This is a genomic window from Mesorhizobium huakuii (assembly GCF_014189455.1).
Lineage (GTDB): Bacteria > Pseudomonadota > Alphaproteobacteria > Rhizobiales > Rhizobiaceae > Mesorhizobium > Mesorhizobium huakuii_A.
In genome coordinates, this window is sequence record NZ_CP050296.1 from 1,980,001 (window position 1) to 2,208,408 (window position 228,408).

Annotated in this window: 202 protein-coding genes, 2 tRNA genes, 15 pseudogenes and 1 riboswitch (1 of these 220 only partly in view); of the genes and pseudogenes, 98 read left to right on the top strand and 121 right to left on the bottom strand. The window is 63.7% G+C overall.

Features of this window, described 5'->3' with window-relative positions:
- Positions 1-1,462, top strand: the 3' portion of a protein-coding gene (locus HB778_RS09685; protein WP_183463366.1) for a M23 family metallopeptidase. 509 nt of this gene lie to the left of the window's left edge; the window shows 1,462 of its 1,971 coding nt (coding positions 510-1,971); the start codon falls outside the window, past its left edge; the stop codon is at positions 1,460-1,462.
- Between the two features lie 26 nt (positions 1,463-1,488).
- On the opposite strand, the pseudogene HB778_RS09690 reads toward HB778_RS09685, so the two are convergent.
- Positions 1,489-3,062: pseudogene (locus HB778_RS09690) on the bottom strand (MFS transporter).
- 153 nt (positions 3,063-3,215) lie between these two features.
- Between HB778_RS09690 and HB778_RS09695 the strand changes: the two are divergent.
- A complete protein-coding gene (locus tag HB778_RS09695; protein ID WP_183463367.1) occupies positions 3,216-3,848 on the top strand; it encodes a TMEM175 family protein in 633 nt (210 codons plus the stop codon).
- Here the strand turns inward: HB778_RS09695 and HB778_RS09700 are convergent.
- The 8 genes from HB778_RS09700 to HB778_RS09735 all read right to left on the bottom strand — a co-directional run bounded on the left by HB778_RS09700 (position 3,822) and on the right by HB778_RS09735 (position 15,568).
- Positions 3,822-5,339 (bottom strand): L,D-transpeptidase family protein, encoded by a 1,518-nt coding sequence (locus tag HB778_RS09700; protein ID WP_183463369.1) that lies wholly within the window; start codon positions 5,337-5,339, stop codon positions 3,822-3,824. The genes HB778_RS09695 and HB778_RS09700 overlap by 27 nt on opposite strands.
- Positions 5,340-5,489: 150 nt before the next feature.
- Positions 5,490-5,852: an MmcQ/YjbR family DNA-binding protein gene (locus tag HB778_RS09705; RefSeq protein ID WP_183463371.1), complete on the bottom strand. Its 363-nt coding sequence runs from the start codon at positions 5,850-5,852 to the stop codon at positions 5,490-5,492.
- Between the two features lie 59 nt (positions 5,853-5,911).
- The gene (gene clpB / locus HB778_RS09710) at positions 5,912-8,518 is read right to left on the bottom strand and encodes an ATP-dependent chaperone ClpB (RefSeq protein WP_183463373.1); all 2,607 of its coding nucleotides are present in this window, start codon (positions 8,516-8,518) and stop codon (positions 5,912-5,914) included.
- A gap of 221 nt (positions 8,519-8,739) precedes the next feature.
- On the bottom strand, positions 8,740-9,696 hold the full coding sequence (locus HB778_RS09715) for a DUF4167 domain-containing protein (protein ID WP_183463375.1): 957 nt from the start codon (positions 9,694-9,696) through the stop codon (positions 8,740-8,742).
- 310 nt (positions 9,697-10,006) lie between these two features.
- Complete coding sequence (prmC, locus tag HB778_RS09720) at positions 10,007-10,879, bottom strand: peptide chain release factor N(5)-glutamine methyltransferase (RefSeq protein WP_183463378.1); 873 nt, start codon at positions 10,877-10,879, stop codon at positions 10,007-10,009.
- Complete coding sequence (gene prfA, locus HB778_RS09725; RefSeq protein ID WP_183463380.1) at positions 10,872-11,951, bottom strand: peptide chain release factor 1; 1,080 nt, start codon at positions 11,949-11,951, stop codon at positions 10,872-10,874. The genes prmC and prfA overlap by 8 nt, the downstream gene beginning before the upstream one ends.
- Before the next feature lie 11 nt (positions 11,952-11,962).
- Complete coding sequence (gene ptsP / locus HB778_RS09730) at positions 11,963-14,233, bottom strand: phosphoenolpyruvate--protein phosphotransferase (protein ID WP_183463382.1); 2,271 nt, start codon at positions 14,231-14,233, stop codon at positions 11,963-11,965.
- Between the two features lie 81 nt (positions 14,234-14,314).
- Positions 14,315-15,568, bottom strand: a complete 1,254-nt coding sequence (locus HB778_RS09735; RefSeq protein ID WP_183463384.1) for an aspartate kinase — start codon at positions 15,566-15,568, stop codon at positions 14,315-14,317.
- 246 nt (positions 15,569-15,814) lie between these two features.
- On the opposite strand from HB778_RS09735, the gene HB778_RS09740 reads away from it, so the two are divergent.
- Positions 15,815-17,656 (top strand): CHASE3 domain-containing protein, encoded by a 1,842-nt coding sequence (locus HB778_RS09740; RefSeq protein WP_183465049.1) that lies wholly within the window; start codon positions 15,815-15,817, stop codon positions 17,654-17,656.
- 58 nt (positions 17,657-17,714) lie between these two features.
- On the opposite strand, the gene HB778_RS09745 is transcribed toward HB778_RS09740, so the two are convergent.
- A complete protein-coding gene (locus HB778_RS09745) occupies positions 17,715-18,176 on the bottom strand; it encodes a GGDEF domain-containing protein (RefSeq protein WP_183463386.1) in 462 nt (153 codons plus the stop codon).
- 40 nt (positions 18,177-18,216) lie between these two features.
- Here HB778_RS09745 and HB778_RS09750 point away from each other — a divergent pair, with 40 nt between their 5' ends.
- The gene (locus tag HB778_RS09750; protein ID WP_183463388.1) at positions 18,217-19,734 is read left to right on the top strand and encodes a DDE-type integrase/transposase/recombinase; all 1,518 of its coding nucleotides are present in this window, start codon (positions 18,217-18,219) and stop codon (positions 19,732-19,734) included.
- A 23-nt stretch (positions 19,735-19,757) separates the two neighbouring features.
- Here HB778_RS09750 and HB778_RS09755 read toward each other — a convergent pair whose 3' ends face one another.
- Positions 19,758-21,635 (bottom strand): sensor domain-containing diguanylate cyclase, encoded by a 1,878-nt coding sequence (locus HB778_RS09755; protein ID WP_183463390.1) that lies wholly within the window; start codon positions 21,633-21,635, stop codon positions 19,758-19,760.
- A gap of 133 nt (positions 21,636-21,768) precedes the next feature.
- Entirely contained in the window at positions 21,769-22,338 is a 570-nt protein-coding gene (locus HB778_RS09760) for a putative glycolipid-binding domain-containing protein (protein WP_183463392.1), read from the bottom strand.
- A 248-nt stretch (positions 22,339-22,586) separates the two neighbouring features.
- Between HB778_RS09760 and ubiG the strand changes: the two genes are divergently transcribed.
- The gene (ubiG, locus tag HB778_RS09765) at positions 22,587-23,336 is read left to right on the top strand and encodes a bifunctional 2-polyprenyl-6-hydroxyphenol methylase/3-demethylubiquinol 3-O-methyltransferase UbiG (protein ID WP_027031212.1); all 750 of its coding nucleotides are present in this window, start codon (positions 22,587-22,589) and stop codon (positions 23,334-23,336) included.
- 43 nt (positions 23,337-23,379) lie between these two features.
- Here ubiG and HB778_RS09770 read toward each other — a convergent pair whose 3' ends face one another.
- The 3 genes and pseudogenes from HB778_RS09770 to HB778_RS09780 form a co-directional block, all read right to left on the bottom strand.
- Complete coding sequence (locus tag HB778_RS09770; protein ID WP_183463394.1) at positions 23,380-23,892, bottom strand: flavin reductase family protein; 513 nt, start codon at positions 23,890-23,892, stop codon at positions 23,380-23,382.
- Positions 23,893-23,901: 9 nt separating this feature from the next.
- Positions 23,902-24,048 carry a hypothetical protein gene (locus tag HB778_RS09775; RefSeq protein WP_244661882.1) on the bottom strand — a complete coding sequence of 49 codons (147 nt, stop codon included), beginning with the start codon at positions 24,046-24,048 and terminating at the stop codon, positions 23,902-23,904.
- Positions 24,049-24,102: 54 nt separating this feature from the next.
- A pseudogene (locus HB778_RS09780) lies at positions 24,103-25,012 on the bottom strand (DMT family transporter).
- 117 nt (positions 25,013-25,129) lie between these two features.
- On the opposite strand from HB778_RS09780, the gene HB778_RS09785 reads away from it, so the two are divergent.
- Complete coding sequence (locus HB778_RS09785) at positions 25,130-25,615, top strand: MarR family winged helix-turn-helix transcriptional regulator (protein WP_183463397.1); 486 nt, start codon at positions 25,130-25,132, stop codon at positions 25,613-25,615.
- Positions 25,616-25,692: 77 nt separating this feature from the next.
- Here the strand turns inward: HB778_RS09785 and HB778_RS09790 are convergent, their stop codons facing one another.
- The 5 genes and pseudogenes from HB778_RS09790 to HB778_RS41430 all read right to left on the bottom strand — a co-directional run bounded on the left by HB778_RS09790 (position 25,693) and on the right by HB778_RS41430 (position 28,775).
- Positions 25,693-26,268 carry a hypothetical protein gene (locus HB778_RS09790; RefSeq protein WP_183463399.1) on the bottom strand — a complete coding sequence of 192 codons (576 nt, stop codon included), beginning with the start codon at positions 26,266-26,268 and terminating at the stop codon, positions 25,693-25,695.
- A 122-nt stretch (positions 26,269-26,390) separates the two neighbouring features.
- Positions 26,391-26,816: a DUF1178 family protein gene (locus tag HB778_RS09795; protein WP_183463400.1), complete on the bottom strand. Its 426-nt coding sequence runs from the start codon at positions 26,814-26,816 to the stop codon at positions 26,391-26,393.
- Positions 26,813-27,679, bottom strand: coding sequence for a carbon-nitrogen hydrolase family protein (locus tag HB778_RS09800; RefSeq protein WP_183463402.1), 867 nt, complete (start codon positions 27,677-27,679; stop codon positions 26,813-26,815). The genes HB778_RS09795 and HB778_RS09800 overlap by 4 nt, the downstream gene beginning before the upstream one ends.
- Positions 27,680-27,689: 10 nt before the next feature.
- Positions 27,690-27,959: a glutaredoxin 3 gene (gene grxC / locus HB778_RS41425; RefSeq protein ID WP_348524698.1), complete on the bottom strand. Its 270-nt coding sequence runs from the start codon at positions 27,957-27,959 to the stop codon at positions 27,690-27,692.
- A 26-nt stretch (positions 27,960-27,985) separates the two neighbouring features.
- Positions 27,986-28,775, bottom strand: a pseudogene (locus HB778_RS41430) (ComF family protein).
- Between the two features lie 77 nt (positions 28,776-28,852).
- Between HB778_RS41430 and HB778_RS09810 the strand changes: the two are divergent.
- Positions 28,853-29,725, top strand: a complete 873-nt coding sequence (locus tag HB778_RS09810) for a methyltransferase domain-containing protein (RefSeq protein ID WP_183463406.1) — start codon at positions 28,853-28,855, stop codon at positions 29,723-29,725.
- 20 nt (positions 29,726-29,745) lie between these two features.
- Here the strand turns inward: HB778_RS09810 and HB778_RS09815 are convergent, their stop codons facing one another.
- From HB778_RS09815 to argJ, 5 genes are all read right to left on the bottom strand, one after another.
- Positions 29,746-29,928 carry a Flp family type IVb pilin gene (locus tag HB778_RS09815; RefSeq protein ID WP_183463408.1) on the bottom strand — a complete coding sequence of 61 codons (183 nt, stop codon included), beginning with the start codon at positions 29,926-29,928 and terminating at the stop codon, positions 29,746-29,748.
- A gap of 110 nt (positions 29,929-30,038) precedes the next feature.
- Positions 30,039-30,353, bottom strand: a complete 315-nt coding sequence (locus HB778_RS09820; RefSeq protein ID WP_183463410.1) for a hypothetical protein — start codon at positions 30,351-30,353, stop codon at positions 30,039-30,041.
- Positions 30,354-30,479: 126 nt separating this feature from the next.
- Entirely contained in the window at positions 30,480-30,902 is a 423-nt protein-coding gene (locus tag HB778_RS09825) for a (deoxy)nucleoside triphosphate pyrophosphohydrolase (protein WP_183463412.1), read from the bottom strand.
- An 8-nt stretch (positions 30,903-30,910) separates the two neighbouring features.
- On the bottom strand, positions 30,911-31,663 hold the full coding sequence (locus HB778_RS09830) for a GNAT family N-acetyltransferase (RefSeq protein WP_183463415.1): 753 nt from the start codon (positions 31,661-31,663) through the stop codon (positions 30,911-30,913).
- 29 nt (positions 31,664-31,692) lie between these two features.
- Positions 31,693-32,934, bottom strand: coding sequence for a bifunctional glutamate N-acetyltransferase/amino-acid acetyltransferase ArgJ (argJ, locus tag HB778_RS09835; RefSeq protein WP_183463417.1), 1,242 nt, complete (start codon positions 32,932-32,934; stop codon positions 31,693-31,695).
- A gap of 167 nt (positions 32,935-33,101) precedes the next feature.
- On the opposite strand from argJ, the gene HB778_RS09840 reads away from it, so the two are divergent.
- A complete protein-coding gene (locus HB778_RS09840) occupies positions 33,102-34,331 on the top strand; it encodes a caspase family protein (RefSeq protein WP_183463419.1) in 1,230 nt (409 codons plus the stop codon).
- Positions 34,332-34,352: 21 nt separating this feature from the next.
- On the opposite strand, the gene HB778_RS09845 is transcribed toward HB778_RS09840, so the two are convergent.
- A complete protein-coding gene (locus tag HB778_RS09845) occupies positions 34,353-35,570 on the bottom strand; it encodes an MFS transporter (RefSeq protein WP_183463421.1) in 1,218 nt (405 codons plus the stop codon).
- A 260-nt stretch (positions 35,571-35,830) separates the two neighbouring features.
- Between HB778_RS09845 and HB778_RS09850 the strand changes: the two genes are divergently transcribed.
- A complete protein-coding gene (locus HB778_RS09850) occupies positions 35,831-36,430 on the top strand; it encodes a TetR/AcrR family transcriptional regulator (RefSeq protein WP_183463423.1) in 600 nt (199 codons plus the stop codon).
- Positions 36,431-36,496: 66 nt separating this feature from the next.
- On the opposite strand, the gene HB778_RS09855 is transcribed toward HB778_RS09850, so the two are convergent.
- Positions 36,497-37,417 (bottom strand): peptidylprolyl isomerase, encoded by a 921-nt coding sequence (locus HB778_RS09855; RefSeq protein ID WP_183463425.1) that lies wholly within the window; start codon positions 37,415-37,417, stop codon positions 36,497-36,499.
- A gap of 262 nt (positions 37,418-37,679) precedes the next feature.
- Between HB778_RS09855 and secA the strand changes: the two are divergent.
- The 6 genes and pseudogenes from secA to HB778_RS09885 all read left to right on the top strand — a co-directional run bounded on the left by secA (position 37,680) and on the right by HB778_RS09885 (position 46,535).
- Positions 37,680-40,411, top strand: a pseudogene (gene secA / locus HB778_RS09860) (preprotein translocase subunit SecA).
- A gap of 405 nt (positions 40,412-40,816) precedes the next feature.
- Positions 40,817-42,217 (top strand): oligosaccharide flippase family protein, encoded by a 1,401-nt coding sequence (locus tag HB778_RS09865; protein WP_183463427.1) that lies wholly within the window; start codon positions 40,817-40,819, stop codon positions 42,215-42,217.
- The gene (locus tag HB778_RS09870) at positions 42,217-43,497 is read left to right on the top strand and encodes a GNAT family N-acetyltransferase (RefSeq protein WP_183463429.1); all 1,281 of its coding nucleotides are present in this window, start codon (positions 42,217-42,219) and stop codon (positions 43,495-43,497) included. Before HB778_RS09865 ends, HB778_RS09870 begins: the two co-directional genes overlap by 1 nt.
- Positions 43,498-43,653: 156 nt before the next feature.
- Positions 43,654-44,418 (top strand): creatininase family protein, encoded by a 765-nt coding sequence (locus HB778_RS09875; protein WP_244661883.1) that lies wholly within the window; start codon positions 43,654-43,656, stop codon positions 44,416-44,418.
- Entirely contained in the window at positions 44,415-45,584 is a 1,170-nt protein-coding gene (locus HB778_RS09880; protein ID WP_183463433.1) for a YncE family protein, read from the top strand. The genes HB778_RS09875 and HB778_RS09880 overlap by 4 nt, the downstream gene beginning before the upstream one ends.
- A 315-nt stretch (positions 45,585-45,899) precedes the next feature.
- Positions 45,900-46,535: a hypothetical protein gene (locus tag HB778_RS09885; protein WP_183463435.1), complete on the top strand. Its 636-nt coding sequence runs from the start codon at positions 45,900-45,902 to the stop codon at positions 46,533-46,535.
- A gap of 453 nt (positions 46,536-46,988) precedes the next feature.
- Here HB778_RS09885 and HB778_RS09890 read toward each other — a convergent pair whose 3' ends face one another.
- Positions 46,989-47,189, bottom strand: coding sequence for a hypothetical protein (locus tag HB778_RS09890; RefSeq protein ID WP_096450659.1), 201 nt, complete (start codon positions 47,187-47,189; stop codon positions 46,989-46,991).
- Positions 47,190-47,266: 77 nt separating this feature from the next.
- Here HB778_RS09890 and HB778_RS09895 point away from each other — a divergent pair, with 77 nt between their 5' ends.
- Positions 47,267-47,425, top strand: coding sequence for a hypothetical protein (locus tag HB778_RS09895; protein ID WP_183463437.1), 159 nt, complete (start codon positions 47,267-47,269; stop codon positions 47,423-47,425).
- A gap of 152 nt (positions 47,426-47,577) precedes the next feature.
- Here the strand turns inward: HB778_RS09895 and HB778_RS09900 are convergent, their stop codons facing one another.
- Positions 47,578-47,739, bottom strand: coding sequence for a hypothetical protein (locus HB778_RS09900; protein ID WP_183463439.1), 162 nt, complete (start codon positions 47,737-47,739; stop codon positions 47,578-47,580).
- A gap of 33 nt (positions 47,740-47,772) precedes the next feature.
- On the opposite strand from HB778_RS09900, the gene HB778_RS09905 reads away from it, so the two are divergent.
- Positions 47,773-47,857, top strand: a tRNA-Leu gene (locus tag HB778_RS09905).
- Here HB778_RS09905 and HB778_RS42760 read toward each other — a convergent pair.
- From HB778_RS42760 to HB778_RS09920, 4 genes and pseudogenes are all read right to left on the bottom strand, one after another.
- A complete protein-coding gene (locus HB778_RS42760; RefSeq protein ID WP_348524700.1) occupies positions 47,821-48,879 on the bottom strand; it encodes a hypothetical protein in 1,059 nt (352 codons plus the stop codon). The genes HB778_RS09905 and HB778_RS42760 overlap by 37 nt on opposite strands.
- A 127-nt stretch (positions 48,880-49,006) precedes the next feature.
- Positions 49,007-50,752, bottom strand: a pseudogene (locus HB778_RS42765) (DNA-directed RNA polymerase); the annotation flags it as partial.
- Positions 50,749-50,949 (bottom strand): hypothetical protein, encoded by a 201-nt coding sequence (locus HB778_RS09915; protein ID WP_183463443.1) that lies wholly within the window; start codon positions 50,947-50,949, stop codon positions 50,749-50,751. The gene HB778_RS09915 and the pseudogene HB778_RS42765, both read right to left, overlap by 4 nt.
- Positions 50,946-51,122, bottom strand: coding sequence for a hypothetical protein (locus HB778_RS09920; protein WP_183463445.1), 177 nt, complete (start codon positions 51,120-51,122; stop codon positions 50,946-50,948). Before HB778_RS09920 ends, HB778_RS09915 begins: the two co-directional genes overlap by 4 nt.
- A gap of 624 nt (positions 51,123-51,746) precedes the next feature.
- Between HB778_RS09920 and HB778_RS09925 the strand changes: the two genes are divergently transcribed.
- A complete protein-coding gene (locus HB778_RS09925; protein ID WP_183463447.1) occupies positions 51,747-52,331 on the top strand; it encodes a YqaA family protein in 585 nt (194 codons plus the stop codon).
- An 84-nt stretch (positions 52,332-52,415) separates the two neighbouring features.
- The gene (locus HB778_RS09930; RefSeq protein WP_183463449.1) at positions 52,416-52,934 is read left to right on the top strand and encodes a disulfide bond formation protein B; all 519 of its coding nucleotides are present in this window, start codon (positions 52,416-52,418) and stop codon (positions 52,932-52,934) included.
- Positions 52,935-53,404: 470 nt separating this feature from the next.
- Here HB778_RS09930 and HB778_RS09935 read toward each other — a convergent pair whose 3' ends face one another.
- Positions 53,405-53,962, bottom strand: coding sequence for an HNH endonuclease (locus HB778_RS09935; protein ID WP_010911702.1), 558 nt, complete (start codon positions 53,960-53,962; stop codon positions 53,405-53,407).
- A 130-nt stretch (positions 53,963-54,092) separates the two neighbouring features.
- Positions 54,093-54,734: a DNA-3-methyladenine glycosylase family protein gene (locus HB778_RS09940; RefSeq protein WP_183463451.1), complete on the bottom strand. Its 642-nt coding sequence runs from the start codon at positions 54,732-54,734 to the stop codon at positions 54,093-54,095.
- Positions 54,735-54,809: 75 nt separating this feature from the next.
- Here HB778_RS09940 and gluQRS point away from each other — a divergent pair, with 75 nt between their 5' ends.
- Positions 54,810-55,685: a tRNA glutamyl-Q(34) synthetase GluQRS gene (gene gluQRS / locus HB778_RS09945; protein WP_183463453.1), complete on the top strand. Its 876-nt coding sequence runs from the start codon at positions 54,810-54,812 to the stop codon at positions 55,683-55,685.
- Between the two features lie 150 nt (positions 55,686-55,835).
- Entirely contained in the window at positions 55,836-56,747 is a 912-nt protein-coding gene (locus HB778_RS09950; protein ID WP_183463455.1) for a DMT family transporter, read from the top strand.
- Between the two features lie 135 nt (positions 56,748-56,882).
- Here the strand turns inward: HB778_RS09950 and HB778_RS09955 are convergent, their stop codons facing one another.
- Positions 56,883-57,734 (bottom strand): YihY/virulence factor BrkB family protein, encoded by an 852-nt coding sequence (locus HB778_RS09955; protein ID WP_095199676.1) that lies wholly within the window; start codon positions 57,732-57,734, stop codon positions 56,883-56,885.
- Positions 57,735-57,792: 58 nt separating this feature from the next.
- Here HB778_RS09955 and HB778_RS09960 point away from each other — a divergent pair, with 58 nt between their 5' ends.
- The 7 genes and pseudogenes from HB778_RS09960 (at position 57,793) to HB778_RS09990 (ending at position 63,246) form a co-directional block, all read left to right on the top strand.
- The gene (locus tag HB778_RS09960) at positions 57,793-58,659 is read left to right on the top strand and encodes an SDR family oxidoreductase (RefSeq protein ID WP_183463457.1); all 867 of its coding nucleotides are present in this window, start codon (positions 57,793-57,795) and stop codon (positions 58,657-58,659) included.
- 25 nt (positions 58,660-58,684) lie between these two features.
- On the top strand, positions 58,685-58,876 hold the full coding sequence (locus HB778_RS09965) for a twin transmembrane helix small protein (RefSeq protein ID WP_027031242.1): 192 nt from the start codon (positions 58,685-58,687) through the stop codon (positions 58,874-58,876).
- Between the two features lie 25 nt (positions 58,877-58,901).
- On the top strand, positions 58,902-59,483 hold the full coding sequence (locus tag HB778_RS09970; RefSeq protein ID WP_183463459.1) for a cob(I)yrinic acid a,c-diamide adenosyltransferase: 582 nt from the start codon (positions 58,902-58,904) through the stop codon (positions 59,481-59,483).
- A gap of 33 nt (positions 59,484-59,516) precedes the next feature.
- Positions 59,517-60,317 (top strand): rhomboid family intramembrane serine protease, encoded by an 801-nt coding sequence (locus HB778_RS09975; protein ID WP_183463462.1) that lies wholly within the window; start codon positions 59,517-59,519, stop codon positions 60,315-60,317.
- Positions 60,318-60,552: 235 nt separating this feature from the next.
- Entirely contained in the window at positions 60,553-61,302 is a 750-nt protein-coding gene (locus tag HB778_RS09980) for an electron transfer flavoprotein subunit beta/FixA family protein (RefSeq protein WP_183459547.1), read from the top strand.
- A 20-nt stretch (positions 61,303-61,322) separates the two neighbouring features.
- A pseudogene (locus tag HB778_RS09985) lies at positions 61,323-62,251 on the top strand (electron transfer flavoprotein subunit alpha/FixB family protein).
- A 116-nt stretch (positions 62,252-62,367) separates the two neighbouring features.
- A complete protein-coding gene (locus HB778_RS09990) occupies positions 62,368-63,246 on the top strand; it encodes a 3-hydroxybutyryl-CoA dehydrogenase (protein ID WP_013892834.1) in 879 nt (292 codons plus the stop codon).
- 9 nt (positions 63,247-63,255) lie between these two features.
- Here HB778_RS09990 and HB778_RS09995 read toward each other — a convergent pair whose 3' ends face one another.
- The 3 genes from HB778_RS09995 to HB778_RS10005 form a co-directional block, all read right to left on the bottom strand.
- On the bottom strand, positions 63,256-65,175 hold the full coding sequence (locus tag HB778_RS09995) for a PAS domain S-box protein (protein WP_244661884.1): 1,920 nt from the start codon (positions 65,173-65,175) through the stop codon (positions 63,256-63,258).
- Positions 65,176-65,392: 217 nt separating this feature from the next.
- The gene (locus HB778_RS10000; RefSeq protein WP_183463465.1) at positions 65,393-66,031 is read right to left on the bottom strand and encodes an NrsF family protein; all 639 of its coding nucleotides are present in this window, start codon (positions 66,029-66,031) and stop codon (positions 65,393-65,395) included.
- Position 66,032: 1 nt separating this feature from the next.
- On the bottom strand, positions 66,033-66,584 hold the full coding sequence (locus HB778_RS10005) for a sigma-70 family RNA polymerase sigma factor (protein WP_183463467.1): 552 nt from the start codon (positions 66,582-66,584) through the stop codon (positions 66,033-66,035).
- A 320-nt stretch (positions 66,585-66,904) separates the two neighbouring features.
- Here HB778_RS10005 and HB778_RS10010 point away from each other — a divergent pair, with 320 nt between their 5' ends.
- The 3 genes from HB778_RS10010 (at position 66,905) to HB778_RS10020 (ending at position 70,739) form a co-directional block, all read left to right on the top strand.
- Positions 66,905-67,912 carry an iron ABC transporter substrate-binding protein gene (locus HB778_RS10010; RefSeq protein WP_183463469.1) on the top strand — a complete coding sequence of 336 codons (1,008 nt, stop codon included), beginning with the start codon at positions 66,905-66,907 and terminating at the stop codon, positions 67,910-67,912.
- A 167-nt stretch (positions 67,913-68,079) separates the two neighbouring features.
- Complete coding sequence (locus HB778_RS10015) at positions 68,080-69,660, top strand: ABC transporter permease (RefSeq protein ID WP_183465051.1); 1,581 nt, start codon at positions 68,080-68,082, stop codon at positions 69,658-69,660.
- The gene (locus tag HB778_RS10020) at positions 69,657-70,739 is read left to right on the top strand and encodes an ABC transporter ATP-binding protein (RefSeq protein ID WP_183463471.1); all 1,083 of its coding nucleotides are present in this window, start codon (positions 69,657-69,659) and stop codon (positions 70,737-70,739) included. Before HB778_RS10015 ends, HB778_RS10020 begins: the two co-directional genes overlap by 4 nt.
- Positions 70,740-70,843: 104 nt before the next feature.
- On the opposite strand, the gene HB778_RS10025 is transcribed toward HB778_RS10020, so the two are convergent.
- From HB778_RS10025 to HB778_RS10040, 4 genes are all read right to left on the bottom strand, one after another.
- The gene (locus tag HB778_RS10025; RefSeq protein ID WP_183463473.1) at positions 70,844-71,944 is read right to left on the bottom strand and encodes a sn-glycerol-3-phosphate import ATP-binding protein UgpC; all 1,101 of its coding nucleotides are present in this window, start codon (positions 71,942-71,944) and stop codon (positions 70,844-70,846) included.
- 13 nt (positions 71,945-71,957) lie between these two features.
- Positions 71,958-72,872, bottom strand: coding sequence for an ABC transporter permease subunit (locus HB778_RS10030; protein WP_183463476.1), 915 nt, complete (start codon positions 72,870-72,872; stop codon positions 71,958-71,960).
- 7 nt (positions 72,873-72,879) lie between these two features.
- Positions 72,880-73,764, bottom strand: a complete 885-nt coding sequence (locus HB778_RS10035; RefSeq protein WP_183463478.1) for a carbohydrate ABC transporter permease — start codon at positions 73,762-73,764, stop codon at positions 72,880-72,882.
- 108 nt (positions 73,765-73,872) lie between these two features.
- On the bottom strand, positions 73,873-75,225 hold the full coding sequence (locus HB778_RS10040) for an extracellular solute-binding protein (RefSeq protein ID WP_183463480.1): 1,353 nt from the start codon (positions 75,223-75,225) through the stop codon (positions 73,873-73,875).
- Positions 75,226-75,467: 242 nt separating this feature from the next.
- Between HB778_RS10040 and HB778_RS10045 the strand changes: the two genes are divergently transcribed.
- Both HB778_RS10045 and HB778_RS10050 read left to right on the top strand, forming a co-directional pair.
- The gene (locus tag HB778_RS10045; protein WP_183463483.1) at positions 75,468-76,502 is read left to right on the top strand and encodes an endonuclease/exonuclease/phosphatase family protein; all 1,035 of its coding nucleotides are present in this window, start codon (positions 75,468-75,470) and stop codon (positions 76,500-76,502) included.
- 153 nt (positions 76,503-76,655) lie between these two features.
- The gene (locus HB778_RS10050) at positions 76,656-79,106 is read left to right on the top strand and encodes a sensor domain-containing diguanylate cyclase (protein ID WP_183463485.1); all 2,451 of its coding nucleotides are present in this window, start codon (positions 76,656-76,658) and stop codon (positions 79,104-79,106) included.
- A gap of 62 nt (positions 79,107-79,168) precedes the next feature.
- On the opposite strand, the gene tlpA is transcribed toward HB778_RS10050, so the two are convergent.
- Positions 79,169-79,849 carry a thiol:disulfide interchange protein TlpA gene (tlpA, locus tag HB778_RS10055; RefSeq protein ID WP_183463487.1) on the bottom strand — a complete coding sequence of 227 codons (681 nt, stop codon included), beginning with the start codon at positions 79,847-79,849 and terminating at the stop codon, positions 79,169-79,171.
- Positions 79,850-79,886: 37 nt separating this feature from the next.
- Between tlpA and argH the strand changes: the two genes are divergently transcribed.
- The 3 genes from argH (at position 79,887) to lysA (ending at position 82,897) form a co-directional block, all read left to right on the top strand.
- The gene (gene argH / locus HB778_RS10060) at positions 79,887-81,287 is read left to right on the top strand and encodes an argininosuccinate lyase (protein ID WP_183463489.1); all 1,401 of its coding nucleotides are present in this window, start codon (positions 79,887-79,889) and stop codon (positions 81,285-81,287) included.
- Between the two features lie 71 nt (positions 81,288-81,358).
- Positions 81,359-81,565, top strand: a complete 207-nt coding sequence (locus HB778_RS10065; protein WP_095199694.1) for a hypothetical protein — start codon at positions 81,359-81,361, stop codon at positions 81,563-81,565.
- 63 nt (positions 81,566-81,628) lie between these two features.
- Complete coding sequence (gene lysA / locus HB778_RS10070) at positions 81,629-82,897, top strand: diaminopimelate decarboxylase (RefSeq protein WP_183463491.1); 1,269 nt, start codon at positions 81,629-81,631, stop codon at positions 82,895-82,897.
- A 20-nt stretch (positions 82,898-82,917) separates the two neighbouring features.
- Here the strand turns inward: lysA and HB778_RS10075 are convergent, their stop codons facing one another.
- The gene (locus HB778_RS10075) at positions 82,918-83,220 is read right to left on the bottom strand and encodes an ArsR/SmtB family transcription factor (protein WP_183463493.1); all 303 of its coding nucleotides are present in this window, start codon (positions 83,218-83,220) and stop codon (positions 82,918-82,920) included.
- Between the two features lie 50 nt (positions 83,221-83,270).
- On the opposite strand from HB778_RS10075, the gene HB778_RS10080 reads away from it, so the two are divergent.
- The 3 genes and pseudogenes from HB778_RS10080 (at position 83,271) to HB778_RS10090 (ending at position 87,346) form a co-directional block, all read left to right on the top strand.
- A complete protein-coding gene (locus tag HB778_RS10080; RefSeq protein ID WP_183463495.1) occupies positions 83,271-84,212 on the top strand; it encodes a threonine/serine dehydratase in 942 nt (313 codons plus the stop codon).
- Between the two features lie 116 nt (positions 84,213-84,328).
- A pseudogene (locus HB778_RS10085) lies at positions 84,329-86,921 on the top strand (TIGR02302 family protein).
- 53 nt (positions 86,922-86,974) lie between these two features.
- On the top strand, positions 86,975-87,346 hold the full coding sequence (locus HB778_RS10090) for a glyoxalase superfamily protein (protein ID WP_183463497.1): 372 nt from the start codon (positions 86,975-86,977) through the stop codon (positions 87,344-87,346).
- Here HB778_RS10090 and HB778_RS10095 read toward each other — a convergent pair.
- Positions 87,343-88,206: a LysR family transcriptional regulator gene (locus HB778_RS10095; RefSeq protein WP_183463499.1), complete on the bottom strand. Its 864-nt coding sequence runs from the start codon at positions 88,204-88,206 to the stop codon at positions 87,343-87,345. The two genes, HB778_RS10090 and HB778_RS10095, sit on opposite strands and share 4 nt — an antisense overlap.
- Before the next feature lie 220 nt (positions 88,207-88,426).
- Here HB778_RS10095 and HB778_RS10100 point away from each other — a divergent pair, with 220 nt between their 5' ends.
- Positions 88,427-89,374 carry a DMT family transporter gene (locus HB778_RS10100; protein WP_183463501.1) on the top strand — a complete coding sequence of 316 codons (948 nt, stop codon included), beginning with the start codon at positions 88,427-88,429 and terminating at the stop codon, positions 89,372-89,374.
- Here HB778_RS10100 and HB778_RS10105 read toward each other — a convergent pair whose 3' ends face one another.
- The 3 genes from HB778_RS10105 to HB778_RS10115 all read right to left on the bottom strand — a co-directional run bounded on the left by HB778_RS10105 (position 89,375) and on the right by HB778_RS10115 (position 91,235).
- Positions 89,375-89,746: a response regulator gene (locus HB778_RS10105; protein ID WP_179298209.1), complete on the bottom strand. Its 372-nt coding sequence runs from the start codon at positions 89,744-89,746 to the stop codon at positions 89,375-89,377.
- A 119-nt stretch (positions 89,747-89,865) separates the two neighbouring features.
- Positions 89,866-90,408, bottom strand: coding sequence for a hypoxanthine phosphoribosyltransferase (gene hpt / locus HB778_RS10110; protein ID WP_115140607.1), 543 nt, complete (start codon positions 90,406-90,408; stop codon positions 89,866-89,868).
- A 182-nt stretch (positions 90,409-90,590) separates the two neighbouring features.
- Positions 90,591-91,235 (bottom strand): hypothetical protein, encoded by a 645-nt coding sequence (locus tag HB778_RS10115; RefSeq protein WP_183463503.1) that lies wholly within the window; start codon positions 91,233-91,235, stop codon positions 90,591-90,593.
- 189 nt (positions 91,236-91,424) lie between these two features.
- Here HB778_RS10115 and ftsE point away from each other — a divergent pair, with 189 nt between their 5' ends.
- From ftsE to HB778_RS10130, 3 genes are all read left to right on the top strand, one after another.
- Positions 91,425-92,084: a cell division ATP-binding protein FtsE gene (gene ftsE, locus HB778_RS10120; protein ID WP_010911739.1), complete on the top strand. Its 660-nt coding sequence runs from the start codon at positions 91,425-91,427 to the stop codon at positions 92,082-92,084.
- On the top strand, positions 92,077-93,069 hold the full coding sequence (locus tag HB778_RS10125; RefSeq protein WP_183463505.1) for a cell division protein FtsX: 993 nt from the start codon (positions 92,077-92,079) through the stop codon (positions 93,067-93,069). Before ftsE ends, HB778_RS10125 begins: the two co-directional genes overlap by 8 nt.
- 111 nt (positions 93,070-93,180) lie before the next feature.
- Positions 93,181-93,906, top strand: coding sequence for a YdcF family protein (locus HB778_RS10130; RefSeq protein ID WP_183463507.1), 726 nt, complete (start codon positions 93,181-93,183; stop codon positions 93,904-93,906).
- A 16-nt stretch (positions 93,907-93,922) separates the two neighbouring features.
- Here the strand turns inward: HB778_RS10130 and HB778_RS10135 are convergent, their stop codons facing one another.
- Both HB778_RS10135 and HB778_RS10140 read right to left on the bottom strand, forming a co-directional pair.
- Complete coding sequence (locus HB778_RS10135) at positions 93,923-94,555, bottom strand: pyridoxamine 5'-phosphate oxidase family protein (protein WP_183463509.1); 633 nt, start codon at positions 94,553-94,555, stop codon at positions 93,923-93,925.
- A gap of 35 nt (positions 94,556-94,590) precedes the next feature.
- Positions 94,591-95,061: a DUF1348 family protein gene (locus HB778_RS10140; protein ID WP_183463511.1), complete on the bottom strand. Its 471-nt coding sequence runs from the start codon at positions 95,059-95,061 to the stop codon at positions 94,591-94,593.
- A gap of 119 nt (positions 95,062-95,180) precedes the next feature.
- Here HB778_RS10140 and HB778_RS10145 point away from each other — a divergent pair, with 119 nt between their 5' ends.
- Positions 95,181-96,083, top strand: a complete 903-nt coding sequence (locus tag HB778_RS10145) for a LysR family transcriptional regulator (RefSeq protein WP_183463513.1) — start codon at positions 95,181-95,183, stop codon at positions 96,081-96,083.
- 114 nt (positions 96,084-96,197) lie between these two features.
- Entirely contained in the window at positions 96,198-96,986 is a 789-nt protein-coding gene (locus tag HB778_RS10150; protein ID WP_183463515.1) for a lysophospholipid acyltransferase family protein, read from the top strand.
- Between the two features lie 19 nt (positions 96,987-97,005).
- Here the strand turns inward: HB778_RS10150 and HB778_RS10155 are convergent, their stop codons facing one another.
- The 3 genes from HB778_RS10155 to HB778_RS10165 form a co-directional block, all read right to left on the bottom strand.
- Complete coding sequence (locus HB778_RS10155) at positions 97,006-97,632, bottom strand: LysE family translocator (RefSeq protein ID WP_183463517.1); 627 nt, start codon at positions 97,630-97,632, stop codon at positions 97,006-97,008.
- Between the two features lie 90 nt (positions 97,633-97,722).
- Entirely contained in the window at positions 97,723-98,670 is a 948-nt protein-coding gene (locus HB778_RS10160) for an aldo/keto reductase (protein WP_183463519.1), read from the bottom strand.
- A gap of 124 nt (positions 98,671-98,794) precedes the next feature.
- Positions 98,795-99,316 carry a gamma-glutamylcyclotransferase gene (locus HB778_RS10165; RefSeq protein ID WP_183463520.1) on the bottom strand — a complete coding sequence of 174 codons (522 nt, stop codon included), beginning with the start codon at positions 99,314-99,316 and terminating at the stop codon, positions 98,795-98,797.
- Between the two features lie 152 nt (positions 99,317-99,468).
- Here HB778_RS10165 and HB778_RS10170 point away from each other — a divergent pair, with 152 nt between their 5' ends.
- Together HB778_RS10170 and HB778_RS10175 are read left to right on the top strand one after the other, a co-directional pair.
- Positions 99,469-100,467: a DUF2125 domain-containing protein gene (locus HB778_RS10170; protein ID WP_183463522.1), complete on the top strand. Its 999-nt coding sequence runs from the start codon at positions 99,469-99,471 to the stop codon at positions 100,465-100,467.
- 7 nt (positions 100,468-100,474) lie between these two features.
- On the top strand, positions 100,475-101,398 hold the full coding sequence (locus HB778_RS10175; protein WP_183463524.1) for a sugar kinase: 924 nt from the start codon (positions 100,475-100,477) through the stop codon (positions 101,396-101,398).
- Between the two features lie 5 nt (positions 101,399-101,403).
- Here the strand turns inward: HB778_RS10175 and HB778_RS10180 are convergent, their stop codons facing one another.
- From HB778_RS10180 to HB778_RS10195, 4 genes are all read right to left on the bottom strand, one after another.
- On the bottom strand, positions 101,404-102,339 hold the full coding sequence (locus HB778_RS10180; RefSeq protein ID WP_183463526.1) for a prephenate/arogenate dehydrogenase family protein: 936 nt from the start codon (positions 102,337-102,339) through the stop codon (positions 101,404-101,406).
- Between the two features lie 39 nt (positions 102,340-102,378).
- Positions 102,379-103,488 carry a histidinol-phosphate transaminase gene (gene hisC / locus HB778_RS10185; protein ID WP_183463528.1) on the bottom strand — a complete coding sequence of 370 codons (1,110 nt, stop codon included), beginning with the start codon at positions 103,486-103,488 and terminating at the stop codon, positions 102,379-102,381.
- Between the two features lie 94 nt (positions 103,489-103,582).
- Entirely contained in the window at positions 103,583-104,014 is a 432-nt protein-coding gene (locus tag HB778_RS10190) for a hypothetical protein (RefSeq protein WP_095203989.1), read from the bottom strand.
- A complete protein-coding gene (locus HB778_RS10195) occupies positions 104,011-104,265 on the bottom strand; it encodes a hypothetical protein (protein ID WP_095203990.1) in 255 nt (84 codons plus the stop codon). Before HB778_RS10195 ends, HB778_RS10190 begins: the two co-directional genes overlap by 4 nt.
- 176 nt (positions 104,266-104,441) lie before the next feature.
- Positions 104,442-104,519, top strand: a riboswitch (SAM riboswitch).
- 72 nt (positions 104,520-104,591) lie between these two features.
- Here HB778_RS10195 and metX point away from each other — a divergent pair.
- The 3 genes from metX to HB778_RS10210 all read left to right on the top strand — a co-directional run bounded on the left by metX (position 104,592) and on the right by HB778_RS10210 (position 107,439).
- Positions 104,592-105,761, top strand: coding sequence for a homoserine O-acetyltransferase MetX (gene metX, locus HB778_RS10200; protein WP_183463530.1), 1,170 nt, complete (start codon positions 104,592-104,594; stop codon positions 105,759-105,761).
- On the top strand, positions 105,758-106,372 hold the full coding sequence (metW, locus tag HB778_RS10205) for a methionine biosynthesis protein MetW (RefSeq protein WP_183463532.1): 615 nt from the start codon (positions 105,758-105,760) through the stop codon (positions 106,370-106,372). The genes metX and metW overlap by 4 nt, the downstream gene beginning before the upstream one ends.
- 140 nt (positions 106,373-106,512) lie before the next feature.
- Positions 106,513-107,439, top strand: a complete 927-nt coding sequence (locus tag HB778_RS10210; RefSeq protein ID WP_244571390.1) for a glycosyltransferase — start codon at positions 106,513-106,515, stop codon at positions 107,437-107,439.
- Between the two features lie 150 nt (positions 107,440-107,589).
- On the opposite strand, the gene HB778_RS10215 is transcribed toward HB778_RS10210, so the two are convergent.
- Positions 107,590-107,910 (bottom strand): DUF1330 domain-containing protein, encoded by a 321-nt coding sequence (locus HB778_RS10215; protein ID WP_183463533.1) that lies wholly within the window; start codon positions 107,908-107,910, stop codon positions 107,590-107,592.
- A 376-nt stretch (positions 107,911-108,286) separates the two neighbouring features.
- On the opposite strand from HB778_RS10215, the gene HB778_RS10220 reads away from it, so the two are divergent.
- Positions 108,287-109,222 (top strand): glycosyltransferase family 2 protein, encoded by a 936-nt coding sequence (locus tag HB778_RS10220; RefSeq protein ID WP_183463535.1) that lies wholly within the window; start codon positions 108,287-108,289, stop codon positions 109,220-109,222.
- 12 nt (positions 109,223-109,234) lie between these two features.
- Here the strand turns inward: HB778_RS10220 and HB778_RS10225 are convergent, their stop codons facing one another.
- The 3 genes from HB778_RS10225 to HB778_RS10235 all read right to left on the bottom strand — a co-directional run bounded on the left by HB778_RS10225 (position 109,235) and on the right by HB778_RS10235 (position 112,875).
- Positions 109,235-110,038 carry a DUF1194 domain-containing protein gene (locus HB778_RS10225; RefSeq protein WP_183463537.1) on the bottom strand — a complete coding sequence of 268 codons (804 nt, stop codon included), beginning with the start codon at positions 110,036-110,038 and terminating at the stop codon, positions 109,235-109,237.
- A gap of 88 nt (positions 110,039-110,126) precedes the next feature.
- Entirely contained in the window at positions 110,127-111,953 is a 1,827-nt protein-coding gene (locus tag HB778_RS10230) for an ABC transporter ATP-binding protein/permease (protein WP_183463539.1), read from the bottom strand.
- 133 nt (positions 111,954-112,086) lie between these two features.
- Complete coding sequence (locus HB778_RS10235) at positions 112,087-112,875, bottom strand: class I SAM-dependent methyltransferase (protein WP_183463541.1); 789 nt, start codon at positions 112,873-112,875, stop codon at positions 112,087-112,089.
- A 186-nt stretch (positions 112,876-113,061) separates the two neighbouring features.
- On the opposite strand from HB778_RS10235, the gene gloB reads away from it, so the two are divergent.
- Both gloB and HB778_RS10245 read left to right on the top strand, forming a co-directional pair.
- Positions 113,062-113,829 carry a hydroxyacylglutathione hydrolase gene (gene gloB / locus HB778_RS10240; RefSeq protein ID WP_183463543.1) on the top strand — a complete coding sequence of 256 codons (768 nt, stop codon included), beginning with the start codon at positions 113,062-113,064 and terminating at the stop codon, positions 113,827-113,829.
- A 22-nt stretch (positions 113,830-113,851) separates the two neighbouring features.
- Positions 113,852-114,292 (top strand): cupin domain-containing protein, encoded by a 441-nt coding sequence (locus HB778_RS10245; RefSeq protein ID WP_095203997.1) that lies wholly within the window; start codon positions 113,852-113,854, stop codon positions 114,290-114,292.
- On the opposite strand, the gene HB778_RS10250 is transcribed toward HB778_RS10245, so the two are convergent.
- From HB778_RS10250 to HB778_RS10260, 3 genes and pseudogenes are all read right to left on the bottom strand, one after another.
- A complete protein-coding gene (locus tag HB778_RS10250) occupies positions 114,267-114,941 on the bottom strand; it encodes a lysoplasmalogenase (protein ID WP_183463545.1) in 675 nt (224 codons plus the stop codon). The two genes, HB778_RS10245 and HB778_RS10250, sit on opposite strands and share 26 nt — an antisense overlap.
- A pseudogene (gene yddG, locus HB778_RS10255) lies at positions 114,938-115,853 on the bottom strand (aromatic amino acid exporter YddG). The gene HB778_RS10250 and the pseudogene yddG overlap by 4 nt, the downstream one beginning before the upstream one ends.
- A gap of 44 nt (positions 115,854-115,897) precedes the next feature.
- On the bottom strand, positions 115,898-116,686 hold the full coding sequence (locus HB778_RS10260) for a DUF3108 domain-containing protein (RefSeq protein WP_183463547.1): 789 nt from the start codon (positions 116,684-116,686) through the stop codon (positions 115,898-115,900).
- 259 nt (positions 116,687-116,945) lie between these two features.
- Between HB778_RS10260 and rpmB the strand changes: the two genes are divergently transcribed.
- From rpmB to HB778_RS10275, 3 genes and pseudogenes are all read left to right on the top strand, one after another.
- The gene (gene rpmB, locus HB778_RS10265) at positions 116,946-117,242 is read left to right on the top strand and encodes a 50S ribosomal protein L28 (RefSeq protein ID WP_010911765.1); all 297 of its coding nucleotides are present in this window, start codon (positions 116,946-116,948) and stop codon (positions 117,240-117,242) included.
- Between the two features lie 155 nt (positions 117,243-117,397).
- Entirely contained in the window at positions 117,398-118,078 is a 681-nt protein-coding gene (locus tag HB778_RS10270; RefSeq protein WP_183463549.1) for a queuosine precursor transporter, read from the top strand.
- Positions 118,079-118,081: 3 nt separating this feature from the next.
- Positions 118,082-118,763 (top strand): annotated as a pseudogene (locus HB778_RS10275) (hypothetical protein).
- A gap of 22 nt (positions 118,764-118,785) precedes the next feature.
- Here HB778_RS10275 and HB778_RS10280 read toward each other — a convergent pair.
- From HB778_RS10280 to HB778_RS10305, 6 genes are all read right to left on the bottom strand, one after another.
- Positions 118,786-119,271, bottom strand: coding sequence for an SRPBCC family protein (locus HB778_RS10280; RefSeq protein WP_183463551.1), 486 nt, complete (start codon positions 119,269-119,271; stop codon positions 118,786-118,788).
- Entirely contained in the window at positions 119,268-119,636 is a 369-nt protein-coding gene (locus HB778_RS10285; RefSeq protein ID WP_183463554.1) for an ArsR/SmtB family transcription factor, read from the bottom strand. Before HB778_RS10285 ends, HB778_RS10280 begins: the two co-directional genes overlap by 4 nt.
- 532 nt (positions 119,637-120,168) lie before the next feature.
- On the bottom strand, positions 120,169-121,197 hold the full coding sequence (locus tag HB778_RS10290) for an esterase-like activity of phytase family protein (RefSeq protein WP_183463556.1): 1,029 nt from the start codon (positions 121,195-121,197) through the stop codon (positions 120,169-120,171).
- Complete coding sequence (gene cobT / locus HB778_RS10295; protein WP_183463562.1) at positions 121,194-123,092, bottom strand: cobaltochelatase subunit CobT; 1,899 nt, start codon at positions 123,090-123,092, stop codon at positions 121,194-121,196. The genes HB778_RS10290 and cobT overlap by 4 nt, the downstream gene beginning before the upstream one ends.
- An 11-nt stretch (positions 123,093-123,103) precedes the next feature.
- Positions 123,104-124,090, bottom strand: a complete 987-nt coding sequence (cobS, locus tag HB778_RS10300) for a cobaltochelatase subunit CobS (protein WP_095204006.1) — start codon at positions 124,088-124,090, stop codon at positions 123,104-123,106.
- 123 nt (positions 124,091-124,213) lie between these two features.
- Positions 124,214-124,843, bottom strand: coding sequence for a J domain-containing protein (locus HB778_RS10305; protein WP_095204007.1), 630 nt, complete (start codon positions 124,841-124,843; stop codon positions 124,214-124,216).
- 180 nt (positions 124,844-125,023) lie between these two features.
- On the opposite strand from HB778_RS10305, the gene HB778_RS10310 reads away from it, so the two are divergent.
- Complete coding sequence (locus tag HB778_RS10310; RefSeq protein WP_096450780.1) at positions 125,024-125,326, top strand: BolA family protein; 303 nt, start codon at positions 125,024-125,026, stop codon at positions 125,324-125,326.
- Between the two features lie 31 nt (positions 125,327-125,357).
- Here the strand turns inward: HB778_RS10310 and HB778_RS10315 are convergent, their stop codons facing one another.
- Both HB778_RS10315 and HB778_RS10320 read right to left on the bottom strand, forming a co-directional pair.
- Positions 125,358-126,911 (bottom strand): acetolactate synthase large subunit, encoded by a 1,554-nt coding sequence (locus HB778_RS10315; protein WP_183463564.1) that lies wholly within the window; start codon positions 126,909-126,911, stop codon positions 125,358-125,360.
- A 119-nt stretch (positions 126,912-127,030) separates the two neighbouring features.
- Complete coding sequence (locus tag HB778_RS10320; RefSeq protein WP_183463566.1) at positions 127,031-127,837, bottom strand: alpha/beta hydrolase; 807 nt, start codon at positions 127,835-127,837, stop codon at positions 127,031-127,033.
- A 438-nt stretch (positions 127,838-128,275) separates the two neighbouring features.
- Here HB778_RS10320 and HB778_RS10325 point away from each other — a divergent pair, with 438 nt between their 5' ends.
- The 3 genes and pseudogenes from HB778_RS10325 to HB778_RS10335 all read left to right on the top strand — a co-directional run bounded on the left by HB778_RS10325 (position 128,276) and on the right by HB778_RS10335 (position 133,107).
- Positions 128,276-130,225: a PrkA family serine protein kinase gene (locus tag HB778_RS10325; RefSeq protein ID WP_183463568.1), complete on the top strand. Its 1,950-nt coding sequence runs from the start codon at positions 128,276-128,278 to the stop codon at positions 130,223-130,225.
- A gap of 18 nt (positions 130,226-130,243) precedes the next feature.
- Positions 130,244-131,556: pseudogene (locus HB778_RS10330) on the top strand (YeaH/YhbH family protein).
- A 9-nt stretch (positions 131,557-131,565) separates the two neighbouring features.
- Positions 131,566-133,107, top strand: coding sequence for a SpoVR family protein (locus tag HB778_RS10335; RefSeq protein ID WP_183463571.1), 1,542 nt, complete (start codon positions 131,566-131,568; stop codon positions 133,105-133,107).
- Positions 133,108-133,332: 225 nt separating this feature from the next.
- Here the strand turns inward: HB778_RS10335 and HB778_RS10340 are convergent, their stop codons facing one another.
- Genes HB778_RS10340 through HB778_RS10350 form a run of 3 tightly spaced genes read right to left on the bottom strand, consistent with a single transcriptional unit; the run spans position 133,333 to position 135,963 of the window.
- Positions 133,333-134,223, bottom strand: coding sequence for an HlyC/CorC family transporter (locus tag HB778_RS10340; protein ID WP_183463572.1), 891 nt, complete (start codon positions 134,221-134,223; stop codon positions 133,333-133,335).
- Position 134,224: 1 nt separating this feature from the next.
- Positions 134,225-135,361, bottom strand: a complete 1,137-nt coding sequence (gene aroB / locus HB778_RS10345; RefSeq protein WP_183463574.1) for a 3-dehydroquinate synthase — start codon at positions 135,359-135,361, stop codon at positions 134,225-134,227.
- On the bottom strand, positions 135,358-135,963 hold the full coding sequence (locus HB778_RS10350) for a shikimate kinase (RefSeq protein ID WP_183463576.1): 606 nt from the start codon (positions 135,961-135,963) through the stop codon (positions 135,358-135,360). Before HB778_RS10350 ends, aroB begins: the two co-directional genes overlap by 4 nt.
- Before the next feature lie 211 nt (positions 135,964-136,174).
- Here HB778_RS10350 and HB778_RS10355 point away from each other — a divergent pair, with 211 nt between their 5' ends.
- From HB778_RS10355 to HB778_RS10375, 5 genes are all read left to right on the top strand, one after another.
- A complete protein-coding gene (locus HB778_RS10355; protein WP_183465052.1) occupies positions 136,175-136,327 on the top strand; it encodes a histidine kinase in 153 nt (50 codons plus the stop codon).
- Positions 136,328-136,352: 25 nt separating this feature from the next.
- Entirely contained in the window at positions 136,353-137,270 is a 918-nt protein-coding gene (locus tag HB778_RS10360; protein ID WP_183463578.1) for a site-specific tyrosine recombinase XerD, read from the top strand.
- Between the two features lie 98 nt (positions 137,271-137,368).
- Positions 137,369-138,319 (top strand): acetyl-CoA carboxylase carboxyltransferase subunit alpha, encoded by a 951-nt coding sequence (locus HB778_RS10365; RefSeq protein WP_183463580.1) that lies wholly within the window; start codon positions 137,369-137,371, stop codon positions 138,317-138,319.
- A gap of 242 nt (positions 138,320-138,561) precedes the next feature.
- On the top strand, positions 138,562-139,860 hold the full coding sequence (locus tag HB778_RS10370; RefSeq protein WP_183463581.1) for a L,D-transpeptidase family protein: 1,299 nt from the start codon (positions 138,562-138,564) through the stop codon (positions 139,858-139,860).
- A gap of 2 nt (positions 139,861-139,862) precedes the next feature.
- On the top strand, positions 139,863-140,102 hold the full coding sequence (locus HB778_RS10375) for a sulfurtransferase TusA family protein (protein ID WP_181179827.1): 240 nt from the start codon (positions 139,863-139,865) through the stop codon (positions 140,100-140,102).
- A gap of 16 nt (positions 140,103-140,118) precedes the next feature.
- Here the strand turns inward: HB778_RS10375 and HB778_RS10380 are convergent, their stop codons facing one another.
- Both HB778_RS10380 and HB778_RS10385 read right to left on the bottom strand, forming a co-directional pair.
- Positions 140,119-141,237: a CobW family GTP-binding protein gene (locus HB778_RS10380; protein ID WP_183463583.1), complete on the bottom strand. Its 1,119-nt coding sequence runs from the start codon at positions 141,235-141,237 to the stop codon at positions 140,119-140,121.
- Between the two features lie 4 nt (positions 141,238-141,241).
- Positions 141,242-142,408 (bottom strand): D-alanyl-D-alanine carboxypeptidase family protein, encoded by a 1,167-nt coding sequence (locus HB778_RS10385; protein WP_183463585.1) that lies wholly within the window; start codon positions 142,406-142,408, stop codon positions 141,242-141,244.
- A gap of 255 nt (positions 142,409-142,663) precedes the next feature.
- On the opposite strand from HB778_RS10385, the gene HB778_RS10390 reads away from it, so the two are divergent.
- The 4 genes from HB778_RS10390 (at position 142,664) to HB778_RS10405 (ending at position 146,417) form a co-directional block, all read left to right on the top strand.
- The gene (locus HB778_RS10390) at positions 142,664-143,827 is read left to right on the top strand and encodes a M20 aminoacylase family protein (protein WP_183463588.1); all 1,164 of its coding nucleotides are present in this window, start codon (positions 142,664-142,666) and stop codon (positions 143,825-143,827) included.
- Positions 143,828-143,911: 84 nt separating this feature from the next.
- A tRNA-Arg gene (locus tag HB778_RS10395) sits at positions 143,912-143,988 on the top strand.
- Between the two features lie 252 nt (positions 143,989-144,240).
- Positions 144,241-145,797, top strand: a complete 1,557-nt coding sequence (locus tag HB778_RS10400; RefSeq protein ID WP_183463590.1) for a VOC family protein — start codon at positions 144,241-144,243, stop codon at positions 145,795-145,797.
- Between the two features lie 2 nt (positions 145,798-145,799).
- Positions 145,800-146,417, top strand: a complete 618-nt coding sequence (locus HB778_RS10405) for a cytochrome b (RefSeq protein ID WP_183463592.1) — start codon at positions 145,800-145,802, stop codon at positions 146,415-146,417.
- A 7-nt stretch (positions 146,418-146,424) separates the two neighbouring features.
- Here the strand turns inward: HB778_RS10405 and HB778_RS10410 are convergent, their stop codons facing one another.
- The 9 genes from HB778_RS10410 to HB778_RS10450 form a co-directional block, all read right to left on the bottom strand.
- Complete coding sequence (locus HB778_RS10410) at positions 146,425-146,859, bottom strand: YqaA family protein (protein WP_183463594.1); 435 nt, start codon at positions 146,857-146,859, stop codon at positions 146,425-146,427.
- Between the two features lie 6 nt (positions 146,860-146,865).
- Positions 146,866-148,374, bottom strand: a complete 1,509-nt coding sequence (locus HB778_RS10415; protein ID WP_183463596.1) for a multicopper oxidase family protein — start codon at positions 148,372-148,374, stop codon at positions 146,866-146,868.
- 204 nt (positions 148,375-148,578) lie between these two features.
- On the bottom strand, positions 148,579-148,932 hold the full coding sequence (locus tag HB778_RS10420) for a cupin domain-containing protein (RefSeq protein ID WP_183463598.1): 354 nt from the start codon (positions 148,930-148,932) through the stop codon (positions 148,579-148,581).
- 123 nt (positions 148,933-149,055) lie between these two features.
- A complete protein-coding gene (locus HB778_RS10425) occupies positions 149,056-149,949 on the bottom strand; it encodes a sugar phosphate isomerase/epimerase family protein (protein WP_183463600.1) in 894 nt (297 codons plus the stop codon).
- A gap of 171 nt (positions 149,950-150,120) precedes the next feature.
- Complete coding sequence (locus tag HB778_RS10430; RefSeq protein WP_183463601.1) at positions 150,121-151,059, bottom strand: ABC transporter substrate-binding protein; 939 nt, start codon at positions 151,057-151,059, stop codon at positions 150,121-150,123.
- A gap of 80 nt (positions 151,060-151,139) precedes the next feature.
- On the bottom strand, positions 151,140-152,132 hold the full coding sequence (locus HB778_RS10435; protein ID WP_183463603.1) for an ABC transporter permease subunit: 993 nt from the start codon (positions 152,130-152,132) through the stop codon (positions 151,140-151,142).
- Entirely contained in the window at positions 152,129-153,673 is a 1,545-nt protein-coding gene (locus HB778_RS10440; RefSeq protein ID WP_183463605.1) for a sugar ABC transporter ATP-binding protein, read from the bottom strand. The genes HB778_RS10435 and HB778_RS10440 overlap by 4 nt, the downstream gene beginning before the upstream one ends.
- Entirely contained in the window at positions 153,670-155,049 is a 1,380-nt protein-coding gene (locus tag HB778_RS10445; RefSeq protein ID WP_183463607.1) for an FGGY-family carbohydrate kinase, read from the bottom strand. The genes HB778_RS10440 and HB778_RS10445 overlap by 4 nt, the downstream gene beginning before the upstream one ends.
- The gene (locus HB778_RS10450; RefSeq protein ID WP_183463609.1) at positions 155,046-155,828 is read right to left on the bottom strand and encodes a DeoR/GlpR family DNA-binding transcription regulator; all 783 of its coding nucleotides are present in this window, start codon (positions 155,826-155,828) and stop codon (positions 155,046-155,048) included. The genes HB778_RS10445 and HB778_RS10450 overlap by 4 nt, the downstream gene beginning before the upstream one ends.
- A 182-nt stretch (positions 155,829-156,010) precedes the next feature.
- Between HB778_RS10450 and HB778_RS10455 the strand changes: the two genes are divergently transcribed.
- The 3 genes from HB778_RS10455 to HB778_RS10465 are packed head-to-tail and all read left to right on the top strand — an operon-like array spanning position 156,011 to position 159,192.
- Positions 156,011-157,054 (top strand): class II aldolase/adducin family protein, encoded by a 1,044-nt coding sequence (locus tag HB778_RS10455; protein WP_183463611.1) that lies wholly within the window; start codon positions 156,011-156,013, stop codon positions 157,052-157,054.
- 15 nt (positions 157,055-157,069) lie between these two features.
- Positions 157,070-158,344: an FGGY-family carbohydrate kinase gene (locus HB778_RS10460; RefSeq protein WP_183463613.1), complete on the top strand. Its 1,275-nt coding sequence runs from the start codon at positions 157,070-157,072 to the stop codon at positions 158,342-158,344.
- On the top strand, positions 158,341-159,192 hold the full coding sequence (locus HB778_RS10465; RefSeq protein WP_183463614.1) for a TIGR01459 family HAD-type hydrolase: 852 nt from the start codon (positions 158,341-158,343) through the stop codon (positions 159,190-159,192). The genes HB778_RS10460 and HB778_RS10465 overlap by 4 nt, the downstream gene beginning before the upstream one ends.
- Here HB778_RS10465 and HB778_RS10470 read toward each other — a convergent pair.
- Positions 159,179-160,204 (bottom strand): sugar-binding transcriptional regulator, encoded by a 1,026-nt coding sequence (locus HB778_RS10470; protein ID WP_183463616.1) that lies wholly within the window; start codon positions 160,202-160,204, stop codon positions 159,179-159,181. The genes HB778_RS10465 and HB778_RS10470 overlap by 14 nt on opposite strands.
- Before the next feature lie 157 nt (positions 160,205-160,361).
- Here HB778_RS10470 and HB778_RS10475 point away from each other — a divergent pair, with 157 nt between their 5' ends.
- Entirely contained in the window at positions 160,362-161,159 is a 798-nt protein-coding gene (locus HB778_RS10475; RefSeq protein WP_183463618.1) for a hypothetical protein, read from the top strand.
- Positions 161,160-161,178: 19 nt separating this feature from the next.
- Here the strand turns inward: HB778_RS10475 and ptsP (HB778_RS10480) are convergent, their stop codons facing one another.
- From ptsP (HB778_RS10480) to HB778_RS10500, 5 genes and pseudogenes are all read right to left on the bottom strand, one after another.
- Positions 161,179-163,155, bottom strand: a complete 1,977-nt coding sequence (gene ptsP / locus HB778_RS10480; protein WP_183463620.1) for a phosphoenolpyruvate--protein phosphotransferase — start codon at positions 163,153-163,155, stop codon at positions 161,179-161,181.
- 55 nt (positions 163,156-163,210) lie between these two features.
- Positions 163,211-163,591, bottom strand: a complete 381-nt coding sequence (locus tag HB778_RS10485; RefSeq protein ID WP_183463622.1) for a PTS glucitol/sorbitol transporter subunit IIA — start codon at positions 163,589-163,591, stop codon at positions 163,211-163,213.
- A gap of 129 nt (positions 163,592-163,720) precedes the next feature.
- Positions 163,721-164,724 (bottom strand): annotated as a pseudogene (gene srlE, locus HB778_RS10490) (PTS glucitol/sorbitol transporter subunit IIB).
- A gap of 15 nt (positions 164,725-164,739) precedes the next feature.
- On the bottom strand, positions 164,740-165,501 hold the full coding sequence (gene srlA / locus HB778_RS10495) for a PTS glucitol/sorbitol transporter subunit IIC (protein ID WP_095201367.1): 762 nt from the start codon (positions 165,499-165,501) through the stop codon (positions 164,740-164,742).
- Between the two features lie 51 nt (positions 165,502-165,552).
- Entirely contained in the window at positions 165,553-165,990 is a 438-nt protein-coding gene (locus HB778_RS10500; RefSeq protein ID WP_095201366.1) for a transcriptional regulator GutM, read from the bottom strand.
- Between the two features lie 190 nt (positions 165,991-166,180).
- Between HB778_RS10500 and HB778_RS10505 the strand changes: the two genes are divergently transcribed.
- A complete protein-coding gene (locus HB778_RS10505; RefSeq protein WP_183463624.1) occupies positions 166,181-166,822 on the top strand; it encodes a hypothetical protein in 642 nt (213 codons plus the stop codon).
- A 103-nt stretch (positions 166,823-166,925) separates the two neighbouring features.
- On the top strand, positions 166,926-167,600 hold the full coding sequence (locus tag HB778_RS10510) for an HAD family hydrolase (protein ID WP_183463626.1): 675 nt from the start codon (positions 166,926-166,928) through the stop codon (positions 167,598-167,600).
- A gap of 11 nt (positions 167,601-167,611) precedes the next feature.
- On the opposite strand, the gene HB778_RS10515 is transcribed toward HB778_RS10510, so the two are convergent.
- The 12 genes and pseudogenes from HB778_RS10515 to HB778_RS10570 all read right to left on the bottom strand — a co-directional run bounded on the left by HB778_RS10515 (position 167,612) and on the right by HB778_RS10570 (position 182,164).
- On the bottom strand, positions 167,612-168,667 hold the full coding sequence (locus HB778_RS10515) for a DUF930 domain-containing protein (protein WP_183465053.1): 1,056 nt from the start codon (positions 168,665-168,667) through the stop codon (positions 167,612-167,614).
- 101 nt (positions 168,668-168,768) lie between these two features.
- Complete coding sequence (locus HB778_RS10520; RefSeq protein WP_183463628.1) at positions 168,769-169,929, bottom strand: DUF930 domain-containing protein; 1,161 nt, start codon at positions 169,927-169,929, stop codon at positions 168,769-168,771.
- 148 nt (positions 169,930-170,077) lie between these two features.
- On the bottom strand, positions 170,078-171,157 hold the full coding sequence (locus HB778_RS10525; protein ID WP_183463630.1) for an ABC transporter ATP-binding protein: 1,080 nt from the start codon (positions 171,155-171,157) through the stop codon (positions 170,078-170,080).
- Positions 171,145-172,848 carry an ABC transporter permease gene (locus HB778_RS10530; RefSeq protein ID WP_183463632.1) on the bottom strand — a complete coding sequence of 568 codons (1,704 nt, stop codon included), beginning with the start codon at positions 172,846-172,848 and terminating at the stop codon, positions 171,145-171,147. The genes HB778_RS10525 and HB778_RS10530 overlap by 13 nt, the downstream gene beginning before the upstream one ends.
- 58 nt (positions 172,849-172,906) lie before the next feature.
- Positions 172,907-173,893: an ABC transporter substrate-binding protein gene (locus HB778_RS10535; protein ID WP_183463633.1), complete on the bottom strand. Its 987-nt coding sequence runs from the start codon at positions 173,891-173,893 to the stop codon at positions 172,907-172,909.
- A 259-nt stretch (positions 173,894-174,152) separates the two neighbouring features.
- A pseudogene (locus HB778_RS10540) lies at positions 174,153-175,561 on the bottom strand (pyruvate dehydrogenase complex dihydrolipoamide acetyltransferase).
- A gap of 3 nt (positions 175,562-175,564) precedes the next feature.
- Complete coding sequence (locus tag HB778_RS10545; RefSeq protein WP_183463635.1) at positions 175,565-176,563, bottom strand: alpha-ketoacid dehydrogenase subunit beta; 999 nt, start codon at positions 176,561-176,563, stop codon at positions 175,565-175,567.
- Positions 176,563-177,591: a thiamine pyrophosphate-dependent dehydrogenase E1 component subunit alpha gene (locus tag HB778_RS10550; RefSeq protein WP_183463637.1), complete on the bottom strand. Its 1,029-nt coding sequence runs from the start codon at positions 177,589-177,591 to the stop codon at positions 176,563-176,565. Before HB778_RS10550 ends, HB778_RS10545 begins: the two co-directional genes overlap by 1 nt.
- 2 nt (positions 177,592-177,593) lie before the next feature.
- Entirely contained in the window at positions 177,594-178,922 is a 1,329-nt protein-coding gene (locus tag HB778_RS10555; RefSeq protein WP_183463639.1) for an NAD(P)H-dependent oxidoreductase, read from the bottom strand.
- A gap of 288 nt (positions 178,923-179,210) precedes the next feature.
- A complete protein-coding gene (locus HB778_RS10560; RefSeq protein WP_183463641.1) occupies positions 179,211-179,984 on the bottom strand; it encodes a phosphodiesterase in 774 nt (257 codons plus the stop codon).
- A 37-nt stretch (positions 179,985-180,021) separates the two neighbouring features.
- The gene (locus tag HB778_RS10565; RefSeq protein ID WP_183465054.1) at positions 180,022-181,077 is read right to left on the bottom strand and encodes a LacI family DNA-binding transcriptional regulator; all 1,056 of its coding nucleotides are present in this window, start codon (positions 181,075-181,077) and stop codon (positions 180,022-180,024) included.
- A gap of 298 nt (positions 181,078-181,375) precedes the next feature.
- Positions 181,376-182,164: a 3-hydroxybutyrate dehydrogenase gene (locus HB778_RS10570; RefSeq protein WP_183463643.1), complete on the bottom strand. Its 789-nt coding sequence runs from the start codon at positions 182,162-182,164 to the stop codon at positions 181,376-181,378.
- A 276-nt stretch (positions 182,165-182,440) separates the two neighbouring features.
- Between HB778_RS10570 and HB778_RS10575 the strand changes: the two genes are divergently transcribed.
- From HB778_RS10575 to HB778_RS10585, 3 genes are all read left to right on the top strand, one after another.
- Positions 182,441-183,229 carry an acetoacetate decarboxylase gene (locus tag HB778_RS10575; RefSeq protein WP_140891486.1) on the top strand — a complete coding sequence of 263 codons (789 nt, stop codon included), beginning with the start codon at positions 182,441-182,443 and terminating at the stop codon, positions 183,227-183,229.
- A complete protein-coding gene (locus tag HB778_RS10580) occupies positions 183,222-184,382 on the top strand; it encodes a patatin-like phospholipase family protein (RefSeq protein WP_183463645.1) in 1,161 nt (386 codons plus the stop codon). Before HB778_RS10575 ends, HB778_RS10580 begins: the two co-directional genes overlap by 8 nt.
- A gap of 347 nt (positions 184,383-184,729) precedes the next feature.
- Entirely contained in the window at positions 184,730-185,575 is an 846-nt protein-coding gene (locus tag HB778_RS10585) for an MFS transporter (RefSeq protein ID WP_183463647.1), read from the top strand.
- A 166-nt stretch (positions 185,576-185,741) separates the two neighbouring features.
- Here HB778_RS10585 and HB778_RS10590 read toward each other — a convergent pair whose 3' ends face one another.
- Positions 185,742-187,352 carry an inorganic phosphate transporter gene (locus tag HB778_RS10590; RefSeq protein ID WP_183463649.1) on the bottom strand — a complete coding sequence of 537 codons (1,611 nt, stop codon included), beginning with the start codon at positions 187,350-187,352 and terminating at the stop codon, positions 185,742-185,744.
- Between the two features lie 107 nt (positions 187,353-187,459).
- Positions 187,460-188,674 carry an ROK family transcriptional regulator gene (locus HB778_RS10595; protein ID WP_183463650.1) on the bottom strand — a complete coding sequence of 405 codons (1,215 nt, stop codon included), beginning with the start codon at positions 188,672-188,674 and terminating at the stop codon, positions 187,460-187,462.
- A gap of 219 nt (positions 188,675-188,893) precedes the next feature.
- Here HB778_RS10595 and HB778_RS10600 point away from each other — a divergent pair, with 219 nt between their 5' ends.
- From HB778_RS10600 to HB778_RS10625, 6 genes are all read left to right on the top strand, one after another.
- The gene (locus tag HB778_RS10600) at positions 188,894-190,132 is read left to right on the top strand and encodes an extracellular solute-binding protein (protein WP_183463652.1); all 1,239 of its coding nucleotides are present in this window, start codon (positions 188,894-188,896) and stop codon (positions 190,130-190,132) included.
- 78 nt (positions 190,133-190,210) lie between these two features.
- Entirely contained in the window at positions 190,211-191,095 is an 885-nt protein-coding gene (locus tag HB778_RS10605; protein WP_183463654.1) for a carbohydrate ABC transporter permease, read from the top strand.
- On the top strand, positions 191,095-191,940 hold the full coding sequence (locus HB778_RS10610; protein WP_183463656.1) for a carbohydrate ABC transporter permease: 846 nt from the start codon (positions 191,095-191,097) through the stop codon (positions 191,938-191,940). Before HB778_RS10605 ends, HB778_RS10610 begins: the two co-directional genes overlap by 1 nt.
- Positions 191,937-192,959, top strand: coding sequence for an SIS domain-containing protein (locus tag HB778_RS10615; RefSeq protein ID WP_183463658.1), 1,023 nt, complete (start codon positions 191,937-191,939; stop codon positions 192,957-192,959). The genes HB778_RS10610 and HB778_RS10615 overlap by 4 nt, the downstream gene beginning before the upstream one ends.
- Complete coding sequence (locus HB778_RS10620) at positions 192,959-193,897, top strand: PfkB family carbohydrate kinase (RefSeq protein ID WP_183463660.1); 939 nt, start codon at positions 192,959-192,961, stop codon at positions 193,895-193,897. The genes HB778_RS10615 and HB778_RS10620 overlap by 1 nt, the downstream gene beginning before the upstream one ends.
- Positions 193,884-194,966: an ABC transporter ATP-binding protein gene (locus HB778_RS10625; RefSeq protein ID WP_183463662.1), complete on the top strand. Its 1,083-nt coding sequence runs from the start codon at positions 193,884-193,886 to the stop codon at positions 194,964-194,966. Before HB778_RS10620 ends, HB778_RS10625 begins: the two co-directional genes overlap by 14 nt.
- Positions 194,967-195,013: 47 nt before the next feature.
- Here the strand turns inward: HB778_RS10625 and HB778_RS10630 are convergent, their stop codons facing one another.
- Together HB778_RS10630 and HB778_RS10635 are read right to left on the bottom strand one after the other, a co-directional pair.
- Positions 195,014-196,027, bottom strand: a complete 1,014-nt coding sequence (locus HB778_RS10630; RefSeq protein ID WP_183463664.1) for an amino acid ABC transporter substrate-binding protein — start codon at positions 196,025-196,027, stop codon at positions 195,014-195,016.
- Positions 196,028-196,151: 124 nt separating this feature from the next.
- Positions 196,152-199,208 carry an aminotransferase class III-fold pyridoxal phosphate-dependent enzyme gene (locus HB778_RS10635; protein ID WP_183463666.1) on the bottom strand — a complete coding sequence of 1,019 codons (3,057 nt, stop codon included), beginning with the start codon at positions 199,206-199,208 and terminating at the stop codon, positions 196,152-196,154.
- Positions 199,209-199,339: 131 nt separating this feature from the next.
- Here HB778_RS10635 and HB778_RS10640 point away from each other — a divergent pair, with 131 nt between their 5' ends.
- Positions 199,340-199,780: an Lrp/AsnC family transcriptional regulator gene (locus tag HB778_RS10640; RefSeq protein WP_183463668.1), complete on the top strand. Its 441-nt coding sequence runs from the start codon at positions 199,340-199,342 to the stop codon at positions 199,778-199,780.
- Positions 199,781-199,812: 32 nt separating this feature from the next.
- Here the strand turns inward: HB778_RS10640 and HB778_RS10645 are convergent, their stop codons facing one another.
- Entirely contained in the window at positions 199,813-200,346 is a 534-nt protein-coding gene (locus HB778_RS10645) for a TetR/AcrR family transcriptional regulator (RefSeq protein ID WP_183463669.1), read from the bottom strand.
- A gap of 145 nt (positions 200,347-200,491) precedes the next feature.
- Between HB778_RS10645 and HB778_RS10650 the strand changes: the two genes are divergently transcribed.
- Together HB778_RS10650 and HB778_RS10655 are read left to right on the top strand one after the other, a co-directional pair.
- Complete coding sequence (locus tag HB778_RS10650) at positions 200,492-201,850, top strand: efflux RND transporter periplasmic adaptor subunit (protein WP_183463671.1); 1,359 nt, start codon at positions 200,492-200,494, stop codon at positions 201,848-201,850.
- Positions 201,847-204,930, top strand: coding sequence for an efflux RND transporter permease subunit (locus HB778_RS10655; protein WP_183463673.1), 3,084 nt, complete (start codon positions 201,847-201,849; stop codon positions 204,928-204,930). The genes HB778_RS10650 and HB778_RS10655 overlap by 4 nt, the downstream gene beginning before the upstream one ends.
- A 195-nt stretch (positions 204,931-205,125) precedes the next feature.
- On the opposite strand, the gene HB778_RS10660 is transcribed toward HB778_RS10655, so the two are convergent.
- Together HB778_RS10660 and HB778_RS10665 are read right to left on the bottom strand one after the other, a co-directional pair.
- Complete coding sequence (locus tag HB778_RS10660) at positions 205,126-205,581, bottom strand: L,D-transpeptidase (protein WP_183463675.1); 456 nt, start codon at positions 205,579-205,581, stop codon at positions 205,126-205,128.
- A gap of 221 nt (positions 205,582-205,802) precedes the next feature.
- On the bottom strand, positions 205,803-206,240 hold the full coding sequence (locus HB778_RS10665) for a hypothetical protein (protein ID WP_183463677.1): 438 nt from the start codon (positions 206,238-206,240) through the stop codon (positions 205,803-205,805).
- Between the two features lie 55 nt (positions 206,241-206,295).
- Here HB778_RS10665 and HB778_RS10670 point away from each other — a divergent pair, with 55 nt between their 5' ends.
- Positions 206,296-206,466, top strand: a complete 171-nt coding sequence (locus tag HB778_RS10670) for a hypothetical protein (protein ID WP_183463679.1) — start codon at positions 206,296-206,298, stop codon at positions 206,464-206,466.
- Between the two features lie 67 nt (positions 206,467-206,533).
- Here HB778_RS10670 and HB778_RS10675 read toward each other — a convergent pair whose 3' ends face one another.
- Positions 206,534-207,235: a response regulator transcription factor gene (locus HB778_RS10675; RefSeq protein ID WP_183463681.1), complete on the bottom strand. Its 702-nt coding sequence runs from the start codon at positions 207,233-207,235 to the stop codon at positions 206,534-206,536.
- Positions 207,236-207,280: 45 nt separating this feature from the next.
- On the opposite strand from HB778_RS10675, the gene HB778_RS10680 reads away from it, so the two are divergent.
- Together HB778_RS10680 and HB778_RS10685 are read left to right on the top strand one after the other, a co-directional pair.
- Complete coding sequence (locus tag HB778_RS10680) at positions 207,281-208,054, top strand: response regulator (protein WP_183465055.1); 774 nt, start codon at positions 207,281-207,283, stop codon at positions 208,052-208,054.
- An 84-nt stretch (positions 208,055-208,138) separates the two neighbouring features.
- Positions 208,139-210,225 (top strand): annotated as a pseudogene (locus tag HB778_RS10685) (PAS domain S-box protein).
- Between the two features lie 121 nt (positions 210,226-210,346).
- Here HB778_RS10685 and HB778_RS10690 read toward each other — a convergent pair.
- Positions 210,347-210,757 (bottom strand): hypothetical protein, encoded by a 411-nt coding sequence (locus HB778_RS10690; protein ID WP_183463683.1) that lies wholly within the window; start codon positions 210,755-210,757, stop codon positions 210,347-210,349.
- 497 nt (positions 210,758-211,254) lie between these two features.
- Here HB778_RS10690 and HB778_RS10695 point away from each other — a divergent pair, with 497 nt between their 5' ends.
- Complete coding sequence (locus tag HB778_RS10695; RefSeq protein ID WP_183463685.1) at positions 211,255-212,457, top strand: aromatic ring-hydroxylating oxygenase subunit alpha; 1,203 nt, start codon at positions 211,255-211,257, stop codon at positions 212,455-212,457.
- 314 nt (positions 212,458-212,771) lie between these two features.
- Here the strand turns inward: HB778_RS10695 and HB778_RS10700 are convergent, their stop codons facing one another.
- Positions 212,772-214,190 carry an aminotransferase gene (locus tag HB778_RS10700; RefSeq protein WP_183463686.1) on the bottom strand — a complete coding sequence of 473 codons (1,419 nt, stop codon included), beginning with the start codon at positions 214,188-214,190 and terminating at the stop codon, positions 212,772-212,774.
- A gap of 255 nt (positions 214,191-214,445) precedes the next feature.
- On the opposite strand from HB778_RS10700, the gene HB778_RS10705 reads away from it, so the two are divergent.
- Genes HB778_RS10705 through HB778_RS10715 form a run of 3 tightly spaced genes read left to right on the top strand, consistent with a single transcriptional unit; the run spans position 214,446 to position 217,292 of the window.
- Positions 214,446-215,363: an ABC transporter permease gene (locus HB778_RS10705; RefSeq protein ID WP_095201332.1), complete on the top strand. Its 918-nt coding sequence runs from the start codon at positions 214,446-214,448 to the stop codon at positions 215,361-215,363.
- Positions 215,360-216,181: an ABC transporter permease gene (locus tag HB778_RS10710; protein WP_183463688.1), complete on the top strand. Its 822-nt coding sequence runs from the start codon at positions 215,360-215,362 to the stop codon at positions 216,179-216,181. The genes HB778_RS10705 and HB778_RS10710 overlap by 4 nt, the downstream gene beginning before the upstream one ends.
- A gap of 37 nt (positions 216,182-216,218) precedes the next feature.
- Complete coding sequence (locus HB778_RS10715; RefSeq protein ID WP_183465056.1) at positions 216,219-217,292, top strand: ABC transporter ATP-binding protein; 1,074 nt, start codon at positions 216,219-216,221, stop codon at positions 217,290-217,292.
- Here the strand turns inward: HB778_RS10715 and HB778_RS10720 are convergent.
- From HB778_RS10720 to HB778_RS10740, 5 genes and pseudogenes are all read right to left on the bottom strand, one after another.
- Positions 217,256-218,566, bottom strand: coding sequence for a flavin monoamine oxidase family protein (locus HB778_RS10720; RefSeq protein ID WP_183463690.1), 1,311 nt, complete (start codon positions 218,564-218,566; stop codon positions 217,256-217,258). The genes HB778_RS10715 and HB778_RS10720 overlap by 37 nt on opposite strands.
- Positions 218,563-219,639, bottom strand: a complete 1,077-nt coding sequence (locus tag HB778_RS10725) for an extracellular solute-binding protein (RefSeq protein ID WP_183463692.1) — start codon at positions 219,637-219,639, stop codon at positions 218,563-218,565. The genes HB778_RS10720 and HB778_RS10725 overlap by 4 nt, the downstream gene beginning before the upstream one ends.
- A gap of 109 nt (positions 219,640-219,748) precedes the next feature.
- Positions 219,749-220,832: pseudogene (locus HB778_RS10730) on the bottom strand (ABC transporter substrate-binding protein).
- Positions 220,833-220,880: 48 nt separating this feature from the next.
- The gene (betI, locus tag HB778_RS10735; protein ID WP_183463694.1) at positions 220,881-221,567 is read right to left on the bottom strand and encodes a transcriptional regulator BetI; all 687 of its coding nucleotides are present in this window, start codon (positions 221,565-221,567) and stop codon (positions 220,881-220,883) included.
- Positions 221,568-221,573: 6 nt separating this feature from the next.
- Complete coding sequence (locus HB778_RS10740; RefSeq protein WP_095201326.1) at positions 221,574-222,362, bottom strand: methyltransferase domain-containing protein; 789 nt, start codon at positions 222,360-222,362, stop codon at positions 221,574-221,576.
- Between the two features lie 276 nt (positions 222,363-222,638).
- On the opposite strand from HB778_RS10740, the pseudogene HB778_RS10745 reads away from it, so the two are divergent.
- From HB778_RS10745 to HB778_RS10760, 4 genes and pseudogenes are all read left to right on the top strand, one after another.
- Positions 222,639-224,257: pseudogene (locus tag HB778_RS10745) on the top strand (phytoene desaturase family protein).
- The gene (locus tag HB778_RS10750; RefSeq protein WP_183463696.1) at positions 224,244-225,809 is read left to right on the top strand and encodes a phytoene desaturase family protein; all 1,566 of its coding nucleotides are present in this window, start codon (positions 224,244-224,246) and stop codon (positions 225,807-225,809) included. Before HB778_RS10745 ends, HB778_RS10750 begins: the two are co-directional and overlap by 14 nt.
- Before the next feature lie 3 nt (positions 225,810-225,812).
- Positions 225,813-227,072, top strand: coding sequence for an aminomethyltransferase family protein (locus HB778_RS10755; RefSeq protein WP_183463698.1), 1,260 nt, complete (start codon positions 225,813-225,815; stop codon positions 227,070-227,072).
- A gap of 2 nt (positions 227,073-227,074) precedes the next feature.
- Positions 227,075-227,320 carry a hypothetical protein gene (locus tag HB778_RS10760; protein WP_095201322.1) on the top strand — a complete coding sequence of 82 codons (246 nt, stop codon included), beginning with the start codon at positions 227,075-227,077 and terminating at the stop codon, positions 227,318-227,320.
- Between the two features lie 10 nt (positions 227,321-227,330).
- Here HB778_RS10760 and HB778_RS10765 read toward each other — a convergent pair whose 3' ends face one another.
- Positions 227,331-228,389, bottom strand: coding sequence for a dipeptidase (locus tag HB778_RS10765; protein WP_183463699.1), 1,059 nt, complete (start codon positions 228,387-228,389; stop codon positions 227,331-227,333).
- Between the last annotated feature and the right edge of the window lie 19 nt (positions 228,390-228,408).

Below are 228,408 nucleotides of genomic sequence, written 5' to 3' on the forward strand. Positions count from 1 at the left end.
CCAGATCTATGGCGCCAAGGTCGAAAGCGAGATGAGCCTGAAGACCGTCGATTTCCCCATCGAGACGGCGTCCTTCGACGAAAAGAGCGATCTGTCCGCCGACGAGGTGGAGAAAGTGGTGCGCGAAGCCGGCACCGACCTCAGCGACGGCGCGGTGCAGGTCGCTTCACTCCACTATGTCGATCCACAGCGATTCGGCGACGCCTTTGCCGAGTCGATGGCCGGCTCCTACGACGTCAAGATCGTACCGGAAAACGTCTCGGTGTCGCCGCGAGCTGCCACCGATGATCAGGCGCCGGCTTTCGCCGAGGAAATCATTCCCTTCACCAAGGACACCGACCTCACCGAGGCCTTTGCCGATTCGGGCTATACGGGCGACGACGCCACAGGCATGGCCGAAGCAATCGCCAAGCTGTTGAACGCGCCAACGCTGAAAGCCGGAACGGTACTGCGCGTCGGCCTCGAGGTTCACGGCGATGCCGCCAAGGTCGTGCGCACCAGCGTCTACGACAAGACCACGCATATCGTCACCATCGCGCTCGACGATCGCGGCCAATACGTGCCGGCGCAGGAGCCGGATCCGAATCCCGAATTGCTGACCGCGTTCGATGATTCGTCGGCACCCGTGGTGGTGCGCGGCAACCTGCCCAACGTCTATGACGGCATCTACCGCACCGCCTATTCCTACGGCATGTCGAAGAAGATGACCCAGCGGCTGATCAAGCTGCTGGCGTCTGGCGTCGACTTCCAGTCGCGACTCAATCCGTCGGATCGCCTCGAAGTGCTGTTCTCTCAGCCCGACGGCGACGACCAGACATCAGACGATTCCGAGCTTCTCTATGTCTCGGCGACCTTCGGTGGCACGACGCGCAACTTCTACCGCTTCCAGATGCAGGACGGCAGCACCGACTATTTCGACGAGGATGGCTCGAGCGCCGAGCAGTTTCTGCTGCGCAACCCGCTGCCCAACGGGAGATTCACCTCCGGCTTTGGTGCGCGCAAGCATCCTATCCTCGGCTACGTCCGCATGCACACTGGCACCGATTGGGCCGCCCCGATCGGATCGCCGATCATCGCCGCCGGCAATGGCGTCGTCGAGAAAGCCGGCTGGGCCGGCGGCTATGGCAAGCAGATCATCCTGCGCCATGCCAATGGCTACGAGACCTCATACAATCACCAGAGCGCCTTTGCCAAAGGCATCGCGCCGGGCGTTCATGTTCGCCAGGGCCAGGTCATTGGCTATCTCGGCCAGACTGGTCTCTCCACTGGTCCTCACCTCCACTACGAGCTGATCGTCAACGGCACCAAGGTCGATTCGATGCGCGTCCGCCTGCCGGTCGGCAAGGTGCTGAAGGGCGACGACCTCGTCGCCTTCAAGCGCGAGCGCGAGCGCATCGACGATCTGCTGAAGCAGGAAGATGGCAATTCGCTGAAGGTTGCCAGCGCCAAGATCGAAGGCTGACCCTCGACCGATCCGGCATGGACGAATCAGCGTCGCGACGAATCAGCCGACGATTCATCGGTGCGGCGCGGCCAGGGCAGTGCCTGACCCGAAACGGTCATCCAGGCGATGATTGCGGCAAGCAGGCAGAGCACAGCGGTCGTCAAGGATATGGCTGAAAAAGCCGCGTCACTGGCGGCAAGCCGCGTTGCTTCAAGTTCGGGCGGCAAGCCTGTCGATACCGGTTCGCCAAAACCCGGAATGCCCGGCCTGGCGCTGGTGTCGAGCATCGTCGAATAGACCCAGGCCGCCAGCGATCCCATTGCCGCCACCGCGATCAGGCCGGCAATGCGCGAGACGGCATTGTTGATGCCGGAGGCGGCTCCCGTATCCTTGTCTTCCACCGCCGTCATGATCGCGGTCGACAGCGGTGAGACGACCAGCGCCATGCCGAGCCCCATCAGCGCCATCAGCGGAAATGTCCCGGTCCAGAAATGGTGAATGCCGGCATGGGTAAGCAAGGCAAGTCCGGCGAAGGCGAAAGCCACGATCAGGCTGCCGCAGGCGATCGGGAAACGCGGTCCGATCCGGTCGGAAAGCTGGCCGACCGGACCCGACAAAAGTGCGATCGATGCCGACAGCGGCAGGAAGATGAAGCCGACCTCGGCCGTGCTCAGCCCCCAGCCGGCAATCAGCAGCATCGGCAGGTAGAAGAGATTGGCCGAGAGTGCGAAATAAAGGAAGAAGGTCGCGACATTGACGCCGGCGAAGGCGCGGATTCTAAACAGACTGAGGTCGATCATCGGCTCGCGCTGCCACCGCTCGAAGGCGATGAAGGCGACGAGCAGCACAAGACCGGCGACGATGCTCGGCCCCGACATATGCCCGCCACCCTCGGCGCTCATCGAGGTCAGCCCATAGGCCAGCGCTCCGAATGCCAGCGTCGCCAGCACCCCGCCGCCGAGGTCGAGGCTTCGCCTTTCCGTCGCCGTGTCGGCCGGAACCCTGGTCTGCAGAAGATAGATCGACAGCAGTCCAAGCGGCAGGTTGACGGCGAAGATCGCCCGCCAGATGCCGTCGCCGAAAGTCGACAGGACGAAGCCACCCAGCACTGGCCCGAGCGCCGTCGTCAGCGCCGAGGCGGCGGCCCAGATGCCGATCGCCCGGCCGCGTTCTTTTTCGGATAGGCCTTGGCGATGATAGCGAGGCTGCCCGGCACCATGATCGCCGCACCAATGCCCTGAAGGGCGCGAAACGCGATCAGCACGACAGCATTCGGCGCGAGCGCACAGGCGAGCGAGGCTGCGACGAACAGCACAATGCCGGCCACGAAGGCGCGGCGCAGCCCGAACCGGTCGCCGGCGGCCCCGCCAGCAAGGATCAGTGCCGACAACGTCAACGCATAGGCATTGGAAATCCACTGCGCCTCGGCAAGGCTGGCACCGAGGTTGACGCGGATCGCCGGCATGGCGATGGCCAGGATGGAACCATCGATGAAGCCGAGCGCCGAGGCCAGGATCGCTGCGATCAATACGAACCGCCGCTGCGATTGCGAACAGAAGGTGCCGTTCGTGACCGGACTGATCAGCGGGATTGCGGCGGCTTCATCGGGCGAATGCATGGCACTCTGCTTAGACCGCCGCCGTGCTGGCAACAACCGGCCAGCAGCCTGCAGTCCTTGAAACCAGCCACATTGCCAGGAGACATCCTATCCGGATGCAAATGGCGGCAGCCATGCTAAGTTTTCCGGAACTCGGCAGGCGGGGAGAAATCAATGAAGCGTCCACTTGAAGCTTCCCCAGAAGGACGCGGCCGCATCGTCGGCATCACCGACGGCGTCTTTGCCATCGCGCTCACGCTCATCGTGCTCGAGATCAGGGTGCCGGCGCATGAGGTTGTTCATTCCGAGCACGATCTGCTTGTCGCCATCGCCGCACTCGCCCCACGCTTCCTGACCTATGCCTTGAGCTTCCTGACGCTGACCATCTTCTGGTTCGGCCAGCAGGCGCAGCATGGGCTGATCGCCAAATCCGACAGGCGGCTCGCCACGCTGAACCTCTGCTTTCTCGCCTTCATCGCGCTCTTGCCGTTCTCGACCGACCTTCTGGCCGACTTCCTCGAATTCAGGACCGCGGTGCTGGTCTATTGGCTCAACCTGCTGATGCTCGGCGTCACCCTGTTCGCCAGCTGGCGCTATGCCGAGAAGAACGGCTTTGTCGCGGAGGACGTCGACGCTGAAACGACGCGCACGGTCTATCAGCGCATCGTCAAGGCGCAGATCCTGTGGGCGATCGGTGCCGCGCTGTGCCTGATCAACCCGTTGCTCAGCGTCGGCTTTATTCTGGTCGTGCAGCTGATCTATGCCGCTGCCCTGCGCGGTTCATTGCTGCGCAACATCATCGGCTGAAGGTCCGCCGATGAACTCCACGGTGACGCCTGGCGACACCAGCTTGGCGAGTTCGCGCGCGTCCCAGTTGGTCAGGCGCACGCAGCCATGGCTTTCGGTCTTGCCGATCTTCGACGGCTCGGGCGTTCCGTGGATGCCGTAGGTCGGTTTGTCCAGGGCGATCCAGACCGACCCGACAGGTCCGTTGGGGCCCGGCGGAATGGTCAGAATCTTGTCGTTCTCACCCTGCTTGAAATTGATGTTCGGGTTGTAGGTGTAGTTCGGGTCGAGCGCGATGCGCGACACGGCGTGGATACCGGTGGGCGACGGTGTATCGGCCGAGCCGATGGTGGCGGGATAGGCTGCGACCAGCTTGCCGCCCGCATCGTAGGCGTACACTTCCTTCTTGGTCTTGTCGGCGACGATGCGCGCGACCGGGGTCGAGACCAGCTTGCCGAAATTGGCGACCTTGATGATCGTGCCGGGGCTATTGAAGTCGAGACCCTTGTTGATCGACTTCAGATAGTTCTCGTCCATGTGGAAGCGCTCCGCCAGCGCCTCGGTGACAGAGGTGTAGCACATGCAGTTGAGCTGCGCCTTCTGGCCGTAATCTTCCGGGATCGAGGCGACATAGGGGCCGGCCGCATCCTCCGCAGTGATCGTGTAGCTGGCAAAGGCGTCGCCACCGGATTGTGAAAGTGCCGCCTGGATACCGACCGTATCGGTCGATTTCAGATTGCTGCCGGTGATCTGGTTATAGGCGGCCAAAGCCTTGTCGACGTTCGAGCCGAAGCGCCCGTCGATCACGCCAGGCGAAGCGCCGCCCCGGTCGAGGAGGACCTGCAGTGCGGCGACATCCTGGCGGGCTCCCAGCGCAAGCGACGGATCGACGGCGGCCTTGCCGCCAGTGTCCGGCGGCAGGGACGACTGCGTCTCCGGATTGACCTGCTGCACGTCCGGCTGCGCCGGATCGATCGAAGCCTCGTTCAGCGGCTGGCGCTTGATGGTGCCCGGCTTTGCCGGCTGCGGCGCATCCGGATAGGTGTTGTCGTAGCTGCCGTCGTCCTGCGGCGCCGGCGGATAGGCGTCGACGGAGTTGTCGCCATAAGGGTCGGACTCATCCACCGGCGGCGGGATGACCCGGCCTTCCTCTTCCAGCTGCTTGCGGCGGAACCGCGCCATGTCTTCCGGATCGTCGAGATAGTAGCGATCATCATCGGCGGGAGCCCGGCCCAACTCGCGCCGCCTTGTCTCGCGGCGCAGCGCACGACGGTCGAGCCGTGTCCCCGGCGGCTGGATGGCGATGACCTTGCCGGTATCGGCATCGACGATGACCCGGTTGCCGCGGGCGTCGTAGTAGATGTCCAGATTTCCGTCCTGGGCAACGAGAATGCCGCTATCGTCGGCAGCGCGGACAACCCTTGGTGCATTGTCCCGCGTCGGCGCGGCAAGCGCGGCAGAAGACACAAGCCCGGCGGCAAGCGCCGAAAAGGCAAAGATCGTGCGGAACATTGTGGCCAAACTCTCCGGTCCGTAATTGCCGCCGCCCGGCATTGTTCTCTGGGCGAACCCCTTCGCCAGCAAACCAGTTAACCCACCATATGGTTCCAACATGAACCGGGCATGAAGATGGCGGTTTTCCGGCGCATCGACGAATACTAGCTAGCTTGCGAGCCCCAATTCCTTGCGCGCCTGCTTGGTCAGCTTCAGGGCGACAAGGCGATGGCTCTCGCGCAAATAGTCCTTCAGCGCACCATCATCCATGCTCTGGCTTGTCCGACGCTGGATCCATGTCATGCCGCGCGAGGCAAGATAGGGCGCGGGCCGCAGGCCCGGCTGTTCCTTCAGCACATCATAGGCGATGTCGGAACATTTGAAGGTGACGAAGAGCTGCTGGCCCTGATCCCAGCCGCCGATCGCAAACACCTTGGTCCCGACCTTCCAGACATGGGCGCCGCCCCACTGGACGACGTGTTTTGTGGCGGGCAGTGAGGCGCAAAAGCCGTTGTAGTCGTCCAGCGTCATCCGCCCCCACCCTTATTGTGAAAACGCCGCGCGTCCAGGGCGGACGCGCGGCGTTGAAATCAGGCCGCCGCTTCGGTCGCGACGACCGTCGGCTTCGAGCGGAAGTTCAGCCGGTCGGAACCGGACGTGACCTTGACGGTCGAGCCGTCGAGAATCTCGCCGAGCAGGATCTTCTCGGCCAGCGGGTCCTGCAGTTCCTTCTGCATCACCCGCTTCAGCGGCCGCGCGCCATAGGCCGGGTCGTAGCCCTTGGCCGCCAGCCACTCGATCGCCTCATGATCCAGCGACAGCGTGATCTTGCGATCGACAAGCAGGCTTTCCAGCCGCTTGAGCTGGATCTCGACGATGCGATCCATGTCCTTGCGGCGCAGCCGGTGGAACAGGATCACCTCGTCGACGCGGTTGAGGAACTCCGGCCGGAACGATGCCCTGACCACACCCATCACCTCGTCGCGCACGGCGTCGACATCCTGGTCCTCGCCGAGATTGACCAGATATTCGGCGCCGAGGTTCGACGTCATGATGATCAGCGTGTTGCGGAAGTCGACCGTGCGGCCCTGCCCGTCGGTCAGCCGGCCGTCGTCGAGCACCTGCAAGAGCACGTTGAAGACATCGGGATGTGCCTTCTCGATCTCGTCGAACAGCACGACCTGATAGGGCCGGCGCCGCACCGCTTCGGTCAGCGCGCCGCCCTCCTCATAGCCGACATAGCCGGGAGGTGCGCCGATCAGCCGGGCGACCGAGTGCTTTTCCATGAACTCCGACATGTCGATGCGCACCATGGCGCTGTCGTCGTCGAACAGGAAGCTTGCCAGCGCCTTGGTCAGTTCGGTCTTGCCGACGCCCGTCGGCCCGAGGAAGATGAACGAGCCGATCGGCCGGTTCGGATCCTGCAGGCCGGCACGGGCGCGACGCACCGCTTTGGAAACGGCCTGCACCGCTTCGCCCTGGCCGACGACGCGCTTGCCGATCTCGTCTTCCATGCGCAGCAGCTTGTCGCGTTCGCCCTGCAGCATCTTGTCGACCGGAATGCCGGTCCAGCGCGAGACGATATGGGCGACGTGGTCAGGCGTGACCACTTCCTCGACCATGCCGGCCTTGCCGTCCTGGGCTTCCGCCTCCTTGAGCTTCTTTTCCAGCTCCGGGATCTTGCCATAGGCAAGCTCGCCGGCGCGCTGGAACTCACCCTTGCGCTGGGCAATGGCGAGGTCATTGCGCGCCTCGTCGAGCTGCTTCTTCAGGTCGGCGGCGAGCCCGAGCTTCTGCTTCTCGGCCTGCCACTTGGCGGTGATCTCGGTCGATTCCTCCTCGAGGCCGACAAGCTCCTTTTCCAGCCGGACGAGCCGGTCTTTCGAGGCCTCATCCGTCTCGACCTTCAGCGCCTCGCGCTCAATCTTGAGCTGCATGATGCGGCGGTCGATCTCGTCCAGCGCCTCGGGCTTGGAATCGACCTGCATCCTCAGCCGCGACGCGGCTTCGTCAACCAGGTCGATCGCCTTGTCCGGCAGGAAGCGGTCGGCGATGTAGCGGTTGGACAGCGTCGCCGCCGCCACCAGCGCCGAATCCGAGATACGCACCTTGTGGTGCTGCTCGTACTTTTCCTTCAGGCCGCGCAGGATCGAGACGGTGTCCTCCACCGTCGGCTCGTCGACGAAAACGGGCTGGAAGCGGCGGGCAAGGGCCGGATCCTTCTCGACATGCTTTCTGTACTCGTCGAGCGTGGTCGCGCCGACGCAGTGCAGTTCGCCGCGCGCGAGCGCCGGCTTCAACAGGTTCGACGCATCCATCGCGCCATCCGCCTTGCCGGCGCCGACCAGCGTGTGCATCTCGTCGATGAACAGGATGATGTTGCCATTGGCCGAGGTGACTTCGGAAAGCACGGCCTTCAGCCGCTCCTCGAATTCGCCGCGATATTTGGCACCGGCGATCAGCGCGCCCATGTCGAGCGCCATCAGCTGCTTGTCCTTCAGCGATTCCGGCACGTCGCCATTGACGATGCGCAGCGCCAAGCCTTCGGCGATCGCCGTCTTGCCGACGCCCGGCTCGCCGATCAGCACGGGATTGTTCTTGGTGCGCCGCGACAGCACCTGGATAGTACGGCGGATCTCGTCGTCGCGGCCGATGACCGGATCGAGCTTGCCGGCGCGCGCGTCGGCGGTCAGGTCGCGCGCGTATTTCTTCAGCGCGTCATAACCCTGCTCGGCGCTCGCCGAATCGGCGGTGCGGCCCTTGCGGACATCGTTGATGACCTGGTTCAGCGCCTGCGCGGTGACGCCGGCCTTGGCAAGGATATCGGCGGTCTTTGCCGACCTCTCCATGGTGAGTGCCTGCAATAGCCGTTCGACCGTGACGAAGCTGTCGCCGGCCTTCTTGGCCAGTTCTTCGGCGGTAGAGAACACCTTGGCCAGCGGCTGCGCCAGATAGAGCTGGCCATTGCCGCCTTCGACTTTCGGCATCGCCTCAAGCGCCGTCTCGACGCCGAGCTTGACGTCGCGGACATTGCCGCCGGCGCGTTCGATCAGCGAGGCGGCCAGGCCCTCGTCATCATCGACGAGCACCTTCAAAATGTGTTCGGGGGTGAATTGCTGGTGATTGCGGGAGAGCGCCATGGTTTGCGCGGACTGGATAAAGCCGCGCACGCGCTCGGAGTATTTCTCAAGGTTCATATCTGTCTCCTTCCATCACCGGCCCGCTTTGCGGCACCGGATCAGATTGCGGTGACGGACCCGCTCATTCGAGCCGGATCCTGTTCAGCCGAGATATGGTGCATAGGCCATGCCGTCTCAAGACGCCTTGATATCGGTCAATGCATAATATTGCACGTCGGCCCAAAACGAAAACGGCGGAGATTTCTCTCCGCCGTTCAACGTCTTGAAATGCCGTGCGATCAGTTGTCGATGTCGACAATCACCGGTTCGGCATTGCCGCTGTCGGCAGGCGCCGCTGCCACCTCGCCGGCATCCGCATTGTCGCTACCGCTATCGACCTGGTCGGCATTGATGCGCGGACGGCGCGGACGGCGCGGGCGACGGGCAGCACCGCTCTCGGCGGCCGCCTCGTTAAGCTCGGCCTGGGCGGCAAGAGCCGCCGGCGAAAAGCTCTCGAACAGCGGAGCCGGCGCGGCTGCCGCAACGGGCTCGACCGGCAAACCGGGCTCTAGCTGCACCTCTGCCTGTGCGTCTGCTTGGACTGGGGTCTCGTTGCGCTGCTGCTGACCACCTTGATCGGAGGACGAAGCAAAGTCGCGCTGACCGTTCTGGCCGTAGCCGCCATTGGGGCGACGATCGCGGTGACGCCCGCCATTGTTGTCGCGGCCGTTGTTGCGCCCGCCATTGTCGCGCCCGCCATTGTCTCGGTTGTCGCGACCGTTTTCCCGGTTCAGCGCGACCTCGGCCGGCATGCCTTCGATGACCGGCTGCGGGCCGGCGCCATGGTTGGCCACCGGGATCTGAGCATCGGAAACGTTGTTGCTGTTGCCGGAATTGTCGAAGTCATCACGATCCTCATCGCCGTCATCGTCGAAATCGTCGCGATTCTGTTGCGTATTCTGGATCGGCATCTGCGCCTGCGCGGCGGCAATGATGCGATTGTAGTGTTCGGCGTGCTGGAGGTAGTTCTCCGCCATGACCCGGTCGCCAGAGCTTTGCGCGTCACGGGCCAGGGTGGCGTATTTTTCGGCGATCTGCTGAGCCGATCCACGGATCTTCACGTCCGGGCCGTTGCTCTCGTAGTTGCGCGTCAGGGGATTCGGGCCCTTGCGGTTGTTGTTGTTATTGTTGTTGCCACCGCCGCCGCCATTGTTGCTGCGACCGCGCATGCGCCTGTTCTGCTGTTGTGGCCTCATTCGACTCTCTTCATCTTGAAATTTTCGAAAACTCGTTACGAACGGAGGCGCTCATGCAGCCAGCCGTTTCGTTTCTTCACCGGCGTTCGCCCGCATCAATTGCGTTGGCGCCACGTGCCATCCTGTTCCGGTTACATCACTTGCCGGACGATTCCCGCACGAAGCTTGGGCGTCGTTTGCGCAAGAAGGCAGCTATTTCCAAGGAGGACCGAATCGCTAAGAGCACTGCCTGCTTCGTCTCATCCGGTTGAGGCGACCCTAGCCGCATTCCCCGGTATTGCCAAGCGGTTTTTTCGCACTGCGTCAAGGCTTATCCCCATTGAAAGACAAGAACCCTGTCGTTTCCGCCGAGATCACGCAAGGCAGCAGCCGATGCATAACCAGCCGCCCTGAATATATCCGTAACCTCATTGCGTTGCGTGTGGCCGATCTCGACCGCAATCCTGCTTTCGGCTTCAAGAAACCGTGCCGCCTCGGCGGCAATGATCCTGTAGGGGTTCAGCCCATCCACGCCGCCATCCAAGGCCAGGCGTGGGTCGAAATCGCGGACCTCGTCCTGCAGATTTCCAATATCTCTGGAGGGTATATAGGGAGGGTTTGCGGCAATTACATGGTATCGGCCGGAAACTTTTTCGAACCAGTCCGACTGGACTGTCGTGAACCGGTCGCCAAGCCCGAGTTCCCCGGCATTGCGGGCTGCGGTTGCCAGCGCGCCGGCAGCAATGTCGACGCCGGTCGCGGTCGCGGCAGGCTCTGCGCTCAGCAGCGCCAGCGCGATGGCGCCGGTTCCAGTGCCGAGATCCAGGATGCGGCAGACGCCCTCCCGCGCCACCATTGCCTTGACGAAGGGCAGCACCGCCTCGACCAGCGTTTCGGTATCCGGCCGCGGTTCAAGCGTTTCCGGCGACAGTGACAGGCGCAAACCGTAGAATTCGCGGTAGCCGAGGATGCGATGCACCGGTTCGCCACCCGCCCGGCGCCTCAGGGCAGCTTCGATGGCAGCGACGGCCTTGCTGTCGATCCTGCGTTCAGGGTCGGCAATGGCCTGCGTACGCGTCGTGCCTGAAAAATGTTCGACGATCAGCCGCGCATCGAGCGCCGGATCATCGACCGCGGCCGCCGCAAGCCTGGCCCGCGCCTCCCGCAGCAGCGCTCCCAGCGCCTCGGGCAGAGGGTCAGCCATCAAGGCCGATATCGGCCAGCAGCTTCGACTGGTGATCGGCGATCAGCGCGTCGACGACTTCGTCGAGCTCGCCCATCATCACCCGGTCAAGTTTGTAGAGCGTCAGGTTGATGCGATGGTCGGTGACGCGGCCTTGCGGGAAATTGTAGGTGCGGATGCGCTCCGAGCGGTCGCCGGAGCCGACCTGCGACTTGCGCGATTCCGAGCGCTCCTCGTCGGCCTTGCTGCGCTCCATATCGTAGAGCCGGGCCCGCAGGATCTGCATGGCCTTCGCCCGGTTCTGGTGCTGCGACTTCTCCGCCTGCACCACCATGATGCCGGTCGGCAAATGGGTGATGCGGACCGCCGAATCGGTGGTGTTGACGTGCTGGCCGCCGGAGCCCGAGGCGCGCATCGTATCGATGCGGATGTCTTCGGCGCGGATCTCGATGTCGACTTCTTCCGCTTCCGGCAGCACGGCCACCGTTGCCGCTGAGGTATGAATGCGCCCGCTGGCCTCGGTCGCCGGCACACGCTGCACGCGATGCACGCCGGATTCGAATTTCAGATGGGCAAACACCCCCCGGCCGGAAATGGTGGCGATGATTTCCTTGAAACCGCCAGCATCGCCGTCGCTGGCCGATACGGTCTCGAACCGCCAGCCGCGCTCGGCGGCATAGCGCTCATACATGCGAAACAGGTCGCCGGCGAAAAGGGCCGCTTCATCGCCGCCGGTGCCGGCACGGATTTCGAGGATCGCGTTCTTATCGTCAGCAGCATCCTTGGGCAACAGAAGGACCTGAATGTCCTTCTGCAACGCCTCGATGCGCTCCTCCACCCCGGGCAGATCCGCTTCGGCGAGCGCCCGCATCTCGGCGTCGGTGCCCTTGTCGGCGAGCATCGCTTCGAGGTCGGCCTGCTCATGCTCGGCCGAGCGCAATTCCCTGACCTTGGCCACCATGTCCTGCAGCTCGGCATATTCCGATGCCATCTTCACATAGGCATCCGGCGCCGGGCCGGCCGACATCTGCGCTTCGAGCATCTCGAAACGCTTGACGACTTGATCCATACGATCGCGGGGCAAATTGACCATGATGAGGGGGCCTACAACGGGATCGAGCGGTCGTCGGCGAAGGCCTGCAGCAGCGCCCGCATCGGCAGCCCTTGCGCCGGCGCCATCAGATTGTCGTCGAAGAACGCCGTCAGCTCGTCCAGCGGCAGTTCCGTCAGCATCGCCTTGACCGGGCCGATCGAGGCCGGCGACATCGAGATCGAGCGGAAACCGAGACCGATCAGCGCCATCGCCGAGATCGGCTTGCCGGCGAGTTCACCGCACAGCGTCACCGGCGTGTGGTTGCGGATGCCGGCATCGGCGATCTGCTTGAGCACACGCAGGAACGGCGCCGACAGCGTGTCGAAGCGATTGGCCAGTTGCGTGTTGCCGCGGTCGACCGCCATGACGAACTGGAACAGATCGTTCGACCCGACCGAGACGAAGTCGACCGCCTTCATCAATTCGTCGAGCTGGAACAGCAGCGACGGCACTTCAAGCATGGCGCCGAGTTTGAGGCTGGTCGGCAGATGATGGGCAAAGCGCGAGAGATGCCGTACCTCGCGGTCGATGATCTCGCGCGCCTGGGCGATCTCGCCAAGCTCGGTCACCATCGGCAGCATCAGCTTGAGCTCGCGCCCGCCGCTGGCCTTCAGCAAGGCGCGGATCTGGGTGCGCAGCAACCCCGGCCGGTCAAGCGTCAGCCGGATCGCCCGCCAGCCAAGCGCCGGGTTCTCTTCCTGGATGGCGCCCTTGAAATAGGGCAGCACCTTGTCGCCACCGATGTCGATGGTGCGGAATGTGACCGGCTTGCCGCGTGCCGCCTCGAGCACGTCGCGGTAGAGTTTCTCCTGCGCTTCGGCGCGCGGAAAGGTCGAGGCGACCATGAACTGCAATTCGGTGCGGAACAGGCCGATGCCGGCCGCACCCGCCTCGGCCAGCTGCGGCAGGTCGACGGCAAGTCCCGCATTCATCAACAGGTCGACCTGGACGCCGTCCCTGGTCGTCGACGGCTTCTTGCGCAGTTCGCGGTAGACCTCTTGCCGGCGCGCGCGGAACCGCACCTTTTCGGCATAGGCGGCTTCGAGATCGGACTGCGGCCGTAGATGGATTACGCCCTCTTCGCCGTCGACGATGATGGCATCGCCGTTTTCCGCCATGGAAACGGCGCCCTTCATCTGGCCGGCGACGGGAATGCCCATGGCGCGCGCGACGATGACGACGTGGCTGGTGGCCGCGCCGTCCTCGAGCACCAGCCCGCGCATCTTGTCGCGGGGATAGTCGAGCAGTTCGGCCGCGCCCATCGAGCGGGCGACGATGATGGCGTCCTTCGGCAGCGAGGCCGCGACATCCTCCGGCCCGCGTCCCATCAGCTGGCGCAAGAGCCGGTTGGCGAGGTCGTCGAAATCGCTCATCCGCTCGCGCAGATAGGGATCGGTCATGTGCAGCATGCGCGCGCGCATGTCGCTCTGCACCTTTTCCACCGCGGCTTCGGCCGTCAGGCCGTTGCGGATCGCCTCTTCCAGGCGGCGCACCCAGCCGCGGTCATTGGCGAACATGCGGTAGGCTTCCAGCACCTGGCGATGCTCGCCCTCGAAGGCGACGTCGCGACGTTCCAGCATGTCGTCGATGGAAAGCCTGAGCGAGCCGAGCGAGGTCTCGAGACGCCGGACTTCTTCCTCGCTGTCCTCGTTGAACAGGTTGGTGACGACGATGCGCGGCTCGTGCAGCACGACATGGCCAAGGCCGACGCCATCGTTGAACGACAGGCCGGTGAAGCTGACCGGCCGGCGCAAATCGAGTTCCAGCCCAGGCCGGGTCAGCCGTGCCAGATCGCCGGTGGCAATCATCTCGGCGATCACCATGGCGGTGGTTTCCAGCGCCTCGACCTCGTCGTCGCGATAATGGCGCATGGTCTTGTTCTGCACGACCAGCACGCCCAGCGTGCGCCCTGCCCTCAGCACCGGCACGCCAAGGAAGGAATTGTAGATCTCTTCCCCGGTCTCCGGCAGATAGGCGAAAGCCGGGTGCTCCTGCGCGTTGGACAGGTTGAGCGGCCTCGCGCTGGCGGCAATCGTGCCGACCAGGCCTTGTCCGAGTCGCAGTTGCGCCAGGTGGACGGCGTTCGGGTTCAGACCCTCGGTGGCGTAGAGTTCGAGCACCGAATCGGCGCGCAGCACATAGAGCGAGCAGACTTCCGCAACCATGTTGGAGGCGATGTCGCGCACGATCCGGTCAAGCCGCTCCTGCGGCTCCAGCGGCTCTTGCATGAGCTCGCGGAGCCGTTTCAGCAAAACGCGCGGGCCGCTGGCCTGGTCACGCATCGCGGCTTCTTCTCCAATGAAACACTTGCCGGCGCAGTTTCCGCCGCTGCCGGCATGCGCGCAACAACTGATTCAGTCTCGCTACTGCTTATCCAGACCGTAGACGGAATGCAAAGTGCGAACTGCCAGTTCGGTGTACGGACCGTCGATCAGTATCGAAATCTTGATCTCGGAGGTGGTGATGGCGCGGATATTGATCGCCTTGTCGGCCAGCGCCTTGAAGGCGGTGGCGGCGACGCCGGCATGGCTCCGCATGCCGATACCGATGACCGAGACCTTCGACATGCCGGCTTCCGACTGCACGACATCGTAGCCGACCTCGGCCTTCAGCCGGTCGAGCACGGCAAGCGCCTTGTCGACGTCTCCGGAAGGCACGGTGAAGGTCATGTCGGTGAACTTACCGTCCTCGGAGATGTTCTGGACGATCATGTCGACATTGATGTTGGCCTCAGCCAGCGGCCCGAAGATGCCGGCGGCGACGCCAGGGCGGTCGCCGACGCGGCGCAGCGAAATCTGGGCCTCGTCCTTGGCGTAGGCAATTCCGGTGACGACCTGCTGTTCCACGATCTCTTCCTCGTCGCAAATGAGCGTTCCCGGGGGATTGAGCAAATCCCCCATTCCGGGCGCATCGGGATCGTCGAAGGACGACCGCACGAAGGTACGCACCCTGTGCACCATGGCAAGCTCGACCGAACGCACCTGCAGAACCTTGGCGCCGAGCGAGGCCATTTCAAGCATTTCCTCGAACGAGATCTTGGCCAGCCGCCGCGCCTTCGGCTCGATGCGCGGATCGGTGGTGTAGACCCCGTCGACGTCGGTGTAGATGTCGCAACGGTCGGCCTTGACCGCCGCGGCAATGGCGACCGCGCTGGTGTCGGAACCGCCACGGCCAAGCGTGGCGATCCGATTGTCCGTCCCGATACCCTGGAAGCCGGCGATGACAGCCACCTGACCCTCGCCGAAACGCCTGATCAGGAAGGCGCCGTCAATGTCGAGGATACGCGCCGCGCCATGCGCGTTGTCGGTCTTGATCGGGATCTGCCAGCCCTGCCAGGAGCGGGCATGCACGCCCATGTTCTGCAAGGTGATGGCGAGCAGGCCGGCCGTGACCTGTTCTCCGGAAGCGACGACCGCGTCATATTCGCGCGCGTCATGCATCGGTGAGGCCTCACGCGTCCAGGCGACCAGCTCGTTGGTCTTGCCGGCCATCGCCGAAACCACCACCGCCACCTCATGGCCGGCGTCGACCTCGCGTTTGACGTGACGCGCCACATTGCGGATGCGGGCGATGTCGGCGACGGAGGTTCCGCCGAATTTCATCACGATACGCGCCATGGAAGCGAAATGCCTTTGACTGAAGCCGGCCCGGAGCCGAAAACGAAGGAAAGCGCCCGGCTGGCGCCGGCCGCTGAATGCGCGGCCTCCTTAGCCAAATGCTTTCGGTTTCGCAAGGCTGGCGGCGGATTGCCGGCTTCAAGAACACGGATATTGCCTTCCAGGCCGGCGCCGCTTACCAAATGCTGCCCGCGGGGAATTCCTTTTGGTCCGGCATAACAGATGATTGCTCGTCTTCGGCGCGCCATGCGATTGCAATCGCTGCCGCTTGCCGCCGGCTTCGCCGTGCTGGCACTGATTGTCGGCACCCGCGCCTTGCTGGTCGAGGGCCAAAGGGCCAACCGTGCCGCCGCGCGCGAGACAATCGAATACCAGGAACAGCTTTCAGGGCTGCTATCATTGGCGCAGGATGCCGAGGCCGGCCAGCGCGGCTATCTGCTGACCGGCGAGAAATCCTACCTCGAACCGTACCAGAAGGCTGTCGATGCCATCCCGGGGCAACTTGCCCGCATCGACGCCATGACACCACCCAACGACCAGCTCGCCCTGCAGATCAGCCACATCAAGGACGCGCTTTCACAAAAACAGGCTGAACTCGCCGTGACGATCGCGCTCTACGACAAGGGCGATGCCGCGAAGGCGCTGCAACTTGTCCGCAGTGGTCAGGGCAAGGCCGCGATGGACGAGATCCGCGCCAGCGTGGACACGATCCGGCGCATCGGCGCCGCCGACATCGCTGCGCGCGACGAGCACACCGACCAGGTCGAGGCCTGGCTGCGCATCGGTTCGCTGGCGGCCCTGATCGCGATCTTCCTGCTCGGCGCCTACACAATCCGCCAATCCCGCCGCCGCTTTCGCGAGGTTGTCACCGCCCAGGAAGAACTGATGCGTAAGAACATCGAGCTCGGCAACGAGATCGACACGCGCGAGAAAGCCGAATCCCAGATCCGCCAGATGCAGAAGATGGAAGCCGTCGGGCAACTGACCGGCGGCATCGCCCATGATTTCAATAACATGCTGGCGGTAATCCTCAGCGCTATGAACCTTGCCCAGCGCAAGCTGAAACGCGGCGAGAATGATATCGAGAAATTCATCGAGGCGGCGACGGACGCGGCCAGCCGCGCCGCCAATTTGACCTCCCGGCTGCTTGCCTTCTCCCGTCTGCAGCCGCTGGCGCCGCAGGTGGTCGACACCAACCGGCTGGTGACCGGCATGTCCGACCTTCTGCACCGTGCGCTCGGCGAAGGCATCCGCATCGAAACGGTGCTGGCGGGCGGCCTGTGGAAAACCCACGCCGACCCCAGCCAGATCGAGAACGCCATCCTCAACCTTGCCGTCAATGCCCGCGACGCCATGGACAATGACGGCAAGTTGACCATCGAGACCGCCAACAGCCACCTCGACGACTCTTACGCCGCGACGCATGCCGAAGTCACGCCAGGCCAATATGTGATGATCGCGGTAACCGACACCGGCACCGGCATGTCGCCCGAGGTCATCGCCAAGGCCTTCGAACCTTTCTTCACGACCAAGCCGGTCGACAAAGGCACGGGACTTGGGCTGAGCCAGGTGTTCGGCTTCGTCAAGCAGTCGGGCGGCCACGTCAAGATCTACTCCGAACCGGGCGAAGGCACGACGATCAGGATCTATCTGCCCCGGTTTTTCGGGCCGGAGGAGCCGGCAGCACTTGCCGGGCGCGGCAAGAGCACCGCCAAGGTCACCGAAACGATCCTCGTCGTCGAGGACGACGCCCGCGTGCGGGCCTCAACGACGGACGCCATGCGCGAACTCGGCTACACCGTCATCCACGTCGGCAGCGGCCAGGAGGCGCTTCAGAAACTGGCGGTGACACCGGGCATCGCCCTGCTTTTCACGGACATCGTCATGCCGGTGATGAACGGCCGCAAGCTCGCCGAGGAAGCGGTCGCGCGCCAACCCGGCCTGAAAGTCGTCTTCACCACCGGTTTCACCAGGAATGCCGTCGTCCACAACGGCGTGCTCGACCATGACGTGCACTTCCTGGCCAAGCCGTTCACCATCGAGCAACTCGAGGCTAAGCTACGCGAAGTGCTGGACGCGAAACGATAGCTGGCGCCTTCAGGCGACTGTTCCGGTCCAGGCGACATGCCGAGCTCGTTCTGTCGCGTTAACCCACGCTTTGGCTGGCGGTGGGAAGGTCCCAGTTGGGATCGGCCCTGCCCAATCCGGCAACGACGCGGTCGCGGCCGTCCGCTTTTGCCTGATAGAGCGAACGATCCGCGGCGTTGACGATTTCGACCCATGATGCGCCGAGTTCCGGGAAGGCGGATACGCCGAACGAGGCCGTTATGGTTCCGAGCGTGCGGCCGCGATGCGCCAGATGCAGCTGCTTGATCGCCTTGCGCAGCGCCTCGGCGCGCTCGGCGGCATCGGCGAGCGACGTTCCCGGCAGCATCAGCGCGAATTCCTCACCGCCATAGCGCGACACCACATCGCTGTCCCTCGCGTGGTCGAGCAGCGTGGCGGCGACCTGCTTGAGCACCAGATCGCCCGCTTCATGGCCAAACGTGTCGTTGAATTGCGCATTGCATCGCCTGAACTGCTCCCGGATGTTGGGTCGTTGCCTCATCTGATTTGCTCCCCGCAGTTTTGGGGCGGGAGCAAATCATATGAGGCGGATAAGCATGGCGACGCGGGATGAGCTGGTGAAGGTGGTAGCGGAGCGCTACGCCCGAGGCGATCGGGCAGAGAAGACGCGCATTCTCGATGAATTCGCGGCGGTGAGCGGCGTTCACCGCAAGCATGCCATGCGGTTGCTGCGGAATGGACCACAGGCGCAGCGTTCGGACCCGCGACCGGAGCGCCGGCTTTATGACGACGCGGTGCGCGAAGCGCTGATCGTGCTCTGGGAAGCTTCGGATCGCATCTGTGGCAAGCGTCTGAAGATGCTGATTCCGATTCTGGTGGAGGCGATGGAGCGTCACGGGCATCTGCACCTAACCGCCGAGATCCGCACACGGCTATTGGCGATGAGCGCGGCCACGATCGACCGCGCCCTTCGCGAGGTTCGAGACATCGCTGGTGGGCCGAGACGCCGTCGCAGTACAGCGTCCACCGCGCTGCGGCGCAGCATTCCGATCCGGACCTTCTCCGATTGGCAGGATCCTCCGCCTGGATTCGTCGAGGCCGACCTGGTAGCGCACAGTGGACCGACGACGCGGGGAAGCTTCATACAAACGCTTTGTCTTACCGACATCGCGAGCGGGTGGACGGAATGCGCGCCCTTGCTGGTGCGTGAACAGAAGCTGTTGAGCGAGGTGCTGACGGTATTGCGGCAGCTCCTGCCATTTCAGCTTCTCGGATTCGACACGGACAATGACAGCGTGTTCCTGAACGAGACGATACGCGACTACTGTCTGGATGCCGGCATCGAGTTCACCCGCTGCCGTCCTTACCGCAAAAATGACCAGGCCTTTGTCGAACAGAAGAACGGCGCCGTGGTGCGACGCATTGTCGGGTATCGTCGGCTGGAGGGGCTTGAAGCCGCTGCTGCTCTTGCACAGCTCTATTCGACGGTTCGGCTGTTCGTGAACTTCTTCCAACCCTCCTTCAAGCTGGCCGGAAAGGAACGGGACGGCGCCCGCGTGCGCAAGCGCTATCACCCTGCGGCAACACCGTGCCAGCGACTGCTGGCAGATCCACGCACGCCTGAAGCGGTTCGTGCCAGGCTTGCGCAAACACAGGCGAGGCTGGACCCGGTAAAGCTGCTGCAGGAGATGCGATCGGCGCAGCAGCGCCTCGTCGACATTGCCGATGAATCCTGCACGCCGGCGCTGGTGGTGAGCGATCCGGCGCTGGACCAGTTCCTGTCGGGTTTGCGGACGGCCTGGAAGGAGGGGGAAGTCCGCCCAACCGCAAGAGCCAGGCCGAGGCAAAAGCGAGGACGTCGCCGACCGGATCCGCTCGTGAAGGTCACAGGCCAGTTGCGCGCGTGGTTCGACGAAGAGCCCTGGCGGACGAGCCGCGAATTACTGGTGCGTCTGCAGGCGGAGCAGCCGGGGCAATATCCTGATCCACTTCTGCGCACGCTGCAGCGCCGCTTGAAGATCTGGCGGAAGGAAAAGGCACACGCGATGGTGTTCGGCCCAATGCACGTGGAGCCGGCAATCGAGCCGATCGCGCATTGATCGAATCCTAGCCCAGGGGAACATTATGGTGAGGCAACGGAAAGATCGTTCGGGAGCATTCCAGGGTGAGGCAATACGAATTGCTTGAAATGATCGACGTCGAGCATGATTACCGCCATCGGCTGCCCAGAACGCTCCAGGCGCCTCAACTCGCGGCTGCTTGTCTCCTCGAGATAGCGGCGGTTGTAGAGCCCGGTATTGGGGTCGCGGATCGATTGCTGGCGTAACGTTTCGCGCAGACGCAGATTGGCCAATGCCAGCGCCAGCGTGTCGACGACGCCGCGCAGAACCTGTTGCCGTTCGGCCAGCCAGCCCGGCCTGCCGGCGGCGTCTGGTTCGCACAGATGCACGATGCCAAGCGTCTCCCCCTGAGCCGCCAGGGGCATGCAGACATAGCCACGGCCACCATTCTCGGTGATGTGGTTGCAGCGCGGCGTCAGCATGCCGGGGCCGGCAACATGTTCCTGGCCGCGTCGCAGCGCCCAGCAATCTTCCGGCGCAAACTGGCCAACGCTCGAACGCACAGTGCCCCAATGCGCCATTTCCTCGACCAGGTTGCGCGAGGCACTGGTAAGATGCACGGTGCCGCTCAATCCGCCGAAGAAATCGGGCATGGCCGAGCCGACGACGGAAAATGCCTCCTGGAAGGTGACGCATGCCTGAAGCAGTTCGCCGAGCTTGACCAGGCGGGTCGTTGCCTGGGACGTCTCTTTCAGTTCGCGGTTCAGCGTTACCAGTTCCTCGGCGCGATCGTTGACGGCCCGCTCGGCGCTGCGCAGTTCGCTGATGTCGTTCAAGGTCAGCACGATCCCGCCGTCGGAGCGATTGAGCGGATTGCAGCTCGCAATCACCGGCAGGTACGATCCGTCCGGCTTTGCCAGCCGAACCTCGGCCTGATGCCCGCGACTCGTGGTCAGCGCCAGCTCGATCGGCGATGTTGCCTGCGCCAGCCTGTCTCCCGACAGTCCCCTGATGTCGAGGACCGACGGCCAATCCTGGCCCTCGATCTTGTCGATGCGCCGCCCGATGATCTCGGCGGCCGCCGGATTGACCGAGACGATCTGGCCATTGCCGTCGATGACGACGATTCCTTCGGCGACAGTGCGGACAATATCCTCGATATAGGCCTTCTGCTCGACGAGCTGCCCGCGCGACGATTCGAGTTCGGATGCCATACCATCGAAGCCTCGCGCCAATTGGCCGAACTCGTCATTGGAGGTAAGGCCGATACGCGCCCCGGCGTCGCCGCGCGCCAGCGATTCGATGCCGCGGTTGAGGCCGGAAAGACCGGCGCCAAAGCCACGCAGTAACAGGAAAGCCGAGATCGCGGAGATCAGCACGGCGGTCGCGGTGCACAGACCGATGAGCCAGAGCATGTTGTTGGTGCGCTGTTGGGCGGCGTGCAGCAGCGGCGTATACTCGAACAGCACCGCGCCGACCGTCTTGCCGGGAGCATCCTTGATCGGCACGGCAACCAGGTTGATCGCTTCTGATAGGTCGGTGCTGCTTTCAACGAAGTTGCGCGGCGTGCCATCCTCGATCGTCCGGCCGACTTCATTGTCGGGATCGTGGCGGTACGGAGTGCCGACATTTTTTTCTTCACCCGGGACATCGGCAAGGATGACCTTGTCGTGATTGACGACAACGAGGTCGCGTTTCGAGTCGCTGTGTTGCGCGGTCACGAATTCGCGCAGTGCGTCTGCCCTTTCAAACAAGGAATGCGGCGCATCGGAAGCCTTGAAGGCAATCGTTTCGGCCAATTGCCGCCCAACGCTCGTCGCTTCGGCGAGCGCGCCGGATGTGGTCAGCGATATCTGGGAGACGATCGCAATGCCGCCCACCAGGCCAATCAAGGCCGCGGCGCTGAATAAGGTGGCAACAATCTGGGTCTTGATCCGCACCAACCCATCCCAATCGATGGGAGGGCAATGTACATGCCGAATCCCGCTCGTGCCTCAGGAAACCGCCAACCTCGTAAATTTGACGTTAAGGAAACCTGATCCGCCGCCCTTCCCGGCCCGGGCGATGCTTGGGTCAGTCTGGCTGTGCCGTGGCTTTCCACAGGCCAGGATAGTCGACGACGAAGCCTTGCGGCGAGACATCGAGAATCTCTTCATAGCCGAACATAGGCGCGCTGTACGCGTAGCGGATTGCGTCGAGACGCCGATAGCTCTGCTCGAGAAGCACCATCTCCAGCGCGGGGAAGCTCAGATAGGCGGCTGGAGCGGGCGTCGCCTCCCCGATGCCGAGGTCGAACCGGCGGATGGCCAGCAGGTTCGATGCCGGCGTGAAGCCGAGGTCGACATCGACAAGGCCGGCAACGCCCCGCTGAGGCTCGCCGTCCAGCATCCACTCGCCGTCGGCACGTCGTTCAATGGCGTAGTGCAGCTTGCGGGTGCCGAGAAAACCATGGACCCGCGCCGATCGCGTGCGCCAGCCGGCGTCGCAAATCACCGCATAGGCAAGGCAGCATGGCTTGCCGTTCTGGACGAAGATGGCCTGTCCCTCGAGGCTGTGCCCACCATCGGCTTGCGAAAGCAGGCAGGCGTCGTGACCCTCCACATCCAGCCGGCGCCAAAGGATCGAAGCCGTCGTGACCGTCATCGCCTACTCCTCGAATGCAAAAACGATGCCTTTCATTCGCCCGCCAGGCCAATTGTGTTTCACCGCCGCACACGGCAGCTGACATGCCCTGACAGGATGCATCGCCCTGTCGGCACAGGAAAATTGTTGCCTTGACTTTCCGGCTCCCACGCCCGACTTCCTAGCGCTCTGAAGCAATTCCAGGAAAAGTGTGAAACGGTTTTCCGTCCGGAATTGCGACAAATCAAAGAGCTCTAGGAGACCAACCCATGCCAGAGCCCCGACGATCGACGATCGATGCCGGAGAAGTGGAACGCTTTTCCGCCCTTGCCGCCGAATGGTGGAACCCGAACGGCAAGTTTCGACCGCTGCACAAATTCAATCCGGTCCGGCTTTCCTATATCCGCGACCAGATCGCGGCGCGCTTTGGCCGTGACCCGCGTGCCGCGCGGCCGTTCGAGGGGCTGCGCATCCTCGATATCGGCTGCGGCGGTGGCCTTTTGTGCGAGCCGATGGCGCGGCTTGGCGCCGAGGTCGTGGGAGCGGATGCCTCCGAGACAAACATCGAAGTGGCGAAACTGCACGCGGCCGAAGGCAATGTGAGCGTCGACTACCGCGCCACGACGGCCGAGGACCTTGCCGACGCCGGCGAGACATTCGACGTCATCCTCAACATGGAAGTGGTCGAGCATGTCGCCGACATCGACCTGTTCGTCGCCAAATGCGGACAGATGGTCCGGCCCGGCGGCATCATGTTCGTGGCCACCATCAACCGCACGCTGAAGGCGCTCGGCCTGGCCATCATCGGCGCCGAATATGTGCTGCGCTGGCTGCCGCGCGGCACCCACCAGTTCGGCAAGCTGGTGCGCCCGGAAGAGCTGGAAAAGGCGCTGGGTGGCGCCGGTCTGACCATCATCGACCGCACCGGCGTCACCTACAATCCGCTCGCCGATCGCTGGGCGCGGTCGAAGGACATGGACGTCAATTACATGGTGCTGGCGGAAAAGGGATCGGTCTGACTACGTTCGCGGAATGCGCGCCAAGGACGTGTTGAGATTCGGGTCAGGCCGAATCGAGCGGCCGATAGCCGCCCCGCCAATAGATCAGCGCCTGGCCGGCATCGCGGGTGCGCACCGCCTCGACCGAGCCGATGACGATGGAATGCGTGCCGCGGTCGATCATCTCGTCGAGGCTGCAGTCGAAGGCCGCCACCGCGTCCGAAATCAGCGCGGCTCCGGTCTTCAGCGTCACCCATTCGGCGCCCTCGTAGCGGTCCTTGCCCTTGATGCCGCCAAAGCCGGAGAACCGCTCCGCCACGCGCTGGTGTTGAGGTCCGAGCGAATTGACGCCGAAATGCCGGTAACGCTCTATCACCGGCCAGGTCGATGACGACCGGTTGACGCAAGCGATCACCTTGGGTGGCTCAGCCGACAGCGAGACCACCGAAATGACGACAAGGCCCGAGCGGTCGTCACCGACGCCAGCGGTGATGACGCTGACATTGCCGACGATGAGCCGCATGGCGGCGCGGAAGTCGGCGACGTCGACCGGGCCCTCACTCGAGACTGTGGACATAACATCCTCCTAAGCCGCCGACTGCATCGCGGCCGGCGCGATGCGGATGCCTCTCTGTTCGAGAATGGGTAGCACGGTGTCGCGGAAATAGGGGAACTCCTCGGCATAATCGACGAAGGACAACGTCGAGCCGCCGCCACGCACCGCCGCCGGCATCCAAGGCCGGAGCCCGGCGGCGATGCGGACCGCGGCGGAAAACTTTGAAGACGTTTACGCAGGCTGCGGCTTCGCGATGGCCTGGCTCTGCGCCTTCGTGGTGATGAAGACGCCGCCGGTGATGATGACGGCGCCGGCCCAGGTCAGCAACTGATAGTGCTCGCCAAGGAAGATCGTGCCGGCAAAGAGCCCGACGGCGGAGGCCACATAGCCGATCTGGCTGAGATAGACCGGACCACCGACCGCCTGCAGCCGGAAGAAGAAGGCGAACATCGCCGACGCGGATGCGACCTGCGCGACGACGACCAGCGGCACGGCGCCGAGCGGGGCGAAGGCCTCGACGCCGAACAAGGCAAGAATGCCGGCGAGCAACAGCGTTGCCGACGCCAGGTGGCTGCCGACGGCAAGCTCGATCGGCCCGGTACCTTCCGGCCAGTCGACGGTGCGGTAGATGTTGCCGGCGGCAAGGCTGACCGGGATCAGTAGGCCGATCACCACCCAGAACAGATCGGCCGGCTGGCCGGCCTCGCCGCGCGTCACCGCCACCATGACGGCGCCGACGAAGCCGACGGCAATGCCGACAATGCCCAGCATGTTGGGGCGCCGGACACGCAGCAGGATCGAGAACACCAGCGTGATGACGGGCGACAGCGTGAACATGATGCCGGTATAGCCGGCGCCCAGATGCGGTATGGCCGAGAACATCAAGAGATTGGGGACGGCATAGGACACGGCGGCTGTGACGAAGAAATAGCGCAGTTTGTGCGCGGTGAGCCGGATGTGCTGGCCTCGTGCCAAGAGCACGCACAAAAAGCACGCCGCCGGCACCGAGCGAGATGACGAAAGCCCAGACCATGGCCGGCACGCCGGCCGCCGTGGCGAGCTTGCCGAAGGGCAGGGTCAGCCCGAGCAGGCCGCCGGTGACGATCAGCAGGCCAAGCGCCGAATCCCAGAGAAATTTCATCGGATGGTCCCGTCACTCAATTGCGAAATTTGACACTTGCGGCGCTTGGCCGGCTCTGTATCTTGAGGTAAGATAATACAAAGAATCTTAATGTCAAGATATTTAATGGTGAGACAGATGGATCGCGCGGCAAAAGCGATCGAGCAGTGGAAACGGGAACGGCCGGATCTTGATGTCTCGCCGATGGGCGTGCTGGGGCGGCTGAACGAAGCCTCGTCGCTGATCGCGCGTGACCGCCTCGCCCCGCTGTTTGCTCGATTCGGATTGCAGGCCGGCGAGTTCGACGTGCTGGCGACGCTACGCCGCTCCGAAGCCCCTTACGCGCTGACGCCGACCGCTCTTTACGAAGCGACGATGGTGACATCAGGCGCCATGACCAACCGGCTCGACCGGCTGGAAAAGGCCGGATTGATCCTGCGCGGCCCGCACCCCAACGACCGGCGTGGCATTGTCGTGCAACTGACCGAAAAAGGGCTGGCCTTAATCGACGAGGCTGTCACCGCGCACGTCGCCAACGAGCATGAGATTCTCGCTGGCCTGACCCGAGCCGAGCAGGAGACGCTTGCGCGTCTGCTTGAGAAATTGATTGGGAGCCTGAGTTAGCCTTAGCCTGTAGCTGAGGACCCTGGGAACACATCGGTAATTTTTGAGCACGAACACACCCGCCACGAACGGGACGGTCAGTTCGGTGGCTCGGAAAAGCTTCCGCGCTCCTGCCGCCTTGCGCTCCGGCCCCGCCGCAGCCGTGCGAGAAAGACAATCGTGTCCGCAAACCACACCGGCGTGCCAAGATGAATCAGGGCATCGCGCGCTCCGGCAATCTCTCGCGTATCGAGCGCCGCGTTGGAATAGTCAACGGCTCCCTGCTGTCGAGCCTCAACCCACCGTCGGATGCTCGCTCCATCGGGTAATTTGGCTGCGAAAGCCAGCTCCCGCCCCATACAGACCTCCTCTACCCTGGCGCGCAAAATTCCCCACTGATCGAGACGCGCGTGCGTGGCCTCATGCACAATGGCACCAGCCACCTCCTCGATCGAGATGTGTTCGCCCATCACGAATCGTTCATCGAGTTCGCAGGTCGATGTCGACCCCACGAACTGCCCGGCGGCGCCGGGAATGGTTGTGATCCAGATTTGTTTGAGGTCTCGGACTATCCGCCGGTATCGAGCAGGATCAACGGCTTGTATCAACTGCAGTGCGGCGGCAACCTTGTCCACATCCTTGCCGCCCTTGTCGGCGTCATAAATAATCAGCATTCCGCCGACTGTTTTCTTGTCGCTGGACCTTACGGCCAGCCTGTCCAAGAAAATGCGAAACGATATCCTCGGACCCCGTCGCTGCTCAGCTTTCCGGGTTCGGGACAAAGTTCTCTCGGAACTCAGTTGCGGTCGTCCGGGAACACCGGGATCGGCATGAAATCGACGCCGTCGTCCGCCAGGCCCTTGGCCTCTTCCAGCGTCGCCTCGCCATAGATGCCGCGCGCATCGGTTTCGCCGAAATGGATCTTGCGCGCTTCCTCGGCGAACTTGTCGCCGACATAGTCGGCGTTCTCGCGCACCTTCTCGGCCATCGCCTTCAGTTGCGCCAAGGCCTGCTTCTGCGCCTCGCCCATGGCCAGCGCGATTGTTTCCTGCTTGCGAGCCGTGGAGACAGCCGGCGCCATCAGGGCCTTCTCAACCTTGTGAGAGCCGCAGCTCGGGCAATCGACAAAGCCGCGCTTCTTCTGGGTGTCGAAATCGTCATTGCTGCGGAACCAGCCCTCGAACTGGTGCTCGTTCTCGCAGATCAGGGAAAAGCGGATCAAGAGGCTGCACCCCTAAGAAGCGGCGCGTCCACCGCGCCGGCATTGATGGTGAAATCCCGCGCATTCTTCAAATTGGGGATCTTCTTGCGCGCAGCAAGCGACTGCGCCGGGTCGATCTCGGCGACGATCACCGCCGGCTCGTCATGCGCGGCTTCGGCGATGATGCGGCCCCACGGATCGACGATCAGCGAATGCCCAAAAGTCTCGCGGCCGTCCTCGTGCACGCCGCCTTGCGCGGCGGCGACGACAAAGGCGCCGTTCTCGATGGCGCGGGCTCTGAGCAGCACATGCCAGTGCGCTTCGCCGGTCTGGCGGGTGAAGGCGGCAGGCACGGTCAAAACATCGGCGCCGGCCAGCGCCTCGGCACGGAACAGTTGCGGGAACCGCAGGTCGTAGCAGACCGCAAAGCCAAGCCTGGCGCCCGCAACCCCGGTCACGACGGCCTCGGTGCCCGGTTCGTAGGCGGCGGATTCGCGCCAGCTTTCGCCATTGTCGAGATCGACGTCGAACATATGGATCTTGTCATAGGTGGCGAGCACAGCGCCGTCCGGGCCAAACAGCAGCGCCCGGTTGGCGAGCTTGCCGTCGGCGCGCAGGATGGCGGTCGAGCCGATGTGCAGGAAGACGCCGAGTTCGCGCGCCAATCTGCGCGCGGTCGCGACGATGATATCCTTGTCTTCGGAGGTGAACGAGGCTGCCCGCGCTTCCTTGTCGCGGATCAGCGCCCCGGTCATTTCCGGCGTCTGGATGTAGGTCGCGCCCTGGGCCGCCGCTTCACGCACCAGCCGTTCGAGATCGACCGCGTTGCGCTCGGGGCTTTCGCCTGAACGCATCTGGACCGCCGCAGCCTTGAAAACACCCATCATCATACCCTCAAATCGTCGCGCCGTTGGCGAGCAGTCTGTCCAGCCGGCCTTCGGCCTCCAGCTCGTGGAGGTCATCGCAGCCGCCGACATGCGTGTCGCCGATGAAAATCTGCGGAAAGGTCGTGCGGCCGTGAGCGCGCGAAATCATCTCCTGGCGCAATTCCGGCGAGAACGAAGCGTCGTGCTCGGTATAGGCGACGCCCTTGCGCTCCAGCAGCCGCTTGGCCGCCGTGCAGTAGCCGCACATCATGCGCGTATAGATCGTGACATCGACCATGACGAATTTCCGCTTTCGTTGCCGACTTATATAGTCGCGGACTCGTCCGCCCGGAAGTCCCCCCGGCAACACACGCGCAAAGGTCAGCACGTCGACGGCGGCCGCACCTCCCCTTTTCAGCGCCTTGGTGGCCGCGCGCACGGTGGCGCCTGTGGTGTAGACGTCGTCGATCAGAAGCACCCTGCGGCCGGCGATCTCGATTTCCGCCTCGGCCGGCACACGAAAGGCGGCCCGCACATTCTCCTCGCGCTCCTGCCGCTCCAGCCCGACCTGCTGGCGGGTGAGTTTCACGCGCCGCATGGCGGAAGGCGCGAAAGACAGGCCGCTGAGCTCGCAAACCCCGCGCGCCAAGTCCGCCGACTGGTTGAACCGCCGCCTGAAAAAACGCCGCCAGTGCAGCGGCACCGGCACCACCACATCGGCCTCGGCGATGAGATCGGCACCGGCGCGCACCATCCAGCGCGCCATCCAAGGGGCCAGATCGGTGCGGTCCTGGTATTTCAGCCCTTGCACCATCTGGCGGGCAACGCCGGAATAGGCGACGGCCGCCCGCGCCCGTTCGAAGGGCGGCGGATCGGCGATCGCCTCGGCCGATAGAAAGCCCTCGCCCATATGGTGGGTGAACGGCGTGCCCATCACCGGACACCAGGGGCGTTCCAAGAGCCGCAGCTTCGGCCAGCAGGCGCCGCACAGCACGCCGGGCTGCGAGACATGCCGGCGGCAACCGGCGCAGACCGGCGGAAACAGCATGCGCGCCGGCCAGCCGAATGCCGATCGGGTGAGGTTCCTGATCCCGATGGACTTGATCTTGGACATGGGATCGGCCACGTGGTTGGTCCTGCGCACCGTGTATACCAAGTGTATCAGGGCGTGGACAAACAAGGATCCGCCCGTTGCACCCGATAATGGATACCGATCTCTGGCTGGCGCACAAGCGGCGCGCGCTCACCCATCCGGTCGACGGCGCCGATTTCCTCATGAACCGCGCCGCCGAGGATCTTGCCGACCGGCTGGGCGCCGTCGAGCGCCGGTTCGGCAAGGCGGCGGTGCTGTTTTGCCAAACGCCGGCAGCGGCCGATGTGCTCGCCGCGAGCGGCAAGGTGGCCGAGATCGCCCGTGTCGAGACGGACTCGGCTTTCCTGGATGGTGCCGCCGGCCTGGTCGCACCGCTGGAAACCGTGCCGTTCGAACCGGCAAGCCTCGATCTGGCGGTGTCGCTTCTGTCGCTGCAGGCGATGAACGACATTCCCGGCATGCTGATCCAGATCCGCCGCGCGCTGCGGCCGGACGGGCTTTTCCTCGGCGCCTTTGCCGGCGCCGGCACGCTCAGCGAGTTGCGCGAGAGCCTGCTTGCGGCCGAGACCGAGCTTTACGGCGGCGCCAGCCCGCGCGTCATCCCCTTCACCGATGTGCGCGACGCCGGCGCGCTTTTGCAGCGTGCCGGTCTCGCTTTGCCGGTCGCCGATGTCGAAACGGTGACGGTGCGCTACGCCAATCTGTTTGCCCTGATGGCCGATCTGCGCGCCATGGGCGAAACCAGCGCGCTTGCCGATCGCAGCCGGCGGCCGGGCACGCGCCAGCTGTTTGCCCGTGCCGCGGAAATCTATGCCGAGCGGTTTTCCGACCCCGACGGCCGGATCCGGGCAAGCTTCTCGATGGTCTGGATGTCAGGTTGGGCGCCCGATGCGTCGCAGCAAAAACCACTGAAGCCGGGCTCAGCCAAGGTCTCGCTGAAAGCTATACTGGAGGGTTCCGGCGAATCCTGATGCGGCCGTCGCGATTGCGGTCAAGGCGATGCAAAGGCGTTCGCAAGCCTGCTGGTGTTGTCGCTGAACAGCCAGGTGATCGAGTTGAAGACCTGGCCGATGCCGCCGATGATGGTCAATGACAGCACACAGACGATCAGGGCGTATTCGACGGCAGTAGCGCCGGTCTCATCCGTCAGAAAACGCAGCAGCACTGTTTTCATCACCTCGATCCCCGTTGCCTGGACCTTACCGCCGATCTGTTAAGAAAGGTTAACGTCAAAGGCTTAACAGGCGGTGAAACCGCCCCCTTTTCGAAAATATCTTAACCATATCAGCAGTCGCCGCTGGTCCTGCCGTCGGAGCCGATGATGCAGACTGACTCGGGCTGCGGCTGCAGCACGCTGCGGCGCACCGTATAGGTGCTGCGATGGCTGATCGAGCCGGTGGCCGTCATGTCGAGACCGGGAAAATCATCGCGCGCCGATTGCGAGCGCGTCTGGCTGTCGAGGAAAGGGGTCGCTATCAGCGCCAGCGCCACCGCGGCCGAGCCGAACAGCAGCGTGACGCGCAGAATGCCCATGCCCGCATCGGCGGCACGGAAGCTGCGGTCGGGCCGGATCGAATCCCAGTCCCTGTCCAGGCTCATACCATTGCTCCCCAGCGAATTAGCGACGCGGCCGCAAGGACACGGCCATGCATCAATTTTTCATGATGAGATAAATCTTCCATTAACGCTGGCTGATATGGACCGTGGTCCCGATCCATCCGCTTCTCAAAGCAGGTCGATGAGGAACGGTATCAGCGGCGCGTCGGCCGGCGGCATCGGATAGTCGCGCATCTGCTTGGGCCGCACCCATTTCAGCACCTGCCCTTCCCTCGGCTGGGCAATGCCGCGGAAGCGGCGGCAGACGAACAGCGGCATCAACAGATGGAAGTCGTCGTAGGAGTGGCTGGCGAAGGTGAGCGGCGCCAGGCACGGGATCTCGGTCTCGATGCCGATCTCCTCATGCAGTTCACGGATGATGCATTGTTCCGGCGTCTCGCCGGGCTCGACCTTGCCGCCGGGAAATTCCCACAGGCCCGCAAGCTGCTTGCCTTCAGGCCGCTGCGCCAGGAGCACGCGGCCGTCGGCGTCGACCAGCGCGCAGGCGGCGACCAGCAGCAGGCGCTTGCCGCTATTCGCTGGATTATTCATGCCCAACTTCACTCATGACCAGGCGGCCGGCGATAGTGGTAGCGGTAGACTTCCTCGAAGCCGAGCGACCGATAGAGCGCCAGCGCCGGCACATTGCCGGCCTCGACCTGCAGCCAGGCTTCCCGCGCGCCGCGCAGCCGCGCCCATTTCAGCGCCGACAGGATCAGGTTGCGGCCATGGCCCTTGTTGCGCGCCGATCTGTCGGTCGCAACCTCGAACAGGCCGGCGAGATCGCCATCATGCACGCAGATCAGCGTCGCCAGCGGTTCGGTTCCATCCTCGAGCGCGAACAGACCGGCCTCGGGCTGGATGGCGCCGATGATCTCCGACAGGCCGGGCCGCAGCGAAACATCCGAGCCGCTAACCTTGATCGAGGCGCCGATGAAGCGGCTGATGTCCTTGAGCGGAATCTGGTCCATGGCGGCATCGAGCTGCGCGTCGGCCAGCGGCAGCCGCATGACCAGCGATTCGTCGAACCGGCTCCAGCCCTCCTTGTCGAGATGGCTGGCCAGATCAGGCCCCGACAGCGGCGACATGCGGAACGTCAGCGGCCTGCCATAGGCATCGAAACGGCGGCTGGCCCGACCGATGCGGTCGGCGATGTGCTGGGTGTCGCCGGGATCGAGCGGATTGACCGAATTCAGCCGTTTGGCCGGATGGCCGGCGGTCAGCCGCACCACCCAGGTGCCGTCATAATGGACAGCGGCCGCCGGCCAGGCGCGAAAGCCGGCCGCCTCGTAGCGGCGCACGATCGCGAGCATGCTTGCCGGATGCCTGGAAGCCAAAACCGTCAGCTCCGATAGTCGCCGTTGATAGCGACGTATTCCTTGGTGAGGTCGCAGGTCCACACCGTCGCCTTGCCGCGGCCAATGCCGATATCGGCGCGGATGCGGATATCGTCGCGTTTCATGTAGGCCGAGGTCTTTTCTTCCGAATAGGCCGGATCACGCTCGCCCTCATGCGCCAGCCGGTTGTCGCCGAACCAGATCGACAGCCGGTCGCGGTCGGCGGGTTCGCCGGCCTTGCCGACGGCCATGACCACACGGCCCCAATTGGCGTCCTCGCCGGCGACCGCCGTCTTGACCAGCGGCGAATTGGCGATCGACAGCGCGATGCGCTTGGCCGAGCGGGCCGATTTCGCGCCGGTGACGGTGACTTCGACCTGCTTGCGGGCGCCCTCGCCGTCGCGCACCACTTGCAGCGCCAGCGACTTCAGCACTTTCCTGAGGGCCCGGCGGAACTGGCCGAGCCGGGCATCCTTGGGGTCGGTGATCTCGGGCGCGCCGCGCTTGGCGGCCTTGCCGGTGGCAAATATCAACAACGTGTCGCTGGTCGAGGTGTCGCTGTCGACGGTGACCGCGTTGAAGGTCTTGGCCGTGCCGCGCGACAACAGGTCCTGCAGCACGGGTGCCGCGATCGGCGCATCGGTGGCGATGAAGGACAGCATCGTCGCCATGTCGGGGGCGATCATGCCGGCGCCCTTGGAGATGCCGTTGATGGTGACGTCGGCGTCCCCGAGCTTGACCGTCTGCGTCGCCACTTTCGGATAGGTGTCCGTGGTCATGATGGCCTTCGCCGCCTCGGTCCACAGGTCGGGCTTGCCGTCGCTGACCAGTCCGGCAAGCAGATGGCTGAACTTGGTTGTGTCGAGCGGCTCGCCGATCACACCGGTCGAGGCCAAAAAAACCTCATTTGCCGAGCAGCCGGCCGCCTTGGCCGCCGCCTCGCCGGTCAGCGCGGTGGATTCGCGGCCTTTCTTGCCGGTGAAGGCGTTGGCATTGCCAGAATTGACGACCAGCACCCGGGCCTTGCCGGCGGCAAGGTTCTGGCGGCAGAAATCGACCGGCGCCGAAGGGCATTTCGACTTGGTGAACACGCCGGCGACCGCGGTGCCGGCGTCGAACACCATGGCCAGCAGGTCGGTGCGGTTCTTGTACTTTATCCCCGCTTCGGCGGTGGCGATGCGCACCCCTTCGATGACCGGCATCTTGGGGTATTTCTTCGGCGCGAGCGGCGAAATCGTCGTGGACATGGGGACCTCGGGCGGGAAAATCGCAAGGGAAGGCCGGTTTGCCCGATACGGCGCGCGGGCGCAAGGGCGTTTTCGCCGCGCCTGCCGGGACGGCCAACCCGCCGGATTAAGCCTGCATTTCAAATCTGTTGGCGTCGCCGGGGCCTGTGACGCTATGATCGCGCCCCATGGGCAGGCTTGCGATCCTCGCTTGGGCATTTCTGGGACTGTTGCTGCTGAGCGCCGACGCTGAGCCGGCGCGGCGCGTGGCGCTCGTCATCGGCAACGGCACCTATGCCGAGGCCGGCACGCTGGCCAATCCGGTCAACGACGCGCTCGACATCGCCGACAAGCTGCGCTCCATCGGTTTCGAGGTCATCGAAGGCAACGATCTCGGCAAGCGCGAGCTCGAACGCAGCATCGGCGAATTCTCCGACGCGCTCGAAGGCGCGGGCGTCGGGCTTTTCTACTATGCCGGCCACGGCCTGCAGGTCGACGGCCGCAATTACATCGTGCCTGTCGACGCCCGGCTCGACATGCCGGTGAAGCTGCAGCTCGAAGCGGTGCCGATCGACGAAGTCCTCGACATCATGGAACAGCAGACCAAGGTCAGCCTGGTGTTTCTCGATGCCTGCCGCAACAACCCGTTTGCCCGCAGCTTGAGCCGCACCGCCACCACCCGCTCGGCGACGGTACTGGCGGGACTGGCGCAGTTCGATTCGACGCGCGGCTCCTTCATCGCCTTCTCGACGGCGCCGGGTGCGGTCGCCATGGACGGCACCGGGCGCAACTCGCCCTTTGCATCAGCCCTTTTGCGGCACATCGCCGAGCCCGGCCAAAGCATCAACGACATGATGATCGCGGTGCGCCGCGACGTGGTTTCGCAAACCCGCGAAGGCCAGCGCCCCTGGGAACAGGGATCGCTGCTCGAACGCTTCGAATTCGTCCCGGGTGAAGGGCCCGCCCCGGAACCCAAACCGGCGGCTGAGCCGGCGCCGGCCTCGCAGGTCGCGGCGCTGGAGCGCTCGGTGGGCGACGACAAGGCCTCGATCGAACAATTCCTGCGCCGGGACTATCTGACGCCCGACATCAGGACGATGAGCGAAACGGTCAAGCGGATCTACGGCCCGTCCGCCACCATTTTCGGCACACGCTACGACGCCGATGCCATCGTCAAGGTGAAGACCGACTGGTTCGCGCAATGGGCCTCGTGGTCGCTCGGGCTGGAACCCGGCAGCCTGGAAGTTGTCCCGCATGGCGAGGATCGCGCCGATGCCGCCTTTGCCATGCGCTACGACTATGTGCCGAAGGACAAGTCCACGGCGCGGCTGACCGGCAAGGCGCGCGTCACGCTCGGGCTGGTCAAGGCCGAAGGCGGATGGCGCATCGAATCCGAAACCTCGCAAGCGATGCAATGATGGCCTGATCCGGGTGCGAATTCACGCGCTTTGGCGCGACATGAATTCGCTGGCGAAACAGAGCAGTGCCGCAACCGGCAGCGCCAGGCCGATCCAGGACACCAGCGGCCAGCCGCCTTGCGCATACGCCCAACCGCCGACGGCCGAGCCGATTGCGCCGGCGATGAAGAACGTCGCCATATAAAGCCCGTTCAGACGGCTGCGATGTGCGGCGCCGAGCGCGAACAGGTCGCGATAGCCGAGGACGAGGTTGGTCTGCACACCGAAGTCGAGCACGATGGCGGCGGCGACCAGCAGCGCCAATGAAAGCGTCGAGCCGCTGCGGGCGATGTGGGTTACGAGAAACGCCACGGCGACGCACAGCATGGCAAAGGCGGTTGCCGGCCGGCCCCATCCGTGGTCGGCAACCCTTCCAGCGAGCGGCGCGGCGATCGCGCCGGCGACGCCGGCCAACGCGAACAGGCCGATGCCGCGCTGCGTCAGCCCAAAGTCAGGCCCGGCCAGCAGCAGCGGCGTTGTCGTCCAGAACAGGCTGAAAGCCGCGAACAGGAACGCCTGGTAGAGAGCCCGCCGCCGCAGCACCGGCGTCGTGCGCGCAATATGCACCATGGACGCCAACAGCGCGCCGTAGCTCAGACGCGCCGTCGGCACGCGCCTGGGCAGCGCGAACCGCAGCACTGCGATCAGCACGATCATGACGGCGCAAGAGGTGAAGTAGACCACATGCCAGGACGACAGCGCGGTGATGAAGCTGGAGAGCGGCCGCGACAGCATGATGCCCAGCAGCAATCCCACCGAGACATTGCCGACCACGCGGCCACGCCTGGCTTCCGGCGCCAGGTGCGCCGCATAGGGGATAAGCGCCTGCACCGCGACCGAGCCAAGGCCGACAAACAGCATCGCGGCCAGAAAAGTCGCCGGCTGTGTTGAAATCGCCGCGCCCAGCAAGGCGAGCGTTGCAACGGCGAGTATGCCGAGCACGAGCCTGCGGTTCTCGATGAGGTCGCCAAGCGGCACGATAAACAGCAGGCCAACCCCGTAGCCGATCTGGGCCATCGTGACGATCAGGCCCGCCGCATGTGGCGGCAGGCCAAGTTCAGCGCCGATCGGGCCGATCAGTGGCTGCGCATAGTAGATATTGGCGACAATCAGCCCGCAGGCGGCAGCCAGCAAAAAGGTCATCCAGTTCGAAATCGTCGTCTCGGCGGGTGCGGAGCCGGGTGAGATAACAGCCGTCATGACGATCTCCATCGGAACGAAACGTTTCGTTGAATAGAACGAACCGTTCCGTTTCGTCAAGCGATGATGTATGAACATCTCTTGGCATCAGCGCATTGTGCGGCCAGATGGCTTCCTTTGCCGTCCGCAAGTGCTGCAAGGAAAACGAGTGCTTTTACCCCGGATGGTTCCTATCTGGGCAAAAGCGCGGGCGAGGCAAGCGATTGCCGGCGGGTTATTGTTTCAGCCGAGACGAGAAACCGCTTCAGGAGGGACGGCTCATGGGCGAAATCGCCGATCCGGCACGCAAATCGATTGGCGCCAGGCGCAATCCCGACAGCGCCGAAGCGATTTTGGAGGCTGCCGAAGCCGTGCTGATCGAGGCCGGTTATGCCGGTTTCTCGATCGAGGCGGTGGCGCGGCGTGCGCGCGCCGGCAAGCCGACCATCTATCGCTGGTGGCCGAGCAAGGCTGCCCTGCTGCTCGAAGTCTACCAGCGCCAGAAGCGCGTCGACCTTCCCGATACCGGAAGCCTGGAGGAGGATCTCGTCGGCTTCCTGATCAATCTGTTCACGCACTGGCGCGAGACATCGTCGGGCAGTGTCTTCAAGTCGCTGATCGCCGAGGCCCAATCGGATGAAACCGCGGCCGCGGCGCTTGCCGGCTATGCCGGAGGGCGCCGCACCCACACCGGCCAGATCATCGAGCGCGCCAAGGCACGCGGCGAGATCGCCGGGGATATCGATCCGGGTGTGGTCGCCGACCTCGTCGCCTCCTATGCCTGGCGGCATCTCCTGATCAACCGGCTCGACGAGCCTGAGGCGACGATACGCAAGATGGTCCGCTATCTCCTGCAAGGCATAGAAGCGCCCGGCAGATAACGGCGGCCAATAAAAAAGGGCGCGGCAACCCTCGGCTGCCGCGCCCTTTGAAAAAATCGTTCAGGCTTACTTGCCGGCTTCCATCGTGTCGACAGCCTGCTTCAGCTTGGCGTCGGGGATCTCGACCTTGGCGCCGGCGCGCAGCGACTTGACCAGCGCGAAATACTTGTCGCGGATGACCGCCTGCTTGGCCTGGTCCTTGACCTCGTCGAAGGCCGGCGGCTGCTTGGCGCGCTTGTCCTCGAGCTTGATGACATGCCAGCCGAACTGCGACTGCACCGGCTGCTCGGTGTATTTGCCGACCTCGAGCGCGAACGCCGCCTTGTCGAACTCCGGCACCATCTGGCCAGGTCCGAACCAGCCGAGGTCGCCGCCATTGGACTTGCCCGAGGGATCGCTCGTGTGCTCGTTGGCGAGCTTCTGGAAATCGGCGCCGCCGTCGAGCTGCTTGATGATGGCCTCGGCCTCTTCCTTCGTCTTCACGAGGATGTGACGGGCATGCACCTCGTTGACCGGCGGCGTGTTGGCGATTTCCTGGTCGTAGCGGGCGCGGATCTCGGCATCGGTGACCTTGTCGACGACGCCCTTCTCGACCATTTCGCCATGCAGCGCGCGCTGCTGCAGGAACGCCATGCGGCGCTGGAAGTCGGGATCCTTGTCGAGACCGTCGGTCACGGCCTTGGCGGCCATGACGCGGATCTCGATGGCCGCCGAAAGGGCCGCGGCGCGGCGCTGTTCGGGCGGCAGCTGCGCGAATTGCTGCGACAGCTCGCCTTCGGCAAGCACCAGATCGGCTTCCGTCAGGGGCTGGCCGTTGACCGTGGCGACGACGGCGTTCGGGTCGACCGGTGCCGCGGGTGCCGCAGCGGCATCGGCCGGAGCAGCGGGAGCGGCCTCCTGCGCCACGACAGGCGACAGGCAAAGAGCCGACAGGCCGAAGGCCAGGCCAAGGCTGGCAAGCGACGCACGGCGGAACAACAAGGGCATAAGGATGACTCCGGGGAAGGATTGTAAGGAGGGGTGGCTTCCAGATCAGCCAGATTGTGGCGGAATTTGGCGCGACCGGCAGGGCCAGCGCGGCGTTGACATCAGTTGAGCCCCCTCTTATCTGTCCAACGACTTTGCGTCCAGAACCGTTTTCCGGGCGCTTTTTGTGTTTGCCCGTATTCAGGCGGTGCGTTCACGCGGATGTGATGGGGCCGGCCGGCGCTCGTCTGAAGATTGAGAATTCTATCGAAAGGACCATTGTATGGTCAGTCTCGGCGGTCTCGCCCGTAAGGTTTTCGGTTCCTCCAACGACCGTCGGGTCAAATCGACCCGGCCTCGTGTCGAGGCGATCAACGCCATGGAAAACGAGATGCGGGCGCTCTCCGACGCCGAACTCGCCGGGCGTACGCAAAAATTCCGCCAGGATATCGCCAATGGCGCCAGCCTTGACGACCTTCTGGTCCCGGCCTTCGCCACTGCCCGCGAGGCGGCGCGCCGCGTGCTCGGCATGCGCCCCTTCGACGTCCAGCTGATCGGCGGCATGGTGCTGCACAATGGCGGCATTGCCGAGATGCGCACCGGCGAGGGCAAGACCCTGGTCGCGACGCTGCCGGTCTACCTCAACGCACTCGCCGGCAACGGCGTCCATGTCGTCACCGTCAACGACTATCTCGCCACACGCGACTCCGAATGGATGGGCCGCGTCTACAAATTCCTCGGCCTCTCGGTCGGCGTCATCGTCCATGGCCTCTCGGACGAGGAACGCCGCGTCGCCTACGCCGCTGACGTCACCTACGCCACCAACAACGAGCTCGGCTTCGACTATCTGCGCGACAACATGAAGTACGAGCGCGCCCAGATGGTGCAGCGCGGCCACAATTACGCGATCGTCGACGAAGTCGATTCCATCCTGGTCGACGAGGCGCGCACGCCGCTGATCATTTCCGGTCCGCTCGAGGACCGTTCGGAAATGTACAACACCATCGACACCTTCATCATCCAGCTGCAGCCGCAGGATTATGAGATCGACGAGAAGCAGAAGACCTCGATCTTCACCGAGGAAGGCACCGAGAAGCTGGAGAACATGCTGCGCGATGCCGACCTGTTGAAGGGCGAGTCGCTCTACGACGTCGAGAACGTCGCCATCGTCCACCACGTCAACAACGCGCTGAAGGCGCACCGGCTGTTCCAGCGCGACAAGGACTATATCGTTCGCAACGACGAGATCGTCATCATCGACGAGTTCACCGGCCGCATGATGCCCGGCCGCCGCTATTCGGAAGGCCTGCACCAGGCGCTGGAAGCCAAGGAGCATGTGGCGATCCAGCCGGAGAACCAGACGCTCGCCTCCGTCACCTTCCAGAACTACTTCCGCCTCTACAAGAAGCTGTCCGGCATGACCGGCACGGCGCTGACCGAGGCCGAGGAATTCGGCAACATCTACGGCCTCGAAGTTACCGAGATCCCGACCAATCTGCCGGTCATCCGCAAGGACGAGGACGACGAGGTCTACCGGACGGTCGAGGAGAAATACAAGGCGATCGTCAAGGAGATCCGCGAGGCGAGCGCCAAGGGCCAGCCGACGCTGGTCGGCACCACCTCGATCGAGAAGTCCGAACAGCTGGCCGAGCGCCTGCGCAAGGAGGGCTTCAAGGATTTCGAGGTGCTGAACGCCCGCCACCACGAGCGCGAGGCGGCGATCGTCGCCCAGGCCGGCAAGCCCGGCGCCATCACCATCGCCACAAACATGGCCGGCCGCGCACCGACATCAAGCTCGGCGGCAATGCCGAAATGCGCATCGCCGACGAATTGGGCGACATGCCCGAAGGCCCCGACCGCGAGGCGCGCGAAAAGGAGATCAACGCCGACGTCGAGCGCCTGAAGGAAAAGGCGCTGGCTGCCGGCGGCCTCTACGTGCTCGCCACCGAGCGCCATGAATCGCGCCGCATCGACAACCAGTTGCGTGGCCGTTCCGGCCGCCAGGGCGACCCCGGCCGTTCGAAATTCTTCCTGTCGCTGCAGGACGACCTGATGCGCATCTTCGGTTCCGAGCGCATGGACGGCATGCTGCAGAAGCTCGGCCTCAAGGAAGACGAGGCGATCATCCACCCCTGGATCAACAAGGCGCTGGAAAAGGCGCAGAAGAAGGTCGAGGCACGCAACTTCGACATCCGCAAGAACCTGTTGAAATATGACGACGTCTCCAACGACCAGCGCAAGGTGGTGTTCGAACAGCGCATCGAGCTGATGGACGGCGAAGGCCTGACCGAGATCATCGCCGAGATGCGCGAGGGCGTCATCGACGAGATCGTCGCCAAGGCCATTCCCGAAAACGCCTATGCCGAGCAGTGGGATGTTGGCGGACTGAAGGCCGAGGTCGCCGAATTCCTCAATCTCGACCTGCCCGTCGACGAGTGGGCCAAGGAAGAAGGCATCGCCGAGGACGACATTCGCGAGCGCATCACTGCCGCCGCCGACGCCGCCGCCAAGGAGCGCTCCGAGCGCTTCGGCCCCGAAGTAATGACCTATGTCGAGCGCTCCGTGGTGCTGCAGACGCTCGACCATCTGTGGCGCGAGCACATCGTCAACCTCGACCATCTGCGTTCGGTCGTCGGCTTCCGCGGTTACGCCCAGCGCGATCCGCTGCAGGAGTACAAGGGCGAGGCGTTCGAGCTGTTCCAGGCGATGCTGGGCAACCTGCGCCAGGCCGTCACCGCGCAGCTGATGCGCGTCGAACTGGTCCGCCAGGCCGCCGAAGCCCCGCCCCCGGAAGCCCCCGACATGTTCGGCACCCATATTGACGGCACCACCGGCGAGAACGATTTCGAAGGCGGCGAAACCGCCCTGCTGGTGCGCCAGGAGCAGAACGCCATCGTCGCCCCCGAAGACCGCGACCCGAAGAACCAGGCCACCTGGGGCAAGGTCGGCCGCAACGAAGCCTGCCCCTGCGGCTCCGGCAAGAAGTACAAGCACTGCCACGGGGCGTTCGCGTAAGGACGCGCTCTTCCTTCTCCCCGTTCACGGGGGAGAAGGTGCCCGAAGGGCGGATGAGGGGCAGCGCTGACTTCCAAGATTTGGCCTATTTCCTCTAGCCGTATCGCCGTCGGTGTTCCGAAACACGGCGCATCTCGAAAACCGGATTCTGGGCTTCACCTACTTAGGCGGTCGCCGGCCCCTTCGCTATGGCTCCCTGCCCTTCGGGCGTTCAGCCCCTTCAAAAGGTCCACTGGACCTTTTGATCCGCCCGAAGGCGGACCGGGTCTTCACCGTTCGTCGCTCGAAAAGCCAAATCGTTGGCTTTTCGTCCGCTGCGCGGACCGCTCCTCACCCAACCGTTTCTTAATGTGTCTCCGCTACACCAAAGCCTGAAAAAGAGGCGGAAAACGGAGAGAGATCGGGGTGCGCTTTTCCGCGGCCACGACTGCCGGGCGGTTCTTGCCGCAGCGTTTGGCGCTGCGCGTCGAACCGTTGCTTGGCCGCATCGACGCCGTGCTGTTCACCGCCGATGAACGCGGCGAAGCCGGCCGCATGTCGGTCATCGCCTTCTCCATCCGCATCGTCAGCGCCGTCATCGCCTTCATCAGCCAGGTGCTGATGGCGCGCTGGATGGGCTCGTTCGAATACGGCATCTTCGTGCTCGTCTGGGTGACGATGGTCATCGTCGGCAACCTCGCCTGCCTCGGCTTCCACACCTCCGTCATCCGCTTCATCCCCGAATACCGCGAGCGCGGAATGATGGACGAACTGCGCGGCATCGTCGTCGCCAGCCGCCTGTTCGTGCTGATCGCCTCCACCATCATCGCCGGGCTCGGCGCCCTCGGCGTCTGGCTGGCGGCACCGTGGATCGAAAACTACTATGTGATCCCGTTCATCCTCGGCGTCATCTGCTTGCCGATGATCGCGGTGTCGGATCTGCTGCAAGGCCAGGCCAGGGCGAACAGCTGGGCGCTTTTCGCTTTGTCGCCGACCTATCTGATACGGCCGGTGCTGATCCTGCTGTTCATGGCGCTGATGCTTTTCGCCGGCTACGCCGCCGACGCCAGGACCGCGATCTTCGCCTCGATCGCCGCCACCTACGTCACCACGCTCGCGCAGCTGATCGGCGTCACGCACCGCATGGAAAGGCAGATCCCGGCCGGACCGATGAAGGTGCATTTCGCGCAATGGTTCATCGTCTCGCTGCCGATCTTCCTGGTCGAAAGCTTCTTCTTCCTGCTCACCAATGCCGATGTGCTGATGGTCGGCGCCTATATGGATCCCAACGACGTCGCCGTCTATTTCGCCACGGTCAAGACGCTGGCGCTGGTGCATTTCGTCTATTTCGCCGTCAAGGCCGGTGTTGCCCAGCGCTATGCGCAGTTCACCCATGGCGAGCCGGACAAGCTCGCCGCCTTCGCCCGCGAGACGGTGTCATGGACCTTCTGGCCCTCGCTCTTGATGGCACTGCTGGTGCTGGCGCTGGGTGAACCCATGCTGGTGCTGTTCGGCCCCGAATTCACATCGGGCTATCCGCTGCTGTTCCTGCTCGTCTTCGGCGTCGTGGCGCGCGCCGCCGTGGGGCCATGCGAAAGCCTGCTCACCATGAGCGGCAACCAGAACATCTGCGCCGCCGTCTATGCCATGACGCTCGCCTTCAACATCGGCCTCAACGTGGTGCTGATCCCGCTTTTCGGCTTGTGGGGTGCAGCCATGGCCACCGCCTTTGCCATGATCTTCGAGGCCAGCGCGCTGTCCTTCACGGTCTGGCGCAAGCTCGGCATCGTCATGGCGATCTTCGTGCCTGCCAAAGGAGCCGCCTGATGGCCGCCATCCCGTTGCTCGAGGAAACCAGCGGCGGCACCGCCGGCGCCATGGTGTCCGGCCTTGCCGGGCTGGCGCGCGACCCCGACCCCGCCCATATCGAAATCCTTGCCAACAACCGGCCCGAGCGCAAGCTTGCCATCTATCCGGCGTCCGCCGGCTTCGACCTGGTCGAGGAGCTGGATTATCTCTGCGCCCGCACGATCGAGCCGAACGTCTTCTTCAACCCACGCTTCCTGGCGCCCGCAATGCCTCGGCTGGAGGATCGCGAGGTGCGGCTGGCGGTGATCCGCGACGGCGACGAATACCGCAACCGGCTGCGCCTTCTGGTGCCGCTCTCGGTGGAACGGCCCGTGGTGCCGCTCGGCGTTCCGGTGATGCGCACCTGGGCGAGCCCCTTCGGTCCGCTCGGCACGCCGCTGATCGACCGCGACGATCCGATCGGCGTCGTCGAGGATTTCTTCTCGATGCTGTCGCGCCCGCATCTCAAGCTGCCGAAAGTCCTCGTGCTGCCCGACATCAGGCTCGACGGTCCGGTGGCAAGCCTGCTTGACTCCGTTGCCGAGACGCGCGGCCTGACGCTGGTCACCACCGGTCAGACCTCGCGACCCGTGCTGCAGAGCGAACTCGACGGCGACGACTATCTGAAGGCATCGCTGCGTTCGCACCATTATCGCGAGTTCCGCCGCCTGAAGCGGCGCCTTGCCGACCTCGGCAGGCTGGAGCATGTGGTGGCGCGCGGCCCCGAGGAAATCCGCCACGCCATCGAAAGCTTCCTGACGCTGGAAGCGTCCGGCTGGAAGGGCCGCGAGCGCACCGCCATGGCGATCGACCGCTTCCGCGCCGCCTTTGCCCGCGAGGCCGTCCACCGGCTCGCCGAACAGGACATGTGCCGCATCCATTCGCTGACACTCGACGGCCGGACCATCGCCTGCCTGATCGTCTTCGTCGAGGCCGGCGTCGCCTACACCTGGAAGACGGCCTATGACGAGACGCTATCAGCCTATTCGCCCGGCACGCTGCTGATGATCGAGGTCACCAGGCAGCATCTCGACGATCCCAACATCATGATGACCGATTCCTGCGCGGTGCCGGACCATCCGGTGATGAGCAGGCTGTGGACCGAGCGCAAGCCGATCGGCACGCTGGTGATCGGGTTGACACCGGATGCCGACCGTCTCGCCCGCCAGGCCGCCTCGCAGCTGCATCTCTACCGCGAGACCCGCAACATGGCCCGCCTGTTGCGCAACCGCATGAAGAGCTTGTTGCGACGGCGGTAGACCATGATCCCGAATTTTTGCGGCTGCAGGCGCCTTGCCGAGCCCCCTGTCCCTCACACAAACAGCGCAACAACGGACGGGCGTCCGCGGCCCAACCCGATCGCACGGTTCGCAGGCACCGTCATCGGCCTATGGTTTCTGTCAGGTCTTGCCTCAGTGGCGAACGCCACCAACGCATCGGTCTTCCTCGAGGACCAGACCTGGACCGAACTGCGCGATCGGATCGGCGCCGGGACGACGACGATCATCATCCCGATAGGCGGCACCGAACAAAGCGGCCCCGCCATGGCGCTGGGCAAGCACAATGTGCGGGTCAAGTTCCTGGCGGAGAAGATTGCCGGCCAACTGGGCAACGCCTTGGTCGCGCCCGTGATCTCCTATGTTCCGGAAGGGACCATCGACCCACCGACCGCCCATATGCGGTTTCCCGGCACGATCACCATCAGCGACAAGACTTTCGAGGAGTTGCTCGAATCCGCGGCCCGCAGCTTCAAGCTGCATGGCTTCAAGACCATCGTGCTGATCGGCGACCATGGCGGCTATCAGGCCGACGAGCGCCATGTCGCCGATCGCCTGAATGCCGAATGGCGCAAAACCCCGGTCCGGGTGTTTGCGGCGCTCGAATACTATCAGATCACCCAGGGCGCCTATGTCGACAAGCTCCTGTCGGCCGGCGCGACGCGGCCGGAGATCGGAACCCACGCCGGATTGGCCGACACATCGCTCATGCTCGCCATCGATCCTTCCATGGTGCGCAAGGATCGCCTTGTGGCCTCGCCGAAGCTTGATGCCGGCGACGGCGTCTATGGTGGCGATCCGACACGATCGTCAGCCGCGTTTGGCCAGCTCGGCGTAGACCTGATCGTCAACGGAACGACCGAGGCGATCCGCAGCTTCATCGAAAAGCAGCAGCCCAAATGACCAAGGCATATTGGTGGTTCACGAGCCTGTGCGCGCCGCTCGTGTTGTTGATCGCGCTGGCCCCGGCATCGGCTTCAGCCGGCTCGTGCCCGGAAGATTGCAGCGAGCCGCCGCCCCGAGCTCCGATCAATATCTACAGCCAGACAAGCTCTGACCATTTGAGCCCGGCGACGGCAGGCGCGCTGCCGCGTGTCTATGTTCCGAACCGCTCGTCCAACAGCGTATCGGTCATCGACCCCGTGACCCTCAAGGAGGTCGACAGGTTCCTTGTCGGGAGCAAGCCGCAGCACGTCGTTCCGTCCTGGGATTTGAAGACGCTCTGGGTCGCCAACAACGCCAGCAGCACCAGCAAGGGCAGCGTGACGCCCATCGACCCCAAGACCGCCAAGCCGGGCCACGATATTTCGGTCGATGACCCCTACAACATGTATTTCATGCCGGACGGAAGTTCGGCCGTCATCGTTGATGAAGCCTACCAGCGGCTCGACCTGCGCGATCCGCAGACCATGGCGCTGAAATCGACGATACCGACACCAACCTGCCCCGGTATCAACCATGCCGATTTTTCCGCCGACAATGCCTACGCCATCTTCACCTGCGAATATGGTGATGGCGGCCTGTTGAAGGTGGACCTGAAAAACCAGAAGGTGCTCGGCCACCTCGCTCTGTCGAAAATGGGCATGCCGCAGGACGTCAGGCTCTCCCCCGACGGCAAGGTCTTCTACGTCGCCGACATGATGAACGACGGCGTGTTCCTGATCGACGGAGACAGCTTTTCCGAGATCGGCTTCATCGCCACCGGCATCGGAACGCACGGATTTGTCGTCAGCCGCGACGGGACGAAGCTCTATGTTTCAAACCGCGGCTCGCACAAGATGGAGCAAGGCCGTGCAAAGGGGCCGGGCAGCGTGACCGTCATCGATTTCGCCACCCGATCGGTCGTCGCGCAATGGCCTATACCGGGTGGCGGCAGCCCCGACATGGGCAATGTCAGCGCCGACGGCAGGCAATTGTGGCTGTCCGGCCGCTTCGACAGCGAGGTCTACATGATCGACACCACCTCGGGGGCCGTGACGAAAATCCGGGTCGGCGTCGAGCCTCACGGCCTGACGGTCTGGCCGCAGCCCGGCAGATACTCGCAGGGCCACACCGGTAACATGCGATAGGCATCTCGACCGCGAAGACGCGCGACACAACCGCCTGATGCCGCTCCGTCGTCCAAGGCAATAAAACCGTTCTCATCGAAGAGGTTCTTGCCGCCACAGCCTCGCGGGTGTGGCCAAACTGCACCGCCGATTTCCGGCCGCGAGCCGTTCGGACAAAGCGGCCCGCACGAATGACACATCGTCACATAACTGTAATAGCGCGCGCCTAGCTAAATCGCCGCCACACCCCAACGCGCCGCTCGATGCGCCGCCACATCTCGAGGAAAGACCATGCTTTTGCGCACCATCATCGCCCCATTGGGCGTTTGCTTGTCCATGGCCACATCGGCCCTTGCAGCCGACCTGGTCGAAGCCCCGCCACCGGCAGCGCCGACCTGGACGATTGCAATCGAAGGCGACCCGGAATTCTATGCCATCGACAATGGCAGCAACACCGCCCGGTCGCTTGCCGACACCTACTTCAAACTCAGCGTCTCGCACAATTTCGACAATAATTTCGTCGGCGGCATCTTTATCCAGCCGACCTTCAAGACCGGTGGAAAGTCGCAGTACTACGCCGAAGCGAGCCTCGGCTACAAAATCAAGATCTCGGATGCCTTCACCCTGACCCCCAGCCTGGGGCTCGGCTACACCTGGCACGATACAGGCATCATCAAGGATACCGATGCCAACGCGAATGTTCCCTACTACGCCCTGTATCTCGCGGGCGATTGGAAGCTGTCCCGGCAGTGGACCTGGAACGTCTTCAACTTCCGCTACCGAAATGCCTTCAGCACCACCTGGGAGACGCCGAAACTGGCCACCGGCGTGACCTACAACATCGACTCCACCAACGCGGTCTATGCCAGCGTCGGTTATTCCTGGAAGAAGACCGACACGACCTCGGCGCCCTACAACGATCTCGCCGGCGACAAATGGAACATCGGGATCGGCTATAAGCACTCGCTCTGAGCGCGCCAGCAAGAGTTAAGGCTGGCTTTAGCACAGGCCTTCATTCATCTGTCAGTTGCATCCGCGGCGGCGAAATCCACCGCTCCGGATAGCCCGAACCGGCAACGCGCAGTTCAGACGGTGCACCTCGGCGGCGCTGACCCGAAATCTATGCCAGCCCTCTTCGCCAAGTCAGAGGACACTCCTTCGTCTAACAAGCCTTGGATGGCCTGCCATCCGAAGCTCGAAGAGCGAAGGATGGTGCTCCTAGCCGGGCCGCCAGATTTGGCCGAAATCAACAACTTGCAAAAAAGTGGGGCAAGTCGACGTGGCCATGATTTGTTATGTTTTTTCTCCCGCCAGTCCCACAAAATTGAGGCGCATCCGGCGCGGCTGAGAGCAAAATGGGCTTGCGCGCTTACCCCTGTCGCGCCATCCTCCGGGTCAAGGCACCGGTCCTGTGCCGCCACCTAGCTACCAGCCGAAGCGGACTATCTGGGAAAGGTCCGCAATGTCGCCATAGATCATCGAACCTTTCACGAGAATGCATTTGTTGCCGAGAACTTTGAAAAGCGGGCTCGACGCAGCGCAAACCGGTCGGTCTTTGTCCTTGGCTTCGGCATAGCCGATGCTGATAGCTAGGACAGCGATAGCAACGAGTGTCGTCTTGCTCATATTTGGCCACCCAAGCCAGCGAGGCTCCGCAGACCGGGAGGTAAGTCGCGAGCCATGCGTCCAAATAGCACTGACGCGTGTTGGGCTTCATCCATCAATTGGATGAGGCGGGCTCATCGATGATCCCGCGCTGGACCAGTCCCATTCCATCGAATGAACGGCGCGTCGTCGCCGGTGAAGTTGTCCCACCGGATTCAGGACTTGAAAAAATGGGGCAAAAACAGGCGAAAAACTGAACAAAATCAGTGCCTGAAAAATAGGGTGGTGCCCCTAGCCGGGATCGAACCAGCACTCCTTGCGGAACTCGATTTTGAGACTAGCGATGCCACTGGCGGCAGTGAGGGATTTCAAGGACTTAGCCGGAGGGGCATCTGCCACTGGTGGCGGACTAGACCAAGAGGCCGAAGCCTATCAGGGCGAACACGAAGAGGGCCAGGAGGAGGAGCTGGAAGGAGAGAGGCCAGGCCTCGTGTTCCTCCAGGCGCTTGTCCATCTGGCGGGCGAAGTGGGCCAGCTCCTCGGCGCGATCTCGGTCTGTGGTTGACTGCATGATGAGGTCTCCGTTATAGCCCGTGATGGTAATGCCCCTTTGGCGGAATTGGTAGACGCGCCGGACTCAAAATCCGGTTCCTCACGGAGTTCCGGTTCGACCCCGGAAGGGGGCACCACCGACCTTCCGAAGTCCCATCCCGTAGCAGATGCCGTAGGCGATCCGCTTCCACTTGGGGTCATCCCAGTTGGCCCTGGCGTGGTCCAGGATGCGGTCCATGAGGTGGTTCCGCATGGCGGCGGCATCGGACCAGTACCGCCTGGGCAGCTTCTCCATCATACAGATGAAGTCGATGAGGTCTGCGAACATGGCGTCTGTGTAGGAAGACAGCGGGTCACGCAGCCAGGTGCTCACCCGGTCCTGGTCCTCGGGGCGCAGCCACCACTTCTCCACTATGCGGGTTGCCTCACGCGGTATCGATAGGACGATCTTGCAGAGGGGAGGCGTCTGCTTGTGGGCGATCTCATTGACCACGTGGAAGTGGGAGAGCTGCTGGTTGATGAAGGAGGGTGAGTTGTCGGCCTCGCGCAGCCGCTTGACGTAGGCATGGAGGTCGGCGCTGGTGATCAGGTCCAGGTCGTACTTCCCCAGGCTCTCCAGGAAGTAGACCATGCGCCAGAGGCAGGGCTCGACAGACTTGGCCGATCTCATGCCATGCCAATGGGTCTCCAGCGCGATGCGGGCTGCCTCGCGGAGGGTACCTGTCCGGTGCTTGGGCTGCCGGTATTCCTGGGTGTCGGCGTGACGGTAGGCTTCGAGGGGTTCGGCCAGGGGGTCCTGGTTTGCGGGCACGGGCCACATGCCATACGCGGAGAGAGCTGCCTCGATCTCCTGCTCCAGGGCTTCAGCCGCTTCCCGTGTGGTCGCGGCCTTTCTGATGCGGTGTGCTCGTAGCTGGAGCCTCTGACCATCCAGCTTCGTCTCGATCCGGTACTCCTCCTCCGTGGCGTAGAAGTGCCTGACGTAGAAGCCAGCCGGTGTCCACCATGCCAGGGCCTTCCCACTCCTCGACGCAATGGCGCAGTTGTGCTGTATCCAGTGCATCACCTCGACCGCCCTGACGACTACCGCCTTGACCGCCTTGAGGAGGAGGTCCACCAGGAGGTTGAGTGCGTCCTTGCGTTGGTCCCTGGGGATCACGGCACCATCCTTGTCGTGCTTCTTGAGCCACGCCAGGGTGTACCGATAGTAGGCGCTCCTGGTCCCCCCCGTAAGGCAGGATCATGACCGGCCTCTTGGCTACCTCCCGAGGTACCTTGTCCCCGAAGAGGCGGCCCCACATGCGGACGAAGGGGTTGAGGGGCTGATCGTCCAGGGCTTGCTGCACGATGTTGCCCACGTCCATGTAGATATCCCTGGGCCGGTTACCCGGTACCAGGTTCACGGCGCGGCCACCCTCCTCGTCCCGCACCATGGCGGAGAGATGCTGAATGCCGTTGCATGTGCCATCCACCCGGATAGGCAGCGAGGAGATCATCCCAGGACCTTCATCCAGGTAGCGGACCCACTCGAAGATGGCAGCCAGGCATTGCCACGGGTCCTCCTCCTCGGCCCATAGGCGATTGTCCAGGGGGTCCGCCGCGATCTGCCGCCAGCGGGCCTCCCGGTCCTTCACCCACTTGATGCGGTCGTAGAAGTTCTCCTTGTCCACCCCGTGGACGTTGGCCAGGTGGATTGCCAGCCATTGCTCGTCGTCCTCCTCGACGGGCTTCCCCTTGGCGAAGGTGAGGAGACCCCGGTCCAGGTCCCGGCCCTGGGGCGATAGGTCGGACACGATGGAGTACATGCGGCCACGGAAGTCCAGGTGATGCGGGAAGAAGAACTCCGGCTCGTCTGCCAGCCTCCGGGCCAGCTTGAGGGTGCGGCGCTGGGCCAGGAACTTGGAGACCCTGGTGGCATTGTCCGCATGGATGTCGCTGGCGATCTTGGCCCACTCCCGGTACTCGTCGGTCCCCTTGATGGCACCCTCTGGCATGTCTGGAGGGTCGATCTTCTCCTGGCGGATGATGCCGGCGATGGCGAGGTCCTTGTCCCAGATGGTCTCGGCCACTTCGAGTACCCTGGTGTTGATCGCCCAGGGTGACCGCTGCACGTAGTTGACCGCCGAGTAGACCTCCGGCATGTCCAGGGCTTCGAACTCCTCTAGGGCGACCTGGCGCTGCTCCTCGTGGTTGGCCTTGAAGCGGATGAGGACGGGCGACTTGACGAAGGGCGTATGGTAGCCCCCTCCCCGAGGACCCTCCCAGTCGAGCGGAGGGATGAGGGTCGGGGCGAATGCCGGCATGTGGAGAAGCTCATCGTCCATCGCGTTGGCGATCCACTCCGCCAGCTCGTTGTCTTCCATGAGGACGGCGGGGCGCTGTGCCCAGGCACCACCCTTGATCCGGTAGGGCTCCCAGGCAGGGTCCGGTACGATATGGAAGCGCTGGGTGCTCTCGATCACCAGGTCCAGCATCGTGAGGCCTACGCGCTCCCGCTCGGTGGTCGTCCAGTCCAGCCAGCCCAGCTCGTCGTGCTTGGACTTGTTGAAGATGGCGATGGTGGCGCGGCGCTGGTGGATGCTGGTGGACTTCCTGGCCTGGAAGCGGGCCTGGAGTTCCTGCCAGTCCTTGGGGTCGCTCTCCTTCCAGTGCTGCATCCGCGCCTCATGCTCGCAGTTGGTGCCGATCTCCATGGCAATGGACAGGATGTTCCGGCGCTCCATTCCCAGCATACGGAGGACCGCCTTGAGGGCGACCATGGCGGCGGTGTCCGGGTGCAATTGCTGTAGGGGTCCCAATGCAATAGACTTCGGTCCACGGCGGGGGGTGTTGATCCACTTCTGGAGGGCCTCGGACAGGGGGAGGACCCATTCATGGAGGAGGCTGCGGTGGGGTCGCATACCACCCAGGTTATGCCGCTCGCGGGCCTTCGTTATGCGGTCCCTCATCCGCTCCTTACCGGTCTCCATCATCTCTTCCTCGAAGGCGACCTGGGCGTCCCAGCGGTCATGAAGGTATGCCGGTTGGTTCATGCGTACTCCTTGGAAAGCTCGTTGTACTCGACCTGGGTGAGGCTATGGATGCGGTACCTGGTCGGCCCGATGCGGGCATAGAGGACGCACTGGTCCGGTATCCTGGTCTCCGCTCCTGACAGTGCTGGCACCAGGTCGATCTCAATAAGCCCCCGCGAGAGGGCGTCGTTGATGAGGGTCGTGAAGAGGGATGTCATTGGACCACCTTCTCCTTGCCGTTCGGCTGGAAGTGCTCCGCAAAGACCCGGACCAGCTTGACCGATAGGTCGGCCATGATGGCTCGCTGGTGGGGTTTCTGGCTGCGGAGCTTACGCAGTAGTGCTGCTTCGGTCTCACGGTCGAACTGCTCGATGAACGATGGCTTTTCCATTAGTCGCTGATCCTCGTCTGTTCGCGGATGATGGTCCCCGTGAAGGGACACTGGCGGGTCTCGATCCTCCACCATCTCCCCAGGTCATCGACCCCGTGGAAGCGGTAGAGGAGCTTCATGGTCTTGAAGTTCTCGGCGGTTGTCCGGTGGGCTGCCGGCCACTGCTTTTTGGTGCCTGCCACTGGTGGCGCGGAGGGGGCACATTTACTCGACACTCTGTGCAGAAGCGTAGTGATGGCGGAAAGCATGAAGCCTTGCCTTTCATGGTGTTGAGAGGTGGACTGTGTGCTGGGAGGTAGGTTGGGTAGTCGCTTTTGAGTCGAGCGCGTCTACCAATTCCGCCATAGGGGCTCAGGCCGGGCGGCCTGGATGGGCGCGGACTATACGGTTGGAGGCCTGTTCGTCAACTGGCCAATTCTCGGGATCACCGGGATGCGACCAATCTTCGCCTTTTGATTTCGTGGCCGTGCTGCCATTGTGCAGCGCGGAAAATCTTTCTAGACAGGCGGCGCATGCAGCGTGGCGCATCTGAAGGGATGGCCGCGCACGCTTTGGGTCTTGTTTTCATCCCTGCCTTTGCCCCAAGCATCCCAGCACTTTTGGGCGACACGCATAGGAGAGCCGATGCTTCGCGGACTGTACGACTGGACCTTGTCTCTCGCGGCACGCAAATCCGCCGAATGGTGGCTGGCCTTCATCGCTTTCGTCGAAAGCTCGGTGTTCTTCATTCCGGCCGACGTACTTTTCCTGCCCATGGCGTTGGCGCGGCCCGAACGCGCCTATCGCTACGCGCTGACCGCCACCGTTGCGTCCGTGCTGGGCGGCATTGCCGGCTGGCTGATCGGCTACTATGCCTATGACACGATAGCACGGCCGATCCTGGAACACTTCGGCGGCCTTGCCACGTTCGAGAAGTGGCAGTCGTCCGGCACCGGGCTAATGCTGATGCTGCTCGTCACATCCGGCGTTGCGCACCTGCCGCCGATCAAGGTGGTCACTATTCTGGCCGGGGCGCTTCACATCAATCTTGTTGTCTTCATCGTCTCGGCGATCTTGGCGCGCGGCGCCCGTTTCCTGTTGCTGGCGTGGCTTTTGCGCCGCTACGGCGAGTCGATCCGCGAGTTCATCGAAAAGCGCCTTGGCCTGATCGTCGGCGCCGCCGCGGCTGCCCTGATTTTGCTCTATATCGTCGTCAAATACGCCCTCTGAGGCCTCGGCCTCAAAAACCGGGGTAACGGTTTTGAGAGGGGCAAGCGGACCTGGCGGGCGGCGAACTCAACGGACGAAAGACCCATGACAGCGACCATGAATGCCGATACCGGACGCCAGCGCACGCGGACCGCCCTGTTTCTCGCCGTCGCCATGGCCGCGACCGTCGGCTCGGCGCTCGGCTTCCAATACATTGGCGGCTATATCCCCTGCCACCTCTGCCTGGAACAGCGCACCCCCTACTATATCGGCGCGCCGCTGATGGTGCTGGCGGTGATTGCATCGATGCTGCGCGCACCGGCCTGGCTGACACGCGGCCTGCTGGGCGTCGGCGGCCTGCTGATGCTCTACGGCCTCTATCTCGGCGTCTACCATTCCGGCGTCGAATGGCAGTGGTGGGCAGGCCCGACCGATTGCACGGCGGGCGCCGGCCCGGTCGACACCGGCGGCAAGGGCGTGCTCGACGCGCTCGACAAATTCGTGCCGCCCTCCTGCGACAAGGCCGCACTGCGCATCCTCGGCCTGTCGCTGGCCGGCTGGAACGCCATCGCCAGCCTTGTCCTGGCCGCCGTCGCCTTCCGCGGCGCGCTGGCTCGCGACTGAACCAATTCGATTGAGTCCACGGCACACGATTCGAGCAAAAGAACCCGGCAGGCTGAGTCGCGTGACGCGGCTTTCGACGTCCGGGTCAGGTCGACCCCCACTCCGTCTCGGCTTCGCCGAGCCACCTCTCCCCCGATCGACGGGGTAGAGGAAGGGCGCGATCCTGTTGTAGCCAGCGTTCCTCCGGCAGGCTCCCTTCTCCTCCCTCCGGAGGGGGAGAGGTGGCGCTGCGAAGCAGCGACGGAGTGGGGGAAGCCGGTCCTAAACGCGAAGCCGCTGATAAGTGAGCGCGGCCGAGTTGGTCCGATAACGGCGAGTTTCAGATTATCATGGCCTGATAGGCGTGTGAGCACCGGCCTACGCCGGCCGTAGCCTGAACTGTCACGACCACCCATGAGTCTTCGGCCGGCGAAGGCCGGAAGCGCAGAAAATCGCTCCAGACGGCCAGCCTCCCGAATTCTCGAACGATCTCAGGGTTCCAGTTCGACATCCCAGTAGAGATAATCCATCCAGCTTTCATGCAGATGGTTGGGCGGGAACAGGCGGCCATTGTTGTGCAAATCATGCACCGTCGGCTGATAAGGCTTCTGCAGCGGCCACATCTTGGCATGCGCCGGCATCATGCCGCCCTTCCGGAGATTGCAGGGCGAGCATGCGGCGACGACATTCTCCCAGGTCGTCGCACCACCACGATGGCGGGGAATGACGTGGTCGAAGGTCAGGTCGTCAGGCGTGCCGCAATACTGGCACTGGAAGCGGTCGCGCAGGAAAACGTTGAAGCGGGTGAAGGCCGGATGCCTGGACGGCTTCACATAGGCCTTCAGGCTGACCACGCTCGGCAGCTTCATCGAGAAGGTCGGCGAGGACACCGCGTGCTCATATTCGGCGACGATGTTCACCCGGTCGAGGAATACCGCCTTGATGGCATCCTGCCAGGACCAGAGCGACAAGGGGTAATAGCTGAGCGGACGGTAATCCGCATTCAGCACCAGCGCTGGAAGCCCATCCGGAGATACGGCAACCGTCACCTTGTTTACCTCCTTGGTTCTAGACCCGAACGGCGCGGATACTGTAAGCCCGACATGACAGGGATGTGAAGCGGATTGTGGTTCGCGCGACGTGCCAAAAAAAGCGTGATTTTTATGCTTTTTTGCGGATTCAGGCGGGCGGTGCGGCGTCCCTGCCCCTGGTTTCGCGATAATAGGACCAGAAAAGCCGCGATGCGACACCTCGCCACGGGCTCCATGATTCGGCCAATGCGATCAGCGTTTTCTCCGGCGGACGCGGGTCGATGCCGAGCGCATGGCCAACCGCGCTCTGCAAAGCAACGTCACGCGCGGGAAAGATGTCGGGGTGCCCGGCGGCAAACAGAAGGTACACTTCCGCCGTCCACGGACCGATGCCGGGCACCGCCGTCATCGTTGTGATCGCCTCCTGAGCGTCGAGCGAACAGAGGTGATTGAGGTCGAGCCCGTCCGCCACGGCCCGGGCAATTGCGATCAAGCCGCGCTGCTTGGGCCGCGACAGGCCGGCCTCGCGAAACATATCCTCTCCGGCAGCCAGGATCGCCTGCGGCGTCAGCGGATCGACGAGCTTCGTCAGCCGGCCGAAGATGGCGTCGGCGCTCGCCCGCGACACTTGCTGCGAGACGATGATCGAGGCCAGGCTCCTGAAGCCCGGCTCGGAGAGCCTGAGCGGCACCTCGCCGGCCATGCCGCGCACCTTTTCCAGGCGCGGGTCGATGATGCAAAGCGCATCGAGCCCGCGCGCAATGTCGTCCAGTGTCACGATGCGCTGCATGGTATCCTTGTCCGCCAATGTGCAGCAAAGTAGCAACGGCCGAAACCGCCGCACAACCCGATTGCCGCCTGAGACATGACGCTCCTGACATTCCGCTTCGCGCCCAGCCCCAACGGCGACCTGCATCTCGGCCATGCCTATTCGGCGCTGCTCAACCAGAAGCTCGCAGAGGCCAGCAGCGGTCGCCTGCTGCTGCGCATCGAGGATATCGACACCACACGCTGCACGCCGCAATTCGAGGCCGGCGTGCTTGCCGATTTGAAATGGCTGGGCCTTGGCTGGGAAGAGCCGGTGCGCCGCCAGTCCGAGCATTTCGCCGAGTATCAGGCGGTGCTCGACCGGCTGATCCGCGAGGAGCTCGTCTATCCCGCCTTCATGAGCCGTGGCGAGATCAGGGCCTTCATCGCCGACAGCGAAAAGCGCGGGCGTGACTGGCCGCGCGATCCTGACGGCGTGCCGCTCTATCCCCCCGCCGACAAGACGCTGACCGTGAAGGAACGCAAGCGGCGGATCGCTGAAAACGAGCCCTTCGCCTGGCGGCTGGATGTCGATGCCGCCACAGCGCGTGTCGGCAAGGACCTCGCATGGGCAGAATTCAGCGATGAGACGCTATCGGCGACCCGTTCGGTCGAAGCCCGACCGCAGGACTGGGGCGACGTGATCGTGGCGCGCCGCGACATCCCGACGAGCTATCACCTGGCCGTCGTCATGGATGACGCGCTGCAAGGCATCAGCCATGTCGTGCGCGGACAGGATCTGTTTTCCGCAACCGGTGTGCAGCGCCTGCTGCAGGACTTGCTTGGGCTGCCACAACCCGCCTATTTCCACCATCGGCTCATCCTTGGGCCGGACGGGCGAAAACTGTCGAAGAGCCTTGGCGACACCGGCCTTGCCAAGCTGCGCGGGGCCGCCGCGACAGTTGACGACATCAGGCGGATGATTGGACTTTGACCTCTGCGAGGTCGGGAGAACCGGACGTCGGGCGCACCGCCAATTGAAATTCCGTGATGCATGGATCAATCGTTTCGTTTTGCACGCCGGGTTGAACGGGACTAGAGCAGCGCCACGGTCAGTTTCTCACCAGCGTACGGTCTCCGGAAAATGCAGAGCATCAAGCGGTTCATCCCCGCCACCTTCGTCGTCCTGTGGGCGACCGGCTTTATCGGCGCCCGCTACGCCATGCCGTGGGCGGAGCCGTTCACCTTCCTCGCCGCGCGCTTCGTCATAGCGGCGATCCTGCTGGCTGCCCTGATGCCCCTGTTGGGTTCGAAACGTGCCACCCGCAAGGAGGCGCTGCACGCCACCGGCGCCGGCGTGCTGATGCATGGCGTCTATCTCGGCGCCGTCTTCTGGGCCATCCACAGGGGCATGCCGGCCGGGTTTTCGGCCCTGATCGTCGGCCTGCAGCCGCTGATCACCGCGGTGCTTGCCGGCAAGTTCCTTGGCGAGGCGATCTTGCCGCGCCATTGGCTTGGCCTTGGCATCGGCCTGATCGGCATCGTCATCGTGCTGTGGCCAAAACTCGGCGCGCTCGGTGGCGGCGTGACGGCGGCGACGCTGACCGCCTCGCTGGTCTCGGTGCTCGGCATGAGCGCCGGCACCATCTGGCAGAAGCGCTTTGCTTCCGGCGGCGACCTCGTGGCGGCGACCATGTGGCAATATGTCGGCGGCGCTTCGCTGATGATCCTGGCCGCGCTCGCCTTCGAGACACACACCGTCATCATCAACGGCGAACTGATCTTCGCCATGGCCTGGCTGGTGCTGGTGCTGTCGCTCGGCGCCATTTTCCTGCTGATGGTGATGATCCGCGACGGCGAAATGTCGAAAGTTGCCTCGCTGTTCTACCTGGTGCCGGCGGTGACGGCGATTATCGCCTGGGCGCTGTTCGACGAGCAGCTCAACGCACTGCAGATCGTCGGCATGGCGATCACCACCTTCGGCGTCGGCCTGGCAACGGCGCGGCCGGCCAAGGGGAGAGCTGTGGGGCTGGGAACTGAGGAACTGAGGAACTGAGGAACTGAGGAACTGAGGAACTGAGGAACTGAGGAACTGAGGAACTGAGGAACGAGCACGCGGCGCCAGAAATGGCCGCTTTTTTCTTCAATTCCTCAATTCTTCAGTTCCTCAATTCTCCAGTTCTTCATTTCCTCATCCAACCCGCGCCCGCGCCTCCAGATAGCGGCTAATCGCGGCATTGAGCTCGCCGCCGAGGATGAAGATCGCCGAGACGATGTAGAGGAAGACCACCGCGATCATGATCGAGGCCAGCCCTGCATAGGTCGTCACATAGGACGAGAAATGGTCGAGATAGGTGGCAAACATCGTCGAGCCGATGAGCCATGCCGCCAGCGTGAAGACGATGCCCGGCACCAGCGAGACGAAGCGGCGCTTGCCGGCCGGCAGCCAGTAGTGCACCGAAAACAGCCCACCGATGATGACGGCTGAGGCGATGACGTAGCGCCACAGCGTGATCGTGCCGGTATAGGGCTTTATCCACTCGAAATGGGCTTCCGCGAGTCGCGCCAGCAGAGGCGCGAACACCAGAAGCACGCTGATCGCCAGGAACCCGGCCGTCGCGATCAGCACGAAGAACAGGCTCTGCACGCGGCGATAGATGATCCCACGCGTCTCGGTGACGCGATAGGCGCGGTTGAGCGACGTGCGCAGCGCCTCGATGCCGTTCGAGGCAAAGTAGGCGGCAAGCAGCACGCCGTAGGTCAACAGATCGGTGCGCCGGACGGTCAGCACGTTCAGCACTTCATGCGCGATCGGCTTGGCGATCTGATCCGGCCAGGTGTCGAAGACCAGATGCACGGCCGTGTCGGCAAAGGCCTGGGCGCCGAGGAAGCTGCCCAGCGTCGTGGCGAAGATCAGGAACGGAAACAGCGCCATCAGCGAGGTGATCGCCAGATGGCTGGCCATCGCCCAGCCGTCATCGGTGTTGAAATGGCCGAGCGCGTCGTAGAGCACGCGGCGCAGGGCGACAATATTCCGCAACAAGAACCCGCGTCCCCTTCGATTGTCTCGACGCCGCGAATATGGGAAGTGAATGCGGCAAATGGCAACCCTTGGCGAAACCACGAGTCCGACAGCGCAGGAATTGCGCACCATCATCGTCACCGGCGCCTCGTCCGGCATAGGTGCATATTGCGCCCGGGCACTCAAGGCGGAAGGCTGGCGGGTCTTTGCAACGGCCCGGAAACCCGAGGACATCGCCGCCCTCGAAAGCGACGGCATCGAGGCCTTCTACCTCGATTACAGCGAACCGGACTCGATCGCTGCCTTGGTGACTTCAGTGCTCGACCGCACCGGCGGCCGGCTGGACGCGCTCTTCAACAACGGCGCCTACGCCCAGGCCGGCGCGGTCGAGGACCTGTCGGTGGCCGCGCTGAAGGAACAGTTCGAGGTCAATTTCTTCGGCTGGCACAACCTGACCAGCCGTCTCGTGCCGGTGATGCGCCGCCAGGGCCATGGCCGTATCGTCCATTGCTCGTCGATCCTCGGTCTCGTGCCGGTGCGCTTTCGCGGCGCCTATTCGGCATCCAAACATGCGCTCGAGGCCCTGATGCTCTGCCAGCGCCAGGAACTGCAAGGCAGCGGCGTCCATGTTTCGCTGATCGAACCAGGGCCGGTGAAATCGAAGATCGCCAGCAATGGCCTGCCCTGGTTTCTGAAAAACATCGACATCGAGAATTCCGTGCACAGCGCGGACTATGCGGCGCAATTAGAGCGACTGCGCGCCGGCGGCAGCCAGTCGGCGCTGAAGCCTGGGCCGGAAGTGGTCCACAAGGTTCTGCGCCATGCACTTCTGTCGCGGCGCCCGCGCCCGCACTATGTGGTAACAGTGCCGGCTAAGATCGGCGCCGCCCTCAAACGCGTCCTGCCGGCATCGACACTCTACCGCCTGATGGCCAAACGCGCCTGAGCGCGAAACAACTGGAAACGCAACAATGGCAACCGTCTTCAACATCCTCGCCATTCTGGTCATGGCCGCCGTGGTGATCGTGCTGATCCGTGGCCTCATCAACATGATGCGCGGCGGTTCCGGCGTCACCTCGAACAAGCTGATGCAGGCGCGCGTCATGCTGCAGGCCGTGGCGCTGGTGCTGATTCTGCTGGCGGTGTATTTCACCCGCAAGTGAGGGTATCGGCAGCGGGGGAGACGACGTGGTCAAGCTCAACAAGATCTACACCCGCACCGGCGATGACGGCACGACGGGTCTCGGCACCGGTGAGCGGCGGCTGAAATCCGATCTGCGGGTGGAGGCCTACGGCACGGTCGACGAAGCCAATGCCTGCATCGGCATCGCGCGGGTTCACACAGTAGCTAGCCACCCGGCGATCGATGCCATGCTGTCGCGTATCCAGAATGATCTCTTCGACCTCGGCGCCGACCTTGCCGTACCCGACGACGGCAAGCCGCTTGGCTACGAGCCGCTGCGCATCGTGGCGACGCAGACCGACCGCGTCGAAAAGGACATCGATCTTCTCAACAAGGATCTGCAGCCGCTCAAATCCTTCGTGCTCAACGGCGGCACGCCGGCTGCGGCGGCGCTTCATCTCGCCCGCACCGTGGCGCGGCGGGCCGAACGGCTGATGGTGGCGCTGGCGCAAGACCCGGGCGAGCACGTCAACCGCGACGGGCTGAAATACATCAACCGCGTCTCGGATTTCCTGTTTGTCGCCGCCCGGGCGGTCAATGACAATGGAAATGCCGACGTGCTATGGGTTCCCGGCAAGAACCGCTGAACGGACCATAAAGCGGGAGGGGGCCAGGCACGCATGTTCATCCCGCTTTACGACACCAACAGGCTGCGTCATATCCGGCTGCAATATGTGACGATCGGCCTGATCGTGGCCAACGCGCTGGTCTATTGCGCCACGGCACTCGGCGGCGAGAACTTCACCAATGCGGCGGTGCTTGGCCTTGGTTTCATTCCGTCCGTCGTTCACGACACGGCCGAACTCGACCCTCGCTTTGTCATCATCCCGGAAAGCCTGAGCTACCTCACCTATTCCTTCCTGCACGCCGATATCTTCCACCTTGGCGGCAACATGCTGTTCCTGTGGGTGTTCGGCGACAATGTCGAGGACGCGCTCGGCCACATCCGCTACCTGATCTTCTATCTCCTGTGCGCCATCGCCGGCGCCGCCTTCCAGGGCCTCGTCGCGTGGAATTCGCAGGCGCCGCTGATCGGCGCCTCCGGTGCCATCGCCGGCGTGGTCGTTGCCTATTTGATCCTCTATCCCCGGGTAAAGGTCTGGGTGCTGGCCTTTGCCCGCATCCCCTTGCGTATTCCAGCCTTCATCCCGCTCATCCTGTGGGTGCTGTTCCAGGTCTTCATGTTCGCCGCCGGTGGCGAGGACCAGATTTCCTGGGCGTGCCACATCGGCGGCATCATCGCCGGCGCCGTGCTGGTGCTGGTCCTGCGCAGCCGCGGCGTGCCGCTTTTTGCCGGCGCGGACGAGGATACCGAGGCTCCCGCTCCCGACCAGCCGCCGGTTGCTGCCGAACCCGCGGCGCGTGAACCGCCGGCGACCACGACGCGCTGGGGCCGAGGAAACCCTTCTAGCCCAAACTGAACCGATTTGAGCCGCTTTCAGCGTATTGACGGCGGGGGTTGGCCAAACTACGGAAACGTCTCCGTCTGAGCCCCAAGGCTGTTAAGGAGCAGTCCAAGACGGGCAAAGACCAGAATTTCCATCCGGCCAGAATTCCGTCTGGCCGGAATTCAGTCAGGAATGTCGGCTTTCGACAACTCAGAAGGGGCGCAAGCTGTTATAGCGCGCCCAACTAGCGTGAAGAGGTGACAGGCAAATGAAGATCCTTGTGCCCGTGAAGCGGGTTGTGGATGCGAACGTCAAGGTTCGCGTGAAGGCCGACGGTTCGGCGGTGGAACTCGCCAACGTCAAGATGGCGATGAACCCGTTCGACGAGATCGCGGTGGAAGAGGCGATCCGGCTGAAGGAAGCCGGCAAGGCCGAAGAAATCATCGTCGTCTCGATCGGCCCGCAGCAGGCGCAGGAAACCTTGCGCACCGCGCTCGCCATGGGCGCCGACCGCGCCATCCTGGTCAAGACCGACGAGCAGACCGAGCCGCTCGGCGTCGCCAAGGTACTGAAGGGTGTCGTCGACGCCGAACAGCCCGGCCTCGTCATCCTCGGCAAGCAGGCGATCGACGACGACTCGAACCAGACCGGCCAGATGCTGGCGGCCCTGCTCGGCTGGGCGCAAGGCACGTTTGCCTCCAAGGTGGTGCTCGACGGCGACAAGGCCAAGGTAACCCGCGAAGTCGACGGCGGCCTGCAGACGGTTGAGCTGAAGATGCCGGCGATCATCACCGCCGATCTTCGCCTCAACCAGCCGCGCTATGCCTCCCTGCCCAACATCATGAAGGCCAAGAAGAAGCAGCTCGACGAAAAGACCCCGGCGGACTACGGCGCCGACGTCAAGCCGCGCCTCAAGGTCATCAAGACCGAAGAGCCAAGCGGCCGCAAGGCAGGCGTCAAGGTCAAGAGCGTCGCCGAACTGGTCGACAAGCTCAAGAACGAAGCCGGCGTGCTCTGAGATCGGAAGGAACAGATAAAATGACCATTCTCCTCATCGCAGAACACGACAACGCCACCCTTTCCGACCAGACCGCCAAGGCGCTCTCGGCGGCCCTGCAGATAGGCTCGGACGTGCATGTGCTGGTGGCCGGCAAGGGCGCCAAGGGTGCGGCCGACGCCGCGCCAAGCTCAAGGGCGTCAGCAAGGTGCTGCTGGCCGAAGCCGACGAACTCGCCGAGCGCCTCGCCGAACCGACGGCCGCACTGGTCGTGTCGCTCGCCGGCGGCTACGACACCATCATCGCCCCGGCGACCTCGTCGGGCAAGAACGTCGCACCGCGCGTGGCGGCCCTGCTCGATGTCGCGCAGGTGTCCGAGATCATCGAAGTGGTTTCGCCGGACACGTTCAAGCGGCCGATCTATGCCGGCAACGCCATCCAGACCGTGCAGTCGACCGACGCCAAGAAGGTCATCACGGTGCGCACCGCCTCTTTCCAGGCAGCGCCCGAGGGCGGCTCGGCCGCTGTCGAGACCGTCAAGGCGGCGGCCAATCCCGGCCTCTCCACCTTCGTCGAGAACAAGCTTTCGGACACTGACCGTCCGGAACTGACCTCGGCCAAGATCATCATTTCGGGCGGCCGTGCTCTCGGCTCCTCGGAAAAATTCCAGGAGGTCATTCTGCCCGTCGCCGACAAGCTCGGTGCCGCCGTTGGCGCGTCCCGCGCCGCGGTCGATGCCGGCTATGCGCCGAACGACTGGCAGGTCGGCCAGACCGGCAAGGTCGTCGCTCCCGATCTCTACATCGCGGTCGGCATCTCCGGCGCCATTCAGCACCTTGCCGGCATGAAGGATTCCAAGGTTATCGTCGCCATCAACAAGGACGAAGAGGCGCCGATCTTCCAGGTTGCCGACTACGGCCTCGTCGGCGATCTCTTCGTCATTCTGCCGGAGTTGCAGAAGGCGCTTTGACGCTCTCTGGCAAAGCGTATTAAATGCTGGGGGTGGGGTAGACGAAGTCGCCCCGCCCTTTTAGTTTGCACCGCACAAAAAGCAGGCTGCAAAAGCCTTTGGACGGGATCGGTGTAATGAGCAAGATCGAGACGATCGGCATCATCGGCGCAGGCCAGATGGGCGGGGGTATCGCCCATGTCTCCGCGCTTTCGGGCTACAAGGTGCTGATCTACGACATATCGCCCGACCGCATCGAGAAGGGCATCGCCACCATCAGCGGCAACATGGCCCGCCAGGTGGGCTCCGGCAAGCTCGACGAGAAGCTGCGCAACCAGGCGATGGCGCGCATTGCCTCGGCACCGGCTATGGCCGATCTTGCCGGCGCCGATCTGGTGATCGAGGCGGCAACCGAGGACGAGACGGTCAAGCGCAAGATCTACGCCCAGCTCTGTCCGCAGCTCAACCCCGAAGCCATATTGGCGACCAACACCTCGTCGATCTCGATCACGCGGCTTGCCGCGCAGACCGACCGGCCGGAGCGCTTCATCGGCATACATTTCATGAACCCGGTGCCGCTGATGAAGCTGGTCGAGCTGGTGCGTGGCATCGCCACCGAGGACCAGACCTTCGAAGCGGCGAAGACCTATGTGAAGCAGCTCGACAAGACGATCACGGTCTCGGAGGATTTCCCGGCCTTCATCGTCAACCGCATCCTGCTGCCGATGATCAACGAAGCGATCTACACGCTCTATGAGGGTGTCGGCTCGGTCGATGCCATCGACACCGCCATGCGGCTTGGCGCCAACCATCCGATGGGACCGCTGCAGCTGGCCGACTTCATCGGCCTCGACACCTGCCTGTCGATCATGCAGGTGCTGCATGACGGGCTGTCGGATTCGAAATACCGCCCCTGCCCGTTGCTGGTGAAGTATGTCGAAGCCGGCTGGCTCGGCCGCAAGACCGGACGCGGCTTCTACGACTATCGCGGCGAGCACCCCGTTCCGACGCGCTGACGCGTCGGTTCACGACGCTGCGGCAAGCGGCGCGGGCGGTTCTGACCTGTCGTCGGTGATCCTGTCATCCGGCGCCACCGAAACGCACCCACGGCCGGCGGCCTTGGCCGCATAGCAGGCGGCGTCGGCCTTTGCGATGATCTCGTCGACTTCACCGCAATTGGCGCAGATTGCCGCCAGGCCGATGCTGGCGCCGATCGCATGCGGCCGGCCGTCCCAGGTGAAGTTCAGCCCGGCTATCGCATCGATGATGGAGCGCGCCGCGATCCTGGCACCGGCGGTCGAACCCGATTTCAGGATGACAGCGAATTCGTCGCCACCCAGCCGCGCGACAATGTCCTCGGGCCCAAGCACTTCGCGCACGGCCTCGGCGACCCGCTTCAGCAAGGCGTCGCCGGCGGCGTGACCACCGGTGTCATTGACCAGTTTGAAATGGTCGAGGTCGATGAACATGAACTGATGGCCGCTCCCGGCCGTCGTGCCGTCCTTGCGCGCCTGATCGACCAATCCCTCCATGGTGCGGATGAAGCTCGAGCGATTGGCAAGGCCGGTCAGCGCATCATGCGCCGCGGCGTGGGCAAGCTGGCGCTGCAGGGCGCGCGCGTCGGTGAAGTCCTGGAAGACGATGACCAGCCCGCAGAATTCGTGGCGCTCATTCATGATCGGCGACACGACCTGGCGGATGCTGCAGCGTGTGTCGTCGCGGCGGATCAGCACGGCGCGGCTGTTCTGGTCGGAGGGCGCCTCCGCGCCGATCGCCGGCCGCGTCACCCCGATCCTGTGACCTGTCTCCTCGTCAACCGCCCAATAGACATGGCCGAGCGTCTTGCCGAGCGCCGCCTCGCCGGAAACGCCGGTCAGCTTCTCGGCAACCGGGTTCATGAAGGTGACGCGGTTGGCCGCATCGGTGCAGATGACGGCATCACCGATCGACTGCAGCGTCACCCTCAGCCGCTCCTTCTCGTCGGCCAGCATTGCCGCCGACAGGGTCAGGCGCTCTTCGGCCTCCTTGCGCCGGGTGATGTCGGTCAGGCTGCCGATGGCCCTGATCAGGCGCCCGTCACCGTCGCGCTCGATGGCCTTGCCGCGGTCGAGGATCCAGACCCAGCGGCCATCCTTGTGGCGCATCCTGAACTCGGCCTCGAAAAACTCCGTCTTGCCGGCAAGATGCTCGCGATCCGCATCGGCGACAGTCTCGCGGTCGTCGGGATGGATCATGGTCAGCCAGCGGTCCGGATCGCCGTCGAGTTCGCCATCCGCATAACCCAGCATCTTAACCCAGGTCGACGAGTAAGTCGTGCCGCCCTTGCGCACGTCAAGATCCCAGACGCCCTGGCCGGCGCCGGCCAGCGCGAAATTCCAGCGCGTTTCGGCTTCGGCAATGCGCGCCTCGGCCAGCTTGCGCGCGTCGATGTCCTCGATCTGTGAGACGAGATAGAGCGGGCGCCCGTTTTTCTCGTCGCGAATGACGGAGCCGGCGAGATGCGCCCAGACAGCTGTGCCGTCCTTCTTGAGGTAACGCTTTTCGAACTGGAAGGCGTTGACCGTGCCCGCTTTGATGCCCTCCATGGTTTCCCGCCCGATATGCTGGTCGTCAGGATGGGTGATCTGGAAAAAGGTCAGCGCCTCGATCTCTTCGCTGCTGTAGCCAAGCATCGAGGCGAAGGCCGGATTGGTTTCGAGTATACGCCCGTTCAGCCCGACAATGGCGATGCCGATAGCCGAATCCTGCATGGCCCGGCGAAAGCGCTGCTCGCTTTGCGCGATCTGCCGCCGGTCGGCGGAGATGCGAACGACAAACAGCCCGGCGAGGAAAAGCGCGCCGCCCGCAATGGCGACCGATATCTGAAGACAGAGCCTGAGTGCCTCGGCGCCAAGGTCCAGCCGCGACAGCATGACCGAGGCCACCGCAACAGCGAGGCCAGCCACAAGCAACGCCGGCGCTGCATGTTTGTGGAGCCTGATGGGTCCTGGTAATCTCACGATCCGTGCCACCCCCGTGGGCAATCGCTTTTTCCCGTTAAAACCTTGAAGGATCGATTTTAAGGAAAGGTTGCGTCTGGGGTACTGGTGACATGGACAACCGGCAAACAATTGCCGGCATGATTAAGGATCGGTATTCGCGGGTGTAGCCGCCGGTATCCTGCTACCAGCGCACGAACAACCGCCCGCCCAGCGCACCAAGCAAGGCAAGCGCTGCGATCGCGATCGTGTACCAGGTGGCGACGAAAAGCGGCGAATCGTCGAAACAATGCGCGGCATAGAAGGTCGCCGCCAGCCCGCCGGCGAGCAGGCCCGCGACCGCGCCGGCAAGCACCGGCCGCGTCGGCGCGCCATAGCGCAGCATCCACAGGAAGACGGCCAGCGGGCCGATGCCGATCAGCGGGATGAAGCCCATGCAGATCATCATGTTGGAACCGACCATGCGCGTGCCCCACAACGCCTCCGGCACCATGAAGAGTTCCAGCACCACCGCCACGGCCACCAGCACGGGCGCGGCCAGCATCCCTGCCATCGCCCAACGTGTCGAGGCCCCCGGCGTTGACAAAGCGCGGATCAGGGCGAAGGCGCTGACGGCCAGCACGATGGTGAAAACGAACTTGGAGAGGAAGCGCATCGTGTGCGCGGCCACCATGAAGTCCGGGCGCGGGCCGATCGTCAGCAGGAAAACGACTGCCGCGATGACAATGGCCGCGCCGGCAGCCAGCCACCAGGCCGAGCGCAATGGCATCGCCTTGCTGCTTGCATCGGCGTCGAGCGCCTTGATGAGATCCTCGGTCCTCATGTCATTCCCGCCCAAATCGGCCCTGCCCGAATCGCTTGGCTATGGCGGCAAGCCCACGATGCAGCGACACACGCACCGCCGTCTCGCTGATGCCGAACTTCGCTGCCGTTTCGCCGATCGAGCGGCCTTCCACCGATACGGCCGACACCACCGAGCGCTGCGCCGGCGGCAACCCGTCCAGGGCCCGGTTGATGTCGCGCTCGCTGACGGTTTCGGTCTCCGGCTCGGCGAAGGTCTCGGCGATATCGTCGACATCGATTTCGATGCGTCGTCCACGCCGCCGGAACGCATCGATCAGCTTGAAGCGGGCAATGGCATAGATCCACGGCAGCACCGGCGCGTCCTGGCGCCAAGTATGCCGTTTCACATGAATGGCCAGCAAGGTTTCCTGCACGACATCCTCGGGATCGACCCCGCTCTGCACGATCTTGCGCCGGACAAAACCGCGCACCAGCGCGGCAATCCGGTGCAGAAAGTCGGCGTAGGCCCTTTCATCTCCCGCGATCGCGGCCCGCAACAGCCGGGAAAGCTCGGCCTCGTCCTTGCCGCTCACAAGAGTTCACTCCCCCGATTTTCGTGTCTCGGCACTGATTTGTTACGTGGCCGTCGAAATAATGTCCAAGCCAAACTACGGGCAAGTCACGAAAGTTTGCGGGTTCCTGAAGGCGCCGCCGCATATCGGGTCACCTTACAGGCCTTGCGATCCCGTTTCGCGAGAAACCGTCGGTTCAGACCGCCATCACATGGAATTGTCCGCTTTGCGTTGACCTTTGCGCCTCAGCGACCGATTGAAGCAGACCAACAATGTTGACTATGCCTGTCAGGTATCGATAGGTGCAACGTGCAAAGACCAACGATATCGAGGATGACGCCATGAAATTCACCCTTTCCGCCCTTGCTGGTGCCGCCGCACTTGCAATCAGCCTGGCTGCCGGTCCGGCGATGGCCGAGGACGCCGGCATCATCGTCTACAACGCCCAGCACGAAAGCTTGGCCAAGGAATGGGCCGAAGGCTTCACCAAGGAAACCGGCATCAAGGTCACGCTGCGCAATGGCGGCGACAGCGACTTCTCCAACCAGATCGTCGCCGAAGGAGCCGCCTCGCCCGCCGACGTGTTCCTGACCGAAAACTCGCCAGCCATGGTGCTGGTCGAGAATGCCGGCCTGTTCGCGCCGGTCGATGCAGACACGCTGGCCCAGGTACCGCAGGACTACCAGGCCGTCAGCGGCAAATGGGTGGGCGTGGCCGCGCGCAGCACCGTCTTTGTCTACAACACGACCAAGCTCAAGGCCGACCAGTTGCCCAAGTCGCTGCTCGACCTCGCCGATCCGAGCTGGAAGGGCCGTTGGGCGGCCTCGCCCTCGGGCGCCGATTTCCAGGCCATCGTCAGCGCGTTGCTGCAGCTCAAGGGTGAGGCCGCCACGGCGGACTGGCTGAAGGCCATGAAGACAAACTTCACCGCCTACAAGGGCAACAGTACCGTGATGAAGGCGGTCAACGCCGGCGAGATCGAAGGCGGGGTGATCTACCACTATTACTACTTTGGCGATCAGGCCAAGACCGGCGAGAACAGCAAGCACGTTGCGCTGCACTATTTCAAGAACCAGGATCCGGGCGCATTCGTCTCGGTCTCGGGTGGCGGCGTGCTCGCCTCGAGCAAGCATCCGAAGGAGGCCCAGGCCTTCCTGAAGTGGGTGACCGGCAAGGGCGGCCAGGACGTGCTGAAGAACGGAAACTCCTTCGAATACGCCGTCGGCAAGGGTGCCGGGTCCAACCCGAAGCTGGTGCCGCTGGTCGATCTGCAGGCACCGAAGGTCGACCCCACGACGCTGAACTCCAAGAAGGTCACCGACCTGATGACGGCAGCCGGCTTGCTTTAGTTGCTGTTCGTCCTGATAAGGACGTCAGACCGTGCTCCCGCGGGACTTCCGCGGGAGCGTTTTGTTTTCGAGATGGCATTCGTCGATGACGACACGCTGCGTTCCTGACCGCGATCGCGGTTCTTCAATTGCTGCCGCTGGACGGCAGCGGCACGGCGTCTGACCTGATGCAGTCCGCCGTCGATCTCACGCGCTCGGGCCTGCCGCCGAAGATGCGCAGAAGGCCGCAGCGGCGCGCGGCGCCCTGGCTTGTCACTGCCGCTGTTCTCGTCTCGCTGCTCGCCCTTGTGCCGCTCGCCTTCATCATCTGGATCGCGGTGCAGACCGGTTGGGAGACTGTCTCCGCACTGGTCTTCCGGCCGCGCGTCGGCGAACTGCTGGTCAACACCACCTTGCTGGAGCTGCTGGCCGTGCCGATCGCCATCGTGCTGTCGGTCGCACTGGCCTGGCTGACCGAGCGCAGCGACCTGCCCGGCGCCAGGCTGTGGGCCTGGCTGTGCGTGGCGCCGCTCGCCATTCCCGCCTTCGTCCACTCCTATGCCTGGATCACCATGGTGCCGGGGCTGCACGGACTGTGGACCGGCGTGCTGGTGTCCGTGATCGCCTATTTCCCCTTCCTCTATCTGCCCATATCGGCGGCGCTGCGCCGTCTCGATCCGGCCCTGGAGGACGCGGCCGCCGCCCTTGGCCTTGGGCCTTGGCGCGTGTTCTGGCGTGTCGTGGTGCCGCAGCTCAGGCTCGCCATCTGCGGCGGCTCGCTGCTGGTCGGACTGCATCTGCTCGCCGAATACGGCCTCTACGTCTTCATCCGCTTCGACACCTTTACCACCGCGATCGTCGACCAGTTCCAGTCGACCTTCAACGGACCGGCAGCCAACATGTTGGCCGGCGTGCTGGTGACCTGCTGCTTCGTCCTTCTGGGCCTCGAAGTGCTGGTGCGCGGCGAGGAGCGTTATGCCCGTGTCGGCTCCGGCGCGGCGCGCTACCAGCAACGCACAAACCTCGGCCGCGCCACCGTTCCGAGCCTGGCCTTGCTTGTCGTCACCACGCTGCTGGCGCTTGGCGTGCCATTCGCGACCATCGGCCGCTGGCTCGTCGCCGGCGGCGCCGAGGTCTGGCGTCTCGACGAGATCGGCCTTGCGCTCGGCCAAACGCTGTTCCTGGCGCTCGCCGGAGCACTGCTCGCCACTGTCGCCGCCATGCCGATGGCGTGGATCTCGATCCGCGCGCCGGGACCGTTGCAGCGCCTGCTGGAGGGTTGCAACTACATCGTCGGCTCGCTACCGGGTGTCGTCATCGCGCTGGCGCTGGTCACCATCACCGTGCGCATTGCCCTGCCGCTCTATCAGACGCTGTTCACCATCCTGGTCGCCTATGCACTCATGTTCCTGCCGCGAGCCCTGGTCAGCCTGCGCGCCTCGATCGCCCAGGCCCCGGTCGAACTTGAGCGCGCCGCGTCCAGCCTTGGCCGGCGTCCGCTCAACGCGCTGTGGTCGACGACCATCCGCCTGTCGGCGCCGGGCGCCGCGGCCGGCATGGCGCTGGTGGCGCTCGGCATCATGAACGAACTGACCGCGACCCAGATGCTGGCGCCGAACGGCACCCGCACGCTGGCGATGGCGTTCTGGTCGTACAGCGGCGAGATCGACTACGCCTCGGCGGCGCCTTACGCCTTCATCATGGTGGCGATGTCGCTGCCGCTGACCTGGCTGCTCTATATCCAGTCGAAACGGATGGCTGGACGATGAGCTTTCTCGAAATCAGCGGCCTGCACAAGCATTACGGCCCGGTCGCAGCCCTTGCCGGCGTCGACCTCAATGTCGCCAGCGGCAGCCGGACCGCAATTGTCGGCCCCTCCGGCTGCGGCAAGACGACCTTATTGCGGCTGATCGCCGGCTTCGAGGCACCTGACCAGGGCCGCATCGTGCTCGACGGCGAGGTGCTGGCCAATGGCGGCGCCGCTGTCCCGGCACATCGCCGCGGCATCGGTGTGGTGGCGCAGGACGGCGCCCTGTTCCCGCATCTGACCATCGCGGACAATATCGGTTTCGGCCTGGGCCGCGGCGAGGACAAGCGCACCGAGCGTATCGTCGAACTCGCCTATATCGTCGGGCTGGACAAGGCGATCCTCAAGCGCCGCCCGCACGAACTCTCCGGCGGCCAGCAGCAGCGCGTGGCGCTCGCCCGGGCGATGGCGATGAAACCGAGGCTGATGCTGCTCGACGAGCCGTTCTCGGCCTTGGATACCGGCCTGCGCGCCTCGATGCGCAAGGCCGTGGCCGAACTTCTGGAGGCGGCCGGCATCACCACCATCCTGGTGACGCATGACCAGGCCGAGGCGCTGTCCTTCGCTGCCCAGGTGGCGGTGATGCGCGACGGCATATTCTCGCAGGTCGGCACGCCGCGCGATCTCTACCTCAAGCCGAAGGACAGGATGATCGCCGAGTTCCTCGGTGATGCCATCATCCTGCCGGCGAGCATCTCTGGCGGCTTCGCCAGTTCGCCGCTCGGCCGCATCGCCGTCGACACCAATGACAGCCGCGATATCGCCCGCATCATGCTGCGGCCGGAGCAGATCGGGCTGAAACGGACATCGCGCGAGGGCATGTCGGGCACCCCCGACATGCTGTTCGGCGAGGTGACGGAATCGGAATTCGCCGGCGCGACATGCACGGTCGCGGTGCGGCTCCTGAACAATGCCGATCCGCCGGACGCGGCCGCGATCGGCAACACGCCGCTGATCCTGCGCAAATCCGGCATGGATGCGCCGGCGGTCGGCGAGATCGTGCGGCTCACCGTGTCCGGAAAGGCGCATGTGTTCGCTTGAAGGTCCGACGGCGCTGCGCCCGGCATGCAGTGGCGAGATCACGCGATGATGCGTTTTCCGGATTCGGCCGAGTAGATCGGCCACTGCTCAGCGAGGCTTGAGAATCAGAGCGCCGGCTCGGGTACGGACGCCTTGAAGACATCGAGGCGGCTTCCCGTTTCCGACGAGAAGAAATGCATGTCCTGCGGCGAAAACTTCAGGCCGACCGGGCTGCCGGGCTCGGCGTGGATGGCCTCCGACGTCATCACCGAAAACGGTGCGCCGTCGAGATCGACATAGATGACCCGGCCCGCGCCCAGTTCCTCGACCAGGTCGACAGTCGCATTGAGCGCGCCCGCCGTGTTCGGCGCCACCAGGCGGACGGCTTCCGGCCGGATGCCCATCGCGACCTTGGTGCCGACCGGCAGGCCGGCGCGTGTCATGGCCAGGCGCCGGCTGCCGCCGAGCAGCGACAGCCCGTCGAGTTCGACCGTGCCTTCGAGAATGTTCATGGCCGGCGCGCCGACGAAGGTGGCGACGAAGCGGCTGGCAGGCCGGGTATAGATCTCACCTGGTGTGCCAACCTGCTCGACCCGGCCGCCATTCATCACCACCAGCCGGTCGGCGAGCGTCATCGCCTCGACCTGGTCGTGGGTGACGAAGACGGACGTGGCGTTCAGCCGGCGGTGCAGCTTGCGGATTTCCGAGCGCATCTGCACGCGCAGTTTGGCATCGAGGTTGGACAGCGGCTCGTCGAACAGGAACACCTTCGGCTCGCGGATCATGGCGCGGCCCATGGCGACGCGCTGTCTTTGCCCGCCGGAAAGCGCCATCGGCTTGCGGTCGAGCAGGTGTTCGAGCTCAAGCGTACGCGCGACCGCCTGGATGCGCTGGGTGCGCTCGGCCGAGGGAACGCCGGCGACCTTGAGCGAATAGCCGATGTTCTGTGCCACGCTCATATGCGGGTAAAGCGCGTAGTTCTGGAACACCATGGCGCAGCCGCGCTCGCGTGGTTCCAGCTTGTTGACTACCGTGCCGTCGATGGCGATCGTGCCGCCGGAAATGTCCTCAAGCCCGGCGATCATGCGCAGCAGCGTGGACTTGCCGCAGCCCGACGGTCCCAGGATGACGACGAATTCGCCCGAGGCGAAGTCGAGGTCGACGCCGTGCACGACCTGCGTCTTGGCGTAATTCTTCTTGACGCCGCGAATGGTGATGGAGGCCATTTTTTGTCTCCTGTTATTTCTCGGTGGCGATCAGGCCACGCACGATCCAGCGTTGCATGAGCACCACGACAAGCAGTGGCGGCAGCATGACGATCAGCGTGCCGGCCATGGCAATGTGCCATTCGGGAGTGCCGCCGACATTGGGGATCAGCTGTTTGAGCTCGGTGACCGCCATCGCATGCGACTGGTCGGTGGTGATGAGCAGCGGCCACAGATACTGGTTCCAGGCCCACAGGAACATGATGGTGCCGAGCGCCGCCATGTTGTTGCGTGAGAGCGGCAAAAGCACATCGATGAAGAAACGCAGTGGCCCTGCACCGTCCATGCGTGCGGCCTCGGTCAGTTCATCCGGCACGGTGAGGAAGAACTGCCGGTATAGGAACGTGCCGGTGGCAGTGGCGACCAATGGCAGTATCAGGCCGGGGTAGGAATTGAGCAGCCCGAGGCTGAGCGAGACCTGCACGCCCGACAGCTTCTCGATCAGCCAGCTCAAGCCTGTCACGTCGAGAATGGCCTGATAGGGCGACAGCACATTGGCGACGACCGCGTAGGTCGGCACGATGCGCACTTCCAGCGGCAGCATCAGGGTGACGAAGATCAGCCAGAAGATGAACATCCGGCCGGGAAAGCGGAAATAGACGATCGAGAAGGCGGTGAGCGCCGAAATGATCACTTTGCCCGCCGCCACGCCGCCGGCGACGATGAAGCTGTTGAGCAGCTTGGGGCCGAGACCGGCCGTCACCCACGCAGTCTTGATGTTGACCCAGAAGTCGCTGCCCGGCAGCAGCGACATCGGCACATCGTTGACATCCCTCAAATTGTGCGACGCGGCGATGGCGACGACCACGAACGGCGCGACGCAGAAGACAAAACCGACGAACAGGATCAGATGCGTGAAGAAATTGAGGAATGGGGTACGCTCTACCATGTCATCCTCACCCGTAATGCACGCGCCGCTCGATGAAGCGGAACTGGAAGATGGTGAGCACGATGATGAGCAGCATCAGGATGATGCTCTGCGCGGCGGCACCCGAATAATCCAAACCTTTGAAGCCGTCGGAATAGATCTTGTAGACCATCAGATTGGTCGCGTTCGCCGGGCCGCCTGATGTCATGATGTCGACGATGCCGAAGGAATCCTGGAAGCTTTCGGTGATGTTGATGACCAAAAGGAAGAAGATCGTCGGCGTGATCAGCGGAAACTGGATGTCCCAGAAACGCCTGATGACGCCGGAACCGTCCATCGCCGCCGCCTCGATCAGCGAACGCGGGATGGCCTGGAATGCGGCCAGGAAGAAGATGAAGTTGTAGCCGACATATTTCCAGGAGAAGGCGACGATAATCGACGCCATGGCATCCGCGCCATCGAGACCCGGATCCCAGATCCCCGGCCACATCCGGTTGATGGCGGAAAGGAACCCCGCCTCCGGCGCCAGGATGAAGCGGAACGCCAGCGCCAGCGCCGGTGCGGCGATGCCGTAGGGCCAGATCAGCACCACGCGATAGAGACGCGAGCCGGCGAGCTGCCGATCGGTCAGGGCGGCGAGCACCAGCGCGATGAACATCGCAAGCCCGGTACTGATGCCGGCAAAGACAAGACTGGCGGTAATCGAATTCCAGTAGTCGGCGTTGGCCAGGATCGAGCGGAAATTGTCGAGCCCGACCCAGATGTTGCCGCCGCCCCAGGGCTGCTGCAGCGTCAGCGACCAGTACACGGCCTGGCCGGCCGGCCAGTAGAAGAACGTGAAGATCAGGAGGAGCTGCGGCACCGCGAAAAGGATGCCGATTGTCCAACTGCTGAAGGTGACGCGTTTTTCCATCGGTCCGCCGATGCCGCTGAACGGCCAGTCACGTTTGCATTAAATACACGAAACAACTGCCCGTCGACTCGAAGCATGAGTCGACGGGCAGCCTGAAAATTCAAGCGATCAGGGCAGGGTCTTGCCCGGATAGGTCTGCTGGAAGCGGTCGAGGATGGCGTCGCCATTCTTGACCAGCGTGTCGAGGCCTTCCTGGACGCTGACCTTGTTGGCGAAGATCGCCTGCATCTGCGTGCCGAACTCGGCGCGGATCTGGGTGAAGTTGCCCAGGCGCACACCGCGGGTGATTTCGGTCGGCTCGGAAGCGGTCAGGCTGGCGATGGCGGTTTCACGTCCCTTGTAGGGCGCCTTGTCGTAGAAGCCGTTGGACTTCATGTAGTCGAAGCCCGACTTGGTCACCGGGATGTAGCCGGTGTTGGTCGACCAGAACAATGCGGTCTTGGGATCGTGGATGAAGTTGAGGAACGCCGCGGCGCCCTTGTATTCCGCATCCGACTTGCCGGAGAGAACCCAAAGCGAAGCGCCGCCGACGAGCGAATTCTTGCGCTCGGTGCCGGCATAGACCGGCAGTTCGGCAACATCCCAATTCATGCCTTCCTTATGCGTCTTGCCGACGGTGCCGTGGTCGCCGACCGAGGTCATGATGACCTGGCAGGTGCCCGAGGCGAAGGCCTGGACCATATCCTGGCCAAGGTCCTTGGATTTGATCTTGATCAGGCCGGCATCATACCATTTCTTGAGATCGGTGACGTACTGGACGAACTTGGTCTTGTTGACTTCCAGGCGCGCGTCGAGGCCGTCATAGCCGTTGTTCTTGGTGGCGATCGGCTGATTGTGGATGGCCGAGAACTGCTCCATCAGCTGCCAGCTCTCATTGGCCGAGATGTTGATGGCCATCGGGCATTCATAGCCGGCATCCTTCATCGCCTTGAGGTCGGCGCCGACATCTTCCCAGGTCTTCGGCGCTTCGGTTTTGCCGATCTTGGCGAAGGCGTCCTTGTTCCAGTACAGCAGCGCGGTCGAGGAATTGAACGGGAAGGACAGCATTTCGCCCTTCGACGTCGCGTAGTAGCGCGCGATACCGGGGAAATAGTCGGCGTAGTCGATCTTGTAGCCGTTTTCTTCCATCAGCTTGTCGGCGGGCTTGTAGGCGCCCGACAGCATCATGGTGGCGGTGCCGACATCATAGACCTGGACGACGGCAGGCTGCTTGCCGGCGCGGAAGGCGGCGATCGTGTTCTGCAGCGTGGCGTCGTAATTGCCCTGGCTGGTGCAGACGACTTCATAGTCGGTCTGCGAGGCGTTGAAGTTCTTGCACAGCGTGTCGACGACGCGGGCGAGATCGCCCGAAAGGCCGAACCAGAAATCGAATTTTACCGGCTCTGCAAAGGCAGGCATCGCCAGCGCGGTGCTGAGCGCGCCAGCGGCAAGGGCAGCAAAGCCCCGCTTGATCATGGTCATGGTTTTCCCTCTTGAGTGGCTGGTGACAAGGGTCTTGCGCAAGTCCTTGCCCGCTCTCTTAGAGAAGGTATGTGACAGTTCTGTTGTGGGCCTCCGGCCTTTGCACAGCTGCTCGCTCCTCTCCCTCGGCGGCCTGGCCGGCATCAAAACGTCACACCGGCGTCCTAGGTAGCTAGGGCGACGGTCTGGGACGTAAGGACCACGATCGGCCGCTATGATTATCCGGCTAAAGGAATGACAAAATGCTGGTGCAACAGCTGACGCATGTGTCCATCGCCGACAGACAGGCGATGCGCGAGGGCCCGCGCGACAGCGCCACCCATTTGCGCCATGCCGCCGCCATTCCGGCTCTCGGCCAGATCGAAATCGGCGGCATGGCATCGCGCGGGAGCGCTGGCGAGAGCCTGAAGGTGGTGACCTGGAACGTCGAGCGGCTCCGTCATGTCGACGCCATCGCGGCAACGCTGGCCGCGCAGGCTCCCGACATCGTGCTGTTGTCCGAAGTCGACCAGGGCATGGCGCGCTCCGGCAATGGCCATCCGCTGCGCACCCTGGCCGACCGGCTCGGCCATGCCTTTGCCTATGGCGTCGAGTTCGTCGAACTCGGCGGCGGCAACGAGGCCGAGCGTTCGGTGACCGGCGAGGCGGCCAATGCGGAAGGCTTTCACGGCAATGCCGTGACCAGTGCCGTCCCGCTGCTCCGTCCTTTCCTGGTGCGCCTCGACGCCGCCGGCGGCTGGTTCCGGCCGGAACGCGGCCAGCCGCGCATCGGCGGGCGCATGGCGATCGGTGGCCAGGTGCAGATCGCCAACCGCAGGGTGACGGTCGTCTCGGTGCATCTGGAAAATCGTACCGATCCGGCCGGCAGGGCCATCCAGACGCGCCACCTTCTCGACGCCATCGACAAATATGATCCGGAAGCGCCGGTGCTGCTTGGCGGCGATTTCAACACGCTGACCGCAAGCCATGAGGAACGCCATGGCGATCCGGCGGCCTGGCTGGCGCGGGTCGCGGCCGAACCGGGCCGGCTGATCGATGTTGAACGCCACGAGCCGCTGTTTGCGGTCCTCGCCGGGAGCGGCTTTGATTGGCAGGCCGCCAACAACCTCGACCTGCCCACCCAGCGGCGTGAGGCCGGGACGCCGGTCGGCCGCATCGACTGGTTCTTCACCCGCGGCCTCCTGGCCAGCGCGCCTGCCGTTATCGCCGCCATATTGCCGGACGGCAGTCCGAGTTCGGATCATGAAGCCCTGGCGGTGACCATTCGCCTGAAATAGCCGGCTTCAGCCCCCAAAAAGCCTGTCGTCCCCGCAGCCATATTGCGCCGGGAAAGCACGCTATGGTTGCAGCCGACTTCATCGATCCTTCAACAGCCAAGCATTATTCAGTCATATTTCGTTTTTTATTTCCGATGGGCTTGGGGAAATAAGATGTTGACTGTCTACAATTGCATCGTGAACCAGCACGATCTGAGACTGGTCGCACTTGCCGCGCTGATCTGCGGGATTTCCTGTTTCTCTGCTGTCAGCCTGCTTCGCCACATCAGCCGCTCTACAGACCGGAATCGGCTGGCCTGGCTGATGATCGCGGCCACTTCCACCGGCTTCGGCATCTGGGCAACGCATTTCATCGCCATGCTTGCGTTCACGCCGGGCATACCCAGTGCCTATGATCCGTGGCTCTCCGTGCTCTCGCTCGCTGCCTCGGTCGCGCTGACGGCGGCCGGCATGTGGATCGCCACCTTGCGGGACGAGTTCGAGTATCGTCTCGTCGGCGGCGCCGTTCTGGGCGGCGGTATCGCGGCCATGCACTATATCGGCATGGCGGCATTCGAGGTCCAGGGCCGGATCGAATGGAACCTGTTGCTTGTCGCCGTTTCCTTGCTGGCGGGCGTAACGCTTGCGGCGCTGGCGCTGCATGTCGTTCTGCGCCGTCCCTCCTTGGCAGCAACATCCGTCGGCGCGGTGCTGCTGACGCTGGCGATCTGCACCTTGCATTTCATCGCCATGGGGGCCGTCTCCATCTTTCCCGATTCCTCGATCGTTATATCCGAATACACGATCGAGCCGACCTCACAGGCTTTCGCGGCGGCCGCCGCCACGCTGGTGATCCTGGTGCTGTCGGCATCGGCGCTGTGGATCGATTTGCGCTTCCGTCGCCAAAAACTCGAGGTCGACCGCATGCACGGCCTGGCCAATGCCGCCGTGGAGGGCCTGATTGTCTGTGACCGCGACCGCATCGTCAGCGCCAATGACAGCATGGGCAAGCTGACCGGCACGCTGGCCGCGACGTTGAACGGCATGGAGCTGGGCGAGATCTTCGACGAACGCACCGCAAGCGAAGCGGCGAGCGTTGAAGGCCAGCCGTGGGAGGCGGAGTTGAGGAACCGCGACGGAACGCGAATTCCCGTCGAACTGATCGCCCGAAGCATCGACTATTGCGGCAAGCCCCACAACGTCATCGCCGTCCGCGACATCCGCGAACGCAAGAAGGCGGAAGAGGAGATCCTTCGCCTCGCCCATTTCGACCCGCTGACAGGACTTGCCAACCGCCGCTCCTTTTCCAGCCGTCTCGACGCGGAAATCGCATCGATGAACCGGAACGCCAATGCCGACAAGGGCGCCAAACCCCGGCATCTCGCGCTCCTTTTGTTCGACCTCGACCGTTTCAAGGAGGTGAACGACCTTTACGGGCATGGCGCCGGCGATGCGATGCTGCAGAAGGTGGCGACCTGCGCTGCCGGCGTTCTGCGCCACGGCCAGATGCTTGCGCGCCTCGGCGGCGACGAATTCGCCATCATTGCCCCCAACCTGCCCGACCCGCAGGCAGCGGGCCGCATCGCGGGGGCGCTGCTCGCCGCCATGCGCGAGGAGAACCGGGCCGCGGCTGGCGGCGGGCTGGTCTCGGCCAGCATCGGCATCGCGGTCTATCCGCTCGATGCCGAGGACCAGACCAGCCTGATCAGCCACGCCGACACGGCGCTCTACCGCGCCAAGACCGAAGGCCGGGACACGTATCGCTATTTCGAGACGTCGATGGGCGCCGAAGCCCGCGACAAGCGCATTATGGAGCACGAATTGCGCCAGGCCGTCGTGCGCGGCGAATTCTACCTTGTCTACCAGCCGCAGAAGGAGATCAGCAGCGGCAAGATGGTTGGCTTCGAAGCCCTGATCCGCTGGCGCCATCCCGAACGCGGCGACGTCTCCCCGGCAATATTCATCCCGGTGGCCGAAGACAGCGGCGCCATCGGGCAGATCGGCGACTGGGTGCTCGACGCCGCCTGTGAGGAAGCCGCCCGCTGGGAAAATCCGCTGACGGTCGCCGTCAACGTCTCCGCGGTCCAGCTTCACAATCCCAATTTCAGCCGCAAGGTCCACGAGACCTTGCTAAGAACAGGTCTTGCCCCGACAAGGCTGGAACTCGAGATCACCGAAACCGCGCTGGTGAAGGACATGCCGCGTGCGCTGGCAACCCTGCGGCAGGTCAAGTCGCTTGGCGTGCGGGTGGCCATGGACGATTTTGGAACCGGCTATTCCTCGCTCTCCAACCTGCGCGCCTTCCCCTTCGACAAGATCAAGATCGACTCCTCCTTCATCAAGGCGGTCGACACCAACGGCCAGGTCGCCGCGATCGTGCGCGCCGTGCTGGGCCTGGGGCGCGGCCTTGGCCTGCCGGTTCTTGCCGAAGGCGTCGAGACGCTTGGAGAGCTGAAGTTCCTGGATGCGGAAGCTTGTGAGATCGGCCAGGGCTACTATCTCGGCAAGCCGGCGCCGATCGAGGCGTTCGACGACCTGACCGGCAACGGCAAGCGCACTCCGGCGCGCGTCGACCGTCGGGATGGCAGCCTCGTATTGCTCAAGCCAAGCGTGCGCTCAGCCTGATGTCAGCAGCCCAATACCGAATTCGGTTTTGGGCGACAGGCTGCCGAATACAGGCATGAGGTTCACGAACCGAGTGCCGTCTCGACCAGCCGCCTGGCGTCAGGCCCCGACCATTCGGCCGGGCCGTTCATATGCGCGATCAGGCAGCCTTCGCCGTCGATCAGCATGGTGACGGGAAGGCCGAGCGCCAGGCCGCGCGCCTTGAGGTCGTTGAACAGCGCCACCGTCGAATCCCGGTAGTAGCCGAGCGCCTTGACGCCTGTGTCCTTGAGAAACTTCTTCGGCTTCACATCGTCGCCGGCGTCGACATTGACGGCAACGACCTGAAAGGTATCGCTGCCTTTCTCCTTCTGCAGCGCATCGAGCGCCGGCATTTCGGCACGGCACGGCGCGCACCATGTCGCCCAGAGGTTGAGCAGCACCGTCTTGCCGGCATGGTCGGCGATCGTCATCGGCTTGCCGTCCGGACCATTAAAGGCAAGGCTCTTCATCGACTGCGGCGGATCGGCGGGCAAAAGCGCAGCGACCTCGCCGGTGGCAGCGGCCGCGATCTTCTTGGCGCGGTCGCTCTTGGCGGCGCAGGCGACATCGTCCTTGCTGTCGCCGACCGCCACCTGGGCCGGTGCATTGTTGCCAGACCGGCTCTCGCTGACATATACCGCGACCGCGCCGGCCAGCGCTCCCGCCACCAGGGCGGCGAGGATCAGGCGCGGGGCCGGGAAAAATCTGTTTCCGTCTGCCATTTTCTCAAAACTGCTCCGAAGCACGGGTTTTATAGCGATGAGCGACAAGAAGACCAGCAACCAGATGTGGGGCGGACGATTTGCCTCGGGTCCGGCCGCGATCATGGAAGCGATCAACGCGTCGATCTCGTTCGACCGCAAACTCTACGCGCAGGACATACGCGGCTCGATCGCCCATAGCGAGATGCTGGCGCAAACGGGCATTATTTCGGCGGCCGATCAAGAAAAAATCGCTCACGGCCTGAACACGATCCTGAAAGAGATCGAGGCCGGCAGCTTCGAGTTTTCGACCAGGCTTGAAGACATCCACATGAATGTCGAGGCCCGCCTCGCCGACCTGATCGGCCCGGCGGCCGGCCGCCTGCACACCGCGCGTTCGCGCAACGATCAAGTGGCGGTCGATCTGCGGCTCTGGGTCAAGGACGAGTGCTTCCGCGTCGCCGAGGCGCTGAAGGGGCTCATCACAGCACTGCTGGAGCGGGCCGAGGAGCACGCGGCAACGGTGATGCCGGGCTTTACCCATATGCAGGCGGCGCAGCCGGTGACCTTCGGCCACCACTGCATGGCCTATGTCGAGATGTTTTCGCGCGACCTGTCGCGCGTGCGCGACGCGATCGAGCGCATGGACGAGAGCCCGCTGGGTGCGGCCGCGCTTGCCGGCACCAGCTTCCCGATCGACCGCCACCAGACCGCCAAGGCGCTCGGCTTCCGCGAGCCGATGCGCAATTCGCTGGACAGCGTTTCCGACCGCGATTTCGCGCTGGAGTTCCTCGCCATGGCGGCGATCTGCGGCACGCATCTGTCGCGTCTGGCGGAAGAGATCATCATCTGGTCGACGCCGCAATTCGGCTTCATCAGGCTGTCGGACTCGTTTTCCACCGGCTCCTCGATCATGCCGCAGAAGAAGAACCCGGACGCCGCCGAACTGGTGCGCGGCAAGACCGGCCGCGTCAACGGCCATCTGGTCGGCCTGCTGACGGTGATGAAGGGCATGCCTTTGACCTATGGCAAGGACATGCAGGAAGACAAGGAATCGGTCTTCGACGCCGCCGAGACGCTCGACCTGATGCTGGCGGCGATGACCGGCATGGTCTCGGACATGACGGTCAACGCGGCCGCGATGAAGAAGGCCGCCGGTTCCGGCCACGCGACCGCGACCGACCTCGCCGACTGGCTGGTGCGCACGCTCGGCCTGCCCTTCCGCGAGGCGCATCATGTCACCGGCCGCGCCGTGGCGCTGGCCGAGGAGAAGAAGGTGAGCCTGGAAAAGCTTTCGCTGGAGGACCTGCAGTCGATCAACCCCGGCATCACATCGGATATTTTCTCGGTGCTGGCAGTGCAGAACTCGGTCAAGAGCCGCACCAGTTTCGGCGGCACCGCGCCGTCGGAAGTGAGGAAGCAGATTCGCTACTGGAAAAAGCGACTGGCGAAAGGCTGAGCCAGGGGTGCAATACGCCGAGAACTCGGCTAAAAGCGGCGGCTGACAAAACGTTTCGGACGGATGGATCGATGACCGGAAGCAGGATTTTGGTGACGCTGACGCTGCTGGTGGCGATGGCCGCCGTGACCGCCTGCGGCCGCAAGGCCGGTCTCGACACGCCCTATGAAGCCGCCGAACAGGCGCGCAAGGATGCCGAGAGGGCCAAGCAGCCGCTGCCGCCGGAGCCGGAAAAACCGGTCAAGGACAAGAAGTTCATCCTCGACCCGCTGATCTAGAACCGATCAGACCGGGTTATCTGAACCCGATCTCATCGTGCTCCAACTTCCGGAACCACTCTCGTGAACCATTTCGACTACCGCGACGGCGTGCTGCATGCCGAGGACGTGGCAATCCCCGATATCGCCGCTCAGGTCGGCACGCCGTTCTACTGCTACTCGACCGCCACGCTGACCAGGCACTACCGGGTGTTCGCCCAGGCCTTTGCCGGCCTCGACACGCTGGTCTGCTACGCCATGAAGGCCAATTCCAACCAGGCCGTGCTGCGCACCCTGGCCAAGCTCGGCGCCGGCGCCGACGTGGTCTCGGAAGGCGAGTTGCGCCGGGCGCTGGCCGCCGGCGTCCCGGCCGGCAAGATACTGTTCTCGGGCGTCGGCAAGACCGCGCGCGAAATGGACTTTGCGCTGGAAGCCGGCATCCTGTGCTTCAACGTCGAATCCGAGCCGGAGCTTGAGCTGCTTTCGGCCCGCGCCGTGGCTCTCGGCAAGGTGGCGCCGATCTCGCTGCGCATCAATCCCGATGTCGACGCCAAGACCCACAAGAAGATCTCGACCGGCAAGGCCGAGAACAAGTTCGGTATTGCGTGGCAGCGGGCGCGGCAGGTCTATGCCCGGGCGGCGACGCTTCCGGGCATCAAGATCACCGGCATCGATACCCATATCGGCAGCCAGATCACCGAGTTGCAGCCCTTCGACGACGCCTTCGCCCTGCTGGTCGATCTGGTCGGTGCGCTGCGCGCCGATGGCCATGCCATCGACCATGTCGATCTCGGCGGTGGCCTCGGCATCCCCTACCGCGTCGACAACAACCCGCCGCCTTTGCCCGATGCCTATGCCCAGATCGTCAGGAAGCATGTCACCAAGCTCGGGTTGAAGGTGATGTTCGAGCCGGGCCGGCTGATCGTTGGCAATGCCGGTATCCTCGTCTCCGAAGTGATCTTCGTGAAGGAAGGCGACGCCAAGAATTTCCTCGTCGTCGACGCCGCCATGAACGATTTGATCCGGCCGACGCTCTACGATGCCTTCCACGATATCAGGCCGGTCGTGCAGCCGCCGGCCGACACGCCGCGCATGATGGTCGACGTGGTCGGCCAGGTCTGCGAGACCGGTGACTATCTCGGCCTCGATCGTGACTTGCCCAGGCTGAAGGCCGGCGATCTCGTGGCCGTTTCCACTGCCGGTGCCTATGGCGCGGTGCAGGCCGGCACCTACAACACCCGCCTGCTGGTGCCCGAGGTTCTGGTCGACGGCGACCGTTTCCATGTCGTGCGCCCGCGCCTGACCTATGACGATTTGATCGGGCTGGATTCGGTGCCCGACTGGCTGGCATAGAAGCCGTCTCGCCGGCGGCGCTACAGCCGGTTCTGGATGAGCACTCTGGTGTCGGCGATCCTGTCTTCGTCGCGGCGGTAGAACGTCCATTGCTTGATGCGCTTGGGCCGCAGCAGGCCGGCCTGGGTGAGCACGCGCATATGCTCGGAGAGCGTCGCCTGCGTGATGCCGAGCTTCTCGGCGATCAGCAGCGCGCAAACGCCGTCCTCGACCAGATCGCCGTCGGCCTGGGCTGGGAAATGCGCACGCGGATCCTTGAGCCAGTCGAGGATCTGCAGCCTGCGTTCGTTGGCGATCGCCTTGAAGACATCAACCTCTTGCATTTAGCCATTTTGCCAAGTTACTAATTACTGTCAATCCCGAGGAGATCGCCATGTCGCAGGGCAGCACCGTCACACGCGAACGCATTGCCGCGATGGAACCGCGCATCCGCCCCTATATCAGGCATACACCGGTGCTGCGCGTCGACATGGCCGACTTCGACCGGCCGCCGCTGGCGGTCGATCTCAAGCTCGAATGCCTGCAGCATTCCGGTTCGTTCAAGGCGCGCGGCGCCTTCACCAACCTGCTCGAACGGCCGGTTCCCAAGGTCGGTGTCGTAGCCGCTTCGGGCGGCAACCACGGCGCAGCCGTCGCCTACGCCGCCATGCGGCTTGGCCACAAGGCGACCATCTTCGTTCCCGAGGTCAGCCCGCAGGCCAAGCTGGACCGCATTCGCTTCTATGGCGCCGACCTCGTCGTCGGCGGTGCCCGCTATGCCGAGGCGCTGGCCGCCAGCGAACGTTTCGCAGAGCAAACCGGCGCCTTGCAGATCCACGCCTTCAACCAGGAGGAGACGCTGGTCGGCCAGGGCACGCTCGGGCTCGAGATCGAGAACGACTTGCCTGAGATCGACACGCTGCTCGTCGCCGTCGGCGGTGGCGGCCTGATCGGCGGCATCGCCGCCTGGTATGCCGGCCGCATTCGCATCATCGCCATCGAGCCGGAGGGCGCGCCGACGCTTCATCGCGCCTTCGAGGCCGGCCATCCCGTCGACGCCCCGGCGGAAGGCATCGCCGCCGATTCGCTGGCGCCGAAGCGCGTCGGCGAAATGATGTTCCCGATCGCCGAAGCCTTCGTCGAACGCTCCATCCTGATCAGCGACGACGACATCATCGCCGCGCAGAAGGCGTTGTGGAACCGGGTGCGCATCATCTCCGAGCCGGGCGGAGCTGCCGCCTTCGCCGCGATCCTGTCCGGCCGCTACACGCCGACACCGGGTGAACGCGTCGCCGTACTGGTCTGTGGCGCCAACGCAAACCCCGCCAATTTCTGATTGCAACCACAGCGGCGGGCTTCACGTTTTTTGAAAGCGCCTCGCCTTTGCCGTGTTTGCTGGTATTCTTCGAGTCGTGAGGATCGGGCTATCCCGCCTGATTCCAGGAAGGGCCGATGACGCAACGACCCACCTCTAGCGATCGCGGTCTCGCCGGGCGCCTTGCGCTCAGCCGGCTGGCGACGCGGGTCTCGATGATGGTCGAGCGCGGCTGGCCGTTGCTGCTGCCGCTGATCATTGTCGCCAGCCTGTTCCTGAGCCTCTCCTGGTTCGGCGTTTTCTCGCGGCTGCCTGATGTCGCGCGCATCGGTCTTGTCGCGGCATTCGGCGTGGCAGCGTTGGCGGCGCTCTATCCGTTGCGTTTCTTCCGCTTGCCTGGGGCCGCCGAGGTCGACCGCCGCATCGAGGCCGCCAACAAGCTGCTGCACAGCCCCGTGCTGGTGCAGGCCGACCGCCCTAGCGGCCGGGAAAGCAGCTTCTCGCAGGCGCTGTGGCGCGAACACCAGAAGCGCATGGCCGCCAGGCTCGACAGCCTCGGCGCCGACCTGCCGCGCACCCGCGTGCCGGAGCGCGACCCCTGGGGGGCTGCGCGCCGTGGCGGCGCTGCTGCTCGTCACCGCCTTTGCCTTCTCCTTCGGGCCGACCGGCGGCAGGATAAGCGACGGCTTCAACGCCCACGGCGCGCACGATGCCGTGGCGCCGCGTATCGATGCGTGGGTGACGCCGCCCGCCTACACCGGCAAGCCGCCGATCTTCCTGACCGCCGACGCCAACCAAGCGACGCCAACGTTTCATGTCCCCGAGGGCAGCGACGTCTCCTTGCGCGTCACCGGCGGCTCGGGCGAGGAAACGCTCGCCTATGCCGACAAGGATGGCAATGCACGCACCATCGATCCGGCCGGACCGCAGGCGACCACCGCCAAGCCAGCCGCAAGCCCGGCGGCGCCAACCAAGATACGCCAGTTCACCGGCAAGCTGACCGGCGACGGCACGCTGACGCTGAAATCGGGCGAGGACCAGCTTGGCCGCTGGGCCTTCGCGGTGATCGCGGACAAGCCGCCGCAGATCCGCTTCGTCGGCGAGCCCAAGCGCGCCGCCAACGGCGCCTTTGAACTCAACTACCAGATCGACGACGATTACGGCGCCGCCACCGCCAAGGCGGTCTTCGAACTGGCCGATCCGCTGGCGCCGGGCGCGCATCCACTCTACGGCCCGCCCGAAATGCCGCTGGCGCTGCCGCGCCGCGGCGGTAAGTCGAATGCCGCCAAGACCACCAAGGACCTGACCGAGCATGTCTGGGCCGGCAGCAGCATCAAGCTGACGCTGGTCGCCACCGACGACGCCGGCCACACCGCGTCGAGCGAAACCAAGACGCTGGTGATGCCCGAGCGGCCGTTCGCCAATCCGCTGGCGCGGGCGGTGATCGAACAGCGCCGCCTGTTGGCGCTCGACGCCAATGCCAAGCCCCGCGTGGTTGACCTGATCGACGCCATCACGCTGCGGCCCGAAGACACGTTCGACAACATGTCCCACTACCTCGCCATCATGAGCGCGCGCAGCCGGCTGAAGCTGGCCGGCAACGACGATCAGCTGCGCAGCGAGGTCGCCTATCTCTGGGAAATCGCGCTCGGCATCGAGGAGGGCAACCTCTCGGCCGCCGAGAAGCGGCTGCGCCAGGCGCAGCAGGCCCTGCAGGACGCCATCAAGAACGGCGCCAGCGACCAGGAAATCGAAAAGGCGATGAAGGAACTGCGCGAGGCGATGAACCAGTTCCTGCAGGAATTCGCCGAACGCGCCAAGCAGAACCCGAATGCGCCGCAGATGCAGCAGAACGGCCAGGAACTGCGCCAGAGCGACATCGACCGGATGATGGACCAGATCGAGAATCTGGCGAAATCGGGCGATCGCGACAAGGCGCAGCAATTGCTGTCGCAGCTGCAGGACATGATGAACAATCTCCAGGCCGGCCGTCAGCAGCAGGGCGGTGAGCAGGACAGCCAGATGCGCCAGCAGATGGACAAGCTCGGCGAAATCCTGCGGCGCCAGCAGGAGATGATGAACGACACCTTCCGCATGGACCAGATGCAGCGCGGTGAGCGCCAGCGCGGGGAGAACCGCGACGAGCAACTTGGCCAGGGCGGTGGCGAAGACCAGGACAAGCCAGGCGTTGGCCAGGACCGCGATCCGCTGGCGAGGCCGAAGCCGATGACGCCGCAGGAATTCGCCGATGCGCTGAAGCAGCTGCAGGAAGGCCAGGGCCAGCTGAAAAGCGATCTCGATAAGCTGAAGAAGAGCCTCGAAGGCATGGGCATGGAGCCCAATGAAGGATTTGGCGAGGCCGGCAAGTCCATGGGCAGCGCCGAGCAGGCGCTTGGCGAGGGCCAGGGCGACGAGGCCGTCGGGCACCAGGGCCGGGCGCTCGAGGCGCTGCGCAAGGGCGCCAAGGACATGATGAAGCAGATGCAGGCCATGCAGGGCGACCAGGGCGGCAGCCAGGAAGGCGGGCGTCAGCAGAATGCCGACCGCGACCCGCTCGGCCGGCCGCGCGCCAGCCAGGGTCCGGATTTCGGCGATTCGGTGAAGGTCCCCGACGAGATCGACGTCCAGCGCGCGCGCCAGATCCTGGAAGCGATCCGCAAGCGGCTCGGCAACGCGCTCAGCCCCGATATCGAGCGCAGCTATCTCGAACGGCTGCTTGAGCTGAAATAGAGACCGCCGCCCCCAAGCCCTGCCCCGACCCCCTCTCGAACGGTTGCAACACCATGCCGAAGCTCGGTACCGTCACGCCCATCCTGCGCATCTTCGATGTTGCCAAGGCGCATGAATTCTACCTCGATTTTCTCGGTTTCGAAGTGCAGTTCGAACACCGCTACGAAGACAACACGCCGCTTTACACAGGCATTTATCGCGACGGCTGCGTCTTGCATCTGAGCGAACATCATGGCGACGGCGCGCCGGGTTCTCATCTCCGGATCGAGACGACCGACATTGCGGGACTCCACCACGAGTTGACCGAAAGAAAGTACCGCTTTGCCAGGCCGGGGTTGGAGGAGACGCCTTGGAAGACGAAGGAGGTCACGGTCGCCGACCCGTTCGGCAACCGCCTGACCTTCTATGAGGATGTGAGGGGCTAACCTGACCGGTTGACGAACGCCTCGCGGATCGCCTCCTGCATGCCGTCGATCGCCTCGCCTGACGCGTTCGGGCTGCGATGCATCACCACATTGGAGGAATCGATGTCGCCGAACCCGTCTGCCGACGTCAGTTCGCGGCAGCCGTCCGGGATGTTGCTGCGCGAGATCGGCGCGATCGCCAGCCCGGAGGTGACGGCAAGCTTCAGGCCGCCGGTGGTGTCGCTGGTATAGGCGACACGGTAGGCAAGACCGCGCTGCTCCAGCGATTTTATGGCAAAGTCCTTGCACCAGCTGACCCGGTTGTAGAGCGCGATCGGCACCGGCCGTTCCTCGTGCATGTGATGCAGCGTCGACGTCACCCAGACCGTCGGGTCGTGCATCAGCACTTCGCCGCCGGCCGGATCCTGCCATTCGAACACCACGCACAGATCAAGCTCCCCGGCGGCGAGCGCCGCCAGCTGCGCCTCCGAATGCGCGTAGCGCACGGTGACCTCGACCTTGGTGTGGCGTTTCGAGAATGCGCCCAGCGCGCGCGACAGGATGGCGTGGCCATATTCCTCCGGAATGCCGATACGCACCGGTCCGCCGAGCGGCGGCGCCGCCATCGACGCCGCCGTTTCGTCGAGCAGCGAGACGATGCGGCGGGCGTTGACGATGAGTTCGCCGCCACGCCGCGTCAGCGCGACACCGCGCGAGCCGCGCTCGAACAGGCTGTCGCCGACCAGCTCTTCGAGTTTCTTCATCTGCATCGATACGGCCGACTGTGTGCGGCCGGCCTGCTCGGCCGCCCTGGTGAAATTGCCGGCCTCGGCGATGGCGACAAAGGTACGCAGCAGATCGCTGTCGAGGGTTGGGCGCATGAAAATCCATCATAAGCAGATTTGATTGCTGGCATCATTCCAATTCGTTTGCAACATGTCAAACGGGGGACGATAGTCGCCATACCCATTGGATATGCGGCTGCGAAATCAGCCGCGGACCAATCAAAGAGTCCTCACTCGTGCCCGCTGCCCGAAACGGTGGCGGGTTCTTTTTGATCCGAATGCGCTTCGGGTCACACGCGCAGGAGCCGGTACGCAGATGCAGAATAGGATGGTGCGCGGCATCCTGAGCCTATGTCTGGGCGTGCTGGTCTTCTCGCTGCAGGACCCGCTCGTCAAGGCCGTATCGAGCGGTTACCCGGTGACCGAGGTGATGGCGATCCGCTCGATCATCGCCTTACCGATCCTGATCGTTCTCGTCCATGCCGATGTCGGGCTGCGGGCAATCCTATCGAAGCGGTTCGGCCTGCTGACGATCCGCGCCTTCATTCAGTTCACCTCCTACACGGTGTATTATCTGGCCATCGCCGCGCTGCCGCTGGCCGATGCGGTGGCGCTCTATTTCATGGCGCCGCTGTTCATCATGGCGCTGGCCGGCCCCTATCTCGGCGAACGCGTCTCCTGGCAGACGCTGGCGACGGTGCTGATCGGACTGCTTGGCGTCGTCGTGATGGTGCGCCCCGGCGCCGGCCTGTTCGACTGGGCGGCACTCCTGTCGCTAGGCTCGGCGGCGCTTTACGGCTTCTCGCAGCTGATGGCGCGTAAGATCGGCGATACAGAATCGTCCACCGTCATGGCCTTCTATCAGAACGGCGCCTATCTCGTCGGCGCCGCGGTCGTTGCCGGCACATTCCATCTGGCCGGAATAACCCACGCCATTCACCCCAGCGTCGAATTCCTGGTGCGGCCGTGGATATGGCCGACGCTGCCGGATTTCCTCAAGATGGCCGCCTGCGGTTTCGTCGCCTCCGCCGGCATGATCCTTCTCTCGCAGGGCTACAGGCTGGCGCCGGCCAATCGCGTCGCCACCTTCGAATACACCGGCATTCTGTGGTCGCCGCTCTGGGGTTTCCTGGTCTTCGCCGAAGTGCCCAGGTCAACGACCGTCATCGGCGCGGCCCTGATCATCGGCGCGGGCCTGCTGGCACTGAACATCGGACGGCGCGTGAGTACAGCGCCGGTGCTTGCCGTCAGAGATCCAGCCTGATCAAGCGAAACAGATCAGCGCCCGTTCAACGCGCGATCGGATTTCGGCCAGCGTGAACGGCTTTTGCACGACATCGAGGATGATGCCGTCCAACTCCTCGGCGCGCTCGCGCTGGTCGGCGTAACCGGTCATCAGCATGATCTTCATCGCCGGGAAAAGGGCTGCCGCCGCGATCGCCATCTCGATGCCGTCCATCTCCGGCATGCGGATGTCGGAGACGACGAGATCGTAACCGCCATGCGCGGCGCGGATCAGCGCCAGGCCTTGGGCGCCGTCGGCGGCGATATCGATTGCGTGGCCGGCGCGTTCAAGCGCACGGGCAGCGAGGGTACGGACGGATTCATCGTCCTCGACGATCAGAAGCTTTGCCATGGCCGGCAATTTGGCCGCGAAAAGTTGACTTTTTCTGAAAGGACCCAGCACCTGACCGGGCTAATTTTTCCGGCGCCGTTAAGGCCTTTTTCAGAACTTGCCGGAGCGAGGCAGTGGCCTCACGCATCGCCCTTGACGACACCCACGAACGGCAGTTCGCGGAAGGCGTGCGCGACGTCCATGCCGTAACCGACGACGAAATAGTCGGGGCAATCGAAGCCGACATAGTCGGCGGTGAGCGCGGTCTGGCGGCGCATGCGCTTGTCGAGCAGCACGGCGATGGAACAGCTTTTTGCGCCGCGCGACAGCATCAGGTCGCGGGTGAAGGTCAGTGTCTTGCCCGATTCCAGAATGTCGTCGATCAGCAGCACGTCGCGGCCGGCGACCTCATTGTCGATGTCGCGCAACACCCTGACCTCGCCGCTGGTGGTGCCGGCGCCGTAGCTGGAAATGAAGATGAACTCGACCTCCGGCGACAGACCGACATCGTGCATAGCGCGGATCAGGTCGGCGGCGAAAATGAACGAGCCCTTCAGCACCGAAATCACCAGCAGATCATGGTAATCGTGCTCGGCAATCTCCTTGGCGAGTTCGAGATTGCGGCGCGCGATCGCCGATGCCGAAAACAGGACTTCGATGTCCTTGTCGCGTACGATTGGCATTTTTCGCCCCTCAAGTTTTTACCCAGACGCCTTCACACCGAGCGTGTGTTGAGATTCAGGTCAGGCCGAGCCGAAAACGGTGGTTCGCGAGAACCGGAGCGGAGCGTACTTTTCGTACGTGAGCACCGGAAGCGCAGGGAACCGCCGTTTGCAGGCCGGCCTCACCTGAATATCGACGCACGCTATTCGGCGAAGGTGACCAACACAGTCCTTACGCCGTTCTTAGGCAGGTCGAGCCGGCTGGCAAAGCCGAATCTTTCGCCCGATGCCAGCGAATGGCCGGATGTCCCCAACGTATAACGGGTTGTGCGTCCGTCATTGCCGGTAACCCGGATTTCGAGCGGCGGCATTGTCGCCGGCCCCGTCCCGTCATTGGCTGCCTCGCCATCGACGAACAGCACCGGATTGGCCCCCGAGGCGTCGACGTGCGAGGTGACGCCTGAAATGGTCAGCGCCGACGCTTGAGCGCCGGACAGGAACGGCGCCTGGCGCACCAGCGCATGGCCGCCGGAGACCCAGAAGGCGGCCAAGGCGGCACCAATGCCGGCGATCCAGAAAATCGGCCCGCCGCGCGCGGCCGGCGGCCGTTCCGCCGGTGGTTCCGGCTTGCGCAGCATGTCCATGCCCTCGATGGACGGCGTGACAATCAGGCGCGGCGGCGGTGAAACGCTTTCCACGGTAGGGGCAAGGCGCGGCATCACTTCATAGTCGGCATCGACGATATCGGCCGCCGGGCCGCGCACGATCCGGTCCACCATGGCAATTGCCGGTGGATCGGTCATGATTTCGCCGGAAACCGGGCGCGCGGTTCGTTCGTCAGCCATCATGGCCCCGTATTGCGCGTGTTCGCTTTTCGTTTCTTTTGCGTAAACAAAAATGGTTAACGCTTCCCCACCGGAGCCCTCGTGACGCGCCGAAACAACCCAGAAATTAACCGCCGGTTAACCATGCCGGCCGATGGTCTTTTTCTCAGAACAGGCAGGCTCTGTGCTGCCAGGAATTTCAGGTCGTCGAAATTGATTCGCTTCGAAAATGTCGGCCTCCGCTATGGCATGGGTCCGGAAATCCTCCGCGACATCTCCCTGCATATACCGGAGCGCTCCTTCCAGTTCCTGAGCGGCCCTTCGGGCGCCGGCAAAACGACGTTGCTGCGCCTTTTGTTCATGTCACTGAAGCCGACACGCGGGCTGATCACTATTTTCGGCAAGGACCGCTCGCGCATCTCGCGCACCGAACTGCCGCACCTGCGCCGCCGCATCGGCGTGGTGTTCCAGGATTTTCGCCTGCTCGACCACATGACCACCTATGAGAATGTCGCGCTGCCGCTGCGCGTGCGCGGGCGCGAGGAAGCAAGCTACCGCACCGATGTCACCGAGCTGTTGAAATGGGTGGGGCTGGGCGAGCGCATGCATGTGCTGCCGCCGGTGCTTTCGGGCGGCGAGAAGCAACGCGCCGCCATCGCCCGTGCCCTGATCGAACAGCCGGAGATCCTGCTCGCCGACGAACCGACCGGCAATGTCGACCCGCCGCTGGCGCGGCGCCTGCTCAGGCTGTTCATCGAACTCAATCGACTGGGCACCGCCGTGGTGATTGCCACCCATGATCTTGGCCTGATGGAACAGGTCGACGCGCGCCGCATGATCCTGGCCGGCGGAAGGCTGGACATCTATGACTGACCTGTCCGCCGAACATCTTGAAGAGCATGAGCAGGACGCCGAGGCGGCCGAGGCAAGGCCGCGCGCTCAGCGTCGGATGGCGCCGATCGTGCCGGCGCAGAACATCGCCGGCCGGGCGCTCGTCCTGGTCATCGCCATCATGACCTTCCTGTCTTGCCTGACTTTCGGCGCGGTGACGCTGGTGCGTGACACCGCTTCGGTCTGGGAGAACCAGATCTCGCGCGAGGCGACGATCCAGATCAAGCCGGCGGACGGCCTCGATATGGAGGCCGCCCTTGCCCAGGCCTCGCAGATTGCTGGCGAATTCCCTGGCGTGAAGTCGACAAGGATCATCGACCGCGAGGCGACCGCCAGGCTGCTGGAGCCATGGCTCGGCTCTGGTCTCAACATCGACGAGCTGCCGGTGCCGCGCCTGATCATCGTCACCATCGACGAGAACAGCCCGCCCGACTTCGCCGCCATGCGCGCCGCGATCACGCCGAAACTGCCGAGCGCGTCGCTCGACGATCACCGCACCTGGGTCGACCGGCTGGTGGCCATGGCTCGCACCACGGTGACCATCGGCATTGCCGTGCTGGCCCTGATGCTGTCGGCGACCGTGCTGACCGTTGTCTTCGCGACCCGCGGTGCCATGGCCGGCAATGGCCACATCATCGAGGTGCTGCATTTCGTCGGCGCCGAGGCGGCCTTCATCGCGCGCGAATTCCGCCGCCATTTCCTGGTCACCGGCATGAAGGGCGCGGCTGCCGGCGGTGCGGCGGCGGTCCTCGTTTTCATCGTCTTTTCCTGGTGGTCGTCGCGCAACATGGCGACGCCGCAGGCCGACCAGGCAACCGCTTTGTTCGGCAATTTCGCCATCGGTTCGGCGGGCTATCTCGGCGTCGTCCTGATGGTTCTGGTGATCGGCGCGCTGACGGCGGCGACCTCGCATGCCACCGTCGTCACCTATCTCAGCGATATCGACGTTCGCCAACCCGAAGCATGAAAAGGGGGCCTGCCTTGGCGGGGATGGAAGCAAAGTGATCACGGATGGAGAACCGGCGTAACGCAAATTGCGTCTTTTACCTACCAAAGGCCGCATTTCGGGATTAACCATATGGCCATGGACGTGCGGGATTCGACCGGGACGGTTGGACAGATGCCAGTGGTGGTTGCGCGTCTGCGTGACCACAGCGCGATTAGCCGTTTAAAGACCGCACTGCGGATATCCGCGCTCTCCCTCCTCGTCCTTGCAACATTGTTTGCCGGCGGTTTCGGCTGGTTCGCCAACAAGGTCGCCCATCTGACAACGCCCGCCAATCCGGAGAAGGCCGATGCCATCATCGTGCTCACCGGTGGCCAGTCGCGCCTCGACGCCGCGATGGATCTGCTGGCGTCCGGCAAGGGCGAGCGGCTGTTGATCAGCGGCGTGCATCCTTCCGCCAGCCGTCGCCAGCTTCAGGTCGCGACCGGCGGCGACAAGAAGCTGTTTTCCTGCTGCGTCGACATCGACCGGGCCGCGCTCGACACGATCGGCAATGCCGAGGAAAGTGCCAAATGGGTCGAAAGCCATGCGTATGGCACCGTGATCCTCGTCACCAACAACTACCACATGCCGCGCAGCCTGCTGGAAATGGGCCGCCTGCTGCATGGCGCCAAGCTGGAACCCTATCCAGTGGTCAATTCCAACCTCGACAATGGCGGCTGGCTGACCAAGCCGCGGGCGCTGCGCGTGCTGTTCACCGAATACACCAAATATCTGCTGGCGCTGGCGCGCGGCATCGTGCCGGTGAAGCAGACGCCCGACGGGCTGGCACTGGCCGAGACCGCGGCCGGCGGCTGAACCCCTCGCCGCATCATCATTCCTTGTCGGCCTGCTTTGACGCCGCCTTCAGCCGCATGACCTCCTGCTCGAGCTGTTGAATGCGCCTGTCCCGCTCGCCAAGCGCTGCAGCCACGTCAGCCGCCTCGAAGCGCTGCGGGATGTGTTGCGGGCAGTTGGAATCCCAGGCCGAGACGGTGAACAGGATGACCTGTTCAGGCCGCGCCTTGTAATCCCCAGGCATCAGCTTCGCCATCAACTCAGCATCGCCTTCGACGACGCGCGCCGTACCCCAGATCTTGATGCGCTGGCGCAGCATGTAGTCGATCAGAAACAGGAAGGCGCGTGGATTGTCCGCCAGATTGCCCTGCGTGATGAACTGCCTGTTACCGGAAAAATCGGCGAAGCCGATGGTCTTTCCGTCCAGCACCTTGAGAAAGCCGGCCGGACCGCCGCGATGCTGGATATAGGGCTGGCCATCGCCATTGGCCGTCGACAGGAAGATGCTGGTCTGCATCTCGATGAAGGCGGCAAGGTCCGGTGTGATGACGGCCTGCCAGCCACCACGCTCCTCGACGCGGGCGTAAGACTGGCGCGAACCCTTGCGCGCCTGGATCGCCTTGACGGTCGGCGTGAAGGCGACGTCACTGGTGAAAGCATGCGCGTTCATCGAAACCTCCTTGCTCGGCGCCGGTTTTTCCAGTTTTAAAGCCCGAGCTCCGACAATGTTGGATGGTCATCCGGGCGGCGCCCGAGCGGCCAATGGTACTTGCGGTCAGCCTCGCTGATCGGCAGGTCGTTGATGCTGGCGATGCGCAGGCGCATCAGCCCGTGCTCGTCGAACTCCCAGTTCTCGTTGCCATAGCTGCGGAACCAGGAGCCGCTGTCGTCGTGCCATTCATAGGCGAAGCGCACGGCGATGCGATTGCCGTGAAACGCCCAGACCTCCTTGATCAGCCGGTAGTCGAGTTCGCGGCTCCATTTGCGTGTCAGGAAGGCCTGGATGGCATCGCGGCCTTGCAGGAATTCGGCACGGTTGCGCCAGCGGCTGTCGGTCGTATAGGCGAGCGCGACCCGTGCCGGATCACGCGAATTCCAAGCATCCTCGGCCATCCGCGCCTTCTGCGCTGCGGTCTCGGCGGTGAAAGGCGGAAGCGGCGGGCGGCTTTCAGACATAGGAACTCCTTTGATTGGCCATGCTGCAGACCAAGGCCGTGCTCGAGATATAAATCCTTCCATTCCTGAAATGCAGATGACATATTTGCAACCAGTCCTTCCATTTTCCGGAAGAAGCTATGGATCGTCTTGAAGCCATGTCGCTCTTTGTCGCCGCGGTGGAGGCTGGCAGCCTTTCCGCCGCGGCCCGCCGTTTCGGCATTCCGCTCGCGACGGTCAGCCGCAAGATTTCGGATCTGGAACGCCATCTCAACACCCGGCTGCTGAACCGCTCGACGCGCCGGCTGACGCCGACCGATGCCGGCGAGGCTTATCTTGCCGCCTGCCGCCGCATCCTCGATGACGTTGGCGAGGCTGAACGCGCGGCGGCGGGCGAATACAGCGCTCCGACCGGTGAATTGGCCATCACCGCGCCGGTCGTGTTCGGTCGTCTCCATGTGCTGCCGGTCGTCACCGGCTTCCTCGCGGCCTATCCCGACGTGGACATCCGCCTGACCCTGGCGGACCGCATCACCCAGCTTGTCGAGGACCATTTCGATCTTGCACTGCGCATCGGCCACTTGCCCGATTCCAGCCTTGTCGCCATTGGCGTCGGCTCGATCCGCCGCGTCGTCTGCGCCAGTCCGGCCTATCTGGCCGAACACGGCACGCCCACCACCCCCGATGATCTAAGCACCCACAATTGCATCACCTTCGAGGGACTTTCCTCCGCCGCCCCATGGGGCTTTACCAGAGGCAAGACGGAAGTCACGGTTCAGGTCCGCTCGCGGCTTCAGGTCAACACCGCCGAGGCGGCGATCGATGCCGCGATTGCCGGCGTCGGGCTGACAAAAGTGCTTTCCTATCAGGTCGATGCCGCCGTGCGGTCCGGCATGCTGCGCATCCTGCTGCAAGAGTTCGAGCCGGAACCGTGGCCGGTGAGCCTGGTGCGTGCGGGCCACGGCCTGCTGCCGGTCAAGCTGCGCGCCTTCCTCGATTTCGCGGCACCGCGCCTGAAGGAGCGGCTGGCGCAATTGGGCTAGCGTGCCTGCGATGGCGTGGGCCGTGCTTCAGCATCGGTCGGAACGCGCTTCGGCCATTTCCTTTTTCCCCGCGCTTGGTGTAACCAACGCACACTTCCTCACCGGACCTCCCCCATGCTCTATGTCAGATCGCTGGCGTTCAACTTCGTCTTCTACGTCAATCTGATCGTCCAGATGATCCTCTGGACCCCGTATTATTTCCTGTCGCCCCGCCACCGTGCCTGGTTCGTGCCGAAATTCTGGTCGCGCAGCTGCATGTGGCTCTATGACAAGATCGCCGGAACCAAGAACGACATCACCGGGCAGGAGAATCTCCCCGAGGGCTCCTTCATCCTGGCGCCCAAGCACCAGTCGTTCTGGGACGCGATCGCCTTCTTCCCTTTCCTTGAGGACCCGCTCTACATCCTCAAGCGCGAACTGACCTGGATCCCGTTCTTCGGCTGGTACATCATGAAGATGCGCATGATCCCGGTGGATCGCGGCAGCCGCTCCAAGGCCTTGAAGGCTGTGGTCACGGCGACCAAGGCAGAGATGGCGCGCAACCCACGCCAGCTGATCATCTATCCCGAGGGCACACGCCGGGCGCCGGGCGACGAGCCGGCCTACAAATACGGTATCGTCGAGATCTACGCACAGCTTGGCGTTCCGGTGGTGCCGGTCGCCCATGTCGCCGGCCTCTATTGGCCGCGCCGCAAGTTCCTGCGCTACCCCGGCACGATCAAGGCGCGTTTCCTGCCGCCTATCCCACCAGGCCTCGGCAAGGACGAGTTCATGGCGCGGCTGATCGGCGAGACGGAAGCCGCTTGCGACCAGATGCTCGTCGAGGCATCCCGCGCCCCCAACCCTCCGGCCTTCCCGCCGACCGCGGTGAAGCGGCTGCGGGAGCTCGGCGCGAAGGCCTGAAGGCCCTCAGGCCGAGCAATCAGCCGTAGACAGCCAGCACCGTGGTCAGCACCAGCGTCGCGGCGAAGACCAGATTGATGATGCGCGAGGCGACAGGCCTGCGCAGGAAGCGCGCGAACGCCGCACCGGCAAGCAGCCACACGGCATGGATGACAACGATCATTCCTGCCAGAACCGTCAGCTTCAGCCATAGGCCGAGGTCAGCACCGCCCTGGTTCGACGAGGCGCCGGCAAAGACGGCGGCGATCGCTACATAGGCTTTCGGGTTGGCGACCGCCAGCAGAAATCCGGCCAGCCAGGTCGGGCGCGAAGCCTCGGCCGTGCGCGCGGCCAGCGGCGGCGCCGTGGCGATCCTGAAAGCGAGATAGAGGATGTAGGCGGCGGACGCGACAACCAGCACCGGCGCCAGCCTCGGCATTGAGGAAAGCACCGCCATGATCCCGGTCGCCACGACCAGCAAGACGGCGGTCGTGCCAACAACGATCCCGCAGGTATAGCGCAGCGAATCGCGCAGGCCGAAGGCGGCGCCGACAGCGGTGACGCTTATCGTTGCCGGACCTGGACTGCCCATGACCACCGTGGCGGCAAGCACCAGGGCGAGCAGCGGTCGCCAAAGCTCCGGCTGCGAAAGAAGCGGCTCCGTCATTGCACCCTCTGTCTTGCCTCGAGCGCAGGACGCTATGGCAAGACAGGAGGGTGGTCTTGGACGTTCGTGCGTATCGCGATGGCCGAGGCTTCAGCCGCTCGCCTTGTCGAGTTCGGCCATGTCGTCAGCGGTCAATTTCAGCGATGCCGCCTTGATCAGGCTGTCCATCTGCTCAGGCTTGGTCGCGCTGGCGATCGGTGCGGTGACGCCTGGCCGCGCAATCGCCCAGGCAAGCGCCACTTCCGCCTGCTTGGCCGAATGCCTCGCCGACACCGCGTCGAGTGCGGCCAGGATGCGCATGCCGCGCGCGTTGAGATAGTCCTTCACCCCGCCGCCGCGTGAACTTTGGCCAAGATCGGTCTCGCTGCGGTATTTGCCGCTTAGGAAACCCTTGGCCAGGCTGAAATAGGTGATGACGCCGATATCCTCGGCCACGCAAAGATCGCGCAACGGCCCATCGAAGGACGAGCGGTCGTAGAGATTGTATTCCGGCTGCAAAACCTCATAGCGCGGCAGGCTGCGCAGGCTCGCCACATCGAGTGCGGCGCGCAACTGACCGGCGTCGAGGTTCGAGCAGCCGACATGGCGGACCTTGCCCTTGGCGAGCAGTTTTTCGTAGGCGCCGAGGGTTTCCTCATAGGGCGTGGTCGGATCGGGCCAGTGCGACAGATAGAGGTCGATGATATCGGTCTGCAGCCGCTTCAGCGATGCATCGACGGCCTTTTCGATATAGGCGGCGGAGAGGTCCTTGTGCCCCTGCCCCATATCCGAGCCGACCTTGGTGATCACCACGACCTTGTCGCGGTTGCCACGGTCCTTCATCCAGCTGCCGATAATGGTTTCGGATTCGCCGCCCTTGTTGCCCGGCACCCAGCGTGAATAGGCGTCGGCCGTATCGATGGCGTTGAGGCCGCCCCCGACGAAGCGATCGAGCAGGTCGAAAGAGGTTTTCTCGTCGGCGGTCCAGCCGAAGACGTTGCCGCCCAGAACCAGCGGCGCGATGGAAAGGTCGGTGCGACCGAGACGGCGTTTTTGCAAGACGGATCTCCGTGGTGATTTGGACCGGGCGGAATGCCGCCCGCTGGCTGGGTTCGGAGCCTAAGCTAGGTCTTGCCGCGTCGAGGTCAAAGGCCTGGCCACCTTTTTCCGCAGAGCCAGCGCTTCACAAAGGCGCTATCCCCCGTGCCACTTCTTCAAGCCAATGGTCGCGGATGCCTAGCGCTTGCAGATGCTTCAGCGTGCTGAGCACATAATCCTCATTGTCGCCGGATTGGCCGATTGCGCCGCGCACCACCGCCGCCGCATGCGCAGCGTCCAGCGCGCCGGCATATTGCTCATGCTTGCGGTCGACGATGTAGGCCACCGCTTCGACCGTGCCGCCGCCGACGAGGCGGACTTTGAGCGTGCGCTCGAGATAGACTGATGTGACCAGCTCGCGTTCGCGCAGATAGGCGATGACCTCGTCGCGCAATTCCCCAGGCACACGGAAAGCCAGGCCGACGCAGGAGCCGCCATGGTCGAGGCCGAGCACCAGGCCGGGTCGCTGGCGCGTGCCGCGGTGCACGAAGGAATAGACACAGAGCGAGCGGCGATAGCCATGCAAATGGGCGCGCCGCGTCTCGACATGCGCAAAACCCGGCCGCCAGATCAGCGACCCATAGCCAAACACCCAAAAATCGCCCATATCGCCGCGCCTGATTGCAAAAAGAATGGCACCACCACACCGGAACCGGTGTTTTTTCCGTCCGTCCCCGGCTACCTATTCGCCAATGTCTACCTGGTTGTCGGAATTGAAGGTCCGTCCACCAACATCCATGCGTTAATGAGAGCCAAAGCATGACGTCAAGTGACGAACGCCAACCAAAGCCCCGCCGCGGCCTGTTCTGGCTTGTGGCGTTCATCGTTGTGCTGTTCGCAATCTACAGCGGTGGCTGGTTCTACCTGGCCAACCGGGTCAGGGCTGAGGCCGACAAGGCGGTTGCCACGCTCAACAAGAGTGGCATCCAGGCTGGCTGCGCCAATCTCGAGGTCAGCGGCTACCCCTTGAGCTTTACCGTCTCCTGCGACAACCTCGCCTATGAGGACGACGCCAGGAACATCGCGGCCTCGGCCGGCTCCTTCAATGCCGTCGCCCAGATCATCCAGCCTTTGTCACCGGTCGCCGATCTGCGCGGTCCGCTCAGGACCTCCGTCCCCGGCATGGTGCCGCTGTGGATCGACTGGGACAATCTGCAGGCCAAGGTCAAGCTGTCATGGCCGCTGCCGCAGCGCATCGCGCTGCAGGCTGAAGGGCTGTCCGGCCAGACCGATCCGGCCGACGACACCGATCCGGTGGAATTGTTCAGCGCCGGCAGGGCGGCCGGCCAGCTGCAGCCCAACGGTCAGGACGTCGACTATGTCGGCAGCTTCACCGATCTGGAGATCGACCCGGATGCGATCGGCGGGCGCGTGCTGCCGGCGCTCGATGCCAGCGGCGACGCCACGCTGAAGAATGGCGTCGCGCTGATCGGAACGCAGGTGAAGAGCCTGCGCGGCCAAAGGATAGAGATTCGCAACCTCGATCTGTCCTCCGGCACGGCGCGGGTCACCGTTTCCGGACCGCTGTCGGTGGACGCTGAGGGTCTGGTCGACGCCGATCTGATGATCCGGATCAAGGATCCCAAGGCCGTGGCCTCCATCCTGGCCGGTGCGATACCGGAGCAGAAGAATGCGATCGAACAGGGCTTTGCCGCTCTCGCCATGCTCGGCAGCGAACCGTCGATGCCGCTGAAGGTGGTCAAGGGCAAGGCCTCGCTCGGCTTCATCCCGCTCGGCAAGATCAAGCCGGTGCAATAGCGCGGTCATGGCAAGACCTGTAAGGCTCCTGAGTGTCGGCGCGCTGACGCTGGACACCATCCTGCGTGTCGAGACGCTGCCGACGCATCAGGGAAAGTTCATTGCCGCCGACGGTGTCCAGATCGCCTCGGGCATGGCCACGAGCGCTGCCTGCGCCGCGCATCGCCTGGGCGCCGAGGTGTCTTTGTGGGCGAGCGCCGGCGACGATCCCATCGGCGATCAGCTGATTGCCGGGGTCGAGGCTGAGGGTGTCGATTGCAGCTATGTCCGCCGCGTCAGTGGCGCACGCTCGGCACTTGCCTCGATCCTGGTCGATGCGCATGGCGAGCGCATCATCGTGCCTTTCTATGACAGCCTCGCCCAGACCGATCCCGGGACGCTGCCCTTCGCAGACATCACGGCATTCGATGCCGTGCTGGTCGACGTGCGCTGGCCGGGTGCCGCGGCCCTTGCCCTCAAGGCGGCGCACGCTGTCGGCCGGCCGGCAATCCTCGATGCCGACACCGCGCCGCTGGCGGTTCTGGAGCAATTGTTGCCACTGGCCACACACATCGTCGCCTCCGAGCCGGCAGTCCGCATCATATGCGGCCAGGCGCTGGATCTGGAAACCGCTTGCACCGACATGGCTTCCCGCACCGACGCATTCGTCGCGATCACCGGCGGCGCGGCAGGTACCTGGTGGTTCGATCGGGCAGCGGGATCATCCCGTCATGTCGCGGCGCCAAGAATCAAGGCAGTCGACACGCTCGCCGCCGGCGATGTCTTTCACGGCGCCTTTGCTGTCGGACTGGCGGAAGCCATGCCGGTCGAGCAGGCCCTGCGTTTCGCCAGTGCCGCCGCCGCGCTGAAATGCCTGCGCTTCGGCGGTAGGCTCGGCGCACCGGACCGGGCCGAGACACTGGCGATGGTCGCGGCGACCTGGCCCACCTGACAGGTTTAAGTTTTCGCGGGGTGTTCTACGGCCTGACGGCCGAAATCGGGCGCGTCGATGTCCTGGCCAGCCTCGATGATCGAGCGGCGCACCGCCCGGGTGCGGGTGAACAGGTCGAACAGCTTGTCGCCGTCGCCCCAGCGGATCGCCCGCTGCAGGAACGCAAGATCTTCCGAGAACCGCGCCAGCATCTCCAGGATGGCGTCCTTGTTGTGCAGGCACACATCCCGCCACATGGTCGGATCGGAGGCGGCCAGACGCGTGAAATCGCGAAAGCCGGAGGCGGAATATTTGATGACTTCGGTCTTGGTCACCGATTCCAGATCGTCGGCGGTGCCGACGATGTTGTAGGCGATGATGTGCGGCAGATGCGAGACGATGGCGAGCGTCATGTCGTGATGCTGGGGATCCATCGTATCGATGTTGGCGCCGCAGCGGCGCCAGAATTCCGACAGTTTCTCAAGCGCATCCGGATCCGTGTCCGGCAACGGCGTGAAGATGCACCAGCGATTGTCGAACAAATCGGCGAAACCGGCATCCGGGCCGGACTTTTCCGTACCCGCCAGCGGATGGCCGGGAATGAAATGGACGCCGCCAGGCACATGCGGCTGCATCTGCGCGATGACGGAGGCTTTGGTCGAGCCGACATCGGTAAGGATGGCGCCCTTCTTCAGCGCCGGTGCGATCTCCTCGGCCACCGCGCCGGACGAGCCGACGGGCACCGAGACGATGACCAGATCGGCATCGCGGACCGCTTCCTTGGCATCGGTCGTGTGGGAATCGCCCAGCCCAAGCTGCTGCGCCCGCGCCAGCGTCGCGGCGCTGCGGGTGGAAATGGCGACGTGGCCGGCCAGGCCCTCGCGGCGGATGACGCGGGCCAGCGACGAGCCGATCAGGCCGATGCCGACCAGCGCGATCTTTTCAAACATCGGTGATGTCATGGTGTTCCAGCTTTCGGGCTTTCCCAGCTTTCGGGCGTTCTAGCTTTTCAGGAATGTCGTGAGCGCTGCGACAACGCCACGATTGGCCTCTTCGGTGCCGACGGTCATGCGCAGCGCGTTGGGAAAGCCGTAACCGGAAACGCGCCGCAATATATAGCCGCGCGCGGTGAGATAATCGTCCGCCGCAGCCGCCGAATGCTTCTGATCGTCGGGAAAATGGATGAGCAGGAAATTGCCGACGCTGGGTGTCACCCGCAGCCCGAGCCCGGTCATCTCTTGGCTCAGCCAGGTCAGCCAGGTCTCGTTATGCGCCACGCTGCGCTCGACATGGGCGCGGTCCCGGATTGCCGCGATACCGGCCTCGATCGCCGTCGCGTTGACGTTGAAGGGACCGCGCACGCGGTTGATGGCGTCGACGATGTGAATGGGCGCATACATCCAGCCGATCCGTGCTCCGCCGAGGCCGATCTTGGAGAAGGTGCGGGTCATCACCACATTCTCGGCGCTGCCGACAAGTTCGATGCCGGCTTCATAGTCGTTGCGGCGGACATATTCGGCATAGGCCGCGTCGAGCACCAGCAGCACATGTCTGGGCAGGCCGGCATGCAGGCGGCGTACCTCCTGGAAAGGCACATAGGTGCCGGTCGGGTTGTTGGGATTGGCCAGAAACACGATTTTGGTGCGCGGCGTGACGGCGGCCAATATCGCATCGATATCGGCGCGCTCGTCGGTCTCCTTGATAACAACCGGGGTGGCGCCGGCCGACTGGATGTAGATTTTGTAGACCATGAAGGCGTGTTCGGTGAATATGGCCTCATCGCCGGGCGCGAGATAAGTCTGCGCCAAGAGGCCGAGGATCTCGTCGGAGCCGTTGGAGCAGATGATGTTTTGCGCGTTGAGGCCATGCACCTCGGCGATCGCCTCGCGCAGCCGCCTGGCGGTGCCGTCGGGATAGATGTCGAGCCTGGCGGCAACCTCACGCGCGGCCTCGATCGCCTTCGGTGACGGACCGAGCGGGTTCTCGTTCGACGACAGCTTGTACACCTTGGCGACACCGGCGGGTGCGGCGCTCTTGCCCGGCACATAGGCGTCGATGTCCATGATGCCCGCGCGCGGGGTTGGACGTGCCTGATCCGGTGTCTGCGTCATGTCGTAAAAACCTGTCGAGAAAGCCTCATCCGAGGCCGCAGCGGGAATACAAGCCATGGCCGGCAATGTCGAGAGGTGCCCACCGCATGTAGCGTCAATCATCGCGGCCGGTGATTCGGGCTTTGCGGGCCCGCTGAAGCTGCAGAATTCCGTGCCGCAGTTGATCGAACAAGGCTGGCGGAAGCATTCCATAGGCGTAACTGCCGTTGGAGCGCGGCCGAATATCGTAGCCAGGCCAAAGGAAGCGGTTCAACTCGTCGAGGCGTATCCAGTGCCGGCCTTCATCGAGGCCGAGAGCTCGGCAAACCACCGCCGGAATCTCGACCGATGTTGCCTTGTCGGATGGTGGGCTATGGGTGATCGGAGCGACAATGGTGCGGATGTGGCCATCCGTGTCCGTCGGCGTGGCAACGACGATCGCGCAAGGACGATCCTTTGTGCCTTCGACTTTGCCGGAGAGGCGTTCGGCACTCCAAAGAAAATTATAGCGAATGACCAGACCCGGTTTCGGAAGCGGCAGGCTCACTTCGGTTCCACGCCATACTCAGCCGATTCGATAGAAGCTATGGTGTCGTCGTCAAGTTCGCCCACGATCAGGATTTCACGCTCACGACGCTTCAGCAATTCGTAGTGCTCGAACTCCTCGGCGGAAAGATACGCCCCCACAACTCGGCCATGATTGGTCACATTGATGACCTTCTTGGAGATGGCTTCGTCCTGATATTTAGCAAAATTTCGGGCGAAATCGCTCGCAGGGATTGCGGTGTTCCGGGGCATGCTTTGCCTCCATCTGCTGCAAGGGCCTGTGAAGTCGACTGTGACAAAACCGAAGTGACTTCGATTGGCTTGCGCAATTTACGTAGTTTACACAAATTGTGCAAGGTGGCGAGAAGGACAACGACCCGTGAGAAACGCCGCCGTTGACGCCAACACCCCATGGCCCTAGAAGAGATAAGAACTTCCGTGGTGATTTGGCCGGTCGGCTTGCAGCCACGTTAAACAACTTGCTAAAGGGCCGTTTGCATCCTGTAACCGGCTTTGCGACGGCAATGCCGGTTTTTTGTTGTCCGCGCTTGGCCGGACGACCGATGGAAGAGATGTGAATGGCCGCTCTGCGCGCAAGAAAGACCAACAACGAGGCCGACCAGCCGTCGAGCCCGGTGTTGCGCTTCGGGCCGGACCAACCGCTCAAGCTCGATGCCGGCACGCTTTTGTCTCCGTTCCAGATCGCCTACCAGACCTACGGCACGCTCAACGATGCCCGCTCCAATGCCATCCTCGTCTGCCATGCGCTGACCGGTGACCAGCATGTCGCCAACACCAATCCGGTGACCGGCAAGCCGGGCTGGTGGGAAGTGCTGATCGGCCCCGGCAGGATCATCGACACCAACCGTTTCTTCGTCATCTGCTCCAACGTCATTGGCGGCTGCCTCGGCTCCACCGGCCCGGCCTCGACCAACCCCGCCACCGGCAAGCCCTATGGGCTCGACCTGCCGGTCATCACCATCCGCGACATGGTGCGCGCGCAGCAGATGCTGATCGACCATTTCGGCATCGAGAAACTGTTCTGCGTGCTTGGCGGCTCGATGGGCGGCATGCAGGTTCTGGAATGGGCGTCGAGCTATCCCGAGCGCGTCTTTTCGGCGCTGCCGATCGCCACCGGCGCGCGCCATTCCTCGCAGAACATCGCCTTCCACGAGGTCGGCCGGCAAGCCGTCATGGCCGATCCGGACTGGCATGGCGGCAAATATTTCGAGCATGGCAGGCGCCCGGAAAAGGGCCTGGCGGTGGCGCGCATGGCCGCCCACATCACCTACCTGTCGGAAGCCGCCCTGCACCGCAAATTCGGTCGCAATCTGCAGGACCGCGACCACCTGACTTTCGGCTTTGATGCCGACTTCCAGATCGAAAGCTATCTGCGCCACCAAGGCATGACCTTCGTCGACCGCTTCGACGCCAATTCCTATCTCTACATGACGCGGTCGATGGACTATTTCGACATTGCTGCCGACCATGGCGGCCGCCTGGCCGACGCCTTTGCCGGCACCAAGACCCGCTTCTGCCTGGTGTCGTTCACATCGGACTGGCTGTTTCCGACGGAAGAAAGCCGCTCCATCGTGCATGCGCTCAACGCCGCCGGTGCCTCGGTATCCTTCGTCGAGATCGAAACCGACCGCGGCCACGACGCCTTCCTGCTCGACGAGCCGGAACTGTTTGCCGCCATCAACGGCTTCATCGGCTCGGCAGCCCGCGCCAGAGGACTCGCATCATGAGCGTCAACGGCAGCCAGCGCGTCGACCTCGAGGTCGTCGCCAACCTCATCCCGCCTCAGTCCCGCGTGCTCGACGTCGGTTCGGGTGACGGCTCATTGCTTGAATTGCTGCAGGACGCCAAGCAGGTCGACGGCCGTGGGCTTGAACTGTCGCAGCGCGGCGTCAACGAATGCGTGGCGCGCGGCCTCTCTGTCATCCAGGGCGATGCCGACAAGGATCTCGAATTCTATCCCGACAAGGGTTTTGACTTCGTCGTCCTGTCGCAGACCTTGCAGGCCACCCGCAACCCGAAGCTGGTGCTCGACGAATTGCTCCGGATCGGCAATCGGGCGATCGTCTCCTTCCCCAATTTCGGCCATTGGCGGGTGCGCCTGTCGCTGTTCGTCAAAGGCCGCATGCCGGTGACCCAGGACCTGCCCTATTCCTGGTACGACACGCCCAACATCCATTTCTGCACCATCCGCGACTTCGTCAATCTGTGCGAGGAACTCGGCGCGACGGTGGAAAAGGCGACCGCGCTCGATGCCGCCGGCCAGAAGATCGGCCTGTCGATGCCCTGGTGGTTCTGGAATTTCTTCGGCCAGCAAGCGGTTTTTTTGCTGAAGCGGTAGGGGTTGATTATCTCGATTTCTTCGTGCTTCCGAGGCGTTGTTTGAACTCCTTGCGCTATAATAGGATTCCATAAAACGTGCCTGTAGATTCGCTGAGCTATTCCCTTGTCCTGGAAATGGAGAATGCCAGGTCGGTAGACTTGGAAGAGGTCAGCGTTGGACTGACCGCCTTGGCGCGGGAAATCGGCGCTGTTTCTTCGCTGGGCCTTGCCAGGCCACAGGTCGTTATCTCCCATGGCGGAGACGACGCGGACACACTTTTGCTGAGAAGCAATATCGCACCTGCAGCATCGCAGCTGGAACAGGTCGCCGACGTGATCTTCGCCGCATGCCCAGGGGGCAGGTACTACGATCTCAAGAACAACGGCATTCCGGCAACCGACGGCGACATCGTCATTTTCACGGACTCCGATACCGTGGTGGAATCCGGATGGCTCTCAGCCATGCTTGGTCCATTTCAAGATCCCGCGACCGTGGCCGTAAATGGATACACCTACCTTTATTACGATGATTTCATGTCGAGAACATTTGCGCTGATCTGGTTTTTCCCAATGGCGCAAAAGGATACGCGCTTTGCTTCGAAACGCGCGATAAACGCCAACAACGTGGCCTTTCGCCGCGACTGGATCACCAATCACCCCTTTCCCGAAAACAATGGCTTCAAGGTTTCCTGCACGCTGCTGATGCGTGCGCTTGAGCGCGACGGCCATAAACTCGTCAGCGCCAATGCACGTGTCTATCACCACCCGCCGCGCGGCTGGCGCTTCTTCCGCTGGCGCGCACTGGTGACCGGTCGCGATGCCGACCGGAAATTTCGAGAACTTGTATCCTCTCGTCGTAGCCGGCGGATCGTAAAGTCGCTCAGCCGATGGCTCACCATGTCGTGGCGCACAACACGGCGCATTATACGGCATGCCCGGCAAACGGGGATGCCGGTCTGGCAAATTCCATTGTCTCTGCTTGTCGGCCTGGCGTTCTACAGTTTGGCATTTTGGGGTCAGTTCAGCCTGGCCCTGGGCCTCATCCCTGACGAAATTGAAGTTCTGCCCGACTTTGCCGGCGGATAAGCGTATCCAGGCGCAACCCGCAAGCTCCACAGCGGCTGATTGCCGACCGCTAGAGCAATTCCAGGAAAAGTGTGAGCGGTTTTCCGTCCGGAATTGCGTCAAAACAAAGAGTTAGAGCCGTTCGCCGTTTCCATGAAACGGTGAACTGCTCTAGTCCAGGACATCCGTGGCCTTGTGCGGATGTTCGACGCCGTCAACGAACACCACGTCGGATTGAGAATTTCCCGTGCGCAGCGCCAGTATCGCCTGGTAAGCGGGCGAATTGTACCAGTTGCGCACCTGATGCCGGTCGGGAAATTCGATGATGATGAGGTTGCCCGGCCAGTCGTTCTCGATCACCTCGATATTGCCGCCATGGACCACGAAACGGCCGCCGAATGGCTCCAGCGTGGCATCGATCTTGTGCAGGTATTCGACGATCTGCGGGCCCATTGCGACTTGGCGCATATGGGCAACGGCGTAAGCGGTCATGACGTAACTCCCTTGTCGATCGAAGCCGATTGCCAGCCTCGCCAGTGCAATCTGCAGGAGGGCCGATCGCAAAGCGATTACGTCCGAGGTAATGGAATGGACGCGACACAGTCGCGATGGGCCGGTCCCTCCAACGACCCATCGCAAACGCTCTTGCCCGGCCACGCTGTTGCAATTGGAGCGCTTGGATGGGAATTCGCCCCTTCGCACGGGCTGAGCACCGACAGGGTGGGTGACACGGGAAGCTGTTTTTTGTAGCGTCACCAACGAATACGACGATGCGTCGTGGAGGGGGAAGTCCGATCGATTCGATCACCCCGAAGATCGAAAGGCCTGACAGGAAGCGCATTTTTGCGCTGGGAACGGCTGACGCGATATGACCGGGAAGACCGAGCGTTCGCCCCTCGTCACGGTCATCACGCCGACCCACAACCGGCGCGAAACGGTGTTGCGCGCCGTCGAAAGCGTCCTTTCCCAGAGCATGCCGAGGCTGGAGCATATCGTTGTCGACGATGGTTCCACCGATGGGACGGAACCGGCGCTGACGCGCATCAGCGACCCGCGGCTGATCTATGTCGGTGCCAAATGGCGGGGCGCCAACGCAGCCAGGAATGCCGGAATCGAGCGCGCGCGGGCTCCGGTGGTGACATTCCTCGATTCCGACGATGTCTACATGTCGCATCGACTTGAACGGACCTTGGCCTGGTTCGACAACAATCCCACGCTTCAGGTGCTGATCAGCTCATATGTCTCGCTGAAGAGCGGCCGCGCCACCAACTGCGTCAATCCCGAGGCATTCATCAGCCCGATGATGCTGGAGCGGACGCTTGTCGCGCAGACAATCTTCATCGCCGGCACCGCTATCACCGCACGCCGCGAGGCTTTGCTCGCCATTGGCGGCTATGACAGCGACATCACCCGGATGCAGGACCGGGAATTGCTGCTGCGCCTCGCCCGGCGCTTCGGCGCGCAACTGTCCGGAGATCTCGACTGGACGAAACACAATTCGCAGAATTCGATTTCGCGCCGCCGTAGCGGCTATGTCGAAGCCTATGCGAACCTGATGGATAAACACCCGCATATCGCCCGCGTCTACCCGCACATTCCGCCCTACATGATCGCGCGGCAGATCATCGCCGATATTCTCAGGGGTCGGATACCGGAGGCGTTTGAGGGCTACATGGCCAACCGTTCGTCGAAAACGCTCGGCTATTCGCTGCCGGAACTGATCAACGGTTATGTCTGTGGCCGGCGCTGGCGCCGCAACGTCCAAACTGAGTTTCGCAAAAAGTTCGGCGCCCGGCCTGCTTAGTTGTCGCCAGGCCTAGCGGTCGAGTTCCGGGAAATAGGGATCCGACAGGAATCGCCTGTCCCGTTCGCCTTGCAGGCAGTCGATCGGCGCATCCGCGTCGACGGGAGTGACCCTGGCCTTGTCCTGAATGCCGCTCACTTCGAGGATCAGCTTGCGCCGGATGGCGGTGGAAAATTCGGCTGCCGCATAAATTGGCAGCACGAAGGAGCCTGGTCCGCCGGTCACGCACTGCGCGTAATACTGGTCGAGATGCTTGAACGTGGGCGATGTGTTGATCAGGATCGGCAGGCCGTTGATGACGATGCCTTTGGCGGTTGCCGCATCGCGCATCGCGGTGACCGGCGGCCCGATATTGTTGGGGCCATCGCCGGAAACATCGATGACGCTGCGTTCACCGACGAAATCCGTCCTGTCGAAAAGCCCGGCGCCGAAGGCAAGTGCTGTGGAAATCGAGGTGCCGCGAAAACTCCGGAACGGGCGCGCGGCCACCTTGTCGGCAAAGCTGTTGGCGCTCTCGGCGCTGTCGATGATCTGCCAGTTGATGACCGCGTCATCGCGCACCGTGCCGGCCCATTCGAAATAGGCAATCGCGATGCGGCCCGTATTGCCGGACCGGACTGCCCTTATGAAATCGGGATGCCGCAGAGCCTCGACATAGCCGGCGCGCTGCAGCGCGAACTCCTTCTCGTCCATCGACAGGGAGATATCGACCGCCAACACCAACTCGACGTCGACAGTCAGCGCATCCGATGGCGAGGCAACCGGAGTTGGCTGGGCACAGGCAAGACAGGCAAGCAGGCGCAGAGCATCAAGCATCGCCACCGCCAAATTCTGTTTCTCCGGGAAATCTTCCTTCGCGATCGCGGCGAAATAAAGCTTGCTGCGACAGCGCGGGAAAACAGCCCTACTTCTTGCGGCGCTTGACGACCGGCGGCGGATCGATAGCGCCGGCCCTGACGCGGGCTGGTTTCAGCGGCTGTGCACCCGAATCCTTGACGATCGTCAGGCCGCGCGGAAAGAACTGATTGTTGTGCTGGCCGCGCCCGATGTTGATGATCGTGGCGCCCTTGAGATGTTTTTCCAGCATCGCCAGCACGCGCCGCAGTGCGGGTCCGTCGAACGCGTCCATCGCCTCGTCGATGATTACCCATTTCGGCTGCCGCAAGGCGAGCCTGGCCACGCCCAGCAAGCGCTGTTCGTCATCGCCCAATTCATGGTCCCAGCGCCCGACACGGTCGAGCGACGACGACAGCCGTTCAAGGCCAATTTCGGCTAGCACCGCCGCAATGTCGGTATCACTCGCGGGCGCATGCCCGTTCGCGTGATTGAGTACCTCGCGCAACGAGCCGGCCGGCAAATACGGCACGCGTGGAACGAAGATGAGGGTTTCTCCCGCCGGCAGGCCGATTTTCCCGCCGCCCCACGGCCAAAGCCCGGCAATGGCGCGGAAGAACAGCGTCTTGCCGGCGCCTGGCTCGCCGGTGATCATCACCCGCTCGCCGGGGCGGATCTCGACATGCTGATCGGAGAGTTTTGTGCAGCCCTCCGGCGAGGCCACCTGGAGCCTCTCGAACGTCAGGCTGCCATTGGCATTTTGATCGAAGGTGATGCGCCTTTCGGTGTCGTGCAGCACATCGGTTTCATCGAGCGCGATGCGGAAGTCGGCGACGCGCATCAGCGTGGCGCGCCAATCGGCGATGCTGCCGATGTTGTTGATGAACCAGCGCAGGGAAGAGTGCACCTGGTTGAAGGCACCGACCGCCATCATCAGCCCGCCGAAGCTGATGTCGCCGGAAAAATAAACCGGCGACGCGACCAGAATGGGAGCCACGACCGTGATCCAGCCATAGGTATCGGTCACCCAGGATAGATTGATCTGGGCCGTGAAGATGCGCCGCATCGCGCCCAGCACCGTGCCGAGGTCGAGTTCGAGCCGCCGTTTGGCGTCGTCTTCGCCATGGTAGAGCGCGATCGCATCGACATTCTCGTTGACCCGCACCATGGAGGAGCGCAGCTCGGCTTCGCGTGTGTAGCGATCGCTGTTGAGCCTGATCAGCGGCCGACCGACCAGCCAGCTTAGCCAGGAGGCGATGCCGGCATAGAGGAACGCGGCCCACACCATGTAGCCCGGTATCGCCAGGGACCAGCCGCCAATGTGGAAGACGAAGCCCGAGGACAGTTCCCACAGCACGCCGACGAAGGACAGGAGCAGGATGAGTGACTGCAAGAGCCCGACGCCGAGATCGGTCGACAGGTCCGAGAGATGCGCCGCATCCTGCTGCATGCGCTGATCGGGATTGACACCGATGGCGCCGGCATTGGCCAGCCGGAAGGCGCGCGCCGGCCGCATCCACTGGTCGATCAGGTCCAGTGTAAGCGCCTCGCGCAGCTTCAGCCGGATCATCTGGTTGAGCCAGGTCTGACCGATATTGAGCACCAGCAGCCCGCCGGCGATCATCGCAAAGACGAGGAGTTGGTGCAGGAAGGCCGCCATGTCGCGGCGCGCCAGCGCATCGTAGAAGGGCTGGTTCCAGCGGTTGAGCAGGACCTGGCCGATCGACGTCGCGATGATGACGGCCATGATGCCGACCGACGTCCACAGCAACCATTTGCGAACCGGCGACACCACCAGCGCCCGCTTGATCGTCGCCACCTGATCGCGCAGGCTGCTGGCCTCGACGGCCACGGCGACCGGCTGAACGGTGGCCTGATTGTCCAGTTGATCAGCCATGTCAGAGGTCCTTGCGTTCAGGTGCGATGCTGAAACCGGATGAGGGGAGCCGACAGCCGCCGCCTGTTAGTCCGCGAACCCAGCACGACAGATAGGTCGGAAAAATGCCGCGCGAGGAAAGTTTCCGCGCTGATCACGAAGGTTTCACCTGGCGAGCCGCTGCTGCCGCGGCTGTCGCCTCGGCCCGGCGGCCGAGCCGTGTCGCGCCGTGTGGCGACAGCACCGGCACGAAAACGCGGCGCGAGGCGCGCTGGGCCACCGGCACACCCTGATAGAGCCGTTTCTGCGCCTCGACGACGATAACGCCGGAAAAGATCGGCCACAGCCGCCGGCCGGCGCGCTCCAGCACATTGTGGAAGCGCATCATGAAGCGTCGTCGCGATGGCGGGAAGAACAGCGCATCCGACCAGGCGGCGGGCGTGAAATTCGCCTCACGCAGCAGTTCCGTCAGCTGCCCGCGTGAGAACGGCCGGCCATTGCCGAACGGCGTATGCTCGAAGCGTGCCCAGACACCGCGCCGGTTTGGCACGACGATGACGACGCGGCCTGCCGGTGACAGCACTCGCCAGATCTCGTTCAGCGTCTCGCGCGGGTTTTCGACATGTTCGAGCGAATGGACGAGCAGCATGCGGTCGATGCAGGAATCGACCAGCGGCAGTTCCTCGTCAAAGACCAGCGCCGTCGCCGTCGGTCCTGCCGCCGGCCAGACCACGGCGCCCTGCGTCGCCGGCATGAAGGCAAAGACCCGCTCGGCGTCGGTGCCGAACCGTTCCAGCCAGGGCAAGGTATAGCCGAGACCGACCAGCCTTTCATTGGGGACAGTGGCCCATATCGACGACAGCGCCATGGTGATCGAGCGCTCGGCGAACCGGCCGAGCGTTGTCGAGTAGAAGGAGCGAAGGTCGACGATGTCGGAATGCATGTCAGGGATGTAGCCGTGATATCGGCAGGTTTCAACAAAGAGCCCCTGAGGTTGCCGGCACATCCCCGGATGACATTCATCATCTCCGGGAGTGACATTGTCATCTCCGGAGTGACACTTGTCATCTCCGGGATGACATCCGCCCTCTGGCGCCCTATGTCTGCGGCGACAAAATGGAGAGATACGATGGCGGTCGAAATCGAACAGTTCATGTGCCGCAGCGATAATTTCGGCGTGCTGGTGCATGACCGCAAAAGCGGGCAGACCGCGCTCATCGACGCACCCGAGGAAGCGCCTATCCTGGCCGCGATCAAGCGCACCGGCTGGACGCCGACGATGATCCTGACCACGCATCATCATATGGACCACGTCGAGGCCAATCTGGCGCTGAAGGAGCGCTTCAAACTGCGCATCGTCGGCCCGGAGGCGGAAAAGGCCAAGATCCCCGGCATCGACGAGACCGTAGAAGAAGGCTCCGTCCTTCATCTTGGCGACGAGCGGATCGAGGTGATCGCCACTCCCGGCCACACCGCCGGCCACGTTTCCTATCATCTGCCGGCGTCGCAGGTGGCTTTCACCGCGGACACGCTGTTCGCGCTGGGCTGTGGGCGGCTGTTCGAATGCAAGCCGCCGGTGATGTATGAATCACTAAAGAAACTTGCCGCCCTTCCCGCCGCGACGTCTATCTATTGCGGCCATGAATACACGCTCGCCAACGCCCGTTTCGCGCTGACCGTCGACCCGACCAATTCGGCCTTGAGGGAACGCGCCGCCAGGATCGAGGCGCTGCGGGCCGACAGCAAGCCGACGCTGCCGACGACGATCGGCGAGGAATTGTCGACCAATCCCTTCCTGCGCTGGCACGATCCGGCGATCCGCAAGCATCTCGGCATGGAAAAGGCTGGAGATGCCGAAGTGTTCGCCGAGATCCGCAAGCGCAAGGACAATTTTTGAGCATCGTGCAGGCCTTCGACCGATGACCAGTTCAGCAGAAATCATTGCGACACTCGGATTGAAGCCGCATCCGGAAGGCGGCTGGTACACGGAAACCTTTCGCGACGAAGCCGGCGGTGCACGCGGCCATTCGACCGCCATCTATTTCCTGCTGGAACAGCACCAGCTCTCGGCTTGGCATCGCGTCAAGGATGCCGCCGAGGTCTGGCATTTCCATGCTGGCGCGCCGCTGGCGCTGTCGATGTGGGAAGAAGGGTCAACGGTGATCGAGCAGGTGCTCGGCATCGGGCTCGCGGCGGGTGAACGGCCGCAGATCGTCGTGCCGGCAGGCTGGTGGCAATCGGCGCGCAGCCTGGGCGACTGGACGCTGGTCGGCTGCACGGTCGCGCCGGGCTTCGATTTCGCCGCTTTCGAACTGGCCGAGCCAGGCTGGCAGCCTACCCCAGCAGGAAACCCAGCGTGATCGCGAACTGGGCGGCGTAGTACAAAACCCACACCGCAAATCGCATCCACGCGCGATGCGGCGAGATGGCCGCCACCAGAAACTTCTCAGTGGCGAGCAGCCCGTCCGATGCCATGAACAGCACGGCGCCGCCGATGACCCAGGCGCTGTTGGTGGTCAGAGCGGACATGCCCATCGCCAGGATCGCCACGACATAACAGGCGATCGGCACACGCAGGCTGGGGCCGACGCGGCGCCAGAGCGCGGCGAGCATGACGATCACGAACACCGCCAGTGCCAGTGCGATGGCCCCGCGCCAGGATTCGGCGCCGAGCAATCCCAGCCCGCCACCGCTGCGCAGGAACAGTGCGATGTAGACAATGTGGGCGACGAGAAAACTCGCCAACCCACCGAGAAACGCCTTTTCGCCGTCGCGCGACAGGAAGGCGTCGCCCACCGCGCTAAGCGCCAGGGCCACGACCAGCAGCAGCGGGCCGCCTTGCAGCGCCGAAAGCACGGCAAGCATCGCGACGCTAAGCGTCTTTGCCGCGGAGCGGGCGAGGCTCTGCGGCATGCCGAGCGTGAAAGCATAGATCACCGCCGCAACCAGCGAGAAGATCAGCGTCGCATTGGCATTGGCGTCGATGCCGCCGCCAAACGGCATGGTCATGCCCCGGCTCCGCTTTCGGCTGCCTCGGCTCGGCTCCCAGCGACGGCCGGCTTGCGCAGGAACAGCGATTTTGCCGCCAAGGCCGCACCGCCAGTGATGAGCACGCAGGCGGCGAGGATGCGCAGCGACGGCTCGGCGACGCCGGCCGCGATCAGCACCAGCGTCGACAACAGCGGCGCCGCATAGCTTGCCGCGCCCAGCACCTGGATGTTGCCGCGTTTGACGCCGATGTCCCAGGCATAGAAGGCAGCCCCCCACCGGCATCAGGCCAAGCCCAAGCACCGCCAGCCACTGGCCGACGCCTTCAGGCAACACCGTTTGCTCCAGCGCCAGATGGCAAACGAGCGACAGCACGGCAGTCGCCGCGCAAAACCAGGTGACGATGCTGGTCGGCACCGACGGAAAGCGCCGCGACAAAAGCGAGTAGGACGACCACAGCAGCGCGCAGACGGCAGCCATGGCATAGCCGAACGTGTAGCGCGCGTCGAAGGCCAGCCCGCCGCCCTTGGTGACGATCAGCACGGTGCCGGCCAGGCCGAGCAGCGCGCCGACGACATGGTTCCACGCCAGTTTTTCGCCCGGCATCAGCGCCGAGCCGAGCACGATCAGCAGCGGCCACAGATAGGCGATCAGGCTGGCCTCCACCGCCGGCGCGTTGCGCAGCGCTGTGAAATAGAAAAAATGGTAGCCGAACAGGCCAGCAATGCCGATCAGCCAGACCTGTGGTGGAATCTTCTGGCTCTTGTCGGCGGCCGGCATGAACAGCCGCGCGACAAGCCCGACGCCAGTGCCGATCGAGAAGGTGATCGCCGACAAAAGGAATGGCGGCACCTTGCCCGACGCATCGGTGAGCAGCGCCAAAAGCGCCCACATGGCGACCGCCGAAAAACCGATCAGTGTTGCGCGCGCCATGTCCTCTCCCGTGGCGCGCCCTGTTCTGTCCCCAGGGGTGTGCCCTATTGTACCGCTTCGAAACGCCCGGCGCTGATGGTCAAGGTGCCGATCTGCGTTCCCACCGTGGCGTGGATCGGCGCATATACTCCGGTTTGGCCGAGCGGCGCAAACGTCACCATCATGCGGCTTTTGTTCTTGAGATAGTTGAGCGCCTTGCGGCCTTTGCGATAGCCCGCCACCGGCTCGAAGCCCATCCGGCAGGTGATGGTGTCGCCCTTGTAGCCCGGCACCGAGATGGTGCCTTTCGAAACGTAGGTCAGCGTCAGGTCGGCGCGCATCTCGCCATCATAGAACTTGACCTTGCGGCCGCAGACCTGGTCGAGGCTGTCGGCATGGACGACGGTGGCGGCCATCGGATCGAGCACCGATGCCAGGTCGCCGGCACCGATCGGCACCCAATTGTTGGGGTCACGCTTTTCCGGCGCCGGAATGACCTGCGTCGAGGTCACAGCGCCATTGGTGAAGCGGATATCGACCACCGATGCCTTCTTGCCGGACGTGTAATCGGCCCGGAATGCCTGCGGCACCATCTTCTTGCCCGAAATCGTGCCCTTGGACGAAATGGTGCCGCGCGTGTCGTCGAACAGCTTGGCGAGGCCTGCAGCGGACACGCTGCCTTCGATCGCGTAGGCGCCATTCTCATAATGGCTGGAGAAGGTCGATCTTGCGATCGAGAGACCAAGGAACGACACCGTGTACTCGCCCTTGAAGGACTGCGGCGAGGCAGCCGACGCGGCGGAGGGCAAGGCGATGGCAAGCGCGGCACCGAGCGCGTGAGACAAACGAGGCATGGCGGGATCGGATCCTTGATTTTGGGCCGGAGGCGGGCGACTCCGGTCTGGCATGTCCCTATGAGACCGCTTATAGGATGAAATCCGGCCTTAATATGAAATGCCGGGCGCTTCCGTGGCAAAGCCGGAGCTTGACGCCCCGGCGAAATGCAACTATGGAACGCCAACTTTTTCCATAAGGCCGCCTGACCAGAACCGCGCGCCACCCGGCGTGGGCACAAAGGTTTGGCAGGTCCCGAGAGAATTGAAGGTTAGAATTATGTCCCGCACCTGCGAACTCACTGCCAAGGCAGTCCAGACCGGCAACAATGTGAGCCACGCCAACAACAAGACCAAGCGTCGCTTCCTGCCAAACCTCGTCAATGTGACGCTGATTTCGGAAGCGCTGAACCAGAATGTGCGCCTGCGCATTTCGGCCAACGCGCTGCGTTCGGTCGAACATCGCGGCGGTCTCGACGCTTTCCTGGCCAAGGCCGACGTCAAGGAACTGTCGCAGCGCGCGCGTCTCTTGAAGAAGCAGATCGCCAAGAAGCTGGCCGAACAGGTCGCTGCGTAACATCGGATAAAGGCGGGGGGACCGCCCGGGCCAACCTCTTGTTGGCCTTGGGCATCGGATAGATCCGCAAGGTTCGACATCCGATGCTCAACTACGAAGCGAGCACCGCCCGATGGGCATGATGCTCCGCTGGTTCCATTACCCAGGATAAAAAAATGACTTCCTTCTCGCGATATCTGCCCTTCGTGGCCGCCATGGCGCTTGTCGTCGTGGCGTCGAACATTCTCGTGCAGTTCCCGATGCAGGGCCAGATCGGTGGCCTCTCGCTGGCCGACCTGCTCACCTGGGGCGCTTTCACCTATCCCTTCTCCTTCCTGGTCACCGACCTCGCCAACCGCCGATATGGCCCCGCCGTGGCGCGCCGGATCGTCTTTGTCGGCTTCATGACGGCGGTGGTCTGTTCGATCCTCGTGCCGCCCTTCCTGTTTCGCCATGGCCTGATCGAATTCGAGACCGCCGCCGACCGGCTGGTTCGAATCGCGGCGGCGTCCGGAGCGGCGTTCCTGTCCGCGCAGCTGCTCGACGTGACGGTGTTCAACCGGCTGCGCCGGCAGAGCTGGTGGCGGGCGCCGATCGTCGGCACTCTGGTCGGATCGGTGTTCGACACCATGGTGTTCTTCACCGTCGCCTTCTCGGCCGCTTTCGCTTTTGCCGGCCCGAACGACGGCTTTGCGCTTGAGACGGCACCGCTGATGGGTGTCTTCCACGTCGACGCCATGCGCTGGGTTTCCTGGGCGCTGGGCGACCTCTCGGTGAAGCTGATCATCGCCGTGGTTGCGCTCATCCCCTACCGGCTGCTCGCCGCCCGCTGGAGCCAGCCGGCGGTGGCCGTCTAGACGATGATCCCCTGGGTCCAGCTCGATTCGGCAAAGACCGGGGATGGTGCCCAAGAACTTCGCCTGAAACGGCGCGGCAGCGAATTCTCGATCATGCTCGGCACCAACGAGCTGATGAACAGCCGCCTCAGCGGCTCCGAGCAAGCGCTGGCGAAACTGTCCTGCCAAAGGATTGCGGGCCATCGGCAGCCGAGGATCCTGATCGGCGGGCTTGGCATGGGTTTTACATTGCGCGCCGCCTTGGCCGAACTCGGCAACGATGCCGGCGTCGTTGTCGCGGAACTGGTGCCGGCGGTCGTTGCCTGGGCACGCGGCCCGATGGCGGAGGTGTTTGGCAGCTGCCTCGACGACCCCCGCGTCACCATAGAGGAGACCGATGTCGGCCAGTTGATACGGTCCGGGCCTGCGGCCTGGGACGCGATCCTGCTCGATGTCGACAATGGCCCCGAAGGCATCGTCCACAAGGGCAATGACGCCCTCTACAGCCTGGCAGGCCTCGGCGCCGCAGCGCGCCGCCCTCAAGCCGGGCGGCGTGCTGGCGGTGTGGTCCCAGGGACCGGACAGCGGCTTCACGCGGCGGCTGAAGCAGGCGGGCTTCGCGGTCGAGGAGGTCAACACGCGCGCCAACGGCAAGCGCGGCGCGCGCCATGTCATCTGGATCGCCACCAACGACTCACGGTCCTGACCGAAGCCCCGGCGGTTTCGTTCTAGTTTGACTTCTGGAGCTCCGCGGCAAGAGCCTCCAGCAGCCCGCGCGTCCCCTCCTCCCGACCCTTGGCGGAATCGACTCCATCGAAGAAGGCACCTTGTTCGGTATAGGTTAGCCTTGTGCCATCACCCGAGGGTATCAGCTCTACCGTGGTCAGTGACGCCGACATCGGCTGCGGCCCGATTGCCATCCGGTAGGAAAACACGATGCGCTGGTCCGGAACGATGTCCTGGAACTGCGCGTCGAGCCTGACCTCCGGGCCGCCGCCATAGCTGAAGCGCGACACCTCGCCGCCTCCGACCCGAAAATCGAAGCTGAATTCGGCGATAGTGAAACCATCGCCTTCGACCCGCCAGCGCCGCACCGTCGCCTTGTCGGCGAAGGCATGGAAGACACGATCCGGCGACTGCGGGTAGGTGCGCTCGATGGTGAATGTGGAGTGGATGACGGAATGCTCGTCTTTCACGGGGGCGATCTGGTTCATGTCTGGTCGTCCTTTTCCTGGTCTTGAACTTTCGGGGATGATTGGTCCGTCTCGGCCAGAATCTCGCCAAGGCGGTCGAGGTGGCGTTCCGCCGGAATGCGGCGCTCCGCAATCCAGTCGGCGAGCGGAGCGAGCCCGCCCGGTTCGATCCGGCAGGTGCGCACCCGCCCGATCTTCTCGCTGCGGATCAGTCCGCAGGCCTCCAGCACCTGCAAATGTTGCAGCACGGCGGCAAAGGTCATGCCGAACGGCTCCGCCAGCTGGCTGACGGTGGCCGGTCCACGGCTCAAGCGTTCCAGGATCTGGCGGCGGGTTGGCTCGGCGAGCGCGCGCAGGATGCTGTCGATCTTGGAATAGTCAAGCATGGACTTGAGTATTGCGCCAGCGACGCCAATTGTCAAGTCTAGACTAAAGTGTTTTGCCGAGCGTCAATCGGGTGACGGGCAGTCGACCCCCACTCCGTCTCGGCTTCGCCGAGCCACCTCTCCCCGATCGACGGGGTAGAGGAAAGGCGCGAGCTTATGCCGGCTGGCACCTTTCCTCTCCCTCCGGAGGGGGGAGAGGTGGCGCTGCGAAGCAGCGACGGAGTGGGGGAAGGCGTCCGTCAAACGCGAAGTCGCCGCAAATTAGGCACGACGCGGCGAGCGCCTAAGCTGCGGCAAGCAAGCAATCAGGCGGATCTGTGAAAGGTCGCCCTCTTCCGTCGAGCGGAGCCTCTCCAGCCTATACATGGGTAACAGTTCTCCCCTATGTGTCCTCTGCCGCGCCAAGCGGTTTGATTGACGCGGCGCTGCAAAGCAGCGACGGAGTAGGGGAAGGCGTCCGACCAAATCGAACCCGCCCCAAATCGAACCCGCCGTTGAAAGCTCAACTTCAGCTTCGCAGTTGGAGCGCCGCTCAATCCTGGTGCAGGATAAATTCCAAATAGAGGTTGCGCTGCAGGATCGAATGGTTGTCGTCGGAGACCAGCGACACCATCAGCGCGCCATCGTCGCGGGTCCAGACGTCGAGCCCTTCCATATTGTCGATCTGGTAGCCCATGTCGGCGTCCAGCAGCACCGGCCCGTCGGCGACGGCGCCTTTCTCGACACTCTCGCCATAGATGCGCCGCAGCCGCATCTTGAGGCCACCCGCCATGGTGAAACTGCGCTCCAGCAGCAAAAGGTCGCCATCCGGCAGGAAGGCGCCATCGGTGATGTCGAAATCGCCGTTGCGCTTGACGGTGAAGACACCTTTGTGCGGCCCTTCGATGATGGCGGCATAGATGTTGCCCGATTTGTCGAGGCTCTTTTCCGAGACCACACCCAGACCGCCCGCATGCTGGCCGTTGGGATTGGCATGGGTGACGGTCTCGAAGCCGCGATTCTGGCGCAACTCCCGCGCCGGCACCAGGAAATCCAGCTGCCGGTATGGCCCTTTCATGTTGGCCGGATCGATCTTGAACTGGGCGACGCGGTGGTTGCGCTCGAAACCGACCGTGGCGATGCCATCCTTGACCGCGAGGCCTTCGGCATCGACTTCCCATTTCTCGTCGATCGGCTGGCCGCTCTGGTCGACCATCTGCTGCATGCGGAAGTTCTGGATGCCCACGGGACGCCTGTCGGCATCGCGGGCCACCGTGCCGAAGAACCAATAGCCGGTGTCAGCCACGCCGATGAAATCGCTGCCCGCTTTCAGAAACCGGAAAGCCGACAGCGCGCCGAAGTCGCGCGATTTCGAGGTCATTTCCAGCCCGCCGACGAATTCGAGCGAACCGAACTGCCTGTCGGTCCGGCCAATGCGGAATTCAGTGATCGGGCGGGCCGAAACCTCGATGGGTTCAACCGGGGCCGAGCCAGCCGCACCGGCTGGCGCGGACGCCGTGCCGGCGAGCAGAGCGATGGCGGCGAAAAGTGTCTGCCGAAAGCCGCCGCGCGAAAAGATCATCCGGCGCGCCGCATGCCGCCGCGCCGCGTGTCGCGTGCGCTTTCCTCGGCAAACAGCGATGCCAGTTGCTCGGTCATGGCGCCGGCCAGTTCCTCGGCATCGACAATGGTGACGGCGCGCCTGTAATAGCGCGTAACGTCATGGCCGATGCCGATGGCCAGCAGTTCCACCGGCGAGCGCGTCTCGATCAGTTCGATGACGGCGCGCAGATGGCGCTCGAGATAGTTGCCCGGATTGACCGAAAGCGTCGAATCGTCGACCGGCGCGCCGTCCGAGATCATCATCAGGATCTTGCGCTGTTCAGGGCGGGCGATCAGGCGATTGTGCGCCCAAAGCAGCGCCTCGCCGTCGATGTTTTCCTTGAGCAGGCCTTCGCGCATCATCAGGCCGAGATTGCGCCGTGCCCGCCGCCACGGATGATCGGCGGATTTGTAGATGATGTGGCGCAGATCGTTGAGCCGGCCCGGGTTCGGAGGCTTGCCGTCCTTCAGCCATTTTTCACGCGCCTGCCCACCCTTCCACGCGCGCGTGGTGAAGCCGAGGATCTCCACCGAGACGCCGCAGCGCTCCAGCGTGCGGGCCAGAATGTCGGCGCAGGTGGCGGCGACCGTGATCGGCCGGCCGCGCATCGAGCCCGAATTATCGAGCACCAGCGTCACCACCGTGTCGCGGAATTTGGTGTCGCGTTCCTGCTTGAAGGACAGCGGCTGCATCGGATCGATGACGACGCGCACCAGGCGCGCCGGGTCGAGATAGCCCTCTTCCAGGTCGAAATCCCAGGAGCGGTTCTGCTGCGCCATCAGCCGGCGCTGCAGGCGATTGGCGAGCCGTCCTACGACGCCGGACAGATTGGCCAGTTGCTTGTCGAGAAACGCGCGCAGCCGGTCGAGCTCTTCCTCTTCGCACAATTCCTCGGCACCGACCGTCTCGTCGAAAGCCGTGGTGAAAACCTTGTAGTCGATTTCCTTCGGCAGATTGGTGAAGGGATTGTCGTTGCGCCTAGCCTCGCCGGGCGTCTCGGCATCCGCATCGTCATCGTCGGACAGATCGTCGGCTGTGGCGTCGGAGGCCTCCGTCTCGGAGGATTGCTCGTCATCGGCGGACGCCTCGGCATCCTCGGACTGCGACTGCTCGGAGCCGGAATCCTCTTCGCCGCCCTCCTCGCTCTGCTCCTCGCCTTGCGGCTGGTTGTCGTCATTGTCCTCGGAGTCTTCCGTCTCCTGGTCGTCGCCGAGTTCCTCGGCCATCTCCATGGAGGCGAGCATCTCGCGCACGACGCGGGCAAAGGCCTGCTGGTCGTCGAGCTTGGCCGACAGCCCGTCGAGGTCGGCCTTGGCCTTTTCCTCGACCCAGGGCCGCCAGAGTTCCACCAGCCGCTCGCCGCTCTTGGGCACCGGGCGCCCGGTCAGCTTCTCGCGCACCATCAGCGCCAGCGCTTCCTCGATCGGCGCGTCGGCCTTGTCCTTGACGTCGACGAGATTGGCCTTGGCGTATTTGTCCTCCAGCATCGAGCCGATATTGTCGGCGACGCCTTGCATGGCGCGGCTGCCGATCGCCTCGACGCGGGCCTGCTCGACCGCGTCATAGATGGCGCGGGCCGCCTTGCCTTCCGGCGCCAGCTTGGTGTGGATGCGCGCATCGTGGCAGGCGCGCTTCAGCGCCATGGAATCACCGAGGCCGCGGGTGATCGCGATATCGGTCTTCGATGCCTTTTTCGGCAATTCGGGCAAACGCGCGCGGCTGCCGGCAAGTGCCGGCCGATCCTTGGCGAAGCCGACTTCCATGTCCTTGTCGCCGGCAATGGCGCGCATGCAGACGGTGACGGCGCGCTTGAAGCTGTCGGCTTCAGACCCCGTCTTCGACTTGTTGCGCGTGTTGTCGCCCGGACCCGCCATCGAGGCTATGCTTAGCCCAGCACCACGTTGGCGGCGCTCTCGGGCAGATCCTCACCGAAGGCGCGCTGGTAGAACTCGGCAACCACCGAACGCTCCAGTTCGTCGCATTTGTTGAGGAAGGTCAGCCGGAACGCCATGCCGATATTGCCGAAGATCTCGGCATTCTCGGCCCAGGTGATGACGGTACGCGGGCTCATCACCGTCGACAGGTCGCCATTGATGAAGGCCGAGCGCGTCATGTCGGCGACGCGCACCATCTTGTTGACGATGTCCTTGCCCTTGTTGTCGCGATAGTGCTTGGCCTTGGCCAGCACGATGTTCACTTCATTGTCGTGCGGGAGGTAATTCAGCGTGGTGACGATCGACCAGCGGTCCATCTGCGCCTGGTTGATCTGCTGCGTGCCGTGGTAGAGGCCGGTCGTGTCGCCGAGGCCGACCGTGTTGGCGGTCGAAAACAGCCGGAACGCCGGATGCGGACGGATGACCCGGCTCTGGTCAAGCAGCGTCAGCCGACCCGAGGATTCCAGCACGCGCTGGATGACGAACATCACGTCCGGACGGCCGGCATCATACTCGTCGAAGCAGAGCGCGACATTGTGCTGGTAGGCCCAGGGCAGGATGCCGTCGCGGAATTCGGTGATCTGCAAGCCGTCCTTGACCACGATCGCGTCCTTGCCGACGAGATCGATACGGCTGACATGGCTGTCGAGATTGACGCGCACGCAGGGCCAGTTGAGGCGGGCGGCGACCTGTTCGATATGGGTCGACTTGCCGGTGCCGTGATAGCCCGACACCATGACGCGGCGGTTGTAGGCAAAGCCGGCAAGGATCGCCAGCGTCGTCGCCTTGTCGAACAAATAGTCCGGATCGACGTCAGGCACATGTTCTGATGTCACCGAATAGGCCGGCACCACCATCTTGGAGTCGAAGCCGAATTTCTCCTTCACCGACACCGTCGTGTCGGGCAGGTTGGCGATGTCGCGATCGACCTTGTTCATATCTCTCAACGTCTCCACGGGCGAAACGTCCCGTTTCGCCGGCAATCGATTTTGTTCGGGGGCGGTCTTAAAGCCTTTTCCAACCTTATGAAAGTTGGAAAACGACACAAACCATAGGGTCGCTCAGCACAGGCCCGCCTGTTTGAGCACGCGATAGGCCTGCAGCACATCGCGGAACCGGTCTTCCGAACCTCTGTCGCCACCATTCGCATCCGGATGGTGACGTTTCACCAGTTCCTTATAGCGCGCCTTGATATCCTTGCCAGTCGCCTTTGTATCAAGGCCAAGCGTTTCCAGCGCCTTGGCCTCAAGCGGCTTGGCCTTGCGCTCGCGCGCCTCGCGCGGATCCTTCGGCCCCTTGAAGAGGTCGAACGGGTCGCGCATGCGGTTGTAATAGCCGGCGCGGCCGGAGCGCATCTGCGCCATATCGGGCGACGAACGCGTCGAGGCGCCATTGACGCCCATCTTCCAGGTCGGCCGGTGGCCGGTCATCGCTTCCTTCTGGAAACGGGCGACTTCGGTGTCCGGCACGCCGGAAAAATAGTTGAAGCCCTTGTTGTACTCGCGCACATGGTCGAAGCAGAAGCGGAAATACTCGCCCTCCTTCATCCGCCCGACCGGCGCGCGATGGGTACCGGCCTCCTTGCAGCCGTCCCACTGGCAGATCGGCGAGTGCGACTTCAGCTCCGCATCCTTCTCCGGGCGGATGCGAATCTTCTCGAAATATTTGGGGTACGGCTTCATCTCACCCATTTATGGGGCGTTCGCAGATGCGAAACAAGAATTGACATTTTCGCGATCATCGCCCTAACCGCTGAATCGCGGCTTAAAGCAGGCGAATAGCGGATTTAGTTGCGCGGCAGCGGCCCCTGTGGAACCGATTTCCGGTTTTCACGCTGGTGCGCCAGCCATATGTGGTGAACGGAGACGACAATGTCCATACAGGCGACCATGGAAGACAAGCTCAACAAGGCATTTTCGCCGGAGCGGCTGGTCATCATCAACGAAAGCCATCTCCACGCCGGCCATCACCACCATGGCTCCGACCATCACGGCGCCTATGACGGCACCGGCGAGACGCATTTTCGCGTCCGCCTCGTTTCTTCCACCTTTGCCGGCATGAGCCGCATTGACCGCCACCGCGCCGTCAACGAACTGCTCGCCGACGAATTGAAAGCCGGCGTGCACGCGCTGGCGATCGAACCGGCGGCGCCTGGTGAGAAGACCCGCTGGTAGGCCGATCTGCCCCTAGCCTTTCGCGGCCCCTTCAGATCACCGCTTCGATCAGGAACGGCCCGCGCCGCGATAAGGCGCTGTCCAGCAGCACGTCGAACTGCTCGCATGTCTCGGCCCGCGCCGCTTCCACGCCCATGCCTTTGGCCAGCGACACCCAGTCTAGCGCGGGATGGTCGAGATCGAGCATGCGCCTGGCGTTCTCGCCGATCGCATTGACGCCGACATTCTTCATCTCGCCATGCAGGATCGCGTAGGTGCGGTTGGCAAAGACGATCGTCACCACGTCGAGATTTTCCCGCGCCTGTGTCCACAGCCCCTGCACCGTGTACATGCCACTGCCATCGGCCTCCAGATTGATCACCTTGCGGTCGGGACAGGCGATCGCCGCCCCGGTCGCCATCGGAATGCCGCCGCCGATCGATCCGCCAGTGCCCATCATGTAGTCATGCGGCGCGGCAAAGGCGGACAGGGCGAAGAAACGCCTGGCCGAGGTGACCGCCTCGTCGCAGACGATCGCATTGTCCGGCAGCTTGTGCGCCACCGACAGCGCGATGGCGTCGTCGGTGAGCTTGCCGCTCGGCGCAGCTTCGTCCGGGAAAGCGGTCGCAACCACCGTCCGCTGCGATGGTTTGACGCCGAGCTCATCGCGAAATGCCTCCAGCGCCGCATGCAGGTCCTGACCATGGGCGGCGAGCGTCAGCACCCGGCAGTCATCGCGGACGAGCCGTCCCGGTTTTTCCGGATAGGCGAAGAAGGCGACCGGCTCCTTGCCGCCGACCAGTACCAGCACGTCGATGTCGCTCAGCAACGCCGTTGCCGCATCGATTGGATAGGGGATGCGGGCCGGCGCGACACGCCCGCGCCCGCGTTGCATGCGGGCGATCAGGACCTCGCTGAACAGGCGGATATCGCAGGCCGTCGAGATCTGGCCGGCGATCTCGAGCGCATCGGCCCGCGCGGCTCGCCCCCGAACGATCATGCCGACACGCCCCGGAGCCGCACGGATCGCCGCGGCGGTCTCGCGTACGGCATCGACGTCGACACCCGGCGGCGGCGAAAGGACGACCTTGCCCGGCGACGCCGGGGCAGCGCCGCCCCATGCCGCATCCGCGGGCAGGATCAGCGTGGTGACGCCCGGAGGTGTGAGCGAGGCGCGGAAAGCCGCCTCCGTGGCCGGCTGGACATCTTCTGGCCCGGCGATGCGGCGAACCCAGTTGGACATCGGCGCCGCCAGGCCTTCGATGTCGCTGGTGAGCGGCGCATCAAGCGGCAGGTGGTAGGAGGCATGGTCGCCGACGATGTTGATCATCGGGCTGAACGCACGCCGGGCATTGTGCATGTTGGCCAGCCCATTGGCCAGGCCAGGGCCGGTATGCAGCAAAGTCGCGGCCGGGCGGTCGGTCATGCGCGCATAGCCGTCGGCGGCACCGGTCACCACGCCCTCGAACAGGCCGAGCACGCAACGCATCTCGGGCTTGCGGTCGAGCGCGGCGACGAAATGCATTTCGGAGGTGCCGGGATTGGCGAAGCAGACCGTCACATCATTGGCCAGCAGCACATCACAAAGGACATCAGCGCCATTCATGCAATTTTTCTCCCAATCATGAGGACCAATTGCACTCACGAATGTCCGCACGGCAATATCCCGCCGCCGCTTTTGGCATGATCCAGTTAAAGGGATAGGCGAGCGGAAGTCGGCGGGGATCAGCCGACCGTCGATTTCAGGAATGCCAGGGCTGCGGCGGTCAGCGCATCACCATCTTCGCCGAAATCGCGGTTGATCGACATATGCGTATAGGCACTGCCGTCGAACAGGGTGACTTTGGTCCCGGTGGCGCGAAGGCGCTCGGCAAAGGCTTTCGAATCCTCGCCACGGCCTGAAGCCCCGGAATAGGCGATGAAAGTCGGCGGATGCTTGCGGCCATCGACAAAGCTGGCCGGCGACAGTGCTGCCCATTGCGAAGGGTCGGAAAATACCCTTGCATAGGCCCGCACCATGCCGCCATTTTTCTCAAGTGCCGCAAGATCATAGGCCCTGGTATCGTCGAGCAGCAGCCCGGCGACGCCGGGCAGCCCGCCGCGCATGCCGGTTAACGCAATCAGGTGGCAACCGGCCGAATGGCCCATGCCGACAATGCGGTTTGGGTCGCCGCCATGCCCGGCAATGTTGGCCCTGACATAGGCATAGGCATTTTCCACGTCCCCGGCCTGGGTCGCGACATCGGCCTCCGGCAGCATGCGATAGTCGATCGAGACGAAGCAGAAGCCGTTGGCGAGCAGGAAAGCCGGCTTGGCACCCACCTGGCTGCGCTTGCCGAACTCCCAGGCCCCGCCATGGACAAAGAAGACGACAGGCAGGTTTTTCGCACCATCGGGCGCGTAGACATCGAGCTTGGCCGGACCGTAGTCGAAGGTTTTTTGCGCGGGTTGGCGCGCGCGCCACGCGGCCGATGCTCCCAATGGCAGCACCGCCGCCACCGAGGCCAGAATGAAGCTTCGTCGATCGATCATCGTGGTCTCCCGACCGTGTAGCCAACAGTGCCCGCAGGCACCGCGAGCGTCCAGTTAAGGATTGGTAGTGCTTAGCGGTCTGCCTCGGCGATCGACCATCGATGCGGACCTCAAGCTTTGGGGACTCGTCCGTTATAGAGGAGGCTGGATCAGCCGGGCTTCGTTGAACTCGCATCGGATCGCAACGCCGATTCAGGCCGCATCAATGCACTGCCCTTGTCGTTCAGCTCACGAAATCAATATCTACCCCTTGACGGCCTCATCTGGCCATCACCACTTAAGTATTTGGACAGGAATTTCAGTGACATGGGTGGGTGTCCCAGGTCTCAATGACAGACGCGCACGCTCTCCTTCATGTGAAGGAACCCTAATGCGTTGCGGCAGTTGAATATATGATGAGCCAGCCGGCAGCCAGAACGGCTCTGAGGGCAAAGTATCATGCGCGAGAATCAGTCCGACGTCTTCGATCTGTTTTCGGAGATTTATGCGAACGCGGCCCAGGAAGAAATCAGCCTCCAGCAGTATCTCCTTGCTTGCCGAGAGGACAAATCAATGTATGCCTCGGCGCCTGAACGGATGGTCGAGGCAATCGGCGAGCCGAACCTGGTCGACACCAGCAAGGATGAACGGCTCGGCCGCATTTTCTCGAACCGCACCGTTAAGATCTATCCCTCCTTCTCCGACTTCTACGGAATGGAGGAAACGATCGAGCGCATCGCCGGGTATTTCCGCTACGCGTCCCAGGGACTCGAGGAGCGCAAGCAGATCCTCTACCTCCTTGGCCCTGTCGGCGGCGGTAAATCCTCTCTGGCCGAACGGCTGAAGAAATTGATGGAGCTGCGCCCGATCTACACGCTGAAGGTCGGTAACCAGATCAGCCCGGTTTTCGAATCGCCACTTGGCCTTTTCCATCCCGATCGCATGGGCGACCTGCTGGAGGATAAATACGGCATAGCCCGACGCCGGCTGAACGGGCTCATCTCACCATGGGCGGCCAAGCGGCTCGACGAACTGTCCGGCGACATTTCCAAATTCAGCGTGGTCAAGTTGATGCCTTCGCGGCTGCGCCAGATCGGCATTGCCAAGACAGAGCCCGGCGACGAGAACAATCAGGATGTCTCGGCCCTGGTTGGCAAGGTCGACATCAGACAACTGGAAAATTTCAGCCAGTCCGATCCGGACGCCTATTCCTACAGCGGCGGACTGAACCGGACCACGCAAGGCCTGCTCGAATTCGTCGAGATGTTCAAGGCGCCTATCAAGGTCCTGCATCCGTTGCTGACGGCGACCCAGGAAGGCAGCTACAACGGCACCGAGAATTTCGGCGCCTTTCCCTATCAGGGCATCATCATTGCCCATTCCAACGAATCGGAATGGCAACAGTTCAAGAACAACAGGAACAACGAGGCCTTTCTCGACCGCATCCTCGTGGTCAAGGTGCCGTATTGCCTGCGGATCACCGAAGAGAGGCAGATCTATGAAAAGCTGCTGCGCGAGAGCGACTTGGCCACCAGCCCCTGCGCACCCGAAGTGCTGGACATTCTCAGCCGATTCACGGTCTCGACCCGCCTTGCCGAGCACGACAATTCGCCGCTCTACACCAAGATGCGCGCCTATGACGGCGAGAACCTCAAGGAGGTCGATCCCAAGGCGAAGTCGGTCCAGGAATATCGCGATACCGCCGGCGTCGACGAAGGCATGACCGGCGTCAGTACACGCTTCGCCTTCAAGATCCTGTCGCAGACATTCAACTACGACACCAAGGAGGTGGCTGCCGATCCCGTGCATCTGATCTACATCCTGGAGGAGGCGATCAAGCGCGAGCAGTTTCCAAAGGAAACGGAAGCTGCCTATCTCGACTTCATCAAGTCGGAACTGGCAACGCGCTATGCCGAGTTCATCGGCCACGAAATCCAGAAGGCCTATCTGGAATCATACAGCGAGTATGGCCAGAACCTCTTCGACCGTTACATCGCCTATGCCGATGCCTGGATTGAGGATCAGGACTACAAGGATTCCGATACGGGCCAGATTCTCAATCGCGAGGTATTGGACAAGGAATTGTCGCAGGTCGAGAAACCAGCCGGCATCGCCAATCCCAAGGACTTCCGCAATGAAGTGGTCAAATTCACGCTGCGTGCCCGGGCGCGAAACCACGGCCGCAACCCATCGTGGACAGGTTATGAGAAACTTCGCGAGGTCATCGAGAAGCGCATGTTCGGCCAGGTCGAAGACCTCTTGCCGGTGATCAGTTTCGGCTCCAAGCAGGACAGCGTCACGGAAAAGCGGCACAATGAATTCGTGCAGCGCATGGTGGAACGCGGCTACACCGAGCGGCAGGTGCGCCGGCTTGTCGACTGGTACATGCGCGTGAACAAGGCGGGTTGAGAAAGCCCGAATGGTTCCATGCCTATCTTTATCGACCGTCGCCTGAATCCGAAGGACAAAAGCCTGGGCAATCGCCAGCGCTTCGTCAGGCGCGCGCGGGAAGAGCTCAAGCGGAGCATTCGCGATCAGATCCGCATCGGCAGGATCGCAGACGTGGATGCCGAGCACGCCGTGCCCATGCCCGAAAGAGGCACGGGCGAGCCGGCCTTCAACAACGCCAGGAACGGCGGCAGGCGCCAGCACATCCTGCCGGGCAATAGGCATTTCTCCCCTGGAGACCTGATCCCCAAGCCCGGCCAGGGCGTCGGCGCCGGGGCGTCGTCCCCGGGAAACACGGCGTCTGAAGACGACTTTCGTTTCGTGCTGTCACGCGAAGAGGTGCTCGATCTTTTTTCGAGGATCTCGAACTCCCGGATATGGTCAAGCTCAACCTCAAGGAAATCCTTGCCTTCAAGCCGCGCCGGGCTGGCTTCGCCGCCACCGGTTCACCGACCAACATCAATGTTGGGCGCACGATGCGTAACAGCCACGGCCGGCGCATCGCGCTGAGGCGCCCTAAGCAGGAGGAGTTGGACGCGATCCTCGAGGAAATCGCCATGCTTGAGTTGGTGCCATCCAGCGCAGCGGCGCACCAGCGCATTGCGGCATTGCGGCAGGAGCTTGACCGGTTGGAGCGGCGGCGCAGGCGAATTGCCTTTGTCGATCCTGTCGACATCCGATTCAACCGCTTCGATCCCCAGCCTGTGCCGAACGCCAATGCCGTCATGTTCTGTCTGATGGATGTGTCCGGGTCCATGGGCGAGCGCGAAAAGGATCTGGCCAAGCGCTTCTTCGTGCTGCTGCACCTGTTCTTGAAACGGCGCTATGACCGCATCGAGATCGTCTTCATCCGCCATACCCACGAGGCGCAGGAGGTTGACGAGGAGACGTTCTTCAATTGCACGCAAAGCGGCGGTACCATCGTTTCCACCGCGCTCGAGGAAATGCATCGCATCATCAGGCAGCGATATCCGCCCAGCGAGTGGAACATCTATGCCGCCCAGGCCTCTGACGGAGACAATTCCGTCACCGATTCCGAGCGCTGCATAGCCCTGCTCGACGGGAAGCTCATGCGGCTGTGCCAGTATTTTGCCTACGTCGAGATTATCGACAAGCGCGAAGCCCATATCTTCGGCACGACCGAAAACGGGACATCGCTATGGCGTGCCTATAGCGCGATCGACCTGAAATGGTCGAACTTCCAGATGAGCCGCATCGCCACGCCCGCCGATATTTACCCGGTCTTTCGCCAGCTCTTCGGCAAACAGCCTGCTGTCCTTAAGAGAGCGTGAGAGGGGCCGATGGCCAGACAAGCCGGTAAATCCGATCTGCTTTTTTCCGGATCCGACTGGGATTTTACGAAATTGTCGCGGACCTATGACGCGATCGAGGCAATCGCGGTCGAAGAGCTTCATCTCGATACCTATCCCGTGCAGATGGAGATCATCTCCTCCCAACAGATGCTCGACGCTTACTCGTCAGTCGGTATGCCACTGATGTACCACCACTGGTCTTTCGGCAAACACTTCCTCTACCAGGACCTGCTCTATCGCAAAGGCGGGCGCGGGCTTGCCTATGAACTGGTCATCAATTCCAATCCCTGCATCGTCTATCTGATGGAGGAAAACACCATGGCCCTGCAGGCCTTGGTGACGGCTCATGCCGCGCTCGGGCATAACCATTTCTTCAAGAACAATCATTTGTTCAAGCAGTGGACGGACGCTGGGGCGATCCTCAGCTACCTGGACTTCGCCAAGAGCTACATTGCTCGTTGCGAGGAGCGGCACGGTCTCGCTACCGTCGAGGCTGTCCTCGATTCCACCCACGCGCTGATGGAACAGGGCGTGTTCCGCTATCGCCGGCCACCGAAGCTGTCGTCGGAACGGCAGCGCGAAGGGCTTCGCGAGCGTCTCGAATACGAAGAGCGCTCCTACAACGATTTGTGGCGCACGCTGCCGCCTTCGCAGCAAAGGGTCAAGGACAAGGCCCAAGACCCGGAGTGGAAGAAATCGCTCAACCTGCCCGAGGAAAACCTGCTCTATTTCCTGGAAAAGAACAGCCCGATTCTGGATCCCTGGCAGCGTGAGATCATCAGGATCGTTCGTGTCATAGCACAATATTTTTATCCGCAACGGCAAACACAGGTGATGAACGAGGGCTGCGCCACCTTCGTGCACTATACGTTGATGAACATGCTGTTCGACCGCGGCCGGATCAGCGAGGGCGCCATGCTCGAAATCCTGCGCAATCATTCCAACGTGATCTTCCAGCCGGCGTTCGACGATCCGCGCTTTTCCGGCATCAACCCCTACGCTCTCGGCCTCGACATGATGCAGGACATTCAGCGCATCTCGACCGAGCCGACGGCCGAGGATCGGGATTGGTTTCCCAACATCGCCGGCCGCGGAAACTGGCGCGAGGTCCTGCTCGACGCATGGGCAGAGCACCGCGACGAGTCCTTCATCCGCCAATACCTCAGCCCGGCCCTGATCCGGAAGTGGCGGTTTTTTGTGCTCGGTGACGTTGCCGACCAACCGCATTTTCAGGTTGCCTCGATCCACAACGAGCGCGGCTATGAAAAGATACGCGCCGCGCTTGCTCACAGCTACGATGTCGGCGCGAACCGACCGGACATTCAGGTGGTGGATGTCGATCTGCTCGGCGACCGGCATTTGCGACTGCAGCACAAGGTGAATCACGGCATCCTTCTCGAGGATGCCAGCCGTGACGCCACGCTTCGTCACATCCGGAGGCTTTGGGGTTATGAGGTCAGTTTGGCGGCTGTCGACGCTGAGACGGGGCTGACGATCCACGAACGCTCGACGAGCCAGATCGCAGAATGAGGCTCGGTGGTTGCGCTGGTCCTCACGGCTCTCGGCCTGACGCATGTCGCCCAAAAGTGCGCAGCGGCGGGACAAACGACAGGCATAAAAACAAGGGCTTTAGAACAATTCCAGGAAAAGTGTGAAACGGTTTTCCCGGGAAAAGCGCATAGCGCTTTCCCTTGGGAATTGCGTCAAAACAAAGAGTTAGAGCGGTTCGCCGTTTCCGTGAAACGGTGAACTGCTCTAAGCGTCGCCGGCCGGCCTGATCCTCAACCGGGCAATGCGGTTCTTGTCGCGCTTCATAACGATGAAGCGCTTGCCGTGGAAGGTGAAGGCCTGCTTCTCATCGGGGATCGACTGCGCCTCGTGGATGACGAGGCCGGCAATCGTGGTCGCTTCCTCGTCCGGCAGGTTCCAGTCTAGCGCCCGGTTCAGGTCGCGGATCGGCACATTGCCGTCGACGACGACGGAGCCGTCGGCCTCCTGCTTGACGCCCTGGATATCGACGTCGTGCTCATCGGCGATTTCGCCGACGATCTCCTCGATTATGTCCTCCAGCGTCACCAGCCCTTCGACCTCGCCATATTCGTCGACGACGACGGCGAAATGCGCCTTGCGGCGCAAAAAGGCGTTGAGCTGCTCCTGCAAGGTCGTGGTGTCGGGCACGAACCATGGTTTCGAGGCGATCTTCATCACATCGATCTTGGAAAAATCATTGCCGACTTCGTTCAACGCACGCAGCAGATCCTTGGCGTGCAGCACGCCGACAATATTGTCGAGCGAGCCCTTCCACAGCGGCATGCGCGTGTGCGGGCTCTGCAGGATCTCGCGCACCACCGCTTCCGGCGCATTGTCGGCATTGACCGAGCGCATATTGGTGCGGTGGACCATGATATCGGAGACTTCGAGTTCTTCGAGGTCGAACAGGCCGCCGATGCGGTCGCGGTCCTCGCGCACCACCTGGCCGTCGCGGCGGAAATCGTCGACCGCGCCGCGCAATTCGTCCTGGCTCGAGCGCTGCGGCTCGATGCGCGACAGCTCGTAGCCGAACATGGCGAGAAGGCGCGTGCGCACGGCAATGACCAGCAGGATGAGGATGGCAAGGACGGCGACGATGACCCAGCCGTTGTCCATCTCAGCCGGCTTTCCGGCTGGCTGGATGGTTTTCCCTCAGGAACGACAGCACTTCCGAGGCCGGAACGTCCTTGGCAATGAAGGCCTGGCCGATGCCGCGCGTCAGGATGAAGGTCAGCGCGCCGCGCGACACCTTCTTGTCTTGGGTTATGAAGGAAAGCAGCGCTTCGGCATCGGGCAGATCACCCGGAATGTCGGCCATCCGCCAGGGCAGGCCGACGGCGCGCAGATGCGTCTCGACGCGCGCCGCGTCGTCGGGGCTGGCCAGATTGAGTCGCGAGGAGAAGCGATGCGCCAGCGCCATGCCGATCGCGACCCCCTCGCCATGGACGAGCCGGGCTCCGTCATACTGCGTGGCGGCTTCGAGCGCGTGGCCGAATGTATGGCCGAGATTGAGAAGCGCGCGGTCCCCGGTCTCGAACTCGTCGCGGGCGACGACATCGGCCTTGGCGCGGCAGGCCTCGGCAATCGCCTCTCCCCTCTCCGGCCCGCCGGCGAACACCTTCTCCCAGTTCGCTTCCAGCCATGCGAAAAGTTCCGGCCGGTCGATCAGCCCGTATTTGGCGAGCTCGGCATAGCCGGCGCGGAATTCGCGGATCGGCAGCGTGTCCAGCACTTCCGTATCGGCCAGCACCAGCCTAGGCTGCAGGAAGACGCCGACCAGGTTCTTGCCGCGCGGGCTGTTGATGCCGGTCTTGCCGCCGACGGAGGAATCGACCTGTGCCAGCAGCGAGGTCGGGATCTGCACGAAATTCATGCCGCGCCGCACAATGCCGGCGGCAAAACCGGTGAGATCGCCGATGACGCCACCGCCCAGCGCGATGACGACGTCGCCGCGCTCCAGCCTGGCGGCCAGCACGCCGTCGACCACCTCTTCAAGATGGGCAAAGCTCTTGGTCTTCTCGCCGGGCGGCATCGTGATGACGGTGGGCTGGATACCGCCCTTCTCAAGCCCTGCTTTCAGCGTATCGAGATGCGCTGCCGCAACATTCTCGTCGGTGACGACAGCCGCGCGCGTGCCCGGCAACCGGCGCGAAATTTCCTCACCCGCGCGTGACAGTAGTCCTGAACCGATCAATATGTCGTAGGCCCGGTCGCCAAGGCCGACTTCGACGGTGACGGGCTGATCCGCGCTCACGATTCCACCTCGCCCGTCGCCGCGATTTCATCGATGCCGAAATGCCGGCACAGCGCATCCAGCACCTCGGCGGCGATGACCTCCTTGCGGTCGTCGCGGGTCAGCACGGTGACATTCGATGTGGCATAGACCGGATAGCGCTCGCCCATCAGCCGCTCCAGCACGGCGCGGGGGTCGGCGCTCTTCAGCAGCGGCCGGTTCTGCTTCTTGGAGACTCGTTCCATCAGAAGGTCGAGTTCGGCCTTCAGCCACACCGACACACCATGCGCGGCGATGGCCTCGCGCGTCTGCGCGTTCATGAAGGCGCCGCCGCCGGTCGACAGCACCTGCGGACCGTTCTCCAGCACGCGCAGGATGACGCGTTGTTCCAGGCCCCTGAACTCGGTCTCGCCATAGCGCTCGAACAGTTCCGGCACGGTCATGCGCGAGACGCTCTCGATCTCCTGGTCGCTGTCGATGAAAGGCAGCGAAAGCATGGTCGCCACCTTGCGGCCGATCGCCGTCTTGCCGGCGCCCATCAGGCCGACAAAGACGATGGACCGGCTGCCCAGCCGGCCAAGCAGCGCTGAGTGGGTCTCGCCTGGAGGATTTGCCTGGGTCATCAGCTGTTTCTTGGGCCCTCTTTGCCGGCGTATCGACATGAAAAGCCCGTTTGCGTCAAGCGTGCCGAGCATAGGCAAGCCTATATCGGCCGGGGGACGCCTGCATCAGAAGTTGCTAACAGGCCTCCGCTTCTTCCTTGAATTGGCCGGATTGGCGTCCCATAAGGGCACAGGGTTTGGAAACGCAGAACAAGAAGACGAGCGAAAATTGATGCCGACACTGTTTCGCTTTGTCGTGACCCTCGCGATTCTGGCCGGCATTGCCTATGGTACGATGTTCGCGCTGGTAATGTTCGTCGAGCCGAAAAAAGCGGAGATGAGCGTGCGTGTCCCGCCGGAAAAGCTGAACCCCAAGAAGAACTGACTCCAAGAAAAACTGATCCTCAAGGATGAACAGCGCCGCCCGCATCGAGGCCTTCCTGGAAATGATGAGCGCCGAGCGCGGCGCCGCCGAAAACACGCTGTCCTCCTACCGCCGCGACCTCGAAGACGCTTCGAGCGAGATCGATGGCGGGCTTGCCGGTGCCGCCGCCGCCGATATCCGCGCCTATCTCGACGATGTCGCCGCGCGCGGCTTCGCGCCGACCTCGCAGGCGCGTAAACTGTCGGCGATCCGCCAGTTCTTTAAGTTCCTTTACGCCGAGGGCCTGCGCGGCGACGACCCGACCGGCACGCTGGACAGCCCGAAAAAGGGCCGTCCGCTGCCCAAGACGATGAGCGAGGCCGATACCGGCCGGCTGATCGACCGCGCCGCAGTCGAGGCCGGCGACGCCGGTCTCGGCCACAGCGACAGGCTGGCCGCCCTGCGTCTGCACGCACTGGTCGAGGTGCTCTACGCTACCGGCCTGCGCGTTTCCGAACTGGTCGGCCTGCCGGTGACGGTGGCGCAGCGCGACGACCGTTTCTTCATGGTGCGCGGCAAGGGCGACAAGGAGCGCATGGTGCCGCTGTCGGCCAAGGCGCGCACGGCGATGCGCGCCTGGCTTGCCGCTCGGGCCGGGGTGCCCACCTTCGCCGACAGCCCGTTCCTGTTTCCGGCGGCATCCGATAGCGGCTATCTCTCGCGCCAGGTCTTTGCCCGCGACCTGAAAGGCCTGGCGGCGCGCGCCGGCATCGCCTCGGCCAAGATATCGCCGCATGTGCTGCGCCATGCTTTCGCCAGCCATCTCCTGCAGAACGGTGCCGATCTCAGGGCCGTGCAGCAGTTGCTCGGCCATGCCGACATATCGACGACACAGATTTACACCCATGTGCTGGAGGAGCGGCTGGTGCGGCTGGTCAACGATCATCATCCGCTTGCCGACTAGGCCTCATATCGCTATGTGAGGACGACATTTCACCGCCCGGCGCCTTGGTTTCAACGGTTCCGCAGTCCTTGCCTTCCGACGTATCGGTCCGCTCAAGCATGTACAATTACCTCGATTTCGAAAAGCCGGTGCAAGATCTTGAGCTCAAGATCCTCGAGCTCAAGAAGCTTGCCGAGAACGGCGAGGCGGTCGATGTCGCCGATGAGATCACCAGGCTCGAGAAGCGTTCGCGCGACGCGCTGCGCGAGCTCTACAAGGCGCTGACGCCCTGGCAGAAGGTGCAGGTGGCGCGCCATTCCGACAGGCCGCACTGCGTTGACTACATCAAGGGCCTGTTCAGCGATTTCACGCCGCTTGCCGGCGACCGCAATTTCGGAGAGGACCAGGCGATCGTCGGCGGTTTCGCCCGTTTCCGCGGCGAGCCTATCGCGATCATCGGTCAGGAAAAGGGCTCGGACACGACCAGCCGCCTGAAGCACAATTTCGGCTCCGTGCGTCCCGAGGGATATCGCAAGGCGGTGCGGCTGATGGAACTGGCCGACCGCTTCAAGATTCCACTGTTGACGCTGGTCGACACGGCGGGCGCCTATCCTGGCGTCGGCGCCGAGGAGCGCGGCCAGGCCGAAGCCATCGCCCGTTCGACCTCGGCATGCCTTGGGCTGAAAGTGCCGTCGATCTCGGTGGTCATCGGCGAAGGCGGTTCGGGCGGCGCTATCGCCATCGCCACCGCCAACCGCGTCTACATGCTCGAACACGCCATCTATTCGGTGATTTCGCCGGAGGGTGCGGCGTCGATCCTGTGGCGCGACACCACGCGTTCCAAGGACGCGGCGACCAATATGAAGATCACCGCGCAGGATCTTCTGGAACTGAAGATCATCGACGCCATCATCCCCGAGCCGATGGGCGGCGCCCAGCGCGCGCCCGAAACGGTGATTGCCGCGACCGGCGACCTCATTGCCAAGACGATGAAGGAATTTGCCGGCGCCAACACCGACTTCCGCGAACAGCGCCGCGAGAAATATCTGGCGATGGGCCGCAGCCTCTGATTGCCCTCTGACGGCGGAACAAGGCCATCGGAAGCGACGCGCCCATAGCAATGTGGCGACAATGAGCAATTTCGCCACAAAAATGCCGCCGCATTCGGGTCAATGAAATTGCCGCCAGCGGTTGGTCGAAGCTTGTGGTAAGGAATTTTCAAGGTTAACGGGCTTACGGTCCGTCGGTGTTCAGCATACGGGCTCGGCCGTTTCGAAGCCATTGGCCCGAGGGAAAAGACATAGCCGTATCCATGTTTGCCAAGCTCGCCCGCACCGGAGTCCTCATCACCTCGATAGCCATTGCTGGCTGCAATGATTCGTCGATGAAGGACTTTGCCCCGGAAGCCAACAAGCCGCTGCCCGACAAGATCCTGGCCGACATGAAGGCCAAGGGCATGATCCGCACCTCCTCGGTGATGGCCCGCATCTTCAAGGAAGAGGGCAAGCTCGAGATCTGGAAGGCCAAGACCAACGGCCGCTACGACATGGTGGCGAGCTACGACATCTGCAAATGGTCGGGCAAGCTCGGGCCGAAATACACCGAAGGCGACCGCCAGGCGCCGGAGGGCTTCTATACGGTGCGGCCGTCGCAGATGAACCCGCGCTCGAATTACCATCTGTCCTTCAACATCGGTTTTCCCAACGCCTATGACCGCGCCAATGGCCGCACCGGCCAGAATCTGATGGTGCACGGCGCCTGTTCGTCTTCGGGCTGCTATTCGATGACCGACGCGCAGATCGAGCAGATCTATGCCTTCGGCCGCGACGCCTTCCAGGGCGGGCAGACCGAGTTCCAGGTCGAGGCCTTTCCGTTCCGCATGACCGCCGCCAACATGGCGCGCTACCGCAACGACCCGAATTATGAATTCTGGAAGATGCTGAAGGTCGGCTACGACAATTTCGAGATCACCAAGGTGCCGCCGAAGGTCGATGTCTGCGAGAAGCGCTATGTCTTCAATCAGGTTGCCGCCGACGGCCAGACCTTCGATCCGACCGGGCCGTGCCCGACGACCACGCAGCCGGACTCGCTGAAGAGCGCCTACAACGCCTATCAGAGCACCTACGACGCCGCGTACAACGGCGCGCTCAAGGCCAGCGTGCCGCCACCTAAGCCGACCATTGCCGGCATCAAGGAAGCCAGCATCGTCTCCGACTGGTCGAAGCGGCGGGCGCGCGGCGAGCGCGTGCCGATCGATCCGCCGTCGCTCAACAACGACGGCACAGTGACCGAGACGGCGCGCATGGGCCGCATCGATTCACCGGCTGGCCGCAAGATGGCGGCACTCGACGCCGAAAAGGCAGCCAAGCAGAAGGCCGAGGAGCAGAGGCTCGCCGCCATAGAGGCCGCCAAGCAAGCCAAGGAAGCCGCCAAGGCACAGGCGCTCGCCGAAAAGGAGGCGGCTAAGGCCGCCAAGGAAGCCCCAGTCGCCACCGCCACCATCGCCACCCCGACCGAGGCCGCGCCGGCAGCCGAAACACAAGCCGCCGACGCCGGCGAAGGCACGGTGGCAAAGCTGAAGAACAAGCTGCTCGGCATGTTCGGCGGCTGAGCTTGGCTGGGGATACCGCTATCTATGACCTGAAAGGGCTGAACTGCCCTTTGCCGGTACTGAAGGCAAAGAAGCGGTTGGCGGGAATGCAGCCTGGCAGCCGGCTGTGGCTCGAAACCACCGACCCGCTCGCCGTCATCGATATTCCCGCCTTTTGCTCGGACGCCGGCCACCAGCTGATTGAAACAGCAGCGATGTCAGGCGGCCATCGATTCCTGGTCGAGCGCGGCGAAACAGTCTGAATTTCGATCTAAAACGCTATCTTCCGGCGATCGCCAGCGGATTGTTTTCCAGCGCCGCGCGGTCGGGCGTGTCGATCGACGGCCGGTTGGTGAAGGCGGCGAACAGCCGGCGCACATAGTCCTCGGGCATATCGAGCGTGATCAGCACCAGCCGTGTGCCGCGCTGGCCGTCCGGCCAGGCCGGCAGCCTTGCCGGCGGATGCAGGATCTTCTGCACGCCGTGGATGACCAGCGGTCGTGACGGATCTTCCCTAAGTTCGATCACGCCCTTCATGCGCAGCAGCTTCTCGCCATGCGTCGAACGCAGCAGGTCGAGAAACATCTCGATGGCCGAAAACGGCACCGGACCGTCATGGACCAGCGAATAGGAGCGCACGCGCTGATCGTGGCGATGGCCATGATCGTGACTGTGATCGTGGTCATGGTTATGCCCATGGTGATGGTCGTGGGCATGATCATGCGCCGCCTCCTCGCCGAGCCAGCGCCGAACGTCGGCGGATTTGGTGGCGGGATTGTAGAGGCCACAGTCGAACAGCGCCGCCACGCCTGTTGTTGAATTGCCGGCATCAAGCAGTTCGGCACCTGGATTGACCTGCCGCAGGCGCGCCCGCAGCGTGTCAAGGTCGCCGGTATCGGTCACCAAGTCGGCCTTGCTCAGCACGATACGGTCGGCGACGGCGACCTGCTTGACGGCTTCGACATGCGCATCGAGCGTGACATTGCCATTGACCGCGTCGACCAGCGTGATGACGCCGTCGAGCCGAAACGCCTGGACAAGTGCCGGATGCGCCATGATCGACTGCAGCACCGGCGCCGGGTCGGCAAGGCCCGTGGTCTCGACGATGACGCGGGCCAGCCGGGCGATGCGGCCGGTCTGCAGCCGGTCGACCAGGTCGGCCAGCGTGTCGACCAGTTCGCCGCGCACGGTGCAGCACAGGCAGCCGTCCGAGAGCTGGATGATGCCGTCGGAGGCCTGTTCGACCAGCAAATGGTCGATCGCCACCTCGCCATATTCGTTGATGATGACCGCCGTGTCGGCCAGCGCCGGATCCTTCAGCAGCCGGTTGAGCAACGTCGTCTTGCCGGCACCGAGGAAGCCGGTCAGCACCGAAACGGGGATCGGAAAGCCGCTCATCAGGTTAGTTCGCGGCCTTGACCGGCTGGTCACCCTGAGCTGCTGAACCCACCACTGCCGGGTCGGCGCCGGTCGGCGCCGGCCGATCGGGCCGCCAGCTTGGGATCGGCACGTCGGCATATTCCTGGCCGCCCTGGTCGAGCATCGCCTTCGGCGCCGGACCGGTGGCGCCACCGAGGCCGACGGCAACCAGCGTCGGCACATGGTCGAGCTTCTCCTGATAGGGCGATTTCGGCGCGTCCTTGGCCGCAGTGGCCGGTGGCGCCTCGGACTGCTCCTCCTTCGTCTTCTTCTTGCAGACCTCGTCATGCATGTCGTTGGGCGAAACCGTGTCGCCATAGGGCGCCAGTGTTGCGACGGTGGCCGGGCCGGCGGCTTGCGTGTCAAACCCCTGGTCGAGCAGTTTTGCCGCGGCCTCGGCACGGCTGACCGCCGACTTCTCGCCAAGCACGACCGCGACCAGCGTGCGGCCGTTGCGCGTCGCCGAACCGATCATGTTGAAGCCGGAAGGGCAGACGAAGCCCGTCTTCATGCCATCGGCGCCGGGATAGCGGCCGATCAGGAGATTATAGTTCGGGATGGCCTTCTTGCCGACCGCAAGACCTTCGATCGAGAACCACGGCGCATATTGCGGGAACTCGCGACGGATCGCCATCACCAGGACCGAAAGGTCGCGCGCCGTCGTGTACTGGTCGGGCGAGTAGAGGCCGTTTGGGTTGACGAAATGGGTGCCGTTCATGCCGAGCCGGGCGGCCTCGGCATTCATCCTTTCGGCGAAGGCGGCCTGCGAGCCGCCGACATTCTCGCCGACCGCCATGGCGATGTCATTGGCCGATTTGACCAGCATCATCTTCAACGCATTGTCGAGCCGCATCACCGAGCCCGGCTTGAACCCCATCTTGCTTGGCGGCTCGCCGGCGGAGTGCTTGGTCACCTTGATCGGCGAATCGAGCTGGACTTCGCCGGCCGCGATCGCCCGGAAGGTCACATAGGCGGTCATCAGCTTGCTGAGCGAAGCCGGATACCAGCGTTTGAAGGCATCCTGATGCTGCAGGATCTGGCCGTTCTTGAGGTCGAAGACAACAACCGGATTGGCCAGCGCCGACCCAGCCAGGACCGACAGCATGATTGCGCCAGCCGGGAATAGTTTGAGGAAATGCCTGTGCCGCATGATCAAATCCGAAATCGCCTCTTGCCGTAGTCGCCCCTGGCTCCGTAAGATTTCGTTACGTGACCGCCAGCATAATGAGTCCGTCCCTCAAAAACGGACTGCATCGGTGCGGTGCTATTTACCCTATGTGACGCCAACATGGCAAAGTGCCTGACAATCACAATTCCAAAACCCCGGGCACAATTGCAAAACCCCGGGTATAATTGCAAAACACCAGGCTGAAGCCGGCTGCTCCAACGACGAAATGGAACCATCATGCCAATCCTGAACCGCGCCGCTGAAATGCAGGACGAAGTTGCCGGCTGGCGCCGGCATCTGCACCAGACGCCGGAGCTGAACTTCGACGTCTTCAAGACGGCGGCTTTCGTCACCGAAAAGCTGAAAGAGTTCGGCTGCGACGATGTGGTCACCGGCCTCGGCAAGACCGGCGTCGTCGGCATCATCCGCGGCCGCCAGGGCGAAGGCACCACCATCGGTCTGCGCGCCGACATGGACGCGCTGCCACTCAACGAGATATCAGGCAAGCCCTACGCCTCGACCGTTCCCGGCAAGATGCACGCCTGCGGCCACGACGGCCACACGGCGATGCTGCTGGGTGCAGCGAAATATCTCGCCGAGACGCGCAATTTCGCGGGCTCGGTGGCGGTGATCTTCCAGCCGGCGGAAGAAGGTGGTGGCGGCGGCAACGAGATGGTCAAGGACGGCATGATGGAGCGCTTCGACATCTCCAAAGTGTTCGGCATGCACAACATGCCTGGCCTGCCTGTGGGCCAATTCGCCATTCGCCCGGGTCCGATCATGGCGGCGACGGCCGAATTCACCATCACCGTAAAAGGCAGGGGCGGCCATGCCGCGATGCCGCACGGCACGATCGATCCGATCGTCATCACCAGCCAGCTGGTCGGCGCGCTGCAGACGATCGCCTCGCGCAGCACCGATCCGGTCGAGGCCGTCGTGGTCTCGGTGACCAAATTCCATGCCGGTGATGCCTACAACATTATTCCCGAATCGGCCGAGATCGCCGGCACCGTGCGCACCTTGCGCAAGGAGATCGCCAAGAAATCCGAGGAGCGTATCCGCACCATCTGCGACGGCCTGGCGACCGCTTTCGGCGCCAAGATCGAGGTCGACTACCAGGCAAATTACCCCGTGACCTTCAATCATGCCGAGGAGACGGTGTTTGCCAGCGACATCGCGGCGACCGTCGCCGGCGATGCCCATGTCCATCGCGGCATCCAGCCGGTGATGGGCGGCGAGGATTTCTCGTATATGCTGGAAGCCCGCCCCGGCGCCTTCATCTTCATCGGCAATGGTGAAACCGCCGGTCTTCACAACCCGGCCTACGATTTCAACGACGAGGCCATCCCGCATGGCATGAGCTACTGGGTGAAACTGGCGGAAACCGCGCTCGCCGCCTGACGAGCGCCGCACAAAAGGCTGGCCGATTGCATGCGGCCGGCCTCTTGGCGAAACGGTCCGAAGCGGCTATGTGTCGGGCCGCGTGGTCCCGTAGCTCAGTAGGATAGAGCGGCAGATTCCTAATCTGTAGGTCACAGGTTCGATTCCTGTCGGGATCACCACTCAGTCACTGCAAATATGAGTCGCAGCGGCTGGCTCGAAATTCGGGTGATTTGTCCGAGGGTTAGCCGCAGCTCTGACTCGGCCAGTGGGTCGACTAGACTGGGCGCGGAGCCTTTGCGCGCTTTAGTTATCACCGAAGGCGGCCGTTCCCAGCAATTCGGCGGCGGCGTTGCCACAAAGCAATTTGTTCAACTCGGATGACCGGCACGCGCCGATGATGGCAAGGAACGGTTGAGGAAGGCATCGACCGAATGACATCGGGCATCCACCACATCACGCTGGTTACACGCAAGGTCCAGGCCAACGTCGATTTCTATGTCGGCTTTCTCGGACTGCGCCTGGTCAAGCGGACGGGTGGTTTCGAGGACGCCGAGCAACTGCATCTGTGTTATGGCGACACCATCGGTTCGCCGGGATCCCTGATCACCTTCCTCGTGTGGGAGGACGGATCACCCGGCCGGATCGGCCTCGGTCAGGTCGCGGAAGTCGCGCTGTCCGTTCAGCCCGGCGCCATCGGCTTCTGGATCATGCGGTCGTTGCAATTCGGACTGAATGCGAGCGGACCAACGCAGGAATTCGGCGAGCCCGTGCTGCGCTTGACCGATCCGGACGGCGTAGCGATCAAGATCGTCGGCAGCGCCCTGCCCGCGCATGCCTCACCGGCCGTCAGCCCGGGAATCGAGCCGGCCAACGCAATCCAGTGCATCCGCGGCGCGACGATTTTCTCTGCGGTTGCCGAGCAGACCTCGGCATTCCTGCAGGATTATTTCGGCTATCGCCCGCTCAAGCATGCCGGGACCGTGCAGCGCCTCGTCTCGGACAGCGGGGACGTTGTCGACGTCCGTGACGCCGTTGGTTTCTGGCCGGGCGTGCCAGGGACCGGCGTCGTCGACCATATCGCCTTCCGCGCGCCGGACCTCGCTGCGCTGGAGACGGTGGAGCGCCGGCTTGCAAGCCTCAACTCCAGCGCCACCAACGTTCACGACCGCAAATATTTCGTATCGCTCTACGTCCGTGAGCCGGGAGAGACCTTGTTCGAACTCGCAACGGACGGACCCGGAATGACGGTCGATGAACCCATCGAAACCCTCGGTTCGGTGCTCTTCGTTCCGCCTTCCGACGCCGAGCGGGCGGACGCCATCCGCACGCGGCTGCCGCAGTTTTCGTTGCCTGGCGAGGATCGCATACGGTATCTCGACCTGCCCTTCGTGCACCGGTTCCATGTGCCATCCGACCCGGACGGCACGACGCTCGTGCTGTTGCATGGGACCGGCGGCAACGAGGCCGACCTGATGCCGTTCGCGGCGAGCCTGGCGCCGCGCGCCACCTTGATGGGGGTGCGTGGGCGCAGCGTCGAGGAGGGCACCTTGCGCTGGTTCCGCCGGCTTTCGGCAACCGCGTTCGATCAAGCCGACATAAGGGCCGAGGCAGCAGCCTTTGCCGCCTTCGTGGAAGGTGCGATCGGCGGCTATCGGCTGGACACGGACAGACTGGCGTTCCTCGGATATTCCAACGGCGCCAACTTCCTTGTGGCGGCCATGCTGCTGCATCCGCCCCTGGCCCAGCGCGCCATCCTGCTTCGCCCCTCACTGGTCCTCGAGGCCCGGCCGGACGCAGATCTGTCGGGCTGCCGGATAGTGATGATCGAGGGCCGCGATGATCCCTATGCATCGCTTCTCCCCGGTCTTGCGTCGGTCCTGAGCGAGCGTCACGCGACAGTGTCCGCGCTAACAGTGCCTGCGGGCCACGAACTGAGCGATGCCGATCTGCACGTCCTGGGACCGTCGATAGAAAACTGGCTCGCCTGACCATGCGCACCCTTGAGAACCGTCGGGCAGCGGAGGCGAGCGCGAAACCTCGCCTGCATTGGCATTTCGGCATCCGTCTGCTGCATTGGCTGACGGTGATCGCGCTCGTGGCGCAAATCGTCATTGCCTTCGGGCCGATGCGGGGGCCGGGCATGGCGATGATGAAGTGGCTGCCGCTTCACATGTCGATCGGCGTGACGATCCTGGCCATCATCGTCCTCAGGCTTTGCTGGCGCATCTTCACCTGGGCTCCCGTCAGGCCAACCTCGCGGTTGATGCGGTTTGCGACGGCTTTCTTCCACATGGTTCTCTACGTCACGATCCTCGCCGTCCTGATAACGGGATGGCTGGGCTACCGGCCAATGCCTTTCATGCCTCCCGCACGGCTCTTCGGAGACTTGCCCGTGCCATTGGCGCCATCGGTCGGCGCGCTGTCGGCAAGGGGCTTCGCGTTCGTGCATCAGAAGCTGGTCTGGATACTGCTTGGGCTTGCCGGTGTTCACGTCCTGGCTGCCCTCGCGCATTTCGTGCTGTTACGCGATGGTGTCATGCAAAGCATGGTTTTTGGCCGGTCGCGCACGGCCTCTCAGGACCAGAGCCATTCCAGGAAAGACGTGTAACGGCTGATCACGCCGTCGCCCACAACCCTGCCGCAATGATCACCGCATAGCGTGCAGCCTTGCCTGTTGCGACAAGAGCGACGAACACGCCGAGGTTCACGCGTGCAGTCCCCGCCGCAAGGGTGAAAGCATCCCCGACAACCGGCAGCCAGGCAAACAACAACGTCCACTCGCCAAAGCGCCGGAACATCCGGCATGCCTGCTCATAGCGATCCGGACTGACTGGAAACCAGCTTCTGTTCCGCAGCGTGTCGATGCCACGCCCCAGAACCCAGTTCACCACGGAGCCGAGCGTGTTACCGATCGTGGCGACGGCAAGAAGCAATGCGGGATCACCGCGGCCGGAGACGATCAGGCCGGCGAGCACCGCCTCCGATGAAACAGGCAGGACGGTTGCGGCGAGGAACGCGCTGATGAACAGTGCGCCATAGAGCGCCGCCATGCCGGACTATGCCCGCACGTCGACAATGCCCATCATGCCGAGCTGCTCATGCTCGAGGATGTGGCAATGATACATCCTTGGCCCCGGCCGGTCCTGCCGCAACAGCAGCCTGACCGTCTCTCCGCGCGCGACGTTGACCGTGTCCTTCCAGGCGCGATAGGCCGAGTTTGATATGGTGCCGCCGCGTTCGTGCTCGACCACCTGGAACTGCGTCCCATGCACATGGAATGGATGATCCATGTCCGCCTGGTTGACGATCTCCCAGAGTTCGACCTCGCCTACCTTGGCGACGACGTCGATGCGCTTCATGTCGAAAGCGGCGCCGTTGATCAGGAACCCCATCTCCATGCCGCTGGCATTCATGGCCATGGTTTCGGTGAAGACAAAGCGGCGACTGACGGCAGGAGCCCCGAGCTGCGCGACCGGACGCAGCCTGTCCGGCAGTGGCGGGACCGGCTCGGCCGCCGTTTCGGAAACACTGACCGTCAACAGCGTCAGGCCGGCGTCGGCAGGGCGCCCCGGACCCATCCAGCCGCGGTCATAGTCTAGCGTGGTAAGCGCGGCCGCGCCGGGCTTGTCGAAAGCGACGACCAGTTCAAGCCGTTCCGCCGGGCTGAGCAGGATGTCGCCGGCCGCGACCGGGCTCTCCAGCAGACCGCCGTCCGTCCCGATGATCGTCATCGCCGCGCCGTCGAAGGAGAGCCGCAGAAACCGCGCGTTGGTGGCATTGTAAAGCCGGAAGCGCCGCTTCGTGCCAAAGGGCACCGTCAGCGTCGGATTCTTCTGGCCGTTGACCAGCACATGGTCGCCGACGCGCCCGTTCATCAGGTCCGTCATCGTGTTGTCGGGCAAGGTGCCGTCGGCGGCAAGCCGCAGGTCGGTGAACACCAGCACGGTGTCGCCATAGGCGACCGGGATCGGATCGGCCCTCGGCTTGACCACGAACGCGCCGGCAAGGCCGCGATAGACCTGCTCTGCCGTCTTGCCGTGCGGATGCGGGTGATACCAGTAGGAGCCGGCACTGCCTTCGGGCAGATCGAAGCTGTAGGTGCGATCGGTGCCCGTCGCGACAGGATCCATCGGATTGCCGTCCTGGTCGGCCGGCACCGGCATGCCGTGCCAGTGGATGGTGCTTGCCTCGTCCGCGATCCGGTTGGCGAAGGTGATCTCGACACGGTCACCCTCGACCGCCTCGATCAGCGGCCCGGGGCTGGTGCCGTTGTAGCCAAGGATCGGCGTGTCCAGTCCCTCCGCAAAACGCACCATGGCGGATGCGGCCGTCAGCGTCGCCTTGAACAGGCCGGGCGTGCTGGCTTCGTTGGCGAGCAGGGGCAATTCGCGCAACGCCTCGCCCTCCGGCAGCACGGCCGCGCCTTGTGGCGCCGCGCCCATGTCGTGGCCTGCGTGACCGCCCATATCCATGCCGGGCATGTCGTCCATCTTCATCTGGGCAACGGCGCGTTCACTCACAAGAACCGCCGCAAGACCAGCTGCCAGAAAACCGCGTCGATGCATCGGTCGTCTCCTCGATCAGTCATTGAGCGCCAGGGGCGATCCTAAGAGACTGCCGATGCCCGGCCAGGTCAATGCGGCGTTTGGGCCGCCTGGGTTGGCGCGACACTGTGACTGTTGGAAGCTCTCTCCGAGCTGACGCTATGCGGTCGGCATTAAATGTCCGCCATGGTGCCGACCATCAGCGGCCTACCCGAACAAGCCGGCTCAGCCGACCCTGACCACAAAATGCTTGGTCACCGGCTCGATGATCTTCCAGGTTCCCTTGAAATCGGCTTCCACCACGAAAGCATCGCCGGGGCCGACTTCGACAGGCGTGCCGCCATCGGGCGTAATGATGATGCGGCCGGCGATCATGTGGACGAACTCATAGTCGGTGTAGGTCGCGTGATAGGTGCCGGGCGACGCCCGCCACGTGCCCGACATCACCTTGCCGTCCGCCGTCGTGTGCTGGACCGCGGTTTGCATGGTCGGGTGACCCTCGACCACGATCCAGCCGGGCAGATCGCCGGCTTCCGCGTGTTCGATCGCGCCGAATTTGAGGATCGTCTGGTTCGTCATGCCTGGCTCCTTCTGCTTCATGTGTCGCAAAGGTCGGATAGCCGATGCACATGACGGGGGCAATGCACGTATCACGATAACCAGCGGCGTTCACGCAGCTTGGAAAGTCCTGCCGCCCGCGCCCTACGGCTTGTGCCGGGCCGAGACCAGTTCGGCCTTGCGCCGCGCCGTGTCCAGCCCGAGGCCGATGAAGGCGCGGGCGTGCTTGGCGAGCGCCATATTGTCGGTCCACAGATTGCGCCAGATCGCGGTCTTCTTCGACAGGTTCTCGTCGACGATTTCCGACGAGAAGGATTCGAAGCTGAGATCATCGGCATAGCCGATGGCGGTCAGCGCATCGAATATCCCTGCGAAGTCGATATTGCCGGTGCCGAGAAAACCGCGATGGCTCTCGCCAATATGGACATAGCCGATCTTGCCGGCGCCGTGACGGATGGCCAGCCCGACATCGGCTTCCTCGATGTTCATGTGGAACGTGTCGAGATGCAGGAAGATGTTGTCCGAGCCTGTGTCCTCGATGAAGGCGAGACCTTGTGCGGCGGTGTTGAGCAAATTGCTTTCGAAGCGGTTGACGATTTCGAGATTGAGCGTGACGCCGGCCGCCTTCGCCGTCTCGGCGACCTTGGCCAGAGTTCCGGCGCTGCGGTTCCATTGATCGCGCGTCGGCGCTTCAACCTGCAGGCCGTGGCTGGCCGACAGAATGCCGGCAACCTTGCTGCCGCCAAGGTCGCGCGTCAGCGCGATGGTCTGGTTGAGGATCTCGACGCCGTGTGCGGCGACCGCCTTGTCGGCGCTCGATATGTCGCCATCACCAGGCAATCCGATGCTGATCGCCACACCGAGACCGAGATCGGCGATGCGCTTGGCGAGCCAGCCAATGTCGACATCGGCCGGGTCGAGATAGGAGAATTCGATCAGGTCGAAGCCGGCCTCCCTGGTGTTGGCCAGCGTGCGTTCAAGCGCGCTCTGCGCCGAGCTTGCCGACCAGACGAATGAATGGATTCCGATGCGCGCCATGATCGTCTCCGGTTAGCGGCGATGAGGGTGGGCGCGGCCGGATCAATCCGGTCGCGCCTTTAGAGCAATTCCAGGAAAAGTGTGTAGCGGTTTTCCGTTCGGAATTGCGTCAAAACAAGAAGTTAGAGCGGTTCGCCGTTTCCGTGAAACGGTGAACCGCTCTAGGAGTGATCAGCGGGCCGCGGTCCAGCCCTTGTAGTCCTTCAGGGTCTCGGCGGTGATCAGCTTGGGATCGAGCAGCACGATCGGTTCCGCCGGCTTCTTGCCGGCCAGCAGGTCGGCCGCCATCGTCAGCGACTGGCCGGCCATCACATAGGGGTCCTGCGAGGCCGAGGCCTTGATCATCGACTTGCCGGAAGAGAGCTCCTTCTCGATATCTGGCGCGCCGTCGACCGCGGTGAAGATGAACTCGGAGCGGTTGAGCTGCTTGGCGGCGAGCTGAGCGCCGATCGCCGTCGGATCGTTGATGGCGAACACCGCGTCGATCTTGTCGAAACGAGTGAGCAGCGATTGGAACACTTTCAGGCCGCCGTCGCGCGAACCTTCGGCGTTCTGGTCGTCGGACAGGATCTTGATGTCGGCATGCTGCGAAAGCACGTTCTTGCAGCCCTTGACCCGCTCCAGGATCGACGACGATGCCGGGCCGTTGAGGATAACGTAGTCGCCCTTGCCGCCGGTGTGATCGACCAGATACTGGCAGGCTTCCTCGCCGGCCTTGACGTTGTTGGTCATCACGGTGACGTCGGCACCCGGCGCCGAAACGTCGAAAGCGGCAACGATGATGCCGGCTGCCTGCGCCTTCTTCACCGCCGGCGCGATCGCCTTGGCGTCGACGGCGTTGAGCATGATCACGTCGACGCCGGCGGCGATGAAGGAATCCACCTGCGAGACCTGCTTGTTGAGGTCATAGTCAGCCGACACCGACGTGACCTCGACTTTCGGATTGATCTTCTTGGCCGCGTCCTCGATGCCCTTGATGGTGGCAACGAAGAAGGGATTGCCGAGCAGGCCGACCGAGATGCCGACCTTGTTGAGGTCCTTGGCCGATGCCGGCGCGATGGCGACGGCCGCGAACGAGGCGCCGCAGAGCAGTTTGGCGATGGTCTTCATTACGCTTACTTCCTCCTGATGCACCGCGCCTCTCACGGTGCGTTACACGAGCCGGTCTTTGATGCCGGCGACCAGGTCACTCACGTTCTTGCCCCTGCCTGGAGCCGGTAGCGGTCGAGGGCGACCGCCACGATGATGACCAATCCCTTGATGATGTACTGCCAGATGTCCGAAACCCCGGCCAAGATGAGCCCGTTGGAGAGCACCGCGATGATCAGGCCACCGATCAGCGTGCCCCAGATCGAACCAACGCCGCCGACGAAACTGGTGCCGCCAAGGATGACGGCGGCAATGGCGTCGAGCTCGTAGGACTGGCCGAGCTGCAGGCCATTGGCGGCGTAAAGCCTCGCCGCCGACATGGCGCCGCCGAGGCCCGCGAGCAGGCCGGACACGCCATAGACGAAGAGCAGCACCAGCGGCACCTTGATGCCGGTCAGCCGCGCCGCTTCGGCATTGCCGCCAACGGCATAGATCCAGGTGCCGAGCACGGTGCGCTTGAGCACCAGCCAGGACAAAACGACCACCGACAGTGCGATGACGACCAGCCAGGGAATGCCGAACAGCGAGCCATTGCCGATGAAGTCGAACGGCAGGTCCGAGTTGAACACGGTCGTGTCCTGCCCGAGCAGGCGGGCAATGCCGCGCACGGCCGTCAGCGAGCCCAGCGTGACGATGAAGGGCGGCAGCCTGATATAGGCGACGAGCAGCCCGTTGATGAGACCGAAGCCAAGGCCGGCCAGGATGGCAGCGGGCACGCCGAGCAGGCCCCAGTCCGGCACCAGCGACACCAGCACCGCCACCATCGCCGAAGCGGCGAGGATGGAGCCGACCGACAGGTCGATGCCGCCGGTCAGGATGACGAAGGTCATGCCGGCGGCAAGCACGATGTTGATCGACGATTGCTGCGTGACGATGAGCAGATTGGTTTCGGTGAGGAAGCGGGGATTGATGAATTGGAAGCCCGCCGCCAGCAGCACCAGCACCGGCAGCATGCCAAGCGCGGCGAAGGCCGTGCGCAGCCGCCGGCTCCTGACCGTCACCTGATCCACGCTGGTCATCGTTTTGTCGGTCATTCCTGGGCCGCTCCCGTCGCAAGTTCCATGATCGCTTCCTGACGAAGCGGCTCGCCCCCGGATGCCGTCACCTCGCCCGCGATAGTGCCATCGCGCATCACCAGCACGCGGTCGGCGACGCCGATCACCTCGGGCAATTCGGAGGAGATCATCAGGATGGCGATGCCACTGTTGGCGAGATTGTCGATCAGCCGATAGATTTCCGACTTGGCGCCGACATCGACGCCACGGGTCGGTTCGTCGAGGATGACGACCTTCGGCTCGGTCTCCAGCAGCCGGGCGAGCAGCACCTTCTGCTGGTTGCCGCCCGACAGCGAGCCGGCATTGACCTGCGCCGAGCGGGTGCGGATCGACAGATCCGCAATGGCTTTTGCCGCGCGCCTGTCGGCCGCGCCGAAATCGCGGAACCCGCCGGCCCGCGCGTCCCTGGCCAGCACGCCCATGCTGATGTTGTCGGAAATCGACATATCGAGGAACAGGCCGAGCTCCTTGCGGTCCTCGGTCAGGTAGGCGATGCCGGCATCGAGCGCCTCGCGCGGCGGGCCGATGGAGATCGGTCTGCCATCGAGTTCCAGCGTCCCGGCGCTGCGCCTGTCGGCGCCGAAGATCAGCCGGGCAAGCTCGGTGCGGCCGGAGCCGACGAGACCCGCGAGAGCCAGCACCTCGCCCTTGTGGAGGTCGAACGAGCAGTTCTTCAGCAGGCGCCCGTCGGACATGCCGCGTACCGAAAGCGCGACGGCGCGCTTCGCGTCCGGCGGGCGATGATCCTTCTTGTAGAAGGCGGAGAGATCGCGGCCGACCATCATCGACACCAGCCGCGAGGCGTTGAGGTCGGCGCGCTCGAGCGTGCCGACATAGCCGCTGTCGCGCAGCACGCTGACGCGGTCGGCGAGCTGGTAGACCTCTTCCATGCGATGGCTGATGTAGATGATGGCGATGCCTTGCGCCTTCAGCGTCGCGATCACTTCGAACAGGCTGTCGGTCTCGCGCGATGTCAGCGATGTCGTCGGCTCGTCCATGACGATGATGCGCGCATTGGTCGACAGCGCGCGCGCAATCTCGACCAGCTGGCGCTCGCCAAGCGACAGGCTTGAGACCAGCGCACGCGCCGAAAAGGAGACACCGAGCCGCGCGATGATTTCGTTCGCGCGCCGGCTGCACTGGTCGCGGTCGACGATGCCGAAGCGCCGCGGCTCGTTGCCGAGGAAGATGTTCTGCGCCACCGTCAGATTGGGCGCCAGCGACAGCTCCTGATAGATCACAGCGATGCCCGCTGCCCGTGCCTTGATCGGATCGCCGGTCGCGGCGGGCACGCCATCGATCAGGATCTCGCCGCCGGCGTCCGGCCGATAGGCGCCCGACAGCACCTTCATCAGCGTCGACTTGCCGGCGCCGTTCTCGCCCATCAGTGCGTGCAGCTCGCCGGCATGAACGGTGAGCGAAACATCCTGCAAGGCGCGGATCGCACCGAAGGTCTTGGAGATGTGGCGCATCTCCAGCACCGGATGGCTGCTCGCCTGCTTCTGCGCGGTCGCGCTCATCGTGCACCACCTGCCGCCTTGACGGCGGCGCCGTGACCGGCAACGCGATCACGCCAAGTGTCGCGGTAGCCGGCAAGGCCACCGAAGCGCGTCGCATGCACCGGCTCCGGCACCTCGGCGGCGAAGTCGCGTCCGACGCTCTCGAACGCGAGCGCGGCCGCGCCCGTGGCGCTGCCTTCCAGCGTGGCGCCTTGCAGGAAGGCCTGGCCGGGACGCAGCTGCGCCACGAGCCCGGCAAGCAGGCCGCCAGTGTTCAGCCCGCCATCGACAATGACGGTGTTCTGCGAATGGATCAGGTCGAGGCAGAGATCGACCATCAGCGCCACGTAAAGCAGCGCCACAGCGGCGCGTTCTCCGGCATCGGGCGTGCACCCGACCAGCCGGCCGGGACGGTCCGGCATCGGCCCGCCCGGCGCGAAGCTCGGCAGCGCCATGATGCCGGCGTCGATCGCTTGCTCGACCGCGCCATGCGGAATCGCGCCTTGCCAGCCGTCGCTGATGGCGGCGAATTCGCGCCCGCCCATGAAGCGGACAGTCGGCACCGGGCCGCCGTCGACATCGACATTGACCAGCATGTCGCGGTCACGATCGAGCACGTCCAGCGGGCAATCGGGATTGAGCACGACGACCCAGGTGCCGGTCGACACCACTGTCAGCGGGCCAAGCTTCTGGCGGCGATAGGCATAGAGCGCCGCATTCGAGTCGTGGACGCCATTGTGGATGGCGATCGGCGGCGAGCTGCTGCCGAGACGCCGCTCGCCAATGACCGCGCCGGCGCGTGCGAAGGCCGGCATCTGGCCGCGCCACCCCTCGGCGTCGACCAATGAGGAAAAGTCCCGTTTGCGCGGCGCCCACAAATGCGAATGGCAGCCGAGATAGGAGACTTCCGAGACGGGTCGGCCGCCGAGGCGCCAGCTCCAGTACTGGGGATAGCCGAGGATCGATTTCGCCGCCACGAACACATCGGGATCGACTTCCTGCAGCCACAACATGTGACGGCCATAGTTGAAGCCGAGCGGCAAGCGGGGCGAGAACGTCTCGGCAAAATCCGGAATGCGGCGATCGATCCGGGCAGCGGTCTCGGCCGGCGGTTCCTGCTCGTAGTCGAGGATCGGACGCGTCAGCGCCGTGTCGTCCACCAGGGCAAAGGTGCAGCCATGGCCCGACACCATCACCCCTTCGACGCCATGGTTTTCAACCGCATCGGTGACGGCACCGAGCGCCCAATCATGCAGGCCGGCCTCGTCGAGCACGCTGAAGCCGTCTCGGCGCATCCATTTCGGCTGGGTCCGGCGCTCGTCAAGGATGCGTCCATCCTGGCCGAAGACGAACAGCTTCGAATTGGTCTTGCCGAAATCGAGCACTGCCACTTTCACGCGATCGCTCCCGAGGTGGAGGCAATCCGCACCATGACACCGGCATCTTCCAGCATGCGCGCATCGGCATCCGAAAGGCCGTCATCGGTGATCAGCGTGCCGATGCGCGACAGCGGCAGCGCGACATTGCGCGCGTGGATCGACAGTTTGCGGCTATCGGCCAGCACCACCATCTGGTCGGCGCAGAGGCTGAGCTCGACGATGGAGCGCACCAGCAGCGGGTGCGATTCCAACACGCCTTCCTGGTTGAGGCCCTGCGCGCCGAGGAAAAATTTCGAGGCATAGAAGGGCGTTGCCTGGGTCGGCGAGTGGATGATGCCGGGTTCGCGATGCAGGTCGCCGCCGGCGACCGTCAGGCTGCAATGGCCATGGTCGCTGAGATAGGCCGCGAGCGGCATCGAATTGGTGTAGAGGCGGATGTTGCGGTCGGCGAGCTTGACGCCGAGATGGAAGCAGGTCGAGCCGCCATGGACGATGACCGCGTCGCCGTCGCGCACCATGGTCGCCGCGATGGCGGCGATCTGCCGCTTGGCCTCGACGGCGAGGTCACGGTTCTCGTCATAGGGCCGGGCATAGGCGATGCCCGCCTGTGAAGCGCCGTCGAGCGCCGAGATGCCGCCATAGACCTTGCGCGCCTCACCGGCCTCGTCGATCCGGTCGATGTCGCGCCGGACCGTTGCCGCCGAAACACCCAGCCGCTCCTGCAGTTCGCGTACCGAGGCGAACGGGCGGTCCCGCAGCAGTTCGACGATCTGACGCTGGCGGCCGGAATCGCTCAACTCTTTCCTCCCGAGTGCCATTTTCCACGGCAGTTGGTGCAACTTACTCAACATTAGTCGGATTGCAAGCCAGTTTTGATGATAGTAGATCACTGTTGACGTAAGTCGCTCGTATCTGCGATATCAGCGCCAACAGCGGCCCGGGCGACGGGATTTCGCGCAAGCGTTGAGGGAAAGGCGCCATGGCAACCCAAGCTGATGCGCAGGAACTGGCGGCCTTGCGGGCGCTTTCTGCCAGCATCGGGCTCAACCCGCTTATGACCCAGGCGGCGGGCGGCAACACCTCGCTCAAGGCCGGCGACACGCTGTGGATCAAGGCCTCCGGCACCTGGTTGAAGGATGCGCTAAGCGACGACATCATGGTGCCGGTGGCGATGGCGCCGCTGCTCGAGGCGGTCGAAGAACGCGATCCGGCCGCCGACAAGCCGCAGGCCTTTGCCATCGATGAACTCAATCCGCGCGGCCTGCGCCCGTCGATCGAAACCACGGTGCATGCCTTGATGCCGCAACGGGTGGTGCTGCATGTCCACTGCGTCGACACGATTTCGCTTGCCGTGCAGGCCGATGGGGAGGCCGAGGTCACCAGGCGGCTCGCCGGCATCGAATGGGCCTATGTGCCCTACTTCCGGCCGGGCCTGCCGCTTGCCCGCGGCATTGCCGAGAAACTGCGGCCTGGTGTCGACGTGCTGATCCTCGGCAATCACGGACTGGTCGTCGCCGCCGAAACCGTCGCCGAGGCGGAGCGGCTGCTCCACCGCGTCCGCTCGCTGCTGGCACGGCCGGCGCGTGCGACTGCAGCGCCCGACATCGCGGCCCTGACGGCGCTTGCCAGCGACAGCGTCTATCGATTGCCGGCGGATGCCGAAGCGCATGCGGTCGCGCTCGATGCGGAAAGCCGCCGCATGGCCGAGGCCGGCAGCCTTTATCCGGACCATGTCATCTTCCTCGGCCAGGGTTCGGTGGTGGCCAAGCCGGGCGAGAACGCGGCCAGCGTCACCGCGCGGCTCGGCGCACTGCCTGTGGCGATCCTGTTTCCGGGCGCCGGCGTGCTGATGCGCGGCGACGCCAGCGCCGGAGCCGATGCCATGCAACGCTGCCTCGGCGACGTGACAGCACGCGTCGATGTCGCGGCACGATTGAACTATCTCACCGCCGCCGAGAACGACGAACTGGTCAATTGGGACGCCGAGCAGTATCGCCAGAAGCTCAATGCCGCCGGCGGCTAGCAAAGGATTGAAGACATGATGCCCCTTGTCATCGGCATCGACATTGGCACGTCGGGCGCGCGCGCCGTCGCCATGCGCCCGGATTTTTCCATTGCCGGCCAGTCCGCTGTCCGGCTCGACAGATTTGGCCAAAATCCCCGAGACCCCTCGGCATGGTGGCAAGCCGTGCAGACGGCTCTGACGGAGCTGCTTTCGGGCATCGACCGTGCCGAGGTCCGCGCCATCGCCATCGACGGCACGTCAGGCACGCTGCTGCCGGTCGACGCCGCCGGGCGGCCGCTGGCCGAACCGTTGATGTACAACGACAAGGTCGACGACGCCGACATCCTGGCCGCCGTCGCCCGCGAGGCGCCTGAGGCAAGTGCCGCGCACGGCGCGACTTCAGGCCTCGCCAAGGCCCTGCGGTTCCAGCATCTGCCCGGCATCGCAGCCGTGCTGCACCAGGCAGACTGGATCGCCGGCAATCTGTCCGGCCGCTTCGATGTCAGCGACGAGAACAATGCGCTGAAGACAGGTTATGACGTCGAGGCGCGCCGCTGGCCGGACTGGATCGCGGCGACCGGCATGCGCATGGATTTGCTGCCGCGAGTCGTCGAACCAAGCGATGTCACCGGCACGCTCACTGCCGCTGCCGCGCAGCTTTTCGGTCTGCCGCGCGATGTGGTCGTGGTCGCCGGCACCACGGATGGCTGCGCCTCGTTCCTGGCGACGGGCGCCACGGCCGCCGGCGAAGGCGTCACGGCACTGGGATCTTCGCTCACCATCAAGATCCTCTCCGACCGGCCGATCTCGGCACCGCGCTTCGGCATCTACAGCCATCGCCTCGGCGACACCTGGCTGGCGGGTGGCGCGTCGAATTCCGGTGGCAAGGTGCTGGCGCAGCATTTTTCACTGGCGCGGATCATCGAGCTGAGTACCGCGATCGACCCCACGACAGAAACCGGCCTCGACTACTATCCGCTCGGCATGGCCGGTGAGCGCTTCCCCATCGCCGATCCGGCCCTGCCGCCGCGCCTTACCCCCAGGCCGGATAACGACGCCGACTATCTCAAGGCGATGTTCGAGGGCATGGCCGCGATCGAAGCGCTCGGCTACCGCAGGCTGGCCGAACTCGGCGCGCCGGCGCTGACATCGGTCAGGAGTGTCGGCGGCGGCGCGGCAAATGCGGCCTGGACGGCGATCCGGCAACGCAAGCTCGGCGTCGATTTTCTGCCCACGCTTTCCGACGAGGCGGCCGCCGGCACGGCGCGGCTGGCGCTGAAGGGTGCAAGCAAGGCGGGACTGCTATGAGCGCGAAAACAATCGAACGCCTCGACGGCATCGGACCGCTGGCTGAGCGCTACCAAATCTTCCTGCTCGACCAGTTCGGCGTACTGCATGACGGCCAGGCTCCTTATCCCGGCGCGGTGGAGGCGTTGTCGGAACTGAAGCGCGCCGGCAAGACGGTGGTGCTGATCTCCAATTCCGGCAAGCGCGCCAGACCCAATGAGGACCGACTGCTGAAGCTCGGCTTCGCCGCCGGAAGCTGGGACCATTTTGTCTCCTCCGGCGAGGTGGCGTGGCGGTCCTTCAATGACATGGCGGCATCGGGAAAGCTGCGTCCGGGGACGAAATGCCTGCTGATCAGCCGCGACAACGACCGCACGGCGATCGAAGGCCTGCCCTTCGTGCTGACCGAGGCCGGTGAAGACGCCGAGCTGGTGCTGATCTCGGCCAGCGAGGGCGACCGCCATGACCTCGACCATTATCGCGAACTACTTGCCCGGGCAGCGGCGCGGCAGGTACCGTGCTTCTGCACCAATCCCGACAGGATCATGCTGACGGCGGTCGGACCGCGCTTCGGCGCCGGCGAGATCGCCGATCTCTACGAAAGCCTGGGCGGCAGTGTCACCCGCATCGGCAAGCCCTATCCGGCGATTTTCGATGCCGCCCTGGCGTTGGCCGGCGAGCCTGAGCGTGGCAGCGTGGTCTGCGTCGGCGACAGCGTCGAGCATGACATAGCGGGCGGCAACGGCGCCGGCGTCGCCACGGCGCTGGTGCTCGGCGGAATATTGGCGGACACACCGGATCTCGCCGCCGTTTTCGACGAGCAGCAGGCCTGGCCCGATTACATCACGGGATCCTTCAGCTTGCGCTGACCGCCTCGAGCATACGCCTTGCGCTTTCCTCATCGGTGATCAGGATCGTCGGCGCGATCAGGTTCATGGCGCCGAGCAGCGCCTCGGTCTTCTCCTCGCCGCCGGAGGTGAGGATGCGGATTGGCGCCGCGCGCAGACGGTCGACCTCCACCGACATCACATGGCTGTTGACGGGATGATCGACCAGATCGCCATTGCGGTCGAAGAAATGGAACAGAAGGTCGCCGACGGCACCACGCTCGAGCAGGGCCTCCCGGTCCGCTTCCCTGAGAAAGCCGCCGCGCGAGAAGGTGGTGGCCGAAGCAATGCCACCGACGCTCAGCAGAACGGCATCGAGCACGTTGGCCATCTCAAAAACCTCCTGCAGGCCGCAGCGCTCGACCAGCGCGATCTTCGTCTCGACGCTGTCGACGACGGCCGGCGTCGGGATCAGATAGCCGTCGCCCTGGAATATCTGGGCGAAGCGCCAGGCGAACTCGGCCGGGTTGTAGCGCCGCACGACGCCGACACCGCCCAGCAGCGAGATGACCTTGAAGTCCGTGAGCGATTTGGCGCTGATGAAGGGCAGGCTGGAGAACAGCGTCCGGCCCCAGCCGACGCCGACACGCATGCCTGACTTCATCGTGTCGGACAGGAAAGCCCCGGTCTTGGCGCTGATCGCCGGGATCGGATCGGCATTGGGCGCCGTGAGCGGCGCCACCAGTGCCTGCTGCAGGCCGAACGTCCGTTCCAAGGCGCGCTCCAGCCGTACAATCTCCGACAATTCGCTCTCGATGGTGATCTTCACCTCGTTGCGCGCCCGCGCCTCGGCCAGCATGCGCACGATGGTGACGCGACCGACGCCGAGCACATCGGCGATCTCGTTCTGTGTCATCTGCTCGACGAAATACATCCAGGCGGCCCGGATCCTGAGGCGGTCCGTCCGGCTTTCACTAGCGACCTGTTCGGTCGTTTCGGCTCCCGCCCACCCCTCTTCGGCACGCCCCTCTCCGGTTTGTCGTCGCCTGGCCAAATCATCCCTCCCCCGCGGCGACGGACGAGCGCGCCGTCGCCGATTCTGCGTGCTGGCCTAGTATCGCCTATTGATCTACCAATCGATAGGAACAATGTAGAGTTGGTGGCCGGCCCCCTGCTGGCCGCCCTCCATGGCACTTTCGAGGCGATCCGCGATGCTCCGACAAATCTCCGAAGACGTCCGCGTCAATCTGAAGGACCGGTTGCGGGAAGTCCGCGACATCATCCGCCAGAGCCGCCATGACGGCAGCGGCGACGCCAGCGTCCTGCGCGAAGCGACCAGCCATCTGCCGCCATTTCCGGGCAAGGGCATCGAGGGCCTGCTCAGCCATGCCGCGAGCGCCGTCGACGAAGCGTTGTCGATCGCCGAATCCTTCGTCCCGCATGAGCGCCCGATCAAGGTGGACGGCACGACCGTGAAAGGCCTCGGCACCTATTTCCCGGCCGGAAACGAAGACCAGCAGTTGAGCGCCGAGCGCCTGTTCCGGCGCGACATGTACTATCTGACCAAGGCGGTGCTGGCCGGGCTGAAGATCGACAATGCCCGCATCCACGAAGCCGATTTCGCCGCCGCGCATGCCACGATGCGCAAGCGCCATGGCGATCTGCTGGCTGCCCTGGCCATGCCCGGAGCTGCCGGACTGCAGGCAATCGCGGCCACCTGCGCGGCGCTGCTGGTCGAGTTGCTCAACCAGCGACCGGTGCGCTTTGCCGAAGCCGCGCCGGAAACGGCAGGCGAACGGGCGCCCGACATAAGCTGCCTGGCGCCGGTCGTTCTGGCCTGCGGCCTGGCGACAACCGGCCGCGACGGCGCGCCGGAGCCGGACATGCTGGAGATCGCCATCCTGGCCGCCGATATCCGTCACGACCGCATTGTGCAGGCCTGCGCCAAGGCAAGCCCGGTCGAGGAACTGACGCCGGTCTTTGCCACCTTGCTTGCGCATTTGCCGTAGCTCCGGCAGCTGTCGGGGACTAGTCCCCGGTTGCCATGGCCGTGATCGTCTTCTTGGCGCGCTGGATCGAGGCCGGGCTCATCGAAAGCTCGGTCAGGCCCATCTCGATGAAGGCCGGGATCAAATCCGGCCGTCCGGCGGCCTCGCCGCACATGCCGACCATGATGCCGGCGGCGACGCCGGCTTTGGCCGTCAACTCGATCGCCGACATGACCGCCGGATTGGTGACGTCGTTGAGCTTGGCGACGGTCGGGTTGAGCCGGTCGGCGGCCATGATGTACTGGGTCAGGTCGTTGGTGCCGATCGAGAAGAAGGCCACCTCTCTGGCCAGCGCCGGCGCGATCAACACGGCGGCCGGGGTTTCGATCATTACGCCGAGATCGAACGTCGCATGCGCCATGCCTTCGGCCTTGAGTTCGGCAGCGCATTCGTCGACCAGTGCGCGGGTGCGCGTGACTTCGGAAATATCGGACACCATCGGCAGCATCACCTTGATGTTGCCGTGCACAGCGGCCCTCAGCAGCGCCCTGAGCTGGCGCTTGAAGATATCGGGCCGGTCGAGGCACATGCGGATGCCGCGCCAGCCGAGAAAGGGGTTCTCCTCGTCGGGGAACTCGATGCCGGCAATCGGCTTGTCGCCGCCGATGTCGAGCGTGCGCACGATGACCGGATAGGGTGCAAAGGCCTTGGCCAACGCCGCATAGGTCTCGGCCTGCATGTCTTCCGAGGGAAGGTGCATGTGGCGCATGAACAGTAGCTCGGTGCGGAACAGGCCGACACCCATGGCGCCGGCTTCCTGCGCCGCCTCGATCTCCTCCAGTGAGCCGATATTGGCCGCGACCTCGATCACCTTGCCGTCGGCGCGCTTGGGTGTCACCGTCTTGAAGGCGGTCAGGCCGGCGCGTTCCTTGGCCGCCGCCTCGACACGGCCCGCGTAATCGGCGCGCGTCGCCGCGTCCGGGTCGATGATCACATGGCCGGTGTTGCCGTCAAGCGCCACGTCGCGCGCGGTGCGCAAGGCATTGACCTGGTCGCCAAGGCCCAACACCGCCGGAATACCATGCGAGCGAGCGATGATGGCGATGTGCGATGTGGCGCCGCCATGGCCGCAAATGACGCCGCCAATGCGCTTCAGCGGCGCGCGCGCCAGATCCCAGGCGCCGATGTCGTCGGCGATCAGAATGGCGCCTTCGGGGATGTTTTCGAGGCTGACGTCGTCCTGGCCGAGCAGCACCAGGCAGATCTGCCGCCCCACGGCATGGACATCGTCCGCCCGGGCATTGAGATAGTGATCGTCGACGGCGTTGAAATCGGCGGCGATGGTGGCGGCTGCGGTGATGACGGCCGAGACCGCATCATTGCCGCCCTTGATCGCCTTTTCGGCCTCGCCGGTCAGGCTGTCGTCGGCGGCGATATCCCTGAGTGCCGCGACGATGCCACGGTCTCCCGCGGACAGGCTGTCCTGCGCCAGGGCTCGGTCCATGCGCGCCTGGACGGCGGCGACGGCGGTACGGAACCTGTCGATCTCGCCGGCGATTTCGTCAGCCTGCAACAGGCGGCCCTGTCCGGCGATGTCAGGCGGGAAATGTGCGAAAGCTGGCCCGATGGCGACGCCCTCGCTGGCGGCGACACCGCGCAAGCCGTTTGCCTGACCGGGCACGGATTGGAGCACCGGTGCGGGTGCCGTTTCCTGGCCGGCATCATTGGCCGGGCTGTGCGGCTCGGCTTCATCGTCGAGGCCCGCCTTGGGGTTTTCCAGATAGCCGATCAGCGCTTCGATCGCCTCGATGGCGTCGGCGCCGTTGGCCCGCACGGTGACTTCCTGGTTTTCCTTGACCGCCAGCAGCATCAGCTTGACGGAGCTTTTGGCGCTGACCGCCTTGCCGTCCTTGACCAGTTCGACATCGGATTCGAAGCCCTTGGCGAGCTTGACGAACCGCGTGGCGGGACGGGCGTGCAAACCTTCATGCACTCTGACGATGGTCGAGCGTTCCATGGCAAATACTCTGCTTTTCCTAGCGCCGTGACCAGACGGCCGCGGCGCGAATGCTTCAGGCGGCGATGGTGATGATCGCGTCTGTCTTCAGGGCGGCCACGAGCGCTTGGGCGTCGACCTGCGATGCACAGATTTCGCCCGGCCTCTCGGCCTCGGTGGCGCCGTTGAACGAGATGACGACGTGGCCCATCTCGAGCACCTTGCTCCACGCGCTGGAGCCGACGGCGGTTATGACTGCGGAAACCGGACCAAGAGTGATCGACGCGCCCTTTTGCGGCGCGCCGTCGCTGGGTCCGAGCTCCGTCTTGTGGAGCACCGAAACCTCGGCAAGCTCCGGCGGCGAGCCATCCGCAAACAGGATGACCACGCCCCCTTCGGCAAGATCCGCCACTTCGGGCCCGATGGCAGTGACCCGTGTTCTCAACAGAACCGTCATATGGCGAACCTCATTTTCAACTTTCCTTAGAGCGGCTCACCGTTTTCACGGAAACGGCGAACCGCTCTATCTCTTTGTTTTGACGCAATTCCTGACGGAAAACCGCTGACACTTTTCCTGGAATTGCTTTTAGAACACAATCAGGCTGACGACCCAGGCGATCAGCACCGAGACCGGGCCCATGATCTGACGGCTGATGAGCACCGCCGGAACACCGATTTCGATCGTCTTCGGCTTGGCTTCACCGAGCGCCAGGCCGACGGGAACGAAGTCGCAGCCGACCTGGGTATTGTAGGCAAACAGCGCCGGCAGGGCCATCGCCGGCGAAATCGTGCCATTGGCGATCTGCGGGCCGATGATGGCCACGCCGATAACCTGCGCGATGACGGCGCCTGGCCCGAGGATGGGCGACAGGAACGGCAGGCCGCAAATCGCCGAGATGATCAGCAGGCCGACGATGTTGTTGGCCAGCGGCCCCATCGGCTGGGCGAGCACGTCACCGATGCCGGTGTAGAGGATCAGGCCGATGAGCATGGTCACGAAGGCCATGAACGGCAGCACGTTGCGCACCACCTGGTCGATCGTGCGGCGGCCGGAATTGAAGAAGATGCCGACCACCCGGCCCATGACGCGGCCGATCGAGCTGATCAGGCCGATAAGCCCGCCTTCGCTCGGCAGCGGCTGTGGCGCCGCGGCTGCGTTGTTGTTGTTTGAACTCATCGATGCTGCTCCCCCGCAGTGGTGACCGCCTCGGATCCGTCCGCCATTGTGACGTTGGCCGGCTTCACGCCCGAAACGTAGATGTCCTCGGTGATGAACTGGGCGAGCGGCCCAGCCTGGCCGACCGGCGTCAGATTGACGGTCGGGATGCGCTTGCGCGGATAGACGCCGCAGCGTGCGGTGCCGCCGCAATCGACGACGACCACTGCCATCTCGCCTTCGACCGGCGGCGCCTTGAAGCCGTCGACGGCCGTGGCGCCAGTCATGTCGGCGATCAACTGGGCCACGGGATGGATGCCGCCGCCGGTGACGGAGACGACCTTGTCGCGCTGGCTGGTCGGCTCGATGACGAGCGGGCCGCCCCAGCCTGTGTTGCCCCGGGAGATTTTTACGGCTTTGAATGTCTTGGCCATGATGTCCTCCCGCCCTTACAGCTCGACGCCCTGGCGGCGTGCCATGATCATGGTGATGCGCTCGGTCAGCATGCCCTTGAGCAGGATGACGACGAGGCCGACAATGGCGTACCAGATCGCCACCTTGACGTGGTAACCGGCGACGACAACGCCCTTCTTCTCAAGCTCGAGCAGAGCCACGAGAATACCGCCCCAGACGAAATATTCACCCGGATTGATGTGCGGGAATAGGCCAAGCGGCGGGTGCACGTAGGACACGGCCGCGTCATAGAAGGCCGGCTTGTGCTTTTCTTCGAGGAACGATCCGAACGTGTAGGCCATCGGATTGGTCAGGAAGAACACCGCCAGCAGCGGCAGCAGTGTATAGCGGGTCAAGGCAATCCTGCCGGCGCCGCGCGCCAGGCCGTGCACGCGCTCCTCGCCGACCAGCTCGGTGACGGCGTAGAAGGCGGTCATCAGCACCACCAGCGTCGGAATGATGCCGGTGACGAAGCCGGCGAACACTTCGCCGCCCTTCTGGAAGATGCCGATGAAGTACTTGCCGATGGCGGTCAGCCAGCCGAGCTGCTCTTCCTGCTGGACTTCCTTCAGCTTTTCCTTGAACTGATCGACGGTTATGGGTCCGCTGTCTGCTTGCGCCAGGACAACGAGATGATCGGACGCATGCTCGACGGCGAGCTTGCCATGCAATGCAGCATCCGAGACCATGGCACCTGCGACATGCAGATTGTGCACGGCCATGTCGGCATGCTGCGCCAACAACGAAAATACAGACATTTCTCCTCCTTATGCCGCCCGCCGGTCATCCCAGTCGGTGCGCGGCGTCCTCTAGGCCCTTGCTACGTTCAAACCGGATAGACCCGGCTTCTTCCCCGGCTCCGACCGTGCTTTGTCGATCTGTTCGATCGCCCGCTTCACGGCCTCGGCCACACCGGGTTCCCCCTCCCCCATGATCGCAGGGTTGGACCGGAGTCGATCGAGGGGAACACCCTCGAATTCTTGATGTCTCTTGAACTTGGTGAAGACGGACCGGCCGCTCATCACCATCAGGCGGCGCACGATCAGGTCAGGTGTCACCACGACGAGCGCGATGGTGCCCTTGGCCAACCGGCCGCGAAAATTGCCGGCTCCGACGAAGCCATCCTTGTACTGGTCGGTGACGCCTCGAAAGACATCCGAATAGTGCCGCATCTGCAGCCAGACGCCGAGCGACTGCAGCGCCCACACAATAACCAGCAGAAGCAGTCCCCACTGCCAAATCGCCATTCGGTTCTCCTCCCGAAGCCTTCGTTGAACCGCACCTTGGACCGGCACGCGACAACAGCAAAGTGAGAACATTTGTTTCCGAGAATGTCAATATGTATGATATTGGCCTCCACCACGCCATCCACAGGGCCGTCGCCGATTTCGGCGGCGGCACGGCTGTGCTAGCCTGTCGTCAAACGGGATGCATGCAATGGAACTGCCCTTCAGGGATGAACTGGCCCTAATGCCCGACCTGCGCCACCGCTTGCGGCAGCTGCGCTGGTTCCGCGCCACCTTTCGCGGCAGCGCCAAGGTGGTTTCCGACACGTTCGGCGTGCGTTTCGAGATCGACGAGGCGAAGCTGACAAGGGCTTTTCTCGACTGGGTCGAGATCATGGAGGCGCAGAAGCGCTTCGCCGCGATAGACCGCGCCGACTTCATCGTCTTTGCCGCCGGCCTCGTGCTGCGTGAGCTGATCAAGCAGGCGCCGGCCCGGGAAATCTCCGGCCTCGCCGAGCTCATCGAAACGGATCAGAATGCCGGCACGCTGGAAATCATCCGCTTCTGGCCGGAAGGCTTCCTCTACACCAACTACTGCGTCTCGGTGATTTCGGCGATCTATGAGCAGGAATTCGGCAAGGCGCCCAGCATCGACAAATGCGCCGACGATTTGCGCACCTGGTGGTCCTATCGCGAGAACGTCACCGAGATGCCGGCCTATGCCGTGGCTTTCCTCGATCGCTTCCTCGGTGCGGAACCGAACTGGATCACCCCGGACCGGGCACAGTCCCGGCAAGCCATGCAACGGGCGCTCGGTTCCACGCGCGCAAGCGATGCGCTGCGCCAGCTTTGACAGCTCACCGTCTCACGCCCAAAACGCTCTCAAGACATCGCACTATTGAACATTTGACTTTTTGCCGATAGCGATGTGCGGAATTTGACTTGAGGAGAAGCGCGTGGCGCGACCAAGGCCTATCATCTTCGATTGCGACGGCGTTCTCGTCGACAGCGAGCCGCTGGCCGCCAGGGCCTATGAGCGCGTCTATGAAAGGCACGGCATGCCAGGCGTCCATGGCGGCATCATCGCCCAATGCGTCGGCATGAAGCAGTCCGACATCATCGTCAGGATCAAGGAATTGACCGGGCATCAATTTCCCGCCACGGCCGACGGCGACATCTGGGCCGAGACCAAGATCCTGTTCACCGAGGAATTGAAGCCGACGCCGGGAATCGCCGCGTTTCTGGAAACACTCGAGGGCAACCGCTGCGTTGCCTCGTCATCCTCCGTCGAGCGCATCAACCACAGCCTTGCCGTCACCGGGCTGGCGCATTTGTTCGGCGATGCGATCTACAGCTCTTCGATGGTCAAGAACGGCAAGCCGGCGCCCGACATCTTCCTGTTCGCCGCAGCCAGGATGGGGGCCGACCCGGCCGACTGCATCGTCATCGAGGATTCGCCCTTCGGCATCCAGGGTGCCGTTGCCGCCGGCATGACGGCGATCGGCTACACCGGCGGCGGCCACACCTATGCCGAGCACGGCGCGCGGCTGACGGCGGCGGGTGCCGATTTCGTCTGCGCCGACTGGCAAGAAATTAGCCGGCAATTGTCCGGGCTCGGCGTGCCGGCCTAGGCTGGCAGAAACTAGAGAGGCCGCGGCCATTCGCTGCGTGGAATCTCAGCGCCGACACGGAAGTCGAGCGACAAGACCCTCGTCGCATCGGTGTCGACCTCGCACCGGAAGCTCAGATGGTACCACGTCGTTGTGGTGCTGAAAGCGACATCCGAGCCGTCGACAATATTGCCAGCTTTCAGCGAAACAGATGGCACCCATTTGGGAAAATAAGAGGCATCCAGCAACTGCTGCTGCAACGCGTTGGCGCAAAGTATGGCAGCACGCTGACCGCGAGGCACCGCGTCCATCGCGGTCGTGGCCAGTGCATCGCCGGTAGCGCCTTGCGAGTAGAGCTTGCGAACACCCGGAAAGCCCGAACCGTTCCGCGATGCAGACTTCGAGGCTTTTGAGGGGCTGGGCTTCGGCGCATTTGTAGGTTTGGGCTGCGGCGTTACGGCCGACATGGGAAGCTCGATCTCGCCGTCGCCGCCATCGGCAGCCAAAGGCGCTGGTGCCTCGCCCTGTTGCTTGGCGGCGTCGAGCGCCGCCTGCTTGTCTGCCTCCTGTTTAGCGGCCTGTTGTTTGTCCATCTCCGCGCTTGAAGCTGCCTGCTGCTCGGAGTCTGCCGGCGTGACAGGTTGACTGTCTGCGGGCTTCGGCACGACAGGCGGCTTCGAAGCGTCATCCTTGGCCGGAGACGGCGATCTGTCCTGAGCGCTCGCCCCATCCAGGGATTTCCTCGGGCCGGTATCCTTATCGCCGAACTGAAAAACAGGCTTCAGCACCTCGACTGGCGAGGGCTTCTGCGCCTGCTTTTCCGACGGAGGCGGTTTTTCGACCTTCTGCTCGGGCGGTTTTTCTACCTTCGGTTCCGGTGGCTTAGGCGGCGGTGCAGAAGCAGGTTTCGGCTTCGACTGATCGGGCGGAGGCACGAGCGCGACATTGACCGGCTGCTCCTCCTGCGGCTGTTGGGGAGGAATTGGCAGGCCATATATCAGGAGCGCCGCGACAAGCACGTGCAGGATCAGCGATGCGGGAATGCCCCACAACAGATACCGACGCCGTTCTCGTGCCTCGTCCTTCATCCAGACCGATGTGGAATGAAATAGCGGCAGCTTCAAGCATAAGCACTGGATTGGCGTAAATTCGCCGCTGGCCTTCGGCATCCAGGACTCGGCCTGCCGGCCTAATTTAACGGATACTTCGTGAATCCACGGCTTGCCCATTCGCCGGGCGGGATCAATGACCCGACCCGGAAGTTGAACGACAGGACCCTCGTCGCATCGGCGTCGACCTCGCACCGGAAGTTCAGATTGTACCATTGGGTTCTTGTGCTGAAGGCGGCCTGCGGAGGGTTAAGAACGTTACCCAGCTTCAGCGGAATGGTCGGCACCCATTTGGGTGTATAATCGGCACTTTGCAATTCCTGGTCCAGAACGTTGCCGCAAAGGTTGGCAACGCGCTGATCGCGCGGCACGTTCTCCATGGAACTTGTGGCGAACGCATCGCCGGTTGCTCCCTGCGAGTAAAGCTTCCTGACGCCCGGAAGGCCGGAATAGATCGGCGATCCCGCAATGTCGGTATTGGTGGGATTTGACCTTCCTGCCTTCCCGCTCGGGGCTTTGAAGGCCCCTGCGGATTTGAACTTCATCGGCTTTGCAGGTTTAGGCTTTGCCTTTTCGGCAGGGGGTGGCGGTGCAGGCTTGCCGCCGGCCTCGGCAGCCAATGGCTTTGGCACCGCTTGCTTCTCGTCGGTTTGCGGCGCCGCCTCCTGTTTGTCCGGCTGCTGTTTGTCAGTATCCTCAGTCGCCTGCTTCTCCTCGCTTTGCGCGGGGTTGGCGTCCGGCGAGGCGGTTACCGGCTTCTCGTCGGCCTTTCTGGTATCTGCCTGTTCCTCGGGATTTGCTGACGGAGCGGACTGGGTTGGTGCCGGCTTCGGTTCGACCGGCGGCTTGGTAGCCTCCTTGGCCGGCGACGGCGCGTTGGCTTGAGCGCTGCCACCGTCGAGAGATTTCTCGGGCCCGGTATCTTTCTCGCCATACTGGAAAACGGGCTTCAGAACCGGAGTGTTCACCGGCTTAGGTGGCTGCTCGGGCGGCTTTTCCACCTTCTGTTCCGGTGGCTTTTCGGCTTTGGGCTGCTTTGGCGGCGGCGGAGGAACAGGTTTCGGCTTTGGCTGATCGGGTGGAGGCACGATCGCGACATTGACCGGCTGCTCCTCCTGCGGCTGTTGGGGAGGCGTGGGTATACCGTATAACAGGAGCGCCACGACAAGCACGTGCAGGATCAGCGATGCGGGGATGCCCCACAGCAGATTCCGACGCCGTTCTTGTGCCTCGTCCTTCATCCTGACCGATGTGGAATGAAATAGCGGCGGCTTCAAGCATAAGCACGGGATTGGCGCAATTTGGCCACTGACAGCTTGGTGATCTGGACCACGACGCGCAGGGCCGTGTTCCCGGCGCGCAACTCAAAGCCGCCAAGCAAGTCCAGCATCACGGGGCTGTCCCTGCGGCCGGGATCAGCCAGCCGGACTTTATGCGCAGCCGCGCCTGGGCTCCGCTCTCCAGCACGACCGGGTCGGGCTGTTCGAAGTGCAAGGTGAGGTCGGGAGCGGCGGCAGGCGCGAATTCGATGCGCGCGGCACCCCCTTGGTAGATCACTCGCTTGACCAAACCGTCGAGGCCCGCACCATCCGGCGACACATCGAGATCAGCCGACCGGCAGCAGATTTTCGCGCCCGCGCGTGGCCGCTCGCCGGGGCGGCAGCGGACCACCAGTTCGGTTCCGAGAACCCGGACCTCGCAGTGACCGCCATCTTCACTGGACAAGACATCCGCGGGTAACAAAATTCCTTGCGAGATGAAGGAGGCCACCATTTCGTTTGCCGGCTCATGATAGAGTTCGCGCGGCGTCGCCAACTGCATCAAGCGGCCGTGGTCCATCACCGCGATGCGGTCGGCCAGCGCCATCGCCTCGGCCTGATCATGGGTGATGTAGACGATGGTCGTGCCGGTGCGTTTGTGGAAGGCGGCGAACTCGTCCTCCATCGAGGCTCTGAGGTGGACGTCGAGATTGGCGAGCGGCTCGTCGAACAGCACCAGCGACGGCGCGGCGACAAGGCAGCGCGCCAACGCCACGCGCTGGCGCTGGCCGCCGGACAGATTGGCCGGCCTGCGCTCGCCCAGCCCCTGCAGATTGACCAAAGCGAGCGCGTCTTCCACCTTCTGGCGCGCAATCGCCTTGTCGAGCTTCGCCACCTTCAGCGAATAGCCGATATTCTCGGCGACCGTCATGTGCGGCCACAGCGCGTAGTTCTGGAAGACGATGCCGACGCGCCGCTTCTCCGGTGCGACGCTGCCGCCGCTGTTCGACACGAGATCACTGCCGATGCGGATTTCGCCCGAGGTTACCTTCTCGAAACCGGCGACGAGCCGCAGCAACGTCGTCTTGCCACAGCCGGACGGCCCGAGCACGGCCAGGAACTCGCCGTCGGCGACATCGATCGAGACGTCCTTGACCGCATCGAAGTCGGCGAAGCTCTTGGTCACATGGTCTAGGGTCAGTCGCGCCATGGCAGAACTCCGCTCGGAAGATGCGGGGCAAGTAGGTTGGTCACCAGCATCAGCGCGAAGGTAACCGTAACCGTGATGACCGACATCGCCGCCGCATAGTTGGAATCGCCGCCCTGCTCGAAGGAAAACATAACCACGCCGATCGTCTCGGAACCCGACGACCACAGCAGCGCCGACACGGTGAGTTCGCTGAGCGCCGTCATGAAGATCAGCAGGCCACCGGCGATGGCCGCCGGCGCGACCAGTGGAAAGATGATGGTGCGCAGGCGCATGAACAGCCCCGCCCCCGCCACCTGTGCGGCTTCCTCCAGTGCCCGGTCGATCTGGTGATAACCGCTGATGGTCGGCCGCAGCGCCAGCACCAGGAAACGGGCGAGATAGGCGTAAAGGATGATCCAGACCGTGTTGTAGAGCTGGATGCCGGTCAGCGGGATCGGCCGCAAGAACAAGAGCAGCGAGGCGATCGCCAGCACCACGCCTGGCAAGGCATAGGGCAGCTCGACCGACAAATTGAGTAGCCGCACCCAGCGCTGCTTGCCCCAGGCAATGAGATAGCCGATCGGAACGGCGACGATGACCGCGAAGAAGGCGGCCGCGATCGACAGCCAGAAACTGTTGAAGAAGGCTCGGTTGGCGGCATCATGCTCGAACAGAACGAAGCGGTAATTGTCGAGCGTCATGGTCTTGGCGGTGAGCGCGATGCCGTAGCCCGGCACCAGCGAGGTCAGCACCAGCCCGAACAGCGGCAGGAACAGCACCAGCACGATCAACAGCCACATGCCTGCCTGAACGACCGGTCGCCAGCGGCCAAGCTCGTAGGGCTCGGCCGGCAGTGAGGTGGAACTGATGCGGTAGTCGCGTCGACGGCTCATGAGTTCCTGCGCGAAGATGCCGGCCATGGCGATGACGCCGATCAGCACCGACAGGAACGCGGTCTCGCCCAGCACCGCCGGACCGCCGCCGGCCAGCCGCTGATAGATCAGCGTCGGCAGCACGAGATAGTTGGCGGGAATACCGAGAAAGGCGGGAATACCGAAATTGCCTACGCAGGACACGAAGGCCAGTGCCGCGGCCGCCATGATCGATGGTGTCATTAAAGGCAGCACGATGGTGACCAGCACGGTGAACCAGCCGGCGCCGCCGGCGCGTGCGGCCTCGACCAGTTCGCGCGGCAGTTTGCGCAGGCCTGCCCGCACCAGCAGGAACACCAGCGGGCCATACTGCACACCAAGCAGCAGGATGATGCCCGAGGTCGAATAGAGCGGGTTCTTCGTGCCGAGCGGCGGTGCCGCGCCGAACAGCTTGAGGAATGGGCTGGCCGGGCCGAACAATTGCAGCCAGGCCAGCGCCGTCACCTGCGGCGCGATCATCAGCGGCATGACGTAGCACAGCACCAGGGCGCTGCGGCCGCGTATGTCGGCTAGCGAGACGAGAACCGCCACCAGCGTTCCCGACAGCACGGCAAGCAAGGTGCCGCCGATGCCGACGACCAGCGTATGCCAGGTCGCGATCCAGGTCGCCGGGCTCCGCAATCCGGCCTCCACGGCCACGGTCGACAAGGTGCCACCGGGTGCCACGATCTCCTTGATGAGACGCAGCATGGGCAGCAGCGAAAGCAGCACGATGACGACGGCCACTGCCGCCGTCAGGGCCATTTCCTGACCGCGGCTTTCCCTGATCCGTGTTGCCATGACTGCGTTCCCAAGGTCCGGGATGCCGCCGAAACGGCATCCCGCCGCGATTGCCGGCTCAGCCGCCGAACAGTTCCTGGAACTTCGCCTTGTCGGCGTCGGTCTTGGCAACGATCGCCTTGGTGTCGAACGGCATCACCTTGACCTTGACGCCTTCCGGCAGCCAGTCGGGGCGGCCGACCGAACCGCGCGCCGGCAGGTAGCCCATCGACAGCGCCAGCTTCTGGCCTTCATCCGACAGAATGAAGTCGACGAACTTCTTGGCACCGTCGACATTCTTGGCGGTCTTCATGATGGCGACCGGCTCAGTCACCGCCGGAACGCCTTCCGAGGGGAATACGAACTCGACAGGCGAGCCCTTCTTCTTGGCGTTCATCGCCATGAAGTCGACCAGGATGCCATAAGGCTTCTCGCCCGATGCCACCGACTTCAGCACCGCGCCATTGCCGCGCACGCTGACGGTGTTGTTGGTCTTCAGCTTCTGGAAGAAATCCCAGCCGTAGTCAGTATCGCCGGCGAAGCCCGAAAGCAGATAGGCGGCGGCACCCGAATAGAGCGGGCTCGGCATGACCAGGCCATCGGCATAGGCGGGCTTGGCGAGATCGGCCCAATGCTCAGGCTTTTGCGTGGCCGCGGTGTTGTAGACGATGCCGGTGGTGATCAGCTTGCTGCCGAAATAGGTCTTGTCGGCGTCATAGGCATCCGCCTCGATGCCGTCGAGCTTGGCTTCGGGGTAGGGCAGCAGCCGGTCGTCCTTCTTCAGCAGCTCCATCGAGACCGCATCGGCGATGAGCAGCACGTCGGGCTGCGGGCTGCCGGCTGCGAACTCGGCCGCCATCTTGGTGAGGATGTCGCTGGTTCCGGAACGATAGATGGTCACGTCGATGCCGGGCTGCGCCTTCTTGAAGGCGTCCACGGTCTTGGCCGCGTCGGCTTCCGGCTGCGATGTGTAGAGTGTCAGTGTTTCGGCGCTTGCCACGCCGGCAAACAAAGCTGCCGCGAGCGCCAGCTGGCTGGCCAGCAGCTTGATGAGTAGCGTCTTCATGAGACCTCCTGTCTTGTCCGTGCATGAGCGGTCCGGTGTTGTGGCCGGTTCCCGTCCCCTCCCTGCACGGCGCATATGACTGGTGGATGACAGCGCACATGCGCGATCGGATCAAGCAACAACTTGGCTTGAAATGCTCTCACGGCACGGCGAGAGGGCCTGCGGAAGTGACCTTCCGCAAGCCTCATGACCATTGTGGCCGCCGGCGCAACTGGCGCCCGGAATTATGCTTTCCCGATACCCGTCAAGACGCCTTGATCTAGACCAGCATGCCCATCGGATTTTCGATCAGCCGCTTGAAGGAGACCAGCAGTTCCGCGCCGAGCGCTCCGTCGACGGCGCGATGATCGGTCGACAGCGTCACCGACATCACGGTGGCTATTCTGATCTCGCCGTTCTTGACCACCGCGCGCTCCTCGCCGGCGCCGACCGCCAGGATCGTCGCATGCGGCGGATTGATGACCGCGGCAAAGTCCTTGATGCCGAACATGCCGAGATTAGAGACGGCTGTCGTGCCGCCCTGATACTCTTCCGGCTTCAGCTTGCGGCTGCGGGCGCGGCTGGCCAGATCCTTCATCTCGTTGGAAATGGTCGACAGCGTCTTTTCGTCCGCCTTGCGGATGATCGGCGTGATGAGACCGCCTGGGATCGACACGGCGACACCGACATCGGCATGCCTGTGCTTGACCATGGCGCTTTCGGTCCATGAGGCATTGGCATCCGGCACCGCTTTCAAGGCCATCGCCATCGCCTTGATCACCATGTCGTTGACCGACAGCTTGTAGGCGGGAGCCTCACCCTTGTCCGTCTTCTTCATGGGGGCGGCAGCATTGATCTGCGTGCGCAGCGCGAGCAGCGCATCGAGTTCGCAGTCGAGCGTCAGATAAAAATGCGGGATGGTGGTCTTGGCCTCGACCAGCCGCCGCGCGATGGTCTTGCGCATATTGTCATGCGGGACGAGTTCGTAGGAGTCGGGTTCGAAGAGGCGCAGAACGTCCCCCTCCCCCTTGAGGGGAGGGTGGCCGGCCGAAGGCCGGTCGGGTGGGGTCGGTTCGACTGGGCTCGGCGCAAAGGCGGTGCCTTCTGGGGCGACCCCCTCCGTCCGCTTCGCGGACACCTCCCCCTCGAGGGGGAGGAGATCGCGGCTTCGATATCGGCCTTCACCACGCGGCCATAGGGTCCGGAGCCTGTTAGGCCTGACAGGTTCAGCCCTGCTTCCCGGGCCAAACGACGAGCCAAGGGTGTCGCGCGGGTCTTCCCCTCCCCCTCGAGGGGAGGGTGGCCGGCCAAAGGCCGGTCGGGTGGGGTCGGTTCGACCGGGCTCAGCGCAAGGGCGGTGCTGGACTGGGAGGTGCCTCCTGAGGCGACCCCCTCTGTCGGCTTTGCCGACATCTCCCCCTCGAGAGGGGAGATTGGCGCATAACTTTCATCATCGGCATAAATCCACGCAACCGGCGCGCCGACCGGAATGTCGACGCCTTCCTTGCCCGTCACATCGCGCAGCACGCCGCTGGCCGGCGCATCGATCTCCATCGCCGCCTTGTCGGTTTCGATCTCGAACAGCACGTCGCCCTTCTTGACCCGGGCACCCTCCTCGGCGAACCAGCGCGAGATCTGTCCGGTCGCCATGTCCATGTCGACCTTGGGAAGAATGACTTCGGTCGGCATGGATCAGCGAACCCCTTTGACGAGGTCGCGCGCGGCGGTGATGATGTCGGGAACCTGCGGCACCGTCGCTTTCTCGAGCTCCGGATTGTAGGGGATCGGCGTCTCGGCGCCGCCGAGCCGCACGATCGGCGCATCGAGATAGTCGAACGCCTCGCTCTCGGCGATCATGGCGCTGACCTCGGCGCCGATGCCCAGCGTCTTGACCGCTTCGTAGACGCACATCAGCCGCGACGTCTTCTTGACGCTGTCGATGACGGTCTGCTTGTCCATCGGCCGGATGGTCCGGAGGTCGACGACTTCGACGTCGATGCCCTCGGCTTCCAGCGTGGCGGCGGCATCAAGCGCCTTCTGCACCATGATCGAGGTGGCGACGATGGTAAGATCGCGGCCTTCGCGGCGGATGTCGGCCTTGCCGATCGGCACGGTGTAATAGCCCTCGGGCACCGGACCCTTCATCTTGTAGAGCAGCTTGTGCTCGAAGATCATCACCGGATCGGGGTCGGCGACGGCCGCCAGAAGCATGCCCTTGGCATCATAGGGCGTCGCCGGCTGAATGACCTTCAGGCCCGGCACATGGCCGAGCCACGCCTCCAGGCTCTGGCTGTGCTGCGCGGCGGCACCGGTGCCGGAGCCGGCGGGAAAGCGCATCACCACCGGAACCGAAACCTCGCCGCCCAGCATGAAGCGCATCTTGGCCGCCTGGTTGACGATCTGCTCCATGGCCAGCGTGGCGAAATCCGAGAACTGGAACTCGAAGATCGGCCGCATGCCTGTGAGGGCAGCACCGACGGCGACGCCCGCCCCGCCCAGTTCCGAAATCGGCGTATCGATGACGCGCTCGGTGCCGAAGCGCTCAACCAGATCGCCGGTCACCTGGAAGGCGCCGCCATAGACGCCGATGTCCTCGCCCATCAGGAAGACGCGTTCATCCATGTCCATGGCGATCGCCATGGCTTCCTGGATCGCCTGGGCGTAGCTCAGTTCACGCACCATCGCGTCCATCACGCCTGCTCCGTATACACGTAATTTCCGGTCTCGCTGACGTCAGGCGACGGGCTCGCCTTGGCGAATTCGATGCCGTCGGCAATCTCCCGCGCCACAGCACCGCGGATGGCCTCGATGCCCTCGTCGTCGATGAAGCCGAATTCGCGCAGCTCGTTTTCGAACAGCGTGATCGGATCGCGGTTCGACATCCAGTCCTCGATCTCTTCCTTGGTGCGATAGCGGTTGCGGTCGCTCTTGGAATGGCCGCGATGGCGGTAGGTCTTGGACTCGATCAGCGTCGGCCCTTCGCCGGCGCGGGCGCGCTCGACGGCCCTGTAGGACGCCTCGGCGACCTCCGAAAAAATGTTGCCGTTGACGATGACACCGGGCATCGAATAGGCGGCGGCGCGGTCGGCGATGTTCTTCGCCGCGGTGGAACGGGCGGTCGACGTCGACATGCCGTAACCATTGTTTTCGCAGACGAAGATGACCGGCAGCTTCCAGACCGCCGCCATATTGAGCGCCTCGTGGAAGGCGCCCTCATTGTTGGCGCCGTCGCCGAAGAAGGAGACGACGACCTTGCCGGTCTTCATCATCTTGGAGGAAAGTGCTGCACCGACGGCGATCGGAATGCCGCCGCCGACGATGCCGTTGGCACCGAGATTGCCCTTGGCGACATCGGCAATGTGCATCGAGCCGCCACGGCCCTTGCAGTAGCCCGTGGTCTTGCCGAAGAATTCGGCGAACATGCGCTTCACCTCGGCGCCCTTGGCGATGCAGTGGCCATGGCCGCGATGCGTCGAGGTGATCTGGTCATCCTCGCCAAGCGGCATGCAGATGCCCATGGCGCTGGCTTCCTGGCCGATCGACAAATGCATGGTGCCGTGGATCAGGCCACGCATATAGCTCTCCTCCGCGCCCTCTTCGAAGCGGCGGATGAGATACATCTTGTAGAGCACCTGCTTGAGCTGCTCGGCGCTGTACTGGCGATAGACGAAAGGCAGGTTGGCGCGACTGTCCGCGACGGCTTTGCTGGCCCCGGCCATGATCAGGCTCCCACGGTTCCGTAGACGAGTTTGTCCTGGCGGGCGCGCAGTTCGGCGATCTTGGAGCCTGGAGCCGGTGCAGCATTGGCATAGGTTATGAGCTCGCCCTTCTTGATCGGCGCGGTGACCGAGCCGCCCTGAAGCAGGCCGCAGGGAATGGCCCTGGCGGCACGCGCTTCCGGCGCCGTCATGATCCAGGCGCGGTAGCAATATTCGCCGATCGCATCGAGCTTTTCACCCGGCTGCATGTCCTTCTTGGCCACTGCGGCGACTTCGGCCACCGGCTTCGCCAGCGGCACCATGTCGGCCTTGCCGTAGAGCACGACGCGCGCGCAAGTCAGCGGCACTTCCAGCGAGGTCAGGTGATAGGGGCGATGGAAGGTGAAGTAGGGACCCTTGCCCATTTTCAGATCCTCCATGCGCTCCGAAATGCGCGGATGCGACATGTCGGCGACGACGAAAACGCCGGGCGCGACGCCCTTGCCGATCGAGTAGTCGACGACGCCGACCCTGGACAGCACGCCGCCATCCTTTTCAGGCACCAGGACTTTCGACAGTTCGCCGAGCGTCGCGGCCGGGCCATGCATGCCGGCCTTGTCGGGCACCAGCCCGGTGGCATTGGCGATCGCCGCCATCTCGACCATGGTCTTGGAGCCGTCGACGAATTCGACAAGCATGCGCACATTCATGTGCCGGCGCTTGGCCTCTTCCTCATAGGCGGGCGGCGTCGCATCGATGTTGAGCGGATTGTTCTTGCCCTTGCCGGCGGCGACGATCGGATGGCCCATCGCCGAGACGAATTCGATCAGCTCCATGCAGGAGGACGGTTCGTCGCCGGCGCCCAGCGAATAGGTGACGCCCAGCCGGTCGGCCTCGCTCTTCAGATAGGCGCCGATGGTGACATCGGCCTCGACATTCATCATCACCAGATGCTTGCCATGCTCCATGGCGCGCAGCCCGATCTCGGCACCGACGGCGGGAACGCCGGTTGCGTCGATGACGACGTCGATCAAGTCATTGTTGATGACCAGACTGGCATCGTTGGTGACCGCCACCTTGCCGGCCTCCATGGCGGCGTTCATGGCCGAGGCATTCGACACCTCGCGCGCATGGCCGGTTTCCTGGAAGGCAATATCGACCGCTCGGCTGGCGGCGGGTAGATTCAGTTCAGAGATCGCGCCGATCTCGATGCCGGACATATGGGCGACGCGGGTGACGATGTCGGTTCCCATCTCGCCGGACCCGATCAGCCCGATGCGGATGGGCTTGCCCGACTTGCCGCGTTCATCGAGATCGCGGGCAAGGCCCGTCAACGAAATATTGGAAGCCATACCGCTCATTCCTCCCACATTGCAGGCTTGTTCATTCGCTTGACGGGTATTGAACATCTGTATTTCTGTCAAGACTAATGTCCAATTTCATATGCTTTTTGACGCCCTTTCGCGGAGACCGGATATGCGCCAAAAACACCGTGAAGGACGGCAACGGGCAGGCGCGCGCGCGGAGAGGCGATCGCCGGGATAGGATCCTTGGCGCACGGGAGATGGGCGGCCTCGTTCAGCCGGTCGCGACGCTCGCCGCGTCACTGCCGCTGAAGCCCTTCTCGGAATCGGGAACTTTTACAGAACTCGATCCGACACCGGCGGCACCGGAAAATCATGGAAGTGCACGATCACGCCATCGGCATCGATGAAGATCACCGCATAGGCGGGTGGCTCGTGCCCCAGCCGCCAGTTGTCCGAGAAATCGAGCGCGGTCTGATGGTTGGTGCTGCGCAGCGTGCTGACCGGGATGCCGCGCCAGCTGCCGGCGATTTGCCGATGGACATGCCCCGCAAAGATGTGACGGACATTGCCATGGCGCGAGAGCACCTCATGGAAGCCGTCAGCATCGGCGAGCCTGACCTCGTCGAGGACCGGCATGTGTATTCGGAAAGGCGGGTGGTGCATGAACAGGAAGGTCGGGCCGCGCGCTTCCCTGAGCTTTTCGTCCAGCCATTCGAGCCGCGCCGCGCACAGCCTGCCCTCGACATGGCCGCTGTCCAGCGTGTCGAGCAGGATCAGACGGCCCTCGCTGCCGTCGAACACACTCTGGACGAACCCGCGCTCGGTGGCGGCCTTCGGGAACATCTCGAAAAATAACGCCCGGTCGTCATGGTTGCCGAGCATCAGCCGGCAGGGTGGAGAAAATTGCGCCAGCCTCTCCCGCAACGCCGCATAGGCGGCACGCTCGCCATCATTGGTCAGGTCGCCCGAGATCACCACCAGTTCGGCATCGGCATGGTTCTTGCCGATGTCGGCCAGGGAGGCGTCCAGCCTCGCCGACGGATCGGAGCCGTAGAGAATGCCACCGGGCGTCATCAGATGCGGATCGGAGAGCTGGATGATTTTCATGGGGGTCGACCTGTGGCTTTGAATTCAAGAGGACTGGTCAAGAGTGTTCCGCATCATGCGGAACAAAACTGCCGCGCACGACGAGCGGCACATTGAAGCGCTCGCGAATGGGCGGCAGATCCGGCTGCCGCTGGCGCAGGTCGAGCAATGTGACCGCCTTGGCCGCCATGATCTCCGGATCCTGGCGGAAGGTGGTCAGCTGATAGGCTAGCCAGCCGGCTTCCGAAATATCGTCGAAGCCGATCACTGAGAGGTCATTGGGGATGTCGAGACCGGCCTGACGGGCATGGTCCATGACGCCGAAAGCGATGAGGTCGTTGACGCAGAAGATCGCCTGCGGCCGATCCTGGCTATCGATGAGGACCTTGCCCACCTCCAACCCTCCGGCATAGTCGGTATCCCGGCCTCGCGCGACCATGACCTCCGCGCCCAGGCGCGCTGCCTCGGCGCAGAAGGCATCCTCGCGTTCGCTGATGGTGGGCGTGCCGGACAGCGATCCCGCCAGGCCAAGCCTGGTCATGCCGCGCGCGACGAACAGCGCGGCCGCGAGCTTCGCCGCCGCGCTGCCGTCAGTCTGGATGTGGTCGGCATCGGGTTCGGAACGGCCGATCACCACAAGCGGCTGGCCATTGCGCCGTGCAAGCTCGAAGAAGGACGAGGGCGGCGAGCCGGACAGGATGATCGTCGCCTCGGCACGATGGCCAAGCAGTGTCTTCTGGGCCGCGATCAACTCCTGCTCGGTTTGGCCGGTGTTGATCATGACGGGAACATTGCCGCGATGGATCAGCGCCTTGGTCAGCGCGGCAGCAAGGTGAGCGCGAAAGCCGACTTCCGGTTTGGTCACCACCAGGCCGACCAGCCGGCTCTGGTTGGCGAGCAGGCCGCGCGCCAGGTCGTTGACCTGATAGCCAAGTTCTTCGGCGGCGCGCATGATCTTCTCGCGCGTTTCCGTGGCGACGCTGGCGCCCGGCGTGAAGGCGCGCGACACCGCCGAACGCGACACGCCAGCCTGGCGCGCGACATGCAGCGCGCTGACCGAGCGGAGCTTGTCCGAACTCTTGTCTCCTGTGGTCGAAGTCTTGTCCGCCGTCATCGGTTGACGCTCGAGGAGGTTTTCCTTCGTCATCATTCACCTGTTGCACAGCTGTGCACCGCGATGCGCAACTGCCCGCTCCCTAGGTTCGAAATAGGAGGCCTAGGTAACGGCTTGATGACGGTTGAGGGGAAAGCGCCTCCCTCCCCCCCTTGTCATCAGCCGGTCTGCGACGCGGCAGGCGGCGGTGAAAACCTCCCGATCTTTCCGCTGCCGCCACCACGATACAATGGATCGGGCGGCGATAGGGAAAGCATGTTTGCGAGGTACTGGGAGGAAAAAGGCCGGAACGTGCGCCTTACTGGGCCGTCCAGCCGCCGTCCATCGGCAAGGTCGTTCCGGTGATTTGCTTGGCCGCGTCCGAGCACAGGAACAGCGTCAGCGCCGCAAGTTCCTCGACGGTGACGAATTCCTTCGTCGGCTGTGCTGCGAGCAGCACGTCGTGCTTGACCTGCTCTTCGGTCATGCCGCGCGCCTTCATCGTGTCGGGGATCTGCTTCTCGACCAGCGGCGTCCAGACATAGCCAGGCGCGATGGCGTTGACGGTGATGCCGTCCTGCGCGACTTCCAGTGCCACCGTCTTGGTCAACCCGGCAATGCCGTGCTTGGCCGAGACATAGGCCGACTTGAACGGCGAGGCGACCAGCGCATGCGCCGAGGCCGTGTTGATGATGCGGCCCCATTTGCGTGCCTTCATGCCGGGCACCACCGCCTTGATGGCATAGAAGGCCGCCAGAAGATTGATGCGGATGATGGCTTCCCACTTGTCGTCGGGAAACTCCTCGATCGGCGCGACATGCTGGATGCCGGCATTGTTGACCAGGATGTCGAGGCTGCCGAACGCCGCCTCGGCGTCATGCACCATGGCGCTGACCGCCGCACCATCCATCATGTTGGCGTCGGAGTAGCGGCACTTGACGCCGAAATCCTTCTCGATGCCCGAGCGCTCCTGCTCGATGGCGACCGGGTCGCCGAGACCATTGATGGTGACATTGGCGCCCTCGGCGGCGAAGGCGCGGGCGATGGCCAGGCCGATACCGCTGGTCGAGCCGGTGACGAGGGCATTCTTCGAAGACAGGGAACCCATGGTGATCTCGCGAGAGGTGGGAGGGGAATGAGAGGATATAATTGTGCGTCGCAACATGACAATGACAGAGCCATGTGTCGATGCGATTACAGCCAGACGACAGCCCCGGCATGGCTCTCGACCGCTGCGAAACCATGGTCGTCAGGCTGACACGGCATTGTCATGGTGCCGTGCAACATAATTGCTTGCGCATTCGCGCGGTCATTCCTGAACGAAATTCGCCAGACAAAACTTGGCTTGGCAAAACTTCGCCTGACAAGACCTTGGGGGTGCAGCTTGGAAATCGCCGATGTCGTGAAGCGCGCCTATGCGATGCCGCTGACCAATCCGTCTTTCCCGCCCGGGCCCTATCGTTTCTTCGATCGCGAATACATCATCATCACCTACCGCACGACGCGCGAGGCGCTCGAAGCCGTCGTGCCGGCGCCGCTGGAGATCGACGAGCCGCTGGTCAAGTATGAATTCATCCGCATGCCTGATTCCACGGGCTTCGGCGACTACACCGAGACCGGCCAGGTCATCCCGGTGAAGTACAAGGGCCAGCATGGCGGCTACGTCCATTCGATGTATCTCGACGACGATGCGCCGATCGCCGGCGGCCGCGAGTTGTGGGGATTTCCCAAGAAGCTGGCCAACCCCAAGATCGTCCATGAAGGCGAGGTGATCGTCGGCACGCTGCACTATGGCAGCGTTCTGTGCGCCACCGGCACGATGGGCTACAAGCACCGGGAAGCCGATCATGATTCCGTGCTCGCAGCACTCGCCGCTCCCAATTTCCTGATCAAGATCATCCCGCATGTCGACGGCACGCCGCGCATCTGCGAACTCGTGCGCTATTACCTCACCGACATCACGCTGAAGGAAGCCTGGACGGCGCCTGCGGCGCTTGATCTCAGGCCCCACGTCATGGCCGACGTGGCGAAGCTGCCGGTGCTCGACATCGTATCCGCCGTCCACTTCAAGGCCGATCTGACGCTTGGGTTGGGTGAGGTCGTCCACGATTATCTTGCCGATCACAGCCGGCTCGCAACCAGCACAACCCAGCCGGAGAAAATTCGTGCTTGAACGCCACCGAAACAAGGAAGCCGCCGCGACGATCGCGGAAATCTCGGCGCAATATGACCGCATCGCTTTGGTGTTCCAGGGCGGCGGCGCGCTCGGCGCCTATCAGGCCGGCGTCTATCAGGCGCTGGCCGAGGCCGGCTGCGAGCCGAGCTGGCTGTCCGGCGTGTCGATCGGCGCCATCAATGCCTCGATCATCGCCGGCAATGAACCCAGCCGCCGACTGCAGCGGCTCGAACAGTTCTGGCAGACCATCTCGGGCCGCAAGATCTGGTCGTACACGCCTGAAGGCGACATTTACCGCGACATCCGCAACCGCACCTCGTCGTGGATGACGATGACCATGGGCCAGCCCGGCTTCTTCAAGCCACGCAACCCCAATCCCTGGTTCGAGCCGCAGGGCGCCGAGGGTGCGACCAGCTTCTACGACACCGCTGAACTGAAAGACACGCTGGAGAGCCTCATCGACTTCGACGTGCTCAACGACGGCAAGAAACGGCTGAGTGTCGGCGCGGTCAACGTGCGGACAGGCAATTTCGTCTATTTCGACACCGACAAGGTGCGCATCGGACCCGAGCACATCATGGCCAGCGGCGCGCTGCCGCCGGCCTTTCCATCGGTGCGCATCGAAGGCGAGTATTACTGGGATGGCGGCATCGTCTCCAACACGCCGCTGCAATATCTGCTTGACCAGGACGAGGACCGTTCGTCGCTGGTGTTCCAGGTCGACCTGTTCAGCGCTCGCGGCGTGCTGCCGCGCAGCATGCCGGACGTGCTGTCGCGCCACAAGGACATCATGTATTCCAGCCGCACGCGCCAGAACACCGACAATTTCAAGCGCATCCATGGCCTGAAGATGCGCCTGCTCGATGCGTTGAAGCGCGTGCCGAAGGAGCAACTGACGCCGGCGGAAGAAGCGCTGATCGCCGACTATTCCGATGCCGGCATCGTCAACATCGTGCACCTCATCTACCAGCACAAAGGCTATGAGGGGCATGCCAAGGACTACGAATTCTCCGGGACCTCGATGCGCGAGCATTGGGAGACCGGCCTGGAAGACACGCAGCGCACCTTGCGCCATCGCAAGTGGCTGACGATGCCGACCAATGTCGATGGCGTTGCCATCCACGATCTGCACCGCGAAGACCCGACCTGACATTTGCGTCCAGGACAAGCGGAGCAATCTACAAAGCGGACTTCGCCCGCGAACGGATTCCTTCGCCGGTTGGTCAAACCGACACTGCAGCATCGTGCCTATCACGAGCGCTGCCCAGACATGCGGAACAGGGATGCGATCCGTCTGGCCGTCACCATGAGTTCTGCGGCAGTTCGGCGAAACTACGGTGCAAACGCATCGGCACTCCCTCACGCCGTCGAGCAAGCTCCGCCGGATTGTGAAGTCCTTCTTCACAGCCTATCAACATTGTCGCGAATATTAGCTCGCTGAAAGCAGGTGTACATCTGAGCGCAGGCAAATGCGCTAGGCTTAGTGGAGTACCGCTGATGACCGTCGAAGCTGTTTCACCTGCTATCGTTTCATCGCGTGACGCCTGGCGCGGCCTGCTCTGGTTTGCGCCGCTCACCTCGCTTTGGCTCCTGGTGATCTACAGATGGCCAGCGATCCCGGCCACTGGCGTTCCGACCACGGCCCACCAGCTCGCAGCCCACGGGCTCATCGCGCTGGGATTATGGCTCGGCCTCGAACACACGAGCCTGACGCCAGCTCAACGCCGCACGACCTGGCTGGCGATCATGATCCCGGACACGCTGTGGCTCGCCTTCGCCTGGAGCGCCGCGATCAACGGCGTCTTTCACGCCGGCACTGTGTCTTTTCCGGTATTGCCATCGGCGATCTTCCTACCGGTGATCATCGGGGCGCCGCTCTTGCTGCTCTCGAAGCGGATCGGGCTAGTGCTCGATGCCATGCCAGCGAGCTGGCTCGTCATGCTTCAGCTTTACCGCGTATTCGGCACGTGGGCTATCGCGGCCTGGCTGCGCGGTGCGCTGCCCGGCGCGTTCGCAGCGCCGGCAGGCATCGGCGACATGCTGACCGGATTGTTCGCGTTGCCGGCTGCGATGGCAGTTGCGACCGGGACAGACAAAGGCCGGAGGGCGGCAACTCTCTGGAACATCCTCGGGCTTGCCGACTTCGCCGTTGCGATCACCATGGGCATAATCACCTCGCCCGGCCCATGGCAGTTGATTGTCCCCGATGTGCAGAGCATCGGCGCAGGCGATTATCCGGGTGTGCTGACCCCTGCTTTCGTGGTGCCAAGCTCGATCATGCTACACATATTGTCGCTACGCCAGCTGCGCCGCCGTAACAGGGCGGAAGTTGCGCGGCGGTAGGAGTGAGCCTCGGCTGGAGCCTGCCAACGATTCCATCGAAAGCTGAACCGTTCGAAGCAGCGCCCGTTTGGGAAGGCACACGCTCTGACTTTTCATTGGTCTTCGCAGGATAGGCCGACAAAGAGAAACGGCGCCGCAGGTGGCGCCGTTCCTTTGAGGGTTCCGCTCAGAACACCTGGCGAAAGATGATGAACAGCGTGAAGGCGAGCGCTATCGAGCATGGCAGGGTCAGAACCCAGGCCAGCAAAAGATTGCGCACTGTCGACCATTGCAGGCCCGAGCCGTTGGCGGCCATCGTTCCGGCGACGCCCGATGACAGCACATGGGTTGTCGACACCGGCAGCCCGAGCCGGTCGGCCATGCCGATGGTCACCATCGCCACCAGCTCGGCCGCCGCGCCCTGGCCATAGGTCAGATGGCTCTTGCCGATCTTCTCGCCGACAGTGACGACGATGCGTTTCCAGCCGACCATCGTGCCGAGGCCCAACGCCAGCGCGACCGCGACCTTCACCCAGATCGGAATGAACTTCGTCGCATTGTCGACGGCCTTGTGGTAGTCGGTGACCGCCTTCAGGTCGGCGTCCTGCATCGGCAGCAGCTTCTTCTTGTCGATCAGCTTGAGCGCCTCGCCGATCAGATAGATGTCGTTGCGGGCGTTGCTGACAAGATCGGTCGGCACGTTGTCGACCGATGCGTAGGGCTGCAGCGAAGCGGTCGTGTTGTGGATGTAGGTCTGCAGAGCGACCGTCGTCTGGTCACTCCAGGTCCGGGTGCGCACGGCATCCTGGACGGCTGCCTTGGCGGCCTTGGCATCGGCGACGGTGACACCGGGCTTGACGTATTTCCCCAGCGCGGTCTCGACGCTGACCGAAGCCGCCTTGTAGGCTTCGAGATAGTTGATGTCGGGCGTACGGTTCAGCGCATAGGCCGTCGGCACGACGCCGATCAGGATCAGCATGATCAGGCCCATGCCCTTCTGGCCGTCATTGGAGCCATGCGCGAAGCTGACGCCGGTGCAGGTGAAGATCAGCAAGGCACGGATCCACCAGGGCGGCGGCGCGTTGCCTTTCGGCGCTTCGTAGAGCGCCGGATTGCGAACCAGAAGCTTCATCGCATAGAGCAGGATCGCCGCGGCGAAGAAGCCGATGATCGGCGACACCAGGAGGGTGATGCCGACATTGGTCGCCTGCGACCAGTCAACGCCGCTGGTGGCGCTGCCGGCCGGTGCCATGAACTGGTTGGCGAGGCCGACGCCGATGATCGAGCCGACCATCGTGTGCGAGCTTGAGGCCGGCAGGCCGAGGAACCAGGTGCCGAGGTTCCACAGGATGGCGGCGACCAGCAGCGCGAACACCATGGCAAAGCCGGAGGAGGAGCCGACCTGCAGGATCAGTTCGACGGGCAGCAGCGACAGGATGCCGAAGGCGACCGCACCGCTGGAGGTGAGAACGCCGAGGAAATTGAAGGCGCCGGACCACATGACGGCGAATTCGGCCGGCAGGGAGCGCGTGTAAATGACGGTCGCCACCGCATTGGCGGTGTCATGGAAACCATTGACGAATTCGAAGCCGAGCGCGATCAGCAAGGCGATGCCGAGCAGGATCCACGGCACGGTCTTGGCCACCGCCAGATCCTGGCTCAGCGCGTAGCCGACATAGACCACGCCGACCAGCACCAGCACGCCGAAGGCCGGCAAGAACCACTTGGCGCTGCCCGAACTATCCAGCGGATGATCCGGTCTCGGAATGCCCGCCTCACTGGAAATTATGTCCACCATGTCCCACTCCTATTGCATTGCAGCAAAGAACTGGGAAAGACGCTATGTCCGGTCGATGAACCCTGTGTGACGCCAGAAAGGCCTTTGCCCTCGGCGCCCGCTCTCCCTCATCCAGCACCGGGACTTGTCTTCAGGATCGCCGAGAACAGCGGATCGAAGGCACGGCTGATCGGTGCCGCGGCCGCACCAAGCGCGATCGACCAGGGATCGGTGGTGCCAAGCTGAAGGCGAGGCAGCATCCTTCCGGGCCGGTCGGCGATCGATGGTAGCAACGGGTGCATCGCCTCGACCAGCCGGCGCGCCAGCGCTTCCGGCGCGCCGCTTGTCAGGATGACGGTCTGCGGGTCGAAGATCGTTTCGATGAGATGCACGCTCCAGCGCAGATCATGCGCCGCACCATCGATCCAGACCATCATCCTGGGGTTCTCGGCCAACACCAGGGCGTTCATCTGTTCGTAGATATCGCTGTCCGCCGGGTTGAGGCCGAGATGCTGGTAGAGCGAGGCCAGCGAGGCGCGATGCTCGAGCGGCGTCGAGCCGGGGCCGGCCGGCGCCAGCAGCGCCATGCCGATTTCGCCGGCATTGCCATGGCCGCCGCTGTAGAGCTCGCCATTGAGGATCAGTCCGGCGCCGATGCCGTAACCGACATAAAGGCAGACCGCGTGGTCGACGCCGTGCGCGGCGCCGACGATGCGCTCCGCCGTGGCGCAGGCCGCGGCGTCATTCTGCAGGCCGACATTCAGCCCCGTGCCTTTGGCCAGCGTCTCCAGCAGCGGAAATTTCTGCCAGGCCGGCATCATCCATTTGTCGTCGGAATCCTTCAGGCCGAAAGGACCGGGCATGGCGACGCCGAGACCGACCAGCCGTTTTTCCGACTGGGCCGAAATGCCGGCCAGGTCGCGGCGGACACCTGCGATCAGCTCGAGGATGATCTCGACGCCCTTCGACGGCTCATCGAAAGGCAGGTTCGCCTCGGCCCGCGCCAGCACGCTGCCCACCAGGTCGACGGCGACCGCGCGCGTCAGATGGCGGTCGATATGCAGGCCGATGGCGAAGGCGCCTTCTGGCACCAGCCTGTAGGGGGTCGACGGTTGCCCCCTGCCCTTGCGCACCGCATCGAGCGCGACGACCAGGCCGTCGCTTTCGAGATCCTCGATGATGTTGGAGACCGCCTGCTTGGTGAGCTGCGTCGCCCGCGCCAGATCGGCGCGTGACAGGGCGCCGTTGAGGCGCAGCGCCTCGATCATGACCCGGCGGTTGTGCGCGCTGGTGCCTTCCTGGTTGGTGCCGCTTTTGGCGCGGATCGGGCTGATGTCATCCACCGGCGTTTCCCCTCTTGACTCCATTAGAATATTGATCGACTAATTAAGTCAAGCGAGTTGACTTAATGCAAACCGAATGCCCCAAAACAAGATGGCAAAGGCCCCCAGCCTGTCGCCACTGGGCAGCCGGATAACCATCAGGTCACGCGACATGGATCCGGGAAGACGATGCGACACGCCCGTATCGCCAGCCCGTAACACCGGAAATGGGAGAAGAAGATGCTTAAGACAATCACCAAGACACTGGTCGGCGCGGTCTTCGCCGGAGGACTGCTCGTCCCTCACGCTTTCGCCGAGACGACGCTCAACGCGCTTTTCATGGCGCAGGCCGCCTACAGCGAGGCCGACGTGCGCGCCATGACGGATGCCTTCACCAAGGCCAACCCGGACGTCAAGGTCAATCTCGAATTCGTCCCCTATGAAGGCCTGCACGACAAGACGGTGCTGGCTCAGGGTTCAGGCGGCGGCTACGACGTCGTGCTGTTCGACGTCATCTGGCCGGCCGAATACGCCACCAACAAGGTGCTGGTCGACGTCTCGTCGAAGATCACCGACGACATGAAGAAGGGCGTGCTGCCCGGCGCCTGGACCACCGTCCAGTATGACGGCAAGTACTATGGCATGCCCTGGATCCTCGACACCAAATACCTGTTCTACAACAAGGAAATCCTGGAAAAGGCCGGCATCAAGACGCCGCCGAAGACCTGGGAAGAGCTCGGCGCGCAGGCCAAGATCATCCAGGACAAGGGCCTGCTGAAGACGCCGATCGCCTGGAGCTGGTCGCAGGCCGAAGCCGCGATCTGCGACTACACCACGCTGGTCAGCGCCTATGGCGGCGATTTCCTCAAGGACGGCAAGCCGGACTTCCAGAATGGCGGCGGCCTCTCGGCGCTGAAATACATGGTCGACAGCTACAAGTCCGGCCTCACCAACCCGAATTCCAAGGAATTCTTGGAAGAGGACGTGCGCAAGGTCTTTGAGAACGGCGACGCCGCCTTCGCGCTGAACTGGACCTACATGTACAACATGGCCAACGATCCGAAGGACTCGAAGGTCGTGGGCAAGGTCGGCGTCGTGCCGGCACCCGGCGTCACCGGCATCAGCGACGTGTCGGCCGTCAACGGCTCGATGGGCCTTGGCGTCACCGCAGTCTCCAAGCATCCGGACGAAGCCTGGAAGTACATCGCCTTCATGACCTCGCAGGCGACGCAGAACCAGTATGCCAAGCTCTCGCTGCCGATCTGGGCCTCGTCCTATGACGACCCGGCCGTCACCAAGGGCCAGGAGGAGCTGATCGCCGCTGCCAAGCTCGGCCTGGCCGCCATGTATCCGCGTCCGACCACACCGAAATACCAGGAGCTGTCGACCGCGCTGCAGCAGGCGATCCAGGAATCGCTGCTCGGTCAGTCTTCGCCGGAAGACGCCTTGAACACCGCTGCGAAGAACAGCGGCCTCTAAGGCATTGTTCTCCAGTTACGGGCGGCCTTGTGCCGCCCGTGCTATGTCTGAAATCATGAATGAAGAGAGGCTGCTCCGATGTCGGGCACCTGGATGACGACCCGTGCCTGGCTCTTGATGCTGCCGCTGCTCGTGGTCATGGTCGCCGTCATCGGCTGGCCGCTGGTCGATACGGTCAACTTGTCCTTCACCGACGCCAAGCTGGTCGGCACCGGCGGCAATTACGTCGGCTTCGACAACTACACCAACATGCTGTCGAGCTCGAACTTTTCGCGCACGCTGGTGACCACGACACTGTTCGCGGTCATTTCCGTTGCAGCCGAAATGGTGATCGGCGTTCTCGCCGCCCTTCTGCTCAATCAGCAGTTCCACGGCCGCGCCGTCCTGCGCGCTTTGATGATTCTACCCTGGGCACTGCCGACGGTGGTCAACGCCACGCTGTGGCGGCTCATCTACAATCCCGAATATGGCGCGCTGAACGCGGCCTTGACGCAGCTCAATCTCATCGACGCCTACCGCTCGTGGCTGGGCGAGCCGGGCACGGCGCTGGCGGCGCTGATCGTCGCCGACTGCTGGAAGAACTTTCCGCTGGTGGCATTGATCGCGCTCGCCGCATTGCAGGCGGTGCCGCGCGACATCACCGCCGCCTCGCTTGTCGATGGCGCGGGACCATTCAACCGCTTCCGCTTCGTCATCCTGCCCTATCTCGCCGGCCCGCTGATGGTGGCGCTGGTGCTGCGCACCATCGAGGCCTTCAAGGTCTTCGACATCATCTGGGTGATGACCCGCGGCGGCCCTGCCAACAGCACGCGCACGCTGTCGATCCTCGTCTACCAGGAGGCTTTCTCCTTCCAGCGCGCCGGCTCCGGCGCATCGCTGGCGCTGATCGTCACCTTGCTCGTCACCGTGCTGGCCGTCGCCTATGCGGCGCTGGTGAGGAAGACCGCCGGGAGTGCCGCCTGATGGAACGCAGGAGCCCCGCCTTTACGATCTTTGTCTATGCCTGCGCGGTGCTGCTTGCCGCCATCATCCTGGCACCCATCGCCTGGCTGTTCATCATGAGCATTTCGCCGGCCGCCGATCTCGCCGCCAAGCCGCTGCGCTGGTGGCCGCAGGCGGCCGACTTCTCGCGCTACCAGACATTGCTGTCGACCGCCGAAAACAGCGCCGGCGCCGCCTTCACCTCGTCGCTGCGCAACAGCCTGGAGATCGCCGGCATGGCGACGCTGGCAGCGTTGGCCTTGGCCATCCCCGCCGGCTGGGCGGTGTCGCGCACGCCGGCGATCGGCTGGTCGCTGTCGATGGTCATCGCCACCTATATGCTGCCGCCGGTGGCGCTCGCCGTGCCGCTCTATATGGGCCTGTCGCATCTTGGCCTGCTCAACAATGTCTTCGGCCTGGCGCTGGTTTATCTGACCATTCTGGCGCCCTTCACCACCTGGCTGATGAAATCCGGCTTCGATTCCATCCCGCGCGAGATCGAGGCGGCGGCGATGATCGACGGTGCCGGCCTGTTCCAGACGCTGCGCATCATCACGCTGCCGCTCGCCGCACCCGTGATGGCGACATCGGCGCTGTTTGCCGTGCTGCTCGCCTGGGACGAATTCTTCTACGCGCTGCTGTTCACCTCCGACCAGCGCGCAAAAACCTTGACCGTCGCCATCGCCGATTTGGCCGGCGGTCGTGTTTCCGACTACGGGCTGATCGCCACCGCCGGCGTGCTGGCCGCCTTGCCGCCGGTGCTGATCGGACTGGTCATGCAGCGCGCGCTGATCTCGGGCCTGACCAGCGGCGGTGTGAAGGGATGATGATGACTGCAGAAAAAACCCGACCGGCCGGACTGGTCGCCATCGACCGCGAAATGGCGCGCCAGCACGCGGATGCGCGTGCGTCGTTCGAGAACAACGCTGCCATGGCGGCAAACGTTGCCGACTCAATCAGGAAGACAGGCCGTTTGCTGCTGCTCGGCATGGGCGGTTCGCACGCGGTCGGGCGCGCCGTCGAGCCGCTCTACCGCGCGCTCGGCGTCGATGCGCTGGCCCTGCCGCTCTCCGAACAGCTCGGTCAACTGGTGCCACTCAACGGCAAGACGGTGCTCATCACCTCGCAGTCCGGCGAGAGCGCCGAGGTCGTCAGATGGTTTGCCGAGGCCGGCAGCGCTGCCGATGTTTTCGGGCTGACGCTGGAAGGCGGTTCTTTCCTCGCCCGCACCGCGCCTTGCCTGGTCGGCGCCGGCGGGACCGAACTGGCCTTCGCCGCCACCCGCAGCCTGACCGTGACCTTCGCCTTGCATCTGGCCATCCTGGCCGCACTCGGCGAAGACCCAAGTGCCGCTCTTGGCGCACTGGACCGGCCGCAGGACAGCGACATCACGCAGGCACTCGCCGCGTTGGAAAAGGTGACGAGCATCGTCACCTCGGGGCGCCGGCTGCAAGGCGTTGCCGAAGCGCTGGCGCTTGGTCTTACCGAACTGTCCCGGCTGCCCTGCTTCGCGCTCGAAGGCGGCCAGTTGCGGCATGGACCGATGGAGATGCTGGGGCCGAAGGTCGGCGTCATCCTGTTTCGCGGTAACGACCCGACCGCGGAACTGGTAACGGCGATGGCGCTTTCCATTGTCGAGGCCGGCGCACCGCTCATCATCTTCGACGCCTCCGGGCAACCGCCCGTCGCGGGCGCTGTCACGCTCTCCTTCAAGCCGGCTTCTGGTCTCGCAGCGGTCTTCGCCATGCTGCCCGTGGCACAGCGCCTGATGATCGCCTTCGCCGATGCCCGCGTCGACAATGCCGGCACGCCGGTGCGCTCCACCAAGATCACCAGGAGCGAGTGATGCGTCCGCTTGCGGTGATCGGCAACGTCAATGTCGACCTGATTGTCGGCCCGGTCGCGCCATGGCCGAAGGCGGGGACGGAAACCGTCGTCGACCATGACGAATTGCGCGTCGGCGGCCAGGCCGGCAACAGCGCGCTCGCCTGGCAAGCACTGGGCGTCGACTTCGCTATCGCCGCCAATGTCGGCGACGACCAGTTCGGCCAATGGCTTCGCGAGGCGTTCGGCAGCCGTGCCGAGACATGGCCGGTCCGCTCCGAAGGCACGACGCTGTCTGTCGGCATGACTCACCCGGATGGCGAACGGACCTTCTTCACCACGCGCGGCCACCTGCCGCGCTTCAGCCTCGCCGATGTCTTGTCCGTCCTCGATGGCAACGCGCTCTCTGGCGGTTACGCGCTGTTGTGCGGCTCTTTCCTGACCGACGACCTCACCCGCGATTACGATGGGTTCTTCGACTGGGCGGACAGTCACGGCATCGCCGTCGCGCTCGACACTGGCTGGCCGATCGATGGCTGGACCGAGGCCAATTGCGTCGCCACGCGCGCCTGGCTTTCGCGCTGCGCGCTGGCGCTGTTCAACGAAGTCGAGACGGTAACCCTGGCGGGAATGCCAAGCCCGCAGCAGGCCGCGCGCGAGATCCGATCCAGCATGCGGCAAGGCGCAACCTTTGTCGTCAAGCGCGGCCCGCGAGGCGCGATCGCCATCGGTCCGGATGGGGCACTCGTCGAAGCCGTGGCGCCCGATGTCCGCGTCGTCGACACGATCGGCGCCGGCGATGTCTTCAACGCCGCCTTCCTCGCCGCCCTCGCCCGGGAACAACCGCTGTCCACTTGCCTTTCCGCCGCGACGCATGTCGCCTCGCGCGCCATTTCCACTCTGCCCCGCAACTATGGCGGGCCGATGCAGTTCGAGGGATCCACGCATGAGCGCGCTTGAAATCCGCAACATCCGCAAGAACTACGGCAGTGTCGAAACACTGAAAGGCATCGACATCGCGCTGCAGAGCGGCGAGTTCCTGGTGTTGCTCGGTTCCTCAGGCTGCGGAAAGTCGACGCTTCTCAACATCATCGCCGGGCTCGCCGAAGCGACGAGCGGCGACGTGCTGATCGGCGGCCGTTCGATCCTGGGCGTCCATCCCAAGAACCGCGACATCGCCATGGTCTTCCAGTCCTACGCGCTCTATCCGAACCTGACCGTGCGCCGCAACATCGGCTTCGGCCTGGAGATGCGCGGCGTTGCAGCCGACGAGCGCGAAAAGGCGGTGGCCGAGGCGGCAAGACTGCTCCAGATCGAAGCCCTGCTCGACCGCAAGCCGAGCCAGCTTTCCGGCGGCCAGCGCCAGCGCGTCGCCATCGGCAGGGCGCTGGTGCGCAAGCCCCAGGTTTTTCTCTTCGACGAACCGCTCTCCAACCTCGACGCCAAGCTGCGCCTGGAAATGCGCACCGAGCTGAAGCGGCTGCACCAGATGCTGCAGACCACCGTGGTCTACGTCACCCACGACCAGATCGAGGCGATGACGCTGGCGACACGCATCGCGGTGATGCGCGACGGCAGGATCGAGCAGCTCGGCACGCCGGAAGAGATCTACAACGAGCCGGCGACGCTCTACGTCGCCGGCTTTGTCGGCGCGCCGACGATGAACACGCTGCAGGCCACCATCACCGACGGCAAGCTGGCTATTGCCGAGTCCGATGTACGGATCCCCTTGCCGGCGCGCTATGCGAATGCGGCGCGTGGGGGCGCACGGCTGGTCGTCGGCATCAGGCCCGAAGCGCTGCGCGTGGCTACCGCCCCGACGGATTTGTCATTGCCCGTGGAGATCGAGGTGGTCGAACTGACCGGCCCCGAACTGGTCACCACAGCCCGGATCGGCGCGCAGCGACTGACGGCCTGCCTGCCGCCAAGGTCTCAGGTTGCCAAGGGCGAAAAGCGCAGCCTCACCTTCGATGAGACAGCGCTTCGCTTGTTCGACCCGTCGACAGGCAAGGCCCTGCCGACGGTTTAAGAAAGGCCGCACACGCCTGAAGACATGCGCGGCTTGGACTTTGGATGTCAGCGCGCCGGCGGTGCGTACATCAGGCCGCCGGCGTTCCACAGCGCGTTGATGCCGCGGGCGATTTTCAGCTGGCTGGACTGGCCGAGATTGCGCTCGAACATCTCGCCATAATTGCCGACCTTGGCAACGATGTTGTAGGCAAAGGCAGGGTCGAGCCCGATCTGCTTGCCATTGTCGCCCTCGACACCAAGGAACCGGCGGATCGTCGGATTTTGCGATTTCAGCGAGGCTTCCGCATTGGCCTGGGTGATGCCTTCCTCTTCCGCCTCGATCAGCGAGAACAGCGTCCAGCGCACGATGTCGAACCACTTGTCGTCGCTCTTGCGAACGGCCGGGCCGAGCGGCTCCTTCGAGATGATTTCCGGCAGCACCGTGAAGGCGGCAGGATCGGTCAGCTTCAGGCGCTGCGCATAGAGCGCCGAGGCGTCGGTGGTGTAGACGTCGCAACGGCCGCTGTCGAACGCCTTGATGATGCTGTCGGCGGAATCGATGACCACCGCCTCGTATTTCATGTTGTGAGCGGTGAAATAGTCGGCAACGTTCTGCTCGGTCGTCGTGCCCTGCTCGGCGCAGACCGTAGCGCCAGATAACTTCAGAGCGCTGTCGACACCTAGCTCCTTACGCACCATGAAACCCTGGCCGTCATAATAGGCGGCGCCGACGAAGTGGATGCCCATGCCGGTGTCGCGCGACAGGGTCCAGGTCGACTGCCGCGACAGGATGTCGACGGTGCCGGCCTGCAGCGCGGTGAAGCGCTCCTTGGTCGACAGCGGCACATAGCTCACCTTGTCGGGGTCGCCGAAGACGGCGGCAGAAATCGCGCGGCAGAAATCAATGTCGAAGCCGCTCCATTTGCCCTGGTCGTCGGGCGCCGAAAAGCCCGCGACGCCCTGGCTGACGCCGCAGATGATCGAACCCCTCTGCTTGACGATGTCGAATGTGTCCGCTTTCGCCGGCAAGGCCGTTGTGGCCGACGCGAGTGCGAGCGCGGTGATCAATGCATGTCTCATGGTTTCCTCCCTTGATGAGGCAAAGCCTCTCCTGCCGCCGGCGCGTGACGCGCCGGACGTTCCCAAAAAAATCGTTGCTCCTGAATTCTGCTCACGCACCGCCAGGGCGGTGCGCAGATATGTCCTAAGCCCCTTCCGCCAGAACCGCCGCCAGCGTCTCGTCGAGAACGCCGACCAGATGATCGGCATTGGCCCGGCTGAAGATCATTGGCGGGCGCATCTTCAGCACATTGTCATGCGGCCCCTCGGTGCCGATCAGCACGCCGCGTGCCCTCACCCCGTCATTGATGCGGCGGGCAAGTGCGGTCGCCGGCGCCTTGCTCTTGCGGTCCTCGACCAGTTCGATACCGAGGAAGAGGCCCTGGCCGCGCACATCGCCGATGATGTCGTAGCGGTCCTGCAAAGCCTTGAAGCGCGCCATGAGATAGCTGCCGATCTCCAGCGCATTGCGTCTGAGCCCATCGCGCTCGATGACATCGAGAACCGCGAGCCCGGCGGCGCAGGACACTGGATTGCCGCCGAACGTGTTGAAATACTCCATGCCGTTGTCGAACGAGGCCGCGATCTCTGATGTCGTCACCACGGCCGCCATCGGATGGCCGTTGCCGATAGGCTTGCCCATGGTGACGATGTCAGGCGTCACCTCCTGGGTTTCGAAAGCCCACCAATGGCTGCCGACACGGCCAAAACCGACCTGCACCTCGTCAGCCGCGCAAATGCCGCCGGCGGCGCGCACCATGGCGTAGACTTCCGCGAGATAGCCCTCCGGCAGGAACACCTGGCCGGCGACGCTGGGGATCGATTCCGCCAGGAACAGACCGGGCGCGCGGCCTTGTCTGGCCATATCGGCGATCTGCTCGGCGACGCTTTCGGCGAACCGTTTTGCATGTTCGTCGACCGGCCATTCGGCCGGAGCATGGTAGCTGTCGGGAATGGTCGCCTCGAACACATGCGCCGGGCGCCCCTTGCCGCCCTTGCGCTTGTATTTGTAAGGGCTGAGATCGATCAGCTCCTGCGTCGTGCCGTGATAGGCCCAGTCGAGCACGATTGCCTCGCTGCGGCCGGTATGGGTCCGTGCCATGCGCAGCATCAGGCTGTTGGCCTCACTGCCCGAGCAGGCGAAGGACGCCACCGACAGGCCGGCAGGCAGCGTCGCCGTCAGCCGCTCCGCATAGGTGACGATCGCGTCGTGCAGATAGCGCGTGTTGGTGTTGAGCTTGGCCGCTTGTCTGGCGATCGCCTCGACGACGTCGGGATGGGCATGGCCGAGATGGCAGACATTGTTGAAGCAGTCGAGATAGGCGCGGCCGCGATCGTCGATCAGCCAGACGCCCTCGCCACGCACGAACTTGATCGGCTCGGAGTAGGAAATGGAGAGATTGGGCAGCAGCGACGCCTTGCGCGCGGCGACAATTTCAGGGCGGGAACGGCCGCTTTGGCGGAAGGTCTCGGGCGGAATGCCGGCGAGATCGGCGGCATCCGGAAACAGTTCCTTCCACACGGCGAGATAACGTTCCTCGCCGACCCCAAGAATGTCGCGGGCGGCAAGGCTGGTATCCGTCGATATCTGAAAATGCAGATGCGGCGCCCAGCCGCCGTTCTCGACTGGTGTGCCCATCTCGCCGACAAGCGCGCCAGCCTCCAAATAATCGCCGGCCTTCAGCCGACGCCCGGCCTCATGCGCCATATGTCCCCACAAAGTCACGAAGGGCGGACAGCCCTGCGGTCTATGCTCCAGCGCCACCAGGCAGCCATAGCCGAGCGGATCCCCCTCGATCTCGACGCTTCTGACGGTGGCGGCCAGCGGTGTGTAAAGCCGCGTCCCCGCCGGCATGAAAAGATCGAGGCCGAGATGATTGGCGCGCCGCGCGCCTTCGACGAAACGCGACTGGAAGATGTCGCTGGTGTAGACCGTGCGCGCTTCGCCCCATGGGCCGATGCCGAGTCCAATGCCATGCTCGGCGCAATAGGCGTCCCACCAGGCGGTGGCCTTTTCGGGCTGCTGCGCGGCCGATGTCACCGTCATCGGATTGTGCGGATCGCCGTAAGGCACCAGCGCCTTGGCAAGCGTCGCCGGATGACGGTCGAGGATTGGCGCGAACCGTGCGCGGTTTGCCGCGATCCAGCCTGTCACGGCGCGTGCATCGGGAACGGCTTCGAAGCCGCAGGCATGGCGCAGGATTGCCGTCGCGAAGCGCCGGTTCATCCTGTCCAGGCGACGCAGCAATCGCCAGGCCGGCGCCTCCGAGATCGACAGATACGGGTTGTCGGCGGTACGGTCCCTGCGCGCGGCCGACAGCGTCACGGAGGTGACGAGGCGCATCGCGATGAGATCGAAGATCAGGTCGAGCTCTTCCTCCCGCAACGGATATTCCGCATGGAAGCCGGCGGCCAACCGTGCGGCGGCGCCGATCGGATCCCCGGCATCGAGGATGGCATAGGCGCAAGCGACGGCAACCTCGGCGATCAGCACACTGTGCAAGGCGTCACCGAAATCGATCAGCCCGGCGACATGCTTGGGCCTTCCGGGATCGACGAGCACATTCCAGTCATTGGCGTCGTTGTGGATCACCTGTGCCCGCAAGGACGGCAGCCGGGGGGCCACCACGGCATCGAAATGATCGAGGAACCGCTCCAGCAAAGCGCGGTCCTGTTCGTCATCAATGTGGTGGAGGCGTTGCCGCGCGGCACCTGCCTGGCGAATGTCCCAATCGAATGACCGCAGTGCGCCGGGATGAATGAAGCCCTGCAGGGCTCGATCCAGCCGGCCGAGCGCGCCGCCCAGGCTTTCGAGCAGCGCCGGCGTGGTCGGGCTCTCGGCCAGCGGTCGGCCGGGCAGCCACGACACAAGGCGCACGGCATGATCCTCGCCGCCAGGCCCCTTGGCATGGGCGAGCGAAGCGCCCTGCACCGTCTTCCTCAGACGCGGCACGGCCATATCCGGGCTGTTGCGCGCGAGGTGATCGAACAATGCCGTCTGGAATTCGCTCTCGACGAGCGGCTCGCTGGCGTTGACGATTTTCAGGATCCACAGCGAATGGTCGGGGGCGGTCAGCTTGAAATTCCGGTCGCGCTCGCTGTCGAGCGGGGCGACGCTGCCGGAAATCCCGAAGTGCCGCGTTGCGATATCAACCGCCTCGTTCTGCGAGACTTGAGGCGCTGGGTGTGAAACGTTGGTCATCGGGATTCCAGATCTGCTTTGTCCGAGCTTGGCATGGGTCAAAAAATCGGGCATCCGGCAAAGCGTCGGTTGCGCCAGCACAATGACTGCATTGACCGGCACATTAACGGAACCGCTTGGAGCGTGACGTCATGAGAGAACTGGACGCCAAGGACCGTGACATCCTCGCCATTCTGTCGAAGGAAGCCCGCATCCCGCTGAAGACGCTTGCCGGTCGCATCGGCCTGTCGCGCAGCGCGACGAGCGAGCGGGTGGCTTCGTTGGAAAAGAGCGGCGTCATCAGAGGTTACCGGGCCGATATTGGTCAGATGGACGCCGGACTGGTCTGCGCTTTCTTGCTGGTCACGCTGATCCGCACGCCGTCAATCGGCATTCTCGACCAGTTGGCGCGCTATCCGGAGGTCCGGCGCGTGTCGTCGGTGAGCGGCCAGCTCGATCTCATCGTCGAGGTCGAGGTGCCGTCGATCGACAGGCTCAACACGGTGCGCGACCTCATTGCCACGCTCGGCGGCGTCGAGGACCTGACAACCGCGATCGTCCTGCGCCGGGATATCGAGCGCGCCGCGGGTTGAATGCCCGCAACAACGGTCATTCTTGGCGCCGCCTATTTGGCGATCTCCAGCAGGGACGAGACCAGCAGCTCGCGCTCGTCCTTCGACATCACCTCGGAATCGAAGAGGTTCATGCTGCGCAGCCCCTCGATGGCGAGATAACAGACCAGCAGCGATTTGAGGTCTTTCGTGTCGCCTTTCAGCCGTTCGAAAAGCTGTCGCTTGAACGTCTTTATCGGCGTCATGAAATCGGGATCCTCGGCAATCGCCGAAAAGATCCAGGACGCCGAGGGCTGCTTTTCCTCGCAATCATTGGCCGACAGTTTGATGTAGACGGCGAGCGGATTTTTGCCATCGTCGCTGCTGTTGGCGGATTCCAGCGCTTGCTCGAAATCGCGCAGATAGCCCTCGACCAGACCCTGCATCAATTTGGCCTTGGTCGGGAAATTGTAGAGCAGCCCGCCCTTCGACACACCGGCGCGGCTGGCCACCGCTTCCAGCGACAGGCTGCCGGGCCCGGATTCCCGGGCGACATCAGCCGCTGCGGCGAGAATTTTCTCGCGCGAATTCGGACGTTGGGCTCTCATGGCGCCTCCCTTCGCAAGCTTAGGCCCAATTGACAAGACCGTCCAGACGGTACAGTAAAGCCGCCATTATTTGAAATCGGGACCCGCAGTCGATATGTGTCCCGATGTCCGAGCTTCGCGCCGGATTTCGACTGAGGGGACTTCCTTGTTCAAGCGCATACTCCGTATCTTTATCATTATTTTGGTCCTGGCCGTGCTCGTCATCGTGGTCGGCGGCATCGTCGGCTTCAACTTCCTGCGCGACAATGGCATCAAGCAGTATTTCGCCACGATGAAGCCGCCGGCGGCGACCGTGTCGACGACCATCGCCAAGCCGTCGAGCTGGACCCCTGGCGTCGAGGCGATCGGTACAGTGCGAGCCGTGCGCGGTGTTGACCTGACGGTTGAGACAGCCGGCATCGTCAAGGAAATCCCCTTCCATGCCAACGAGAAAGTGGCGGCCAACGCGGTGCTGCTGCAGCTCGACGATGCCGTCGAGCGCGCCGATCTCGACGCACAGAAGGCGCAGGCCGCGCTCGATCAGGTGTCACTGACCCGCGCCATCGAACTGACCAGGCGCGGTGTCGGCTCCGACTCGACACTGGACAGTGCGCGTGCGGCGGCGTCCGCTTCGGCATCCCAGGTCACCAGGCTGCAGGCCGTGCTCGATCAGAAGCAGCTGACGGCGCCTTTCGCCGGCACGGTTGGCATCCCGAAGATCGACCTCGGCCAATATCTGTCGCCCGGCACCGCGGTGGTGACGCTGCAGGATCTCGACACGATGCGCGTCGACTTCTCGGTTCCCGAACAGCAGCTGCCGCTGCTCAAGATCGGTCAGACGGTTCGGCTGGGCCTCAGCGGCGCGGACATGCCATTTGCCGGCGCCATTCGCGGCATCGACCCCAAGATCGACCCGTCCAGCCGGCTGGTGAACATCAGGGCGGAAGTCGCCAATCCCGATGGCAAACTGACCCCTGGCCAGTTCGTGCAGGTGCGTGTCGAACTGCCCGAGGAGCAGAACGTGCTGTCGCTGCCGCAGACGGCGCTGACCACCAGCCTCTATGGTGACTATATCTTCGTGGTGCAGCCGGCCAAGCCCGCCGAGGCCGCCCCGGCCAAGCCAGAAGAAAAAGCAGCCGCCACGGCCACCGACAAACCGGCCGACGCCAAGCCGGCGGACGCGATGAAACCGGCGGCTGATGCCATGAAGCCGGCGGCTGATGCCACGAAACCGGCCGCCGATGCTGCAAAGCCAGCGGACAAGGCCGCTTCCGATGCCACCAAGCCGGCTGCCGACCCGGCCAAGCCGGCGACGGAAGGCGATAAGCCCGCGCTGGTGCTGTCGCAGGTCTTCGTCAAGCCCGGCCGCCGCAATCAAGGCATGGTCGAGATCGTCGAAGGGCTGAAGGCTGGCGAAGAGGTCGTCACCGCGGGTCAGAACCGCCTGTTCAACGGCATGTCCGTCAACGTCGACAACACCATCGATCCGACCAAATCGGCGAACAAGCAGGCCGACCAGCAATGAGCTTTTCCGATCTCTTCATTCGCCGGCCCGTCCTGTCGACGGTCCTTGCCTGCATGATCCTGCTCTTGGGTTTTCAGGGCATCTTCAACCTGTCGATCCGGCAATATCCGAAGGTTGACGAGACCGCGATCACCATCACGACGGCCTATCCGGGCGCCAGCGCCGACCTGATCCAGGGCTTCATTTCCGCCCCGATCGCGCGGGCCGTCGCCTCGACCGAGAACATCGACTACGTCACTTCGTCCAGCCGGCCGTCCTCCAGCACCGTGACGGTGCAGATGAAGCTCGGCTCCAACCCCGACGTGGCGCTGACCGAAGTGCTGTCCAAAGTCCAGGGCGTGCGCGGCACCTTGCCGGACGCCTCCAAGGATCCGGTTATCGTCAAGGGCACCGGCCAGCAGTTCGCGATGATGTACATCTCGATGCAGAATCCGAACATGACGAAGGAGCAGCTCACGGAGTATATCGAGCGCGTCATCAGGCCCCGCATGTCGACGGTCGAAGGTGTCGCCGACGTCCAGATCTTCGGTGCCCAGCAATACTCGATGCGCGTCTGGATCGACCCGATCAGGCTTGCCGCGCGCGGCGTGACGGCGGCGGAAGTGCTGGCGGCAATCAACAATTCCAACTTCCTGTCGGCGCCCGGCAACACCCAGAACGAATATGTCGTCTCGTCGATCACCGTGCGCTCGACGCTGCAGACACCGGAAGCCTTCGCCGAACTGCCTTTGCGCTCGACCGACGGCAATGTGGTGCGGCTGCGCGACGTGGCCCGCGTCGAACTCGGCGCGGAGAACACCGACACCAGGGTCTCCTTCAACGGCAAGCCCGGCACCTTCCTCGCTATCTTCCCGACCCCGGCGGCCAACCCGCTGACCCCCGCGGCAGCGCTCACCAAGCTCGTGCCGCAGATTCAGGAAACGCTGCCGAAAGGCATGACGATCGAGGTCGTCTACGACGCGACCGGGCAGATCAGCGCCTCGATCGACGAGGTCTTCAAGACCATCGCCGAGGCTGTTGCCATCGTCGTCGTGGTCATCCTGTTGTTCCTTGGCTCGTTCCGCTCGGTGATGATGCCGATCGTCACCATCCCGCTGTCGCTGATAGGCGTCTGCTTCCTGTTGTTTGCGGTGGGCTATTCGATCAACCTTCTGTCGTTGCTGGCCATGGTGCTGGCGATCGGCCTTGTCGTCGATGACGCCATCGTGGTGGTGGAGAATATCCACCGCCACATGGAAGAAGACCACATGTCGCCGATGCAGGCAGCGTTCAGCGGCATGCGAGAAATCGCTTCTGCCATTGTCGCCATGACCATGACGCTGGCCGCCGTGTTCGCGCCGCTGGCCTTCACCGGCGGCCTGACTGGCGCGCTGTTCCGCGAATTCGCGGTCACGCTCGCCGGCTCGGTCGTGCTGTCGGGCGTCATCGCCGTCACCATCACCCCGATGATGTCGGCGCGCCTCCTGAAGGCCGGCACGCCCGGCCGTTTCCAGCGCATTGTCGATGGCATTTTCGCGCGGGTCGAGCATGTCTATGAGCGGGCCGTCACCGGCTCGCTGAACTACCGTCCTTTGACGCTGATCATCGTGCTCGCGCTGGTCGGCGTAACCGGCTTCATGTTCACCAAGACTTCGAGCGAGCTGGCGCCGGAAGAGGATCAGGGCTTCCTGCTCTCGATTGTGACCGCGCCGACCTATGCGACATCGGACTATACCGAAACCTATGTGAACCAGATGCTCGGCCTGGTGAGGGATATTCCCGAAACGCGGGCGCAGTTCTCGGCGGTCGCCTTCGGTGGCACGACAAACAGCGCCTTCGTCGGCTTTGCCTTCAAGGATTGGGCTGAGCGCAAGCGCAGTTCGAAGGAGCTGCAGGCCGACATTACGGCCCGCCTCGCCAAGGTGGCGGGTGTCCAGGCCTTCGTCTTCGCACCGCCGACGCTGCCGGGCTCCGGTGGCGGTCTGCCGATCGCTTTGGTGGTACGCTCGACCGGTGATTCCGCGGAAGTATATAAGGCGGCCGAGCAGATCAAGAACAAGGCGCAGGCCTCCGGTCGCTTCATCGTCGTGCAGAACTCGATGTCTTATGACTCGCCGCAGGTGACGGTGACCATCGATCGGGATCGCGCCGCCGCACTCAACCTGCCGATCGCCGATATCGGTCGCACGCTGACGCTGCTGGTCGGCGGCGCCGAAGTGGCGCAGTTCGACCGCGACTCCAACAGCTACGACATCATCCCGCAGGTGCCGCAGCAATTCCGCGACAACCCCGAACGGCTCGGCGAATATTTTGTGCGCAGCGTGACGGGCGAGATGGTGCCGCTGTCTGCCGTGGTGAAGATTTCGAACAATGCGTCGCCGGCAGCGATCGAACAGTTCAACCAGCTGAATTCGTCGACGATCTCCGCACTGCCGCTGCCCGGCGTCACCACGGGCGACGGTTTGAAAGTCCTCGAGAATATCGCCAGGGAGAGCCTGCCCGACACCTTCTTCATCGACTACTCCGGCCAGTCCCGGCAGGAGAAGGAACAGGGCAACACCATCCTGATCGCTTTCGGAGCGGCCATCATCGTCATCTACCTGGTGCTGGCGGCGCAGTTTGAAAGCTTCCGCGACCCGCTGATCATCATGATGGCGGTGCCGCTGTCGATCTTCGGCGCGATCGTGCCGCTCAATCTGGGCCTCGGCACGCTCAACATCTACACGCAGGTCGGTCTGATCACGCTGATCGGCCTGATCACCAAGCACGGCATCCTGCTGGTCGAATTCGCCAACCAGCAGCGCGAAGCGCATGGCATGCGGCGGCGTGATGCCATCATCGCCTCGGCCAAGGTGCGCCTGCGGCCGATCCTGATGACGACGGCAGCTATGGCGCTTGGCGTCGTGCCGCTGATCACGTCGAGCGGCGCAGGTGCGGCGGCCCGCTATTCGATGGGCTTGGTCATCTTCACCGGCATCCTGGTCGGCACCATGTTCACGCTGTTCGTCGTGCCGATGTTCTACACCTTCATCGCCAGCAAGGACCTGCCGCATCTTGCGGAAAAGCCGGATCCGAAGCTGATGCCGGCATTGCCGGACTGATAGAGCAATTCCAGGAAAAGTGTGAAGCGGTTTTCCGTCCGGAATTGCGTCAAAACAAAGAGCTCTCGGAAGCCGAGAAAAAAAGAGGCCGGGGAATTCCCGGCCTCTTTTTTGGCTGCGCTCGATACCGCTGGACAATTTCCAGCGGGAGCCTTGAATAGGGCACGACAGTAAGCCGGCCCGCTCCTCAGCCTGCTACTTGACGATGACGATGCTGGTGTTGGCCGGCCCGAACGTCTCGACCAACTGGTAGAAATCGGCGGCATTGTCGGGATGCAGCCGCACGCAGCCATGCGAGGCCGGCTGGCCGAGCCGCTTGATCGCATAGGTGGCGTGCACCGCGTAGCCGCCGCTGAAGAACACCGAGTGCGGCATCGGCGCGTTGTCGTACTTCTTCGAATACCACATCTCATGCATGCGCGTCGGCTTGAACGAGCCCGTCGGCGTCACATGCGCCCGGTCGCCGGTCGAAACCTTCCAGGCGAAGGTCGGCCGGCCATCGACCGAGACTTCCATGACCTGCTGTGAAAGCGAGACCCGCGCCACGATCTTGTTGGCGGCATGGGCCGCGTTGGCGCCGAACAGAAGTGCTGTACCCGTCAGCGCAGCGGCGGTGATGTTGATGAGCTTGGCGGAAATGGTGGTGTGCATGATGTCCCCTCTCTCTGCCGGTCCGACCGGCTCCAATTCGATGAGCGGCTTATCGCTGCGGCATGTTTCGGACAGATTTCGCGAAATGCTCGTTTATGTTTCGATTATGTTTCCTCTGGTTAACAAACCAAGCAGCCAGGGCGGGGGCGATCATCGCCCACAAACCGGAGAAAAGAAGCAGAACATAGGTATTCCCCACGAAATGAAAGTTCGAATTGCCTCTATATGAAAGATCCAGGGTCGATCTCGAAACCAATCGGCAACAAAGCGCAGCTTCGGGCGGCATGATCCGGATACGGGCCGGAACGAAAGTTGACGTAACGAAAGCAGACGGCAACGACCATGGGAACGAAATCGAACACGCGGTCCTGGCTCTTCAGGATCAGCATCGCGGCGGTGGCCATCGGCAGCGTCGGCACAGTTGCCGGCGGTCCCGTGGCAAGGCTGGCGGCGATGACCTCGAGCGAGATCTCTACCCTGCACGTCGCCCTGTTTTCCGCCTCGGTCTGGATTGTTTCCAGCCGGCGCATCGCCCGGCTCAAGGCCCTCTGGCGGGTTGGCCTTCGGTTGCTGGCATTGCGCGGCCCCTCCGGCAACTTGCTGCCGAGAGGACCGAAGGCCCGCGCCGCTGCGGGGGGCTCCGTGGGCGGCGCGGGCACTTCGGGAGTTTCCTGAAGCGACCCGCTTCAAATTTGATTTCTGGGAGTTGGAACGATGAAAACGAAATTCGCGGCCTCGGTGCTTTCCGCACTGCTTTATGCGCAGGGCCTGCTGGGCTTTGCCGCCCTTGCCACCGTGCTCCTCAAGGACCGCGCCGCCCACGCAAACGAACTCGTCATGAGCAGCGACATGCCATCGGGTCCGTCGTTGCTGGTGGTACGCTGAACTGCAGGAGCATCGGTGAATGGAAAATCCGATGCTCAGCCAGAAAGATAACCCGAGCGCACTGCCGTCAGTCGGAGAATTGCTGCGGCGGATCGAACCGGTAGCCGGCGCCACGTATGGTGGTGATGGTCTCGGTGTCGAGCTTGCGGCGCAGCCGCACGATGCGCGAATCGATCGAGCGATCGAAGGCGTCGGCATTTTCGGCCGGTGCGGCGGCGATGATGTCGTCACGCGTCAGCACCTTGCGGGGGCTCGCCAGGAACAGCCTGAGCAGCGCCACCTGACCGGGCGAGAGCTGTTCCTCCGTGCCAGAGCGGTGCATGACGATGGCCGATCTCAGATCGACGGTCGCGTTCTCCAGCACGATCAGTTCCTGGGTGCCCCTGCCGCGCCGCGAAAGCAGGCCGCCAACGCGGGCGGCGAGTTCCCTGACATTGAGCGGGCTTTCGACGACGTCGGCCGCACCCAGTTCCAGCGCCAGCACCTTGTCGAGGAGATCGGCCGGCCGGCAGATCAGGATGAAATCGGGCCCAGCCTCGCCGCCCTCGCCTTGGCCGCCATAACGCCTGAGCAGATCCCGCCCCTCCGCCTGGCTGAGACTGTCGCCGACGACGACGACGTCGATGCCTTTGCCCGCCAACAGCGATTCCGCCTCCCAGGGCTGCCGCGCCTGGCGCACGTCATGGCCTCGCCGCTCGAGATGGTCAGCGAGTTCGGTCGCCACCACTTCGGCGACGGAAACAAGCGCAATGACGGCTCGTGCTGCCATGTTTTCCAACCATTCCCTTGCAACCGGATATGAGTGCTGGACATGATGTTTATACCCAATCTACTTTCCACTGAAAGTGGCAGCGAGGGCATCGTGCGGGCAAGAATTGTTATCGTCGAGGACGAGCCCGACCTGAGGGACGCGGTTGCCGAATATCTCGGCGCCGCCGGTTATGATGTGGCGACCGCGGAAACCGCGGCCGCCGCGCGCAGCCTGATCGAGACACAAGCCTTCCATCTGGCCATTCTCGACATCGCCATGCCGGGCGAGGACGGGCTGTCGCTCGGCCGCTGGCTGCGCTCGAAAATGCCGATCGGCATCATCTACGCGACCGCCGCCGGTACCGCGCTCGACCGCATCGTCGGGCTGGAACTCGGCGCCGACGACTATATCGTCAAGCCATACGAACTGCGCGAAGTGCTGGCGAGGGTCCGCAGCGTGTTGCGCCGCGTTCCGCAGCCGACTGAGTTGCTCGACAGGAAAGCCAGGACGGACCGCCGTTCCGTTGCCTTCGGCCCGTTCCAGGCCGATCTTGACGGCAGGCTGGTCACTGGCGCCAACGGCGCGGTGATCGAAATGGCCAAGAGCGAGTTCGACGTGCTGGAGGTTTTCCTGACCCGCGCCAACCGGCTTTTGACGCGCGCCGCGATCTCGGAAGCGATCGGCTTCACCGAGGATCCGGAATCATCGCGTGCCGTCGACATCCGCATCATGCGCCTGAGAAAGAAGATCGAGGCGGACCCGGCCAACCCGAAATTCCTGCGCACGGTGCGTGGCGAAGGCTATATCTTCTCGCTGCCGACCGGCGACAGCAACTGAGCGCCAGACCCACAGGGTTCAGGTTCGCAGCCGTTGCTCGCCGATCGGATTAGGATTGGCATGACCTTGGAACAACGGCTGAAAATGACGGGCGAAGCGACAAGCACGGATATGCAGGGTTTCAGGCAGGGCGCGGCGATGGCGGCCGTGCGCGTCGTTCGCCGGCTGCGCGAAGCCGGCGACTGGCAACGCGAGATGGAAGGCATACTGGAAACCCTGTGTCGCGCCATGGAGTGCCAGCGCGGCATTCTGTTCCGCTTGCGCGAACTGCCCGGCCAGGGTTTTGCTCAGTCGGTTGCCGCCTACTGGATCGACCCCGACTTCGGCGGAGAGTTGGCGTCACCGACCGTCATCATGCAGTCGATCGTCAACTCCGATCCGCTGCTGGAGCGGGTGGCCGAGGACGAACGGCAGGGTAAGATCTTCGCCGGGCACACCCGCGACCTCGAAGGGTTCCTGAGAACCGATTTCGAAAAGCAGAACATCAAGTCGTTCCTGTCGGTGTCGGTCTTCGCGCACGGCCATCTGTGGGGCACGCTCGCCGTCAATGACTGCGTCGACGAGCGCGAGTGGACCGACGAGGAAGAGGCAACGCTGCACATCATCGCGCTCGCCATCGGCGACGCCATCGAACACTCGCCCTCCGACGCCCATGCCAGCGAAGTGATCCGGCGCACCATGCTGCAGGCCTCGCTCGACGCCATCATCGTCATCGACGAGGCCGGATCGATCATCGAATTCAATCCGGCCGCCGAAAAGATGTTCGGCTTCCAACGCAGCGACATCCTCGGCAAGGACCTGCTCGACACCGTTGTGCCGGAATACTACCGCAAGGGCTATTCCTCGGGCGCCGACTACATGTCGGGCGCGGCGCGCCGATGGTCGGCCAGCGGCTGGAGACCGTGACGCAGAACGCCGCCGGCGAGGTGTTTCCTATCGAGCTGACGGCGACCGAGATGCGGGTCGCCGACCGCCGCTTGATCTTCGGCTCGATCCGCGACCTGCGCGACAGGCTGCGTGCCGAGGAAGAGATCAACCGGCAGCGCGAGAAGCTGCACCAGAACGAGAAGATGGCGGCGATGGGCTCGCTGCTTGCGGGCGTTTCGCACGAGCTTAACAACCCCTTGGCGGTGGTGGTCGCGCAATCGACGCTGCTGCATGAATTCGCCACCGATCCGCAGACCAAGGTCCGTGCCGAGAAGGTGCGTGCCGCCGCCGAGCGCTGCGGCCGCATCGTCAAGAGCTTCCTGTCGATGGTCCGGCTTCATCCGGCCGCGCAAGCCGAGACCGATCTAAACCAGGTGATCCGCGCCGCGCTCGAGGTGACTGCCTATGGCGCACGCTCGAGCGGCATCATCATCGACACCGATTTCGCGCCGGGTCCATTGCTGGCCATGGCCGACGCCGACCACGTGACGCAAGTGGCTGCCAATTTCCTCATCAACAGCCAGCACGCACTGGCCGGCATTGCCGGCGACCGGCTGATCAAGGTGCGGACCTTCCTCAGCGATCGCGGCAATCCCGGCTTCTCGGTCGAGGACAACGGACCCGGCATTCCCGAAGCGATCCGCAACCGCATCTTCGAATCCTATTTCACCACCAAGCCGGTCGGTGTCGGTACCGGCATCGGCCTGTCGATCTCGAAATCAATCATCGAACGGCACAATGGCAATGTCTGGTTCGAAGAAGTGCAGCCCAGGGGCGCGCGTTTCGTTGTCCAGTTGCCGGCCATTTCGGCGGGGAACGCCGCGGCCGGCGAAACCCAGCCGCGCTCGAGCGGCCTGCGTCATGCCCTGATCATCGACGACGAGCCTGACGTTGCGGGCTCCTTGTCCGACATTCTTGAGTTGATGGGCATCAAGTCGCGGATCGCGCCGGTCTGGGAATCGGGCTCCGCCACCTTGAGCGGCCACATGCCGCCGGACATCGTTTTTTCGGACCTGCGCATGCCCGGCACATCAGGCATGGCCATCTACCGCGAACTGCTTGCCGAGAGGCCTGAGTTGGCACGGCGTTTCGTATTGGTTACCGGCGACCTGATCGGCGCCAAGGCCGAAATCGAGGCCTTGCCGGCGCAGCAGCGGCCGCAGATCCTGGAAAAACCGTTCAGCACGCTGGATGTGCGCAGCGTGCTTTCAACCATTGCCGAGCAAGCGGCATCGAAGGGATAAAAAAGGGCTCCCGGCCGACATGCGGGCGGGAGCCGAAGGGAGCGCTGGAGGAGCGCTCGGGGGAGGTCAGAGCAGGAGCCCGAAGAGGGAACCGGTTTTCGGGATCATGCTTCGACAAAAATCAGAAAATGTTGGGCGTGTTGGTCAGCGGCGCGGCATTGGCGATCATGCGGATCGCACGGGCCTTGTGCGTGCCGGACTGCTGGGCGATGGCGCGCAGGCAATCGACGCTCTCGGCACCCCAGGCCTGGCCCTTGCAAGCGAAGTCGAGCGCCGGCATCGGCAGGCGAGCGGTCTTGATTGTCGTCGGCGCCCCGTCAACGACGTTGGCCGGCGGGTTCAACGAAGCGAAGGCCGGCCCGACCGTCGGCGTAAACGCCATGCCGATGACGGCGCAAGCAGCCAGCGCCATGAACATGGCCATGGGGTGATCGCTGGCGCGTTGGCGTAGGGCCAGTTTCGGGCGGCGGTCAGCGCGCTCCGGAGCCTGAAGGCGGTGCTCGCTGCTGATGGTCTCGACTTTCGCATGCATTGTCTTCCCCTTCGCTGCGTTTCTTTTTGATGATGAAACGAACTTAATCGCACTTTGTAACAGCACAAAATTGGGGCGGAACTGGCAATGTAACCAGATTGAAACGGAGCTATCGGGCAAAACCGGGCAGAATCGGTCACTCCGGCTCAAATTTCGCCGGGGCAAGCGAATCTCGGGCCGACCCCGCCAGGCGGTCCCGGCTCAAACGTCTGCCGAACAGCCAATTTGATTGAGTGCCACGAACCCTTTTTTACCTCCAGCGAGGCGTCTTGTTCCTCAGCCCGCACGCTTCGTGAAATCGCGCTTGAATGGCGTTTCGGAACCAGGGCTAACACCCGGATTCTCTGCGATTTTCCTGGCCGGCAGCTGTATCGAATTCAGCCGTGGGCGATTCAAGGAACCTGCCTTGGAATCCTTCGCATTTTCACAAGCCATTGCATTTCAATGCAAAATATGATTTTATTGAATGATTATTCAACAAAAAGAAGAGACGTTTTATGAACCCGCACCTCCGTGACGTGGCGATCCCCAACGATTGGGACCGGCGGGGACTACCGGGCTGGAGTTACCATTCCGATGCCCTTCTCGAGCTCGAGAAGGAACATGTCTTCCGCAATCACTGGCAGATCGTCGGACATGTCAGCGACATCCCGAACGCCGGCGACTATCTGACCATGGACGTGGTCGGCGAGCGCGCTTTGATCGTTCGCGGCAAGGACGGCGTCGTGCGCGGCTTCAACAATATGTGCCGCCACCGCGGCAGCCGTGTCGTCGCCGACAGCCAGGGCAATTGCAAGAACGCGCTGGTATGCCCGTTCCATGGCTGGGTCTACAATCTGGACGGCACGCTGCGCGGCGCCGCGCGCCCGCGCTCCTTCCCTGATCTCGACAAGACCGAGTTCGGCCTGATGCAGCTCGACCTCGAAATCTGGATGGGTTTTATCTTCATCCGCTTCCGCAATGGCGGACCGCAGCCTTCCGTCGCTGAGCTGATGAAGCCGATCGAGCCCGAATTCGCGCATTACAAGGCCGCCGACATGGTGCCGTCCTGGGGCATCTGGAGCCAGAAGACCCCGGTCAACTGGAAGTCGGTGCGCGATGTCGACAATGAGGGCTATCACGTCGCCATGGCGCATCCTGCCCTGCAGGATCTCTATGGCGCGACCTATTTCGACGAGCCTTTCATCAACGGCGTGTCGCGGTCCTTCGCCACCTACAACCCGCATGCCGGCCGCCGCTGGAGCGTCAAGAACTACGTCAAGATCGCGCCCGAGCCGACGCATCTGCCAGACTATCTGAAGAAGGCCTGGGTCTATTACGGCATCTTCCCCAATGCGGTCATTTCGGTGATGCCGGAATCCGTGCAGTTCTATCAGGAGTTTCCGCTGTCGACGGGTGAAACCCTGCTGCGCGGCGCCATCTACCGCTACCGCGACGAAAGCCGCGAGCAGGCCGCCGCCCGATACCTTTCCTTCCGCATCGACCGCGACACCATGTCGGAAGATGTCCAACTGTCGGTGTGGTCGAACGAATCCATGCTCTCCGAAGCCTTCGAGGGTTTTTACCTCTCCGACCTCGAATACGGCGTGCGCACCCACCACGACCATCTGCGCAAGATGCTGCCGGTGCTCGGCCTGGAAACCGCGCCCGAGGAGAAGGATATGTGGAATTTGAACGACGCGCTCAGGTCAAGGGGGTAGCTTCCTTCTCCCCGTTTCACGGGGAGGTGAGGAGCGGTCCGCACAGCGGATGAAAAGCCAACTGCTTGGCTTTTCGAGCGACGAACGCCCGAAGGGCGGATGAGGGGCGGCGCCAGCGCCTCGCGATTGGCTTGCCCTCAAGCTCAGAAAGCTATCTTCGACTGAAATCTTGTAAGCCGGCGCTGCGACGGCCGGTGAGGTCATCGCCTCAGACGGATGAAGTCCTCGTGCACGGCCAACCGCCAATGTCGGCGCCGCTCCTCATCCGCCCGTTGGGCACCTTCTCCCCGTTCCACGGGGAGAAGGAAGAGTTGTCACCCCCGCCACACACCTTCTTTCCTGAGATCATCCATGGTCCGCGAAATGCCCTCGCGCAGAATCGCGACCATGTCGTCGATCTGTTCGCGGGTGATGATCAGCGGCGGCGACATCACGCACATGTTGATCAGCGGCCGCACCAAGAGCCCGAGTTCATGGCAATGGGCATCGATGCGTTTGCCGACATCCTTGTCGAGCTGCAGCGGGTCCTTGCTTTCGCGGTCGGCAACGCATTCGACGCAGCCCATCAGCCCGGCGCCGCGCACCTCGCCGACCAGCGGCAGTTCTTCCAGCGTCTTCAGCTGCGCCTGGAAATAGGGCGCGACCGCCCGCGTATGGGCAAGCACGCCTTCTTCCAGCAGGTCGAGGTTTTTCAGCGCCACGGCGCAGCCGACGGGATGGCTGGTGTAGGTCAGGCCATGGCCGAACATCGCGTCGGGATGGTTCGAGCGGCGCAGTTCCTGCAGCAGCCGCTCCGAGATGATGACGCCGCCGAGCGGGAAGTAGCCCGAGGTGACGCCCTTGGCGAAGGTGATCATGTCGGGATCGATGCCGAACACATCGCCCGAGGCGAAGACATGGCCAAGCCGGCCGAAGCCCGTCACCACCTCGTCGGAGACATAGAGGATGTCGTTGTCGCGGCAGATCTCGCGGATGCGCTTGAGGTAGCCGTCCGGCGGGATGACCACGCCGCCCGATGCCTGCACCGGCTCGCCAACGAAAACACCGATCTTGTCGGCGCCGACACGGGCGACCGTGTCGCGGAACTGGTCGACCAGGAAATCCGTGAAGGCGGCAAGGCTCATGCCGTGCGGACGGCGGAACGGATCGGGCGAGGACAGTTTGATCACCAGCTCGTCGGCGCCGTCCATCCAGTCACGGTCGCGCGGGCGGCCGTTGAGCGAGGCCGACAGATAGGTCGAGCCGTGATAGGCGCCGCCGCGCGACAGGATCAGCTTCTTCTCAGGCCGGCCGCGCACATTGTTGTAGAACTGCATGAAGCGCAGCGCCGTCTCGACGGCCGAAGAGCCGCCGGTGGTGTAGAAGACATGGCTGAGATCGCCCGGCGCATGGCCGGCGATGCGCATGGCAAGTTCCGCCGACGGCGCGTTCATCGTGTACCAGGGCGTGTTGTAGGACAGCGCCATCGCCTGGTCGTACATCACCCTGGCCAGTTCCTCGCGGCGGTGGCCGACATTGACGCACCACATGCCGGCAGGCCCGTCGATCAGCCGCTTGCCGGTATTGTCGGTGATGTAGATGCCATCGCCCTCGCCGATCAGCGCGCGTGCTTCGGTACCTACCGAACCGGCATAAGGCCAGGGCTGGATGAGATGGCGCTTGCCCAGTTCGACGGCGTCGTCATCCCCGGACGCCGCCATTTCGCTCGCCTTCAGATCTCTCACCGCAGCCATCATCGTCTCCACATCTCTATCAATTTTTTTCGAACTCCAAATTCAGCGTCAAAGCCCGGAAATAGTGGCTTTCTTCACCTGATGTTGAATGTTCGTTCAATCAATATCTCAGAAATAGCGCTTGATTTCAATCCACGGATGCGCGCATGATGAAAGAAAGCCGGCAAGGGGAACAATAGTCGGCGTCAGCACAATGGGATGCCGCATGGCGGAAAAGTCCAAGCCCGCAACCGAGATCACCCCCGGGGCCCTGCAATGACGGCGGCGGCGGAAGGGTCGCCCCCGTTGCGCATGACGCGGGCCAGACGAAATGCCCTTCTGCAATCAGAGCCCGTGCAGGGCTTTGCCCTGATCAGTCCGACCTTTCTCTATGCACTGATCCTGCTGGTCCTGCCGATCCTGGTGGTCATCGCCCACTCCTTCTGGACGCAGCACTATCTGACCATCGACCGCACCTTCACGCTGGAGAACTACCGCGTCGCGTTGACCGAGCCGATCTACCGCGATCTGTTGTGGCGCTCGCTCTATATCTCGCTGACGGTCAGCCTGTTCACCGTCATCCTCGCCTACCCGATCGCCTATTACATTTCCTTCCATGGCGGCCGTCACAAGAGCCTGTGGCTGTTCCTCATCACCATCCCGTTCTGGACCAGCTATCTCCTGCGCGTGATGTCGTGGAAGGTCATCCTCGGCTATAACGGCGTGCTCAATTCCGGCCTGATGGGGCTCGGGATCATCGACGAGCCGTCGACCGCCCTGCTCTACAATTCGAGCGCCGTCATCATCACCCTTACCCACGCCTGGGCGGCCTTCGCCATCCTGCCGATCTTCGTCTCGCTGGAAAAGGTCGACCGCACGTTGGTCGAAGCGGCCACCGATCTCGGCGATGGACCCTTGCGCTCATTCCTGCGCGTGACCTTGCCGTTGTCGGCGCCGGGCGTCATCTCGGCGGCGCTGATCGTCATGATCCCGACCGTCGGCGACTATGTCACGCCGAAGCTGGTCGGCGGCAAGGACGGCGTCATGATCGCCAACGCTATCCAGGCGCAGTTCGGCAAGGCGGCCAACTGGCCACTGGGGGCCGCACTTTCCGTCACCACCATGCTGATCGTCACGCTGATGGCCGGCGCCACGGTGTTGATCATCCGCGCCTTGCAGAGGCTGGCACGATGAGGGCGCGGCGTTTCCTGTCGGGCGGCTGGCTGTCCGTCTATGCTTTCCTCTATATCGTCTTCCTCTATCTGCCCGTGATCTTCCTGCCGATCTTCTCGGTCAACATTGCCCCGACACCGAAGTTTCCGCTCACCGGCTTCACCCTGCAATGGTATGCGGACCTGCCGCACACGCCGGCCCTGCTCGACGCCGCCTGGAACAGCCTGAAAGTCGGTGTCTGTGCGTCAGTTCTCGCCACGGTGCTCGGCATCCTCGCCGCCCGTTCGATCACCCGCTACCGCTACCCCGGCCGCCGCACCATCAACGGCCTGATCATGGCGCCGCTGGTGCTGCCCGAGGTGATCGTCGCCATCTCGATGCTGCTGGTGATGCTGCAGCTTGGCTTGAGCCTGTCGCTGTTCACCGTCGTGCTCGGCCATGTCCTGATCTGCATTCCCTATTCGATGACGGTGCTGACCTCCGGCTTCGAGGGTTTTGATCGCAGCCTGGAGGAAGCCTCCGCCGACCTCGGCGAAAGCGCCTTCGGCACCTTCCGCCGTGTCACGCTGCCGATGGTGGCACCGGCCATCATCTCCAGCCTGCTCGTCTGCTTCACCATTTCGCTCGACGAGTTCATCATCGCCTTCTTCCTGACCGGCACCGAAGCGACGCTGCCGATCTACATCTGGGGCCAGTTGCGCTTCGCCTCGAAACTGCCCGGCGTGCTGGCGCTGGGCACGCTGCTTCTGGTTGCCTCCTTCCTGTTGATGACCGTCGCCGAAATCCTGCGTCGCCGCGCGGCCAGACGCACCCAGAACGAGGGAGGCCTCTATGCCTGAACAGCCGCAGATCGAGCGCGCCCAATCCGATCGGCCCATGATCGAGATCCGCAACGTCACCCGCAGCTATGGATCGTTCAAGGCGCTGGACGACGCGTCCCTGACCATAAGGGAGGGCGAATTCTTCTCGCTGCTCGGCCCGTCCGGCTGCGGCAAGACCACACTGCTTCGCATGATCGCCGGCTTCGACAACCCGACCAGCGGTTCGATCGCGGTCGGCGGCCAGTCGATGGAAGGCATCCCGGCCAATCGCCGGCCGACCAACATGGTGTTCCAGAGCTATGCGATCTTCCCGCATCTCAATGTCGAGCAGAACGTCGCCTATGGGTTGAAGCGGCTGAAATTGCAGGGCGGCGAGGAGAAGCGCCGCGTCGAGGAGGCGCTGGCGCAGGTCTCGCTGACAGGTCTCGGCAAGCGGCTCGCCACCGAGCTTTCCGGCGGCCAGCGCCAGCGTGTCGCGCTCGCCCGCGCGCTTGTCATGCGCCCCAAAGTGCTGCTGCTCGACGAACCGCTGTCGGCGCTCGACAAGAAATTGCGTGAGCAGATGCAGGTTGAACTGCGCCGCCTGCAGCAGGCGGTCGGCATCACCTTCGTGCTGGTCACCCACGACCAGTACGAGGCGCTCGCCATGTCTGACCGCATCGCGGTGATGTTCGGCGGTAAAATCGCGCAAGTCGCCTCGCCCAAGGAAATCTATCAGCGCCCGGTCAACCGTCAGGTCGCCGACTTCCTCGGCGGCATGAACTTCGTCAAGGCCGAGATCGTCGAGGAGAACGGCACCTCGCTGATCGTCGACACGCTCGGCTTCGGCCGCGTCAAGACCGACAAGCCGAAGGCCTTCGTGCGCAATGGCGCCGCCGCTACGCTCGGCATAAGGCCCGAGCGCCTGCGCGTGCTATGGGACAACGCCACCGCAAAATTCGAGGTCGCCGGCAAGGTGGTCGAACGCCATTATTTCGGCGAGATCACCCACCTGATCGTCGAGATACCAGGGCTGGAAAAGCCGCTGTCGGTGACCGAGACCAACGATTTCGGCGCCGACGACATTCCGGTCGGCACCCCGATCCGCCTTGCCTACGATCCCGAGGCGCTGGTGGCGATGGGCGACTGAAGCTGCAGCACGATCTTGCGCGCGGCGATGCGCCCCGCAACGATCGCACCCTCGACATAGCCCGGAAATGACGGCGACAGTTCCGAAGCGGCGAAATGAACCGACGGCGCACCCGCAAGAATCGTTCGCTCGGCATCCTTTGCCGTCGCGTCGACGATGAGGTCGCTGTAAGCGCCGCCGCTCCAGCGATCCTCTATCCAGTCGCGTGAGCTGAAATCGATGGCATCGCCGGCATCAGGCCCGAGGGCTGCCTGCAATCGGCTGGTCACTTCCGCACGCAGCGCCGCCGCATCGAGCGCACGCCAGCGCAGCGCCAGTGGTCCGCCGATGAAGACGACGAGCGCGGCATGCTTCGCGTCCTTGCTGGCGTCGCAGGCAAACAGACCCGGCAGGTCGCGCCACATCACCATGCCGCTCAAACCCTGCTCGCGCCAGAATGGCCGGGGATAGCGCACCAGCACCTTGATCACCGCGCCGCTTTCCCAGACCCCAAGCGCCCTCGCGAGCCTCGCCGGCAAGGCAGGCGCGAAATCGAGCTTCACGGCCGTCGCCGGCGGGAGGGCGACCAGCACCTGGCGCGCTTCGATCACGCTATTGCCAGTGACGACACGAACGCCTTGCGGTCCATGCTCGACGCGCATGACCGCTTCGCCAAGCCGCACTAGGTCGCCGAGATCGCCAGCCAGATCCTCGGCCAGCGACTGCATCGTCTCGCGCAGGGAATACTGCAGCTCCGGCACTTCGTTGGTGATGCGCCGGTCATTGTCGATCAGGTGCCAGAGCGGCACCTTGTCCATCGCCAGGCACCACAGGCCTTCGATCATCGACCGGAAAGCCCTCTTGGCGTCGATGGGATCATGCTGGCGTTCGAGCCAGGCGGCGACGCTCATGCCTTCTATCGACGGGTCGTCCGGCTCGATGCCGTTCATGCGTTCGCGGATCGCCATCGCGCCGTGATAGGTCTGCTTGGCGTCCCTGGCCGGCATCGACGGATGGGTGATGAAATCACCCTCGACATAGGTTTCGACGAAGGTCTTGCCGCGCGCCTTCGCCAGCGCCATCACTTCCGGCATGTCCTGGCACAGGAACTGGCCGCCGCTGTCGATGCGCTCGCCAAGTCCGTTGTGTCTGGCTTCGACCCGCCCGCCGACGCGGTCGCGTGCTTCGAGCAGCAGGAAGCCGACGCCGGCCTGCTTCATCTCAAGCGCCGCCGACAGGCCGGTGAAGCCGGCGCCGACGATGACGACGTCGGTTCTTTCCAGTTCGCTCGTCAATAGCCGGCCTTGATCTTCTCGAACTCGTCGACCATGCGCTTCTTCAGCTCGGGCGCGACCGGCTGCTGGAACAGCGTCTTGTCGAGGAATTTGTCAATGTCGTCGAAACCGCGTTCGGCCAGCACCTTGTGGTCGATCGCGGCCATGCCGGCACTGTTGCCATGGCCGTAGCCGAACGTCGTGACCATGTATTTCGAAATGTCAGGCGCATTGACCGCGCTCAGGAAATCATAGGCCTGGTCGAGCTTGCCCGGCGCGTCCTTCATCAGCACGTAGCCGCACACCCAGGTCGACATGCCTTCCTTAGTGTCGCGGTTCATCGCGACGGGAACGCCTTGCCCGCTCATCGCGATCAGCGTCTGGCCCCAGCCCCAGGCAAGGTCGACCTCGTTGCCGGAAAAGGCCTGGTCGATGTCGCTCGAGTCGGTCCAGTAGAGACGCACGTTCTTGTGCACCTGGCGCAGGAAATCCGACGCCTCCTTGAACTGCGCGTCGGTCATCTTGGTCCAGTCCTTCAGGCCGATGACCAGGCTCGCCAGCGCGTAGGCATCGTCGACATTGTCGCCGATGGTGACGCGGCCCTTGAATTTCGGATCGGCAAGGATCCGCAGCGACTTCGCCTCATCGGCCGTCACATTGTCGGTGCGGTAGAGCAATGCCGTGTTGCCCCAGTCGAACGGCATGAACCAGGCCTTGCCGTCGGCGGTGGTGGCGAGGTTCTTCATCGCCATGATGCCCGGATTGAGATCCTTCCAGCCGGCAATCCGGGAGGTGTCGAGCGGCTGCAGCAGGCCCGCGTCGCGCCATTTCGCCACGCTTTGCGAACAGGGATGCGCAATATCGGTCTTGAAGCCAGCCCGCATCTTCTCGAAGGCCTCATCCTCGTCGCCGAAGAAGGCAAAGGTCGGCTCGGCGCCGTGTTTGGCGGTGTAGGCGGGATGCAGCAGCGGATCCTCGTAACCGGACCAGTCGAACACCACGAGATCGCCGCCACCTTCCGCCCAGGCATAGACCGCGCCACCACCGATCATGCAGGCGGCGGTAAGCGCCAGGCGGCGTAGCATTGGCGTCATGGTGAGAGTCCCCCATCGCGAAAAAGCTGCCGCGAGGTTAGGAGAAATCATCCGCTTTGGCGAGGCCCGTCCGCCCGCCATACCGGCAACGGACGGGCAGTCGTGCCAATCAATACCCGGCTTTGATCTTCTCGAATTCCGCGATCATCTTCAGCTTGAGGTCGGACGGCAGCGGCGACTGGAACAGCGTCTTGTCGACGAACTTCTGCACGTCGTCATAGCCTTTTTCCCTGAGGATCACCTGGTCGACGCCGGCCATGCCCTTGGCATTGGCCTGGCCATAGCCCCAGTCCTTGACCAGTACTTTGGCGGTCTCCGGATCGTTGACGGCGTTCAGATAGTCATAGGCCTTGTCGATGTTGCCGGGCGCATCCTTGAACAGCACATAGCCGCAGACCCAGGTCGAGATGCCTTCGTTGGTATCCTTTACGGATTTGATCGGCACGCCGGCGGCGACCGACTGCACCGTCGCATCGTTCCAGGCCCAGGCGAGGTCGACCTCGCCACCGCTCAACAGCTGCACGATGTCGGTGGTGTCGGTCCAGTAGGAGCGGACGTTCTTGTGCACCTGGCGCAGGAAGTCGGATGCCTGCTTGAACTGGTCGTCTGTCATCTTGGTCCAGTCCCTCAGGCCGATGGCCAGGCTCGCCAGCGCATAGGCATCGTCGACATTGTCGCCGATCGACACCCGGCCCTTGAACTTCGGATCGGCGAACGCCTTCAGCGACTGCACGTCCTTGGCGTCGATCTTGGAGGAGTTGTAGGTGAGCTGGGTGTTGCCCCAGTCCCACGGCATGAACCACGCCTTGCCGTCATCGGTCGTGGCGAGATTTTTCATTGCCATGATGCCAGGATTGAGGTCTTTCCAGCCCGTGATTTTCGAGGTGTCGAGCGGCTGCAAGAGGCCTGCTTCGCGCCACTTCGTCACGCTCTGCGAGCAGGGATGGCCAAGATCGGCCTTGAAGCCGGAGCGCACCTTCTCGAACGCCTCGTCCTCGTCACCGAAGAAGGCGAAGGTCGGCGAATCGCCGTTCTTCTCGACATATTTCGGATGGAAGCTGGGGGGCTTCATAGCCGGACCAGTCGAACACGATCAGGTCCTTGTCGGCGGCGACGGCGAACGCTGCCGCCGAAGCCGCAAGCGCGCCGCCCAGCGCCAATGTCAATGTCAGGCGTCGGCTAAGGTTCTTCATGCTGTTCCATCCTCTTTTGGTCTTGCCGGTCTTGGCGGCCGGCTGTTGCTAACCGTAATGCTTCGGGAAGGCGGCGGCCAAAAAAGCGTTGGCCGCCTGCAGGGCTGTTTCTCGCGTCGTGTCCTCAGTGCCCATCATCAGCCGCAGCCACAGCCCCTCCAGCATGGCCGACAGCGCCAACGCCATCACCTGCGGCTCATAGGCATACGAGCCGCTCTGCTTGAGCGTCGTGCAGAGATCGATGAAGACCTGCTGGTAATAATTATCGCGCGAACTGCTCAGCGCCTGATAGGTCGGCCGCGACTTGGCCTCGCCCCAAAAGGCCAGCCAGGCGGCGAGCTTGCGCTTGTTGCAGATCGAGCGATCGAAGTCGGCCCACACCAGTTGCTGCAGCTGCCGCGCCGGATCGTCACCTGCCTTCTGCAGGGCGGCGCGCCAATGCGCCGAATACTCGTCATACATGTGCTGCAACGTCGCGATCAGCAGCTTTTCCTTGCTCTCGAAGTGGAAATTGACGATGCCACGCGACAGGCCCGCGCCATCGGCGACATCGGCCATCGTCGTCTCGGCGTAGCCGCGCTTGGCCAGTGAATCGATCGTCGCCTCGATCAGCTGCAGCTGACGGACTTCCTTCGAAGCCTTGCGGCCGCGCTTTTCGGCATCGCCCTTTTGCGCCGTTTCGGCGGGAATGTCCCTGGCTTCGGAAGTCTTCATGGATGTGACGGTCTCCAGCATCGCCGGCTATCCAACCGGCTTCCAACCGCGCAGATGAGTGGGACGGTGCTCGCCACTGTCAAGCACCTTCTGCATGGCCTCCCAGGTTCGGATGTTCTTGTCGACATAGGCGGCGCCGACCACGGCGGCGGCTTGGCGGTAGAGCGATCCCTTGAGCCGCGCGAGCTCCCCGCGCGCCACCTCCCGGTACCACGGATTGCGGTCGCGCACGGTGACGTCGGCAAAGCCCGCCTTGCGCATCGCCTGCGCATAGCGCGCCGGCGAGGCCATGGCGAAGGACAGCCCTTCCGCCGCGATATAGGCCTTCATCTCGGGTGAGGGTTCGCCATCATGCCCAATCATCCAGTTGGAAGCGGCAAAGACGCCGCCCGGTTTCAGCACGCGGAAGATCTCGGCGAACAGGCTGTCCTTGTCAGGCACATGCAGCAGCGCGTCCTTGGAAAAAACGGTATCGAAGGAGCGATCGGCGAAAGGCAGTGGTCCGGGTGGCGCCTGGACGAAGTCAGCGCGGTCCGAGAGCCCGCGCTCGGCGGCTCGCCGTCTGGCCGCCTCGATCACCGGCTGCTCGACATCGAAGCCGGTGGCATGAGCGGCGCCATGGCGCTCGACCAGATGCAAGGTGATGCCGCCGGCCCCGCAGCCGATATCGAGGACCGTCTTGCCCCTCAGCGAAAGCCCTTCGACCACCCGGTCGACCTCTTCAGGTCCGCCCGGCGACAGGTAGCCCTCGCCCCACAGCGCCTCGAGGAAGCGGATGGCGGTGTCGTCATACTCGGCATCTGCCGTTTCGATCATCAGCCCTCGATCCCCAATCGACGAATGCTCAGCTCGAATGCCGGCAAAGCCTATCGCATGCCTGGGAAAACGCAACATCATTTGTTGAACATTCATTCAGAATAGCTGGACAGAATGGCCGATACCGTGCCAAATTCCGCTCATTCGGGAACAGATCACGCAAAATGAACAGCGGGTCGCACAGAGCAATTCCAGGAAAAGTGTGAGCGGCTTTCCCGGGAAACCGCACAGAGCTTTCCCTTGGGAATTGCGAAGAAACAAAGAGACTGGGCCACAATGAAAGCTTGGGACGCGATCATCATCGGCGGCGGACACAACGGCCTGGTCAACGCCTGCTACCTGCAACGCGCCGGGCTCGATGTGCTGGTGGTGGAGAAGAACGGCTGGGTCGGGGGTGCTGCCACCAGCCGCGAGCTGACGCCGGGTTTCCTCTATTCCAACTGCTCCTATGTCTGCTCGCTGTTCCGCCCGGAAATCATGCGCGACCTCGAACTGCCGCGCTTCGGCCTGCAGGTCATTTCCTACGAAGGCGGCGCGGTGTTCACTCGCGACGGCGACTATCTCGCCAACTACCGCGACCATGACGCGCACCGGCGCGAATTCGCGCGCTTCTCCAGGCGCGACGCCGAAGCCTATGACCGCTACGCCCGCGACGTGACACGGCAGTGCCGCTTCATCCAGCCGCTTTTGATGCGCACCGCGCCCGACCCGACCAGCCTCAAGCCGCGCGACCTCGGCGAGTTGCTCTATCTCGGCAAAAGTTCGCAGGCCTGTCGGCGGAAGAAATGGCACTGACGCTGCGCTTCTGGACCATGTCGATCTCGGAGTTCCTCGACGAGTATTTCGAGACCGATGTCATCAAGGCAAACTTCGCTTTGTCCGGCATCATCGGCACCGCGCTCGGGCCGATGTCGCCCGGCACGGCTTACGTGCTGCTGCACCACTATATGGGTGAGGTCGACGGCTCGGTCGGTGCCTGGGGCTATGCGCGCGGCGGCATGGGCGCGGTCACCAAGGCGCTCGCAGCGTCGTTCAAGGCCTCGGGCGGCACGATCCGCACCGGCGCCGAGGTCGACCATGTGCTGGTGAGCCGCGGCAAGGCCAAGGGCGTGGTGCTGGCTGGCGGCGAGGAGATCTATGGCAAGCTCGTCGTCTCCAATGCCGACGTGAAGCGCACCTTCCTGAAGCTGGTCGAGGAGAAGGAACTGCCCGACATCTTTCTGCGCCGGGTGAGAAACTTCAAGATCCGCGGCTCCTCCGGCAAGGTCAACATCGCACTCGATTCGCTGCCGGAATTCCCGGCGCTGCCGAAGGATTCGCCTGTCTATCGCGGCGACATGCATTTCACCGATTCGATGGAGCGCATGGAGCGCGCCTATGACGACTGGAAGGCCGGGCGCTGGTCGGCCGACCCCTTCCTCGACATGGTGATCCCGACGACGCTCGACCCGACCATGGCGCCGCCGGGCAAGCACTTCATGAGCTGCTTCGTGCAATACGCGCCGCCCAAGGTGAACGGCCGAGAATGGACCGATGCCGACCGCAACGGCTTCGCCGAAAGCGTGATTGCGCAAATCGCCGAATACTCACCCGGCTTCCGCGACCGCATCGTCCACATGGAAGTGCGCACGCCGCGTGAGATCGAGGCCGAGGTCGGGCTCACCGAAGGCAACATTTTTCAGGGCGAACTGACCTTCGACCAGCTTCTGTTCAACCGGCCTGTGCCGGGCTACGCGCAATACCGCTCGCCGGTGGGTGGCCTTTATATGTGCGGCTCCTCGACCCATCCCGGCGGCGGTGTCATGGGCGCGCCCGGCCGCAATGCCGCCGCCGAAATCCTGCGCGATCTCGCCAAATCCACCTCGCATATGAGCCCAGCCCATGACGTCATTTGATGCAATCGTCATCGGCGGCGGCCACAACGGCCTCGTCGCCGCCGCCACGCTGGCCAAAGCCGGCCACAAGGTGCTGGTGCTGGAAGCGGGCAGCGAAGTCGGCGGTGCCGCACGCACCGAGGAATTCGCCCCCGGCTTCCGCATCTCCTCGATCGCTCATCTTCTGAACCGCCTGCATCCCGATGTGGTGAAGACGTTGGAGTTGGAGAAGCATGGGCTGCAATTTGCCCGCACGGACTTCCTGCCGTCTGTGGCGCTGTCAAAAGACGGCCCGGCGCTGATGCTGCATGGCGCCTATGGCGAGGTGCTGACCGGCGCCAGTTCCTCCGAGCAGTCGGCCTGGAAGGAACTGCGTGCGCAGCTGCTTCGCTATGCCGGCATCCTGAAACCGTTCCTCTCCCGACGCGCCCCCGATCTTGCCGGCATGTCGCTGCTTGAGACCGCTGTCCTCGGCCAGACTGCGCTGGCGCTGAAGAAGCTCGGCAAGGAGGATATGCGTGACTTCCTGCGCGTGCTCTTGATGAACGTCGCCGACCTGCTCGACGAACAGCTCAGGGATGACAGGCTGAAAGGCCTGCTCGCCTTCGACGCGACGCTCGGCAGCCATCTCGGCCCGCGCTCGCCGACCTCGTTGCTCGGTCTCTACTATCGCCTGGCCGGCGAGACGGGCGGAGCGGCCGGTGCACAGGTCGTGCCGCAAGGCGGCATGGGCGCCGTCGTCGCCGCCATTCGCGCCGCGGCGGAGAAGGCCGATGTCACCATCCGCACCTCGGTTACCGCAGCAAAAATCATCGTCGAGAAAGGCCGCGCCGTCGGCGTCGCGCTCGACACGGGTGAGGAGTTGCGCGCCAGGACCATTGTCTCCGCCATCAATCCGGCGACCACTTTCCTCGAGCTTGTCGGCCCGCGCGAGATCGACACCGGTTTCGTGCGCAAGGTGAAAAACATCCGCATGAAGGGCGATACCGCCAAGCTGCATCTGGCGCTCGACCGGCCGCCACAGTTCACCGGTGCCGATGCCGCCGCTCACAAGGGCCGGCTGGTCATTGCGCCCTCGCCCGATCATGTCGAGCGCGCTTTCAACCCATGCAAATATGGCGAATTCTCACCCGAGCCGGTGATGGAGATCACCCTGCCCAGTCTTGCCGATCCATCGCTGGCGCCTGACGGCGCCTGTGTGCTCTCGGCGGTGGTGCAATACGCGCCCTACGCCTTGAAGGAAGGCTGGGCTGCCGGCAAGCCGAAATTCCTCAAGGTTGTCATGGCGCAGCTCGAGGCTCATGCGCCTGGCATCGGCAAGAGCGTCCTCCATGCCGAGCTGCTGACACCGGCCGATATCGAGGCGCGCTATCGCATGCCCGGCGGCCACTGGCACCATGGCGAGCTACAGGCCGACCAAATGCTGATCTCGCGCCCCGTCTCCGGCTGGTCGGGCTACGACACGCCGCTCGAAGGACTGTTCCTGGCCGGCGCCGGCTCGCATCCCGGCGGCGGTGTCTCCGGTGCACCAGGGCTCAATGCCGCGCGACGCATCATTGCGATGAAGGGATAGATCATGGCCCAGGCAACCAGGAAAAAGCCCGCTGCAAAGACGGCCGACGCGACCGTTTCCGCCCGCATCGCCGCGCAAGGTCATTTCCGCACGCTGCGCCTCGGCACGCCGTTCCAGCCGCGCCTCGATGCGCTGGCCAAAACCCAGGACTGGTACAATTGGGCCGGCTATCGTGCGCCGCATTCGCTGTGGGACGAGGAGCTCGAATATTTCGCCATCCGCAGCCAGGCGGCGCTGCTCGACATCTCGCCGATGATCAAATACCGGATCGAGGGGCCGGACGCCGAAGCCTTCCTCGACCGCGTCACCTTGCGCGACGTCACCAAACTCAAACCCGGCCGCGTCCACTACACCGCATGGTGTGATGACGAGGGTTTTGTCCTCGACGACGGCACGCTGTTCCGCCTCTCGCCGACCCGCTTCCGCCTCTGTTCGCAAGAGCGTCATCTGCCGTGGCTGCTCGACAGTGCTATTGGATTCAACGTCACCGTCGAAGAAGAAACCGAGGCCGTCGCCGGGCTCGCGCTGCAAGGTCCAACCTCCTTCGCCGTGCTGCGCGATGCCGGCTTCGCTGGTGTCGAGAAGCTCAGGGTTTTCGACCTTGCGGATTTCTCGCACGACGGCGCAACCGTCACCATCTCGCGCACCGGCTTCACCGGCGATCTCGGCTACGAACTGTTCGTGCCGGCCGACAAGGCGCTGAGCCTGTGGGACCGGTTGATGACAGCGGGCGAGCTACGCGGCATCCGCGCCATCGGCTATACCGCACTCAATCGTGCCCGGCTCGAGGCCGGGCTGATCGTCGCCAATGCCGACTTCACCACCGCCGAGCATGCCATCCGCGCCGACCGCTTGCGCAGGCCCGATGAGATCGGTCTCGGCTTCATGATCGATCCGGAGAAAGCCCATTTCAACGGCCGCAGCGCCATCCTCGAAGCGCGCGCCAAACGCAAGCTGCGCCATGTGCTGGTCGGGCTGGAGATCGAAGGCAACATCCCGGCCGAACACGCCATCGTCTATCACAAGAAGCATCAGGAGGTCGGCCTGGTCAGTGCCGCCATGTGGTCGCCGATGGCCAAGCGCAACATCGCCATCGCCTCGCTGGCGCGGCCCTATGGTGATACTGTCGTGGAAGACCTCTGGGTCGAGATCTACGCCATGCGCGAGCTGCAGTATCAGAAGCTGATGAAGCGGGCCAAGGTGATGCCACGGCCCTTCATCAAGCTCGATCGCCGCACCGCCAATCCGCCGGCGGATTTCTGACCATGGCCGACGAAGCGGAGCTGGAAGCGGCCGAGCAGTGGCAGCTGGTCAACACGCCGCTCGGCGAAAAATGGTCCGGCCGCACGCGCTATGCCGCCGCCATGTTCTTCTACAAGCGCGACGAGATGAGTGCCGAGACACTCGAAGTCTACCGCATCTGCGCGCGGCTGGACTCAGAGAACCCGCTGCCGATCATCCGCGACCGCGGCATCGGCAAGGACTGGCTGAAAAGGATGGGTTTCGAGTAGCGCCTGCGCGCTATCCAATGGTTCTTTCGAGCATGCTCAACCAGTTGCGGTAAGCGATCTTCTCGATCAGCGCCCGGCCGAAACCACGCGCGGCCAACGCATCGATCAGCTTCGGCAGGCCGGCGACGTCGCCGATGACGGCCGGGATCATGGCGCCGTCGAAATCGGAGCCGAGGCCGACGCCGTCCTCACCCAGCGCCTGCAGCAGGGAATCGACATGACGCACCATGATGTCGAGGCTGGTGTCGGCATTCATGCGGCCGTCCTCGCGCAGGAAGCCGGTCGCGAAGTTCAGCCCGACCATGCCGCCGGACTCGCGGATGGCGCCGAGCTGCCAGTCGGTGAGATTGCGCGAATGGGTGCAGAGCGCATGCACGTTGGAGTGGGTGGCGACCAGTGGTGCATCACTAAGCGCAACCACGTCGCGAAAACCTTTCTCGTTGAGGTGCGAGAGGTCGATCATGATCTTCAGCTGATTGCAGGCCTTGACCAGCGCCTTGCCGGCATCGGTCAGCCCCGGGCCGGTGTCCGGCGAGGACGGAAAGCGGAACGGCACGCCGTTGCCGAAGGCGTTCGGCCGGCTCCAGACGATACCGAGCGAACGCAGGCCGGCGGCATGCAGCACGTCGAGCATGGTCAGTTCGGGATCGATCGCCTCGACGCCCTCGATGTGGAAAACCGCGGCGATCGTGCCTTTGGCCATGGCGTTGTGTATGTCGCCGGCAGTGCGGCAGACGGCCAGAGCCCCGGCCCGTTCCAGCCGGAACAGGATCGAGGCCATCGCGATCGTCGAGTTCAGCGCATCGGCGCGCGGCACCTCCGGCGGCAGCGGCTCGCTGTCGCTCGGTGCCGAGGGTACGGCGCTGCGCCTGGCCTTCTCGACCGGCGGCGGAAAGATCGCGAACATGCCGCCGGCAAAGCCGCCCGCCTTGGCGCGCGGCAGGTCGATATGGCCGCCCGACTTGCCTTCGACGAACAGCTTTTCGACGTCCGTGTCCTTCGACTGATACAGCCTGAGCAGCGTATCGTTGTGGCCGTCGAAGACGGGGACGAGGTCGGTTTCGGTCATAGGGGGATCATTCAGTTCG

Bases quoted from the DNA above. Each gene is read 5' to 3' on its own strand.
- HB778_RS10040 (WP_183463480.1), bottom strand. From the start codon at position 75,225: ATGACCATGATCAAGCGGGGCTTTGCTGCCCTTGCCGCTGGCGCGCTC.
- ptsP (WP_183463620.1), bottom strand. From the start codon at position 163,155: ATGGAACGCTCGACCATCGTCAGAGTGCATGAAGGTTTGCACGCCCGT.
- HB778_RS10000 (WP_183463465.1), bottom strand. From the start codon at position 66,031: ATGAGGACCGAGGATCTCATCAAGGCGCTCGACGCCGATGCAAGCAGC.
- HB778_RS10045 (WP_183463483.1), top strand. From the start codon at position 75,468: ATGCTGGTGCAACAGCTGACGCATGTGTCCATCGCCGACAGACAGGCG.
- HB778_RS10695 (WP_183463685.1), top strand. From the start codon at position 211,255: ATGAACCCGCACCTCCGTGACGTGGCGATCCCCAACGATTGGGACCGG.
- HB778_RS10590 (WP_183463649.1), bottom strand. From the start codon at position 187,352: ATGGTGGACATAATTTCCAGTGAGGCGGGCATTCCGAGACCGGATCAT.
- HB778_RS10760 (WP_095201322.1), top strand. From the start codon at position 227,075: ATGGCCGACGAAGCGGAGCTGGAAGCGGCCGAGCAGTGGCAGCTGGTC.
- HB778_RS10315 (WP_183463564.1), bottom strand. From the start codon at position 126,911: ATGAATGGCGCTGATGTCCTTTGTGATGTGCTGCTGGCCAATGATGTG.
- HB778_RS10290 (WP_183463556.1), bottom strand. From the start codon at position 121,197: ATGATCTTTTCGCGCGGCGGCTTTCGGCAGACACTTTTCGCCGCCATC.
- HB778_RS10135 (WP_183463509.1), bottom strand. From the start codon at position 94,555: ATGAACGCGCATGCTTTCACCAGTGACGTCGCCTTCACGCCGACCGTC.
- HB778_RS10170 (WP_183463522.1), top strand. From the start codon at position 99,469: ATGACGTCAAGTGACGAACGCCAACCAAAGCCCCGCCGCGGCCTGTTC.
- HB778_RS10765 (WP_183463699.1), bottom strand. From the start codon at position 228,389: ATGACCGAAACCGACCTCGTCCCCGTCTTCGACGGCCACAACGATACG.
- HB778_RS10425 (WP_183463600.1), bottom strand. From the start codon at position 149,949: ATGGCGCGCATCGGAATCCATTCATTCGTCTGGTCGGCAAGCTCGGCG.
- HB778_RS09800 (WP_183463402.1), bottom strand. From the start codon at position 27,679: ATGGGTGTTTTCAAGGCTGCGGCGGTCCAGATGCGTTCAGGCGAAAGC.
- HB778_RS10635 (WP_183463666.1), bottom strand. From the start codon at position 199,208: ATGACCAACGTTTCACACCCAGCGCCTCAAGTCTCGCAGAACGAGGCG.
- HB778_RS09980 (WP_183459547.1), top strand. From the start codon at position 60,553: ATGAAGATCCTTGTGCCCGTGAAGCGGGTTGTGGATGCGAACGTCAAG.
- HB778_RS10585 (WP_183463647.1), top strand. From the start codon at position 184,730: ATGACCGTCGAAGCTGTTTCACCTGCTATCGTTTCATCGCGTGACGCC.
- HB778_RS09990 (WP_013892834.1), top strand. From the start codon at position 62,368: ATGAGCAAGATCGAGACGATCGGCATCATCGGCGCAGGCCAGATGGGC.
- HB778_RS09950 (WP_183463455.1), top strand. From the start codon at position 55,836: ATGCAGAGCATCAAGCGGTTCATCCCCGCCACCTTCGTCGTCCTGTGG.
- HB778_RS10670 (WP_183463679.1), top strand. From the start codon at position 206,296: ATGAAAACGAAATTCGCGGCCTCGGTGCTTTCCGCACTGCTTTATGCG.
- HB778_RS09870 (WP_183463429.1), top strand. From the start codon at position 42,217: ATGGCCGCCATCCCGTTGCTCGAGGAAACCAGCGGCGGCACCGCCGGC.
- HB778_RS09740 (WP_183465049.1), top strand. From the start codon at position 15,815: ATGCGATTGCAATCGCTGCCGCTTGCCGCCGGCTTCGCCGTGCTGGCA.
- hpt (WP_115140607.1), bottom strand. From the start codon at position 90,408: ATGCCAATCGTACGCGACAAGGACATCGAAGTCCTGTTTTCGGCATCG.
- prmC (WP_183463378.1), bottom strand. From the start codon at position 10,879: ATGGCTGACCCTCTGCCCGAGGCGCTGGGAGCGCTGCTGCGGGAGGCG.
- HB778_RS10260 (WP_183463547.1), bottom strand. From the start codon at position 116,686: ATGCCTCGTTTGTCTCACGCGCTCGGTGCCGCGCTTGCCATCGCCTTG.
- HB778_RS09975 (WP_183463462.1), top strand. From the start codon at position 59,517: ATGTTCATCCCGCTTTACGACACCAACAGGCTGCGTCATATCCGGCTG.
- HB778_RS10640 (WP_183463668.1), top strand. From the start codon at position 199,340: ATGAGAGAACTGGACGCCAAGGACCGTGACATCCTCGCCATTCTGTCG.
- HB778_RS10245 (WP_095203997.1), top strand. From the start codon at position 113,852: ATGACCAGTTCAGCAGAAATCATTGCGACACTCGGATTGAAGCCGCAT.
- HB778_RS10505 (WP_183463624.1), top strand. From the start codon at position 166,181: ATGGAACTGCCCTTCAGGGATGAACTGGCCCTAATGCCCGACCTGCGC.
- HB778_RS10515 (WP_183465053.1), bottom strand. From the start codon at position 168,667: ATGAAGGACGAGGCACGAGAACGGCGTCGGTATCTGTTGTGGGGCATT.
- HB778_RS10545 (WP_183463635.1), bottom strand. From the start codon at position 176,563: ATGGACGCGATGGTGCGTGAACTGAGCTACGCCCAGGCGATCCAGGAA.
- grxC (WP_348524698.1), bottom strand. From the start codon at position 27,959: ATGGTCGATGTCACGATCTATACGCGCATGATGTGCGGCTACTGCACG.
- HB778_RS10145 (WP_183463513.1), top strand. From the start codon at position 95,181: ATGGATCGTCTTGAAGCCATGTCGCTCTTTGTCGCCGCGGTGGAGGCT.
- HB778_RS10430 (WP_183463601.1), bottom strand. From the start codon at position 151,059: ATGAAGACCATCGCCAAACTGCTCTGCGGCGCCTCGTTCGCGGCCGTC.
- HB778_RS10605 (WP_183463654.1), top strand. From the start codon at position 190,211: ATGTCGGGCACCTGGATGACGACCCGTGCCTGGCTCTTGATGCTGCCG.
- HB778_RS09900 (WP_183463439.1), bottom strand. From the start codon at position 47,739: ATGCAGTCAACCACAGACCGAGATCGCGCCGAGGAGCTGGCCCACTTC.
- HB778_RS10675 (WP_183463681.1), bottom strand. From the start codon at position 207,235: ATGGCAGCACGAGCCGTCATTGCGCTTGTTTCCGTCGCCGAAGTGGTG.
- HB778_RS09880 (WP_183463433.1), top strand. From the start codon at position 44,415: ATGACCAAGGCATATTGGTGGTTCACGAGCCTGTGCGCGCCGCTCGTG.
- HB778_RS09705 (WP_183463371.1), bottom strand. From the start codon at position 5,852: ATGACGCTGGACGACTACAACGGCTTTTGCGCCTCACTGCCCGCCACA.
- HB778_RS10180 (WP_183463526.1), bottom strand. From the start codon at position 102,339: ATGACATCACCGATGTTTGAAAAGATCGCGCTGGTCGGCATCGGCCTG.
- HB778_RS10270 (WP_183463549.1), top strand. From the start codon at position 117,398: ATGACTTCCTTCTCGCGATATCTGCCCTTCGTGGCCGCCATGGCGCTT.
- HB778_RS09845 (WP_183463421.1), bottom strand. From the start codon at position 35,570: ATGACGGCTGTTATCTCACCCGGCTCCGCACCCGCCGAGACGACGATT.
- HB778_RS09920 (WP_183463445.1), bottom strand. From the start codon at position 51,122: ATGGAAAAGCCATCGTTCATCGAGCAGTTCGACCGTGAGACCGAAGCA.
- HB778_RS10235 (WP_183463541.1), bottom strand. From the start codon at position 112,875: ATGCATTCCGACATCGTCGACCTTCGCTCCTTCTACTCGACAACGCTC.
- HB778_RS10715 (WP_183465056.1), top strand. From the start codon at position 216,219: ATGATCGAGATCCGCAACGTCACCCGCAGCTATGGATCGTTCAAGGCG.
- HB778_RS10225 (WP_183463537.1), bottom strand. From the start codon at position 110,038: ATGCTTGATGCTCTGCGCCTGCTTGCCTGTCTTGCCTGTGCCCAGCCA.
- HB778_RS10370 (WP_183463581.1), top strand. From the start codon at position 138,562: ATGTTTGCCAAGCTCGCCCGCACCGGAGTCCTCATCACCTCGATAGCC.
- HB778_RS10680 (WP_183465055.1), top strand. From the start codon at position 207,281: ATGTTTATACCCAATCTACTTTCCACTGAAAGTGGCAGCGAGGGCATC.
- cobS (WP_095204006.1), bottom strand. From the start codon at position 124,090: ATGAACAAGGTCGATCGCGACATCGCCAACCTGCCCGACACGACGGTG.
- ptsP (WP_183463382.1), bottom strand. From the start codon at position 14,233: ATGCGTGACCAGGCCAGCGGCCCGCGCGTTTTGCTGAAACGGCTCCGC.
- HB778_RS10360 (WP_183463578.1), top strand. From the start codon at position 136,353: ATGAACAGCGCCGCCCGCATCGAGGCCTTCCTGGAAATGATGAGCGCC.
- HB778_RS09700 (WP_183463369.1), bottom strand. From the start codon at position 5,339: ATGTTCCGCACGATCTTTGCCTTTTCGGCGCTTGCCGCCGGGCTTGTG.
- HB778_RS10090 (WP_183463497.1), top strand. From the start codon at position 86,975: ATGCCGAAGCTCGGTACCGTCACGCCCATCCTGCGCATCTTCGATGTT.
- HB778_RS10550 (WP_183463637.1), bottom strand. From the start codon at position 177,591: ATGGCCGGGGCCAGCAAAGCCGTCGCGGACAGTCGCGCCAACCTGCCT.
- HB778_RS10570 (WP_183463643.1), bottom strand. From the start codon at position 182,164: ATGGGTTCCCTGTCTTCGAAGAATGCCCTCGTCACCGGCTCGACCAGC.
- HB778_RS09695 (WP_183463367.1), top strand. From the start codon at position 3,216: ATGAAGCGTCCACTTGAAGCTTCCCCAGAAGGACGCGGCCGCATCGTC.
- rpmB (WP_010911765.1), top strand. From the start codon at position 116,946: ATGTCCCGCACCTGCGAACTCACTGCCAAGGCAGTCCAGACCGGCAAC.
- HB778_RS10690 (WP_183463683.1), bottom strand. From the start codon at position 210,757: ATGCATGCGAAAGTCGAGACCATCAGCAGCGAGCACCGCCTTCAGGCT.
- HB778_RS10485 (WP_183463622.1), bottom strand. From the start codon at position 163,591: ATGACGGTTCTGTTGAGAACACGGGTCACTGCCATCGGGCCCGAAGTG.
- HB778_RS10630 (WP_183463664.1), bottom strand. From the start codon at position 196,027: ATGAGACATGCATTGATCACCGCGCTCGCACTCGCGTCGGCCACAACG.
- HB778_RS10755 (WP_183463698.1), top strand. From the start codon at position 225,813: ATGGCCCAGGCAACCAGGAAAAAGCCCGCTGCAAAGACGGCCGACGCG.
- clpB (WP_183463373.1), bottom strand. From the start codon at position 8,518: ATGAACCTTGAGAAATACTCCGAGCGCGTGCGCGGCTTTATCCAGTCC.
- HB778_RS10700 (WP_183463686.1), bottom strand. From the start codon at position 214,190: ATGGCTGCGGTGAGAGATCTGAAGGCGAGCGAAATGGCGGCGTCCGGG.
- HB778_RS10150 (WP_183463515.1), top strand. From the start codon at position 96,198: ATGCTCTATGTCAGATCGCTGGCGTTCAACTTCGTCTTCTACGTCAAT.
- HB778_RS10025 (WP_183463473.1), bottom strand. From the start codon at position 71,944: ATGGCCTCCATCACCATTCGCGGCGTCAAGAAGAATTACGCCAAGACG.
- HB778_RS09745 (WP_183463386.1), bottom strand. From the start codon at position 18,176: ATGAGGCAACGACCCAACATCCGGGAGCAGTTCAGGCGATGCAATGCG.
- gluQRS (WP_183463453.1), top strand. From the start codon at position 54,810: ATGACGCTCCTGACATTCCGCTTCGCGCCCAGCCCCAACGGCGACCTG.
- HB778_RS10320 (WP_183463566.1), bottom strand. From the start codon at position 127,837: ATGATCGATCGACGAAGCTTCATTCTGGCCTCGGTGGCGGCGGTGCTG.
- HB778_RS09825 (WP_183463412.1), bottom strand. From the start codon at position 30,902: ATGAATAATCCAGCGAATAGCGGCAAGCGCCTGCTGCTGGTCGCCGCC.
- HB778_RS09735 (WP_183463384.1), bottom strand. From the start codon at position 15,568: ATGGCGCGTATCGTGATGAAATTCGGCGGAACCTCCGTCGCCGACATC.
- HB778_RS10285 (WP_183463554.1), bottom strand. From the start codon at position 119,636: ATGCTTGACTATTCCAAGATCGACAGCATCCTGCGCGCGCTCGCCGAG.
- HB778_RS10230 (WP_183463539.1), bottom strand. From the start codon at position 111,953: ATGGCTGATCAACTGGACAATCAGGCCACCGTTCAGCCGGTCGCCGTG.
- HB778_RS10020 (WP_183463471.1), top strand. From the start codon at position 69,657: ATGAGCTTTCTCGAAATCAGCGGCCTGCACAAGCATTACGGCCCGGTC.
- HB778_RS10520 (WP_183463628.1), bottom strand. From the start codon at position 169,929: ATGAAGGACGAGGCACAAGAACGGCGTCGGAATCTGCTGTGGGGCATC.
- HB778_RS09750 (WP_183463388.1), top strand. From the start codon at position 18,217: ATGAGGCGGATAAGCATGGCGACGCGGGATGAGCTGGTGAAGGTGGTA.
- HB778_RS09830 (WP_183463415.1), bottom strand. From the start codon at position 31,663: ATGCTCGCGATCGTGCGCCGCTACGAGGCGGCCGGCTTTCGCGCCTGG.
- HB778_RS10460 (WP_183463613.1), top strand. From the start codon at position 157,070: ATGATGCCCCTTGTCATCGGCATCGACATTGGCACGTCGGGCGCGCGC.
- HB778_RS10390 (WP_183463588.1), top strand. From the start codon at position 142,664: ATGCCAATCCTGAACCGCGCCGCTGAAATGCAGGACGAAGTTGCCGGC.
- HB778_RS10165 (WP_183463520.1), bottom strand. From the start codon at position 99,316: ATGGGCGATTTTTGGGTGTTTGGCTATGGGTCGCTGATCTGGCGGCCG.
- tlpA (WP_183463487.1), bottom strand. From the start codon at position 79,849: ATGGCAGACGGAAACAGATTTTTCCCGGCCCCGCGCCTGATCCTCGCC.
- HB778_RS09930 (WP_183463449.1), top strand. From the start codon at position 52,416: ATGACAGCGACCATGAATGCCGATACCGGACGCCAGCGCACGCGGACC.
- HB778_RS09760 (WP_183463392.1), bottom strand. From the start codon at position 22,338: ATGACGGTCACGACGGCTTCGATCCTTTGGCGCCGGCTGGATGTGGAG.
- HB778_RS10350 (WP_183463576.1), bottom strand. From the start codon at position 135,963: ATGACCCAGGCAAATCCTCCAGGCGAGACCCACTCAGCGCTGCTTGGC.
- HB778_RS10080 (WP_183463495.1), top strand. From the start codon at position 83,271: ATGTCGCAGGGCAGCACCGTCACACGCGAACGCATTGCCGCGATGGAA.
- HB778_RS10500 (WP_095201366.1), bottom strand. From the start codon at position 165,990: ATGGCGATTTGGCAGTGGGGACTGCTTCTGCTGGTTATTGTGTGGGCG.
- HB778_RS10385 (WP_183463585.1), bottom strand. From the start codon at position 142,408: ATGCGGCACAGGCATTTCCTCAAACTATTCCCGGCTGGCGCAATCATG.
- HB778_RS09960 (WP_183463457.1), top strand. From the start codon at position 57,793: ATGGCAACCCTTGGCGAAACCACGAGTCCGACAGCGCAGGAATTGCGC.
- HB778_RS09925 (WP_183463447.1), top strand. From the start codon at position 51,747: ATGCTTCGCGGACTGTACGACTGGACCTTGTCTCTCGCGGCACGCAAA.
- HB778_RS10475 (WP_183463618.1), top strand. From the start codon at position 160,362: ATGCTCCGACAAATCTCCGAAGACGTCCGCGTCAATCTGAAGGACCGG.
- HB778_RS10535 (WP_183463633.1), bottom strand. From the start codon at position 173,893: ATGAAGACGCTACTCATCAAGCTGCTGGCCAGCCAGCTGGCGCTCGCG.
- hisC (WP_183463528.1), bottom strand. From the start codon at position 103,488: ATGACGCAGACACCGGATCAGGCACGTCCAACCCCGCGCGCGGGCATC.
- HB778_RS10175 (WP_183463524.1), top strand. From the start codon at position 100,475: ATGGCAAGACCTGTAAGGCTCCTGAGTGTCGGCGCGCTGACGCTGGAC.
- HB778_RS10030 (WP_183463476.1), bottom strand. From the start codon at position 72,872: ATGGTAGAGCGTACCCCATTCCTCAATTTCTTCACGCATCTGATCCTG.
- HB778_RS10420 (WP_183463598.1), bottom strand. From the start codon at position 148,932: ATGACGAACCAGACGATCCTCAAATTCGGCGCGATCGAACACGCGGAA.
- cobT (WP_183463562.1), bottom strand. From the start codon at position 123,092: ATGGCGGGTCCGGGCGACAACACGCGCAACAAGTCGAAGACGGGGTCT.
- HB778_RS10655 (WP_183463673.1), top strand. From the start codon at position 201,847: ATGAGCTTTTCCGATCTCTTCATTCGCCGGCCCGTCCTGTCGACGGTC.
- HB778_RS09770 (WP_183463394.1), bottom strand. From the start codon at position 23,892: ATGTCCACAGTCTCGAGTGAGGGCCCGGTCGACGTCGCCGACTTCCGC.
- HB778_RS10455 (WP_183463611.1), top strand. From the start codon at position 156,011: ATGGCAACCCAAGCTGATGCGCAGGAACTGGCGGCCTTGCGGGCGCTT.
- HB778_RS09775 (WP_244661882.1), bottom strand. From the start codon at position 24,048: ATGCCGGCGGCGGTGCGTGGCGGCGGCTCGACGTTGTCCTTCGTCGAT.
- HB778_RS09965 (WP_027031242.1), top strand. From the start codon at position 58,685: ATGGCAACCGTCTTCAACATCCTCGCCATTCTGGTCATGGCCGCCGTG.
- HB778_RS10645 (WP_183463669.1), bottom strand. From the start codon at position 200,346: ATGAGAGCCCAACGTCCGAATTCGCGCGAGAAAATTCTCGCCGCAGCG.
- HB778_RS10310 (WP_096450780.1), top strand. From the start codon at position 125,024: ATGTCCATACAGGCGACCATGGAAGACAAGCTCAACAAGGCATTTTCG.
- HB778_RS10340 (WP_183463572.1), bottom strand. From the start codon at position 134,223: ATGGACAACGGCTGGGTCATCGTCGCCGTCCTTGCCATCCTCATCCTG.
- HB778_RS10065 (WP_095199694.1), top strand. From the start codon at position 81,359: ATGACCGGAAGCAGGATTTTGGTGACGCTGACGCTGCTGGTGGCGATG.
- HB778_RS10105 (WP_179298209.1), bottom strand. From the start codon at position 89,746: ATGGCAAAGCTTCTGATCGTCGAGGACGATGAATCCGTCCGTACCCTC.
- HB778_RS10015 (WP_183465051.1), top strand. From the start codon at position 68,080: ATGCAGTCCGCCGTCGATCTCACGCGCTCGGGCCTGCCGCCGAAGATG.
- HB778_RS10465 (WP_183463614.1), top strand. From the start codon at position 158,341: ATGAGCGCGAAAACAATCGAACGCCTCGACGGCATCGGACCGCTGGCT.
- HB778_RS10325 (WP_183463568.1), top strand. From the start codon at position 128,276: ATGCGCGAGAATCAGTCCGACGTCTTCGATCTGTTTTCGGAGATTTAT.
- HB778_RS09940 (WP_183463451.1), bottom strand. From the start codon at position 54,734: ATGCAGCGCATCGTGACACTGGACGACATTGCGCGCGGGCTCGATGCG.
- HB778_RS10035 (WP_183463478.1), bottom strand. From the start codon at position 73,764: ATGGAAAAACGCGTCACCTTCAGCAGTTGGACAATCGGCATCCTTTTC.
- HB778_RS10130 (WP_183463507.1), top strand. From the start codon at position 93,181: ATGGCCATGGACGTGCGGGATTCGACCGGGACGGTTGGACAGATGCCA.
- HB778_RS10615 (WP_183463658.1), top strand. From the start codon at position 191,937: ATGATGATGACTGCAGAAAAAACCCGACCGGCCGGACTGGTCGCCATC.
- HB778_RS10405 (WP_183463592.1), top strand. From the start codon at position 145,800: ATGCGCACCCTTGAGAACCGTCGGGCAGCGGAGGCGAGCGCGAAACCT.
- HB778_RS10725 (WP_183463692.1), bottom strand. From the start codon at position 219,639: ATGACGCCAATGCTACGCCGCCTGGCGCTTACCGCCGCCTGCATGATC.
- HB778_RS10625 (WP_183463662.1), top strand. From the start codon at position 193,884: ATGAGCGCGCTTGAAATCCGCAACATCCGCAAGAACTACGGCAGTGTC.
- HB778_RS10280 (WP_183463551.1), bottom strand. From the start codon at position 119,271: ATGAACCAGATCGCCCCCGTGAAAGACGAGCATTCCGTCATCCACTCC.
- HB778_RS10050 (WP_183463485.1), top strand. From the start codon at position 76,656: ATGTTGACTGTCTACAATTGCATCGTGAACCAGCACGATCTGAGACTG.
- HB778_RS10355 (WP_183465052.1), top strand. From the start codon at position 136,175: ATGCCGACACTGTTTCGCTTTGTCGTGACCCTCGCGATTCTGGCCGGC.
- HB778_RS09855 (WP_183463425.1), bottom strand. From the start codon at position 37,417: ATGCCCTTGTTGTTCCGCCGTGCGTCGCTTGCCAGCCTTGGCCTGGCC.
- HB778_RS10220 (WP_183463535.1), top strand. From the start codon at position 108,287: ATGACCGGGAAGACCGAGCGTTCGCCCCTCGTCACGGTCATCACGCCG.
- metW (WP_183463532.1), top strand. From the start codon at position 105,758: ATGAGCGTCAACGGCAGCCAGCGCGTCGACCTCGAGGTCGTCGCCAAC.
- gloB (WP_183463543.1), top strand. From the start codon at position 113,062: ATGGCGGTCGAAATCGAACAGTTCATGTGCCGCAGCGATAATTTCGGC.
- HB778_RS09815 (WP_183463408.1), bottom strand. From the start codon at position 29,928: ATGAAAACAGTGCTGCTGCGTTTTCTGACGGATGAGACCGGCGCTACT.
- HB778_RS10610 (WP_183463656.1), top strand. From the start codon at position 191,095: ATGGAACGCAGGAGCCCCGCCTTTACGATCTTTGTCTATGCCTGCGCG.
- HB778_RS10555 (WP_183463639.1), bottom strand. From the start codon at position 178,922: ATGGCTTCCAATATTTCGTTGACGGGCCTTGCCCGCGATCTCGATGAA.
- HB778_RS10565 (WP_183465054.1), bottom strand. From the start codon at position 181,077: ATGACGGCGGACAAGACTTCGACCACAGGAGACAAGAGTTCGGACAAG.
- HB778_RS10400 (WP_183463590.1), top strand. From the start codon at position 144,241: ATGACATCGGGCATCCACCACATCACGCTGGTTACACGCAAGGTCCAG.
- HB778_RS10415 (WP_183463596.1), bottom strand. From the start codon at position 148,374: ATGCATCGACGCGGTTTTCTGGCAGCTGGTCTTGCGGCGGTTCTTGTG.
- HB778_RS09915 (WP_183463443.1), bottom strand. From the start codon at position 50,949: ATGACATCCCTCTTCACGACCCTCATCAACGACGCCCTCTCGCGGGGG.
- HB778_RS10115 (WP_183463503.1), bottom strand. From the start codon at position 91,235: ATGATGGCTGACGAACGAACCGCGCGCCCGGTTTCCGGCGAAATCATG.
- ubiG (WP_027031212.1), top strand. From the start codon at position 22,587: ATGCCAGAGCCCCGACGATCGACGATCGATGCCGGAGAAGTGGAACGC.
- HB778_RS10100 (WP_183463501.1), top strand. From the start codon at position 88,427: ATGCAGAATAGGATGGTGCGCGGCATCCTGAGCCTATGTCTGGGCGTG.
- HB778_RS10075 (WP_183463493.1), bottom strand. From the start codon at position 83,220: ATGCAAGAGGTTGATGTCTTCAAGGCGATCGCCAACGAACGCAGGCTG.
- HB778_RS09715 (WP_183463375.1), bottom strand. From the start codon at position 9,696: ATGAGGCCACAACAGCAGAACAGGCGCATGCGCGGTCGCAGCAACAAT.
- HB778_RS10560 (WP_183463641.1), bottom strand. From the start codon at position 179,984: ATGAAAATCATCCAGCTCTCCGATCCGCATCTGATGACGCCCGGTGGC.
- HB778_RS09840 (WP_183463419.1), top strand. From the start codon at position 33,102: ATGGGCAGGCTTGCGATCCTCGCTTGGGCATTTCTGGGACTGTTGCTG.
- HB778_RS09885 (WP_183463435.1), top strand. From the start codon at position 45,900: ATGGCCACATCGGCCCTTGCAGCCGACCTGGTCGAAGCCCCGCCACCG.
- srlA (WP_095201367.1), bottom strand. From the start codon at position 165,501: ATGTCTGTATTTTCGTTGTTGGCGCAGCATGCCGACATGGCCGTGCAC.
- HB778_RS10750 (WP_183463696.1), top strand. From the start codon at position 224,244: ATGACGTCATTTGATGCAATCGTCATCGGCGGCGGCCACAACGGCCTC.
- argJ (WP_183463417.1), bottom strand. From the start codon at position 32,934: ATGTCCACGACGATTTCGCCGCTCGCGCCGAAGAAATACCCCAAGATG.
- HB778_RS10440 (WP_183463605.1), bottom strand. From the start codon at position 153,673: ATGAGCGCGACCGCGCAGAAGCAGGCGAGCAGCCATCCGGTGCTGGAG.
- HB778_RS10335 (WP_183463571.1), top strand. From the start codon at position 131,566: ATGGCCAGACAAGCCGGTAAATCCGATCTGCTTTTTTCCGGATCCGAC.
- HB778_RS10140 (WP_183463511.1), bottom strand. From the start codon at position 95,061: ATGTCTGAAAGCCGCCCGCCGCTTCCGCCTTTCACCGCCGAGACCGCA.
- HB778_RS10740 (WP_095201326.1), bottom strand. From the start codon at position 222,362: ATGATCGAAACGGCAGATGCCGAGTATGACGACACCGCCATCCGCTTC.
- HB778_RS10710 (WP_183463688.1), top strand. From the start codon at position 215,360: ATGAGGGCGCGGCGTTTCCTGTCGGGCGGCTGGCTGTCCGTCTATGCT.
- HB778_RS09785 (WP_183463397.1), top strand. From the start codon at position 25,130: ATGGATCGCGCGGCAAAAGCGATCGAGCAGTGGAAACGGGAACGGCCG.
- HB778_RS10250 (WP_183463545.1), bottom strand. From the start codon at position 114,941: ATGACCATGCCGTTTGGCGGCGGCATCGACGCCAATGCCAATGCGACG.
- HB778_RS10620 (WP_183463660.1), top strand. From the start codon at position 192,959: ATGCGTCCGCTTGCGGTGATCGGCAACGTCAATGTCGACCTGATTGTC.
- HB778_RS10010 (WP_183463469.1), top strand. From the start codon at position 66,905: ATGAAATTCACCCTTTCCGCCCTTGCTGGTGCCGCCGCACTTGCAATC.
- HB778_RS10530 (WP_183463632.1), bottom strand. From the start codon at position 172,848: ATGGCAACACGGATCAGGGAAAGCCGCGGTCAGGAAATGGCCCTGACG.
- HB778_RS10525 (WP_183463630.1), bottom strand. From the start codon at position 171,157: ATGGCGCGACTGACCCTAGACCATGTGACCAAGAGCTTCGCCGACTTC.
- HB778_RS10095 (WP_183463499.1), bottom strand. From the start codon at position 88,206: ATGCGCCCAACCCTCGACAGCGATCTGCTGCGTACCTTTGTCGCCATC.
- HB778_RS10435 (WP_183463603.1), bottom strand. From the start codon at position 152,132: ATGACCGACAAAACGATGACCAGCGTGGATCAGGTGACGGTCAGGAGC.
- HB778_RS10155 (WP_183463517.1), bottom strand. From the start codon at position 97,632: ATGACGGAGCCGCTTCTTTCGCAGCCGGAGCTTTGGCGACCGCTGCTC.
- HB778_RS09890 (WP_096450659.1), bottom strand. From the start codon at position 47,189: ATGAGCAAGACGACACTCGTTGCTATCGCTGTCCTAGCTATCAGCATC.
- HB778_RS10365 (WP_183463580.1), top strand. From the start codon at position 137,369: ATGTACAATTACCTCGATTTCGAAAAGCCGGTGCAAGATCTTGAGCTC.
- betI (WP_183463694.1), bottom strand. From the start codon at position 221,567: ATGCTGGAGACCGTCACATCCATGAAGACTTCCGAAGCCAGGGACATT.
- HB778_RS09820 (WP_183463410.1), bottom strand. From the start codon at position 30,353: ATGAGCCTGGACAGGGACTGGGATTCGATCCGGCCCGACCGCAGCTTC.
- HB778_RS10705 (WP_095201332.1), top strand. From the start codon at position 214,446: ATGACGGCGGCGGCGGAAGGGTCGCCCCCGTTGCGCATGACGCGGGCC.
- metX (WP_183463530.1), top strand. From the start codon at position 104,592: ATGGCCGCTCTGCGCGCAAGAAAGACCAACAACGAGGCCGACCAGCCG.
- HB778_RS10410 (WP_183463594.1), bottom strand. From the start codon at position 146,859: ATGGCGGCGCTCTATGGCGCACTGTTCATCAGCGCGTTCCTCGCCGCA.
- HB778_RS10195 (WP_095203990.1), bottom strand. From the start codon at position 104,265: ATGCCCCGGAACACCGCAATCCCTGCGAGCGATTTCGCCCGAAATTTT.
- HB778_RS10380 (WP_183463583.1), bottom strand. From the start codon at position 141,237: ATGAGCGGCTTTCCGATCCCCGTTTCGGTGCTGACCGGCTTCCTCGGT.
- HB778_RS09790 (WP_183463399.1), bottom strand. From the start codon at position 26,268: ATGCTGATTATTTATGACGCCGACAAGGGCGGCAAGGATGTGGACAAG.
- HB778_RS10660 (WP_183463675.1), bottom strand. From the start codon at position 205,581: ATGCACACCACCATTTCCGCCAAGCTCATCAACATCACCGCCGCTGCG.
- HB778_RS10600 (WP_183463652.1), top strand. From the start codon at position 188,894: ATGCTTAAGACAATCACCAAGACACTGGTCGGCGCGGTCTTCGCCGGA.
- argH (WP_183463489.1), top strand. From the start codon at position 79,887: ATGAGCGACAAGAAGACCAGCAACCAGATGTGGGGCGGACGATTTGCC.
- HB778_RS09850 (WP_183463423.1), top strand. From the start codon at position 35,831: ATGGGCGAAATCGCCGATCCGGCACGCAAATCGATTGGCGCCAGGCGC.
- prfA (WP_183463380.1), bottom strand. From the start codon at position 11,951: ATGGTCAATTTGCCCCGCGATCGTATGGATCAAGTCGTCAAGCGTTTC.
- HB778_RS10125 (WP_183463505.1), top strand. From the start codon at position 92,077: ATGACTGACCTGTCCGCCGAACATCTTGAAGAGCATGAGCAGGACGCC.
- HB778_RS10215 (WP_183463533.1), bottom strand. From the start codon at position 107,910: ATGACCGCTTACGCCGTTGCCCATATGCGCCAAGTCGCAATGGGCCCG.
- HB778_RS10305 (WP_095204007.1), bottom strand. From the start codon at position 124,843: ATGGGTGAGATGAAGCCGTACCCCAAATATTTCGAGAAGATTCGCATC.